The organism is Sphingomonas daechungensis, assembly GCF_039543105.1.
Lineage (GTDB): Bacteria > Pseudomonadota > Alphaproteobacteria > Sphingomonadales > Sphingomonadaceae > Sphingomicrobium > Sphingomicrobium daechungense.
This window is the reverse complement of the sequence record NZ_BAABJC010000001.1, coordinates 2,428,417-2,657,768: the sequence shown is the minus strand read 5'-3', so window position 1 is coordinate 2,657,768 and position 229,352 is coordinate 2,428,417. Positions and strand designations below refer to the sequence as shown.

Below are 229,352 nucleotides of genomic sequence, written 5' to 3'. Positions count from 1 at the left end.
TTCAATCAGACTCACGGCCTTCGCTACCGCCTCGCGGTCACGGCCGACCTCGTCCGGCTTACAACGAAGGCATGGACGGTATCCCGCCTCGAGTGCGTCGGCTCCAGTCGCGAAAAACTCGACGTTCTCGCGCTTCGGGCGCTTCGCCGGGCAGCTCGGCTTGCAGTAGATTCCGGTGGTCTTCACCGCACCGATCACCCGGCCGTCCCAGCCGCGGTCGCGGCGCATGAATGCGGCCCAGGCCGTATCGGCATCGAGGCGCGACACGTTCGTCACGGCTTCCCGTTTATGCTCGCTGGCTTTGCGTGCAAGCGCTTCCATCGTTCAGGCCCTTTCGATCTTGGCGGAGAAACATCCTCGCGTCGCATTATGAGCGTGGATGGTCCGAATCTCCGGGTTGGCGAACAGCTTGCGAATCCCGGCATCGGCTTCGCCAGGCTGGGTGAGCATCGCCTCGGCCATCATGCCTTCTGCGTCGAAGGCGCGAAGCGAGAGGACCCGTTTTTCGAACACCGGCGGGATCTCATCGACATATTCCGCCGCCCGCTGGTTCGTCTCGGTCACGAAGATCGCGTGGGCGGCGCGATAAGGATTTGCCACATCATGGCTGACGTGATTCAAAAGCAAGACCTTCTCCCCGACCGCACGGTCGGTCAGGCTGACGCGGCACGGAAAGGTCGGGCTGGACACGGTCATCCGAACGACGCCGCGACTTCTCAGTTCATCGTCGGAGAGTCCGAAGAGCGGCTTGTAGGGCTCGGGGTCCAGGCCCCTGACGCGGTAGGTCGGCATGAGAGGGTCTCCTTCGTCAGGATCCACCTACCGGGCGTCTGGCGGGAGCGCGTCCCGTACCTTGCGGTCAAACATTTCTCGCTCAAAAAGAGCGGATGAGTTCGGTTCGGCTCGATCGCCCGCAGGCACCGATTCCATCCGTCGCGAGTCTGCGGACGTGCGACCGTTGAATGGGTGGTCAATTCATTCGGGGGAGCTGGACCGAGAAGATGTCAGGTATCTCCTCGATTTTCATTTCGCCGAGATGAGGGGCAATTCTCCGCCCGAAGCCTGCCATGTCCTTCCGGGAGACGGCCTACGATCGAACGACATCAGCTTCTGGACCTTGCGCGAGGACGGTTACCTGCTCGGCTTTGGCGCGCTGAAGCGGCTCGAGCCGGGCCATGGCGAGATCAAGTCGATGCGAACCGCCCCGGATGCTTTAGGCCGAGGCGTCGGAAGGTTCCTGCTGCGACACGCGATCGCTGAAGCGAGGGGCCGCGGCTACGCGCGAGTGAGCCTCGAAACCGGCTCCACCGAACCCTTTGCCGCAGCACTTCGGCTCTACGAATCCGAGGGATTTCGGCCGTCCGACCCCTTCGCCGGATATCCGGATACGCCTTTCACGCGATTTCTCAGCCTAAAGCTGTAGCTTGGCCGTCCACCACCTTGCATCGCAAAACACCCTTTGCTAGTGGCGCGCCAACCCATGGGGGGCGCACGGTCTAACCGCCGGGAGCGCCCCGTTTTTCGCATGGGGGCAATTCCAGTTCTGGAGCTTAAAGCGCGGTGGAAACCTCCGGCGGCATTCAGGCTAGCTTAGCAGGGCGATATGCCTCGGCTTTGTTCGACCTGGCACGCGACGAACGGCAGATTGATGCGGTCAGCAACAGCCTTGGGCTGCTTGCGCAGGCGCTGGTGGATTCGCCCGATTTCGCGGAGCTCGTTTCAAGCCCGCTGATCGGTCGCGACGAAGCCGGCAAGGCCTTTGCGAGCGTTGCCAAGGAGCTGTCGATCGATTCGATCACCAGCAACTTCCTCGGCGTGCTCGCTCGCAACGGCCGGAAGGGCCAGCTTCAGGCCGTCATCCGCGCGTTCCGACGGCTCGCCGCAGAACATCGCGGCGAAACGACGGCCGAAATCGTGACTGCGCACGCGCTGAAGGACGACCAGCTTGCCGCGCTGAAGCAGCAGCTTCGCGCGCGCGCCGGCCGTGACGTCGCGATCGAAACGCGCATCGATCCTGAAATCCTGGGTGGGATCGTCGTCAAGCTGGGAAGCCAGATGATCGACGCATCCATCCGCACCAAACTCAACAGACTCGCCGAGGCGATGAAAGGCTGAATATGGACATCCGCGCCGCTGAAATTTCCCGCGTAATCCGCGACCAGATCGCGAATTTCGATGCCGAAGCGCAGGTCTCCGAAGTCGGCACCGTGCTGTCGGTCGGCGACGGCATCGCCCGCATCCACGGCCTCGACAACGTCCAGGCCGGCGAGATGGTCGAGTTCGACGGCGGCGTGAAGGGCATGGCCCTGAACCTCGAAGCCGATAACGTCGGCGTCGTCATCTTCGGCTCGGACGCGAACATCCGCGAAGGCTCGACCGCACGCCGCACCGGCACCATCGTCGACGTTCCGATCGGCAAGGGCCTGCTCGGCCGTGTCGTCGACGCTCTTGGTAACCCGATCGATGGCAAGGGCCCTCTCGAGGGTGTGGAACGCCGCCGCGTCGAAGTGAAGGCGCCGGGCATCATCCCGAGGAAGTCGGTGCACGAGCCGGTGCAGACTGGCCTCAAGGCGCTCGACGCTCTCGTCCCGATCGGCCGCGGCCAGCGTGAGCTGATCATCGGCGACCGCCAGACCGGCAAGACTGCCGTCGCTCTAGACACCTTCATCAACCAGAAGGACGCCAACAAGTCCGGCGACGAGAGCCAGAAGCTCTACTGCATCTACGTCGCTGTCGGGCAAAAGCGTTCGACCGTCGCACAGATCGTGCGCGCCCTCGAAGAGAATGGCGCGATGGAATATTCCATCGTCGTCGCCGCAACGGCTTCCGAGCCCGCTCCGCTGCAGTTCCTTGCGCCATACACGGGCGCCGCGATGGGCGAGTATTTCCGCGACAACGGAATGCACGCCGTCATTGTCTACGACGACCTTTCGAAGCAGGCCGTGGCCTACCGCCAGATGTCACTGCTGCTTCGCCGTCCGCCGGGCCGCGAAGCCTATCCGGGCGACGTTTTCTATCTTCACAGCCGCCTGCTCGAGCGCGCCGCGAAGTTGAACGACGCTAACGGCAATGGCTCGCTGACCGCGCTGCCCATCATTGAAACCCAGGCAGGCGACGTTTCGGCCTACATCCCGACCAACGTCATCTCCATCACCGATGGCCAGATCTTCCTCGAGACGGACCTGTTCTACCAGGGCATTCGTCCGGCGATTAACGTCGGTCTCTCGGTCAGCCGCGTCGGCTCTGCCGCGCAGACCAAGGCGATGAAGAAGGTCGCCGGCTCGATCAAGCTGGAGCTCGCGCAGTATCGCGAAATGGCTGCCTTCGCGCAGTTTGGCTCGGACCTCGACGCTGCAACCCAGCGCCTTCTGGCCCGCGGCGCGCGTTTGACGGAGCTGCTGAAGCAGCCGCAGTACAGCCCGATGCCGGTCGAAGAGCAGGTCGCGTCAATCTACGCCGGTACCCAGGGCTTCCTCGACAGCGTCGATGTGAAGGACGTTGTCCGCTACGAAGCCGCGATGCTCAGCTTCCTGCGCAGCGACAAGGCCGACGTGCTGAAGGCGATCCGCGACAGCAAGGCCCTCGACGACGACACGGCCGCGAAGCTCAAGGACGCGCTGACCGAGTTCGGGAAGACGTTCGCATAACATGGCGAGCCTGAAGGCCCTCAAGATCCGCATCGGCTCGGTGAAGTCGACGCAGAAGATCACCAAGGCGATGAAGATGGTCGCCGCGGCGAAGCTGCGCCGTGCCCAGCAGAACGCCGAGGCGGGCCGTCCTTACTCGAAGCGGCTGACGCAAGCCGTCGAGCGCCTCGTCAGCCGGATCACGATCAGCGACAACTCGCCGGTCCTGGTCCGCGGCACGGGCAAGGACCAGACGCACCTGATCGTCGTGGTCACCAGCGACCGCGGACTTGCCGGAGCGTTCAACACGAACATCCTGCGCGCTGTCCGTGCCAAGGCGACCGAGTTGACGGCCGAGGGCAAGACCGTCCTGTTCTACATCGTCGGCCGCAAGGGCCGTCCGGCCATCCAGCGGATCGCTCCGAAGGCGATCATCGGTCAGTACGACACCAGTCAGATGAAGTCGCCGGCTTATGCCGACGCGCAGGGCATCATCGACGATATCATCGGCCGCCTGCAGCAGGGCGAGTTCGACGTCGCGCACCTTGCGTACAGCGAGTTCAAGTCGGTCCTGGCGCAAGAACCCGTCGTCAAGCAGATCTTCCCCGTCCTGCCGTCGGGGACCGCCGAGCAGGGCAAGACCGCTGCGGCGCCTTCCGCTGTCGAGTATGAGCCCGATGAGGAAAGCATCCTCGCCGAGCTACTGCCACGGAACCTTTCGGTGCAGGTCTACACCGCACTGCTAGAGAACCAGGCTGGCTTCTACGGCTCGCAGATGACCGCCATGGACAATGCGACCCGCAACGCCGGCGACATGATCAACCGCTTGTCGATCCAGTATAATCGCCAGCGCCAGGCCGCGATCACGACCGAACTCGTTGAAATCATTTCCGGCGCCGAAGCGCTCTAACCCGATACGAAGCCAAGGAAGACAGACATGGCAACCGCCGCTCCAGAGACCAAGACCCGCAGCCGCGCCAAGAAGGGCGACGCCGGATCCGCCACGGGCGCCGGCGGAGCAGTCGAGCAGCAGACCGGCAACCTGACCGGCCGCGTCGCGCAGGTCATCGGCGCCGTCGTCGACATCGCGTTCGAAGGCGAACTTCCCCCGATCCTCGCGGCTCTCGAGACGGAGAACCAGGGCGGCCGGCTCGTCCTTGAGGTTGCCCAGCACCTTGGCGAGAACATCGTCCGCACCATCGCGATGGACTCGACCGACGGTCTCACCCGTGGCCAGATCGTCCGCGCAACGGGCTCGCAGATCCGCGTGCCGGTCGGACCGAAGACGCTCGGCCGCATCATGAACGTCATCGGCGAGCCGATCGACGAGCGCGGCCCGATCGGCAGCGACCTGTCCGCTCCGATCCACGCCGAGGCTCCGGCATTCGTCGACCAGTCGACCGAAGCCGCCATCCTCGTCACCGGCATCAAGGTCATCGACCTCCTCGCTCCGTACGCGAAGGGCGGCAAGATCGGCCTGTTCGGTGGCGCCGGCGTCGGCAAGACCGTGCTCATCCAGGAGCTGATCAACAACATCGCCAAGGGCCACGGCGGCGTGTCGGTGTTCGCCGGCGTCGGCGAGCGGACCCGTGAAGGCAACGACCTTTACCACGAGTTCCTCGAGGCGGGCGTCATCGCAAAGGATGCCGACGGCAACCCGACGCCGGAAGGCTCCAAGGTCGCCCTCGTGTTCGGCCAGATGAACGAGCCGCCGGGCGCCCGCGCCCGCGTCGCTCTCTCGGGCCTCACCCAGGCCGAATATTTCCGCGACCAGGAAGGGCAGGACGTTCTTTTCTTCGTCGACAACATCTTCCGCTTCACTCAGGCGGGTTCGGAAGTGTCGGCGCTCCTCGGCCGCATTCCTTCGGCCGTGGGCTACCAGCCGACCCTGGCGACCGACATGGGCACCCTTCAGGAGCGCATCACGTCGACCAACAAGGGCTCGATCACCTCGGTGCAGGCCATTTACGTGCCGGCGGACGACTTGACCGACCCGGCGCCGGCGACGTCGTTCGCCCACTTGGATGCAACCACCACGCTAAGCCGCGCGATTTCGGAGCTGGGCATCTACCCGGCCGTCGATCCGCTCGATTCCGTCAGCCGCGTTCTGACCCCGGCCGTCGTCGGCCAGGAGCACTATGAAGTGGCTCGTGCGGTTCAGGAGACGCTGCAGAAGTACAAGTCGCTGCAGGACATCATCGCGATCCTCGGCATGGACGAGCTTTCCGAAGAGGATAAGCTGGTCGTCAGCCGCGCCCGCAAGATCCAGCGCTTCCTGTCGCAGCCGTTCCACGTCGCAGAGGTGTTCACCAACATCCCGGGCAAGTTCGTGCAGGTCGAAGACACGGTGAAGTCGTTCAAGGCAGTCGTCGAAGGCGAATACGACCATCTTCCGGAAGCAGCGTTCTACATGGTCGGCGGCATCGATGAAGCGGTCGCCAAGGCCGAGAAGCTGGCTCAGGAAGCCTAAGCGAAAATGGCCGATCGGCTTGCCATCGAGGACTGCGTCAACGAGACGTGCCCTTGGTCGGGCGAGCCGGTCAGCGCCGACAGCCTGGCGCTCTACAAGGGCAAGGTCGTCGGCTTCTGTAACACCGGCTGCCGCGACAAGTTCGAAAAGGCAGCAAGCGCGTTCGACGCGGCGATTGAAGGTAAGGAATAATGGCCGATCTCAAGTTCGAGCTCGTGACGCCAGAGCGCTTGGTGATGTCGGACGACGTCTACATGGTCGTCGTTCCCGGCACCGAAGGCCAGTCGGGTATCCTCGCCGGCCACGCGCCTTACATGACGACGCTGCGGGACGGTGAACTCGCCGTCTACCGCACCGCCGGCAGCCAGCCGGAGCGCATCCCAGTCACGGGCGGCTTCGCCGAGGTCAGCGAAAATGGCCTGACCGTGCTCGCCGAGAGCGCGGGCACCTAATCCGTCTTCGGCTGGTAACGCCAGCGACGGGCCTTGCCGCCGTCGGCCAGTGACACTTCGGCGACAAGCTCCCTGCCCTCACGCCAGTAGCGAATCTTCTGCGGGTAATCGTGCTCGGAATTGACGAATGTCACTCCGGACTCTGAGCTCGGCGTCCACTCGAAGGCGGTTCGATTCTGGCCTTCGGGCGAGCCATAAAATGTCATTTTCGATGACGCTGGGTCGATTTGGATCTGCATGACTTCCCAGTCTGCGAGCGCGTCTGCGCGACCGCTACGACCGCTTCCCATCATGATTCCCGCCCGGGGATCGTTCCAGCACTCCTCGATCCACTTGCCGTGCGCCTCGCTTTCCCAGCACCCGGTAAGCCACACCGGCAAGACCGGACGCGGAGTAACCTCCGCCACGAACGCCGCAAGCATCAACAGCATGCCAAAACCCCTCCCTTCATCGCGGGCCAAACTAAAGTCGGTTAGCTTTTTCTAAAAGTTTGAGTCCTATTCACCATTCCTGATTTCGGCGGAACCGCAGGAAACGGGTTAAGAATGAACGCATTCGGCAAACGTGGCGGCTTGGGCGGCGGCAATGGTCGTCCTCAGTTCGGTGTCGCCAAACCGATGAAATCGTCGTCGGGTGGTGCTTCCTCGTCTGTGCCGGATGAGGCTGAGCAATTTCCGCCAGTCGACGACCTAACCGAGAGCTTCGACAGCGCTTCCGAGCCGACTCATGCCGGTACGGCGGCGATGGACAGGCTCAACAGCCGTCAGAACGCCAGCGGCGATGCTGCAAGCAGCAAGACCGAAGGATTCGAAGCAGCAGTTCACCGTATCAAGGAGCAGGTGCTCCCGCGCCTTCTGGAACGTGTCGACCCCGAAGCCGCTGCGACGCTGAGCAAGGATGAGCTGGCGGAGGAATTCCGTCCGATCATCGGCGAAGTCCTCGCCGAGCTGAAGATCACCCTGAACCGCCGCGAGCAGTTCGCCCTCGAGAAAGTGCTGGTTGACGAGCTTCTCGGCCTTGGGCCTCTCGAAGAGCTCCTCGCCGACCCGGCCGTCAGCGACATCATGGTCAACGGACCCGACCAGACGTTCGTCGAGCGCAAAGGCAAGCTTGAGCTGGCCCAGATCCAGTTCCGCGACGAGGAGCACCTGTTCCAGATCGCCCAGCGCATCGTGAACAAGGTCGGTCGCCGCGTCGACCAGACGACGCCGCTCGCCGACGCCCGCCTCCAGGACGGCAGCCGCGTCAACGTCATCATTCCGCCGCTGTCGCTCCGCGGTACGGCCATCTCCATTCGTAAGTTCTCCGAGAAGCCGATCACGCTCGACATGATGAAGGGCTTCGGCTCGATGTCGGAGAAGATGGCGACGGTGCTGAAGATCGCAGGCGCCAGCCGCATGAACGTGGTCATTTCCGGCGGTACCGGTTCCGGTAAGACGACCATGCTCAACGCTTTGTCGAAGATGATCGACCCGGGCGAGCGCGTGATCACGATCGAAGACGCGGCCGAGCTTCGTCTCCAGCAGCCCCACTGGCTTCCGCTGGAAACCCGTCCGGCCAACCTCGAGGGACAAGGTGCGATCACCATTCGCGACCTCGTCATCAACGCCCTGCGTATGCGTCCCGACCGCATTATCCTCGGCGAAATTCGTGGTCAGGAGTGTTTCGACCTTCTGGCCGCCATGAACACGGGCCACGACGGCTCGATGGCCACGCTCCACTCCAACAGCCCGCGCGAATGCCTGGCCCGTATGGAAAACATGGTCATGATGTCCGACATCAAGATTCCGAAGGAGGCGATCTCCCGCCAGATCGCCGACTCGGTCGACCTGATCGTCCAGGTGAAGCGCCTCCGCGACGGTTCGCGCCGCACGACCAACATCACCGAAGTGATCGGCATGGAAGGCGACGTCATCGTCACGCAGGAGCTGTTCAAGTTCGAGTATCTAGACGAGACAGCGGACGGAAAGATCGTCGGCGAATACCGCTCGATGGGCCTGCGCCCCTACACGCTCGACAAGGCCAAGCAGTACGGCTTCGATCAGCCGTATCTGGAGGCCTGCCTCTAAGGCATCGTTTTTCGCCGATTGCTGTGCAACGTTGCGGCGGTTCTGTTCAAGGAGCCGCCGTATGCGTTTGTCCATCGCCCTCGCCTGCCTTGTCCTAAGCCTGCCGACGCTGGCGGAAGCCAGGAAACCTGCCTCGCAACCGCCCGCCGTCGAGGGCCAGACCGCCCAGCCGCCTGTGGCGGATGACGGTTATCCCTATTTGCTGTTCGTTCCGAAGGGCTACAACGAGAGCGGTACTGATCGCTGGCCGCTGCTCATTTTCCTGCATGGGTCTGGCGAGCGCGGTACCGACATCAATGTCGTGAAGAAGCACGGGCCACCCATGCTGGTGGAAAAGGACCCCGCCTTTCCGTTCATTGTCATCTCGCCGCAGCTTCCGGAGCAATCGGCGACGGTCGGCCGCTATTGGCCGGTCGAGCCGCTGGAGGCGATCCTGACGCACGCCATGAAGACCCTCCGGGTCGATCCCTCGCGTGTCTACCTCACCGGTCTCAGTCTTGGTGGGATCGCCACTTGGGAATGGGGCACAACCCATCCGGAACATTTCGCTGCACTGGCGCCAGTCGCCGCGTTCGGGGATCCCAAGAATGCGTGCAATGCCAAGGACGTGCCCATTTGGGCGTTCCACGGGGACCATGACGACGCCGTCGACACGCGCGGCGACTTCGAGATGGTCGACGCGCTCAAGAAGTGCGGTTCAACCCCTGCCCCACGGCTGACGATCTATCCGAACACCGATCACTGGTCGTGGGTGCCTGCCTACAACGATCCTGCACTCTGGATGTGGCTGTTGGAACAGCGGAAACCGGTGCCGCCGAAGCCTTCGAGATAGGCCTGCGGACTACGGCTTCCGGGTTGGAACGCTGACGACGGTGAACTTTCCGAGCTGGCAATGCGGATAATTGCGAAGCCCGGTCGCCTGCACTTCCACCGGATCGAAGATCTTGACGCGATCTCCTTCGCAAATGTCGCCCGTTTCAGCCCCGGTCGTGATCGCGATTGCCGCGCTGGATCCCAGCCGTTCCACGCCGGCGCATGGTCTCGCCAGCTCGCTGCGATAGGTGACCCCGCCAACGACGTCGAACTCCATCGCATTGGGGCCAACAGTCCGCCGACCGACAATCTGATCCAGCGGAACGCACCTATTCGCTTTTGTCGTCGCGGAGGGTTCAGCGGTCGGATTAGCCGCCAACGCAGCTCCAGCCGCGGTCATGCCTACCAGCGCCAGTGAAATCGCTATCTTCATGGCTGTTCTCCCGAGAAGCGAGAATCATACTGCCGATGCATGAACCGGGGCTGAGGCGAACGCGTTTCCGATTGCATCGTACAGCGGCTTCGGGCGGAAGTTTGCATCGTATGGCGTCCCGCGCTTCATGGTCTTGTCCGCTCGCGGATCGAATCCATTCAGCCAGCTGTATCGGTCAACCATTCCCCAGGCGAGGATATCGCGAAGCTGCGAATAGCTCAGCATCAGGTCGAGGTACGCCTTGGCATAGTCTGCCACCATGCGATCGCGCTGGGTGATATCGGTAGGTGCCATGCGGTCGTTCACGTCGAATTCCGTGATGACCAGTTTGTAGCCCATGCCGACGACCTCATCCACGAAGCGGCGCCAAGGACCTTCAGACTCTTTCACGATGTCTGCGACTGGCCCCTGTTTCAGCAGACGGATGTGGGATTGGATGCCAAGCGCATCGACCGGTGTCCCGCGCTTTCGGAAACCCTCTAGCAGCTTAAGCACGCCGCGCATGTGGGTCTCGTCTTCGCTGTTGCGCTCCCAACTCATGTAATCGTTGTAGACCAGCTGGGCGTGAGGGGCTTCGGCACGCGCGGTGTGGAACATGAGGTCAAGGAAGGCTTCCCCACCAATCGCGCGCGTGACGTTGGTATCCCGGATTTCACCGGTTCCCGGTTCCACCGCTTCGTTCACGACATCGTAGGAGTAGATGCGCTTGCCGTAGCGACTGCAAACTGTGCGGACGTGGCTGACAAGGAGGGCTTCAGCGGCCGCCTTGGGCTGAGGGCCGAAGTCGAAAGTCTCAAGCCACTTCGGATACCATTTTGTAGGCGTCCAAAACAGCGTGTGGCCGCGCACAGCCATTCCTTGCTTCGTCGCATATTCTACGATTGCGTCGAATTGCTGGAAGTCGAAAGTCGTTGGGCCCGGCCGCGTCCACTGCCACTTCAGTTCATTCTCGGGGACCAGAAGCGAACAATCGCGTTCAAGGATTGTCGCGTAGGCCGGATTGGCAAAGCTGCCGCGATCGGCGCCGGGCTTGCTCCAAGACACGGCCGAACCAAAACGGCGGCCGCTCTTCTTCGCGAACGCGTCGAGGGACGCTGAAGACCCTGCGGCCACGGCCGAGTCGGTCGAAGCGATCAGCGCGGCCGAAAGTCCGGCGGCCAATGCTCCGCGCCTCGAAAATTGCGTTGGCTTGCTTGCAATGTCCATAACGCTGCATCCACACTTAATTTCCTGTGATAGCGCTAACACGCTGCAACAGGCCACTCAACGCGGATGTGAGATGATGGCCAGGTGGTTTCCGAATAGCGCAGTGACCTTGCTGGCTCTGAGCGTGTTGGTGGTGATTGCTACCCCCGCCCGCGCCGAAGATGGCTACGATCTCTGGCTCCGCTATCGGCCAATCGAGAACTCGCAGCGAGAAGCCTACGTTCGACAGGCGCAAAGCATCGTCGAGACGCGGAGCTCGCCGACATTGAATGCGGCAGTCGCAGAATTGCAGCGCGGCATCGGCGGTCTGCTCGGCGCAACGCCCCCTCTTCGACGCGACCTCTCGGACGGCGCGATCCTGATTGGCACGCCGGCGTCGTCGCGCGTAATCGCAGGAATTGGACTGAAACTGGACGGTTTGGGCAGCGATGGGTTCCTGATCCGCAGCGTCAATCTCTCGGGCAATCGCGTGACGGTGATTGCCGCAAATGACGAAGTTGGAGTCCTTTACGGCACTTTCGCCTTCTTGCGGCAATTGCAGACACATCGACTCGCTGAAACGCTGAACATCCGCGACGTGCCCGCGTCACGGCTGCGGATGCTTGACCATTGGGACAACCTGGATCGCACTGTCGAGCGCGGATATTCCGGCTTCTCACTGTGGGATTGGCAAAAGCTGCCTCGCTGGCGAGACCCGCGCTACACGGATTATGCGCGCGCCAATGCCTCGATCGGCATCAACGCCACGGTGCTGACCAACGTCAATGCTGACGCCCAGGTCCTGACGCCCCTCTACCTGGCCAAGGTCGCGGCCCTCGCGGATGTTTTCCGGCCATATGGAATCCGCGTGTTCCTGACGGCAAGATTCAGCGCGCCACTGGAGCTGGGCGGGCTGAAGACCGCGGATCCGGTCGATCCGAAGGTCCGTGCCTGGTGGCGTGCGAAGTCGGACGAGATCTACCGGATCATCCCGGATTTCGGTGGCTTTCTCGTCAAGGCGAACTCCGAAGGCCAGCCGGGACCGCAAGATTACGCCCGTACGCACGCTGACGGCGCCAACATGCTGGCCGAGGCCCTGCAGCCTCACGGTGGAACGGTAATCTGGCGCGCGTTCGTGTACGCTGCAAAGCCAGGAGAAGACCGCGCAAAGCAGGCCTTCGATGAGTTCCGGCCGCTCGACGGCAGCTTCCGTCCCAATGTCATGCTGCAGGTCAAGAACGGGCCGATCGATTTCCAGCCCCGCGAGCCGTTCCATCCGCTGTTCGGAGCCATGCCCAGGACGCCAGTGGTGCTCGAGGCGCAGATCACCAAGGAGTATCTGGGATTTGCGACCCACCTCGCCTTTCTCGGGACCATGTGGGAGGAGGTGCTGAAGGCCGACACCTGCCGTCCGAAATGCGGAACTCCCGTCGCCGACACGATCGCCGGCATGGCGGGTGTTTCGAATGTCGGCACGGATCGCAACTGGACCGGTTCACAATTCGACCAGGCCAATTGGTACGCGTTCGGTCGGCTAGCCTGGGATCACGGCTTGCCGGCACGTGAGGCAGCTGAGGAATGGGTTCGGATGACTTGGGGCAACGATCCCAAAGTGGTCGAACCAATCGTGGGCATGATGATGGGGTCGCGACAAGCAGTCGTGAACTACATGACGCCGCTCGGGCTTCATCACCTCATGGCGACGGGCCATCACTATGGGCCTGGCCCCTGGGTCAACAACCTCGAGCGTGCGGACTGGAACCCGACCTATTTCCACAAGGCCGCCAAAGACGGCATCGGCTTCGACCGGACAAAGTCCGGAAGCGATGCAGTTGCGCAATATTCACCCCGGGTCGCCGGCTGCTTCAGCAATCGCCGCTGCGTGCCGGACGATTACCTTCTCTGGTTCCATCATGTGGGTTGGGATGAGCGAATGCGAAGTGGGCGCTCGTTGTGGGGTGAGTTGGCCTTCCGGTATGATGATGGCGTCAGTCGGGTGCAGGAGATGCGCCGAACGTGGCGCGCTTTGCAAGGTGAGATCGATGCTGAGCGCTTCAACGAAGTCGACGCCTTCCTCGGGATTCAGGAAGCTGAGGCCCGGTGGTGGCGCGATGCTTCTCTAGCCTATTTCTCGAACGTGTCGGGGCGGCAACTCCCTGAGGGTGTGCAACCTCCTGCGCATAGCCTCGGCTATTACGAGGCGCTGACCTTCCCCAACGTCCCAGGGCACTGATCGGAAAAAAAAAGGGGCCCCTCCGTTTACGCGGAGGGGCCCCGGGAGAGGGCTTTCGCCCGTTCTGCTATCCGCGCTCTGGAGCCGGCGGCGGCGGCGGAGGCGGAGGCGGCGGAACCGGGCACGCATCCGTCGCCAGGATCACTGACCCGTCCGCGCACGTCTGGGTCGCCGGAGGCGGCGGCGGAGGTGGTGGCGGAGGCGGCGGAGCCGGTGGCGGCGGCGGCGCCGGCGTGAAGGTGCCGCGCAGGATGAACGAGAACCTGCGATCGTTCATGAAGTAGGACCGCGGACCCAGCAATCCGGTTGTCGTGAATTGCTGGAGGGTCTTGGTCACCTCGTTCGTCAGGTTCACCGCCTGGACACCGACCTTGATGTCCTTCGTGACCGAGAAGAACGCCGAAGCATCCAGCTGCCCGGTCTTGTCATTAAAGATCGGGTCGTACGGGAAGATCACGTCGGCTGCGGTCAGCAGGAATTTCGAACGCCAGTTGTAGGCGAGACGGAAGGATACCGGACCCTTCTCGTAGAAGCCTTCGATATTGACGTTGTGCTTCGACAATTGCTCAAGCGGCAAGTTGCCGGAAACGCCGCCCGGAGGCGTGTTCACCGGAGCACCGCCATTCAGCATCGAGTTCGGCAGGCCCTTGCTCTTGATGTGCGTGTAGTTGGCGTTGATGCCGAAGCCGCTGAGCAGGCCCGGAAGGAAATCGAAGGTTTGCTGGTAAGCAATCTCGAAACCCTTCACCTTGCCGTTACCGTCGTAGTTGGCTGGACCACGAACGATTACGGTCTGTGTGATGCCGTTGCTCGTGATGTCGCGGTTGGTGACGTCCTGGAAGAAGAAGTTGTGGATCGTCTTGTAGAATGCGTTGAACGTCAGCGATCCCACTCGAGCGAAATACCACTCCAGGCTCGCATCGAAATTCTTCGAGATTGCGGGCTTCAGGAACGGATTGCCCGCCGTCGCCGTCAACTGGAACCCAGCGCTCGTGTCCGAGCCAATCGTCAGGAAGTTCCGGATGTTCGCCATTTCTGGTCGAGCCAGATTCTTCGAGGCCGCGAAACGCAGGATGAGATCGTTGGTCAGGCCGAACTTCAGGTTCAGGCTTGGCAACCAATAATGATAGTCATTCTTGGCGAGGTCCTCGGTCGTCTGACCCGTCGCCCAGGTCTGCAGGTCGGCGTAGCCGGCCGGCCCGAGGAGGCAAACGCCGGTCGGCGGCACCTGCGGCGCAGGCGGCGGCGGAACGGCGCAGCGAATGGCAAAGGGATTCGTGATACCCAGCGCGGACTGCGAAGGAACGCCGATCGAACCCAGCGATGTGACTTTCGTAGTCACGTACCGGATGCCGATGTTGCCATCGAGCCGGACATTGCCAAAGATCGGTTCGTCGCTGCCGAAGTTCAGCATCGCGTACGCGGCCTTGTTCGTCTCGCTGACTTCCTGAATTTCGCTCGGCAGGAACAGCGTTCCAGGAACGACGCCTGGACGGTTGGCCAGCGAATTCCAACTGTTGGCGCTTCCGCCTCCAGCAACACCGGCTGCCTGCACGCTCTCGAAGAAGTCGATCGCGTTCTGATAACCATCGATCAGGTCACCGGCGTAATAGTTCGCCGTCGGTGGTCGCGTGGTGTCACCACGGAAGAAGTTGTTGAAGCTGTACTGTTCGACGTTAGCGCCGCCCACCTGGTCCATGAACACCGCAGTGCTCCAAACCTCAGACAGCGAACCCCAGTTGTATGTGGAGTATTTCACCGTCTGGTCGCGGTCGGCGTAACGAGCACCGAACTTCGCACGCCGCAAGAAGGGCACGTCATCCAGGAAGTTGTAGGTGATGTCGCCGCGGAACGACCACTGATCGCCGCGGCTCTTTTCCGCGTGATCCATCGCTGCACGCCAGAAGGTGTAGCGAGGATTGCTGAAGTATTCGTCGTCCGTCGCGCCCGACAATTCAGGCGAAGTCGGATTTCCGAGATTCAAGGGCTTGTGCAGGATGACGTCCGGACTGTTTCCAGTCAGGTCGACTTCCTGGTCGGCAAAGTTCGATCCGAAAACGCTGACGTCCAGATTGTCGTGCTTCGCCTTCACGCGCTGCGCGTCGACAGCGAATGACCAGTGATCGTCGACGTTGTATTTGAAATTGACGCCCATGTCGGTGACTTTGTTGTCGTCATCGACCTGACGACGAGCCAGCGAGTGCTGCATGCCCCCGACCGGCACGCGATCGCCAACGACTTGCGTGCCCCATCCGGCGCCATACGGGCTGCCACGCCAGCCGCCCGTCGGGACGGTGATGTAGCCGCTCTCGAAAATGCCGTCGTCGTCGTACTGATAATTCTGGAACCCACCGACCGGACATTCGGCGCGGGTGGTTCCGCCTGGCCCGTTGCCGTTCGGCTGGCAGCCCGCGGGATAGGTATTGTATTCGGACAAGTCAGGCGCGGCCTCAAACGTATGCTCGCCCCATTTCTGGGTCGCGTGCGAACGGAGGAACTGCGCTGTCAGGAGCGCACGCCGGTCGAGGCTTTCCCACTGGGCCGCTGCGGCAATGCCCCTGCGCTGGCGGTTGAAATCCTGCGTGCGGAATTGCCCACCGAGCGGCGCGTATGCGAGCGGCAGCTGATCTGCGAACCCATCCGCCCCCGGTGTTTCCGCAGTCCCGCACGGCGAGCCTGACGGAGGTAGAGTCGTGGTGTCGTTGTCGCTCGGAAGCGGGTTGCGGCAGATCAGCGGTCCGTTGTTCGCACCCGGAACCTGCGTGCCGTCGCGAGCCTGGAAGTTGGTGATCTGAACACCGTCCGCGCGGCTGAACACCTGCGAGTAGGAAACCGCGCCGAGCAAACCGATCCGGCCCATGCCGGTATCCCAGGTGTTGCTGACGAGGATCGAACCAACCGGCGACCACTTTTCCGCCAGGTCGCTGTAATTGGCCTCCAGGTCGAAGCCGATGCGAAGGCCCTTCTGGTCGAACGGCAAACGCAGGTTCATGTTGACGGCACCTGAAAGTCCGCCCTCGATCATTTCCGCAGTCGAGTTCTTGTACACCTCGACCGAACCGAGCAGTTCCGCCGGCACATCGGCGAAATTGATGGCCTGTCCGCCAACGCCCGTGGCGAAGGTATCGCGGCCGTTGAACTCCGACCGGACGAAGCTCAGGCCGCGAATCGCAACGGCTGAACCTTCGACCGAAAAGTGGTCGGGGTCGTTGCTGCCGGCGAAGCGGTTGATCGAAACGCCAGGAACGCGCTGGAGCGCCTCGGTGACCGACCGGTCCGGCAGAGCGCCAATGTCCTGCGCAGTGATTGCGTCCACAACCGTATCGGCGTTGCGCTTGATGTTCTGTGAGTTCGCAAGGCTCTGCCGGATGCCCGTGACGACGATGGCCTTGTCATCGGTGTTGTCGGTCGTTTCCGTGGAGCTGGAAGTCCCGGTATCTTGCGCAGCCGTCGCATCGACGGTCGCCTCAGACGGCGTTGTCTCTGTCGATTGAGCATAAGCCGGAGCGGTCCCAAGGACGCACATGGCCAAAGCCGACACTCCGCAGCGCAGAGATGCGTTCAGCCCAAACTGCAGCCTTTGGCCGCCGATAACCGGTGACGACATGAACTCTCCCCGTGTTAGCGCTAACAAGCCCCAGCGCTGTCTCTCTCTGCACGGACGATAATACGAGCGGCTTAACATGTGCAAGAGGGAGATTCGTTGATGGGCAAAGTGATGTATCAAAACTGCCACATGCGAGATAAGCGATTGAAGTCGCGATATTTTTGCAGGTTCTGCAACCGTTAAACAGCCATTTGACGTTGGCGAAAGCAGGCGCTTACAACATGGACTGGGGTGAGAAATGTTAGCGCAACCAAGCTTGGACGTCGTAATTGTCGGAGGCGGCACTGCCGGATGGATGACCGCGTCAGCGCTGACGAAGTTGCTGCCCGGTCGCTGTCATGTTCATCTCGTCGAATCGGAAGAGATCGGAATCGTCGGCGTCGGAGAAGCGACACTGCCGCACATTCGTGGCTTCAATGAGCGGCTCGGTATCGACGAGGCCGAGTTCATGGCCAGGACACGAGCCACCTTCAAGCTCGGGATCGAATTCGAGAACTGGGGCAAGATCGGGGACAGCTATATCCATCCGTTCGGCACATTCGGCCGCGCGCAGGGCGACATCGGCTTTCACCAATATTGGCTGCGAATGGTCCACGAGGGCCGGACGGTGGAAGATCTGGAGCAATATTCGCTCGGCTGCATGATCGCGCGGTTGGGCAAGTTCGATCTACCTTCTTCGGACCCCGCCCAGATCGCGTCCACGTTCAATTACGCCTACCAATTTGACGCGACTCTATTCGCGCCATTCCTTCGCCAGATCGCGGAAAGCCTCGGCGCACAGCGCACGGAGGGAAGGATCGTCGATGCCGAGATTGACGGAGAGACGGGCAACATCACGGCGATCCGCCTTGCGAACGGAGAACGCATCACCGGCGACCTATTCGTTGACTGCTCCGGATTTGCGTCGCTGCTGATCGGCAAGACGCTCAACGAACCTTTCCAGGATTGGTCGAAGTGGCTGCCGTGCGACCGGGCCGTCGCGATGCCCTGCAAGACGGAGACTGCGGTCACGCCTTATACGAGCGCCATTGCCATGGACGCGGGATGGCGCTGGCGGATCCCGCTCCAGCATCGCACTGGCAATGGCTATGTCCACGCGAGTGGCTTTACCGACGAGCAGACGGCGATTGACGCCCTCGTCGCTTCTGTTGAGGGGGAGCCGATCGCGGACCCTCGGGTGTTGCGCTTCCGTGCCGGCCGTCGCGAGCGGAGCTGGGTGGGCAATTGCGTTTCCGTCGGTCTGGCCAGCGGTTTCCTTGAGCCGTTGGAATCGACTAGCATCTATCTTATCCAGGCAGCGATCACCGCTTTGATCGAACTGTTCCCGGAAAAGCAGATCGCGCCCTCAGACCGGGACGAATTCAACCGGCTGATCGATCTGGAATATGACCGGATCCGGGATTTCCTGATCCTGCATTACCATGCGACTGAACGGTCGGACACGCCGTTCTGGGACTATGTCCGAACGATGCCGATTCCGGACTCGCTCGCCGAAAAGCTTGATCTGTTTCGCCGACGCGGCAGGGTCGTCAAATATCGCGAAGGCGTCTTCCTGGAGGCGAGCTGGATTGCCGTTTACCTCGGCCAGCGAGTCATTCCGCAGGGCCACGATATGCGGGTCAATGGTCCTGACCCCGAATCGCTTGCAGCCGGGATGGAGAAGCTCCGTGCCGAAGTTCTTCATGCCGCGCAGACCATGCCCAACCATATCGACATGATTGGGCGCTATTGCCCGATGGCCGCCTGAATGGGTCCACGATCGATCTCGACGATTGTTATTGTCGGCGGCGGCATCGTCGGTTGGTCGGCCGCCGCCGCGTTGAAGCGCCGCATCCCGACGCTTGACGTAACTGTCATTGCGACGGCCCCCTCGCCGGATGCACTGGCCGACCGTCTGCCCTGCACGCTTCCATCGATCGTCGATTTCCACGCCGACATCGGTCTTAACGACGTCGACACGATCCTAAACGCCAAGAGCGGCCTTCGCTTCGGCACTGAGTTCCGGGGATGGTCGGTCGAACATCCAAATTATGTGCATGCCTACGGCCCTTATGGCCGGCAATTGGGCGCCTCCCCTTTTTACCAGCATTGGCTCCGCGCGAGGGAGCTTGGGGATGTCGAATTGTTCGACGCTTTTTGCTGTGCTGCCGCACTCGGTGCCGAGGGGAAGTTCTCCGCGACGGACGGCCAAATGGATCTCGCCTACGGCCTGACGATCGACCCACCGGTCTACGGCCAGATGATGCGCGCCTACGCGACGCATCTCGGAGCCAAGGAGTTAGTGTCCGAAATCGGCGAGGTTCGCCTCCGGTCCGAAGACGGCTTCATCGACGCGCTGGCGTTAAGCGACGGAGCGGAAATAGCAGGCGACCTCTACATCGACGCTTCGGGACCTGATGCGACGATCCGAGGAAAGCTGGATCGAGTCATCGAGGAGTGGAGCAGCTACCTCCCCTGCGACCGCCTTTTGATCTCCGATCGACCCGCCGGAGCAGAGGCTTCGTCTTTAGACCAGGTGCGCACGTTCAATGCAGGCTGGCGATGGGAAGCCTCATCACCATCGCGCCGGACCGAGGGCGTGACCTACTCCTCCCGGCACCTCGCCGATGATGACGCGAATGCGATACTGGACGATGCGGAGCGGATTGAAATCCGGCCGGGACGATATTCAGAGCCATGGTTCCGTAACTGCGTGGCGATCGGGGACGCGGCGGTTTCAATCGAGCCCCTCGAATGGACCAACCTTCATCTGGCTCACAGCGCGATCGATCGTCTCGTCGCGATGATGCCGGACACGGATTGCTCCCCGGTGGAGCTGTGGGATTACAACCGGCAGACCAATGCAGAAGCGGACCGCGTTCGCGATTTCGTCATGCTCCATTACGTGGCCTCGCACCGCCCGGATGAGGCCTTCTGGACAGACGCCTCAACGCGGCCCCTGCCCGCTTCGCTAGAGCATACGTTGACCCAGTTTCGCGAACGCGGCCGGCTTCCGTTTTATGAGGAAGAGACCTTCGCTCGTGACAGCTGGGCGGCGGTCCTGATCGGCCAGGGCGTGTTTCCGCGCCGATCCGACCCGCTGCTCGACGAGATGACCACGAGTGAATCGGCGCGAGCCATGCAGCAAATGCGTGACGCCATCAGCGCGGTTGTCGCAAGGGCGCCATCGCACGCAAACTACCTCCGCAATCTCGCCAGGCAGGAGCCGCGATGAACGAGCATAGTATCCGCAATGTCGTTATCGTCGGCGGCGGCACTGCCGGCTGGATGGCGGCTGCGGCGCTCTCGCGTTATCTCGACAATGGATACACGCAGACAAGCCTGATCGAGTCCGAGGACATCGGCACCATTGGAGTGGGCGAAGCGACCATTCCGCCGCTGGTCAACTTCAACGCCATGCTCGGCATCGACGAAGACGAGTTCCTCGCGGCAACCAAGGGCACGTTCAAACTCGGGATCGAGTTCGTGAACTGGGGGCAGATCGGACATCGCTACTTCCACCCGTTCGGGAACTACGGGCACGACCTGCAGGGTGTTCATTTCCACCAACTCTACCTGCGCGAACGAAGCCAGCGAGTGATGCAGGATATCTCCGCCTGGTCGATTACCGCAGTGGCATCGTCGCTTGGCCGTTGCGCCAGACCTGGTCCCGAAACGCGTCCCCCGTTGTCGGGGATGACGCATGCCTTCCATTTCGACGCCAGCCTGTATGCCGCATACCTGCGCAGCTACGCCGAGCGCCTCGGTGTCCGCCGGATCGAGGGCAAAATTGTCGAGACGCGCCTGCGTGGCGAGGACGGGTTCGTCGAAGCCGTCACCCTCGACAATGGCCGGACCATCGAGGGCGATCTTTTCATCGACTGTTCCGGCTTTCGCGGACTCCTGATCGAACAGGATCTCGAGACCGGATACGAAGATTGGACCCACTGGCTGCCCTGTGATCGGGCGCTGGCAGTGCCGAGCACCTATGACGGACAGCCCGATCCGTTCACGCGATCCACCGCACACGGCAGCGGCTGGCAATGGCGCATCCCGCTGCAGCACCGGATGGGCAACGGCCTGGTCTATTCCAGCGCGCATATCTCCGATGACGATGCGGCCCAGCTCCTTCTCGACAACCTGGAAGGCGAACAACTAGCCGACCCGCGTGCACTTTCGTTCACCACCGGTCGGCGGCTTCTCGCGTGGAACAAGAACGTCGTGGCGCTGGGGCTGGCCAGCGGCTTCGTCGAGCCGCTTGAATCGACCAGCATCCACCTGATCCAGGCCGGGATCGCCCGGCTGCTCGCATTATTCCCGGACAAGCGCTTCAGCCCGATCGAGCGCGATGAATATAACCAGCAGATTCAAAACCTGTTCGAAGACGTCCGCGACTTCGTCATTCTCCATTACTGGGCGAACCGCCGCACGGACTCGGACTTCTGGAAATCGTGCGCAGCCATGGAATTGCCGGACAGCCTTCAGCGGAAGATCGATCTGTGGCGCTCCAAGGCCCGCATATTCCGGGAGAATGCAGAGTTGTTCGCACGCACGAGCTGGGTCGCGGTGATGTTGGGGCAAGGCATCCTGCCAGAGAGCTACGATCCGATCGCGGACGCGCTGGACGAGCAGAAGGTTGCGGCCGCGCTGGAGCAGATGCGGCTGGCCAATCTCCAGGCCGCCGAAAGGCTTCCGAGCCACGGCGAATTTCTCGCGGAAATCCTGGGCCATCGACGTCGCTCCGAACCCGAGCTCCCGGAGTTCATCTTTTGAGGCCCGACCGCATCCGCAAGGTGGTCGTCGTCGGCGGTGGCACAGCAGGCTGGATGTCCGCCGCGGCCCTGTCGAAGATCATGGGAGACATTCCCGACTTCAAAGTCGAGCTGGTGGAATCCGAGGAGATCGGAACCGTTGGCGTTGGCGAAGCAACGATCCCGCAAATTACGTTGTTCAACCAGCTACTGGAAATCGACGAAGGCGAATTCTGCCGCGAAACCAACGCGACGTACAAGCTCGGAATCGAATTCGTCGACTGGACTCATATCGGGCACCGCTACGTCCATCCGTTTGGCTATTACGGGCTCGACATGAAGGGGGTGGAATTCCACCATCACTGGCTCAAGGGCCGGATGCTGGGCGATGACACTCCGCTTGGCGATTACTCGCTCGGCGGCATTGCCGGAGTCATGGGGAAGTTCTCACATCCCCGTTCCGACCAGCCGAACTCCCCTCTGTCCAAGATTGCTTACGCCTTCCAGTTCGATGCGAGCCTCTATGCGCGGTACTTGCGCAAAATGGCGGAAGCGGCCGGTGTCACCCGTACCGAGGGGCGGATCGTCGAAGTCGTTCAAAACGCCGAGACTGGCTTCGTTGAAGCTGTCGTCCTTGAAAGCGGGAAGCGTGTCGAGGGCGAGCTTTTCATCGATTGTTCCGGCTTCCGCGGACTCCTGATCGAGCAGACCCTAAAGAGCGGCTTCGAGGATTGGTCGGCGTGGCTCCCCTGCGATCGCGCGCTTGCCGCGCCTTGCGAACTCGGAGGCGATCATCAGCCTTTGACGCGCTCGACCGCGCGGTCGGCGGGTTGGCAATGGCGGATCCCGCTCCAGCATCGCATCGGCAACGGTTACGTCTACTCGAGCGCGCATATTTCAGACGACGAAGCCGCCTCGGTCCTGCTCGCCAACCTCGACGGCGAGGCACTTGCCGACCCGCGCCCGCTCCGCTTCACGGCCGGACATCGCAGAAAGCCATGGGTTAAGAACGTCGTCGCGTTCGGCCTCGCCGGGGGATTCCTCGAACCACTAGAATCTACCAGCATCCACCTCGTCCAATCCGGCATTGCCCGGTTGATGTCGCTCTTCCCCTCGCGCGGATTCGATGAAGAGGAAATTGACCGCTTCAACGATCAGACGATCAAGGAATATATCGACATCCGCGACTTCCTCGTCCTGCATTACAAAGCAACGACGCGCGACGATTCAGACTTCTGGAATTACTGTCGCACGCTCGAGCCGCCGGAAGGCCTCGCGTACAAGCTGGACATGTTCCGGGCCAACGGACGGATCTACCGCGAGCACAACGAGTTGTTCACTGAGACCAGCTGGCTAGCCGTGATGGTCGGCCAGGGCATCGAAGCGGAAAGCTATCACCCGGCGGCCGATATCCTGCCGGATGACGAGACGCTGAAGCGCCTGGTCCATATCCGGGAAGTCATTGCCAACACGGCACGGATGATGCCCATGCAGGACGACTTCCTCAGGCAGATCGGCGGGCTCAGCAATGTGACCGCGCGGCGCGCCTCCTGATGGATGTCCCGGAACCGAAGCCAATCCGCGAATATGACGAGGTAGACGCCTCCGTGTTGGAGGGAGAAATCCGCCCATCGCGACAACCCGCGGTTCTACGCGGAATCGCCGCCGACTGGCCCGCGGTGGCTGCGGCGAAAAAGTCCGACGAATCTCTGGTCGATTACGTCAAGCGATTCTCATCCGAGGCGCGTGTCGCCGCAATTCGCGGGCCGTCCGAGATCGCAGGTCATTTCTTCTATACGGATGATCTCAAGGACCTGAATTTCCAGCGAGGGCAAACGGCGCTGGATCCGTTTCTCGATCGACTACTGCGCGACCGCCAGGCCGACGCGCCGATGGCCATGGCGGTCCAGTCCGAAATCATCCCGAAGGTCTTGCCCGGCTTCGCCGATGAGAACGGGACCGAATTGGTCAATTCGAGCGTCGCACCGCGAATGTGGATCGGAAATCGAATTCACGTCGCGCCGCACTACGACCTTTTCGAAAACTTGGGTGTGGTCGTCGCCGGACGACGCAAGTTCACACTCTTTCCGCCCGATCAGATCGCCAATTTGTACGCGGGACCTTTCGAGCTGACGCCGGCGGGCACTCCGATCAGCATCGTCAATCTGAATGAACCCGACTTCGAGCGGTTTCCGCGCTTCGCCGACGCGCTCTCCAGCGCTCAAACAGCTGAGCTGAGGCCGGGAGACGCCATCTACATTCCGTACCAATGGTGGCACGGCGTTGAATCGCTGGAGCCCTTCAATTTCTTCGTGAACTATTGGTGGAACGATACTCGACCCGGCCTAGGCCAGCCTTACGATGCACTGATGTATGCGTTCTTCGCCCTGAAACATCTGCCGCCTGATCAGCGCGATGTCTGGCGAACCCTGTTCGACCACTACGTGTTCGAAGCGAACGGCGACCCCGCCGAGCATCTGCCCGCCCATGCTCGCGGCGTGCTTGGCGATCTCACGCCGCAGCTTCTCGAGCGGATGCGAATGACCCTGAAACAGATTGCGGAAGGCCTCTGATGCTAACGAACCTGCTGCTTGCCGCAGCCTCGGTCGCATCGTTCAACTGGTTCGAATATCGCGGTGACGACAATCTGCCGAAGCCGACGCCGACGGAATATTCAAACCCGATCCTGCAAGGCTTCTATCCGGATCCGAGCATCACTCGTGTCGGCGACGACTATTATCTCGTCAACTCGACCTTCAGCTGGTTTCCCGGCATCCCTGTCTTCCACAGCCGCGACCTGGTGAACTGGACGCAGATCGGAAACGCAATCGATCGCCCGGAGCAGCTGGAATTCAAGACGCTCGGCCTTTCGCGCGGCGTATTCGCACCCGCCATTAGCTGGCACGACGGGATCTTCTACATCGTCAACACCTGCGTCGATTGCGGCGGCAATTTCGTCATCACGGCGAAGAACCCTGCGGGGCCATGGTCCCAGCCGACCTGGCTTCCGGAGATCGAAGGCGGGATCGATCCATCCCTCTTTTTCGATGAGGACGGCAGCGCCTGGCTGGTCAACAACCAGCCCCCACCCGGCAAGCCCCTGTACGATGGACATCGCGCCATCTGGGTTCAGCGGTTCGACACCAAGACACTGAAGCTCACGGGACCGCGGACCTTGCTCGTCAATGGCGGAGTGCGGCCCGAGGAAAAGCCGATCTGGATTGAAGGGCCACACATCTTCCGCAAGGACGGCTGGTACTATTTGATCGCAGCTGAAGGCGGAACCGCCGAAGGCCACTCGCAAGTCGTACTTCGCAGCCGGAGCGTTACGGGCCCGTACGAGCCGTTCCCCGGCAACCCGATCCTGACCCAGCGCGATCTGCCGCGCGATCGCCCGAACCCGATCACGTCCGCCGGCCACGCCGACTTCGTCCAGACCAGCCGCGGCGAATGGTGGGCGACCTTCCTCGCTACGCGCCCGTACGCCGGCGATTTCTACAACACTGGCCGCGAGACCTTCTTGATGCCTGTGCACTGGAAGGACGGCTGGCCCACAATCACAAAGCCAGGCGAGGCCATTCCCTGGGTGGCGGCACGGCCCAACCTGCCGGGCGGAGACAAGCCGCCAGTCCCATTGAACGGAGCGTTCGTCTTCCGCGAGGATTTCGCCGGAGAGGAGCTGCCGCTGCACTGGATGATGATGCGTAATCCGCGCGAGAATTGGTGGAAGATTGGACGCGGCGCCCTGGAGCTTCGCGCGCGCCCGGTCGCGCTTGGTGACAACGGCAACCCCTCATTCCTCGCCCGCCGGCAGCAGCACCTCAACGCCACCGCGACGACCGAAATCCGGTTCGATCCGTCGAAGGGCGTTGAAGCCGGGGTCGTCGCGCTTCAGAGCGATGATTTCTGGTACTTCCTCGCGGTGGGCGAGGATAAGGGACAGCCCGTTATCCGCCTGAAGCGCCGCGCTGGTTCGAGCGATCCTGCGACGGGTGCAATCATCCAACAGGCTGCACTGAGCAGAAAGGGCCGCGTACAACTGCGAATCGATGCGCACGGCGGCAAATATGACTTCAGCTGGAGCAACGACGGCAATCGCTGGAACCTGCTTGCGAAGGACGTCGACGGGACAGTCCTGAGCACGAAGCGCGCCGGCGGGTTCGTCGGCACCATGTTCGGCGTGCACGCATATCAATCACCGGATGTCAGCGGTTCAGAGAAAGGTCGATAGATGAGGCAGTGTACCGCGTTCGCAATCGCAGTTCTGATGTCGACCGGCTGCGCATCCGCCGCGGAACAACCACTGCAAATCGCCATCACTGTCGATGACCTGCCAGTCCACGGCCCGTTCCCGAAAACTGTCACGCCTGAGAATGTCGCTCACGAAGTCATCGCCGCGCTCAAGGCCGAGAAAGTCGAGGCCTACGGCTTCGTCAATGGATATTGGACCGCGCGTGATCCTTCGACCGCCAAGGTTCTCCAGGCTTGGAAGGATGCCGCGCTTCCCCTTGCCAATCATGGCTGGGCGCACCGACATCTCAGCGAGATCAGCGCCGCGGAATTCGAGCAGGAACTGCTGAAGAACGATCCCGTGCTGAAGCCGATTTCGACGGGCGATTGGCGGTGGTTTCGCTATCCGTACCTAGATGAAGGCGGGTCACCGGAAAAGCGCGCAGCGTCGCGGGAAGTGCTTGCTCGTCACGGGTACAAGATCGCCGCCGTCACCATGGACTTCAGCGATTGGGCGTGGACGGCGCCCTATGCGCGATGCATGGATTCCGGCAATGTCGCTGGCGTCGCCAAGCTGGAAGAAACGTTCCTGGAGTCAGCCCGGGAAAACATCGGCTATTTTCGCCAGCTCTCGAAGACCGTCTACGGGCGCGACATTCCATATGTCCTCCTGCTCCACACCAGCGCGTTCGAAGGCAAGATGCTGCCCCGACTGCTGAAGCTGTACCGGGATGAAGGGTTCACCTTCGTAAGCCTGGCACAGGCGGAAGCGGACCCGGCCTATGCGGACCAGACCAGTCCAGCTCTTCCGGCTGAACCTCAGGGACTGGAGAGAAAGGCTTCGGCGAAAGGGCCGCTGCCGTCGAGGACCGACTACCAGCCGATCCTCGAAAGCATGTGCAAGGCCTAGCGAGCAGCAACCGTCAGCGTTGCGGTCTTCAACTCGGCAGAGTTCGGGCCCGCCGAGATTGTGAACGTACCGGGTTCGACCACGCGCTTCATATCCATGTTCCAAAGCGCAAGGTCGTTCGGCTTCAGCTCGAAGGTAACGGACTGCTTTTCGCCCGGCTGCAGTGAAACGCGCTTGAACCGCTTGAGCTCAATCAGAGGTCGAGTGACCGTCGCCTGATCATCATGGATGTAAAGCTGCACGACCTCATCGCCCTGCCGGCTTCCAGTGTTCGTTACATCGACGCTGACCTGCGCTGTCTCCCCGTTGCGAATCGTCGGCCGGGCAATGCGCGGCGCGGAGATATCGAACGTCGTATAGCTGAGCCCGTATCCGAACGGATAAAGTGGCGACGTTGTATCGAACAGGTAGCCGCGGCGCGAAGACGGCTTGCGGTTGTAGTAAACCGGAAGCTGCCCGACCGAACGAGCGATCGTCACCGGGAGCTTGCCGCCCGGATTGACCTTGCCGAACACGACGTCCGCAACCGCATTCCCGGTCTCCTGTCCTAGGTACCAGCCCTCGATCAGCGCCGGCGCATTTGCGGCAAGATAGTTCACCGCCAACGGACGGCCGTTGAGAAGCAGGACGACAGTCGGCTTCTTGAGCGCCAACACTGCGCGAGCCAAGTCTTCCTGCTGCCCGACGAGGTCGAGGGATGAGCGGTCGCCAAGATGGTTGTCCGCCCAAGCTTCGCGGCTGAGCTGTTCGTTGTCACCGAGCACCATGACCACGACATCTGCCTTCCGCGCCGTCTCAACCGCCTCGGCAATCAGCTTCCGATTCACTTCGGGGTCGATGAGTTTGACCTCGTCGCAGGACCAGCAGCGGCTCTCCGTCAGCCGGACCCCTTCCGCATAGTCAACGGCGAACTTGCCCTGCCCTGCGGCTTGCATCCCTTCGAGCACGCTGACGACGTGGCGAGGCACATCGCTATACCCGCCGATCGGCGTATCGCGCGCATGAGTTCCAAGCACTGCCATCCTGCGAATCTTGGTTGGATCGAGGGGCAGCAAGTTGTTGGTGTTCTTCAGCAGGATCATCGACCGCTGGGCCGCTTCACGGGCCAGTGCAATCGCATCCGGCGACGCGGTCTTCGCATCGGCTGTCGCGGCATCGGCGTAGGGGTTTTCGAACAGGCCCATTTCGAACTTCATTCGAAGAACCCGGCGAACGGCGTCATCGACTCGCGCTTGCGATACACGGCCCTCGCGGACGAGTTCGGGAAGATACGTGAAGCCTTGCGGATCGGGTGTTTCCGAATCGACGCCCGCCTTGATTGCCCGCTCTGCGGCCTCCTTGACGTTTGCGAACATCCGGTGCCGGGTGACGAGTTCATTGATCGCGAAATAGTCGCTGACCACGGCTCCCTTGAACCCCCACTCGTTCTTGAGAACGCCAGTCAACAGCCAAGTGTTGGCGTGCGAGGGGACGCCGTCGATTTCGTTGTAGGACGGCATGACGGAGCGAACCGGCAGTTCTGTAACCGCGCGTTCGAATGGCGGAAAGAAGACTTCGCGAAGCTCGCGCTCACCCAGATGAGCCGGACCGATGTTCGTCCCGCTTTCCGGCTGACCGTGCCCTGTCATGTGCTTCAGCGTGACCATGATCTTGTCTGCAGGCAGCGGCAGCTTCGATCCCTGGAATCCACGGATGGCGGCCAGGCCCATCTCGCTGACGAGGTAAGGATCTTCGCCGTATGTTTCTTCGATTCGGCCCCAGCGCGGATCGCGAGCCACGTCAACAACCGGCGCCAGCGCAAGCGTCGCTCCGCGCGCGCGCATTTCACGCGCCGCAACCGAGAAAACCCGCTCTAGAAGTGCGGGATCCCAGGTGCTCGAAAGTGCGATTGCCTGCGGAAAGCTGGTCGCATCGCGTGCTACGTAACCGTGCAGAGCCTCCTCGTGCATCAGGATCGGAATGCCGAGGCGTGTGCGCTCGACGGCCCAATGCTGCGCAGCATTGATATAATCGGCGGTCTCGCGTGCATTCCGGTTCACCGATCCGGCCGATGCGCCCGCGGCACCCGCATTGGTTTGCGTCACTCCACGACGATCGGATGGGCGCGCAATCTGGCCGATCCCGTTGGGAAAGTTCTGCGACGCCTCTTCCGGGGAGAATGTGCCGTCGTCGGTCTGGATCTTGCCCTTTTGCTCCCAAAGGGTGACCAGCTGCGCAGTCTTCTCCTCGAGCGTCATTCGCTTGAGTAAATCTTCAACCCGAGCTTCGACAGGTTTCGACGCGTCCTTATAGATCGCAACCGAATTGCTGTTCTTGGAAACGGGCGTCTGTGCGATGCTCGAAGCACCCGTCAGGCCGATTAGCGCGGCACCAGCCACCACCGCGGAAATACGCAAAAGATTACTGCCGCGCCTGACCATCACTCTCTCCCCAGATGTCAGCCAAATATGATAGCGCTACCATACGGACGAGCGTCGCCGTTGCAATGGGGCGATTGCGCACCTAAGCCGTTTGCCAATGGCTTCTGTGAACAAGCCCAGCAGGCGAAGCCGGGGGACCGTCACGATCGAGGATGTTGCGCGGGCGGCCGGCGTCTCCGCGATGACGGTGTCACGCGTCATCAACAAGGAGAAGAACGTCCGCGACAAAACTCGCGCCCGCGTTCTGAAGGCCGTCAGCGAGCTCCGCTATTCGCCGAACATGGCCGCTCGGAGCCTCGCTGCTGGCGAGGCGACTCACGTCGGTCTGCTCTATTCAAACCCGAGCGCCGCGTATCTTAGCCAATTCCTTGTCGGCGCGCTCGACGAAGCGCGCAAGACCGGCACCCACCTGGTCATCGAAGCCTGCGAAGACGAGGACGAGTCAGCGCACACCCAGGCCGCAACACACATCGCAGCGGCTGACGTTGAAGGCGTCATCCTCCCGCCGCCGCTGTCGGAGTCCGTGCCCATTCTGACCGAGCTCGCGAAGTCGGAAACGCCGGTGGTCACTGTCGCAATGGGCAAGCTTTACGCCAACGCGCTTAACGTTCGCATCGACGACTTCGGCGCGGCTGCCGAGATCACGAATTACCTCATCAATCTCGGCCATCGCCGCATTGCCTTGATCAAGGGGCATCCCCAGCACATTGCCGGCACCGAGCGTGAGCGCGGCTTTCGCGCGGCTGTCCAGGCCGCGGGACTCGACCCCGCCGATGTGCAGGTCGAGCAGGGATATTTTACGTTCCGCTCCGGGTTGGAAGCGGCAGAGAAACTGCTCGACAGCCCCAATCGGCCCACCGCCATTTTCGCAAGCAACGATGACATGGCAGCGGCCGTTGTCAGCGTCGCTCACCGGCGCGGGCTCGACGTTCCCGGCGATCTCAGCGTGGTCGGATTTGACGACACTTCGCCCGCGACGACAGTCTGGCCCGAGCTGACCACCATCCGTCAGCCGGTTGCCGCAATGGCCGCCGCAGCGATGGATCTCTTGCTCGCGGATTTGCGGAGCCGGCGTCACGGCTTGCCGCCGGTTCCAGCTGAGCGCGTGCTCGAGCACGAACTGATTGTCCGCGAATCTTCCGGCCCGCCGCCTGAGCTTGGAGGTCGGGGAAACAGTTAGATGGTGCCCCTTGCAATTCGTCAGGGGCACGCGACAAGTTAGCGCTAACAATCAGTGGCGGGTCAACCGATTCGCGCCATGCGGGGAGAGAGTATGGTTGAGGCAAGTCCACAGCGTGCCAACATGGGGTACATTGGCGCAATCGTCGCGGTCGCGACGATTGGCGGTTTCCTGTTCGGATATGACAGCGGTGCCGTGAACGGTACCCAGCCCGGCCTGACCGCAGCATTCAACCTTGTTCCGGGCAGCTTCTCGCCCAGCAACGGGCTCGGCTTCACGGTGGCGTCGCTCCTTATCGGCTGCTTCATCGGCGCGTTTTTCGCCGGTCGGCTCGCTGACATCTTCGGTCGCCGCAACGTCATGCGCCTGACCGCCCTGCTCTTCCTGATCGGGGCCATTGTGCAGGGCCTCTCCCACGACCACCTGTTATTCGTGCTCGCGCGGATTCTGGGCGGCATGGCCGTGGGCGCCGCGAGCGTTCTTTCGCCCGCTTATATCTCGGAAGTCGCCCCTGCGAGCATTCGCGGGCGTATGACGACCGTCCAGCAAATCATGATCATCACCGGTCTGACGGCCGCGTTCCTGGTCAATTATTTCCTGGCCGCCACCGCCGGTGTTTCAACCGCCAGTTTCTGGTTGGGCCTGGAAGCGTGGCGCTGGATGTATCTGATGCAGGCCATTCCGGCCGCGATCTTCCTTGTCGCTTTGTACTTCATTCCGGAAAGTCCGCGCTATCTCGTCTCGAAGGGACGAGACGAAAGCGCAACGACAGTTCTCACCAAACTGTTCGGAAGCGATATCGCCAGTACCAAGCTGGAAGAAATCCGGGCGACCTTCAGCAGCGATCACCGTCCGCGGCTCAGCGACGTTCTTGCGCCCGAGGGCTCGCACGGATTCATGGGTGTTCGACCAATCGTCTGGGTCGGGATCATGCTCGCTGTGTTTCAGCAGCTCGTCGGCATCAACGTCATCTTTTATTACGGGGCGACGCTCTGGCAGCTCGCCGGCTTCACCGAGAATGATGCGCTTCTGATCAACATCGTCTCGGGCGCCGTTTCGATCGCCGCCTGCTTCATCACCATCGCGGTGATCGACAAGATCGGGCGCAAGCCGCTGCTGCTGATCGGCTCTGCCGGCATGGCCGTGACGCTGTTCGTCATGGTCTACGCCTTTAGTCACGGGTCGCTCGATCCCGAAGGCAATTTGGTGCTGTCGAAGGACCTCGGCATGATCGCAGTGGTCGCTGCGAACCTGTACGTGATCTTCTTCAACGTTTCCTGGGGCCCGGTGATGTGGGTCATGCTCGGGGAGATGTTCCCGAACCAGATTCGCGGGTCCGCCCTTGCGGTTGCGGGCTTTTGCCAATGGTTCGCGAACTTCCTCATCTCGTTCAGCTTCCCGGCCATGGCCGCCTGGAGCCTGACCGGCAGTTACGTTTTCTATGGCGTCTGCGCGGTCATCAGCTTCTTCCTCGTGCAAAAGTTCGTGCATGAGACGAAGGGCAAAGAGCTCGAGGAAATGCAGGGCTAACAGCGTCTCGGGCGCGGTTCTTCAGACCGCGCCCTGCGCTTCCGGAGTTTGGGATGACGCGAACGCCTGTCCGTCCGTTCCGATCGCGCGAGTGGTTCGACGCGCCGGGACGGAGCGACATGACTGCGCTCTATCTGGAGCGCTACATGAACTACGGCCTTACGCCGGACGAGCTCAGGAGCGGGAAGCCGGTCATCGGCATCTCGCAATCGGGGTCGGACCTGGTGCCATGCAACCGCATCCACCTGCAACTGGTGGAACGCGTGAAGGCCGGCATTCGCGATGCTGGCGGAATTCCAATGGAATTTCCCATGCACCCGATCTTCGAAAACTGCCGGCGGCCGACCGCCGCGCTGGACCGCAATCTCGCTTACCTCGGGCTTGTCGAGACGCTGAACGGCTACCCAATCGATGCCGTGGTGCTCACGACCGGATGCGACAAGACGACGCCGGCGAGCATCATGGCGGCCTGCACGGTCGACATTCCGGCAATCACCTTGTCCGGCGGCCCGATGCTCGATGGCTGGCATGAGGGCGAGCTGGTGGGATCCGGCACGGTTATCTGGCGCTCGCGGCGGTTGCTCGCCGCAGGCAAGATCGACGAGGCGGAGTTCCTTCGCCGCGCGGCCGACTCCGCGCCTTCGCCGGGGCATTGCAACACGATGGGCACGGCCTCGACGATGAATGCCGTGTCGGAAGCGCTGGGCCTGTCCCTCCCCGGCAATGCAGCGATCCCGGCGCCGTATCGGGAACGCGGCCAGATCGCCTACGAGACCGGCCGTCGCATCGTCGAAATGGCGTATGAGGATCTGCGCCCATCGAAGATTCTGACGCGGCAATCATTCCTCAATGCGATCCGGCTCGTCAGCGCGCTTGGCGGGTCAACGAACGCCCAGCCGCACATTGTCGCAATGGCGCGTCATGCGGGTGTGGAACTCTGGCCGACCGACTGGATGGAGTTCGGCTACGACATCCCCTTGCTCGCGAACGTGCAGCCTGCCGGTCAATACCTCAGCGAGCGTTTCCATCGCGCTGGCGGAGTTCCTGCGGTGATGTGGGAGCTGCTGCAGGCCGGCAAGCTCGATGCGGACGCCCTTACTGTTACCGGACGCTCGCAAGCCGACAACCTCAATGGTCGCGAGGCCACGGACCGCGACGTGATCCGTCCTTATGCCCAGCCCCTCAAGGAGCACGCCGGCTTCCTGGTGCTGCACGGGAACTTGTTCGACTTCGCGATCATGAAGACGAGCGTGATCTCGGAGGAATTCCGGAATCGATACCTCAGTCGCCCGGGACATGAGAACGTGTTCGAGGCGCGCGCAGTCGTCTTCGATGGCTCCGACGATTATCACCATCGGATCAACGATCCTTCGCTGGGCATCGACGAGAACTGTATCCTCGTCATTCGTGGCTCGGGCCCGATCGGCTGGCCGGGATCGGCCGAAGTCGTGAACATGCAGCCGCCTGATGCGCTGCTTCAGCGTGGTATCACCAGCCTGCCGACGCTGGGTGACGGGCGGCAGTCCGGCACGTCGGACAGTCCCTCGATCCTCAATGCCTCGCCCGAGAGCGCTGCAGGCGGCGGGCTGTCATGGCTGCGGACGGGCGACACGATCCGGATCGACCTCAAGAACGGGCGCTGCGACGCGCTCGTCGACGACGTCGAGATTGCGCGGCGCAAGACGGATTCGCCCCCGCCAATCCCGGAGAGCAATACGCCCTGGGAAGAGTTGTATCGCGAAAAGACCGGCCAGATGGGCGAAGGTGCGGTACTCGAGTTCGCGGTCAAGTACCGGGGCACATCGAACCGCACTCCGCGTCACAATCACTGAGGGGGAACAATGGCAACCGAAGCAGAGGCCGCCACCAATGACGATGCTTCGGTCACCAGCCAAAATTCGAAACTGGTCATTGCAGCCTCGTCGCTAGGCACGATCTTCGAGTGGTACGACTTCTACCTGTACGGCCTCCTTGCGACGATTCTCACCGCGCAATTCTTCTCCGGCGTCAACGAGACGACCGGCTTCATCCTCGCCCTCGCGGCATTCGCTGCCGGCTTCTTCGTAAGGCCGTTTGGAGCGCTCGTTTTCGGGCGGATCGGCGATCTCGTCGGGCGCAAGAACACGTTCCTCGTCACCATGGGGATCATGGGGTTCTCCACGTTCGCCGTCGGACTGCTGCCGAGCTATGCTACCGCGGGGATCCTGGCCCCCACCCTGCTCGTCCTGCTGCGCCTGCTCCAGGGACTTGCTCTCGGCGGACAATATGGCGGCGCGGCCATCTATGTCGCCGAGCATGCGCCGGAGGGGAAGCGCGGATTCTTCACGAGCTGGATCCAGACGACCGCTACGCTGGGACTCTTCGCGACGCTGCTGATCGTGATCGGCACGCGTTCGCTGATTGGTGAAGAGGCGTTCGCGTCGTGGGGATGGCGGATCCCATTCCTGCTTTCGATCCTGCTGCTTGGCGTATCGCTGTGGATCCGGCTGCAGCTCAACGAGAGTCCGGTCTACCAGCGCATGAAGGCTGAAGGCGCGACGTCGAAGGCGCCGCTGACCGAAGCCTTCGGGCGCTGGTCCAATCTCCGCCTGGTCTTGATCGCACTGTTCGGCGCCGTCGCCGGTCAGGCTGTGGTCTGGTACACCGGCCAGTTCTACGCGCTGTTCTTTCTGGAGAAGACGCTGAAGCTCGACGGCGCGAGCACCAACATCATGATCGCGGCTGCGCTTGCGCTCGGAACGCCGTTCTTCGTGTTCTTCGGCTGGCTGTCCGACCGCATCGGGCGCAAGCCGATCATCCTCACCGGCTGCCTGTTGGCGGCGCTGACCTATTTCCCGCTGTTCCATGCGCTGGCCGGCGCGGTAAATCCGGCGCTGGCGGCAGCGCAGTCCCGTTCGCCGGTCACCATCGTTGCCGATCCCGCGGATTGCTCGGTCCAGTTCGACCCGGTGGGCAAGAACAAGTTCGACCGGCGCTCGTGCGATATCGTGAAGGCCTTCGTGGCCAAGGCCGGGGTGAGCTACGAAAATCAATCCGCTTTGCCGGGGTCTCCAGCGCAGCTCGTAATCGGCGAAAAGATTCTGTTCGCGCCGGATGCGCCAACCTTGGGGGGCGACGATAAGGCAGGTGCAATCAAGGCATTTCAGGCCTCCGCAGGCGAGGCCCTGAAAGCGGCGGGCTACCCGAGCAAGGCCGACCCCGCGCAGGTGAACCACGGCCTTGCAATCCTGCTTCTGTTCGTCCTCGTGCTCTACGTCACGATGGTCTACGGACCCATTGCCGCGTTGCTGGTCGAGCTGTTCCCTGCGCGAATCCGCTACACATCGATGTCCCTGCCTTACCACATCGGCAACGGCTGGTTTGGAGGCTTCCTTCCGACCATTGCATTCGCGATCGTGGCCGCCGGCGGAAACATCTATTCAGGGCTGTGGTACCCGGTCGGGGTGGCGCTACTCACGGTGGTCGTCGGGCTGTTGCTTCTGCCCGAGACGCGGGGCCGCGCCGTTGCCGATTAGTTGACCGGAACCTCGAACGGTCCCGGCGGGAGCTGCGCCTCATCGTACAGATTGGTGACCGGCGTATCGGCCCACGCGTAGCGAACCCGCGTCACCGGCTTGCCATCATCGACAAGGCGTACATTGGCTCCTGAAGCAACTGCATCGGCATAACGACAACTCTTTTGGGTCGTCCCGCAGAGTTCAAACGCCAGTGCGCGCGTGCCACTCCACGTCTGCAACGCACCGGTGACACCCTTGAACTCGACCTCGATGCCATTGGCCGTTCGTCGCGCACCGACGACTTCGGGTCCGACCGGCGTCGATGATCCATAAGCGCGCGCTTCGGCCGCGCGAGCGAGCCTGCTACCGAGTTCGATCTTGTTCGCGGGGTGAATGTCGAGGCGCTCGCCGAGATCCATGGCGATGACAAGTGCCGCATTCGCATCGCGACCGACGCCTAGTCTTTGCTGGTCGCGCAGGTCCGCCCACCCACTGACAACCGGCTTCGACGCCGAGGGCCCGAAGTTGGCGAGGCTGACAATCAGGAACGGAAGCTCCGGCTGCCGGAATTGCGCGCGCCAACCTCGCATCATGGCTCCCAGTGGGTCGGCATAACTGCCCGGCCGGCCGACGTCCGCCTCGCCTTGATACCAGGCCACTCCGGTCAGGCCGTAATCGCGAAGAGGCGCGATCATGCCGTTGTAGATCGCCGTCAGTCCCTGGGCCGAATCCCAGGGCGCTTGAGGAGCGCCACTCGGGGCCTGAGCAACAACCGAGTATTGCCAGCCCTCGCCCAGCGGCTTGACCGTGCCGTCCGCTAGAGTGAGCTTCACCTGGTCGGCAGGCCCACTCAGGCCGCCCGCTCCAGAGCCATCGGAGACGTTGACGAGAACTTCGTTATTGCCAGCGCGAAGGACTCCGGCAGGGATCCGGTAGTTGCGCGGAGCCTCCCAGGTATAGCTGCCGCCGACAGCGACCCCGTTCACGAATGTCTCGTCGAGCTCATCAATCACGGACAAGGAAATCGTGGCTTCTTTCGCGGCCTCGGCGGGCGTGAGGGTGAAGCGCTTTCGCATCCACACCATGCCGTTGAAGTCGGCAAACTTTCGATCGCCCCACTGTTCCCAATACGTAATCCGCGGGACCGCCGCCCAGTTCAGTCTGTCGCTGGCATTCCACGGCTCCTGCCCCGGCTTGTTGCCGGTCTTGGTTCGCCACCACGCAGCCCAATTCTCTCCGAAAGCCTTGTTTGCGGCAGTCGGATCTCTGCGGAAGAGCTTCAGCTGGTCATAGTCATCACCCCCGGTCGCTGCAGCGCCGGTTTCATCCAGCCATGAACGGATCGGGGTTCCACCCCAACTCGCATTGATTGCGCCGATGGGCACCTTTTGCGACCGCCGGAGATCGCGAACCATGTAGTAACAGGCGGCGGAGAAATCGCCGACCGTTTGCGGTGTGATTGCTTGCCACTTGATCGGCGCCTCGATCGTCGCTTTCACCGCCGAACCGGAAACATGCGGGATGGTGACGACCCGCAGTTCGGGATCGTTCGCCGACTGAGTCTGGTTCCAGCTGTCGAGGCCACGGCTGACCGGCAGCTCCATGTTCGATTGACCGGAACAGAGCCAGACGTCACCGACAAGGATATCGCCTGCCGTCACACGCCCGGAAGCGCTCGAAGCGCTCAACTCAAAGGGACCGCCTGCCTTCATGGGCGGAAGTTCGACGCGCCAATTGCCCTTGGCATCGGCGGTTGCCGAACGAGCGACAGCGGCGATCGAAACACTGAGCCTTTCTCCGGGCGCCGCCATTCCCCAGACGGCGATCGGGCGGTTCCTTTGAAGCACGGCGTGGTCTGAGAAGAGGCTGTTGAATTGCGGCGCGGCGTTGGCAACCGAACAGGTGCTCGCCAGGAGCACGAACGCTAGTCGACGCATATTCCTCCCCTGACGCGGTCTCACCGCCAGCCGGCATCCACCCAATAATTATGACCAGTGGTGAACCTGGCATCGTCGGAAGCCAGGAACAGGACCATTGCCGCAATATCCTCCGGAACCATCCTGCCCTTCAGGCTCTGCGCGGCGACGATCTCCGCCTCACCTTCCGGCGTGTACCATTTGAGCTGACGCGGCGTCCGGACGTTTCCGGGAACAACACAATTGACGCGGATATTATGCGTGCCGAGGTCGCGGGCCAGCGCTCGGGTCAGACCTTCGATCGCGGCCTTGCATGTCTGGTACAAAACCAGGTCTGGAAGACCGAGGTGCCAACTGATCGAACCGAGGTTGACGATCACGCCACCGCCCTTGGCCCGCATGCCTGGAACCACGGCCTGCGAACAGAAGAACAAGTGCTTCAGGTTCACGTTGACTCGATTGTCCCAATATTCCTCGGTCACATCATCGATCGAATGCCGGTCGTCGTTCGCAGCATTGTTGACCAGGACGTCAAACGGGCCACCCTCCTTCTCGAGTCTCGCGATCGCCTGCTTCGTATCAGCGATATTTGTGAGGTCGTTGACGACGAACCTTGCGCCACATGCATCGGCAACGGCGCGCGACTCGCTCTCGCATACGTCGAAGAAGACAACGTCGGAGTCTTGCTTCGCAAAGCCCTCGACAATCGCCGCACCGATGCCCGAGCCCCCGCCCGTAACCAATACCCGCCTGCCGCGGAGGCTTGAGTATGCCGCGCGGCCCGTTTGTTGCTCAGCCAATGAATTCAGCCCCCCACGTATACGGTCTTAGTTTGCGTGTAGAATTCGACCGCGGCGAAGCCCTGCTCGCGGGCGCCGTAACTCGACTTGCGAGTACCCCCGAACGGAACGTGATAATCGACACCGGCCGTTGGCAAGTTGACCATCACCATTCCCGCTTTCACTTTCCAACGGAAATCGCGGGCATGCTTCAGCGAATTGGTGACGATGCCGGCTGAAAGCCCGAACTGGCCGCGATTGGCGATTTCCAGCGCCTCGTCGTAATCCTTGACCCGCACGGTGCTTGCGACCGGTCCGAAAACTTCTTCGCAATTGATCCGCTGATCGGGAGCCGTGTCGGAAATGACGGTCGGCGCCATGTAGTAACCCCGCTTGTCGAGCTTCAACGCCTCGCCGCCGGTCAGCACCTTGCCGCCTTCGCCCTTCGCGATCTCGACGTAGTTGAGGTTTTGTTCCAGCTGGCCTTGGCTGACCGCCGGCCCGATCTGTGAAGTCGGATCGAGCGCATCGCCGACCCTGAGAGAGCGAGCGCGTTCCGCAAGAGCCTCCACGAAACGATCGTGGATGCCCTCCGTGACAATGATGCGAGACGAAGCGGTGCAACGCTGCCCGGTGCCGAAGAAGGCGCCATCGATCGCACAGGTCACCGCCCGTTCGATGTCCGCGTCATCAAGAACGACGAGCGGGTTCTTGCCGCCCATTTCGAGCTGAACGCGCGCCTGCCGCTTGATGGCACCTTGTCCGACCAAGGCGCCAACGCCCTGCGAACCCGTGAAGGAAATGCCGTCGATCTCCGGATGGTCAACAATCGCGCTCCCGATCCCACCCTCGCCGATGACGAGGTTGAACACGCCCGGAGGCGCGCCAGCCTCGTGGATGATGGCTGCGAGCGCATGCGCAATCGCAGGCGTCGGAGTTGCGGGCTTCATCACGACCGTATTGCCGAACGCCAGTGCGGGCGCGGCCTTCCACGCTGGGATAGCGATTGGGAAATTCCACGGCGTGATCATGCCGAACACACCCACCGCTTCGCGATGAGTCGTGACATCGATGCCCGGGCGCGTCGACTCGAGCGCCTGGCCGTGACGCCGCAGGGCCTCGCCGGCGAAATACTTGAGGATGCGCGCGGCACGCATGACTTCCCCGGTGCCCTCGGGAAGCGTCTTGCCTTCTTCCCGCGACAGCAGTTCGCCGAGTTCCTTCGCGCGCTGCATCACGAGAGTGCCGGCGCGGTCGAGAACGTCCGAGCGGACTTCGGGCGAAGCTTCGGACCATGCCGGAAACGCCTCGCGAGCGGCCTTCGCGGCACGGTCGACATCGGCCGGCGTCGCCTTCGGATAGCGAGCGACGACATCATCGAGATTGGACGGGTTGATGCTCTCGCCGACGGCATCGCCGGCCTCGGCTTCGCCGCCGATGAAATGCGTCAGCGTGTCAGTCATTGAACTTCACTTTCCAGTAGCCCGCGCGAAGCGAGGTTTCGCATCAAGTCGCGCATTCCAAATTCCCAGGGTGGCGCGTCCTTCGAAGTCGTCACCCGATTGACCAGCGCGCCGATTGTCGGCGTCGAAATCCGGACGACATCGCCGATCTTGTGCGTGAATCCGCGGCCCGGTTCATCACGGTCGTCCGTGGGCGCAAACAATGTGCCCAGGAACAGGGCGAAGCCGTCGGGATAGTGGTGCTCGCTCATCGCCTGGCGAACCAATTCCTCCGGCGGCCTGCTGATCTCGCTCATCAGGCTACGCCCTTCGAGCGTGAAACCATCATCGCCTTCGATCGCCAGATCGATCACCGCAGTGCGGACATCCTCGATGGTGAAATGCTCGTCGAATAAGCGAATGAATGGTCCGATCGCGCAGGACGCATTGTTGTCCTTGGCTTTGCTGAGGAGCAACGCACTACGCCCCTCAAAGTCGCGCAGGTTGACGTCATTGCCCAAGGTCGCGCCGCGGATCTTTCCGTGACTGCTTACAGCGAGCACGACTTCCGGCTCGGGATTGTTCCAGCTCGAGTCCGATCGCACGCCAATCTCGGCGCCCCAACCTACGCTCGCGAGCGGAGCAGTCTTGGTGAAAATCTCCGCATCGGGACCGATTGCGACTTCGAGATACTGTGACCAGAGTCCGTTCTCGATCAATGTCGCTTTCAATCGGTCCGCGGCCTCGCTTCCCGGAACCAGCGAGCGAATTGCCCCGCCGATCGCCGCCTCGACTTTTTCCCGGATCGTCGCAGCTTCTCGATAATCGCCACGGGCGCGTTCCTCGATGACCCGCTCGATTGCGGAGATTGCGAACGTGACGCCCGCTGCCTTGATGACCTGCAAATCGAAAGGCGAAAGGAAGCGCTTCCATTCCAGCGAAAACAACGCGTCCAAATCGAACAGATGCTCGCCCTGGATCGACGCAATATCCCGCTCGAGAAGATCCGAAACTGTCGGCGCCTGGCGGGACACGTCCTCGACCCTGCCGTGTCGGATCAGAACCGGCGTCGGTCCCTCATCGAGCAGCAGCCGTCCCGCAAGAGTCGCGCGGGTGCAATCGCTTGGCAGCATCTCTGGCGAGAAGGCGGAAGTCACCTGAGATCGATCCCTGACACGGCGGCCCTGTTAGCGCTACCAATCATGCTCGCGCAAGGGCTTCTCCAAGTTGCCATCGTTCTAGAAGGCGCAGCGGTCTTGAGGAACGTTTGCGCTGGCGATGCGAACGTCCGACACGGCAATCGTCAGTTGTCCGGATGTGCTCATCACCAGAGGCGTGCTCACCTTCGCCATGTCCGCGCCCGCCTTGGCGAAGCAGCGAAGCGGAATGGTGAGCGTCTGCCACGAGTCTTTCGCAGAGGACCGCAGAGTATCGGTAACCGGCACGGAGACGCCCTCCATCCCGACCGTGACGACGGAGGATGGCGCCGAGCGCACGCTATACTCCACCTGCAGGCTGAGTTCTGCATTGGTCTCCCGCGCAATGTCCAGTGGCTGGTTCGTGGTCAGGCGCACCGACTGCATCGCTCCACCGTTGAAGGTGAACAGACGCGTATCCTCCTGACCGCGGCGATCGATCGCGCGAGCGTTCACGCCGGGCGACGTGGCGAACGACCAGCCGGTCGGCAATGCGCCTCGAGCGAAATAGACGCCGTCGGCGCCCGCAGCACCCGCAGCCGGCTTTTCCTCGGAAAGCTTGGGAACGCTGACCTTGTCAGCGAAGGTCAAACCATAGCCGAAGGCGAACAGAGGATCGTAGTTCGCGTCCCCACGGTTGAGCGGGGTCTGGTCTGCTCGCCGCGGCCAGCTGAAGGAAAGCTTGCCGCGGAAGTCGTACCGCACGTTTCCTGCGCTATCCCGGAACAGCACGTCGCTGATGCCGCCCCCTTCGCTCCCCGGCAGGAATGCCGCAACGAACGCGTCGGATGAATTGAGTTCCGGGTTCACCCACATCGGACGTCCCGAAAGGAAGACCGAAACCGTCGGAATACCGGCCGCCTTCAGCTTGCGGAGCGTTTCAAGAGCACTCTTGTCGCTTGGGCTGAATTCGAGCGAGGGGCGGTCGCCGACCATTTCGGCGTAGGGATTCTCGCCGAACACCACGATCGCCACATCGGGCTTGCGCGAATAGCTTCCGTCGGTGCTGAGAGTGGCCGTCCCGCCGGCGGCTTTCACGGCATCCTCGATCCCGCTGAAAATGGACTGAGCATGCGGGAAGTCGGCCTTGGTCAGGTCCGTTCCTTGCCACGTGATCGTCCATCCACCGGACTGCTTGCCGATGTTGTCCGCGCCGTCACCCGCAACCAGGACGTTGGTCTTTGGAGACAGCGGAAGGAGCTGGCCCTCGTTCTTGAGCAGGACCAGGGATTCGCGCACCGCCTGCCGCGCAACGGCGCGATGTTCGGCCGAGCCGAGCAGGTCGAACCGGCCTGCATACGGGCGGGTCGAGGGAGCGCCCTTGTCGAATAGATGGGCACGCAACTTCACGCGCAGGATTCGACGAACCGCGTCATCGAGCCGAGTCATGGGGATCTCGCCCGATTTCACCTGTGCGAGCGTGCTGTCGTAAAGACCCTTCCAGCTGTCGGGCGCCATGAACATGTCCAGGCCCGCATTGACCGCCGCCGGACAGCTCGTCGTCGTGCAGGTCGGAACCTGCCCATGACCGTTCCAGTCGCCGACGACGAAACCGTCGAAGTGCATGTCGCCCTTCAGCCTGTTCGTCAGGAGCTCACGATTGCCGTGCATCTTCTGTCCGCGCACACTCGAATATGACGCCATGACCGTCTGCACGCCGGCTTCGACTGCGGGTGGATATCCGGCGCCGTGAATGTCCCTGATCTGCTGATCGGTGGAAGGATTGTCCCCCTGGTCCTTGCCATTCGCCGTGCCGCCGTCGCCGACGAAATGCTTGGCCGTCGCAATGACCTTGCCGGGCCCAAGGAACTCCGGTGTTCCGGCGACCCCCTGAAGACCTTCCACCATTTTGCCTGCATAGGAGCGGACGATTTCGGGATCCTCCGAGAACCCTTCGTAGGTCCGCCCCCACCGGTCGTCGCGAACGACAGCGAGCGTCGGGGAGAAATCCCAATCGATGCCGGTGATTGCCATTTCCTTGGCGGTGACCTCACCGATCTTCTTGATCAGTTCCGGGTTGCGCATTGCACCCAGGCCGATGTTTTGCGGGAAAATCGTCGCGCCGACGATGTTGGCATGGCCGTGGACCGCGTCGACGCCCCACATCACCGGGATCTTTTCACCCGCCCACGCGGCGGAATTGCCTGCGTTCCAGAAGGAATCGGACAGTTTCAGCCACTCGGCGGCCGGCGCTTTCTCGTTCCCACCTGGCGCGCTGTTTCCGCCGGCGAGGATCGAGCCGAACTTGTACTTGCGCATGTCTGCCGGCGTCACGCTGGAGATGTCGGGCTGGACGATCTGCGCGACTTTCTCCTCGACCGTCATTTTTGCGAGAATCTTGTCGATTCGCGCTTCCTGCGCGGGATTGAGAGCCACGCGGCTATGGACGTTGGGCCAAGCGTTCGGATTTGCCGATGCGTTGGGCTGCGCCGCCCCCGCAGTACTCGCAAGAAGCCCGACAATCGCGAGCGCACGCCAGCCCGCTCCCACGCGCAAATACCCCATCAATGTCTCTCCCCGCTTGCCTTGGTCCGGATGCCGGTGCATCCCGTTCCACGGCAATGATAGCGCTATCATTAGCAACCGTTGTTGCGGTTCGAAAGCAATGATTGCGCGGGCGCGGGGGGCGGGACTTGAAGGCAATGCTGCGTCAGTTCGCTGTGATGCTATTGCTGTGCTTCAGCACGCCTTCGTTTGCAGGGTCGCCGCTTCCCAAGATCGAGACGAGGGACGGCCGGCACGCCTTGTTTGTGGACGGCGCGCCGTTTCTCATCCTCGGCGCGCAGGTGAACAATTCGAGCAACTACGTGGCGGCCCTCCCGCAAGTCTGGCCAACGGTCCGGACGCTTCGGGCGAATGCCGTGGAAATGCCGGTCGCGTGGGAACAGATCGAACCGCAGGAAGGCCGGTTCGACTTCACGTTCGTCGACGAACTTCTGAAGCAAGCACGCGACAATGACGTCCGGCTGGTGTTGCTCTGGTTCGGCACCTGGAAGAACACCAATCCGCAATACACGCCCGAATGGGTGAAGTCCGACACGCGGCGCTTCCCAAGGGAGATCGCGCCGAACGGAAAGAGCTACTTCGTCATGTCGGCGCACGGGCGCGCGACACTCGAGGCCGACAAGAAGGCATTCGCAGCCCTGATGTCACATCTGCGCGGGGCCGATCCGCAGCACACCGTCATCATGGTGCAGGTGCAGAACGAGACAGGCAGCTACGACATCCCGCGCGATTTCTCCCCGACCGCGCAGCGCCTGTTCGCGCAACCGATCCCGGCGGAGCTGGCCCGCATGCTGCGCAGGAGCGGCACCTGGTCACAAGCCTTTGGCGCCACAGCGGATCAGGCCTTCAACGCCTGGCATGTTGCGCGTTACGTCGATGAGGTCGCCGCCGCGGGCAAAGCAGAGCTGAACCTGCCGATGTATGCGAATGCGTCGCTGTCCGATCCGTTCACGCTCGAAGGCGTGCTTCGGACCGCGAGCGGCGGGCCGAACTGGAACGTCATCGACATCTGGAAAGTCGCGGCGCCGAACATCGATATCCTGGCACCCGACATCTACTCCTCCGACTACGCCAAATATGCCGGCTGGATCGGTCACTATCGGCGACCGGACAATCCGTTGTTCATTCCAGAAACAGGGAATGACGTGCCGTTTGCCCGCTTTTTCTGGCTCGCGCTCGGCAATGGGGCGATCGGCTGGTCCCCGTTCGGTATGGACACGACCGGCTATTCGAATTTTCCGCTTGGCGCGAAACAGCTCGACGCGGAGACGCTCGACGCCTTCGCTTCCAAGTTTGCCTTGCTCGCGCCGATCTCCCGCGATTGGGCCAAGCTGGCGTTCGCTCACCCGACGGCCGGATTCGCCAAGCCGCAGGACGCGTCGGATCAGACTGCGGTTCTCGGCAAATGGAAGATCACCGCAATGTACGGCCGTTGGCAATTCGGCCAGCCCGAATGGAACGGCATGACCATGTCGCCGAAAAAGGAACTGCCGGTCGGCGGCGCAGCGATCATTCAGCTGGGCGATGACGAATTCCTGATTGCTGGGACCGACCTCCGGCTTGGCTTCTCGCTCGACAAGCCAGGCGGTGACCAGTCACAGTTCCTGAGCGTCGAAGAAGGAACCTACGACAAGGGCCGTTGGGTCATGGCCCGGCGCTGGAACGGCGATCAGGTCGACTACGGACTGAATCTTGCGAAGCCGACACTGTTGAAGGTTCGGCTTGGAACCTATCGCTGAAGAGGATGCGAATGCGACGTTCTGTCACCCAAATCACTGCAGGCTTCCTCATCTGCAGCAGCACCGCCGCTTTGGCGCAGACCTGGAAGCAGACCGCTGACGGCGTGATCGTCTCGCCCGCGAACGGTTCGGAAAAGGTGGTTCGTCTGCAAGTTTACGGCGACGGGATCATCCGCGTCACTTCGGCACCGACGGCGAACATTCCCGCTGCGGGCAGCCTCATGGTTGTAGCGCGTCCGCTTTCGAACGGCTTCACCGTCTCGGACGCACAAGGCCATGTTACGCTGACAACGCCGAAGGCTTCAGCGGACGTCGACCTCGCCACCGGAAACGTAAGCTTCCGAGATGCTTCCGGAAAAGCCGTACTAGTCGAAAGCGGACCACCGGCATTTGCCGACACGTCCGCGGAGGGACAGCCCTTCCTGTCCGTGACGCAGCAGTTCAATCGCGGAACGGACGAGGGTTTCTACGGCCTCGGCCAGCATCAGAACCGCCAGATGAACTACAACGGCGAGGACGTTGAGCTCGCCCAGCACAACATGGACGTGGCGATCCCGTTCGTCGTCTCCACCCGAAACTACGGTCTCCTGTGGGACAACAATTCCATCACGCGGTTTGGCAATCCGAAGCCCTATGCCTTTGTCGGACAAGAACTGAAGGTCACCGGTGAGGGCGGCCAGCCGGGCTTCACCGCACATTATTTCCTCGGCGACCGCGAGGTCGTGACCCGGCAGGAACCGGCGATCGATTACCAGTACATCGAAGATCAGTCGAAGTGGCCAGCCGAAGCAAAAGCGCAGACCACGGCCGCGACGTCTGGGCAAAACACCGCGGGCAATGCCGTCGGCAAGCAGCGCGTCGTCTGGACGGGCACGATCCATCCGACTGCCTCAGGGACGCACAAGTTTCGCCTGTACTCGTCGAGCTACGTGAAAGTCTTCGTCGACGGGAAAGAAGTTCTGCAGCGCTGGCGACAGAACTGGAACCCCTGGTACCATAATTACGACCTGCCGCTTGTCGCGGACAAGCCGGCCGATGTCCGCGTCGAGTGGGAACCGAATGCAGGCTACATCGCGCTCCTTCACAGCGACCCGTTGCCGGATGCCGACCGCCATTCGCTGACGCTTTCGTCGGAAGTCGGAAAAGCGCTCGACTATTACTTCATTGCCGGCGACAGCATGGACGGCGTCATCTCCGGCTACCGGACGCTGACCGGCAAGGCCCCGATCCTACCCAAATGGGCGTACGGTTTCTGGCAGAGCCGCCAGCGTTACAATACGCAGGACGAACTGCTCGGTGTCGTCCGCGAGTATCGCAAGCGCGGCCTTCCGCTCGACAACATCGTCCAGGATTGGTTCTACTGGCCCGAGGACAGCTGGGGATGCCACTGCTTCGATCCGAAGCGCTTCCCGAACCCGCAAGCGATGGTCGACGACGTGCACCGCGCGAACGCGAACATCATGATTTCTGTGTGGGCCAAGTTCTATCCGACGACCGATCACTACAAGGAATTGGATGCGGTCGATGGCATCTACCGCCGGATGGTCACACCGCCGGCAGATGCAACCCCGGACTTCATCAAGGCCAATTTCCGCGACTGGGTCGGCCCGGGCTACGCGAGCGCCTTTTACGACCCCTATAATCGCAAGGCGAAAGACATCTATTCGCGGCAGATGATCGATAGCCTCGGCGTGAAGAACTTTGACGCCTGGTGGCTCGATTCGGACGAGCCCGATTTCCATTCGAACCTGTCGATCGAGGAACGACAGCGGCGGATGGGTCCTACGGCAGTCGGCCCGGGAGCCGCTTTCTTCAACTCCTTCCCTCGCGTTCACGTTGACGGCGTCTATTCGAACCTCGTTCGCTTCAAGCCTGACGTGAGGCCGTTCATCCTGACGCGCTCCGCCTTCGGAGGGATCCAGCGCGACAGCGCCGCAGTCTGGTCCGGCGACGTCGCCTCGCGGTGGGACGATTTACGTGACCAGGTCTCGGCGGGCGTAAACTTCTCCATGTCCGGCGTTCCGAACTGGACCCACGACATTGGCGGCTTCGCGAACGAAGAGCGCTACACCAAGCAGGACCCTGCCCATCTGGCCGAGTGGCTCGAGCTCAACACCCGCTGGTTCCAGTTCGGCGCCTTCTCGCCGCTCTTCCGCAGTCACGGGGAACCGCCGTTCCGCGAAATCTACGAGCTCGCGCCAACGGGCACCCCGACGTACCGGTCAATGGAATGGTACGACCGGCTCCGTTACCGGTTGATGCCGTACATCTACACGCTCGCCGCCGACACGCACTTCAATGACGGCTCGATCATGCGTGGGCTTGTGATGGACTTCGGCGATGACCGGAAAGCGTGGGACGTCGACGACGAATATCTCTTCGGTCCAGCCTTCCTCGTTGCGCCCGTCACCGAGTTCAAAGTCAGGGAGCGCAAGGTCTATCTTCCTGCGAATACGAAGTGGTTCGACCTTTACTCGGGCCGTAGTTTCGAGGGCGGCCAGTCGGTCACGGCGTCAGCACCCTACGAGCGGATGCCAATTTTTGTCCGCGCTGGGTCGATCGTCCCTGTCGGACCGGCCATTCAGCACACGAAGGAAGGCCAGAACGGCGCCATATCTTTGCAGATCTATGCGGGAGCCGACGGCAGTTTCTCTCTCTACGAGGACGATGGGGTCAGCCACCAGTATCTTAACGGCGCTTTTTCTCGGATTCCGATCCGCTACGACGACGCCAGTGGAACGCTGACGATCGGCACTCGCGAAGGCGGCTACCCGGGGATGAGTGCCAATCGGACGATCCGCGTTCGGTTGATACAACCGGGTCGCGCCCGCGCGCTCGATCTCGACCAGGCCGACAAGACAGTCGCTTACGACGGCAGCAGCAAGATCGTCCGCCTACGCGACTAACGCAGAGGCATGACTGCGGACGAGCGCCTGGGTCGAGGCATCGCTGTCGAAGACGCTGTACCAGCCCTGCGGCTCGTGCGGCGGATCGCCCAGATAGGCCGTGTCGCCGCGGACAAAGAGATGGTCGGCATGTTGCGCGCGCCCCTCCCCGCCCCACGCCCAGAAGTTTGATCCGGCGATCGGACCGCCCTTCTTCATGCTTTCCGCTACGGCGCCGTAGATCAGACCGTAGAACCGGTCCTTGAACGTCGTCGCGGCCGCGGGATCGAAGCTTCCGCCGTCGCGAGGAAAACCGAATTCCTCGATGATCAGCGGTTTGCCCAGCCGTTTGGCAATGGCTGTTTGCGCGGCGATATACTCCAGCGTTTTCGCCTCTACCGTCGGCCAGGTTCCCGCGAGATCCTTCGGATCCGCCCAGCTCCAATTCTGCGGCCAGATGTGAGCCGTCACATAGTCCACTTCTGGAAATTCATGCGCGTGAACCACGCAGTCGTCCCGGCCGATGCACCCCTGGGTGCCTTCGCTTCCTGTCGAGACAAGATGGTTCGGGTCGATCGACTTTATCAGGCGAGCGGTCGCGCCGATCCACGCCAGATAGGCCGACATTTGCTTGAGAGCGACTGCATCGCTTCCACCAGGCCGTGGCTCATTCGCGAGCTGCCAGCTCATAATCGCCGGATCCTTGGCATAAGCCTTGCCCGTCACCGTGTTTGTCCGGCCAACCACGGCACGGACGTAGTCGTGGTAGAGATTGACCGCCGGTACGCTGGAATAGAATTGCGAGACCATGTCCGGAAATTCCGGCCACGGATGCGCCGCATCGTTCATGTTGATGTAGCGCCCACCGTTCGTCCAATAGAGGTAGGTCATCATCCCGCCCGACCACTCCCAGAAGTTTGTCAGGTAGATGACGGCCCGCATCCCTCGGCGTCCCAATTCGGCGAGCGCGAAATCCAACCCGCCGAGAAGTGTTTCGTCGTAATGATTCGACTGCGTTCGGAACGCCGGTGTGATCGAATTCTTCAGCGGCGAAAGTTCCGACGAACCGAGAATTCGCACGTTGCTGATCCCTAGCGCCTTCAGGCGATCAAGCTCGCGCTTCAGCCGGGCTCGATCGCCGAATGGCGCATCCGCGCCGAGATAAGCGGCGTACCACATGTTCGTTCCGGCAAACCGGTACGCGTCCGGTCCCACCCGAAGAATGGTCCCTTCCCTTCGGACGAACGGCGGCGCCGCGCCAAGGCTACGAGGTGCCGCCGCGCCGATGAGGAGCGAAAGGCCGGTGCTGAGGACTTCACGACGTTCCAACATCCGCGCAGCCTACGATGGACGAGGCTGCGCACCAAGACGCTTGCTAAGGAAGCTTGAGCAGACGATCGAGCGACACCTTCCCGCCCCCGAGAGCGATCAGCGGAAGCAGCAGGCCGGCCCAGCTCAAATGCGTCGGCCACGCATCGGGATAGACGAAGATCTCGATGACCAAGGTCATGACAAGCAGCGCGGTGGCGCTGAAACGGGTGAACAAGCCAAGGGTCAGAAGAATCGGGAACAAATGCTCCGAATATGTTGCCGCATAAGCCGCGATCTCGGGCTTGATCAGTGGCAACGCATAGTCGGTGCGAAATAGTTCGAAAGCGGTGTCATTGACCGTCAGCAATCCGTCGACCTTGGTGCGTCCCGACATGAAAAAGACCGAAGCGATTCCGAGCCGCTGAACGAGCAGTAGCAACGACATCGGCAGCAACGTTTCGGCGGTGCCGGCAAAGAGATCGTAAGGCTTGCGCCACAACGGCGCGGCAGCTTGAGTGGCCATGTCAGTTCCTTTCGGATGGGGCGGCGAATGCGCCCAAGTTGAGGAGGGATGCGAAGACTGCCTCGGCGCTCTCGCCGGGATGGAGGCGTGTCGATGCCGCAAGGCTTTCGGCCACGCTCTCGCCAAGCCGAACTCCGGACAGGATGCGGTGAGCGGAAGCTCCAATGCGGGGGGTATGCATCAGGAACGCGGAGGGCCGCGCGAACAAGGCGCCTTCGGGCTTCCAGTCAGGCTCGATCACGGAAGGAACAGGCCGCTGGTGGGCCAGCCAGATGCTCATTGCCGGCGTTTGCAACCACCGGAATCGAACCGCTGGATGAAGCTTGACTCGAAGTGCGCCGGTATCGCCGCCCAGTTCGGTCAGCGCCTCCGCGTCGGCCGCCATCAGGCATTCGACGTGCAGTCGCTCAACACGAGCTACGTCAGGGAGGTACGGCAGGTCTCCGATCCATGGCTGCTGGCCAAGCCATTGTGCGAAGTCGGCCCCGTACAGCGCCAGAACGGGCGTCTGGGGCGGCTTGGCTTGCGAGAATTCGACAGCGATTCCTTCGAACATCTCCTCGCCAACGATTTGCTCGACGACGGGGAAATTCGACCGCAGGGCCTCGACCGCACCGTGGATGACGGTGTTGCGATAGACCGAGAGCGCTCCCGTCGCCGGATTGTCGATCGCGCCAACGAACTGGCGCTGGAAGCTGATGAGGTCAGGCAGCAAGGCGAAGCCCTCCGTCGAGAATGGCCTGCGCGCGGTCGCGCTCGTGGATGAGTTCGGCGAAAGCCGGGACATTGCCGTCGCGCTCGATTAGCGTCGGGCGCGGGCCGGTCCGGGCGATCAGTCCTTCGTAGAGCGCCCAGACGTCCTCGCTGATGGGCTGATCGTGGCTGTCGATCAGCAAAGCGCCTTCAGCGTCGAGGCTGTGGCCCGCGAGATGGATCTCTCCGATTAGCTTTGCCGGTATGTCGAGCAGCCAGGCGGCGGGGTCGAAGCCGATGTTATTTGCGCCGACCGCAACATTGTTGATGTCGACCAGAAGTTTGCAGCCGCTCCGGCGGGCGAGCTCGCGAAGGAAGCTGGTCTCGCTCCAGCGGTGCTGGTTGAGCGGCAAATAATGGGTCGGATTCTCGATCAGGATCTCGCGCCCGAGAGCATCCTGCACGCGGCCGATATTGGCGCTGAGGCAGGCGAGCGTCTCATTGGTCCTCGGCAGCGGCAGCAGGTCCGGGAAGCTGCGACCATCGAAGCGCGACCAGGCCAGATGCTCTGAGACCAATGCCGGCTCGAACCGATCCACGAGCGACTTGAGGGCATCGAGGTGATTGGGGTCGGGTGCCGACGGACTTCCGAGCGACATGCCGACTCCATGCAAGGAGATGCGGCGATCGCGTCGGAGCTGCTCCAGCATGGCCAGGCGGGGCCCGCCCTCGACCATGTAGTTTTCGGCATGGACTTCAAACCAAAGTCCCACCGCCGGCGAGGCCAGCGCTTCGCTGAAGTGCTGTGGCTTGAAGCCAAGGCCGGCGGTGGGAATCATGGCGTTACCGGGCGGTCGGGGTGAGTGAGCCGTTGCCCTTGGGCGTCTTGATCGACGCGCAAGTGCCCTTGGCGACATACTTCCAGGCGTTACCGGCATAGTTCTTCTTGGACGTTCCGGCGCAGCTCGTGCCCGCACCGGCGGCGCAGTCATTCTTGCCCGCGAGCGAAATGCCGTAGCACTTGTCCTTGGTCGGCTGCGGCTTCACCGGGCCGGCCGTCGACGCCGTCGCTGCGAACGCGCTGAGAGCCGTTGCGGTGACGATCGTTGCAAAGGTCTTCATGTCCTCTTCCTTTCAGTTCGGTTTCCCGGGCATCATGATCGCGTTCGAGACGCCGGAGATGAAATGCCACTTCGGCATGATCTCCATGCATTCAGCCCATGACAGCGCCCGCCGCCGTCATGCTTGCCCATCCGTTCGAGGCGACGAATGGGTTACGTCCCGAAACGAAAATCGCTTTCGCCCGTAAGCGGATGCTGCTGTAACCAGCGCAGCGGAGCGTCCGAATGAAGCAGCATGACAAGGCGGATCTGCTCGAAGCCAAGCTGCACGCGCTGATGGTTGCCGGCTTGAGCGGACATTCCAGCGCGTACCAAGCTTTGCTGACCCTGAGTGCGGAGCGGCTTCGCTCCTATTTCGGCCGTCGGCTCGCCGGGCGAGAATTTGATGTGGAGGACCTGGTGCAGGAAACGCTGATCGCGGTGCACCGAAAGCGCGCGACCTACGATCCGTCTTTGCCGTTCACGGCCTGGCTGCACGGAATCGCACGCTATCGCCTGATCGACTTCCTTCGGCGCGACAAGCGTGGCGTTGAGGTACCGGTGGAGGATGGTTTCGACACCGCCGACACCGACGCGTTCGAAGCCAGTCTCGCCCAGATCGACCTCGACGCCTTGTTGGCCGATCTCTCTCCGAACCAGGTTGCGGCGATCCGGCTAACGCGGATCGACGGCTATTCGGTTCGCGAAACTGCCGAGATGACCGGCCAGAGCGAGCCGGCCGTGAAGGTCAACGTCCATCGTGGGCTCGGCAAGCTTGCCGCCAGAATCAAGGGCACCGGCGATGCGAACTGAAGACCTCATTGCCGATCTGGCCGCCAGCCCCACTGCAACTGCGAGCCCGTCGCGTGGCTTCGCCGTGGCCTTGGCAGCGGGTTGGATTATTGCGCTGCTGGGCCTCGTACTATTCCTCGGGTCGCCCCTCTCCGCGGTTCCGAACACCGGAATGCTGCCTTTCGCGGTGAAGACCGGATTTGCCGTCGCTTTTACTGCCGCCGCAATCTCGGCTTCACTCGCTGCCGGCAGACCCGGGCAAAAGCTGGCGCTTAGAGCGACGCTCATTGCGATCCCGTTTGCTGTCTTGCTCGCACTGGCAATTCTTGAGCTGACGTCGACGGCCCGGTCCGATTGGCCTCAGCTATTTTTTCGGACGACCTATGCGACATGCATCACCGCGATTGCGCTGGCGAGCCTCCCTGTCCTTGCCGCCGCGCTCTGGGCCTATCGCGAGATGGCACCCACCCGCCCTGCACTTGCAGGCCTTTTGGTTGGTCTCAGCGCAGGCGCTGCCGCAGCCGTCGCTTACGCGCTGTACTGTCCGGAGACGACGGCCGCCTTCCTCCTGGCAGCGTATACTCCCGCTGCTCTTGTGCCGGCGCTTGCGGGCTGGCTTGTCGGACCGAAACTGCTGCGCTGGTAGTGCGGATGCATTGAGGTCATGCCGAACCGGTATGGCCGCTCTTGTTTCGGATGTGTAAGTAGTTCCAACCTCGATGGCGAGGGGACGCGCTCATGGAAATGCAGCAGGTTCGCTATTTCGTTGCCCTTGCCGGCACGCTGAACTTCACGCGTGCGGCCGAGCAGTGCAACGTCAGCCAACCCGCCCTGACCCGCGCGATCCAGCAGCTGGAGCATGAATTGGGCGGTCCGCTGTTCCATCGCGAACGCGGCAACACGCATCTGTCCGAGCTTGGCCGAATGATGCTCCCCTATCTGCAGACGGTCGAAGAAAGCTGCCGCGCCGCGCGCGACCAGGCCAAGGCGGTCAAGAAGCTTGAGCAGGCGACCCTGACGATCGGCACGATGTGCACAATCGGCCCGCAGCTCGTGTCCGACCTCCTCGTGCGCTTCCAGGCGCAGCATCCGGGTGTCGAGGTCCGGATCATCGATACCGGCGCTCCGCAAATGATCGAGCTTTTGGAAAAGGGCGATCTGGAAGTCGCGATCGTCGGTGTTCCGGGCGAATTGCCCGACACTCTTCACCAGCTGCCGATTTTCGAAGAACGGTTCGTCATCGTTCTGCCGCCCAATCACCGGCTGGTCGCTCATGATTTCATCCGGGCGGCCGAACTCGACAAGGAGCCCTACGTTAGCCGGACAAATTGCGAGGTGTTCGAACCCGTCCGCAAGGAGCTGTTTGCCCGCAACATCTACCTTCGACAGGTTTTCAGCTCGCCGCGGGATGACTGGGTCCAAGGCATGATCAAGGCCGGGCTTGGTCTCGGCTTTTTCCCGGAATTCAGCGTTACCGATCCCGATCTGGCCGTGCGGCCACTCGTGGAGCCGAGCTTCACCCGGACGATCTATCTCACGACCGTTCGCGGCCGGCCGCATTCGCCTTCTGTCGGTGCGTTTGTACAGGAAGCGCGTCGCTATCCCTGGCCCGCGTCACGAATGGCTGGTGCAGGCGACACAATCACCCTCCGCCAGCAGGTCATGACAGTCAGCTAGTGCGTTCAACGACGCTGGCAGACCGCTGTAGATCGCGATCTGCATCAGGATCTCGACGATTTCCGACTTGCTGAGACCGAGCTTCTGGGCAGCCTCCACGTGCGTGCGGAGTTGCGGACTGGCATGGCCGAGGCTCGCCAAGGAGGCGATCGCGACGATCTCTCGATCGCGATAGCTGAGCGCCTCGCGGGAGTAGAGATCACCAAACGCGAACTCGACCACCATTCTTGCAAAGTCGGGGGCGACCTCGGCGATGCGGCTTGTCTTGAGAAATCTCTCCAACGATCCGGACGACAGGTGCTGAACGACATCTACGCCACGACGATAGCGCTCACTCATCATGCAATCTCCGGTGGGGCGAGTTTGACTCCAAGCAGTGCGGCCAGGCCAAGTGCGGCGAAGACGCCGGCGACCGCCGCAAACCAGCCGATCCGATCGAACAGCTGGCCGACGACCGCCGCTCCGGCGAGGCCGCCGCAGTAATAGGATGACAGGTAAAGACCGCTCGCCGCAGCCTTGTCGCCGCGAGCGATCCGACCGACGTGCCCTGTTGCTACCGCTTGAGCGAAGAACGTCCCGACACCGACCAAGGTCAATCCCGCGACCACTGCGTAGAGATTGGGCAGGAGCAGAAATCCCAAACCGAACAGCGCCACAAGGAGGCTCCCGGCAGCAGCAGGCCCCGGACCCCGCTTGCGAACAAACGATCCCGCCATCGGCGTAGTTATCATCGAAGGGAGGAACACGAGAAAGACCAGTCCGAGCGCGGTCATCGACAGCGAAAGCGGCGGCTTCATCAGAACGAAGCCGACGTAGGTGAAGACGCCGATGAAGCCGAACAGGATCAGGAAGCCGATCGCGAACGTCCGCCGCAATGCCGGATCCGACAGATGCTCGAGCCAGGCATTCCAGAACCGGCCTTTGCGATCCATTGGCTCCGGCGTGTTGCGGTGAAGCGCGACGCTCACGAGTGCGGCGCCGGCGAGGTTCAGCAAGGCGAAGAACAGGAAGCTGTGCTCGGCGCCAACCAGGCTCGCGACGAAGGCGGCGGTCAGGCGGCCGATGAGATTGCTGGCGACGACGCCGGTTACATACGCGGCGAGTGCATGCGCGGTCCGAACTTCGCAGCGCTCCGCCAAGTGCGTGAGCGTCAGGGTGAAGGCCGCGGCCATGAAGAGGCCCTGCACTACGCGAAGGATTGCGAAAACGGTCAGGTTCGGCGCGAATGCCAGTGCCGCGGTCGGTACGGATAGAAAGAGCAGGCTCAGCGCGACCGCGCGCTTGCGCTCGATGTTCGCGCTGAAGACCCCAACGAGTAGCCCGGAGATCGCCATTCCCAGGGTACTGGCGTTAGCGGCCAGACCGATTTGCGCGGGCTTTACGCCATAGGAGGCAGCCAGGCTCGGCAGGATTGCCTGCGTGGCGAAGAGATCGACCAGAGTCAGAAAGCCGATCACTGCGATCAGCAGCGACCGATTAGCCGAAAGTCCTGGCATCGCTGGTGCCACCGCAGAGCGCGCGAGGTCTGTCATGATCAGATCCTGAAAGAAATGGCGTCCCGCCCGAGGGGCAAGGGCGGGACGCCTGTGGGCCGGCGGGGAGCTAGGGCCGGCGGGGGTTCGTTAGCCGTGGAACACGTCCGACGAGAGGAGAACCGCCGGCTCCTTGCCGTGGTTTTCCCAATAATGGCTGAGACCGTCGGCCTCGCGGCTGATCTCGCCGGCCTTGTGCTCGATCGGAGCGCCGCAAGCACTGCTGTGTTCGGTGATCGATCCGCTGACCACATAGATCAGTGCCGGGCGATCCTTGTGGCTGTGCAGCGGCACGATGCCGCCGGGCTGGACGACCAGCCGACGGGTGCGCAGCTGGCGGCCGTCCACGTTGATTTCCGGTCCAAGCTGAATGGCCGCGAGCACGTCGTCGGTGACGCCCTTCGGCATCCTCGGGGCGTTCGCGAGATCGCTGGTGCCGGGGGTCGTGCACTGGCCGGCGACTGCGGGGGTCGCGAAGCTGGCGGCGGCAACGGCAATGGTGGCCGTCGCGAGCATGGTCTTGAGATTGAACATTGCCGTCTCCTTGAATTCGATAATTTGTCTCATCGTGAAGGCCGGTCTGCAGGATGGGAGAGAGTGTCTTCGGTCCCGTGCGCCATCGGCTGAGTTGCCGGCCTTCACGACGCTTCATCAAATTACGGAGCCGGCCTCTTTCGCGGAAATCGCAATGCCGCATCGACTTCATGCACGAAGCGCATTTCCAACAATTGCGCGTGTAACCGATCCTAAGCGCTCAATGGATTGGAGTGCTTGGACATGGACATGCAGGTTCACGGTATGACGGAGGTCGAACGTCCGCTGGCCGGCAAGGTCGCCGTCGTCACCGGCTCGACCAGCGGCATTGGCCTCGGGATCGCGCGCGCTTTCGCGGAATCTGGCGCCAACGTCGTGATCAACGGCCTCGCAGAACAGCGCGAGATCGACTTCGTGTGCGAAGAGCTGGACGGCATTTGTCCGGCCAGCCGCATCGCATACAATGGCGCAAACCTGATGAAGGCCGACGAAGCGACCGGCCTCGTCGAGGAAACGATCGTAGAGTTCGGCGGCATCGACGTCCTGGTGAACAATGCCGGGATCCAGCACGTCAGCCCGATCGAAAGCTTTCCGGCCGAGAAGTACGAGGCGATCATCGCGCTTAATCTCTCGGCGAGCTGGTACACCTCGCGCGCCGCCTTCGCCGCGATGAAGGCGAAAGGCTACGGCCGCATCATCAACGTGGCGTCCGCCCACGGTCTGGTCGCTTCGCCGTTCAAGAGCGCCTACGTCGCCGCCAAACACGGTATCGTCGGCCTGACCAAGACGCTCGCGCTCGAGGGCGCGGAGCATGGCATTACCGTCAATGCGATTTGCCCGGGCTATGTCTGGACGCCGCTGGTCGAGAACCAGATCGACGACACCGCGATGGCTCGCGGCATTACTCGCGAGCAGGTGATCCGCGACGTCCTGTTGGCTGCCCAGCCGAACAAGCGCTTTGCGGATGTCGAGGAGCTTGGCGCATTGGCGGTGTTCCTGTGTGGGCCGGGTGGTCGTTCGATTACCGGGACTGCGCTCCCGGTCGACGGCGGCTGGACGGCGCACTGAGCCCATCATGAAGAAGGTTGCTCGCCCGCGGGTGGTGATTGTCGGCGCCGGCTTCGGCGGCCTTGCGGCTGCCAAGCGGCTGTCCGGCAAAGCCGTCGACGTTACGGTGGTCGACTGCCGGAACCATCACCTGTTCCAGCCCCTGCTTTATCAAGTGGCGACCGCCGCCTTGTCGCCCGCTGACATCGCCGCGCCGGTGCGCTCGATCCTCTCGAAGGCGCCGAACGTGCGTGTCGTTCTCGACGAGGCCATCGGCGTAGATCCGCTGCAACGGCTGATCGAGCTTGGGTCCGGAGCGAGCCTCGAATATGACTGGCTGATCCTGGCGACCGGAGCGCGTCACAGCTATTTCGGCCGCAACGACTGGGCTGCGAACGCGCCTGGCCTCAAGAGCATTGAGGACGCGACTGCGATCCGGCGCAAGATCCTGCTCGCCCTGGAGCGGGCGGAATCCGAGACCGATCCGGACAAACGCCGCGCCCTATTGACGTTCGTCGTCATTGGCGCCGGTCCGACGGGTGTCGAGATGGCGGGAGCGATCGCCGAGCTGGCCCGTCGCTCCGTGTCGAAGGACTTCCGGAGCATCACGCCGCACTGCTCGCGGGTGATCCTAATCGAAGCCGGCGAGCGCGTACTCCCAGCTTTCCCATCTTCCCTGTCGGACGCCGCCAGGCGGTCCCTGGAAGATCTCGGCGTCGAGGTTCGACTCCGTTCACCAGTTCTCGATGTCGGCTCCGGCTACGTCCAGCTTGGCAATGAACTCATCCTCGGCCGGACAATCGTCTGGGCCGCAGGCGTAGAGGCTTCACCGGCCGCCGAATGGCTCGATGCCGAGCATGACACCTCCGGTCGGGTGTTCGTCGAACCAGATCTCCGCGTGAGCGGCCAGGAGCGGATCTTCGCAATTGGGGACACCGCCAATGCTGCTGGGCAGGACCGCCGTGCGCTCCCGGCCATCGCTCCCGTCGCCAAGCAGCAGGGCCAGTATGTCGCCGACATCATCCTGGGGCACCCCGCCCTCGCCTTCAAATATCGAGACTTCGGAAACCTGGCCACGATCGGCCGAAGCAAAGCTGTGATCGACTGGGGCCAGGTACGGATGAGCGGCTTCATCGCGTGGCTCATCTGGTCGGTTGCGCACATCTGGTTCCTCGTCGGCTTCCGGAGCCGCATCGCCGTCGGGATCAGCTGGCTGTGGAGCTACGCAACCTATCAGCGGAGCGCCCGACTGATCACCGGAGATCATCCACTCCCTCCATCGCAACCCAGGTGCCCGCAGGCACTCGAAAGGAAATGCGCATGACTCTCGCAACTGAAGTGGCTGAACTCGGCCAGACCGTCCTCGTCCTGCAGGGCGGAGGGGCGCTCGGAGCCTATCAGGTCGGCGTCTACGAAGCGCTCGACGAGGCGGGCATCGCCCCACAGTGGGTGATCGGCACCTCGATTGGAGCGATCAACGCTTCCCTGATCGCCGGCAGCAAGCCCGGCGAACGCGTCGAGAAGCTCTGCGAATTCTGGTCGCGAGTTCAGAACGACCAGCTCATTCCGCAAGGGTTACCGAGCTGGATGGCAAGCGCCGCGCGCAACTTCCGCGCGATCAGCGCCGGCGTTCCGTCTTTCTTCAGCCCGAACCCGATGGCCTTCCTGAGCCCGCACAACCGGCTGGGCGCCGACAAGGCCGGCTATTACTCTGTCGATCCGCTCAGGAGGACGCTCGAGGAGCTGATCGACTTCGATCAGCTCAATAAGGGCGGGACCCGCATCACCGTCGGCGCGTCAAGCGTGAAGACCGCGGAGATGCGTTATTTCGACTCCCGCGACATGCCGCTGCAGGTTGAGCATGTGCTCGCTTCTGGCGCGTTGCCGCCAGGCTTCCCGCCGGTCCGGATCGACGGTGAGCTTTATTGGGATGGCGGCATCCTCTCGAACACACCGGTCGAGGTCGTGTTCGACGACAATCCGCGAAAGGATAGCCTGGTCTTCGCGGTGCATATCTGGAACCCGCATGGCCCCGAGCCGGAGACGATCTGGGAGGTGATGAACCGCCAGAAGGACGTCCAATATTCGTCTCGCGCCGCGGCGCACATCAAGCGCCAGCGGCAGCTGCACAAGATGCGGCACATCATTGCTGAGATGAGCAAGATGCTTCCTGAAGATAAGCGCCGCGACAACCGCGTTTCGGAGTTCGCATCCTACGGCTGCCTGACGCGCATGCATGTCGTTCGCCTTCTAGCGCCGGCGCTCGATTACGAGGACCACAGCAAGGATATCGACTTCAGCGCCAACGGCATCCGACAACGCCGGGAAGCGGGTTACCGGGACACGATGGAAACGCTCGGCAAGGCCCCGTGGCGCGAGCCGGTCGACGACATCGAGGGCTTCATCCTCCACGAGGCCAGCGGCGGGCGAATGATCCACACGGCTGCTGCCAGGTGATGCGCCCGGCGCATGCGTCGAGCGCATGGAAACAATGAGCAATCGCGATTTTTCTTGAGGGCTCCAAACCGCGAAAATCCGGAGCAGAGGCAAGGAGAGATCCAATGTTCAGAAGTTCGAAGCTCCACAAGAAATTCCTGGCGGTCCTGTTGCTCGCCGGTCCGGCAACCGTCGTGACACCGGTCATCGCCACGGTAGCGAAAGCTGCAACTCCGGTCGCCAGCGCTCACGCTGACGGTGTGATCAAGCAGAAGAGCGATTATGGGTTCGATGAGACGGTGACCCGCATCAGGGCGGACATCGCCAAGAAGGGTATCCGCTTTTTCGATGAGATCGACCACACCGCGCTCGGAGCGTCGGCCGACCTGCCGATCAACCGTTCAAAACTGCTGCTGTTCGGCAATCCGCCGCTCGGTGTGCAGTTCCTGCAGGCGAACCCGGTTGCCGGCCTCGATTGGCCCGTCCGAATGCTCGTAACGCAGGACGACGACGGGACGGTCTGGGTCAGCTGGAGCGACTTCAACTTCGTCGCCAATCGCTATCAGCTCGCCGACCGCGACAAGCAGATTGCCATGGCAGGCGAAGTCGCGGCCTCCATCGCTTCTTCGACGAGGAAGTGACCATGCAGCGCTTTACATCGCCGAACGAGCGGATTGTCGGTCCGCTTCCTCGCAAGGACATCCTCGCGGTTTGCTTCTTCCTCAATCGCCAGCCGCAGGCACGCCGCGCGGCGGAAGAGCCGGAAGCACACCTCGACCGCCTCGCTGCGGCCGCCCGGATGCAGTGAACCCACAAGCACATTTCAGCCTATTGAAAAGGGGCCTTCCCGCCTTGAGCGGGGGGCTCCTTTGGGCTTACCGGATCGCGTGGCTTATCCTCGCGGCCGCAACGGTCTTTGCATTGGCTACAACGCTGCCAGCAGGTTCAATGCAGCCGCTGGTGCTCGGCATCAGACTGGTAAAATCGGCAGTCCTGATCGCTGTCGCGATCGTCCTGATCTGGCGCCGTCAGCGCGATCCGGTCGCGGCCATCCTCGCACTCGCCCTCCTGTGCTGGACTATCACCAGCAGCATCGACTTCACGTCAGCTGAAGTCTGGCCGATGCTTCTCGAACGCCTGCGCTTCCTGCTGTTCGCTTGGGCACTTCTACTCTTCCCGTCCGGAAGATGGCGACCGCGCTGGACGCGGGCAGTCGCCGTGGCGAGCGCAAGCGTCTTCCTCATCGGAACCGCCGAAGTCCTGGGGCTGCTTGGAACATCAATCTTCCTGCCACTCGCAATCGGTTGCGTCCTCGGTGCGATCGCGTCTCTGATTCAAAGGTATCGGACCACCAGCAGCGATACCCTCCAATTACAGCTGAAGTGGGTCGCATTCGGCCTAGTGACCGGCATCGGCCTGATCCTAGGCGCCCGCGCTGGAGCCGCCCTTAATGGGCCGCGCCTTGCCTTCGAAGCCATGTTCCAGCTCGGGATCGTCTTCGTCGCGCTGGGATTCCTTGTCCCGCTCCTGCGTTACCGTCTCTACGACGCAGAGACGGTCATCAGCCGGTCGGCGGGCTACGCCGTTCTGACCGTTATGCTGGTTGCGGTCTTCGCCGGAAGCGAGTCACTGATCGAAAACCTCGGGCAGCAGTATCTCGGGTCCGGGATTGGCCAGGTTTCCGGCGCTATGGCGGCAGCGGTCGCTGCGGTCCTGCTGGCTCCGCTCAACGAACGCATCAGCAAGTGGGCCGAGCGGCGGTTTCAACGCGACCTTGTCGAGCTCAGAGAGCAATTGCCAGATCTGCTGGCCGAAGCACCCTTGTCATGGACGCCCCGTCAGGTTGGCGAGGCCGTCCTTCCCCGGGTCCGAAACGCGCTTCACGCGATGAGTGCGGCCCTGGTGCTTAGCGACCAGCCGATCGCCGGAGACGGCATAACGTTGAAGGAGGTCGCTGGCAGCGCCGCGGAATTCAGCCTCGATTTGCCGCTCCGCTGCCCGTTTGGAGGACGACAGGGCTCGTTGCTGATCGGACCTCGTCCGGATGGGACAGCTTACGGAAAGGACGACGTCGCTGCCCTCGAAGCCATAGCTCCGGCCCTACGCCACGCTCTCCTCGCTTCGAGGCAGCGAGAGAGAGACCGCCGCAACGAGACCGCGAGGAACCGCCGCCTGCGCGCCCGGCTCGCCAACTTCGCGCAACGACTGGAAAAACTTGAGGACTTGAGCCCGGAACGGGAACCTAGGCGAGCTGCACCTTCCGCTCGAGGAGTGCCAGAGCATCGCCAACCGTCACGCAGGCTTCGCTCTCATCGTCCTCGATAAGGATATTCAGCTCATTCTCGAACCGCATCGCGAGTTCAACCATGTCGAGGGAGTCCGCGCCGAGCGCCGAGAACGGCGCCTCGTTGCGGACCGACTTCAAGTCGATCGCGAGATGCTCGGCAATCAGTGCCTTCGCCACATCGGTCCGCATCTTGTCTCCAACGACTTAACGCTGCGCCGAGGATTGCCCGAACACACCCATGTTGCAACTGCGAACGACAATGGTGCGGCGCGAAATATTCACGGCGCCCGCGAACTTGTCACGAAAACATTTGCTGGTTGTTCAACGGGCTGGGCTCGCTAGGGGGGCGGCATGATACCAGCAGACCAATGTCGCACGATGGAAGACGTCCGGGCCAGCGTCGATGAGATCGACGAGCAAGTCGTAGGCCTCCTAGGCTCTCGTTTCCGCCTCATGGAAGCCGCCGCCCGGATCAAGCGCAACCGGGGGGACGTCCGCGATGAGGAACGCAAGGCGGCCGTCATCGCCCACGTCCGCCGACGCGCCGAGGAGGTCGGAGCGCCTCCCGAGCTCGTTGCGCAACTCTACGATCTCCTGATCGAAGGCTCGATCGCATACGAATTTGAAAAATTCGACGCTCGCTGAACTACTAAACGGGCGGGATCGTGCTTTCGGTGGTGAGAACGCCCGGAAGCTGCCGAACGTTCGCGAGCAGGTGCTGGAGGTCCGACTTCGAGCCGCCCCCAAGACTGAGGTAAACGGAAGCCAGCCTTGAACGCGCGCAGGGAACGACCCTGATTGAGCGCAGGTAGAAGCCGCTATCCTCGACCGCGCTCAGAACCGGCGCAACGGGGTGGATCGATTGATCGATCTCGACGGACATATGGCACATTGGCCTTTTCCTCCTTTGAATTGCAGACAATAAAAAACCCCGCTCCGGGTCCCGGAGCGGGGTCTTGGATCTCTTGATGTTGCTTCGTTCAGCTAGTCAGAGGTCACTCCCGCTCCGGAATGGAGACGTACGATTACGAGTGCCGCTGCTGCGAAGGACGCAGAGACGCGAGCTTTGTGGGTCAGCAATGTGCCAACAGTGATCACGCGAATCCTACTCCTTTGAGACGCAAGGTGTCGCCAATCAGGCCGCTTGTCGAGTGCGTGCTACGCAATCACGCCGCCGCATCGACCGCGATCTGCTCGAAAAGCCAATTGTGGAAGATCCGGATCGGCTTGCGATCAAGACCCTGGCGATTGCACGCAAACCAGTAGGCGTAGGGGCTGACGGCCGACCGTCCGAAGAATTGCACCAACCGGCTGTCGTTCGATGCCTTGAGATGGCTGTCGAGCATGAAAGCGATCCCCAAGCCGCCGGCAGCGGCGTCAAGGATCAGCTGACCGGCGTCGAAATAGCTGATTTCCGCCGGCTCCAGCTCAGGCATACCGATCGATGTTCGCCAGGCGTCAAATCCCTTGGGCAAGTCGCGGTGAAGCAGGATCTGAACGTTGCGGAGGTCGGCGGGCGTCCGCACGACGTCGAGCAGGTCGCGCGAGCCGATCGCCACGATGCTGCCGCGTTCAAGCATCCGCGAGTACAGCTTCTCGTCGACCTTGTCGGTGATCGCGATCGCGGCATCCAAACCTTCGCCCAGGCGAGCAATGCGATCGGCCCCCGTATCGACGTCGATTGACAGCTCGGGGTGACGGTGTCGCAACTCTGGCAAGAGCGGCATCAGCCGCTGCGAGGCGAAAAGCGAGGGAACCGCGATCCGAATCCGCATGCGCTCGGTCTCGCCTACCCTCGCAACGGCGGAAGACAGTGCTTCAATGTGCGGTTCGATGTCGGCCAGGAACGCCTTGCCACGCGCATTGAGGTGAACCGAGTTGCTCTGACGCTCGAACAGCGACGTGCCGATGAATTGTTCAAGCGACTGGATACGCCGGGTCAGCGCCGGGGACGAAAGTGCAAGCGAGTCCGCGGCCGCCTTGATCGAGCCCAACCGCGCCGCGTGGACGAAGGCCTGGATCGATCCCAACGGTGGAAGCCTTCGCAATGCGCCACTCCAGCCTTGTGCAGCGCAGCATTATGCTGCTTGTTCTGATCTGGGCAAGAAAAAAGGGGCCTTCCGGGGAGAGAGAGTGGAAGGCCCCTGGTAACGTAGGAGAGGACCGCGTTACCGGCCCGCTCTTTGTGGGTTAGGAAGACCATTGCTGCAATTGCGAAGAGTGCATTCGCATATGCACAATTCGCAACCGCGATCAGCCGGAGTTTCGTAGCGCGGTCGCGATGGCGTTGATGGTCAGGTGAATACCATCCTGAACCTTCTGGTCGGTCTCGCCCGACCGAAAGCGGCGCATGAGCTCGATCTGCAGATGGTTGAGCGGCTCGATATAGGGCAGACGCAATCGGATCGAGTTCCGGAGCTGCGGGCTTCGCTCAAGAAGGCTCGTTTCGCCAGTGATCTCAAGCAGCGCATCATGGGTACGATGCCACTCGTCGCGGATCCGGCCGAACAAATGTGCTCTTGCCTGTTCGTCCTCAACCAGCTCGGCGTAACGGGCACTGATTGCGATGTCGGACTTGGCCAGGACCATCGCGATATTGTCGAGCGAGGTCCGGAAGAACGGCCAGGCTGCGAACATTTCACGTAACGCACCCAGATCCTGCGCGGCTGACGCCGCCGAGCCGACGCCATACCATCCGGGCAGCATCACGCGGGCCTGGGCCCAGCTGAATACCCAGGGAATCGCCCGAAGGTCTTCGATCCGGTCGGACTTGGTGCGACTGGCGGGGCGCGATCCGATATTCAGCGTCGCGATCTCCGAAAGCGGAGTCATCTGTCGGAAGAACGTTGGAAAGCCGGGTTCGTCGTAGACTAGGCTCCGATATTCCGAGAACGAGACGGCGGAGAGACCATCCATCACTTGAGCGAAGCGGCGCCGATCTGCTTCGGAGAGCTGGTCCTGTTCCAGTGAGGCGAGTACGGTCGCCGCCGTCATCGCCTCGAGGTTTGCAGCGGCGATATCCGGCGTCGCATATTTTGCGGCGATGACTTCGCCCTGCTCGGTGATGCGAATGCGGCCCTGGACTGTGGCCTTCGACTGAGCGCGAATCGCTCCGAAGCTCGATCCGCCGCCTCGGCCGACTGCACCGCCGCGACCGTGGAAAAGCTGCATATGCACGCCCGCGTCCGCGAAAACCGCCGCAAGCGCCTCGCTTCCCTTGTAGAGGCTCCAGACCGATGTGAGATAACCGCCGTCCTTGTTGGAGTCCGAGTAGCCGATCATCACTTCGGCGTGCCCGCGCTCTGAGACCGCCGTCATGATTTCCGGCAACTCGAGCCACCTGCGGACGACTTCCGGAGCCCGTTCAAGGTCGGCGATCGTCTCAAACAGCGGAACCGCCAAGATGTCCGCGTGCGGAGCACTGCTCGCGCTCCACAGGCCCGCCTCCTTGAGCAGGACGTGAACCTCAAGCAGATCCGATAGCTGCTCCGTCTTGGAGATCACATGGTACTCGATGGCGGCCGGCCCAAACAGCGCATGTGCCTCGGCAGCGCCGCGCATGATCGCAAGTTCAGACTGCGTCTGGTCGGAATAGCTCAAAAACGGGCTCGACAGCAGGCGCTCCGATCCGAGTTCCTTGCGCAAGAGATCGACCCGCTCCTCTTCCGACAAGGCCAGGTAATCGGGCTCAACGCCCGCCGTGGCGAGCAGCTCGGCGACCACCTTTTCGTGGACGTTGGAATTCTGGCGAAGGTCCAGTGTCGCCAGGTGGAAGCCGAAAGTCTCAACCGTTCGAATGAGCCTTCGTAGCGGCGCATGAGCGGACAACAGTCCGTTGCCTTCGCTGGCAAGCGCATCGACGACGGCCTTCAGCTCGCCGGAGAACTCGGCCGGTGCTTCGTACGGCTCGGCTTCGAGCCGCGAAGGTCTCGGGGGGTCCTTGCCCCTGTTTGCATGATAGGTCGCAGCGAGCCGCGCGTAGATGCCGCTGATGGCTCTACGATAGGGCTCATCCGCTCGCGCGGGCGATGCGTCGTGAGAGCGATCGGCGAGCACTCGCAGCTCGGGAGTCACGTCCGCCAATTCCGCGGAAATCGACAGCTCCGCGCCGAGCGCGTGGACCTGATCGAGATAGTGAAGCAGGATTGTCTCGCACGAGCGGCCCAGCGCTAGGCGCAGAGTTTCGACGGTGACGTTGGGATTGCCGTCGCGATCGCCGCCAATCCAGGTGCCGAGCCGGAGGAAGCTCGGGGGCCTCTGACCAAGCACCCCCTCCCAGCGTCCGTACAGCCGCGGCAACACCGGCAGAAAGATGTCTCGCATGTAGGAGACCGCGGTCTCGACCTCGTCGGCGACGAACAGTCGCTCGCGCCGCAGCGGCCGGGTCAGCCAAAGGAAGGCGACCTGGCGGGCAAGTGCCTCTTCGACACGCTCTCCGTCGAGGGTCTCCGAACGCCCCTCGTCACGCAATCGCATGAGTTCGGCGATGCGATTCTTGTGGTCGATCATGCTCTTGCGACGCACTTCCGTGGGGTGCGCCGTCAGCACGGGCATGATCAGGCCGTTTGCGAGAAGTTCGGCGATCTGCTCCTGACCGGTGCCCTGCACCTTCAGGATCTCCAGAGCTTCCGCCAGCGTCGCATCCGGCTCGGCAGCTTCCGCCTGCCGGTCTTCGGCGAGGTTCGCGAGCATCGAAAAGAGCATGAAACCGCGGACGAAATCGAGCGCCTCATCCTGGCTGAGGGCCGCAAGGCCAGGGTCAACTGCGTCGTCGTCGGCGATAACTCCGCGATACCGGTCCACGGACGTTGAGCGGATATATTCAATCCGGCGGAATAAAGTGTCACCACCGAAGCGGCGAATGACGTCGCCGAGGATGCGGCCAAGAAAGCGGATGTCGGGATTCTGTTCGACCGACCGGGCGCCCTTCGCGACGGAAGCGACTTTCGAGTCCTGTTCAGCGACCGTTGTCATCGTCTGGCTCAGCTACGCCCTAATCTTCCCTGATGGCAACGAACGGGCCGGCACTTGCGTGCCGACCCGCCACAACTGCTGAGCACGCCTCGGATCAGTAATTGTACGCCCGTTCCCCATGCTCGTTGACGTCGAGGCCCTCACGCTCGGCGTCAGGTGCCACGCGCAATCCGGTCACAGCCTTGGCGACGTAGATTGCGATGGCCGTTCCGATTGCGGCCCAAGCGATGGTGGTCGCGACGGTCAGGAACTGGGTGACCATCTGTCCGCCAATCGCATAATCCGCGCCGCCCGGGCCTCCGAGCGCAGGCGAATAGACGATGCCGGTGCCGAGCGCTCCGATCATGCCGCCGATCCCATGGATACCGAAAGCATCCAGGGAGTCGTCGTAGCCGAGTTTCGGCTTCAACTTCGCGACGGCGAGGTAGCAGACGACTGATGCGACCGCGCCAAGCACGATGGCGCCGAACGGCCCGCTATTGCCCGCCGCCGGAGTGACGGCAACGAGCCCGGCGATAACGCCCGAGCAGAAGCCGAGCGCCGACGGACGGTGACCGGCAAGCCTCTCGACAAGCATCCACGCCAAAGCCGCCGAGGCGGTTGCAACGAACGTGTTGATCATCGCCAGCCCCGCCGATCCATTCGCTTCCAGCGCAGAGCCCGCGTTGAACCCGAACCAGCCAACCCACAGCAGGCCAGTGCCGACACTGGTGAGCGTCATCGAATGCGGGAGCATGGGCTCGTTCGGATAGCCGACTCGCTTGCCGAGGATCACCGCGGCAACGAGCGCGGAGACGCCCGCGTTAATGTGAACGACCGTGCCACCCGCGAAATCCAGCGCGCCCATCTCAAAGAACAAGCCGCCAGCCGCCCAGACCATATGCGCAATTGGGAAGTACACGATCGTCAGCCAGATCAGCGCAAAGACACAGGTGGCCGCGAACTTCATCCGTTCAACGACGCTGCCCAGGACCAGCGCGACGGTGATCGCCGCAAAGGTCATCTGGAAGCAGATGAAGACATATTCCGGAATGGCGACGCTGTCGGTGAAGGTCGCCGACGTGGACTCGCTCGTGACACTCGCCAGGAAGAGCTTTCCGAACCCGGAAATGAAGGCGTTGCCTCCGTCGCCGAATGCCATTGTGTAACCCCAGCACACCCAGACGAGGATCGCGATCGCCGCGACGGCACCAATCTGCGTCATCGTCGAAAGCATGTTCTTGGCGCGGGTCAGGCCGCCGTAGAACAATGCGAGACCCGGCAGGATCATCATCAGGACCAGCACCGTCGAAGTCATCATCCAGGCGGTATCGCCCTTGTCGACGGTCGGAGCCGCCGGAGCGGCGGCGGCAGCGGCGTCCTGCGCCCAGGCGGGCATGGCCGCGAGCATGCTTAGCGCCATCGCCGAGGCGGCGACGGCTGACTTTTGAACAAGCTTCATGGAATTCACCCCTCTCAAAGCGCGTCGGCGCCGACGTCGCCGGTGCGGATGCGGAGCGCCTGCTCCACGTCCAGGACGAAGATCTTGCCGTCGCCGATCGAGCCCGTGCGCGCGGCGCTGCTGATCGCTTCGACGACATGCTCGGCAAGCGAGTCCTCGACGACGATTTCGAGTTTGATCTTGGGCACGAAATCGATGACGTACTCGGCGCCACGATAAAGCTCGGTGTGGCCTTTCTGACGGCCGAAGCCCTTCACTTCCGTGACCGTGATCCCGGCGACGCCGACGTCTTGCAGCGACTCCTTCACCTCATCGAGCTTGTGCGGCTTGATGATCGCTAGAACCAGTTTCATTCAGCGCTCCCCCCTCAGAATGCCACGCCGAGAGTTGCCACCACGCCAGCCTTGCTGATGTTGCGGCCGCTCGGGCTGTACAGAGACTTGTTGGTGTCGACGTAGGAGATGCCCGCCGACAGGTTCTTGTGCGTTACGGTCGCCCCCAGGCTCCAGTCGGAATAGCCGTCGCCGATGGTCAGATAGCTCGGACCGAAGCTGTGACCGAAGTGCGCGGTCAGGCTGACCGGAGTCTTCGGAATGGCGTACCCCAGGTCGCCGGCGAGATAGAGGTTGTCTTCCTTGCCGTTACCGACGGTCAGTGCCTTCTGCTTCGGAGCATAGGCGATGGTGCCTGTAAGCGTCGCAGCGCCCATCGCCTGGCTGATCTTCAGGTAAGGCTCGGCGAAGTCGGTGTTGGCGCCGCCCGAACCTGGATAATAGTAATAAAGGAGACCGCCATCGATCGTGGTCGATCCGAACGTCTTCTTGTAGCCGAAGATCAGGTCGAGCTCTGCATCAGCGCCCGCCGCGACGTAATCGTCAATCGATGAGCCCCACACGGATCCGTAAACGCCGGAGCTGTGCCCGACCGTGAAAGTCCCCTGGATGGCGAACCTCTTGTCGGTCTGCGAAATGCCGCGAAAGCGGTAATCGGAAACGACGGTTGCGCCGCCGTTGACAGTGAATCCGCCGCCCAGGTCCTCAGCCGCCGCAGGGGCAGCCATGGAAATAGAGAGCAACGCAGCAACGTAACACGATACTCGAACGAAACCTGACATGAGGATCCTCCCCAGAAGTGGTGGCCTCTCTCCCCAGCTTCGGCAGCGTTTCCCCGCGCCGCGTCTGCTGCAACAAAATGGACACATTCTTGCTGCAGTGCACAACGCGAAATGTTAACGCTCACATAAGTGTGAGCACGCGCACAGATTCAGGCGTTCGGAATCTGAAAGAATTAGGATCCCAAACGGGTGAATCCGCGGTTCAAATCCGCGATCAGATCGTCTGGGTCTTCGAGACCTACGGACAGGCGCAATAGGTCGGCAGAGATGCCCGCTTTCTCCTGAGCCTCAACCGGCATCCCACGATGAGTCATGGTCGAAGGAGTACAGATCAAAGTCGAAAATCCGCCGAGCGAAGATGCAAGCGTGATCAAGTCGAGGGCGCCGACGAATCGGTCGGCAACCGGCTTACCTCCACGAAGTTCGAAGCTGAGCATGAATCCGGGCCCGAACTGTTGCGCTGCAACAAGCTCTGCGCCGTCCGATGAATCGAGCCCAGGATAGTACACCGCCTTCACCTCCGGTCGTTCAGCGAGCCATTCCGCGATTCGGGTCGCGGTCGCTTCCTGCCGATCGATTCGCAGCGGCAACGTCCGAAGCCCGCGCACGATCTGGGACGAGTCAAACGCGGAGCCGTTCAATCCCCCGGCGTTCGACCACCACTCCAGCTCTTCAACCATTGCCGGATCACTCGCGAGAAGTGCGCCGCCGAACAGGTCGGCATGACCATTAAGAACCTTGGTCGTCGAATGACAGACAAGGTCGCAGCCAAGATCGAGCGGCCGCTGGCGAAGTGGCGAAAGCAACGTGTTATCGGCAATCGTAAGCGCGCCGCGCGACCTCGCTGCTGCAGCCCGCCTTCGGATGTCGGTGATCCGCATTAGCGGATTGCTTGGCGTCTCGATCCACAGCAGCGCGAATTCATCCTCGATCGCTCTATCGAACGCCGCGTCGTTTGTTTGATCGACAAACGTGCACCGGATCTTGCACTGACGCTCCAAAGCTTCGAGCAGCCGATAGGTGCCGCCGTAGCAGTCGTGAGGCGCAATTACGCGGGCGCCAGCGGGTAAGCGCAGGAACGCGAGTAGTGCCGCCGCTTGCCCACTGTTCGTGACTACGCCACCCGCGGCGCCCTCGAGCTCGGACAAGGTTCGGATGAGCATCGCTCGGTTGGGATTGACCGTGCGCGAATAATCGAAGGCCGGCTTTTCGGCGGGGCTGGCCCATTCGAACGTGTCCGTTGGCCAGATCGCCGGTCCGACGCTGCGGTAGGCGGGGTCCAGATCCGGGTGCGCCGCCGCGACAATCGTGCACGGCTTCTTCGGCTTGCTCATTCCTCGCCGGCCACAAAAGGCGCGATCAGCGATCCGACGCGCTCTGCTTCCTTCAGGAACATGTCATGGCCGTACAGGGAGTCGAGCAAATGGAGCTGAGCGAGGTCACCGAGCCGCTCTGCCAGCGTCCGGAGCTGTTCGGCAAAGACAAGCTGATCGCTTTCTGCGCCGATGATCAGACACGGCACCTGGATCTTCGTCGGGTCGACATCGTGCCGGTCGATCGAGGCCGAAAGGCTCAGGAAGCGACCCGGGCACATAACTGAGCAGAAAGCCTGTCCCCGCGAGCGTAAATAGGCCCCCGGCTCAGATCCGGAGAGGACGCCGTCATCGGCGATTCCTCCCTCAAACCTTTCCTGGAATTCCGCCGGTGTGCGGTAGGTCAGCATCGCCAGTCCGCGCGCGATGGACAGTGCCTCTTCGCCGCAGCCAGCGGCTTGGCCCAGGGCAACGACTCTCCGCTGAAGTTCGCGTGCTGCGGTACTGGTGGGATGCGGCCTTTCCGCAGCAGACACGATTACCAGGCGCGAAACGCGGTCCGGCTCCGCCTCGGCCAAAGCCAGGCCAACCATCGCGCCATATGAGGCACCAAGTATTGCTGCTGGACGATCGATCCCGATCGAGTCCAGGGCCGCGGCGAGAACCCTCGCCTGCTCAGCCGTAGTCGGGGCGGACGTTCCGCTATCGTCGGCCGCGAAATCGACGCCGACGATGTAGAAGCCGCGAGGGTCAATCGATTGCCCCTGGCCGATAAGGTTCGACCACCAGCCTGCAGAACCCTCCGGCGTCAGCGAAGGAAAGCCGTTAGCCGAAATACCGCCGAGGACGACAATGGGGGGATTGGAGGGATTGCCGAGCGCCGAGGCGCGAACGGTGTCGCCAAACCGCCGGAGATCGGGCGGCACAGGAACATCGAACACCGTCAGAAGCGGGCGCGACGTCGATGGACCTCGGCCTTCAGAGGTCACCTCTTGCGCATTCGATGTGTCGAGACACGGCAGTACAGACAGCTCCATAACCCTTCCTTCGGGAGCCGGGTGACACTGCCTATTGAGCCCGCTTCGTTGCCCTTTCGGCCGCATCGCCCCGCTCGGGACTGCCACCTTGCCCGGGAGGGCAGGTTGGCGTGGGTCGTTGGCCTTTTGGCCGCCAGCCCACTCTTGATGCTTCCCGCGGCCCAGAAGAGCCACGTTGGATCCCAAACTATGCTGCAGCGCAGCTTAACGTCAAGTTATAAGTTGGCTTCGCCAGGCGTTCCGCCCTCGAGGCCGAGGCTCCGCCGGGCCGGACTTGAATGACCGCGCATGAGCGATTCGGCAACATCCGGCTGACCACCATCAATGGCGTCTACGATCGCGTGATGCTGGTAATGTCCTGAGAGAAGGATGGGATAAATCTCGTCTAGCGGAATGCGATTGAAGGCCACGACGTTGGGTGCGACGAACGGTATCGAATAGACCCGATGAATGAGGTCGCCGAGCAAAGGGTCCTGAGCGCCGCTGACAATCAAGTCGTGAAAGCGCATGTTCATGTCCGCGTAGGCATTCTCGTCATTCTTGACGACATGACCCTTGGCGAAAATCGCGTCGCCTTGCGCGAGCGTGTCCCGCAACTCCTCGACAATCGTCCCGCGATCTTCGCGAGAGGCTAGCTCGCGAGCGGCGTAGCCTTCCAGGACACAGCGGATTTCAGTAGCCCTGTAACTGTCCTCAACCGTGAAGTTCCGAACCGCATATCCCCGCTTTCCGGCAGGTTCGAGCAGTCCCTCGCTTGCAAGCGCCGGAAGCGCATTCCGAACCGGCGTTCTCGAAACACCGAGGCGCTCGGCAATCGCAGCCTCCGCTACGCGCTTGCCGGGCGGAAGGATTCCTTCGACAATCAATTCCCGAATTCGTTGGGCTACTCGACTGTCCACACGCCGCTCTTGATTGGATCCATGAGATAGCTCCCCTCTCTCGCCGTCACTCATAGCCGGAGGGGAGAAGTCCAGTCTATGGCCCGAAGCTCCAAGCTCACTGTTTCTGTCGCCCGAAATCGGGAGCTGCAACGTCCTGGCCTTCGTAGATGATTGCCCTGCGGATCGCGCCGGTTCGGCTGAACCAATCGAACAGCGCCGGGCCATCAGCTTCGCGAATGGCATTCTCGAGGCTGCCCAGATCGGCGAGAAACCGACCCAGAACGTCGAGAACGGCCTCTTGGTTAGCGAGGAACACATCGCGCCACATCACCGGATTGGATGCGGCGATCCGAGTGAAATCGCGGAACCCGCCGGCCGAATATTTGATGACTTCCCCTTCGGTCACGGCCTCCAGGTGCGACGCAGTCCCGACGATCGTGAAGGCAATGAGGTGCGGCAAATGGCTGGTAATCGCCAGGACCAGATCGTGACGCGCCGCGTCCATGATTTCGACGCGCGCGCCAAGCGCGTCCCAGAAGCTAACGAGCCTGGCAATGTCGGCTGGATCGGTGGAGTCCTCAGGAGTCAGAATACACCAGCGATTGCGGAAGAGGCCCGCAAAGCCCGCTTCCGGACCGCTGTTCTCGGTCCCTGCAATCGGATGAGCCGGGATGACGACAGCGTCAGGGAGAGCCGCCCGGATTTCCCTCGCGATCAACCCCTTTGCCGACCCGACATCGGTGACGATCGTGCCGGGACGGAGGTGGGGAGCGATGGAGATCGCCGCCTCGGCCATGGCTCCGACGGGAACGCAAAGAATTACGAGGTCCGCGCCGGAAACAGCCGCCTCAGAGCCTTCAGCAAGAAGGTCGACCAACTGCAATGAAGCGGCCCGGTCGCAAACGTCCGCGCTCACGTCGAACCCATTCAGTCTCACACCCGGCATCGCCTCGCGAACTGAACGCGCGATGGAGGACCCGATCAAGCCAAGGCCGATCACGGTAACACTCTGAAATGGCGGCGAAATGGAGGTCACGCCCCGAACACCTCGTCCGGTCTGGCGACCTTGGGATCGATATCCGACTGGCTCTCAAGTTCGGCGCAGACAGCCTCGAAATCATTCTCACGGACAATATCAAGGACATCTTCGAACCGGTCGATCACGAAATAGGTCTTCTGGAATTCGTCCGGGCGATACCGCGTCCGCAACACCCGCTTCAGGTCGAACTTGAGACGGTGAGGCCGCGGACTATCCAGGCTGTAGTGGGTTTCACCGAAGCTCGACACGATGCCCGCGCCGTAAATCTTCGTCCGTCCATCCTCGCGGGCCAGCCCGCATTCGATCGTGTACCAATAGAGACGCGCAACGCGCTCGATCTCGCCTAGCTCGACCGCCTTGAGTCCCAGCTTGCCGAGCTCGACCATGAAATCCGCGACAGCCGGCTGAGCCAGCAGCGGCACATGGCCGAACACATCGTGGAACACGTCCGGTTCGCCGAGATAATCCATCTGCTTGGCAGTTCGCATGAAGTTGCCGGCCGGAAAGCGGCGGCTGGCGAGATGCTCGAAGAAGACGTCGTCCGGAATCACGCTTGGGACCGCGACGATCGTCCACCCTGTCCGCGCACCCAGCTTCTCGTTCAGCTCTTCGAAGTTCGGAACACCCGGATGCGACAGGTTGAGGATGTCGAGGCCGTCTTCCAGCGCCCGGACCACCTTGTCGTGCAGCAAGGTCTTCTGGCGCGCAAAAAGGGTGTTCCAGACCCAGTGGTCCTCGTCCGTCAGCTCTTCCCAGTGCTGGGGCACGGTCCAGTCGCTGGCGGCACCTTCGGGCGGCTCGGCGCCCGCCGGAGCGCGGTGTTGATGCCGGCTCGGCTCCAGCAAGGTACGCGGATGGCTCATTGGTTTCCCTTGGGAATGAGAAGGTTGCGAAGCTCTTTGCCCGGTGCGGGCGGACGAGCTCCAAAGAACAGTTCGAATGCCCGGGCGGCCTGGCCTACGAGCATGGTCAGGCCATCCACTGGCAAGCCTCCGCCGGCGCGACCCGCTACAAGGAATGCGGTTTCGATCGGCGTGGTAACGAGATCGAATATCGTCGCCGCGGCGGCATGTCGCCCGACCGCGTCGACCAACATGTCCGGCATCGGTTCGGCGCCGACCATTCCGAGCGGGCTCGCATTGATAATCGCCGCCGCGCCTTCGAACGCCTGTTCGGCGTCCACGATCTGCACGAACTTCATGGTCGTTGAAGGAGCAAGGCTCCGCAGTGCTTCGGAACGCCCAGGATCGCGCGCAACCACTGAAATCCTTGCTGCGCCGCGGTCGGCGAGATAGGCGACAACGGCTCGCGCCCCTCCCCCCGCACCGATCAATGCGGCCGACTTTCCAGCGAGATCGAGAGTATCTAGCGCGGCCTCGATCCCGTCGAGATCCGTGTTGTGGCCGACAAGCTTCTCCAAGCCGCCCGCTCGCCTCCTTTCGATGCAGTTCACGGCGCCGACTTGGGCTGCCGAAGCTGAGATCTCATCGAGGGCAGGGATCACGTCGACCTTGTGCGGGATCGTCACGTTGCAGCCCAGCCAGTCGGGGTTGTTGCGACGGTCTGCGAGGAACGGCTCGAGCTCGGTCGGCTGGACCTGCGTTGCTCGATAATCCGCGTCGATCCCAAGTTGCTGAAGCCAGAACTTGTGAATGATCGGCGACTTCGATTGAGCGATCGGATCGCCGATGACTTCCGCAAAAGGGGCCCTCATGGCGCTTCGTCCAGGAAAGCGGCAACGTCCCCCATATCGACGGTCCCATCGACGAACGCCTTGCCGATACCGCGAGTCAGGATGAAGGTCGTTCGCCCAGCGGCATGCTTCTTGTCGCGCTCCATATTCGCGGCGAGTTCTTCTCCACGTCCCTGCATTTCGACCTCGGCCAGCGTCGTCGGCAGACCAGCGGATCGGAAATGCTCGCGAACTCTGCGTGCATCGTCCGGACCGCAGAGTCCGCGTTCGGCCGAGAATGCAAATGCCAGCACGCACCCGAGAGCCACCGCCTCGCCGTGAAGCAGCCGGTCCGAAAAGCCCGTAGCCGCCTCAAGCGCATGCCCGAAGGTGTGCCCGAGGTTCAGGAGCGCACGGCGCCCCTTCGTCTCGACCTCGTCTTCTTCAACGACCCGCGCCTTGCCAGCGATTGCCACCGCGATGGCATGGGTTCGCGCTTCCGCTTCGCCGTCGAGCACGGCCGGCCCATTTCTTTCGAGCCACTCGAAGAATTCGGGATCCTCGATCAGGGCATATTTGACGACCTCGGCGTAGCCGGCCCGCACCTGTCGCGGGTCAAGACTGTCGAGCAGCGACGGATCGACGATCACCAGCGCCGGTTGGTGGAAAGCCCCAACGAGGTTCTTGCCCGCCGGGACATTGATTGCGGTCTTTCCGCCCACGCTGCTGTCGACTTGCGCCAGCAATGTGGTCGGCACTTGAACGAAATTGCATCCGCGATTGACGATCGCAGCCGCGAAGCCAGCGAGGTCGCCGACCACTCCGCCGCCGAATGCGACTACATGATCGGTGCGCTCGACACCGTTCTCGATCAGCTGGTCGATTACGGAAGACAGCCCCGCCCAGCTCTTGCTCGCCTCGCCTGCCGGGATGACGATCGGAACGGCCCTGGTCGACCCGAGCCCCGCCTGGAACCGGTCACCCAGCAAGTCCCAGACAATTTCGTCACTAATCACGAGCAGGCGGCCGTCGCGAGCCATCGGCTCAAGATGCCCGGACAGGCGATCGACCAGGCCCCGTTCGATCAGGATTTCGTAGCTGCGGCCGCCCAGCGCGACCCGAATCGTCTTCATGAGGTCAACCGCACTGCGCCCGATGCAGCAGCATCTGGTCCGCAAGAACGAGCGCCATCATCGCTTCGACCACCTGAACTGCACGAATACCGACACAGGGGTCGTGGCGACCCTTGGTCACGATCTCCGTTTCCTGACCATCGCTGTCGATGGTTGGAACGGGCGTCAGAATCGACGACGTGGGCTTGAAAGCCACCCGAACGACAACGGGCTGCCCGCTAGAAATCCCACCAAGAATGCCGCCAGCGTGGTTCGAAAGGAAGGTCGGGCCCGCACGCATGGCATCGGCATTATCCTCACCGCGCAAGCGCGCCGCAGCGAATCCATCGCCGATCTCGACACCCTTGGCTGCATTGATCGACATCATCGCGGCCGCGAGCTCTGCGTCGAGCTTGCCGTAGATCGGCGCACCCCAGCCGGCAGGCACGCCGTCCGCTACGCATTCCACAATCGCACCGAGCGATGAGCCGGCCTTGCGAGCTTCATCGATCTTCCGCTCCCACCGCACGGCTGCGGCCGGATCAGGGCAATTCAACGGGTTCGAATCGATCGATTCGGCGTCGAACGCTTCCCGGTCGATCGCGTCCCCGCCAAGCTCGACAAGGTACCCGCGGATGCTCACGTCCGGTACGATCAGCCGCGCTACTGCGCCTGCCGCAACTCGCACAGCCGTCTCGCGAGCGGAACTTCGTCCCCCACCCCGCCAGTCCCGGAACCCGTACTTCGCATCATACGTGTAATCGGCGTGGCCGGGGCGATAGGCCTTCGACACATCCGAATAGTCCTTCGAACGCGGATCCTCATTCTCGATCAGCAGGCTGATCGGAGTGCCTGTCGTGCGTCCTTCGAACGTTCCGGACAGAATGCGGACCTGGTCGCTTTCACGGCGCTGGGTCGTGAAGCGGCTCGCACCCGGGCGCCTTTTGTCCAGCCACGGCTGGATGTCCGCTTCGGACACCTCGATCCCTGGAGGGCAGCCGTCGATGACCGCACCGATCGCCGGCCCGTGACTTTCGCCCCAGGTCGTCACGCGCAACACCCGCCCGAAGGTGTTGAGGCTCATCTCTCACCTCGCGCAACGATCGCAAACCGGGTCGCATTGTCGGGGCGATCGTGGACGTCCCGCCGTAGGATTGTGAGACCATAGAGGTCGGCAGCCGCCTTGGACGCAAGCACGCCGCGATCGGGGTTCGTCAGCATCTTCGCGGCGACGGCGGTGTTCGAAGTCTCTTCTGTCCTCACGCCCATTTCCGAAAGCGTTTGGGTGCATTGCAGGAGCGCAACCGGGTGGCTGACGACCGTGCGGATTTGCTCGAGCTTCGCGGAAGGCATCCCAAGCAGATGCATCCGCACGGGCAGGCTATGCTCTTCAACCGTGACCAGGCCAGCCTTTTCGACGAGTTCGCGGGCTCCTGTTTCACCGGCAGCATTGTTGGCGATCGGGAGCATTCCGAGGTCTACGCTGCCGCTCTCCACGGCGTCGACGACATCCGAAAAAGTGGGCAGCGCGATCGGCTCATGCTCGGGGACAAACCGCAAGCAAGCCTCGTGGGCAAACGCCCCTTCAGCTCCGGAATACGCGACCGTCACGAGATGCTCGCGCCGAGCGATTGCATGAGCGGAACGAAGTCGGGAAAACTGGTGGCGATCATGTCCGCGCTGTCCACCCCGATCGGCTGCTGCGCCGCAAGGCCCATCACCAAAAAGCTCATCGCGATGCGATGATCGTGATGAGCCTGTACGTTACCGCCGCCCCTCGGAGGCGCGCCGCGCCCTTCGACGATGAGGCTGTCGCCTTCTTCCCGCGCTTCCACACCGCATTCCAGCAGGCCGGCAACGATCGCCGCAAGCCGGTCACTCTCTTTGACCCTCAACTCGGCGAGCCCGTGCATCACAGTCCGACCTTCAGCGAAAGCGGCCGCGACTGCCAGAATTGGATATTCGTCGATCATCGACGGAGCTCGGTGCGCTGGGACTTCGACGCCGCTGAGCGACGACGTCGCCACGGCTAAATCCGCTACCGGCTCGCCACCCTCGATTCGTTCGTTCTTGACCTGAATTCCTGCACCCATCTCACGCAGCGTGATCAGCAGGCCGGCCCGGAGCGGGTTCAACATGACGTTGCGAACGGTCACCTGAGAACCTGGGACAATTAGCGCAGCGACAATCGGAAAGGCTGCCGACGACGGGTCTCCGGCTATCGTCACATCCGTTCCGATTAGTGAGCGGTGTTGCCCCAAAGCGATCCTGCTCCGCTCGGTCACCACCTCGCAGCCGAATTGGCGGAGCATGTTCTCGGTGTGGTCGCGGCTCGGAGCAGGCTCGATTACATCGACCTCGCCGTCGGCCCGCAGGCCGGCGAGCAGTATGGCGGATTTGACCTGGGCAGATGCCTTCTCGTTCATGAAGCGGATGCCCGTCAGGCCGCCGCCGTGGATGGTCAGAGGAAGCGTGCTTCCCTCCGTCCGCGCGCCCATGCTCCTGAGCGGCCCAAGGACTCGCTCCATCGGACGACTGCTCAGCGACGCGTCGCCCGTGAACGTTGCGCTTATTGGAAAGCCGGCCACAGCGCCCATCAACAGGCGTGCAGCCGTGCCGCTGTTACCGCAATCGATCGGAGCGGCCGGAGACTGCCATTTCGCCCCGCGCACGATCCATTCCCCGGGACCGACGCGCTCCGTTCCAGCGCCCAGCGCACCGACGGCGACTGCCGTCCGCAACACGTCGTCGCCTTCCAGCAAGCCGCGAATGCGCGTGACGCCATCGGCCATTCCGCCGAGGATCAATGCCCGGTGCGACATCGACTTGTCGCCAGGCATTTGAATTTCCCCCCGCAAGGGGCCGGAACGACTGGCAGTGAGACAGTCCCGCGCTTCGATTTCGGCCACCATGGTCATGCAGCGTTGGCGCGCTTAGCCTGATCCGCCACCATCGCTGCAACGGCGTGGGCGACGTCTAGCGCCTGGGCTTCGTTGAGGCGCGGATCGCAATGCGTGAGGTACCTGCGGCCTAGATCCTCGCGGGCTAGGTTGATGCTGCCGCCGAGGCACTCTGTCACGTCCGACCCCGTCATCTCCAGGTGGATGCCGCCTCCGTGGACGCCCTCGGCCTCGGCGATCTCGAAGAAAGTCCGGACTTCCTTCACGATATCGCCGACCATGCGGGTCTTGAGACCCTCCACGGTCCGCGTGTTGCCGTGCATCGGATCAATGCTCCAGATCACCTTACGGCCTTCGCGGCAAGTTATGCGCATCAGCTCCGGGAGGTGCTCCGCGACCTTGTCGGCACCGAAGCGGCCGATCAGGACGAGCTTCCCGGGCAGATTGTCGGGATCGATACGGTCCATCAGGCGGAGGAAATCGTCGGCGTTGATGCTTGGACCACACTTCAGTCCGACAGGATTGCCGACGCCGCGAGCGAACTCGACATGAGCGCCATCCAGTTGTCGGGTCCGGTCGCCGATCCACAACATGTGACCGGACGTCGCCCACCATTGCTCGCTCGCTTCGTCGAAACGGGTAAGCGCCTGTTCGTAGTTGAGAAGCAAGGCTTCATGGCTCGTGAACATCGAGATCGGACGCGGAGGCTCCTTCAATCCGACTTCGCGATGGACTCGCGGCAGGTCCGCGTAGGACGCGGATGCGTAGGCCTGCAGCAATTCGATGGTCACCTGCGCCTGACGATGAGCATCGAGGAGCCGCTTCGGATCGGGAACACGAGCCAGAGAAGTGAAAGCCGGGCCGTTTACGGCGTCGCCCCTGTAGCTCGGAAGCGTGACCTCGCCGATCGTCTCGACGGGTGACGAACGTGGCTTCGCAAATTGTCCGGCAATCCGTGCGAGGTGGACAACATCGCTCCCGGCTGCCCGGACGATCGCACCCATGCGCAACAGTAGGTTGTAGGTTACCCGGACTTTGTCGGCATCGAACTCCGCGAAGCTTTCCGCGCAGTCGCCGCCCTGCATGATGATCGCCTCACCATTCGCGACCCTTGCGAGCGCTGCCCGCAGGTGAATGATGTCCGCGACCTCGACGAGAGGTTCCGAACCGGCAAGCCGGCGCTCGACACGCGAAAGCGCCTCGGGATCGGGATAGTCAATCAGCTGCTCGGCCGGACGCGATCGCCAGGCCCCGGGCGTCCAATCGGATTTCGGTTGATGAGCTTTGGCCTCCGCCGGCGATTTTGCCTGAATCGCGACATTCTCGGCGGATACGCGACCCACCGCAAAAGCGACATTTCGGCCATCTTCCGACTGGAGTACGTCAAAGACCCTGAGCTCGCCCTCGGTCTCCGGGATGGATTCCGTGACGATGGCGATCGCTTCGCCTGCGAGCGCCGCACGAATGGCGTGTGCCTCGCTCGCCGCCCAGCGAACCGATGCCGCCGAGCCGAAATGGGCGCGAACGCGCGCCTCCAGCAGTTCCGGATTGTCGGACGGGGCCAGGACGAGGTCGGTCATGGCCTGCGCCTGAAGACTGTGGGCCATAATCTCGCGCCAGACCTGCTCGATCAGCATCGGCGCAGCGCGATCGGACCGATCCTTCAGCCGATCGAGGATCTGCACCTGACGCTTCGGCCGAATCTTCAGGTGGCGATCGCCTTCGGCATCCTTGCGCGCCGCAATATCGGCGGACGCCGCTAGCCGTTGCTCGATCAGGTCGAGGATCTGGTCGTCGATCCGGTCCAGATTTCCTCGCAGCGCAGCGAGGTCCTGCAGTTGTTCCTGGGTCACGTTGGTCTCGTTCTTGTGCCGCTTATCGGTGCGGCGGTTTACGGGTCAGTGCGTCTGCAAAATCTCCGGCCGCCCGTAGGCGTACCGGCCCGTAAACGAGACAAAAAAGCGCCAACCACGAAGCGACGTCGCGAAGTCCGAACCGTTGCTGTTCGCCGTGATGGTCATCCCCTTAAGGCTGGCGAAAGGCGACGGACATGTCAATATGGGATCCCTTTCAACGCATTGTCGAAGGTCCGGAACCTGATAAGAGCCGCCGCCATGCCCGAACTCGAAGAGGCTTTCGTGCGGCCCTCCGCACTGATCGAGGCCGCGCGCCGGATCACCGTCAAGGTGGGCTCGTCGCTGCTTGTGGAGCCCGGCGGCAATGGGATCCGGAGTGAATGGCTCTCGCGATTGGGGAGCGACGTCGCAAAATTGCGGAGCGCAGGCAAACAAGTCGCCCTGGTCTCCTCCGGGGCCGTAGCCCTTGGTCGGCAACACTTGTCTCTCAAGCGTTCGCCGAAGCTCGCCCTCAAGCAGGCAGCCGCAGCGGCAGGCCAGCCGCTGCTGATGCAGGCCTGGGACAAAGCACTCGCGCAATTTGGGATCCCGACGGCGCAGCTGTTGCTGACTCTCGATGACACGGAATCGCGCCGGCGTTGGCTCAATGCCAGGGCGACCATGGAAGTGCTGCTCGGGAACGGAGCCATTCCGGTCGTGAACGAGAACGACACTGTGGCGACCGAGGAACTTCGCTACGGCGACAACGACCGGCTGTCGGCAAGAGTCGCGCAGATGATCCAGGCGGACCTGCTCATCCTCCTCTCGGACGTCGATGGCGTCTACACCGGCGACCCGTCGCGAGACCCGTCGGCAGAACATATGCCACACATCTCCGTCATCACCGGCGAGGTCGAGGCCTGGGCGGGAGGGGCTTCCGGCGCCGGGCTAGGCTCGGGCGGCATGCGGACGAAGATCGCCGCAGCGCGGATCGCCCAGAGTTTCGGCTGCGCGACCGTCATCGCTTCGGGACGCGGAGGGCATCCGCTCCGCGCGCTTGGCGATGGCGGTCGCGCAACCGTCATCGATGCGAAAGGGTCGCCCGCGCGCGCCTACAAGCAATGGATCGCAGGCACTCTTGTCCCGGCAGGAAGTGTCAGCGTCGATGCGGGGGCAATGGCCGCGCTATCGGCCGGCAGAAGCCTTCTCCCGGCCGGGGTGAAGGCAGTCGAGGGCACGTTCGAACGCGGCGTTTGCCTGCGCGTCCTTGGATCGGAGGGCCAGGAAGTTGCCCGGGGCATCACCGCCTATACGTCGTCAGAAACTCAGGCGATCCTGGGTCGTCCGAGCAGCGAGTTCGAAGCTCATCTCGGCTACTCCGGTCCTGACGAGCTCATCCATCGCAATGACCTGGTGCTGATGTGAGCATCCATGAACAGATCGCAGCGATGGGTCGCAATGCCCGAGACGCCGCCGACGTCCTTCGCGGTGCGCCTGCCGAACAGCGCAGCGGGGCCATTCGCACAATCGCGGGACGCATTCGCGACCACTCCGAGAGCATCTTGGCGGCAAACGCGGCAGACGTCGCCGATGCCACGGCCCTCGTGGACAGGTTGCTGCTCACCCCCGAACGCGTCGAAGCGATGGCGCAAGCGGTCGAGGCCATCGCCCATCTGCCGGATCCGGTTGGCGCAGTCATCGAGCAATGGACGCGCCCCAACGGCTTGGAGATTTCGCGCATTCGCACGCCGATCGGGGTAATCGGCATGATCTACGAGAGCAGGCCAAACGTGACCGCCGATGCGGCAGCGATTTGTCTGCGGTCCGGGAATGCCGTCATCCTGCGGTCGGGATCGGAGGCCCTGCGAAGCTCGCTGGCGATCGGGGAAGCGATTGCCGAGGCTCTTTCCGAAGCTGGCTTGCCGACCGGATCCGTCCAGGTCGTACCGACCCCCGACCGTTCCGCCGTTGGGTTCATGCTCGAAGGGCTGAACGGTTCGATCGATCTCCTCATCCCTCGTGGCGGCAGGGCGCTTGTCGAGCGTGTACAGAACGAAGCTCGTGTGCCTGTGCTTGGGCACCTGGAAGGCGTTTGCCACACCTATGTTCACGTCTCGGCAGATCCGAAAATGGCCGCGGAAATCGTCCGCAACGCCAAGCTGCGGCGGGTCAGTGTTTGCGGCGCCACCGAGACCTTGCTGATCGACAGCGATGTCGCTCCCCGACTGCTTCCGAGCATCGCAGAGGCGCTGGGAGGGTGTGAGCTTCGCGGAGATGAAACCGCGCGAGCAATCGTGCCGATGGCCGCGGCCAGCGACGCGGACTGGCATGCCGAATATCTTGAACCCGTCCTCGCGGTGAAGACGGTTTCAGGTGTCGACGAAGCAGTCGATCACATCCGCCGCTACGGGACCGGTCATACCGAAGCGATCATCGCCGAGGATGCCGAGGCCGCCGAGCATTTCCTCGATCGCGTCGACAGCGCCATCGTCCTTTGGAACGCATCGACCCAGTTCGCTGACGGCGGTGAATTCGGGTTCGGTGCGGAAATCGGCATTGCGACGGGGAAGCTTCACGCTCGCGGTCCGGTCGGGCCCGAGCAGCTGACGACTTTCAAGTATCAGGTCCGCGGAACGGGCCAGATACGCCCCTGATCGGGATCCCGCCGCGGTGCCTTCTCTGGATCCACAGTTAGGAGTTAGGTCACAAATTGTATCCCATTTGTCACTGGACGTTGGAATTCCCCGCGATATCCTCCTTGCGGGTTGACGGCGGCGCATCATCCGTGCATTTTTGGGATCCAATGCAGAACAGCGTGACCTCAACTGCCGCACTTGCGCTCGACAGCGCAGCGGTTTTGCACGCCCAACGCACGATGATGATGATTACGACGATTATGACCACGCGCATGCGGGGCGTGACCGGCTGATAACCATCTAAACAAGGTTTCATCCGACCCGCTCCCCGAACCAGGCGAGCGGGTTTTTTTATGCCGAATTCTGACCGATCGAAAGCGAGCAAGAGATGTCCAGGCCAGACGATAAGCCGGAGGTGCAAGCGAAGCGCTTGTGCGTTCTGAAATTTGGAAGCTCTGTCCTCGAACGTGAGGAGGACTATCCGAAGGTCGTCGCCGAGATCTATCGCCACGTTCGTGACGGGGAAAAGGTCGTCGCGGTGGTGTCGGCCCTCGCCGGCGAAACGGATGCGCTCCTGGCCCAGGCGCACCGCGTCGGCGGAAATGCCGCTCCGGACGGGCTGGTTGCCCGGCTTGCGCGGGTCGGTGAACTTCAATCCGCGGCACTTCTGTCTCTAGCGCTCAGCAAGGCAGGACTGCGGGCCTGCACACTCGACCCGCACGAGATGGCGTTGGTTGCCGAGGGGTCCCCGCTCGACTCCAATCTCGCCGGCCTGGATTCGGAATCCGTTTGGGCCCGGATCAATGAAAATGACGCGGTCGTCGTCCCCGGTTTCATCGCCGATCACGCCGAGCATGGGGTCGTGACTTTGGGCCGGGGCGGAACCGATCTCAGTGCCGTCTTCTTCGCCGACCGTCTCAACGCCCACCGGGTCCGCCTGGTGAAGGACGTGGACGGCGTTTACGATCAAGACCCCGCCCGGAATGCGCGTGCGGAACGCTTCTCGCAAATGAGCTACGCGGAAGCGGAAGAAGCGAGCAGCGGCCTGATCCAGGTCAAGGCGATCCATGCCGCGGACGAGAAAGACGTCCTGATCGAAGTCGCGGCCTTGGGGTCACTCGAAGCGACCACGATTGCCCGCTTGCCGGCCGCGAAATCCTGCCCTCCCCGCTCGGAGCGGCTCAAGGTCGCATTGCTCGGCTGCGGGTCGGTTGGAGGCGGCGTGCTCCAGCTTCTGCTTGCGCAGCCGGAGCTGTTCCAGGTCGGCCCGGTGCTCGTTCGCACTCCCGTCCAGCACAACGAGAATGTCGTTTTCACTCAAAGCCTCGATGACGCGCTGGCGGACGATCCCGACGTTGTGATCGAGCTGGTCGGCGGTACCGAGCTGGCCGCCGACGCAATCCATTCCGCACTGGCGCGCGGAGCGCAGGTCGTAACCGCGAACAAGGCCGCTTTAGCTCGTCATTGGGACTCGCTTCATGCCTGTGCGGCGCGGCACGGTGGCGGTCTCCGCTTCTCGGCCGCGGTCGGTGGCGGTGCCCCGATCATCGAAACGCTACGGCGAATCACGGGTGGTGTCGTCTCCGTCGAGGGCGTGATGAACGGCACCTGCAACTATCTGCTCAGCCGCCTCGCCGAAGGTTGGACCTTCGAGGACGCGCTCAGGGCGGCGCAGAGGCTGGGCTTTGCCGAGGCGGATCCAACGGCAGACGTCGATGGTCACGATGCCGCCGACAAGCTCACCGTCCTCGCACGTGAAGCTTTCGGAATCGCACTTCAGCCCGCGCTGGTGCCCAAAGCGTCATTGAGTGACCTCCAACCTCGCGCAGCGCTGGAAGCCTTGGAACGCGGCGAAGTGCTCAAACAGGTCGGTCGCGTGCGGCTTTTGCCGGATGGCTCGGTCGAGGCGGAAGTTCAGCTTGCATCATTGCCGCTGGACCATCCGCTGGCAGCTGCGCGCGATGAAGAAAACCGCTTCCTTGTCACCGATTCCGCAGGCAACGTGCACGATGTCTTCGGCAAGGGTGCAGGTCGGTGGCCCACAGCGACAGCAGTATTCGCGGACGTGATGGACGCGCAGCGGGCGTTGCTCGGCCGTCGCCCCGTCGTGGGCGAAAAATCCGTGCGGCTAAGGGCATAGCGCAGATGATCCGCCAAGCCGCCAGCGCCAGCGCTCCGGCCAGCATCGGCAACGTTGGGGTTGGATTCGACATTCTCGGCCAAGCGTTCGAAGCAGCACATGACGTGGTCACTGCGGTTCGTGACGAACGGCCCGGAGTCCACCTCGTCGACGTCAGCGGCCTGGTCAGCTCACTTCCGGACGATACCGCGTCGAATACCGCCCTCGCCGCTGCAGACGCCGTGTTGAAGTCGGTCGGATCGCCGTGCGGGTTGCGGCTGTCGATCGTCAAGGGCGTGCCTCTTGCTGCTGGAATGGGCGGGTCTGCAGCGTCGGCCGTCGCCGGAGCAGCCGCTGCCAATGCCGTGCTTGGAGAGCCATACTCGCTCGGCGAACTCCTGCCCTTCGTCCTGGAGGGCGAACGGGTCGCATCGGACCCGCCTCATTGGGATAACGTCATGGCCAGTCTGCTCGGCGGCTTGGTGCTTGCCGCGCGGGAGGAGCCTGCCCTCATTCAACGGGTGCCAGTGCCCGACGGTGTGACATCGATCGTGCTTCACCCGGAGGTCAAGATCGAAACGCGCATGGCGCGATCCATCCTCGGATCTGAGGTACCTTTGAAGGTCGCAGTCGAACATGGTCGCCGGGTCGCATCGTTCATCCTGGGATGCTCGACCAATGATTTCGATTTGCTGCGCTCCGGTTTCGAGGATGTCCTTGTCGAGCCGCAGCGGCAGCACCTCTTGCCTTGCTTCAACCAGGTAAAGGCAGCCGCACTCGGTTCTGGAGCCTTGGGCTGCTCATTCTCTGGTTCGGGGCCGTCCGTGTTCGCCTGGGCCGTCGATGCAGACGCCGATGCGGTTGAGAATGCTTTGTCCATGGCCTTCGCGGATGCCGATGTCCCTGCGCGAGCGTATCGCGCACCCGTGTCTTCCGGCGGAGTGAAAGTCACTTTCAGTGACGAAGCGCTGGCAGCGGCATGAAGTTCGTCAGCACCCGAGGCCAGTCGCCTGCAGCAACGCTATCGGAAGCCCTTCTGAGCGGTGCCGCACCTGACGGCGGCCTTTACATGCCCGAGGTGCTTCCGAAAGCCGAACTGGACTTGCTTAATCCTGATGAGCCACTGGCAGAGTTCGCGGCGCGCCTCTTGCGACCTTTCTTTGCCGGCGACGAACTGGAGCCGCATCTCCGATCGATTTGCGAGCAATCCTTCGATTTCCCGATTAACCTCGTCGTCCCCAATCTGGCCAAACCGCAGTTCCACGCGCTGGAGCTGTTCAATGGACCGACCGGGGCGTTCAAGGATTTCGGCGCGCGATTCCTGATGAATTGCTTCGAGCGGCTTGCCGGGCGCGGACCCCTGACGGTTCTCGTCGCAACCTCTGGTGATACCGGCGGCGCAGTTGGGTGCGCTGCCGACGGACGCAAGTCGGTTCGCACTGTTATCCTGTTTCCGAAAGGGCGCGTCTCCGCTTTCCAGGAGCATCAGCTGACATGCTGGGGCGAAAACGTCACGGCGATCGAAATCGAGGGCGATTTCGACGATTGCCAACGGCTCGTGAAAGCCGCCTTCTGCAACCCGGCGCTGTGTGCCGAGCATCGATTGACATCCGCCAATTCGATCAATTTCGGAAGGCTGTTGCCCCAGCTTGCCTATGTCGCGCACGCGGCTTTGGCCAGGTTCAAGGCTACAGGCATGAAGCCCGGTTTCGTGGTTCCCAGCGGCAATCTCGGACACGGCTTCGCGGTACTCATGGCGAAGGCGATGGGCCTGCCGATCGGTCCGATCGTACTCGCCACCAATGCGAACAAAACGCTCAAGGACTGGCACGACAAGGGGCGCTACCAGCCTCGCGCCTCGGTCCAGACGCTGGCCAACGCCATGGACGTCGGCAATCCCAGCAACTTTGAGCGCCTGTCCGCGCTGGGTGTACAGCCGAGCGAACTCAGGGTGGAGCTGGTCACCGACGGTCAAATCCGGACACGGATCAAGGCTGTTTACGAAACGAGCGGTTACGTCGCATGCCCACATACGGCGACGACGTTCGAAGCCTGGTGGCGCTTGCCGAAAGACGAGCGCTCGGATCGCGACTGGATCGCCTTGGCGACGGCACATCCCTACAAGTTTGCGGACATGGTCGAGCCCCTGATCGGACGCGAAATCGAACCGACGGCGGCGCTTGCGAGCATTCTCAACCGGCGGACCTACAAGGTTCGAAGCGCGCCCGAGCTGGACGATCTTGCGCAGGTCCTCGAGGGGTCCGCCCTAATGGGGCAGCGTCACTGCGCCATGTGAAGCGGAGCCAACGAGCGCTGCATATTTGGCAAATGCCCCCGTCGATTCAGGCGATACGAGCCAATCGTTCGCGGCACGGGACGATAGGTCGGCAGTAGTTTCGACTACGCGCGAGTTCACGTCGATGACGATGCTGTCGCCGGTCTCGAGCAGTGCAATCGGACCTCCTCGCGCGGCTTCGGGCGAGATGTGGCCGACCATGAAACCGTAGGTTGCGCCGGAGAAGCGGCCATCGGTGATCAGCGCCACTGAGTCACCCAACCCTCGGCCCTGGATAGCGGCGGTAACGCCGAGCATCTCCCGCATGCCGGGGCCGCCGACAGGACCCTCACCGCGGATCACAACGACGTCGCCGGGCTCGATCAGTCCGTGCGTCACAGCGTCGAACGCAGCCTCTTCGCCGTCATAGACTTTTGCTGGTCCTTCGAACCGAAGCTTCCCGTGACCAGCGAGCTTCACGACGCAGCCCTCCGGCGCGATGTTGCCGTAGCAGATGCCGAACCCGCCTCGCTCCTTGATAGGCGCATCAGCGGTGACGATGACTTCCTGGCCTGGCGTCTCATCAGCATCGCGGAAATGATCGAATAGCGATTTGCCGGTAACCGTTGGAGCGTCGGAGATCAGTCCGGCTTCCATCAGTCGACGCCCCAGTAACGCCGTTCCACCCGCGGCGCTCATGTCGGGCGCCATGAAGCGTCCGCCCGGCTTCAAATCGGCGATGACGGGGGTGGAGCGGGAAACCTCATCGAAGATATCGATGTTGAACGCGCTCTCGGAAATGCCGGCCTCTCGGGCGATCGCCAGCAGGTGCAGGACAAGGTTGGTCGATCCCGCAGTTGCTGTTCCCGCAACCGCTGCGTTTCGCAGGCTCTCGGCCGTGATGAAGCTTCTCGCATTGCGCCCTGCGCGCAGTGCCTCGAGCGCCAACCTGCCCGCTTCGACGGCAGCCTCCCTCTTGTCGGGGTGAACGGCGGGAATATCGTTCAGACCCACCGGCGACAGGCCAAGGAAGCTCATTGCCAATGCCATCGTATTGGCCGTGAACTGACCTCCGCAAGCGCCGGCGCCCGGACAGGCCGCCTGCTCGACCGTCTGCAACTCCTGATCGCCGATCGCGCCCGCGCTGTGCGCCCCGACTGCTTCGAAAACGTCCTGGATGGTGATCGCCTTGGGCCCCAGGTGACCAGGCATGATCGAGCCGCCGTAAAGTACGACACTCGGCAAATCGAGGCGAGCCGCTGCCATAGCTGCAGCCGGAATGGTCTTGTCGCAGCCGACGATGAACACGACGCCGTCTAGCGAGTGGCCCCGAACGGCAAGTTCCGCGGAGTCCGCGATGACTTCGCGGCTCATCAGGGACGCACGCATGCCACGCGTTCCCATGGCAATACCGTCGGTTACGACGATCGTATTGAACTCGATCGGGGTCCCGCCCGCCTCTTCGATCCCGCGAGCGGCATGCTGGGCCAGATCGCGCAGGTGCATGTTGCACGGCGTTACGGTCGAAAAGCTGTGAACGATCGCGATCAGCGGCTTCGAAAGCGCTCTCGCATTGAAACCGGCAGCGTGAAGCATTGCTCTCGCCGGGGCACGCGACGGCCCTTCGACGACTTCGCGCGACGGCAAACCCTTGGAACTCATGGCTGAACCTGTAGCATTTTGGATACAATTGTCCCTCTCAAGCACGGTCCGGCGGACAAGAAAAGCAGCAATTCCGCCTCTAACAGGCCAATTTGCTCTTGCTAGCCGTGTCGCGATGCAGCATAACAATGATCAGATTGGATCCCAAAGTGGGGGTCCTGATTGGGGCGGTTCGATCGATGCTTCTGAATTCGAAGCTCATTGCGAACGACTTTACGGACACGTCGATCGACGTGCGCCTCAACGTGCTTACGATCGTACTTATTACCCTTGATAGGGGAGCGGGCTAGGGTTCCGAACGGTCCAATCGGATCAGGAACCAAGACCCCCGCTCCCCAACCCGGGAGCGGGGGTTTTCTTTTGCGGAAAGGAAATCTCGAGTGGAACGGGTCTACAGCAACGACGACGCCAGGCCGGAAGTCCTCAAGGGCTCAAGGATCGCGGTAATCGGCTATGGCAGCCAGGGCCGCGCGCATGCGCGCAACCTTCGCGACAGCGGTTTCGACGTCGTGGTCGGCGCCCGAGCGGGGGGCGGCGCATCACAACGTGCGACGGCAGATGGCTTTCGCGTAGTGTCTCCTTCCGATGCGGCACGTGAGGCGCAGCTCGTATGCCTGCTCACCCCAGACATGAGTCATCGCGAAGTCTACGCCCGCGATATCGAGCCGAACCTGTCGCCCGGAGATACCCTGCTGGTCGCTCACGGTTTTTCCGTGCTGTACGGCGAGGTCAAGCCGCGCGCCGATCTCGACGTGGTGCTGGTTGCGCCGAAAGGCCCCGGCGATCTCGTTCGTCGCGAATTCGAAATTGGGAGAGGCGTCCCGAGCCTGTTCGCCGTCTACCAGGACGCGACAGGCTCGGCGCGCGACAAGGCGCTGGCCTACACATGGGGTAATGGCGGCACGCGCGCCGGAGCCATCGAAACCACCTTCAAGGAAGAGACCGAGACCGACCTGTTCGGCGAGCAAGCCGTGCTGTGCGGCGGTGCGACCGAACTGGTGGCGTCAGGTTTCAAGACCCTCGTCGACGCCGGCTACAAGCCCGAAGTCGCCTATTTCGAATGCCTCCACGAGCTGAAGCTGATTGTGGACCTGATGTACGAGGGCGGTTTCCAGAAGATGCTGCACTTCGTGTCCGAGACAGCCAAGTACGGCGACTTCGTATCCGGCCCTCGTGTGATCAACGACGAGACCCGCGAGCGGATGAAGGAAGTCCTGTCCGACATTCAGGACGGAAGCTTCGCTCGCCAGTGGATCGCCGAGAACCAGGCCGGCAAGCCCGAATATCAGCGGATGTGGGACGAAGATCTCGCCCAGCCGATCGAGCAAGTCGGCGCCGAGCTGCGCAAGAAGATGGCGTGGCTTCGCGGCGAGAAGGAGGCCGATCCGCAGCCCGCTCCGCAAGCGCAACCGCAAGCGGCATAAGATGAGCAGCGCCGCCCAAGCCTCGCCATCGCCGCAGCCGCTGCCCGTTTCAGGGGCGCGGCTGGTCGTCGAGGCCCTCGAACGCGAAGGCGTCAAGCACGTCTTCGGTTACCCGGGCGGCGCCATTATGCCGGTGTACGACGCACTGACCGGTTCGTCCCTCCAGCACATCCTGGTCCGCCACGAGCAGGCCGCCGCTCTCGCCGCCGATGCCTATGGTCGCGTCACCGGCCGGCCCGGCGTCTGTCTTGCTACGTCCGGTCCGGGGGCGACCAATCTCGTCACCGGCATTGCCAACGCCTTCCTGGACAGCGTCCCTATGGTTGCGATCACCGGCCAGGTCGGCTCGCCGCTAATGGGCACCGACGCGTTCCAGGAAGTCGACATCTTCGGGATCACGCTGCCGATCGTGAAGCACAGCTTCATCATCCGGAACACTGCCGACATCCCGAGGATCTTTGCCGAGGCGTTCCGTATTGCGAGTTCCGGTCGGCCGGGGCCCGTTCTCATCGACCTTCCGAAAGACGTAGGCGTCCTGACGGCGAATCCGGAACCGTTCGAACTCCCCGACGAGCCTGCAGCTCCACTGGACGAAGCCTCGATTGCCCTCGCCAACGCGCTGATCGCTGAGGCGAAGGCACCCGTCATCTACTTCGGCGGGGGCGTCGCAATCGCCCGCGCCGAGCGCGCGCTCCGTGACCTTGCCCAGCGGATGGGAGTCCCCTCCGTCTCAACGCTGAAGGGCCTCGGCTGCATCCCCTCGGACGAGCCGAATTACCTGGGCATGCTTGGCATGCACGGGGCGCGCGCCGCTAATATTGCGATCGACAATTGCGATTTGCTGATCTGCGTCGGCGCCAGGTTTGATGACCGCGCGACAGGCAAGCTCGATAGCTTCGCCGCCCGCGCGAAAGTCATCCACATCGACGGCGACGCCGCTGAGATCGGCAAGCTGCGCGTTCCGGAGGTTGGGCTGGCCGGCGACGTTTCATCGATCCTTGGCCGCCTCACGGCTGTCCCCAAGATTGCGGATTGGGCCCAGCAATGCCGGGCTCAGAGGAAGATGTGGGCCCCGCGCTATGATGCTCCGGGCCAGGGCATCTACGCTCCTGCACTGCTGAAGGAGCTTTCCGAAGCGGCGGGCGACAAGGCGATCTTCACTTGCGACGTCGGCCAGCACCAAATGTGGGTTGCCCAGCACTGCCAATTCAGCCGCCCGCAAGCGCACCTGACCAGCGGCGGTCTCGGCACGATGGGCTACGGCGTTCCCGCCGGCATGGGCGCGGTGCTCGCCGAACCCGACGCGACCGTCATCACCGTGTCCGGCGACGGTTCGTTCATGATGAACGTTCAGGAGCTGGCGACGCTGCGCCGATATCGCCTGCCACTGAAGATCGTCCTGATCGACAATTCCCAGCTCGGCATGGTTCGCCAGTGGCAGGAGCTGTTCTTCGAAGAGAACTTCTCGGAGATCGACCTCAGCGACAATCCCGACTTCTCGGAAGTCGCGCATTCGTTCGGGATCGAGGCCTTCACGATCGATCATCGCTCGCAGGTCGGACCGGCGATCCAGCGCCTGCTTCGCACCAGCGGCCCGATCCTGTTGCACGTCCGGATCGACCCGCGCGAGAACGTCTGGCCCCTGGTCCCGCCCAACAGCTCCAACGTCCAGATGATGGAGAAGGGCTGGTGACCGAGCGCCTGACCGTCGAATTCACGCCGGCCGAGGGAGCCGTCATCCGCGTTCTCGGCGTGGTCGAGCGGCGCGGATACGTGCTGCGCGGGCTGTCCATGAAGGAGAAAGCCGACACGGCGTCACTCGTGATCGACGTCGAGCCCCGTGAGGCGAGCCGACGCGTGCCGGTCTTGGCTCAGCAGCTCGCGCGGCTGGTCGATGTTCGTTCCGTTTCCCTCGCAGCCCGCGACGCAGGATCGCTCGCATGACCCAGGTTCGCATCTTCGACACGACGCTTCGCGATGGCGAGCAGGCGCCTGGCTTCTCCATGACGCCCGAAGCCAAGCTGCGCATGGCCAAGGCCCTTGCCGCGCTCAAGGTCGATGTCATCGAGGCAGGCTTTGCGGCCGCATCCCCCGGCGATGCTCAATCGATCATGGAGATCGCTGGTACGATCGAGGGCCCAGTCATCTGCTCACTGGCCCGGGCCGTACGCGGTGACATTCTGGCGTCGGCCAGCGCCTTGGCACCTGCTCCACGCAAGCGCCTTCACCTATTCCTCGGCACCAGCCCGATTCACCGCGAAGCCAAGCTTCAGATGACGCGGGACCAGGTGCTCGAGGCGATCCGTACGTCGATCGCCTTTGGCCGGGACTATTTCGACGACATCGAATTCTCTGCGGAAGACGCAATCCGCACCGAGCGCGAGTTCCTGGCCGAGGCGCTATCGCTGGCGGCCGCGGAAGGCGCGACAACGCTGAACGTGCCCGATACCGTCGGCTACACGACGCCCGAAGAGACCTACGATCTTTTCCGCTTCCTCGACGGCGCCGTCGATCGCCCGAAAGGCATGATCTTCTCCACCCATTGCCACGACGACCTCGGGATGGCGGTCGCCAATTCGCTGGCTGCGGTCCGCGCAGGGGCGCAGCAGGTCGAATGCGCAGTGAACGGCATCGGCGAACGCGCGGGGAATTGCGCACTTGAAGACGTGGTGATGGCGCTGCGCACGCGCGGCAACCTCTACAACGCGACCACCAACGTCGACACGACCAAGATCATGGCGGCCAGCCGGACGCTCTCGCAGATCACCAACACGCCGCCGCCGCGCAACAAGTCCATCGTCGGCGCAAATGCCTTCGCTCATGAAAGCGGGATTCACCAGCACGGCGTGCTCCAGAACCGCGAGACGTACGAGATCATGAAGCCGGAGGACATCGGCCTCTCCACGGAAGGCATCGTGCTCGGCAAGCATAGCGGGCGCCACGCACTGGCAGCCCGTGCCAAGGCGCTCGGATACATGCTTGAAGGCGAACAGCTCGACGAGACTTTCGCCGCGTTCAAAATCGTTGCCGACGAGGTCGGGACCGTCGACACGGCACGCCTGGTCGCTCTGCTTTCCGAGGCGCAGACGCATCGGCCGCAGGACCTGTGGAAGCTGTCCAAGCTCGATATCCGGGCGCCTCTCTCCGTGAGCGCCTGGCCCGTGGTTCGCGTGGAGCTGGAGCATGGCGAACGGGGGCGCGTGACCGACATTGCCAGTGCTCCTGGAGCACTCGATGGAGCCTTTGCGGCGGTCAGCCAGATGATCGGCGTCCCCGCGCGCGTCGACAGCCTGGAGATGCAGTACATCGCGGCCGATCCCGATCAGGATGCGCCCGATGGACAGGGCGCCAGCGTGCTCGTCGAAATGACCATTGAAGTGGACGGAGAGATCTTCGCCGGTCGTGCTCGTTCTCGCGACATCCTGCCCTGCTGCGTCTCGGCCTACATCGACGCCGCCAGCAACGCGCAGGCGGTTCGCGACCTGCGGGAAATGAACGCCAGGAAGGATCAGGCCGCGTGATTAACATCGTTGTTTTGCCCGGCGACGGAATTGGCCCGGAAGTTACCGCCCAGGCGGTAGCCTGCCTGACCGAGCTCTCCGCCGAGCGCGACCTTGGCCTTCGCTTCTCCGAACACGATTTCGGCGGCGTGGCGATCGATCGCCATGGCCTGCCCCTCCCGGAGGCCACACTCGAGGCATGCCGCAACGCGGACGCGGTCATCCTTGGCGCGGTCGGCGGCGACAAATGGAACGACGCGGCCGAGCGCCCTGAGGCAGGGCTGCTGAAGCTCCGCGAAGAGCTGGGCCTGTTCGCCAACCTCCGTCCCGCTCGCGTGCTGGAAGCACTCCAGGACGTCTCGCCCCTGCGCCCGGACATTTCGAAGGGCGCGGACATCCTCATCGTCCGGGAGCTGACAAGCGGCATCTATTTCGGAGAGCGCAGCTCTGCCCATGACGCAGCGTCGGACGTCTGCTCCTACACTCGCGAAGAGATCGAGCGGATCGCGCATGTCGCGTTTCGTGCAGCCGAGCATCGGCGGCACAAGGTCACCTCGGTCGACAAAGCGAACGTCCTCGCCACCTCCAAGCTCTGGCGGGAGACGGTGACCGAAGTCGCCAAGTCCTATCCTGGCGTCGAGCTGGAGCACATGTACGTCGACGCCTGCGCGATGGTGCTGATCACCAATCCGCGCCGCTTCGACGTCATCCTCACCGAGAACATGTTCGGCGACATCCTTTCCGATGAGCTGTCGGTGATCGGCGGATCGATCGGACTGCTCGGATCGGCCAGCGTCGGCTCCGGCGGACCCGGGCTGTTCGAGCCAATCCATGGCTCTGCACCGCAGATTGCGGGCCTCAACGTCGCCAATCCCGCCGGAGCCATCGCCAGCGCCGTGATGATGCTCGAAGAACTCGGATTGGGCGACAGCGGACGACTGCTTGCCTCCGCGCTGGAGACCACATTGCTGGAAGGCTGCCGCACGAGTGACCTCGGCGGCGATGCCAGCTGTTCCGAGTTCGGTGAGCAGGTCCGCGAAAACCTGCGCGACTGCCTTTCCCGAAGTGGCGCCTATCGCGAGTTGTTCGCCATGAACCGAGGCCTGTGCGCGTGACCGATCGCCCGCGCACCCTCTACGAGAAAATCTGGGACGCGCATGTGATCGAGCGGCGCGAAGACGGCACGTGTCTGCTCTACATCGACCGGCACCTTGTCCACGAGGTCACCTCTCCTCAGGCGTTCGAGGGACTCAGGCTTGCTGACCGCAAGCTGCGCCGGCCGGACCTCACTTTGGCGGTGGCGGATCACAACCTGCCGACCACGCCGCGCGTGAAAGGCAATGGCGGACCCCTGCTGATCGAGGATCCGGCGAGTGCCGCCCAGCTTGCGGCACTCGAAGAGAATGTCGCGGAGTTCGACGTTCCATATATCGATGCCATCGCGGCCGAGCAGGGGATCGTGCACGTCGTTGGGCCCGAGCAAGGCTTCACCCTTCCGGGCACCACGATTGTCTGCGGCGACAGTCACACGGCTGCACACGGAGCGCTCGGCGCCCTCGCCTTCGGTATCGGCACCAGCGAGGTCGAGCACGTCCTCGCCACGCAGACCCTGCTAATGAAGCCGTCCAAGACGCTGGAAGTCCGGGTCGACGGTGAGCTTGGGTTTGCTGTCACACCCAAGGACCTGATCCTTGCCATCATCGCCCGGATCGGTGTCGCCGGTGGCGCAGGCCATGTGATCGAATATCGCGGCAGCACCTTTTCGGCGATGAGCGTCGAAGGCCGACTGACGGTCGCGAACATGTCGATCGAGGCTGGCGCGCGCTCCGGACTCTTCGCCCCGGACGAGAAAACATTCGCCTACTTGAAGGGCCGGCCCATGGCTCCGCGAGGCGAGGCATGGGACCGTGCAGTCGCGTGTTGGCAAGAGCTGAAGACCGACGAAGGAGCTAGCTTCGACCGTTCGGTCCAGATCGATGCCAGCCATGTCGCGCCGACCGTCACGTGGGGAACCACGCCCGAAGACGCACTGCCAATCACGGCCAGCGTTCCGTTTCCCGATGGATTTGCAGGAGCACAAAGGCGCGAGGCGGCGCGCAGGGCGCTCGATTATATGGGGCTCCATCCGGGCCAGCGGCTCCAGGACATCTCGATCGAGCACATCTTCATTGGCAGCTGCACCAACAGCCGCATCGAGGATCTTCGCGCGGCCGCGGCAGTGATCAGCGGACGCAAGGTTCACGACCGCATCAAGCAGGCGCTGATCGTGCCAGGCTCGGGTCTCGTGAAGAGACAGGCCGAGGCGGAAGGTCTTGACCAGATCTTCACCACGGCCGGCTTCGAGTGGCGCGAGCCCGGCTGCTCGATGTGCCTGGCAATGAATCCTGACAAGGTGCCATCGGGCGAGCGCTGCGCCTCGACATCCAACCGGAATTTTGTCGGCCGTCAGGGACCGGGAGCACGGACGCACCTCATGTCACCTGCGATGGCTGCTGCCGCCGCCGTGACCGGAAAGCTCACCGATGTCCGCGACCTCGTCGGCAATGTCGGGGAGCTGGCGGCATGATCCCGTTCACTCGCGTCGAGGGCCGCGCCTACGCCCTCCCGCTAAGCAACGTCGATACTGACCTCATCATTCCGGCCGAGCATTTGAAGACGATCCGCCGTTCCGGCCTTGGCGGTCACGCGTTCGAAGTTCTCCGCGCGACCTCTGGCAACGTCTTTGACGATCCCGCGAACGAACGCGCGCCCATCCTCATCGCGCTGGACAATTTCGGCTGCGGCTCGAGCCGCGAGCATGCCGCCTGGGCCCTCGCCGACCTGGGGGTTCGCGCCGTCATCGCGCCGAGCTTCTCGGATATCTTTGCCGGCAACGCCTTCAAGAACGGCATCGCTGCGGTGGAATTAGCGCATTCCGCCGTCGAAGCATTGCTTCGATCCGCCCCTCAGCACAGCATTTGCGTCGACTTGGACCGGCAGGAAGTGACTTCGTCGGCAGGCGATCATTTCACCTTTTCCATGGATCGATTTCGGCGTGAATGCCTGCTCGCCGGACTCGACGAAATTGCCCTGACGCTCACGCACGAGACGGCGATCCGGGCCTATGAGCAAAGAGTGGGAATCTGACGTGGTAAGAGCGCCAGAAAAGCAAGGCCTGTACGACCCATCCAACGAGCATGACTCGTGCGGCACCGGCTTCATCGCCAATATCAAGGGCGATAAGTCGAATGACATCGTCCGCGACGGCCTGCAGATCCTCGCCAACCTCGACCATCGTGGCGCCAAGGGTGCCGATCCGCTCGTCGGCGATGGCGCTGGCTGCCTGATCCAGATCCCCGATGAGCTCTTCCGCGACTGGGCAGGCGAACGCTCGGTCAACCTGCCTCCGCCCGGCGACTATGCGGTCGCCATGTGCTTCCTCCCGCAAGACGAGGAGGCACGCGATGTCGCCATTGCCCGTCTTGAGCGTTTCATCGAGATCGAAGGACAAATCCTTCTCGGCTGGCGCGAGGTGCCGACCGATACGGCCGGTCTCGGTCAGGCCGTGCTGGAGTCCATGCCGGTCATCCGCCAGGCCATCGTCGCACGCGGCCCCCGCGCCGCGGACCAGGACGCCTTCGAACGCAAGATCCTCACCATTCGCAAGCAGACTCAGAACCCGCTCCTGGAACTAGCCGAGAAGCGTGACCTGCCCGGCCTCGCCGATTTCTACATCCCAAGCTTCTCGACACGGACGATCGTCTACAAGGGGCTGCTGCTCGCGACCCAAGTCGGCACTTTCTATAAGGACCTCGTCGATCCGCGCTGCAAGTCGGCGCTGGCGCTGGTCCACCAGCGCTTCTCGACCAATACCTTCCCGAGCTGGAAGCTGGCGCACCCGTATCGGTTCATCGCCCACAACGGCGAGATCAACACGGTTCGCGGCAACGTGAACTGGATGAACGCCCGCCGCCGTACGCTGGAATCGCCACTGCTCGGCGCCGACCTCGACAAGATGTGGCCGCTGATCCCTCACGGACAGTCGGACACGGCCTGTCTCGACAATGCTCTCGAGCTGCTGATCGCCGGGGGATACTCGCTCTCCCACGCGATGATGATGCTCATTCCTGAGGCATGGGCGGGCAATGCGCTGATGGAATCGAAGCGGCGCGCCTTCTACGAATATTACGCCGCGCTGATGGAGCCGTGGGACGGTCCCGCGGCCATCGCCTTTACCGACGGACGGCAGATCGGCGCCACGCTCGACCGCAACGGCCTGAGGCCCGCGCGTTTCTGCGTTACCGACGACGACCGCGTGATCATGGCGTCGGAAAGCGGCGTGCTTCCGATCCCGGAGGTAAACATCGTTCGCAAGTGGCGGCTACAGCCGGGCCGCATGCTTCTGATCGACCTCGATGAAGGCCGCATCGTCGAGGACGAAGAGATCAAGTCCCGTCTTGCCGCCGAGGAACCCTACGGTGACTGGCTTCGCGAAACCCAGTTTAAGCTGGAAGACCTGCCCGCCAATTTCGAGTCCGCTCCCTCATCGAGGGAGGACATGGAAACTGCACGCAAGTCATTCGGCTACACCGAAGAAGACCTGAAGTTTTTCCTGGAGCCGATGGGCAAGGCCGGTGACGATCCGGTCGGATCGATGGGCACCGACACGCCGCTCGCCGCTTTGTCGGATCGCCCGAGGCTTGTGTACGACTATTTCAAGCAGAACTTCGCACAGGTCACGAACCCGCCGATCGATCCCATCCGCGAAGCGATGGTGATGAGCCTCGTATCGATGATCGGGCCGCGACCGAACCTGCTCGGACACCACGCTGGCACGCACAAGAGATTGGAGGTCACGCAGCCAATCCTGACCGACGAGGATCTGCACAAGATCCGCGGCATTCACGACGTACTGGATGGCGCTTTCCGTACGCAGACCCTCGACGCCACTTGGGCGGGCGGCACCGGCCAGGCGCTGGAGGCCGCGCTAAAGCGGCTGTGCTGGGAAGCGACAGAGGCCGTCCTCGCCGATATCAACGTGCTGGTCATTACAGACCGAACCGGCGGCAAGGACCGGGTGCCAATCCCGGCAGCGCTGGCGACGGCGGCGGTGCATCATCACCTGATCCGCCAGGGCCTGCGCATGCAGACCGGGCTAGTCGTCGAGACGGGTGAAGCCCGCGAAGTGCACCATTTTTGCGTGCTCGCCGGCTACGGCGCCGAAGCCATCAACCCTTACGTAGCCTTCGCGACGCTGGAGGAGCTGCGGCAGGAGCGCGAGCTCGAGCTTTCTGCCGAAAAGGTCCGTGCCAATTACATCAAGGCGATCGGCAAGGGCATGCTGAAGGTGATGTCCAAGATGGGCATCTCCACCTTCCAGTCTTACTGCGGAGCGCAGATCTTCGACGCCGTCGGACTGTCGAGCAAGGTCGTCGACCAATATTTCACCGGCACCGTAACGATGATCGAAGGCGTGGGCCTCGACGAGATCGCGGCGGAAACGACTGCTCGTCACCAGCGTGCGTTTGGCGACACGGATGCGATCGACGTCGGCGGAATCTACGCGTGGCGCGTCAACGGGGAGGCGCATGCCTGGAACCCTGAGACGGTCGCCAACCTGCAGCACGCGGTGCGCGGCAACCTGCCGGACAAGTACCGCGATTTTGCGGCGGGCGTGAACGACCAAAGCCGCCGGCTGCTGACGATCCGCGGCCTGCTCCAATTCAAGCCGGCCGGCCCAGCGGTGCCGCTGGAAGAAGTCGAAGCGGCGAGCGAAATCGTGAAGCGCTTCGCAACCGGCGCCATGAGCTTCGGCTCGATCAGCCGCGAGGCGCACACGACGCTGGCGATCGCCATGAACCGGATCGGCGGCAAGTCGAACACCGGTGAAGGCGGGGAGGAGCGCGACCGCTTCACGCCGCTTCCGAACGGCGATTCCATGCGGTCTGCGATCAAGCAGGTGGCCTCGGGCCGCTTCGGCGTGACGGCCGAGTATCTGGTCAATGCCGCCGAGCTGCAGATCAAGGTCGCGCAAGGCGCAAAGCCCGGCGAAGGCGGTCAGCTTCCTGGCCACAAGGTCGACCGGCACATCGCGGCGGTTCGTCACTCCACTCCAGGCGTCGGCCTCATTTCACCTCCGCCCCACCATGACATTTATTCGATCGAGGATCTCGCCCAGCTCATCTTCGACCTCAAGAACGTCAACGAGCGCGCTCGTGTATCGGTGAAGCTTGTTTCGGAAGTCGGCGTCGGCACCGTCGCGGCGGGTGTTGCCAAGTGCAAGGCGGATCACGTCACCATCTCCGGCTACGAAGGCGGAACTGGCGCATCGCCGCTGACCTCGCTGACGCATGCCGGCCTGCCGTGGGAGATCGGCCTTGCCGAGACCCAACAGACCCTGGTGCTCAACCGCCTGCGTGGACGGATTGCGGTTCAGGCCGACGGCGGCCTGCGCACCGGGCGCGATGTCGCCGTCGCGGCGTTGCTCGGGGCCGACGAGTTCGGCTTCGCGACGGCGCCGCTAATTGCGGCGGGCTGCATCATGATGCGCAAGTGCCATCTCAATACCTGCCCAGTCGGTGTGGCGACGCAGGACCCGGTGCTTCGCGCCCGGTTCACCGGCACGCCCGAGCATGTCATCAATTACTTCTTCTTCGTTGCGGAAGAGCTGCGCGAGATCATGGCTTCGCTTGGCATCCGCAGGCTGGAGAACATGATTGGCCGCACCGATTTGCTCGATCCGAAGCGGGCCGTCGATCACTGGAAAGCTCGTGGCATCGATCTGAGCAAATTGCTCTACGCTCCCAAGTCCCAGGGCACGGCAATCTGGAACTCGGAGCGCCAGAACCATAGCCTCGAGACCTCGTTCGATCGCGACCTGATCGCGGCGGCCAAGCCGGCGCTCGACAGCCGCAAGCCCGTGGTGATCGAGCGCGACGTCCGCAACGTGAACCGCAGCATAGGCACGATGTTGTCCGGTGAGGTCGCTCGGCGCTTCGGCCACGAAGGCCTGGCCCCCGACAGCATCGTCGCGCGCCTCAAGGGCACCGCCGGTCAGAGCTTCGGTGCCTTCGTCGCACATGGAGTGACGCTGGAGCTCACGGGCGACGGCAACGATTATGTGGGCAAAGGCCTGTCGGGCGGGACGCTGATCGTCCGCCAGCCCGAGCAGGTTGACCGCGATCCCGCGAACAACATCATCGTCGGCAACACCGTCCTCTACGGCGCCATTGCGGGGCAGGCTTTCTTCCAGGGGGTCGCGGGCGAGCGCTTCGCGGTTCGCAATTCGGGCGCCATCGCGGTTGTGGAGGGCGCCGGCGACCACTGCTGCGAGTACATGACCGGGGGCGTGGTTTGCGTGCTGGGGCCCGTCGGCCGCAACTTCGCGGCGGGGATGTCCGGGGGCATCGCCTACGTCTACGATCCCGATGGCCAGCTCAAGAATCAGTGCAACCTCGACAGCGTCGAGCTCGAGGGCATCGCCCCTGCAGGCACCTCATGGGGCGAAGGCGCTCCCTCGCCCGCGACAACAAGCGTCGGCGACAACGGCATGGGTCATCCGATGCGCTACGACGCGGAGCGCGTGCGCATCCTGCTCGAACGTCACCGGCAGGCGACCGGGAGTGCCAGGGCGGCCGAGCTGCTCGCGGACCTGCCGGACGCGCTGCTGCACTTCGTCAAAGTCGTTCCAACCGAATACCGGCGCGCGCTGGCGGACCTCGAGTCCGTCGCCGTCGCCGCGGAGTAGAGTCTGATGGGTAAGCCGACCGGATTCCTCGAAGTCGAACGCCAGGATCGCAAATATGCGCCAGTTGCCGAGCGCGTAACGAACTGGCGCGAGTTTACGCAGGAGCCGGGCGCGGAAGCCGTTTCCAAGCAGGCCTCTCGTTGCATGGATTGCGGCATCCCATTCTGCCACTCGGGCTGCCCGGTGAACAACCTGATCCCGGACTGGAACGACCTCGTCTACAAGGATGACTGGCAGGCGGCGATCGAACGGCTGCACCAGACAAACAACTTCCCGGAAGTCACCGGCCGCATTTGCCCCGCGCCATGTGAGGCAGCGTGCACGCTCAACATCGACGACGTACCGGTGACGATCAAATCGATCGAGGGCGAGATTGCCGACCGTGCCTTCCGAGAAGGCTGGATAAAGCCGCAATGCGCGCCTCGCGGAACCGGGAAGCGCATTGCCATCGTCGGCTCCGGCCCTGCGGGGTTAGCCTGCGCACAGCAGCTGGCGCGCATGGGCCATGCACCGACGGTGTTCGAGAAGTCGGACCGTATCGGCGGTCTGCTTCGCTACGGCATCCCGGATTTCAAGCTAGACAAGTCCGTCATCGACCGCCGCATGGAGCAGATGGAAGTCGAAGGCGTCATCTTCCGGACGAACATGGAAGTCGGCGTGACCGTGTCGGTCGAGCGGCTGCTGGACGATTATCACGTCCTCGTCCTCGCTGGCGGCGCCGAGCAGCCGCGCGACCTCCCAGTGCCGGGCCGCGAGCTCGACGGCGTCCATTTCGCGATGGATTTCCTCAGTCAGCAGAACAAGCGCAACGCCGGCGACGCGGAGGAAAAGGCCGCTGCCGGAGGCACGATCAGTGGGCACGGCAAGCATGTCGTCGTGATCGGCGGCGGCGATACCGGTTCCGATTGCATCGGTACCTCCTTCCGTCAGGGCGCGGCTTCGGTGACGCAGCTCGAGATCCTGCCCCAGCCCCCGCTCCACGAGAACAAGGCGCTGACCTGGCCCAATTGGCCAATGAAGCTGCGGACGTCTTCGTCGCAAGAAGAGGGCGCCGAGCGCGAGTTTTCCGTAGTGACCACCGCCTTCGTCGGTGAAAGCGGACAGGTTCAGGCTCTGCAGTGCGCTCGCACCGAAATGGTTTCAGGTCCGGACGGGCGGATGACGATCCAGCCGGTCGCCGGCACGGAGTTCGAGATCAAGGCGGACCTCGTCTTGCTGGCGATGGGTTTCTTGGGCCCGCGCAAGGCCGGCGCGGTCGACAGTTCGCAAGTCGAGCTCACGCCTCAGGGCAATGTGAAGGCGGCGATGACCGACTATCGAACCAGCGGTGATCGCATCTTCGCATGCGGTGACATGCGCCGCGGACAGTCGCTGGTTGTCTGGGCCATCCGCGAGGGCCGCGATTGCGCTGAAGCGGTCAATGCCTTCCTGACCGCGGAGCAGAAGGCCGAACCGGTACTGGTGCGCTCGGCCTAGACCTCCGTCACCGGATAGGCCGTCGTGTACTTCACGCGCTCCATGGCAAAGCGCGACGTCACGTTCTTCAGCGGGACCATCGCGATCAGGCGCTGATAGAAGGAATCGACCGCTGCCATGTTCGGCACGGTGATGCGCAGCATGTAGTCTACGTCCCCGGCCATGCGGTAGATTTCCATCACTTCCGGCATTTCCGTGACCGCCGAAGCGAAGCCGTCGAGCCAGTCCTTCGAATGGTCCCCCGTCTCGATCTCAACGAAGACCGTGAGGCCAAGGCCGAGGGCGTCCGGATCGACCAGCGCCACCCGCTTCGTAATCACGCCAGCGTCCTGCAGCTTTTGAATCCGCCGCCAGCACGGCGTTTGCGACAGGTTCACCTGCTTCGCGATGTCCGCCACCGACATGGACGCATCGTCCTGAAGGATGGCGAGGATCTTGCGGTCGGTCGAATCCATCTGATGCTTCAGCTAATTGTGGAAGATTATTCTACATTCTTCACGTTCCTGTGCAATCTCAGTTTTTTCTTCGTACCTTCCGTTGAAGCTTAAGACTCCCCTATGTATCTCGGCCTCCGATGCTGTCGGGGAGACATGTGCAAGCGCATGGTCAGCGTCGCCAGTGGAATATTTTTCTAAGGTGGCACAGTGGCCGACGCGGATTTCCCGAAGATCAGACCGGCTGTCCCGGTGTCTGCGGAGCTCAAGTCCGCCGCCGCAGCCGACGTGCCAGGACGCCTCCGTGCTGCCTCAGGCCTGATTTCCGGCCGCTTAGTCTTCACGACCAGCTTCGGCATCGAAGACCAGCTCATCGCGCATCATATCTTTACGCAGCGGTTGCCGATTGACGTCGTCACGCTCGATACGGGCAGGCTCTTCCCGTCGACCTATACGCTTTGGCAGGAGACCGAAGAACGGTACGGAGTCCGTATCCGCGCCTTCTACCCGGATGCTCAGGCGGTCGCGGGGATGGTCGCCGATCAGGGCATCAACGGCTTCTATTATTCGAAGGACGCCCGGCTTTCCTGCTGTGAGGTCCGGAAGGTTGAACCGCTGAAGCGCGCTCTCGCCGGAGCGGCAGGATGGATCACCGGGCTTCGCGCCGACCAGTCCGGAAACCGCTCCGCGGTGCGGTTTGCCGATTGGGATGCAGGGCGAGGCCTTCTGAAGGTCGCACCCTTGTTCGACCACCGCCGGGACGACGTCGCTTCGGAGTGCACGAAGCTAGATGTGCCGATCAATGCACTGCATGCGGAGGGATATCTCTCCATCGGGTGTGCGCCCTGCACTCGCGCACTTCAGCCCGGCGAACCCGAGCGGGCCGGCCGCTGGTGGTGGGAAACCGACGAAGCTCGCGAATGCGGACTTCATGTTCGGGCTGACGGCAAGCTCGTCCGGAATGTGGCGGCATGAGCGATATCTCGCGCATCGCCCCGCTGGCGAATCTGCCCCTCTTCCACAGGCTGCAAGGGCGGAAGGCCGTCGTCATCGGCTCGTCCGAAGGAGCGAAGTGGAAGGCGGAGCTGCTCAGCGCGGCAGGAGCAGATGTTCACATCAGCGATCATTGGGAAGCTCCGCAACTCGAAGGCGCGGCTATCGCCGTCGCAGATCTTGCCGATCACGATGAGGCGCTGCGCTTAATCGATGCCGCTCATGCTGCCGGCGCTGTCGTCAACATCATCGATCAGACCGATCTGTGCGACGTCACCTTCGGGACGATCGTCAACCGCTCGCCGATTGTAGTCGGGATCTCCACGGACGGCGCAGCCCCGGTTCTCGGCCAGTCCATCCGCTCCCGGATCGAAAGTGTTCTGCCTCTCGGTCTTTCCAGCTGGGCGAAGGCTGCAAAGGCGTGGCGTCCGCGCCTGAAGCAGCGTTTGAGCAACTTCTCAGACCGTCGGGCATTCTGGCAGCGCTTCGCCGTCAAGGCCTGGAGCGGACCGGATCTCGCGCCTCTGGACAGCGACTTCGACGCGCTGGTCGCGTCGGCTCCCGGCACGACCGGACGCGTGACTCTGGTGGGCGCTGGTCCGGGTGATCCCGAGTTGCTAACCCTTAAGGCCGTCCGGGCTCTGCAAACGGCAACGGTGATCCTCTACGATCATCTGGTCGGACCGGATGTGCTCGAACTGGCTCGTCGCGAGGCCCGGCGCGTTCCCGTCGGGAAGAGCGGCCACGGCCCTTCGTGCAAGCAGTCCGACATCAACGAAATTATGGTCGAGCTCGCGCGGGCCGGCGACACTGTCGTGCGCCTCAAGGGCGGCGACCCAATGATATTCGGTCGCGCCACGGAAGAGATCGACGCCTGCCGGGCGGCCGGCATTGAGATCTCCGCCATTCCCGGCATTTCAGCGGCGCAGGGCGTCAGCGCTTCTTTGCTGATGTCGCTGACAGAGCGCCGCCACGCCCGCCGCGTACAGTTCCTGACTGGGCATGGCGCCGACGGCAAACTGCCCTCCGACATCGACTGGATCAGCGTCGCCGATCGCAAGGTGACGACGGTGCTCTATATGCCGCGCAAGACGCTCGGACAGTTCGTGCGCGATGCGCTTCGCAAGGGCATCGATCCGGAAACACCAGCAATTGCAATCGCTTCCGCGACGCTTCCCGACGAAGTTCACGTCTCTGCAACAGTTGCCGAGATCGAAAATTTCGTTGCTGAACTGCCCATCGGAGCACCCGTCACGGTAGTCATCGGCTGGGTTGGCCGCCGTCACGTTGGCGCAACCTCGGCACCCCTGCCCTTTCCGAAAGCCCTCGCATCATGAACGCGCCAGTTGAGTTCACCACGCGCTCCCTCAATCACCTTGAGCAGCTTGAGGCGGAGAGCATCGAGATTTTCCGCGAGGTCGTTGCGGAGTCGGAGCGGCCGGTGCTGCTCTATTCGATCGGCAAGGACAGCGCGGTGATGCTGCATCTTGCCAAGAAGGCTTTCTTCCCCGGCCCCCTGCCCTTTCCGCTCCTTCACGTCGACACGACCTGGAAATTCCGGGACATGTATGGCCTGCGCGACAAAGTTGCTGCCGAGCCGGGGATCGAGCTCCTGGTTCACCGCAATCCCGAAGCCGAAAAGCTGGGCATCAACCCATTCGATCATGGCCCGCTCCACACAGACATGTGGAAGACAGAGGGGCTAAAGCAGGCGCTCGATCAATACGGCTTTGACGCGGCCTTCGGCGGCGCCCGCCGCGACGAGGAAAAGAGCCGCGCCAAGGAGCGCGTGTTCAGCTTCCGTGACAAGAACCATCGCTGGGATCCGAAGAACCAGCGGCCGGAACTGTGGTCGCTCTACAATGCGAAGAAGGGCGCAAAGGAATCGATCCGCGTCTTCCCGCTGTCCAATTGGACCGAGCTCGACATCTGGCAGTACATCTACGCCGAGGGGATCGAGATCGTCCCGCTCTATTTGTCCGCGCCTCGTCCAACGGTTGAGCGCGACGGCACGCTGCTCATGGTCGACGACGAGCGCTTTCCACTTCAGCCGGGCGAAACGCCGGTCGACCGTTCGGTAAGATTCCGCACGCTTGGTTGCTACCCGCTGACAGGTGCCGTCGAGAGCGAAGCGACCACGCTAGCTGAGGTCATCCAGGAAATGCTCGTCGCGACCACGTCGGAGCGGCAGGGCCGCGTCATCGACAAGGACGGCGGCGCCGCCAGCATGGAGAAGAAGAAGCAGGAGGGCTATTTCTGATGGCCACGCTGCTCAAGCCTTTGGATGCCGCCGAGACCGCGCGCGAGGAACTCGAACGCTGGATCGATGCGACGCAGAAGAAGTCGTTGCTGCGCTTCATTACCTGCGGATCGGTCGACGACGGCAAGTCCACTTTGATCGGTCGCCTCCTGTACGATTCCAAGATGCTCTTCGAAGACCAGCTTTCGACGCTGGCCAGCGACAGCAAGAAGCAGGGCACGCAGGGCGAAGCGCTAGATTTCGCGTTGCTGGTCGACGGCCTCGCCGCGGAACGCGAACAGGGCATCACGATCGACGTCGCCTACCGCTTCTTCGCGACTGAAAGGCGCAAGTTCATCGTCGCCGATACTCCGGGCCACGAGCAGTACACGCGCAACATGGTCACAGGTGCATCCACCGCCGACCTCGCTGTGATCCTGATCGACGCGCGCAAGGGCGTGCTGACGCAGACTAAGCGGCACAGCTTCCTCGTCCACCTGCTCGGCATCCGGAACGTGGTGCTGGCGGTGAACAAGATGGATCTCGTCGGTTACGACCAATCCGCTTTCGATCGGATCGTCGAAGATTATGCCGCCTTCGCAAAGACGGCTGGCATCGGAACCTTCACGGCCATTCCGGTCTCGGGTCTGAAGGGCGACAACATCACCAGCCGCTCGGCCGAAATCGACTGGTACGATAGCCCATTCTTGCTGGAGCATCTGGAGGCGGTGCCGGCGGCTGAACGCAAAGCGGGGGATGAACCTTTCCGCATGGCGGTGCAGTGGGTCAGCCGCCCGAGCCAGAACTTCCGCGGTTATACCGGGCGGATCGCCAGCGGCCAGGTCCGCGTGGGCGATCCGATCTCGGTGCTTCCGGCTGGGAGAAACACCTTCGTCGAGCGGATTGTCACATTTGACGGTGACCTCGATCAGGCGGTCGCTGGCCAATCCGTGACCCTGACTTTGACCGACGAAATCGACTGCTCACGCGGTGACATCCTGGTCGCGGCCGGCGAAAGATCGGACGCGGTCAGCCGCATCTCCGCAAGCCTCATCTGGATGTCCGACGAGAAGCTGGTTCCGCACCGATCCTATTGGCTGAAGGTCGGCACCCAGACGGTCTCCGCAAGCATCGACACCGTCCAGTCGATCACCGACGTGAACACGCTGGAGATTTCGGACGGCAACGCACTGGCGCTGAACGACATCGGCAAGGTCGTGATCGACCTCGATCGAGCGATTCCAGGTGTTCGTTATGTCGACAACCGTAAGCTCGGCGGCTTCATCCTGATCGACAAGATGACCCACGCCACGGTGGCGGCGGGCCTCGTCGACGACTTCCCCGCCAACGCGGTCAGGCGTGCCGCCGGTCCAACCAGCACGATCATCTGGGTCACTGGCCCCGACCGCGCGCTGTGGGCCGCGAGGACCGCGGCAGAGCTGAAGGCGCAGCGCCGGCAGGTTTCGATAATTGACGAGGAGGCCATTGCTGGCTTCCCGGCGGACGATCCCGTTCTCACCGCGCGGGAAGCTGCGAAGCTGCTCGCCGCCGCTGGCGTGCACGTCCTCGTCACTATCGAAGCGCGGCCCGGCGAGGCTCACCCAGGCCGCGTCGTCGAAGCATCGAACGAAGACAATGGAGGCGGGGAATGGGTGATCTGACCTCCTCACAGGCGACTGGAGCAAAGCCATGACCGTCCAGCTTCCCCTTCACGAGGGCGCGCTGAGCCTTGAGCAATGGCAGCTGGTCGAGAACCTTGCCCAGAGCCTGACGCCATCGCAGGCGCGGTGGATCAGCGGATATTTCGCGGGGCTTGATGCCGGGCTTCTCCGCTCCGGCGACGGCGAGATCGAGCCGCTCGTTGTTCCGCAAGGACGTACGCTGACGATCCTCTATGGAACCGAGACGGGAAATAGCCGCGACCTCGCCAAAGCACTGGCCGCGAGTGCGACCGAGCGCGGGCTGACGCCCAAGGTGTCCGATCTTTCCGACTACAAAGTCCGTCAGCTGAAGGATGAGCAGGACGTGCTCTTCATCGTCAGCACCTATGGCGAGGGCGATCCACCGCAGCCGTCGGTGGCCTTCTTCGAGTTCCTCGAAGGGCCTCGCGCTCCGAAGCTGGAAGGCGTCCGCTTCTCCGTGCTGGCGCTCGGGGATTCGACCTACGAGAAATATTGCGAGGCCGGAAAGCGCATCGACAGCCGCTTCGAAGAACTTGGCGCAAGCCGCCTGAGCCCGCGCGTCGATTGCGACATCGACTTTGACGAACCTGCCGCAGCGTGGAGCAGTTCGGTTGTCGAGCTTCTCGCTGCCGACCTCGCGGTTGCCGCCGCCCCGACGATCGGCGCCTCGCCCCGTATCTCGGACCCCGCGCCGGCCAAACACGACAAGCGCAATCCATTCAACGCGACCGTCCTCGAGAACATTCAGATCGTCGGCCGCCACTCGACCAAGGAGACGCGGCACGTCGAGCTGGACCTCGGCGGATCGGGACTGACTTACCAGCCCGGAGATTCACTCGGCTTCGCGGCGACGAACGACCCGCGCGTGGTGGAAGAATTGCTCGAGACGACAGGCCTTTCGCCAGGCACTTCGGTGACGGTGAAGAATGAGCCATTGCCGCTCGCCGATGCGCTCGCGGGGAAGTTCGAAATCACGATCGGCAGCCCCCGCTTCATCGAGCAGTGGGCAAACCTCACGGGCGCCAAGGAGCTCGAGGACCTCACCGGCCCGGAGGCCGCCGCAGCTCGCGTGAAGTTCCTGTACGAACATCACATCGTCGATATCATCCGCCGCTTTCCGGTCGCGGGTGTCGAGGCTGATAGCCTGCTCGCCGGCCTGCGCCCGCTGCAGCCGCGGCTTTACTCCCTTGCTTCGAGCCAGGCGCTCGTCGGCAACGAAGCCCACCTGACTGTCGCGCGGGTGCGCTACGAGTTGCACGGCACCGCTCGGGGCGGAGTCGCAACGACGCAGATCGCTGACCGGCTCGAAATGGGCTCGACCATTCCTGTCTACGTTCAGGAGAACCCGCACTTCCGACTGCCCGCCGACGATGTCCCGATCATCATGGTCGGTCCGGGTACGGGCGTCGCTCCGTTCCGCGCGTTCCTTCAAGAACGCGAGGCGCGAGCCGCCGCCGGCCGCTCCTGGCTTTTCTTCGGCGAGCGCAACTTCCGCAGCGACTTCCTCTACCAGGTCGAATGGCAGGAGTGGCTGGATGAAGGTGTGCTCAGCCGTCTCGACGTCGCCTTCTCTCGCGATGCCAGTTCCAAGACCTACGTCCAGCACCGCATGCGCGAGCAGTCGCGCAACCTGTTCGCGTGGCTTGAGGAAGGCGCTCATTTCTACGTCTGCGGCGATGGGAAGGCGATGGCGCGCGATGTGCACGAAGCCCTGATCGGCATCGTCGAGCATGAGGGTGGCCGTTCACGGGAAGCTGCCGAAGATTACATCCGCAACCTGGCCGCCGAGCATCGCTACCAGCGCGACGTCTACTGAGAGTTCAATGACTACCCGAACCATCGACAGAAGCACCGACCTCTCGCAGGCGCTCGACAAGCTCGGGCCCGATGAGACGCTGAAATACAATAGCGATTATCTGCGCGGCCATATTGCCAGCGACCTGCTCGACCGCATCACCGGCGGGGTGACCTTCGCGAGCAACAAGCTCATGAAGTTTCACGGCATTTACCAGCAGGACGACCGCGACATCCGCGACGAGCGTAGGCGTCAGAAACTGGAGCCCGCACTGACCTTCATGGTTCGCGTTCGCCTTCCCGGCGGTGTCTGCACGCCTGAGCAATGGCTGAAGATCGACGAGCTGGCTCAGACCCACGGCGGGAACACGATCCGGCTGACGACGCGTCAGACATTTCAATTCCACTGGATCGTCAAGGAAGACATCAAGCCGACGATCGAAGGCCTGCACGATGTGCTACTCGACACGATCGCGGCCTGCGGGGACGATTCACGCGGCGTGATGGCGACAGCCGATCCGGCGGACTCCGATATCCACGCTGAAGTCGCGGAGCTTTCCAAGCAGCTCAGCGACCACGTCATTCCGAAGACCCGCGCCTATCACGAGATCTGGTACGGCGAAGAGCGCGTTGCCACGAGCGAGAACGAGGAACCGTTCTACGGCAAGCAATACCTGCCGCGGAAGTTCAAGATCGGCTTCGTCGTCCCGCCCTCGAACGACATCGACGTCTATACGCAAGACCTCGGCTTCATTGCCGTCACGGGTCCGAACGGCATAGAAGGTTTCAATGTCACCATCGGTGGCGGCATGGGCCGTACCGATAATGAGCCGACGACCTATCCGCGCCTTGCCGATGTCGTCGGCTTCATTCCAAAGGATCGCCTGCTCGCTTGTGCCGACGCGGTCATGGGGGTTCAGCGCGACTACGGAAACCGCGTAGTCCGCGCCCGCGCTCGCTTCAAATACACCATCGACGACAAGGGTCTCGACTTCATCAAGTCAGAGATAGAGCAGCGCATGGGCGCCCCGTTCGAGTCCGCGCGGCCTTTCGATCTGACCACGAACGGCGACGGCTTCGGATGGCGTCAGACAGACCGAGGCACCTGGAACTACGGCCTGTTCATCGCCAACGGGCGCGTGTCAGACCTGCCCGGCCGCGACATCATGACCGGGCTCCGCGAGATCGCAAAAGTGCTCAGTGGCAATCTCCGCCTGACCCCGAACCAGAACCTTATCATTGCGGGCGTCACGCCGGAGGATAAGCCGCAGATCGAGGCGCTACTGGCCAAGCATGGCCTCGCCGAAAGCGACAAGACAAGCTCGCTGCGGCTGAACTCGATCGCCTGCGTCGCGCTGCCGACCTGCCCGCTCGCGATGGCGGAGGCGGAGCGTTATCTGCCCGACCTGATCACTAAGATCGAAGCGATCCTTGAGCAGAACGGCCTGGCGCAGGAGCCGATCACCATTCGCATGAGCGGATGTCCCAACGGATGCTCGCGCCCCTATGTCTCCGAGATTGCGCTGACCGGACGGGCGCCAGGCAAATACAATCTCTATCTGGGCGGCGGCTTCCACGGTGAGCGGCTGAACTCGCTCTACGCCGAGAACATTGGCGAGGAACGCATCCTCGAAATCCTGTCCGAGAAGCTCTCGACCTACGCAAACGAGCGAGCGCCCGGAGAACGCTTCGGCGATTTCGTCACACGCATGATTGACCGCGAGCGGGCCGCATAGCATGCTGCTCACGATGATTCAGGTTCGCACCGCAACGATTTGGTGGTGGCGCTGGTCCCCAGCCATCGATGCGGCGCGCCCAGTGAACGGATAGCCGGAAGACAGCCTCTTCCCGCCAGATGTCTCCAAGGACCCGCCGCAACCCGGCGGGTTTTTCTTTGCCCTCAACACAACGGAATTCGACAGATGATCATCGTTCTCAAGCGTGAAGCCACCGAGGAAATCGCCCAGGAAATCCTGGGGCGTATCGAGGAAAAGGGCCTCAAGCCGCTCTACATGCCCGGCAGCGAGCGCGTCGTTCTCGGGGCCCTTGGCGACGAGAGGGTTTTGTCGGAGTTGAACCTCGACGGCCACCCGATGGTGGAATCGCTGAAACCCATCCTCTCGCCCTACAAGCTGGTCAGCCGCGAGATGCACCCTCACGATACGGTCGTCCGGTTCGGCAACGCAAACATCGGCGGCGTCGGGTTCGCTGTGATCGGCGGTCCCTGCGCGGTGGAGACGGCGGAGCGCCTGCACGACAGTGCGAGTGCAGTCGCGTCGGCGGGCGCGATTGGCATCCGCGCAGGCGCTTACAAGCCGCGCAGCAGCCCGTATTCCTTTCAAGGACACGGCCCGGAAGGGCTGGCGACCTTACGCAAGGTCGGCGACGAGCTCGGCCTCCCGGTCGTCACCGAGGTCATGGACACGGCGGATGTGGATGCGGTCGCGGAGAGCGCGGACATGCTCCAGGTCGGCGCGCGCAACATGCAGAATTTCTCGCTGCTGAAAGCTCTCGGCAAGGTGCGCAAGCCGGTACTCCTGAAGCGCGGTCTTGCCGCAAAGGTTGAAGATCTGCTGCTCGCCGCCGAATATCTGCTCGCGGCCGGCAACGAACAGGTCATCCTTTGCGAGCGAGGCATTCGCACGTTCGAAACCGTGACGCGCAACACCCTCGACCTCAATGCGGTCGCTTACATGAAGCAGAAGACCCACCTGCCGGTCATGGTTGATCCCTCCCACGGCACGGGCGTTCGCGACCTCGTCATTCCGATGTCCTTGGCGGCCGCGGCCTGCGGTGCCGACGGTCTCCTCGTCGAAGTGCATCAAGACCCGGTCGACGCCTGGTCGGACGGAGCGCAGTCGCTGTATCCCCACCAGTTCGAGGCCCTGATGACCGGGCTTCGACCCGTGCTCGCGGCGATTGGCAGGGAGTTGGCGTGAACGCAGTGACCGATCTCGCCACCGGCACGGCGCGGGCGATTTCTCGTCGCCTGTCCACGCCGGTCGACCTGCTCGCACTCTATGCCCAGTTGAGTGATCACGGCCGACGCCCCGACACGCTGCTGATCGAAACCACTGCGGGAAAGAGTGTTATCCTCGACCAAGCCGCGGTGCGGATCGACTGCCGCGGCGGGGAGGTGACGCTCGATGCACTCTCGACAACGGGCCAGCCGGTCCTCGAACTCGTCGCGCGAAAGCTTGCGAAGAATCTGGCGTCTGAATCGGCGGATCGAGTCACTCTCCGGTATCAGCGCTCGGATGAAGTCGATGCGGAGCGCCGGCTGCTTGCGCCGTCACCGTTTGACGTCTTACGCGCAATCACGACCGAGATTGCGAACGAGACGCCCGAAGAGGCCATGGCGGTCTGCCTCGCCGGTGTGATCGCCTTCGATCACGTCGAGCTGTTCGAGGAGCTGCCGCCGTACGCCGAAGACCAGGCCGACTTCCCCGACTTCATCTTCTGGCTTGCGGAATCGGTGATCGTCAGTGAGCCGAAGCTCACTCCGCGCCTTGTCTGCACATCCTTTGCGACCGGGGATCCGGAACAGCGGAAACGCAGCCACAACAGCGCTATCGAGCGTCTCGGCGAATTGTCGTTTCGCGCGTCGGACGTCCACGGATTACATCCGAAGCCTGGCGCGCCGGGCGAGGTTGCCGTCGATCTCGACGACCGGACCTTCGCTTCTGCTGTTTCCCAACTCAAGGAGCACATCCTTGCCGGCGACGTGTACCAGATCGTCGCATCGCGCACGTTCAGCGCCGCCTGTCCCGATCCGCTCTCCGCATTCGCACGCGTCCGGTCCCTCGATCGCAGCCCCTACATGTTCTTCGTATCGGGCGGCGACTTCGCGCTGTTTGGGGCATCTCCCGAAACCTCGGTCCGGGTGACGCGCGAAAGCGGAAAGCCCCTCGTCGAAGTGAAGCCCATTGCCGGCACTCGACCGCGAGGGACCGACAGCGACCAGGATGATCGCATGGAGGCCGACCTGCGCCTCGATGAGAAGGAAGCGGCCGAGCACATGATGCTGGTCGATCTCGCCCGCAACGACGTCGCGCGTATCAGCGAGCCGGGCACCCGTCACGTGGCCCAACTGATGACGCTCGAGAAATATGCCCGGGTGATGCACCTCGTCAGCTCGGTGAAGGGCGTGCTGACCAAGGGTTACGATGCGATCCACGCGCTGCAGGCGTGCCTCAATCCCGGCACGCTTTCGGGAGCGCCGAAACTACGCGCGACGCAGTTGCTCCGCGAGTACGAGCGGACCCGACGCGGTCCTTATGGCGGGACGATCGGCTGGCTGAACGGTGAAGGGTCGATGGACACCGGCATCGTGATTCGGTCGGCGCTGGTGAAGGACGGGACTGCCTACGTTCGCGCAGGCGCCGGTGTCGTGCACGATTCAGATCCGATGGCGGAAGCGGAGGAAACAAGACGAAAGGCGTCGGCTGTCCTTTCTGCGATTGCCGGGGGGCAAATTCGATGAGCCGCAACGTCCTGATGGTGGACAACCACGACAGCTTCACCTTCAACATCGTGGAAGCGCTTGAGAGGCTGGGGGCGACCGTGAGAGCGGTGCGCAACGAAATTGCCGCGGCCGACGCGTTGGACCAGGCACGCGAGACGAGCGCCGTCATCCTGATTTCGCCCGGCCCGGGCCGACCGGAAGATGCGGGCTGCTGCATCGAATTGATCTCGCTGGCGAAGGGTGAGGTGCCGCTGTTCGGTGTCTGCCTGGGCCAGCAGGCGATCGTTCTGGAAGCAGGCGGTGAGGTCGTGCGAGCGCCGGACGCGATGCATGGCAAGGCTTCGGCGTTGAACCACGACGGTTCTGGCCCGTTCGAAGGGTTACCCGAAACCATCAAGATTGGGCGCTATCACTCGCTTTGCACGCCCAACCCGCCGTCCCGTTTCCGCGTCCATGCCTCGATCGATGGCATGGCGATGGCGATCAGCGACGTGCAGGCCAAGCAGGTCGGCGTTCAGTTCCACCCGGAGTCGGTGCTGACACCCGTCGGCCAGCGCATCTTCGCAAACGTGCTGAAGGGCTTCGACTAGGCCGAAACGGTCGAGCGAGTTGCCGCTTTCATGGTGGCGACGAACTCGCGGACGGCATCGGCACCCTGCTCGACGCCAAGCCGGACGATGGCCGAGCCGCTGATCACCCCGGCCGCGCCGCTCGCGATGGCCTGGCGCACGTGATCGGGTGTCGAAATCCCGAAGCCGAGCACAGCCGGCGGCGCGCCAACGCTTTGAAGGGTCGTGAAAAGCCGATCGTGTTCCAGCGCCAGCTCCTGCCGCTCGCCGGTCACACCGGCTCGCGCCACGCAATAGGTGTAGCCCGAACACAGACGGCCGATCCGGGTCAGTGTTTGACCGGGCGTGTTCGGCGCTGCGATCATGACGAGGCTGACACCGGCCGATCGCGCCTCATCTGCGTAGGGCTCGGCTTCTAGCGACGGCACGTCCGCGATGAGCAGGCTGTCCACCCCTGCGGCAGTAGCATCCGCGAAGAAGCGCTCTCGCCCGCGGGCCGCAACCAGATTGGCGTACGTCAGAATGCCGACCGGAATATTCGCATGGCGCGAGCGGAACTCGGTCAGCAGACGGAAGCAATCGTCGACTCGAGTACCTGCCTCCAGCGCCCGCACCGCCGCAGCCTGGATCACCGGCCCGTCTGCCACGGGGTCGGAGAACGGGATGCCGACCTCGATCATGTCGGCCCCGCCCTCGACGACGGCATCGAGAAGCCTCGCGCATGTTTCCAGATCGGGGTCGCCAAGCATCAGAAACCCGCCGAACGCGGCCTCGCCGTGCCCCCGGAGCCGATCGAACATCGCGTCGTAGCGGCTCATGCCATCGCTCCGAGCAGTGCCTGCGCCTGGGCCACGTCCTTGTCGCCGCGACCGGAGAGATTGACGACCAGCACCTCGGCCTCCCCCGCCTCCGCCATCTTCAAGGCCTGCGCGAGCGCGTGACAGGACTCGAACGCCCCAATGATCCCCTCGCTTCGCGCCAGCTTCACGAAAGCGTCGAGCGCCTCCTGGTCAGTGCTTCCGACATAATCGGCGCGGCCAATGTCGTTGAGGTGCGCGTGCTCCGGTCCGACCGCAGGGTAGTCGAGCCCGGCCGAAACGGACCAGGTATCGGTCACCTGTCCGTCCTCATTCTGGAGCACGAGGGTCTCCGCACCGTGCAGGATGCCATGCATGCCACGCTGGATCGTCGCGCCGTGCTCATGGCCGTGGAGGCCCTTCCCTGCCGCCTCGACGCCGATCAGACGGACCTCATGGTCGGGAATGAAGTCAGCGAACATGCCGATGGCATTCGACCCGCCGCCCACGCAGGCTAGCACGGCATCGGGCAGCCGCCCTTCCGCCTCCAGCACCTGCGCGCGCGCCTCCTTGCCGATCACACGCTGGAATTCGCGCACCATCGTCGGGAAGGGATGCGGGCCGGCTGCGGTCCCGAGAAGATAGTGCGTGTCATCGAAGCTCGCGCTCCAATCGCGGAGCGCCTCGTTGATGGCATCCTTGAGCGTCCGCCCGCCGCTTTCCACCGGCACGACTCTCGCGCCCATTAGCTCCATCCGAAAGACGTTGAGCTTTTGCCGCTCGACGTCTTCGGCGCCCATGTAGACCACGGTTTCGAAGCCGAAGAGCGCGCCGACAATCGCCGTGGCTACTCCGTGTTGGCCAGCGCCGGTTTCGGCGATCAGCCGGTGCTTGCCCATGCGCTTGGCGAGCAGGGCTTGCCCGAGCACCTGATTGGTCTTGTGCGCGCCGCCATGAAGCAGGTCCTCGCGCTTCAGGTAAATGCGCGCCTTGCCACCGAGGTTTCGGCACAGAGTGAGCGGGGTAGGCCGCCCGGCATAATTCGCCAGCAGCTCATTAAGCTCGGACCGAAACGCCGGGTCCTGCTCCGCGTCGAGGAACGCCCCTTCGAGCTGCTCGAGCGCGGGGACGAGGATCTCGGGGATGAAGCAGCCGCCGAAGCGGCCAAAGCGGCCATCCTGACGCATCAGGCGCGCCTCCGGCAGGCGGGTCGGACAGCTTCGAAAAGATGGGCGACCTTGTCCAGGTCCTTGCGGCCGGGAAAGGCTTCCACCCCCGAGCAGACATCGATCCCGTAGCTTCCGAGGGCCTGCGCATCGCGCGCATTTGACGGGCTGATTCCTCCAGCCACGAATGCATCAGCAAGTTCAGGACGATCGGCGAGCAGGCCCCAATCGAACACGTGCCCGGTGCCGCCCGTGCGCCCATTGACGCTGGTGTCATAGAGAATGCGGTCTGCGCCAGCCCGCTCGGGCGAAACCTCGTTGCGGACCGCGCTCACCGCCCAGATCTCGCAATCTTCGGGCAGCTTCGCGCGAAGCCGGTCCAGATCACCTTCTCCCCCGTGCAGCTGTACCGCGGCGAGCCCAAGCTCCTTCGCCGTTCGGCCGACGAATTCATGGCCTTGATCTTGGAAGACACCGACCGGCCTGGCACCGCGATCCCGAATCTCGTCGACGAGGGACGGAGCGCGGTCGGCGACGTTCCGGGGGCTGATGTCAGCGAAGATCAAGCCAGCGTGCGTGGCCTTTCGCGCGGACATCGCGGCATCATCCTCGTTCGTCAGACCGCAAATCTTGATGTGGCCGTGAACCAGCGCTCGGGCGGCTTCCGCAACATTCGCCGAAGCCATCAGCGCGGATCCGACTAAAAAGGCGTCCACGCTCGGGGCCAGGCGCTCGACGTCGCGGCGGTCGCGGACGCCGGACTCGCTGATGACCAGGGTGCCATCAGGCACGAGGTTCGCGAGCCTCTCCGTAACTGCAAGATCGGTCTTCAGCGTACGCAAGTCGCGGTTGTTGATGCCGACAACTTGCGCGCCGAGCGCCAGAGCGCGCCGAAGCTCCGTCTCGTCATGCACTTCGACGATCACATCCATGGCTAGTCGGCGCGCTTCCGCCATGACTGCAGCTGCCGCCGCATCGTCGAGCATGGCGAGGATCACGAGGGCCGCATCGGCGCCGCTAAGCCGTGCTTCTGCGACTTGGCGCGGATCGACGATGAAATCCTTGGCGAGGATCGGCCCCTCGAAGCGGCTGCGCACTGTCCGCAGATCCTCAAGCGAACCTTGGAAGAACGGCGTGTCGGTGAGAACGCTGATCGCATCGGCGACCGGCGTGTAGGCCGCGACCGCCTGTTCCACACTGACGTCGCTGCGATGACCAGAAGGCGACGCCTTCTTCACTTCCATGAGGAAGCGTGCTCCTGGCTGTGAAAGTGCAGCACGCAGGCTTCGGCGTGTCGGCGCAGGATCGAAGCTCACACCGGCGAGGCGATCCGTGACATCCCGACGCTTACGTTCGGCGATTTCGGCAAGGACGCCTTCAGCCATTGCTCGCCTCAACGTAGGCGTTCAGCACTTGCCCGGCCTTGCCGGATACCAGCGCCTCACGGGCCAGTTCGGCGCCGGCTCGAAGATCGGCGACCTTGCCTGCGGTGTGAAGAAGTGCGGCGGCGTTGAGGATGACCATGTCCTGCTCCGATCGGGCACCGCTACCGTCCATCAGGGCGCGGAAGCGGCTTGCATTTTCGGTGACGTCGCCACCGGTCACGGACTGCAACGGCGCGCGCTCCAGCCCCGCATCCTCCGGCGATATGACAATCTCCGTATGCTGATTGCCCGACAACCGCACCGCACGCGTCTCGCCATGGAGCGCGACCTCGTCCAGTCCCGACCCGTGAACCACGAGGGCCTCTTTCACACCCATGGCCTCGAGAGTCTGCGAGACGCGCCCGAGCATCCTCGGGTCCGCAACACCGAGCAACTGGACCGGCGGACGCGCGGGATTGATGCAGGGCCCGAGCAGATTCATCACGGTGCGGACTGAGAGCTGCCGGCGCACCAGGGCGGCATGCTTCATCCCCGGATGATAGGCAGGCGCAAAGAGAAAGCAGAAGCCGGTCCGGTCGAGAATCTCCCGCGCTCTCAGCGGTCCGACGTCGATTCGGGCGCCGAGCGCTCCCAGCACATCCGCCGAGCCGCAACGCGAACTGACGCTGCGGTTGCCATGCTTGGCGATCGGAAGTCCCGCAGCGGCCGCCACGAACGCAACGGCGGTCGAAACGTTGATCGATCCCGACGAGTCGCCACCCGTGCCACAGCAATCGGCGAAGAGGTAATCGGGTCGCTCGAATGATTGTGCAGCGGCGAACAGGCCCCGCGCGGCACCCATCATCTCGGCCGCCGTCTCACCCTTCATTCGAAGGGCAACGAGCATCCCGGCGATTTCGGCAGGCTCGAGCTTTCCCAGCACGAGGCGTTCGAACAAGTGCTCGCTATCCTCGAGCGCAAGGTCCTCGCCGTCGAGCAGTCGCGGCAGCGGATTGGGCACGGGGCCGGTGTCGACGACGGGGTGTCGAGCTGGCGCGATGTCGGTGGGTTGAAGCATTCTGATCCTCGCAAATGGCAATAAAAAACCCGCCGGTGGCGGGTCGATGGTCGGTTGGAAGTTGGTCGGTTTCCCGGAGTCAGCTCACCAGCCGCGCCATCGCGCCGCGAGAATCGTGTCGCACCACCAGGTCCAGGCCTGATGCTGGTTGTCAGTAAGGGCGCGAACGAAGATCACCGCCCATTCCTCGCGTTTGGGATCCCGGATGTCAAGCTGATCCACTGGCCGACTTGACCCGTTCTGTCGCCTTGCCCATCGCGCGTTCATGGACGTCACGCCCGACCTGATCGCCTTTGCCGAAGAGCTCGCGGCCGTAGCGCGCGTCGAGACGCTCGAGCGTTGGGCCTCATCGGTTGCCGCCGACGACAAGGGTAAGGGTCTCTACGACCCGGTGACCGACGCGGACCGCGAAGCGGAACGCGCCATGCGTGACCTCATTACGTCCCGGTATCCGGATCATGGCATCACTGGCGAAGAATGGCCGGATCAAGCGGCGAGCGGGCCCTACAGCTGGTCACTCGATCCTGTGGACGGAACGCGGTCCTTCATCTGCCAATTGCCAAACTGGGTGACGCTCGCCGGGCTGCTGCATAGTGAACAGGCTGTGCTCGGGCTGATCGACGCGCCGTGCCTGAATGAACTCTATATCGGGCACGGATCAGAGGCTTGGCTGATAACCGGACGCAGTCGGACTCGGGTCCGGACAAGCGATTGTACGGACATCGCCGATGCTCGCCTTTCGACCACCGATCCGTTTCTGTTCAACGATGGCTCGGAGGAAGCTTTCGAGGCACTCCGGCGATCGGTGCGAGTTACCCGCTATGGCCACGACGGCTACGCCTATGCGCGTCTTGCTGCAGGGTCGCTGGACCTTGTCATCGAGGCCGGCCTGAAGCCCCATGATTACAATGCCCTGATCCCGGTCATTCGCGGCGCGGGAGGAGTCATCGGCGATTGGGGCGGCGGAGAGGATTTCACCGGCGGGAAGATCATCGCGGCCGCCACGCGAGAGCTTTACGAAGAGGCGGTACGCGCGTTCGAAGCCTTTGCGTGACGATCCGCCAACCGGGCGATCACGTCGTCCCAGCGAAAGCCCCTCGCCTCCATCAAGACGCTGACGTGATAAATGAGGTCGGCTACCTCCTCGACGCAGCCCTCGACATCCCTACTGACCCCGGCAAGAGCGACCTCAACGCCTTCCTCGCCGATCTTCTTTCCGATCCGCTCCGGGCCGTCGTCGAGGAGCGTCCGAGTATAGCTTCCGGGGTCGTCTGAACTTGCGCGCTCCGCGATGATGGCGGAGAGTTCGGAAAGCCATCCGGAACTGCGAATGTCGGCCGCAAAGCAACTTTTCATGCCAAGGTGGCAGGTCGGCCCTTCCGGATCCGCGAGCACCAGCAAAGCGTCTTTGTCGCAGTCGGCAAACACAGCAGACACGCGCAGCCGGTTTCCGCTCGTCTCGCCCTTCTGCCACAGGCGCTGCTTCGACCGGCTGAAGAAAGTCGCGAACCCCGTTTGCAGAGTGCCAGCAAGCGCGGCCTCGTCCAGATACCCAAGCATCAGGACTTGGCCCGAACGCGGGTCCTGGACCAATGCGGGCAGCAACCCGCCCATCTTCTCCCAGTCCAGCGAACCGATATCGGCCTGACTCAGGGGCGTACTTCGATCCCGCATGTCGCGAGGAACTCCTTCAACTCGGGAATGGCGATGAGGCGATCGTGGAAGACGGTGGCGGCAAGCGCACCGCTCGCACCCGCCTCGAATGCGTCACGGAAGTGTTTGGGCGAACCCGCCCCGCCCGACGCGATCACCGGGACCGTCACCGCCTCGACGACGTCACGCGTGTGAGCGATGTCATATCCGGTCCGGACGCCGTCATTGCGCATGCAATTGAGCACGAGCTCGCCAGCGCCGCGTTGGGTCGCTTCCTGAAGCCATTGCAGCGTCCGCCGGCCAGTATCGCGAGTCCGATCCGGGCGGCCCGTATACTGCTGGACGAAATACTCGCCGTCTCGCGCATAGCTATCCACGCCAAGCACAACGCACTGACTGCCGAACGCATTCGCAAGCTCATCGATCAGTTCAGGGCGTTCGAGGGCCGGCGAGTTGATCGAGATTTTGTCTGCCCCTGCATCCAGGCAGGCAACTGCCTCATCGCGGCTGCGCAGGCCGCCCGCCACGGCAAAAGGAATATCGATTACTGCCGCGACACGCTTCACCCAATCGTGCGACAGCGAGCGGCCATCCGCGCTGGCGCTGATGTCGTAGAAGACGAGCTCATCCGCGCCCTCCTCGCGATAACGGAGCGCCTGCTCGAGGATGTCGCCGGCGTCGCGGTGGTCACGGAATTGCACGCCCTTCACGACGCGCCCGTCTTTCACGTCGAGGCAGGGGATGATCCTACGCGCGGGCAAGTCCGAGCGCCTCTTCGAGCGAAATCCGCTGCTCCCAGAGCGCCTTCCCGATGATCGCACCATCCGTTGGCAGCTGCTCAAGGTCATCGAGCGAGGTGATGCCCCCTGACGCCTGCACGGCAACGCCGGGAAGGCGGCGGGCGATCTCCTGGTACAGGGCGAAGTTGGGCCCTTGCAGCATTCCGTCACGGCCAATGTCGGTCACGAGCAGGTGTCGGGCGTTCGGAAATTGCGCCGCCACGTCCCAAAGGCTTCGACCGGTGTCCTCCGTCCAACCGGCGACCGCAACTCTCGGTGAGCCTTCGGTTAATCGGATATCCAGCGAGAGGGTGATGCGGTCGGGTCCGAATTCCTTGAGCCACGCGCCCACGGCGTCCGGTTCCCTGACGGCAAGACTGCCGATGACGACGCGCGAGACGCCGGCGTCGAACATTCGCACGAGCTGGCCGCGCTCGCGGTAGCCGCCGGCCACCTGCAGCTTGAGCGGCGTTTCGCGGGCGAGTTGCGCAACCAGTTCGCGCTGGACCGGGTTGCCGGTCTTCGCACCGTCGAGATCGACGACGTGCGCCCAGCTTGCGCCAGCGGCCGCAAAGCCGCGGAGCGCCTCGAACGGTTCGGTCGAATAGGCGGTAACGTCGTCGAAGCGCCCCTGCTTGAGGCGCACCGCACGACCTCCGATCAGATCCATCGCGGGGTAGATGATCATGCCAGGAACGCCTGAAGGAAGTTCGACCCCGCTGCGCCCGAGCGCTCGGGATGGAATTGCGCGCCAAGCCAATTGCCCTGGCGCACGACCGCCGGAATCGTACGGCCATATTCCGCTGTCGCGACGGTCGCCGGGCCCGTGTCACAGGCATAGCCGTGGGCGAAATAGACGTATTCGCCGGTACCGATCCCAATCTCGGCGTCGGCAACTGCAAGCCGGCTCCAGCCCATGTGCGGCACCGGCGTCCCTGGTGCGGGAGAGAGTGCCCGGACCTCACCCGGAATGATGCCAAGGCATTCCGAGTTTGCTTCGTCGCTTCGGTCGAACAGCAGCTGCATGCCGAGGCAGATGCCGAGAGCGGGCTGCTTCAGGGATCGCAGGCAGTCGCCCAGCCCGCGCGCCTCGATCCGGGCCATCGCGTGACCGGCCGCTCCAACTCCCGGAAGGACCACCCGATCAGCCCCAGAGATCTCCACGGAATCGGCAGTCACTACCGGAGTTACGCCGAGCCGCTCGAAGGCCAGCTTGATCGATCCGATATTCCCATAGGCAAGGTCGACGATGGCCAGCCTCACAGCACCCCCTTGGTGCTAGGCAGCGCGTCGCCTTCCCGGCGGATCGCGTCGCGCAAGGCCCGGCCGAACGCCTTGAAGCAAGCCTCCGTCTTATGGTGGTCGTTCTCGCCATCCACCTTCACGTGGATCGCCGCTCCCATGCTGTCCGCGAGCGAGCGGAAGACATGGCGGGTCATTTGCGTCGGATATTCACCGATGCTGGTCGCCGCAAACTCGCCTTCGAACCGGCAGTAGGGACGTCCGGAGAGATCGATGAGGACCTGCGCTTGCGCCTCGTCCATCGGCAAAGTGAACCCGAAGCGGCGGATGCCGCGCTTGTCGCCCAGCGCTTGCGAAAGCGCAGTGCCGAGCGCGAGAGCGCAATCTTCGATGCTGTGATGCCCGTCGATTTCGGTGTCGCCATCGCAATCGAGCACGATGCTGAATCCGCCATGCGCGGCCACCTGGTCGAGCATGTGGTCGTAGAACGGCACGCCCGTGTCGATCTTCCGGGGCGTGGGCCGGTCAAGGTCGACGGCAACGGCGATCTCCGTCTCCTTCGTGTCGCGAATGACTTCCGCGCGCCGCGGGCTCGATGGCTCGCAAGTAACACCGAAAGCATTCAGGAGGGCTTCGTTCTCGGCGTCAGTGCCGATCGTAACGCGCACCCCGCCGGGCGCGGCATTCGGTCGGAAGCGCACCCGAATCCCCATCGAGCGCATCCTGGCAGCCAGAGCCGGCGCGTCGTCGACCTCCAGGAAGAGGAAGTTCCCGCCACTTGGATAGACCCGACGGACGATCGGCGAGCCTTGGAGGCGTTCGGCCAGTCTGCCCCGATCGGTCTTGAGGCGCTCAACCCGTTCCTGATGAACTGCCCGTCGCGACGGCGACAACGCGAGGACAGCGGCGTCCACCGACAGGCTTGGCATTGGGTAAGGCGGCAAGGATCGCGCGGCGATTGCCATCAGGTCAGGCTCGCCGATTGCGCAACCCACTCGCGCGCCAGCGAGACCGTAAGCCTTGGACAAGGTCTTGAGAACGACGAGGTTCGGACACCGGGCGGCATCCCCCGCCAAGCTCGGAGTGGTTGAGAAGTCGAGATAGGCTTCATCCGCGACAACAATGGTGTTGGGCAGCGCGGCCGCCACTTTCAGAATCTGGTTGGGGTCCACCTCATTCCCGGTGGGATTGTTGGGCGTGCAGATAAAAGCGATCTTGAGGTTTCGCTCCCCCGAGACGGCTGCCAGAAACGGGTCCGCCGCGAAATCAAAGCCAGCCGTCAAAGGCGCCTCGATCAGGCGGGCGCCCTGAAGCCGAACGAAATGGGCGTAAGCGGAGAAACTTGGGGTGCAGATGGCGACTGCATCGGTCTGCGGGCGGCAAAAGGCGCGGACCATCATGTCGATGGCATCGTCCGCCCCGCGGGTGATGACGACGTTTCCTGGCTCCACACCGTAGAGCGCCGCCAGTGCCGCCTTGAGTCTGGTCGGCTGGGGCTCCGGGTATCGATTGACGTTGGTCGCCAACGCTCCGTCGACCAAAGGCGGGAACGGGTTCTCGTTGGCGTCGAGGCGGATCGCGTCGGGGATTGCCATCGCGTTGTTCGCGGCGATGTCGAATGGCTCCAGCGCAAGCACTTCCGGCCGTGCGAGGCGTTCCGCAAGGCTGCTCATGCCATCAGTTCCAGCCGGGCGTCCGCGGCGAGCGCATGCGCTTCGAGCGACTCCATGCGGGCAAGCAAAGCGGCACGTCGGGACAGGCTTTCGGCGCCTTCGCGTGTTACGGCTTGCACGCTCATCGCCTTGAGGAAAGTGTAAACGGAAATGCCGCTCCAGGCCCGAGCGGCTCCGTCCGTCGGCAGGACGTGGCTCGATCCGGCCAGATAATCGCCGAACGTCTCGGCCGCGTGCGGTCCGGCAAAGACGGCGCCCGCACTACGGATTTTCGCGACGAGTGCCTGCGCAGGCTCCACCGCAAGCGAAAGGTGCTCGGGAGCGTAGAGGTTTGCGACTTCGATGGCCTCGTGGAGATCGGCGACAAGGATGACGCGGCAGCTTCCAAGCGACGCCTCCACGATCTCACGGCGCGGAAGAGTACGGACGCGCTCGGAGATTTCGGCTTCAACGGCGGTCGCCACAGCGACCGATGGCGTCACTAGCAAGACCTGGGCGTCTGGATCGTGCTCCGCCTGGCTGAGGAGGTCGGCGGCAACCAGGCGAGGGTCGGAGCTTTCGTCGGCAATGACGAGCAGCTCACTCGGGCCAGCGGGCAGGTCGATTGCGGGACCGCCTGGCATGCTCATCACCAGACGCTTCGCCTCTGCGACCCACGCATTTCCCGGACCGCAGATCTTGTCGACGGCGGGAATTGCGCCAGCCCCGAAGGCCAGTGCCGCAATCGCCTGAGCACCGCCGACAGTCCACACCTCGTCGATGCCGGCCAGGTCGGCCGCAAGAGCGACCAGATCGTCGAGACCGCCCCCGGGGCGCGGTGGCGTAATAGTGACGATTTGGCGGACGCCAGCCGCACGCGCGGGGATCGCCAGCATGAGCAGGGATGAGAACAGCGGCGTCTTCCCGCCCGGCACGTACAGGCCAACGCGATCGATCGGCCGCCACGTCTTGGTCACCACCAGTCCCGGCGCGGTTTCCAGCGAGAAGTCCGAAGGCACGCTCGCCCTGTGGAACTTCCGGATTTGAGCAGCCGCGAACTCGACAGCCTCCACCTGTTGAGGATCCAGTCGGCGCCGAGCCGCGCTCGCCATCGTACGAACCTCGACACGCCGAGGTTCCTGTCCGTCGAGTTCGAGCGCGATCTCGGAGAGCGCCTGCCAGCCTCTCGCTCGAACATCATTGACGATATTGCGGACTCGCTCCCGAAGCTGCTCGTCGGCCCGCTTCTCGGGCCGAGCGAGCGCGCGGCAACGGTCGGCGTCGCCGAGCCCGTTCCAGTCGATCCGCTTCACAGCATCATCTTTTCGATGGGCACGACGAGGATGGCGGATGCGCCCGCCCCCTTCAGCTCCTGCAGGGTCTCCCAGAAGACGTTCTCCTGACAGACTGCATGCACCGCGAAATGGCCGGGGCGTCCATGCAGCGGCAGGACAGTCGGCGCTTCGGCTCCGGGCAACAGGGCAGTGATGCGACTGAGCGCCTCCTCCGAGGCGTTGAGCATGATGTACTTCGATTCCTTGGTCGCGAGTACACCATCGATGCGGCTGAGGAGCTGGTCGGCGATGGCTTTCCGCTCGTCGTCGAGCGGTTTGCGCGTCCGGATCAGGACGGCCTGGCTCTTGAGGACAGTATCGACCGGCCGAAGACCATTGGCCTCCAAAGTCGCGCCGGTCGAAACGAGGTCGCAAATGTAGGTGGCGATCTCGAGACGTGGCGCCAGCTCCACGGCGCCCTTCATCTGAACGACCTCGGCTTCGATCTTTCGATCGTCGAGGAAACGGCGGAGGAGACGCGGATAGGACGTCGCGATGCGTTGCCGGGCCAGAGACTCGGGGCCCGAGTAGTTCAGGCGCTCTGGCGCGGCGATGCGGAGGCTGCACTGACCGAAGCCAAGCTCCGCAAGGACATCGAACCCGCGCTCGTTCGAACCGAGCGCAAATTCTTCAAGGACGTTCTGGCCGACGATTCCCAGCTCGCAGGCGCCATCGCTGACGAACGTCGGAATGTCGTCGTCACGGACGAACATGAGGTCGGCGGGGAAATTGCCGGCGCGCGCGCTCAGGCTGTTCTTGCCCGCCTCAATGCGAAGACCGGACTCGCGAAGAAGATCCCGGCTCAGCTCAGAAAGACGTCCGGACCGCTGCAGCGCGATGTGGATCCGGCTCCGGTCAACCAGCATCGACACTCTCCAGCGCATCGATGGCAGACCGATACCCCTGGTGTGGCTCCTGCCGAAGGAATCTCCCGACACGCACGATCGTCGTCGTGCTGACGCCGGTGCCATCGTGGATTTCGCGGTAGGACAGCTCCGTTCCATCGAGCAGCCGAGCGACGTGCCAGCGCTCCGCCAGCGCCCGCAGCTCGGACGGGGTGCAGAGGTCGCGAAGGAGCCGCTGCATGTCTGCGCGGCTTCGCGGCGTCAGGAGCGCGTCGCAAAGCTGATCGGTGAGCGCATCAACGTCGCGGGTGGGACTAAGTGGCGGCATGGCTCGTCTTATCGTTACAACGTGTTAATACAGTAGAACGTGACTAGCAGCACTCGGCGTTGAGTCAAGCCGTCGATCCAACGCAACGCCAAATTATTGAAGTGCTTCGAGAACTCTCCTCAAGACCGCCTCGGGAGCAGGCATTCGACCGGTCTCAATTCGGATCTTGGCCAGCTCGTAAAAGGGCCGTCGTTGCTCCCAAAGCTCGCGGAGTTCATCGACCGTCTTGCCCGATGCAACGGGGCGCCCAGAGGATTTGGACAGCCGATCCATGACCGCTTCGAATGGAACGTCTAGCCAGATGGTCAGCGCCCTTTGGTCCAGGACTTGGCGGGTCTGGGCATCCATGCAGGCGCCTCCGCCGATCGCAACGACCTGGGGCTCGCGCCCGACAATCCGGGCGATCGTCTCCCGTTCGATCCGCCGGAACTCAGGCTCGCCGAAGTCTCGAAAAATGGTGGGAATGGCGCACCCCATTTCCTTCTCGATCTCTCGATCCGTATCGATGAAGGGAAGCTCAAGCTCCCGAGCGAGCAGGCGGCCGATCTTAGACTTTCCAGCCGCCATGAAGCCGACGAGGACGAGAGGCTTGCTAGGAAAGCGCGCCACCAGTGCCCAGGATGTAGCGCAGCGCCAGAAGGTAGCCTTCCGTGCCCAGCCCCGAGATCACCCCTTTTGCCGCCGCGGTGGTCTTGGTCTCGGCGCGCCAGCTCTCCTTGCGCGCGTGGACGTTGCTGATGTGGACCTCCACGACGGGTGCCGAGCAAGCCAGCAAGGCGTCCAGGACCGCGACGGAATAGGAGTAGCCGGCGGGGTTGATCACGATGCCGTTAGAGTGTCGGGCCGCCTGGATCTGATCGATCAGGCTCCCTTCGCTGTTGGTCTGGTGGAATTCCAGCGTCACGCCCGCGGACTTGCACAGGTCCAGGCACGCGCGCTCGACGTCCGCCAAGGTCGCGGTTCCGTAAACCTCGGGCTCCCGCTCTCCGAGGAGATTGAGGTTCGGCCCGTTCAAAACGTGGATTGTCGCCGGCTTGCGACTTTTGGATCCCGAACCAGGCTTCGCCAGGACGCCCTCCCTCTTCTTAAATGCCAGTGAATGTCGGGTATCCACCGGATTTTGGCAATGCAATCCAATTTGGGATCCCTTGCGCTCAGCGGGAAGCTGTGCGTTGGGGCGGCGATGGATCATTTCGAGATCAGGAACGGCGAGCTCTTCTGTGAGGAAGTCCCGCTGGCGGAAATCGCGGTAGCGGTCGGCACTCCCGCCTACGTCTATTCGACCGCCACGATGCTCCGTCATGCCGAGGTGTTGAAGTCTTCGCTTGGAGGCCTTGGCGATCCCCTCATTGCCTATGCGGTCAAGGCGAACCCGAATCCCGCAGTGCTGGCGACGCTCGCGCAGGCGGGCCTGGGAGCGGACGTCGTTTCGGGCGGCGAGATCCAGCGCGCACGGGCCGCCGGCATCCCCGCGGACAGGATCGTCTTCTCCGGTGTCGGCAAGACCGCGGAGGAGATGCGGCTCGCGCTTGCCGAAGGTGTCTACCAGTTCAACCTCGAATCTATGGCTGAAGCGGAGACCCTGTCGGCGATTGCAACGTCGCTGGGCGTCACCGCGCCGGTGGCGTTCAGGGTTAATCCGGACGTATCGGCCGGCACCCACGCGAAAATCACGACCGGCATTGCCGAGAGCAAGTTCGGCATCGCGATCGGCGAAGCGCCCGCAGCCTATGCGCATATCGCGAATCTGCCCGGACTCTCCGCGCAAGGCGTAGCCGTTCACATTGGCAGCCAGCTCACCGACCTTGCTCCGCTGGAGCGAGCATTCGTCAGGGTCGGCGACCTGCTCAGCGACCTGCGCTCGCAGGGACTTGAGCTTCGCGTCGCCGATCTCGGTGGAGGACTTGGCGTTCCGTACAACCCCGACCTGCCCGCACCCCCAGGCCCTCAGGAATATGGCGAGATGGTGCGGCGCGTCACGCGCGATTGGAAGGAGCGGCTGGTTTTCGAGCCAGGACGCCTGATCGTCGGAAACGCTGGTGTACTTCTGTCCGGGGTGGTCCGCATCAAGCCGGGCGCCGTCCACCCGTTCGTGATCGTCGATGCGGCGATGAACGATCTGATCCGGCCCGCGCTTTACGACGCGTGGCATCAGATCGACGGGGTCAGGCCCACCGGCGATCGCTGGATCGCCAACGTTGTCGGGCCTGTCTGCGAATCCGGCGACACCTTCGCGACCGCCCGAGTCATGGACCGGATGGTCGAAGGAGACCTGCTGGTTTTCAGGACTGCTGGAGCTTACGCGGCGGCGATGTCGAGCACTTACAACTCGCGCCCACTGACGCCGGAAGTTCTCGTGAACGGCGATCGTTGGTGCGTGGTCAGGCCCCGCGTCGATGTGATCGATATTTGTCCGGCCGACCAGCCCCCGTGGCTGAATGTTCCCTAGGACGGCTAAGCGGTATACCCGGAAGACCTGGCGATGGCGTCGAGCCAAGCCTCGAGCGAGCATCGGACGAGATCCACGCCCGAACTGCTCCCGGAGAAGGTCCTGCCTTTGTGATCGATTTCAACCTCGATCGTGATTGGCAAAGCACCCTCTTCCTCCGGCGGACCGGACCGCACGTTGTAACTGAGAAGGTGCGGGCTCACGCCCACGATGTGGCTCGCGGCCACGAATGCCGCATCGAACGCGCCGGGGGCGGTCCCGATATCGGTCACACGACCTCTTTCGGGATGCTCAAGCTCCACGCGCGCAACGGGCCATGCATCCTTCAACACCGGCGACCGAATATCAATTCGCCGCAGGCGCCACTGCCGGGCATCCAGATCCTGAACCGTCGCGGCCTCTTCAGTGATCGTCGTACTGTCCATAGTTCGCCCACCAGTCGCAGAGCGAAGCAAACGCATTAGTGGCGCTCGGCTCTCGCGTCGGGATACAATAATTAGCGGCCGAACGCCATTTCGGACGCTATCGGGCGACAGAAGAGATTTTGGGACCCCAAGGCTGCAGCATCGTTCGACGCCGATCGGGGAAAAATGGTGGGCGTGGCAAGGATTGAACTTGCGACCCCTGCGATGTCAACACGAGCCGCCTTAGCTAATCTGTTGATTTTTCATCGTTCTGCGCAGCAGCAAAAACTGATTTACCCAACCACGAGGGGTTTCAACAACGGTTCTGGTTCACATTGAACCAGCCGAACACTGCAGGTGCAACGCCCACCTAAGTCCCTGATCGTGCGTTCTTTTCATGAAGAACCGATTGATCTCCAAATAAGATGACTGGCCGAAACTGAAAAGAAGCATTGATGCGCTTGATGGACAATCATTAAGCGTTAGCCTGCACCGATAAGGAGGAGCGGCGGTTGGACCAGGCAAAAGCGCTGAGCCTAGAGGAACAGCTCCGCGGTCAGGAACTTGATGGATGGACCATCGAGCGGCTGGTCAATTACGGGAAATCGGCTGCGGTGTTCCTCGGCCGGAAGGCTGGCAACCTAGCGGCTGTAAAGGTCTTCGATACCGAACTAATCGAACGCTATGGCGATTCGACGCAAATGGAAAGGATCGAGCGGGAGCTCGAACTTCGCGGACAATCTCACGATCATCTCGTATCAATCTACGGTGGCGGGCACGACGAAACGAGGAACATCTACTTCGTCGTCATGGAATTCTTAGACGGCCCAAATTTGAAAGAGGCGCTAAGCACCGTCGAAACTGATCAGATCCCTGGGCTTATCTCGCAGCTCGCCTCCGCTGCCAGATTCCTTGAAGAGAAGGACCTGGTCCACAGAGACATAAAGCCCGAAAATATCGCCATTTTGGATGCCGGTCATCGACTAGTTTTAATGGACTTCGGCGTCATCCGCCCGATTAAGGGTTCCAACTTGACGGATCCCGAGGGCATTCAGGCATTCGTTGGCACTCTGCAATACTCCTCGCCCGAGTTCCTTTTGCGAGAAGAAACCCAAGACCTGGAGGGTTATAGAGCCCTTACGTTTTACCAGATTGGAGCCGTGCTTCACGACCTCATCACCAAAAAGCCGCTCTTTGAGCAATTCGCCAATCCCTACGCGAAGCTGGTCAACGCAGTGCAATTTGAACGTCCGAGCATTGTGAATCCGGCTGTGTCGCAGCGCCTGATCGACCTGGCGGAACGGTGCCTTTTGAAGAACCCAGTAACACGTTTGAAGGTGGTGCGCTGGGACGACTTTTTCGCGACCGAGCCGGCCGCTCGCGTATCGCCCCGAGAGCGCGTTGCTGAACGCATGGTGACTGTGCGCGCTCAGTCAGAGAGCGGGGGCCGAAAGCCGACTCGGCCAGCTCGTTTCGTGGACACAATGCGAAGGAACGTTCTCGGCCAGCTCAAACTGGCTGCGACCGCCGCCAAGACATCAATGCCTGGCCTTCCGAGAATGCGAAACTGTCGTTGTGAAGGAAACGAGGCCTGCGCTGAGTTCCACTTCGAACCAGACGGTGATGCGGGCTTCCAGCATGGCCTAGCGATACGCGCATGCGTTGATGTCATAGACCCTTCTGAGAACGTCGTTGCTTGCACCGGCAGTGCCTATCTGCCCAAGCGGCCTGGCGGCCCTCCACCGCCCGAAGAGGATAGGTTGTGGTTCCAAGGCGTGCTCGACAACGTATCCCTCCATGCCGCATTCCAAGACTTCTTCTTCGCCGCGGCGGAATGGGGATTGTCGGTCTCCCCAGGCGTGGAGGAAGGTTTTGCAGAGATATTTCGACCAGAGCTCGGTGGAGAGGAGTAAGGATGGACGAGACCTGGTGGCGAACCCCTGAACAGCTCGATCCCGATCAACAAGATATTGTGTCGCTACCTCTGGAAGGTAGTCATCTGGTGATTGGCCCGCCGGGCAGCGGCAAGACGAACCTGCTCCTGCTACGAGCGTCGTATCTGACGAGAGCCGGCCGACCCAACATAGCTGTCATCACGTTCGGACGTGTCCTTCGGGAGTTCCTGGCCACCGGCGCCGGTAATTATCCCTTCGAACCAAGGCGTCTACAAACATTTCGCACTTGGGCAGTTGATCTACTCAAAGCCAATGGCGACAATGTTGATACGACTGGCAAGTTTCCTGAAATAAGGAGACGAATTATGCTGTCTCTTACTGACCTTGCTGGAAGATCTGGTGCAGAATTGCGATTCGATTGCATTCTTGTTGATGAAGCTCAAGATTACACTATCGAAGAAATAAAGATAATTAGAAGCTTCTGTGACGAAATATTTGCAGTTGGTGACAACGATCAGAGAATATACGAATCAGACGGCGCTCTCGGATATTTAGGGTCGGTCTGTAATGTGGCTCCAGAACTAAAATATCATTACAGGAATGGCACGGCAATCTGCATTCTTGCTGATGGGATAATGAATAGAGTTGACGGAGGAATGCTAGAGACGTGCAATTATGACGAGAGCACCTATCCTTCGACTGTGCGCCGTTTGGGCGGGCTAGCTCTATCCGATCAGATTGCCGCCGCCGTGCCAGAGTTAGAGACACAGCTCGTCGCGTATCCCAATGAATGGATCGGTGTGCTTGCACCGTTGAAGGTGGATGTCGGTCGTGTGTTCGAAGCGTTGTCAGACACGGCCGTCGGCGACAAGGTTCAGCTCCAGCGCTATGAAGATGGCTACGACACGCTTGATCGTGAGAAGCCCATCATCGTAACCACAATGCACTCGGCAAAGGGGCTGGAGTTCAGGGCAGCGCATCTTTTCGCGCTCGACACCATAACCAAGCTCGATAACCACCAGCGCGTAGCCTACACTGCAGTCACTCGCGCTAAAACAAGTTTGGCGCTGTATCATGAAGGTTCTGTGCCAGGATATATTGAGCGCGGCTTAGTGGCTCTAGAAGGTGCGCCCTCTGAGGCGCCGAGCCTCGGTGAGCTGTTCGGAGGGGCCTCGAAATGAACCAGGCGGCACTCTCGCGACCCGACTTCCTCGACTGGCTGGGCAGCACGGCGCAAGGACGGGCGCTGCTCCCGCCGCCGCCCATGTCGCGATCAAACAAAGACGCGCAAATCCACCTCTACTGGTTCCGACCTGATGAAGAACCGTTGATCGCCGTGCCAGCAGCCGAGATGCGCGACTTCTTGGCTTTCACCTCCACATACGTGGGCACGCACACTCCTTTCAGCGCCTTCTTCCGAGTGGTTGCGAAGGAAGTCGCGGATCAACTCATGGCGCGAGATGAAGAGCAACGCGTTCCTGCCGAGGCCCTGATTGGTGCTCTTATAGCCGAAGCGTCACTCAACGGCGGTTCGAACGCTCAGCGATTGTCTGAGATAAGCATACAATTGTGCTTACGATGCTCCTCCGCATCGGTGATCGGTGCGGCGCTAACAGGATACAATCTGGAACTAGCACTCGCAGCACTAGACAGATGGCGTTCAGTCCGTGACACGCTAAGAGCCGCAACAGAACGCGTGCCAGCTCGTCTGATGAGGGACTTCTGGTCGAATGCTCTGGGCGCACTTTCTCACCCCGATGGCTTGCATTTTGCTGACGTTGACCCTCGCCTTCTCGAGCTGGTTTCAGCTGCACAGAGTGGCTCTGATAGCGACGCGGCCGGCATCAACTGGTTAAGCGGTTTGCTGCCGGGAGGGCAGCAGATTTGGCAGATGTTGCGGGCCAGCCGTGAAGACCGCGTTCGGGCTTTGGATCGACTTCGGACAGAACTTACGATGACCGGCGTGGATCAAGAGCGGCAAGACATGTTCGTAGGCTTTGCTGCTTCGATGGTTGCAGAAGGATCTTTTAATTACCTTCCACTCACGCTGAACCACGCCCAAAAGTCTCCGATGGCGGTCATTTGGTTTGGTTTCTTCGCTGGGCTCAATCCAAATAGCGACGTGATGACCACAGGCGACTGTCTTGGCCGGCGGCTCTTTCGATCACTTGCAAGCCCTCGCAATAGCCTTCGCCCCATCGAGGCAGACATTAACTATGAAGAGTTTCTTCTGCTGAATCAGGAAAATCGCATACCGAAGATCCGAACTGAAAGCCGCGGGGTTATAAACATAGAGCTTCTTCCGGGCGTGTCGGGGAGGTTTCCGATTGCCCGCGAAACGCAAATGACGGCGGAATCGACGAGCGACGTTCGTCAGCGCGCTGGCCAACTGGACATGGCAAGAAAGCTTTCTGCGCAGCTCCAGAGTGTTCTCCGGGATTTGGATACGCGATTAGGGTCAGATCAGCCGCTTTTTGAAGGCGATCATGTTCGATCGAGCACTTCACGATCGACAGCTAAGCGAAGACCGCGCTGAGCACTGGACCGTAATGTGGATGGCAGAAACGCTGAACTGCCGCCTGATAGGCGGCATCCGGCTAGAGCCGCAGTGCAAGCTTTTAGGACATCGAAATACCTTGCACGCTCTTGGTATTCCAATTTCGGTCAGCTCATTCAGAACAATGCCTTAGCGAGAGGTCATTCCGCCACTTGCAGCTCGACCGCTACGCTGCGGGACTTGTCCAGCGCGAGCTCCGGGCCATTGCAAGGTCTCGCTTGGTGCTCGCGTAACCCCTCCCCTCACCTTTGCAGAGCGAGATATTGACAACTTCGCTCTGCAGATTTATCTGTGCAGACAAATCTCGTCTGGAGATTCCCGGATGTCATTACTCATCACCGCTACGAATGTGACAGAGTTGGGCAATGGCATGTGGCTATTCGATATGCCTCCACATCAAGTGAGGCACTTCGGCAGACCCAGCAGCGCAACCGGGCCGCGCAGCGTTCTACTTTTGAACGATTGCGAGTTCGATCCAGAGCAGCAGCACCTTCGGTTTAAGATTGACGAAGTTACTGCTCTTAACGTTGGGACGACATCACAAGCGGTCGGCATCGACGCGCAGTTGCAAGATGAGGCCTTTCTCCCCTCGAAACCAGCCACACACGCAGTTTCTGCGGGCCCCGGAGATCGCAATTTCCTGCAGCTCGTTCGTTCAGAATTATCTGCGGACCTCGCCAGGGCTGCTGAGGAGTTGCTCGCCGGTGTGCGCGTGAAATCACCGGGAGACCTGAAGCGAGGACAATCTCGAAACTTCAGCGAGACGCCAGACAACTTCTGGTATGTCATCGTTCAGCCACGCATCAACGAGCTCTCAATCACGGTCCGCGGACCTGTTGATCACTTCAAGCCGATGAGTGAACTGGTGATCAAGGACGATCGGGGGAATACACGGTTCAAGGTGCGCAGCGAAGCTGACGTTCCGGCTGCGTTGAAGCTGATATTCCACGCCATACGGAAATGCTAACCAAGCACGAACGGCCCTCCGCCCAACTCCCGCTCGATTGCGGGCTTCAGGTGAACCAGGTCAGAAGGTCCAGGCTCTCTTCTCCCGTAAAGCTCTTATCGTCTGGCGCACTGTCGGCAGGAGGTTCTCGGCGAAGGCAACGAGTTTAGAGCGATTTATTTCAAGCACGCGACGCGTAACGTTGCGCCCCAGCAAGATCCCCTTCTCCTGATCCAACATCTGACGCCGAGCATCGATGTCGAGCTCGATCGATCTGAGCCCCCTCCATAACGCGATGTCGGTGACTTTCGTTTGTTCTCGCGCGAATGCAAGAACCGCGCGGGCGTCTTCGAGGCGCTCAAGTGAGTGAATGACTGGCTGCTTCTGATCAGCGACCCGTCGATCGGCATCGAATGGCACGTCTAGACTCGACAAGCTCTGTTCCAACTCGACTAGGGCGTCCTCGATAAGCTTGAGGTCAGCTTGAAGCTCTGTCGACTTCTTCCAGCGCTCGACGAATATTGCGCCACCCACCGCCAGGACGACACCGAGCAATGCTCCCGCAAAAGCGAGCCAATCCCCAGCGTCTATTGCGCCTGTGACGGATCTGGCGGCAGTCAGGCTGTAAGCCACGACGGCGCCCAGCACAGCAGCAAGGAGGTAAGAAGCAAACCGCCGCATCGCTACTGCCAGGTTCGGGTCCCGAAATGCTCACGTCGATGGCAATTTGGACAAATCGCTATGGCATTTTCGACGGTGTCCTCACCTCCCTCAGAGAGATGCATCTTGTGATGCACCTCTAAATACGGCGACCCGTCTGATTTTCGATCGAACGGCGCGTTCATGCCGCACCCTTCGCACACCCCCTGGCTTCGGTATAGAACCTCCGCAACGACGTCCGGGTTGCGGAGGTAGGCTATAGCAGTGGTAGCCACAGTCGGCGGTCGTTTCGGAGCGCTCTTCAACCGATTCAAACGCGCTTCTCTCGATGTTTGCACAGCGTTTGCGACCTTCTGAGCGAAGGTGCGTCGCAGCTCGCCCTCATCCACTCGATTCGTCGGCGAGATGACGGAAGACTGGACGAGATCGAACCACTTCGATCCATCAGCTTCACTCACAACCCGCTCGGCCCTGAACTGCCCAGCGAACGTGAACGGTTGTCTTTCTTCCAACCGGTGAAACACGAAAACTGGAAGATCAGGATTTTTGATTATCGCCGCGTTCTCGATGTAGGTCTCACTGAAAACCGCATTGCGAGATTTGAGATAATATTTGAGGCGATCGGGTTCTGAGATCCATTTGTTTGGATACTTACCGCCGCTGAACGTTGCCTTCACGAAGACCGCCTGGGGCTTCGGTGGGTTGCCTATCAGGAGGATCCCTCCACTCCTGTTGTCGTAGAGCTCGGCGAAGATCACGAGTTGGCTGCTAGTGTAACGCTGACCAACAACGAAGTCGTCGAGCCGTGTTCGCTCCGATGCAAACTTGCCAAACTTAGCCATGAATTCGTCATGTATGTCTTCGAACGTTTTGAGTCCTACCGACTTCAAACCTTTGTAGACCTCGGTGTCCGCGGTGCCTTGAAACCGATCCATGTAAGCAACAAGGTCACCGATTCGATCGAACCGCGGCAGCCATGAGCGCGTGTTTTGGATGGTTGCCCTGACTTTACCAGCCACGGCAGCGTTGTTTAGTGCCGGCGTCAGCACATTGACCTCAACAAAAGCACGAGCATCTTCAACGCGCACTACTAACGCCCCCCATCTGATCCACGAGCGGTCGAGTCATCTCGGTTCGCAACAATGAGCGGGCGGGGACGACAGGGAGGAGGCTCCGATCACACTCAATGGACTGAGCGAGCTTCATCTTCCGCGCCGAGAAGCGCGAAGATGGGTTGGAACTCACCCATAGCCCTCAAACACATAGAAGCGGCGAAAGGGAAGATCCTTCCAAAGATCACCCAACCCATCTGGCTCGATGGGCTTGTGTCGAACACAACATTCCCGCCTCGTTCAACGAGCAAGATCAAGTTGCTCCCTTTGTTGGGATGAACGAGATCGCACAGGTAGTCGTAGATGAACTCAACTGCCGGCTCCTCTTCTGCCCACTTTTCAAAACACGTTCCCACGCGCAGAGAGTTCGTCTCGAACTTACGTCGCTCTTCTTTCGTCGTTTTGGCGCGCTTCCTATCGAGCACCGCCTTCGCTCCCTCTTCGAAGTAGAGCGGCCAATTGAACCGCCCACCGTGGAGAAGAGTGTTTAGCTTGGACGATAAGGTTCTGGCGTTCTCCACCGAGATTGATCCCGTCTCAGCGGCATCTTGAATGAGGGGCATCATCTCCTTTGCGGTGAACCTCACCGTTGCGACGAGTTCTGCATACGCTCGCAAGGATTGGAATGCCGCTAGGAGATTGCCGGCGTTAACCTGATCGATGATTGCCCGCGAGAACAGGACCGCCTTGGTCCAGCTGAGCGTGAAGATGAGACGGCTGTTCTCGCGAATGGCGATCATCTCGTCAGGATGGGAGCTTTTGAACTGGGCCTGTGTCGTTGCGTGGTATTCGCGCAATAACCCCTCAGCCTGGACGAGCGCCTGCGCAAACGCTTCCATGCTCTTGCGCGCTTCGCCAGTGACAGCATTCAACGCCGCATCACTGAAACTTCTCGTTGTCATACCCACCTCCGGACTACGCTTGTTATCAACATGCCGCGGTGGATGGCAGATCGATACGGACCTCGGCTGATAGGCAGCACTAGGGTCAAGCATCGCGAATAATCCTAGGACTTCTCCTTGACGCAAGCGCTAAGCGATGCGGAGCGGGATCGCTTGGATTAGCTCGATTCCCGTCCTTGGCGCCCCTGCTAAGGTTGTTACATTCGTGCACGAGGTGATGCTCGCCTCAGACGTGGCTCAACCGTCGCCAAAACCAAAATGTCGGCGGTGCCATGAAAGCTGCTCTTTATGCTTCGGCGTTACCAGACGCAGTCTGGCTGTCTCTGGCTGCAGCAGCTCAAGCACTGTTGAATGAAGGTTGGGCTTGTAAATCGCGCGCCCTTCATTGGTGAAGCTCACCAAACCCTTGTCGAAAGCTGCGTCCCAATGTGCAGCGAGCAGCAAGCCATTCTCGGCATCAAGTCGTTCGGCATCATGGCGGCATAGTGCCCAAGGCACGATATGGCTCGCGCGCAGCAGTTCTAGCTGGGCGATACCGGTGACCGCACACTGGGCATCCCAATAAAGCAGCAGCGCACGGCGGAAGATGTCTTGACCCTTGCGCTGTTTGACCAACCGCTCGGCCTCGGTGTCGCCGAGCCCGCGCACTTCCACTTCGTATTCCGCAAGCGGCAGGGTGGGCAGGCTTGAAGCCAGCTGCCAAGCGCGAGAAAGCGCGCGGCGCATCTCAATCTGATCGACGAATCCGAAGGCCCCGCGGAACCGCCCCGGTGGCGGCGCGGCTGAAGCGGCATCCAATCGCTCGGCCACACCAGGATGCTCGACAGCAAGGAACCAGGCAGAGCCGTCGGCACTCACCGCCAATGCAATTTCACCCGGCACGTTCTCCTCGCTGGCGAAGAACAGCCAGCCGTTTGCGAGCCCCTTTTGACGGCGATAGCCGTGATTCGCGGCCGCTTCGATAAGTTCCGAACGCAGAGCAAATGGTGGGTCTTGGGCGCGGAGGTTGGTTTCCATGACGACGTCGAGGTCGCCGCTCACTCGGCCGCTTCGAGCTGCTCGTCGACGCCGATCGCTCCCCCGCTCGCACTCAAGATTTCGCGACGCACATAGTCCTTGAAAGTCTCGACGGACACGAAGCAGCGGTAGTTTGCAGCGTTCGCCAGGGCGAGCAGTTCGGCACTCTCATCCAGCAGGAGCGCAACTCGCTCGGTCAGCTCCGCCTGGACCCCATCGGGCCACGCTAGATCAAGCAAAGCGAGCTGCTCGCCGGTGTCGGGATCGACGAGCTCGAACGACACCTGACCGCGCGACAGTCCCTGTCCCTCCAGCCAATCATTCAGCTCAATCAGTGCTTCTTCTTCCTCGACGCTCGAAACGCCGCCGAGCACGTTCCCGGCCGCTGAAGCGGGCACACTCGCCAACGCGGGGTCCATCGCCGCCAACCAGCGCTCGTCACCATTCAGCAACTCTTTGAAAACTCGGTTTGCCTCGTCAGCGAGCAAGTTCCGGCGCGCGTCGAGGAACCGATCGAAGTTCTCGATCCGCCACAGCTCGGGATCCATCGGCACCCATTGCGAGGCTAACGCACCCGGATGACGCTTCTCGATCTCCGGGAAATAGACCTCCGGACGGGTGTCCGAGATCTTCAAGTTCGTGCCCTTGGTTAGGAAGCAGAAATTGGCGAGGGCGTTGACCTTCGCGCGCCCCACGTTCGCCTTGTAGAGTTGCGCCTTTGGGAAGATGTGATGCACCTCCAGGCCGCTCAATTTGCCGAGAAGCTCCGCCTTGAGCTCAAGTCCGGATCCCCAATCGCGCGCGCCACGCACCCGTGTCAGCATATAGAGGATGGGATAGAAGCGCGCGCCCACGCTCCAAGAGTCGAAATGCGACGGCTCCACGCGAAGGCCGCCGCGCCACAGCCGCAGCACCTCGATCAACTTGTCGAGCCCGCCTTCCGGTCCTTCCAGCGCCTCGAGGTCCACGTCGATGAAGCTTTCGACCGACCCCGAGAACCGGCCCCACATCGCGGCCTGGGTATACCAGAACAGCAGTTTGTCGCGCTCCACCGCGTCGAGCTGGCCGCCCCGGATGTCGAGGTAGCGGCTCATCACGGAGATCGCTCCGCGGCCGAACAGGACCCGGTCATGGTCTAGCCCCAGCCGCCCAGCGATGTAGTTGAGGCTGGTATCAATGTGCTTGCCCGCGCGCTTCAGCGCATCGCTAACCTCGGCTGCCGGCTTGTCATGCAGATAGAGGAACTTCGCCTCGCCCGTGAGGACGGTGTTCACCGAGCGCAGCAGCCAGTCGAGCGAAAAGTCGTAGCGATGGGCCTTCCAGCCGTCGAGCAGCAGTTTCATCCGAGCGCGAGCATCGGGCCAGCTTGCGCAGATCTTGGCGAGCGCGAGGTCGCCCTTGGACAGCTTGGTCCCGCCGCTATTCACCTTGTTGAAGATGTCCACCACGACGTCGAGCGTCATGTCAGGGCCGGTGATCTCCTCGATATGCAACCCGATGTCGCGGATGCCGAGCAGGCGGTTAAGCCGGCCGGCATACTCGCCTACCAACGCGGCGTGCTCCGGCCGCGTAGCGATTTCCGCGACTAGTTTGCCGAGCCCCTCGTTCCCGTGCGCGAAAAGCTGGCTAACATCGATCCAGAGTGGATCGTCGCGCATCGCGATCGGCTGGTAGAACTGGAACTCCTCGTTGGCGATGTGGAAATGCAAGCCTGTGAACGCCTGCTCGTTGCCGTCGAAGAATTTCGGCGCAGCGCCCCGGATGACGCCATACAGCGATGTCATGCGCTGCTGCCCGTCGAGCAACAGCTTTACGACGCCGGGCGCGAGCTCCTGGTCGCCACGGTGGATCGCCTCCTCGGATTGAGTGGCCCAAACCAGGAGCCCGCCGACCGGGTGCCTGCGGTAGAGCGACCCGAACAGTCCGCGCACCTGGTCGCGGCCCCAGACGTAGCCGCGCTGGAACTCGGGCAATGCCATGTGGCCATTGTCGATGTAATCGAGAATTGTGCTGATCTGCACGTTGCCTCCCTGTCTTGTCCCTCAGTGCCCATTCGCGCTTGATGATGTCACCGCCGCTTAACGATACCCATCCGTCCGTGGGCGCATGCCCTCGGCAATCAGGTTGTCGTAGGCGGCAAGCACCAGCCGGCGCGTGCGGTATTCGCCGAACTGGCGCTTTTCATTGTTCTGGAGGACGCGGAAAGTTTCGCTGGGGTAGTCGGCGCCCATTACGTCCTTCGGATCGAGCACGTAGCGCAGCTCTTCGCGGGTGAGGCCGTAGGCGAGGCCATACCAGGCGTCGAGCTCGGCGCGAAGCTGCGCGCGGCGTGGTTCATCCCAGGAGAACGGCGGGCCCTCACGGCCGAGGTCGCGGGCGAAGGGGGCCATGCTGTGGCTGGTGTAGGTCAGTTCCAGCACGCGGGTGACGATAAAGGCGAGGTCGGATTCGCTGTAGGCGGACGGCGGAAGAATGGGAAATTGGTTCAAATAGCCGTAGGTGAGGTGGTTACCCCCAACCTTCTGCCGAGCCACGAAATCGAGGGGCATTGAGGACAGATTGGCTTGAAGCGCCGCACATTGGCTCGGCTCAACATCAAAAAGGAATAACGGCATCGTGTGCCCCACGCCCGCCCTCGGTAACGCGGCGGCAATTGTTGTTCGCAACACGTGAGCGCTCGTGACATCACGCCAGCCTAGAAGCCAATCACGCTTCCAACCCTTCGATTGCAGTCGATCGTCAACCTCTCTTTTGGGCACCCAATAACGAGGGCTTGGGTCAAACTCATCGTCTTCCTTCTCGGCCTGCGTAACGTCCCTGCTCTCGGAGCCTTCGAAGGTCGCCCAGCGATGATCGAACTGGTGGATCATCTTTGCTTCGTAGAGCGGAACGTAACGCTCGCGCTCGTCCTCATCGGAGGTATCCATCTCCACAGTTAGCGGGGCGCGTGGATCGGCGTGATTGATCTTGATCCAGTCGGTGCCATCGCGAATCCAATTGTCATGTTCCAATTGCTCGGCGGTTCGGAACAGGCCGCTGTCGCTGGTCATGTTGAAGAGTCCTTGACGGAACTCCACGCCCCACGGGTTGGCTTCCGGCCCTGTGCCCTCATGGATCAGCACCGGCACACGGTTGTAGATGCGCGCAGTCAGCTCAGCGTCGTTCCGAGCGCGGAAAACCGGAGCGGTCCTGGTATTTGGATTGATCGCGGCAATCTCGCTGGGGGCGAGCAGGAAACGGCGGCGAGCGTCCTCCAGTCCCTCAACCTGCCGAAGAAAGAAAGCAAATTCTGCGCCTTCAGTATTGGACCCCAGCGTGAGCAACGCAAACCGAGTAGAATGATGGACACTCGGGAAAATAAACTCCTCGTTCTCAAAAGAATGAAGAGAAACAAGACGCTGACAGTCTACCAAATGGCCGAAGAATGGAGCTGTGGTGGCGTCGGTGGCGATGCCGGTGGGCACGATCAAGCCCGCTCGTCCGCCTTCGCGGGTCAGATTGAGGAAGTGTTCGGCGAACAATCCGTAAGTGTTCACCTTGCCGCGCGCGGTCAGGTCGAAACGACCACTAGCACGCGCGAACTCATTCATCGCATCGAACGTGCGCTTGTCGCGGGCAAACTCATCGAAAATCTCCGGGTGCTCGGTTTCGAGCGCGGCAATCGCCGCCTTCCGCGCCGCGCCCTTCATCTCCGCGATCTCGGGCACGCGGCTTTCGAAATATTCCTGCTCGCCTAGCTGGACGACTTCCCACGGCGGATTACCGAGCACGAGATCGAACCCGCCGCGCTCGATCACGATGTCAGGGAATGCCAACGGCCAATGCAGCGGCCGAGCAGCTTCGGCGGCATCGATCGCGGCGGCTTCCATCGGCCCATAATTGGTCCCACCGGCCAGCTTGCGACGCACGTCCGCCGTAGTCGGCACCATATCACGCCCGCGCACATCGGGCACCTCGGTCTTGGGTAGCAGGAACGCAGCGATGTAGAGATCGCAGGCAACCTTGGTGGCGTAGCGCGCCGGATCGTGCCGCCACGCCTCGAATCGGCGCTTTTTCTCCTCGACTTGCCCGACGGTGTCCTCGGGCATGCGCTTGATGATGGCAAGGTTAGCCGCCAGTTTCTTGGGTGGCATGGCTCCGCCGCCGCTGTGAAAATCGAAGGCGCCCTGGCCCTTCTTCGCGTCCTTATTGAGCTTGCCATAATATTTGGCCGCTTCCTTGCTGTCTCCGCTGAGCGGCTTGTAGGCTTCGTCTGGGATGCCTTCTTCAAGCGCGCCGAGATCGAACACCCCCAGCAGCGCGTCGCCACAGCGGATGTTGGCGTCGAGAAAGCCGAGCGGCTGGCCGGGGCTGACGCTCTCGATCCACAGCGCGACCTTCGCCAGCTCGACCGCCATCGGATTACGGTCGGTGCCGTGGATGCAACGGCTGACCACATCGCGCAGCGCGGCCTGCTTCTCCTCCTTGCCGGCATCGGGATTGCGCCACAGCGCCACCCGGTCCGCCATCCGACGCGCGGCACCGAGTAGAAAGTGGCCGGAGCCGCAAGCCGGGTCGATCACACGCAGGTCGAGGACGGCGGCGGCTCTGTCCTGGCTCGTCTCGGCGTTCGCCTCGGCCTTCTCCAGCACCGGATCGAGCGCTGAACCGAGCAGTGTCTCCACGAGGCTATCGGGTGTGTAGTAGCTGCCGCTGATCTTGCGCGCGTTGCCCTTGCCGGTGCCGAGCACGAACTCGCCGTTTGGAGCGAGGCTGGGCCGAATCTCGAGCAGGCTTTCGTAAACGCTACCCAGCTCCTCTGTCTTCATGTCGCGCCAGTTGATGCGATGCAGGCCGCCGTCAACACGGATGAAGCCGAGGTTGAACAGCGCCTCGAGGAAATGGCGATTGGAGATGCGCGCCTCGTTCAGAGTCGGCGTAGCGCCACGCGCGAACAGCCCACCGAGTGCGGGGAGGCCGAGCGCCGCCTCCCCGTGCTCCAAGGCGGCGAGCGCAATTTTCATGCCTTCCCAAGCGTCGTGGTGATGATCGCGCGCGACCCGGCGGCGCGATCGCTCACGCCAGAAGGTGAACGAGTAGTTCCCCGCATAGAGCGCGCGCACTCGTTGCGACACGTTACGTGGATGCAGCAGGTCCCGATCCTCAGCCACCGCCAAGAAGATCAGCCGATACACGGTGCGCAGCAACTCCTCGAACAGAGCCGTCAGCGAGAGCTCGTTCTCGACAATGCGTCGGCGAATGTCAGGATTGGCTTCGACCAAACCTTGGCCAAGTTGGCGAAGGGCTTCCTCGACTCCCTCCCGCAGGCGTTCGCGAGCGGCGGTGCCCTGTTTCAGCCCTTCCTCGCGCCACTGTTCGAGCGCGCAGTCTGAGGCCGCAGCGCCCTCGGCTCCGAACCGCGTGGCGTGCGTAAGCAACCACCAAGTAGTGAAGTCCGCAAACATCTCGTCTCGGAACATTGCTGCGAGATCCGCCTCGATCCATGCGGGCCGGGTGAGGCTTGCGTTGTCGCGCATCAGCCGCACGCGATCGCCGGCGAAAACGAGACCCCAGTAGAATTCCGGCTTGGCGTTCAGCCAGTCTTGGAGGAGCACGGTGGGGCTGCGGCGAGCGCGTCCGCCTTCACCGTCTCCAAACTCGGGCTGCGATTTAGCGAAAGCGTCTGCGCCGGGAACAGGAGCCGCGACCACGACTGGCACGCGCCCACCCTTCGCTTCCCATGCAATGCGAAACCGCCGGCTTCCCTCGTGGTGTTCGTGCGGGCCCGTCAGATCTGTGAACCCGAAGCATTGGATCAGAAGGTCGCGGGCAAACGCGGCGGTTTGAGTTACTGTGGGGCTTTCGATCCGGTCGAATTCGGACCAGAGCGCATGGCCGATGCTGTAATAGCGCGCGATCTCGTCGCGCAGCGTAGTGCCCTTGGGACAGGCGTAATCTGCAGCTCCTTTCGGGCCCATCTCAGCGGCAGCAATTTTGACGATCTGCTCAGGAGCAATCAGGCCGCCTTCTACTACGACGGCTTCAAGCGCTAGGGCGCCCGTGCGCGAACCGATGCGGACCATCAGTTCGCCTCTGGAACGAGCACGTAGAGGCCAATGACATCGGCCGGCAGGACTGGCGCGACCTCCGTCGTCGCACCCTCGCCGCGGGTAGCAGACTTCACCCTATCATGGTCCTCGCCGAGTTTCGCGGCGCGTTCATGCGCGTAGGAGGAGATCGCATCTTGGCATCCCGGTAAACGGTTGAGTGCTTCATTGACCTGCCTGGCGATAACCGGCGTAGCGACGTCGCCCGCGGCAGCCTGTTCGATCAAAGCCAGTGCCTCGGGACCAGTAGCAAGTGGGATGGTCTCTCCGCGCTCGAAGGCGACGGCGCTCGCTTCCTCCGCCAGCAGTGTCTTTCGCCCACTTGTCGTGAGAGTAAATCGCAGCCGCAGCAGAAGCACCGTGGTCAGCTTGTTGACTGCTGTGGAGCGCCACGCACCAGCTCGCCCCATAGGCTTGGCGCCGGTCACCCCGTCAGGATCGAGCGCACCCTCGCTAACGCTTTCGGCCAGCATCGACACAAGCGGATGCGTGCGGCCAACGTGGGTCGTGTCCGGCAAGGGGTCATCGTGAAATGATACCAGCCGCGTGCCGGTCAGACCGCGCGCCGCGAGCCGTTCCTGCAATTGCTGGGGCAGCTGGTCATAATGCACACGCCATGCGCTGCCTGCCTTACCCTCAACGTCGCCCATCGGCACGTCGATGCGGGCCAGAGCTCGACGGGTGAAGCGCTCCACTTGCTCCGGGCCACCGAGGAGGTCGCGCATCTTGTGCCATTCCGGCAGGACTTCTTGCGGCTGCAGCGCGGTCTGCGCGTAGCGCGTGCGGCTCTTCTTGGCGTTTGCCTCCGCATCGCGCCATTCGGCATCGAGCTGCGCCTCCGCATTGCCGAAGTCGAATGTGCCTTGCGCGCGGGGGGCGCTAGAGCGGAGCAGCATCGCTTGCATCAACGCGTTCGTAACGCTGGCGGAATCCTCGGGGATCGGCACGGTGACGCCCGTCTCCCTCGCAATTCGCTCGGCTTTCTTGGTGATAACGTCGAGCACGGCACCGTCGATCATCGAGTTCTCGCCGAACATCATTACCGACCAGACCTCGCGCTCAGGCTGGCCGAAGCGGTCGACGCGCCCTTCTCGCTGCTGGTGACGGGTGGGATTCCAGTTAAGGTCGTAGTGGACCACGGCGTTGAACAGCGCCTGCAGGTTGATGCCTTCCGAAAGACAATCGGTGGCAACGAGGATACGGTGCGGATAGTCGGCCAGAGCTTCTACCCGCACGCGGCGTTCGTCGGGCGTTAGTCGGCCGGTGACGATCTCTATTGTATGCTTCTTGAATTGCTGTCGAAGTGCTTCGCCTACGGCCTCCGCGGTCGAGATAAAGCGACAGAAAACCACCGGCCTGGCGCCCTTAGCATCGAGGTCCTTGAGGTGCTGCACGAGCTTGCGCAGTTTGGGATCATCCAGGGGGCGCGCGGCCAGCGCTTCGGCCTGATCGATCAGCCTTTGCAGCGCCGCGGTTTCCTCTGCTTTCGGTGCCGTCGCCGGCTCGACATCGCTTTCGATGAGCTGACCGTCGTCCTCGTCTAGGATGGCCGTTTCGAGCGCGGCCTCGTCCGCCATGCCAACAAGCCTATTTCTGAGCGCGCTGATCGCCGCCGCAGGCGAGGAGCCGACGCAGCGCATCAGTGCCAGCGTGCCCCAGAACGCGAGCCGCCTCGCACGTTCCCCGTCCGAGCGGGTGGCAACGCCGACGCAGTAATCGAGCACGTCTTCTTGGAACGTTTGAGACTCGCCGGAGAGAACGTAGGAAGCTGCTGAGGCCGGGAGCTTCATCGGCTTGGCGAAAGCACGCTCGGCGCCCCAGTTGTCCATGATGTCGGGCCGGCGGCGCTGGACGAAGTGCTGAGCAAGGCGGCGGCGATAGCGCTCCAGAGCGTTCGCATCCGGCGTATCGGGTTCGCTCGTCAGGTCTACGTGCAGCAGGCTCAGCAGGCGCGCGTAGGCGTCCTGGTTCCCACTGTGGGGTGTTGCGGTCAGCAGCAGCATGTGCCGGCTCTCGTCGTCAGCGAGCCGCTGCAGCAGCGCGAACCGTTGTTGTGTTCCGCACTCGTTTCCGCCCACGCAGGTGTGCGCCTCGTCGACGATGACCATGCCGGGACAGACGTCAGCGAAGCTGTCGCGGCGGGTGTCGGCCTTTATGTAGTCCAGGCTGACGACCGTATAGGGGTAGGCGGAAAATATGCTCTCTGAGAGGGCAAGGCCGCGCTCCAGCCCACGGGCGCGCGAGGACGTGACCGCGACGGCATCGATGTCGAACTTTTCCGCCAGCTCCCTGACCCACTGGTCAACCAAGTGCGGGGGGCACAGCACGGTGAAGCGATCGACCTCGCCGCGGTCTATCATCTCCCGCACGATCATGCCGGCCTCGATCGTCTTGCCGATGCCGACATCGTCCGCGATCAGCAGCCGCTTCGTATCGAGGCGCAAAGCCATGAGCAGCGGCACGAGCTGATAGGCACGCGGCTCCACGCCCAAGTGCGCGGCGGAGCGGAATGGCCCCGCGCCGCGCCGGAGCGAGAGGCGCAACGCATCAGCGAGCAGGCGGGCAGCCTCCTGCGTGTCGAGGCTCTCCGCCGTTGGCGGAGCGAATGCCGTGCTGACGATCGGCTGGCGCTCGAGCAAGGGCGCGATGGTGATGGCGTCCTCTTCCGACCCTGAGAGCGGCCGCACCCGCAACAGCCCGTCGCGCTCCTGCTTGTCGAGCACGATCCAGTCCCGGCCGCGCGCTTTGACGAGATCGCCGCTCTGCAATTGCGCGAGGATCATGCATTCACTCCAAGCGCCAGTGCGAGTTCGGCAGGAATCGATTCTCCCGGCCTTTCGGGCAATTGAACGAGAACCCGCCCCATGTCCTCGCACCTCTGCGCTAAGCCGACTGGCGCTGACCCGACTGTCGCCATGACCATCAGATCCGGCCAGCACAGTGGATAGGTGCACCCTGCGATGGATTCAGTGGTGGGAGCCGGAGCGCCCCACTTCTCCAGCGCCTCCACCCAGCCCTCGCCACCCCGCGGTTGCGCTTCGCCGCGCATCACCTCGCACCGCGTCAGACGATCTAGAAGCGATTGAACCTGGCCGTCGCTCCGCTCAATCAGCTCATGGTCGGGCTGGTTGTAGTAGGACAGTAGGCAGCGGTAGCAACCTTCCACGCAGGCATTGTCGCTGTCGTGCAGTGCGCCATCATCGTCGCGTTCGAGGTGAAGGAGATCAAGCGCCGTCGACGCCAACGTGCGCCAGCTGTCCGAGCCCGTCATCAGCCGCTTGAGCACGCCCGCGCCGCCCTCCGATGCCTCGTAAAGCAGGATCGCCTTGCGATTGTCCCGAGTAGGCAACGGCTCGCCAAGCAGTTCCCCGGTTTCCAGCACATGGACCGTCTCAATGGCGCGAACGAAGGCGTGCTGCAGGGTCGCCATCTGCACAGGACCGAAGCCAAGAGAGGGGCTGAACTGCACCAATAGTGCGTTCTTGGTATCCTCGACCATCGGCACGATGGACTGGCGGCGGGCGCTTTTCGGATCGGCGCCTTCCTCCTCGCCTGCCGCCTCGTTCTTCAGCCAGCGGCCGGTCAGGGTATCGATGTCAAAGCCGGTAATCTCTTGCGCCTTTCGACGCCGCAGCCCGAGATTAGCGCGGGCCAGCACAGTCTGCGGCCCATAGCGGAGCGTAACGATGGCGCCTTCGCCATCCCCCAGAACTAGCTCCTTCTGTCCGCCATCGGGCCAAGTGAAGATGGTGCGCACATCGAAACCGCGCCGTTGCCGATCCTCGTCATTCGCAGTGATCCGTGCGCCGGGAACGGCCTCGACGTTCTCGATGCGGTAAAGCTTCGAGAGGCGCCCCTCGCTCGTCAGCGGCGAAGCGCACACGGCGCAGCGTTCCTGCGTCTCGCCATCGTGGCCCGCGCCGCATTCGGTGCAGCACGTCAACGTCCGGGTAGCGAGATTCCCTTCCTGGTCGCGCGTGCCGGCGGGGAGTTTGGCACGGTTGCAGCGGTAGGCCTTCCCCTCGTGATAAACGAGGCTGTTCGGTCCGAACTCCGCGATCGCGAGGAAGCGCGGCCGTTGTAGGACAGTCGAGCCTTTTTCGGCATCTACGAACGCATAGAGCGGCAATCGTGGGAAGTTGTAGCCGGGCAGGAATCCCTCCGTGGCCAGGTAGCGGTATGAGTAAAAATCGGACCCGCTGCTGGCGCGACCGCTGTCTAGCAGTTCCAGCTGCTTGTTCGCCCGATGCTGGCGCGCTCCTGCCTCAGCCCGCTGCTCTTGGGAGAGACCCATCCGTCGGACAATCTCCTGAGCCGCCTCGAGCTCTTCCTGGGTCGATTCGCGAAGCTTCCTCCACCTGTCGAACGCTTCGTTGAATGCGCCTGCAGCTTCGAGCCAGAGGCGTTCCACGAACATCTCGACCGTGCCGAGACCTTCTGCAGCCAGAGCAAGGTCATCGACTGCTGCTCGAACCACCGCAATCGCACGCCTGCACGCAGTCTCGTCGGCACTCGCCTCAGAAGCCGCGGCGGCAAGTTCGGGCGACAAGGGTAACCCTTCGATCAGTTCAAGATTGGCGGGAATGGCGGCTTCGAGCGGCTTGACGCACGCAGCCAGCCATTCTGCCTGAACGTGCGCCGTGAGAAGGTCTGGGTTGGCCAAGTCGATCGCCGGCGGACGAACGACACCGGCAACTAGGTCACTGCGACGTTCGAAGTAGTATTGGTCGTGGGGGCTCTGAGCGGCGCAATAGGTCACCACGAGGGCTGCCTGGCCGCTGCGCCCCGCACGACCGGCCCGCTGGACGTAGTTCGCCGGCGTAGGTGGAGCATTGCGCAAGTAGACGAAGTTCAATTGCGAGATGTCGACACCGAGTTCCATTGTAGGGGAGCAGAAAAGCACTGGCAGGAAGTCCTGCGGTTCCCCCTCGTTGCGCATTTCGCCAACCTCCTTGGCGATCTGCGCGACGTCGGTGGGGCCGTAACGGAAGCGATTCTCGCGCCATTCCCGGACCTCGCTTTTGACCTGCGCTGTGTGCTCGCGCGCCTCAAAGCCGAACGGCAGCGCACCAGGATCGGCAAGCCGCATCGCGACATCCGAATAAAGCTGGGAGAAGAAGGCGTTCTCCTGTCCCCGTTTCGTATCACCCGTTCCCTTGTGAAGCCTCACAGCATCCGGTGCGAGGCGCCATCCGGTAAGATCCCGCGTCGAAAATTTACGAGCGATGTAGTGGCTCTCTGCCGCGAGCAGCATCGCCGCTATCAACGCCTCGCGGTCTGTGACCGATAGGCTGCCCGCCAGCTTGCCGATGTCGCGACCCAGCACACTCCGGCCGGTCGCCCGGATAACGTCTCGTTCCCCCTTCTGGCGCGCGCTTCCTATGACTAGGGTGCCTGCTCGCGAGAGGCTCTCTCGCTCTTCCTTGCCGATAGCCCAAGGATCTTTGAGTAAGTGCCGCGAGCGTTCGGCGACTTGGTCGAGATCCGTGGCGTCCAGGGCGTCGACGGCAACAGCAAGTCCCTGTCGCATCGCGTCAAACAGGCGCGTGAATACCTTTTTCCTAACGTCGATCGTCAATTCGGAAAGTAAGGCGAAGCCCCTGCGCTCTGTATCGCTAAGATCACCCTGTAACCCCGCTCCAGCGCAAGCATCCTCGTCAGCCGCAAGTGATGCGGTCGCAGGATAAGCGACACAGATGAGCCCAAGTTGGTCGAGGTTGGGATTGGTGTAACGCCACCCGCGTCGCAGGTCGGTCCATAGCCGATGCGCCAATACCCGGTTCAACGTGCGTTTGGCGTCATCGAGTGCCGCAAAATCGCGTCGGCCGGTATCCTGCATCCACTCGGCCCGGCGCCGTTCGTTCTCCGGTTCGAAGCCAAGAGCCTTACGCAGGGCGTTACCGAACTCTTCGTGACTGAGCCCGTCCACGCCGGCTTCTTCCACCGCGCGCAGCATTGCGCCCCGTAGGAGTGTGACGAAAATGAAGTCGTTGAAGTGCCCAGCCTGGAGGGCCGCATCCTGCCGATTATCAGTGAACCCCAGCAGTTTTCGACGGTGTTCGTCCTCAGGCGCGCGGGCACGATCCATCCAGTCGAGCGCCGCGGTCGTAATCATCGTCGTGGCAGAGCTTCGGCCCTCGGACGAAAGCCCCGCGAGCTTGTTGATGTCTCGGGCCTGGGGGGCTGGTTCGTAGCGACACTGCGGGCAGAAACGGAACTTGCCAGGGAAGAACCATGAGCGGAGCCCGATGCCCTCGCCCTTTTCGCGACCGTCCCGTGCGAGATGCATCAGGCGGCCCTCGTGCTTTCCACGATGGCTATTCCTCAGACGAGGACCTGAACTACCCTCTTCAAGCCAAGCATCGGGATAGTCCTCGACGTTGCCGGCGAAGGCGAGATCGCCTGCTGCGTCCGGCACGAGGAAGCCCGTCCAATTGCCGTCCAGGTCAGGTTCGTCTCGCGGAGTTGCGTCGATTGAGCGAGGAAGAACCTGCCCCTCGCTGTCAATCGACACACTGTGCACCTCCTGACCGCACTCGCGGCAGAAGAAAACAGGATAGAGTCGTGCATCCGGTGTATCACGATCAAACTTCTCGCCGGCAAGCGAGACAGTCCGCTTATCAACTGCCTCGAGTGTAGAGTGTGCATGGCCGGCGCCCGCAATGAAGCGGTGCAGCTTGAACGCCATGAACGCGGGATCCGGCGCGTTCCTGTTGTCACTCATGATCACGAGTTGCCGCATGAGCGCTTCGCGGCATGTCTTCTCGTCCAGGCCGGAATGTGCCCCCAGGTCTCGCGCGGCCTGGGTCAAGGTCATTGGTGGCCTACGCCTAACTGTTTCGCCCAGATGGAGTCCTACCTGCTCCTCAACCCAAATCGCCAACGGATCGGTTTCAAAGTCGGCGGGGCCCGTATTTTGAGATGGCTCCACTATGGCCCGGCGCAGCGCGTGAAGGTATTCTGCTTCATTCGTTGGCTTGATGGTGCGACGCTGGAGCGTCTCGGTAATGACATCGTCGGGTAGGACTGCGCTCCCGAACAAGCGGGTGCCTACTTCCGCGACCGCAAGGCGTCCGGCATCCTCGTCGCCGGACGCCATCGTCGCCGACGTGCCGACACACAGCATCTCAGGCGATCCCACGCGCTCGCGAACTCGCCGAACGAGCATCGCTACGTCAGCGCCTTGCCGGCCGCGGTAGGTATGCAGCTCGTCGAGCACGAGAAACTCTAGGCCACGCATGTTCTCGATGACGGCGCGGTCGAGATGGTCCTGCCGCGTCATCAGCAGTTCAAGCATCATAAAATTTGTGAGGATAATGTCTGGCTTTTCGGCCGCCGCTGCCCGGCGCTCGCTGTCCTGTTCCTGCCCGGTGTAACGTCGGAATGTAGGCCGCAACTCGTCGGGCAAACCGCACCCGCCGATGAACTTTTCTAGTTCTTCTCGCTGGGAGTTCGCCAGCGCGTTCATGGGATAAATAATGACAGCACGTGTGCGTTGAGGCTCACCTGCCCGCCGTGCTTTTAGGATGCGGTCGATGATGGGCACGAAAAAGCACAGCGACTTACCCGATCCAGTGCCCGTCGTGACGATGTAGTTCTTACCTTGCTGCGCCTTCGAGAGCGCCTGCTCCTGGTGCCGGTGCAAACGAATGGGCTTGCGAGGCTGGCCCGCGGCAAAAACCTGCGGCAGACCGGCATCAATGAAACCGTTGGCGGCGAGCGCTTCCAGCGTCTCTTGGGCCGGTCGAAAATTCGGATTCAAGCCGATCAAGGGCTCAGGCCAGAAGGCGTTGCTCGCGTAGATCCGGTCGATCTTGGCCTTCAGATCCTGTGCTCGGATCGATGTGAATGAGCGCGTGAAGTCTTGATAGCGCGCGACCAGCTTCTCATCGAGATCGAAGACATTCACGGCAGCTTTCCCACCAGCTCGAGTGCAGCCGAGAAGGAACGGCCCTCAAATTTGACCCGATTCTCAAGTGGCCGATTAGGCAGATGCTCAGCCGCGCGCACACCCTCGCCGCGCGGCATCAAGTCCAATGTGGGCAACCCTGCTCCCCCGCTACGCTTCAACCCGAGCAAAGCGACAGTAGCCGGAGAACACCTGGTATCGCTAGCGGGAAGAAACACCGCTACCGAAGCCCGAACTCAAGTTCCTGACTGATCCTTTGAATGTCGGGGCATTCGCCGAGTGACCGTCCCGCGTTGCGGGCCGCGTCCATCGCCTCGAAGATTTGGTCGACGAACCGTGAGATCACTTCCCTCTGTCTTGCCGCAGCCTCAGCTTTAGCTCGTTCCCGCTGGATAGCCTCGGCATCGAGCCGCGTCTCAATCGCGCCAATTGTCTCGGCGATCCTGGATGCCTTCACACATCCGCGCCTGGCAAACTCTCGCGAAACGGTAGGTGGCGAAACCCCGAGATCTCGCGCGATCTGCACGGCGTGGCGTTCACCTAATTCATAGGAGGCGGCGGCGGTATCCCACTGCTCTTTACTAATCCGATTCGGTCGTTGTAGCGGCATGCGTCAGTATAGCATGGCCGAAGGCCAAATGCATGAAAGTAATGTTTCCCGTCAGGTGCCAGCGTCGGTGAATTTCATCAGAAATGGCACAAAACCGCCAGGACTCTGTAGGGCACAAACTACTCTTGATGCTTTCTTGATTGGATGGTGGACTATGCACTGCCAAACATTCACAAGCGCTCGAGCAGTTCCGTAAGAACCAGCCGCTAATTTGGCGCGAGGCCAAAGCTATCCAGAGGGGCCCTCAGCCGAAACAAAGCCCCACTCTCCGTCAGGGTCGCGTAGGACCAATCCTTCGCACCCGAACTCAAGAGCTTCATAGACGGCGTCGTTGGCAGGCTCGTTGAGCTGCTGAAGTTCCAATTCGCGTAACATGATGGTGTCTGGGTCGCCCCCAACCACCCAGAGATAATGCTCAAAGATCTCCGAGGCTCGATCGACATCAGCCGCCAGGACGAACGCCTCGACTGTTCCGAGGTCCCGCATCTCGGATATGCGGATCATGACACATCTCCGGGATGCTTAAGAGTGGACAGCCGATCGAACTCGGCTTGCACCCGCGAGATTCGCCAGCCTTCACCGTGTTGATACGTTCCGAAGCCTTGCTGTTCCCAAGACAGGGCTTCGCGAAGGTGTTCCTGGCAAGGACGGGCGACAGTATTGGGGGTCAGCTCCAGAACCCAGACCTTTGAGGGCCTGACGCTCTCAAGGACGATACAGACTGAATAGAGCTCTAGGGCCTCGTCCGAGTCCTCGGCAAATAGATAGCGGCAGCACCCCGCATCCGTAGAACAGTAGAAGAGCCTCACTTCGATAACCTCATGACGTTGTTGACGATGAGGTCAGAGTTACCGTTACGCTCTCATGGAAGCGGGTGGCTTCGTATTGGCTTACGTCGCTGCTGGTAGCGCCCTGCGGCCGCTACCAGGCGTCGCCTACGCTGCGCTCCGGCTTGCCTGTTATTCTTGAGTGGTCCCTATGAGCTTCTGAAAGCCATACCTCTGGATCACCACGGCGCTGAGCGCGTAGCGTCCGACCTGCCGATCGGGAGCTCGTCGCGAGCATCTTGTGATGACAAGATCCACTCGTGCCTAGGCTCCGCGTCCGCGCGACGATCAGGGACGCCTCGATGCCGATTGGCTATTGGTGCGTCCGACACCTTCGGACGGCAGCTCTCCGTTGATGGCGAGGTGCGCATCGGCGTTCCTTGAGCTTGTCATCTCGATGGAAGTCCCACGAGTGCAGATAATCGTGGTCGTGGCGCAGCGCCTCCTTCGTGCGATAGACTGCAGCGCCCCGATCGAAGTCGGCCGTAATGTGGATTGTGCCAGACCCCTCGGTTACCTCTTGCCAGATCTGTTCCAGCTTCCATTCCCATGGCAGCTGTCTGAGCTGGTCACCCCATTGAGCCTCGGAAAGGTCGGCGAAGCAGTGGAGGTGAGGATTGGTCGAAAGCTTCTCCGGCAACGCAATGACTTTGAGTCGATCATGTGAATTGCGCAGGTGCACATGCCTGCATCCGAGCATGTAGCTATCCCAGCGGAAGGTGGTGCGACGGAACATCTCGGTAAGCGCTCGGTCATTGATGTCGTCATGCCGATTGGGTGCGAGATCAATCGCGTGCGTCGCCGTCGTCATGATCCACTCGACGAGTCCTAGGCGCCGGGAGGTTCGAGACATTGGGGATGATGATGTTGCGATCATATGAGGCTACATCATAGCCTACGTGTGCGTGTTGTTCAACACGCATTATGCCGATCGTAACGCTGTAGCGAACCTTTCCATGAGCCGGCGCGGCATCCCGTCGGAGCGGGCATATGGGACTGCTGCACGAATCAGCTCCATGACGGGCACCTCCGCAAGTGAGAGCCAGCGCCGCTCCGGCCTACTCTCGGCGACAATCTCTCTCATCACCTGGCGGTGCTCGGCAGGGAGCGTCGACAAAGGCCGGCCGGCGATCGCCTCGAGCTCGTCCACGAACTCGTCAGATGATGACGTAATCAGACTCCAATCGACTTCGTCATGACGTTGGTGAAGCACAGCGAGGAGGAACTCTCTCTCTGGTAAACCTACAGCCCGAGCAATGTCGGTTGCGCGATCAACAGGGATCGGAACCCGGCCGTTGGCCATGTGACTGAGGACAACGGCCTGCTTGTAGCCCAGCTCCTTGCCTATCGCGCGCACACTCATGCGCTCCGTATCCGCCTTCCGCCGCAGCGCGCTCGCAAGTAGCTGCGCCGCACGGGTGTTCGCGTAGGGATGCTCATCGACCATGCAACGATCCTATCAATAATCTATTTACAAGAACACATGCGTGTCATATAGCACGCATATGACAACGATAACCAAAGCGCCGGCGGTTGAGCTGGCACAAAAACTACGATGCGCTGCTAGCCGGCGTTCGATGCTCCGTTTGACGCCCGAGCACGTCGCGATCCTCATGCAGCCGCAAATATACGGTCGAATAAGCGACCTCGAAGCAACGGAATTGAGGGCAGCATGTCTCTGACCAGCAGGATAAGCCTCGCGGAAGCCAGCGATGAGAGCGGCTGCCACGCAGTCCAATCAGTCAGAGCCACACGGCCCTACACGCCTGAGACCCTCTCGGAGCGGTGGAGCTGCAGCGCCGAGAAAGTGCGCCAAATGATCCACCGTGGCGAGCTTGCTGCCTTTCCGCTTGGCAAGCTCTTCCGCATCCCCGCCCTAGAAGTTGAGAGATACGAATGCGCCCACTTGCGTCCAGTGAAGAATATGAACTCGTTCCACACCGAGGCAAGCTCGCCGTTGCTATCGGAACGGGAAAGGCTCGCCGTCGGATCTCGACTGGCACGTCTGACCCTGGTCTCGCCCGAGTAGTCGCACGGCAGATCTGGGAGAAGCTTCACGCTCCAGCTTCCGAGCGTCTCGACGACCTTTGGAAGCACTATCTTGCCGACCGCCGCAAGGATCGGAAGGATGTGACCCGGCAGGAGAACGCTTGGAAGCACCTTCAGCCAGTATTTGGTCACTTCCTTGGCACCGACATCAGCAAGGACGATTGCCGCGCCTATGCAAAGTTGCGGCGGCGTTTTGGTGCAGCACCAGGAACCGTGAGAACGGAACTCGAATATTTGCGGGCTTGTCTAAACCTTCGCTACGGTCGGGGTCACAATCGAGTATGGCTTCCGACTGGGAGCCCTCCTCGCGATCGATACCTGACGCGAGAAGAGTTCGATATGCTGCTGAGCAACGTCCAAACCGCGCATGTGCGACTGTTCATCATCCTAGCGATGACGACCGGCGCCCGCATGAGCGCAATTCTGGAGCTCCGGTGGGATCAGGTGGACTTCAAACACCGGACTGTAAACTTCAATTCCCCGGAGCATGAGCAAACTAACAAAAGACGTCCGGTGGTGCCTCTCAACCAACGGGCCCTTGCTGCTCTTGAGGACGCTGCACGCGGTGCTTTGACTGCTTTTGTGATCGAGTGGAGCGGGGAGCGCGTAAAGAGCATCAAGAAGGCCGTCAGAATGGCGGCGAAGCGTTCGGGCATTCCTTGCTCACCTCATGTCTTCCGCCACACCGCCGGTGTTTGGATGGCTCAGGCCGACGTGCCCATGCAGAAAATCTCACAGTTCTTGGGACACACCTCGACGCGTGTCACGGAGCGAACCTATGCGCGCTACTCGCCTTCATTCATGAAGGATGCCGCGGCAGCGCTGGAGTTTTGACGCCGCCGCACTTCACTCAGCTTTGAAGCAATACGTCTTCGGGCAATTGTTCGTCCTCGTCCTCGCCTTCCCACTTCGATCGGCGGAATGCCGCCGAAACATACTCGAGCGGGACGGTGCACAGCGCGATGTGCGAGTTTAGTATCAACACCTCCTCGCCGTCTGCATCGACAAAGGATACCTGACTTAGGAAGGAATCATCGTCCGCGCCGTCATACATCTCGAGATAGTGGAATATGTCTGAGAGATTATCCGCCTCGCCCGCTTGATCATCGTCTTCGTCATCCACCTGATCCGGCTCGACGTCGAAAGTTAGCGGTTCGGTCGAGTCCGTGAGCCACACCTTCAACGGCTCTTCATCTTCCGCGCTCTCAACCCCTTCACTCACAGGGGCGCCGACATCGTATAAGAACTGGCAAAAAGACATTTCTCTGAGATTGAGGGCCACCCTCTCAGTGGGCGTGTCAAAGACCACGAAATAGTAATCCAATCGGTTTTTAAGCACGGATTGGAGTCGCGCCCGATCCTTTAGGCTGATGTTGAAGTCGCGTGCGAAGCCGCCGCGCATTCTGACATCCAGCCGGTAGTGACGAGGATCTATGTCGATACCCGCTTTGGCCAACGCGATGGCTCTTTTATCGAGCGGTGCGACTTCCTCAGGCACCTGGACCGTCTGCGAAGCCGGGAACAACTCGCGTATCGGAGCTTGGAGCGCGTGCGCGAGCTTGCGAGCAAGGTCGACCTTGGCTGCTTGGAACCCAGACTCAATCCGCTGGATCTGTTGCTGGCTTGTGCCTGCAAGCTCCGCCAATTGGCGCTGGGTCATACCCCTCTTCAAGCGCAGTGCTCGGATATTGTTTTGAATCATCGACTAGCTCCCTGAACCGTTCAGAGAACATAGTTTGACACGTTATAGTGTCAAGATACACGTTTGTGTGTTATGGTATGTATGCATGTGTCTACGGCGAAACATCGGCGACCGCTAAGTCGAAGAACTCGCTAGGACGTCCCAAGGCGTAATCATCCGCTGCAGCGCTTCGGTGCTCTTTCCAGACGCAGTGACGAAAATGGCCCCCACGCGGGTCGTTGGGGTCTCCAAAGCAACGAACATGTCCGTGAGGTCGTCTAGCAGAGTTGTCGGCCTTACGAACCTAAATGCCTCGGTGTGACCTGCGTCGAGCCGGCAATGCCGCAAAATCTCGCTGACCGTCATGTCACGAGCGATGATTGTCTCCGTATCTGCCCACAAATGGTCGAAGACCGCTGACTCGTTGAACACTCCAACCACCGCATCGCGCTCATCGAGTATGGGTAAGTGGCTAAACCCGCCCTGCCTCATCGCCTCTGCTAGATCACCGAGCTTATCGGTCAGCTTGGCGACGACAATCTCATTTCGCGAGACGCCTACTCGGCTCGCCACGGGGGGATTCTGCAGGTGACGGAGTAACGCCTGCACTTCAGCGAGGAACGACTCTGTCACTTGAACAGCGCCCCCCTCCGACCTGTGTTGGGGGTGCTGGAGAGCGTTCCGAACATCTTTCACGTAGAAAAGGAGAGTGCGGTTCCTCCGCACTAAGCCGTCATGGCTCGCGGCTCTGTCGATCTTAAATTCGACTGACGCCGCATCACCTGCGCGGCGATTGACCTCCGCCTTGACCCTCTCGAAGGTGCGAATGAACTCTTCCGTTATGCGATCCAAATCCACATCTCCGCCCGACCCCGCACTCCAATGGCCGGCATCCTCATCTTTGGTGCAACTGCACCAGCCGAACCCTGCAGGCAGAGTTAGCGCTTTTGACTAAGCACCTGAGATCACGAGAGAAAAATGGTGGGCGTGGCAAGGATTGAACTTGCGACCCCTGCGATGTCAACACAGTGCTCTACCACTGAGCTACACGCCCACTCGGGAGGCGCATGTAGAGAGCGGCGGCGGGTGGCGCAACCCTTTGTGGCGGCTCTTCGGCGGTTGCGTGCCAAGGGCGGAGATGGGACACTCTACCGATGTCCACACTCCGCATCGAACGACGGTTTCGCGGGCCGCCAGAGTCCGGCAATGGTGGCTATGCGGCCGGCCTGGTCGCCGCTGCCCTCGGGGGCTCGAACTGCACCGTCACCTTGAAGTCACCGCCCCCGATCGGGCGCAACCTCACCCTCTCGACCGATGCCGACGGCGCGACATTGTTCGACGACGGGACCATCGTCGTCACCGCTTCACGAGATCCTGTTGAGGTGGAGGTCCCGCCTCCACCCACACTCGCGGAAGCGCAGGACGCCGAACCTCGCTTCACCGGACATGTGCACCACATCTTTCCAGGCTGCTTCGTCTGCGGGCCAGAACGGGAACGTGGCGACGGGATGCGGATCTTTCCGGGTTCATTGCATGACGGAGCCGATCGCGTCGCTGCGACATGGACGCCTGATGCGAGCGTCGGCGACGCGGACGGTTTCGTCCTGCCCGAGTTCCTGTGGGCCGCTTTGGACTGCCCGGGATACTTTGCCGTCGAAAGCACCGCCGGCCTTGCCTTGCTCGGACGCATGTCGGCGACCATTCACCGGCAGGCACAAATCGGCGAGCCACTGATCGTCACTGGGTGGCCCATCTCCGCCGAAGGTCGCAAGCATCGCGTCGGAAGCGCCCTGCACGATGCGAATGGCGATTTGATCGCGGCTGCGACCGCGACCTGGATCACGCTGAATGAGGCGAAAGCCGCCTAGAGGCGGCCGTGTTGATCTTCGGTCTGGAAGATTCGGTCTACTTCAGCGACCAGATCCTTCAGGTGAAACGGCTTCGACAGGAGTTTCGCTCCCGGAGTCGTCCGGCCGCCCTGAAGCGCCACCGCGGCAAAACCGGTGATGAACATCACGCGGATCTCGGGATCGATTGAAGAAGCCTTCTGGGCGAGCTCGATCCCGTCCATCTCAGGCATGACGATGTCGGTCAGAAGCAGGTCGAAACGGTCGGTTTCCAGAAGAGGCATGGCCTCCGTTCCGCACCCAACCGCAGAGACTTCATAGCCGACACGCTGCAAAGCGCGCTGCAGATACTCGCGCATGGAGCTGTCGTCTTCGGCCAGAAGAATTTTCGCCATATGTGCCCTTATGCTCGGAACGCTTAATTTTTTCCAGCGTCATAGGTTGCAATTGCCCCGAAACGCGACACTCATGGGGTGATGGCCATGAACAGGACCACCTGCCCCTAATGTCTCTTGCCCCTCCGGCCATTTTTCCATCCACCGCCGAATTCCCGGTGCTGCTGTCCGTTCCGCACGCCGGCCGGGACTACCCCGAGTGGCTGATCGCCCTATGCAAGGGCGGAGCATCGGCGCTGTACGCGCTCGAAGACCCGTTGGTCGACGACCTCGTCGAAACCACTGTCGACAAGGGCTTCGGCGCCGTAATCGCGCGCGCGCCGCGAGCGGCCGTGGATTGCAATCGGGCCGAAGACGAGATCGACCCGACCGTTATTCGCTCGGGGCCGATCGCTTCGCTGAGCCCGCGGGCGCGCGGCGGGCTGGGTATCGTCCCCGGCCGCACAGCATCGCATGGCCCGCTTTGGCGACAGGCCATCCCGCGTCACGAGCTTGAGGAGCGCCTGGCCCAGGCGCACCGCCCCTATCACAAGGCGATCGAGGACGCTTTGAGGCGCCTGCTGGATACGTTCGGCTGCGCGCTGTTGCTCGATTGTCATTCCATGCCGCCGCCCGAAGAGGGGCCGGCCATCGTGATCGGCGACCGCTACGGGCAAAGCGCGGCGCCATGGGTGACGACGGAGGCGGTGAAGATCGTCACCTCGCTCGGATTTCGGGCAGGCGTGAACCAGCCCTTCGCAGGCGGGCACATCGTCCAGCGCCACGGTGCACCGGCACGCGGGATTCACGCGATCCAGATCGAGATCGACCGCCGTTGCTACATGCGGCCGAACCTCGTCGGACGCGGACCCGGGTTTGGAAAAGTGTCCCGCCTGTTCGAGCAACTCGCCCTTCGACTTGGCCAGCATTTGCTCGACCGACGCTTCTCGGAAGCCGCCGAATAGCCAAAGAAAAAGGGCCGTCCCGAAGTTGCGGAACGGCCCAGTTCAGGGAGGAACGCACTCAAGGTGCGTCGCTCACGCCGCCTAAGGGGGGAGCTGGCGGCAGCGAGCAAGAGTTAGATGGTTACGCGGCGGCCGTTTTCAATTCCCCCCACCGCGCGATCCTCACGCGTCGGCTGTCGCCGGCTGAGGAATTGCGATCGGCCCCTTCCCCTGCTGGACCTGAAGCGAGAACACTTCACGGATCTGCGACAGTGAGAAGAGGTGCGCGTAGATGAGGGCAAGCATGCCGCTCTGGTTCATCTTGCGGAGCTCGTCGCCGCGCAAGTTCCGGAGCTTCTCCTCGTCCACCATGCGGAAGCCACGGTAAACGAACGGCTGCGTCGCGCCTTCCGGCTGGATCGCGACTTCACCGTCCATCAGCAGATCGCTGGTCTTCAGTTCCTGGATGAATGCGGCGGTGCGCTGACCCGCAGTCTCGAACTGTTCGCAGAACTGAAGGACAGCCTTGGTCGCTTCCGAAGGCTGGTCGCCGTCGAACAGTGGCTCGCCTTCGGCGAATTCGCCGACCGCGCCCGACGTCGGGTCGAAGCACAGCGACAGCTCGTCGCTCTCCGGCGCGAGGCGGGCGAGAAGGAACGGATACCGGCGCATGTAGGCCGGGATGTAAATCGCCGGATCGTGCGGAATACCGCTAGCATCCAGGAAGACATTCGAGCCTTCGTTAAGCCCCATCAGGGCCAACGGGACGGGATCGCCGCCGACCGAGAAAACAATCGGATAATGGCGCTGAAGCAAGGCGAACTCATCGACCGTGACCGGCACGGCGTGGGTCTCGCCCATCTGCGGTGCGCTCTCGATGCGGCGAATACGCATATTGCCGTGTTGAGGTCCGTTGAGAGCTTCCAGCTTGTTATAGAAAAGCGGTAGTTCCTGAGTGGGCGCAGCAGTCGCCATATTCCGAGTTTCTCCTGGGCGTCGTTTCGGGGGCACTCGCGCGCGTTCCACCGGGCCGACTGGAAATTGTGCGCAGCGCTGTAGGCATGGGCCTCAACTAAGGCAAGTGCCGCGGCTAGCCCCTATGCCGGGCGTATCAATTCATTGATTGTTCAACGGGGTGGCCGCAAAGCAAGGAGAACCGGGGACGACTGCCTGAATGCCGATAACGCTTTTCCTTTCGCTGCTTCAGGCGATGTTGGGGCTCGCCGCAGCCGAGCAGCCCGACCAGGTGCGCACACTCGTCGTCCAGGAAGAAGTGATCATGCGCATTCCGGTCCGGCCGCGCCCGATGCAGCCGGATGCGTGGGAGGTGCAGAAGGGCCCGAAATGCATCGATGCGTCGACGATACGCGGAGCGGCCCTTTCCGGCAGGGAGTCGGTCGACTTGATGTTGTACGATCGCAGTCGGGTCCGCGCGGAGCTTTCGGAAGATTGTCCGGCGCTCGACTTCTACAACGGATTTTACGTGACTCCCGAAAACGGAAAGCTCTGCGCGAAGCGGGACGACATCCACTCCCGCATCGGACGGAGCTGCCGCATCGAGCGATTTCGGCGGCTGGTCCCGAGGGTCCTCTCGCGCTGATTCCTTGACAATTTTGAAAAGCGCGCCTTAGCCACCACCTTACGAGAAAGCCGCGTCCCGAACGCGACTGCATCGTCTTTCATCCGGATTCACCATGACTTTTGCCGATCTCGGCCTTTCAGACCAATTGCTCCGTGCCGTGGAGGAAAGCGGCTATACCGAGCCGACCCCGATCCAGCGGGGCGCGATTCCATCCGTGCTGATGGGCCGCGACCTCATCGGCATCGCCCAGACCGGAACGGGCAAGACGGCCAGCTTCGTGCTGCCGATGATCGACATCCTCGCCCACGGCCGCAGCCGCGCGCTGATGCCGCGCTCGCTGATCCTGGAACCGACGCGCGAACTCGCTGCCCAGGTTTCCGAGAACTTCGAGAAGTACGGCAAGTACAACAAGCTCTCCATGGCGCTGCTGATCGGGGGCGTGCAGATGGGCGACCAGGTCAAGGCACTGGAAAAGGGCGTCGACGTTCTGATCGCCACCCCCGGACGGTTGATGGACCTGTTCCAGCGCGGCAAGATCCTGCTCAACGGTTGCGAACTGCTCGTCATCGACGAAGCCGACCGCATGCTCGACATGGGCTTCATCCCGGACATCGAGGAAATCTGCTCGAAGCTGCCAAAGAACCGGCAGACCCTGCTCTTCTCGGCGACCATGCCGCCGCCGATCCAGAAGCTGGCGGCGAAGTTCCTCAATGAGCCGAAGCGGATCGAGGTCGCTCGTCCCGCCACCGCCAACGTCAACATCGAACAGAAGCTGGTCCAGGTCTCGCCCGACAAGAAGCGCGACACGCTGCGCAATCTGCTGCGGAGCGATGACGTCAAGAACGCCATCATCTTCTGCAATCGCAAGACGACCGTGCGGGAGCTGGCGACGAGCCTGAAGCGCTCGGGCTTTGCGGTTGGACAAATCCACGGCGACATGGACCAATCGGACCGCATCGCCGAGTTCGAGCGGTTCAAGCGCGACGAGATCAACATCCTCGTCGCGTCCGACGTTGCCGCCCGCGGTCTCGACGTGAAGGGTGTCAGCCACGTCTTCAATTTCGACGTTCCCTGGCAGCCGGACGATTATGTGCACCGCATCGGTCGGACCGGCCGCGCCGGAGCGACTGGCACCGCGATTACGCTTGCGACGCGGGAAGATCGCGAGGCGATTGCCGCGATCGAGAAGCTGACCGGCGGTCCTATCGCCAGAGCTGACGAGCCCGCCAAGGTTGAGACTGCGGCCGAACGGCCAGGTCGTGCCGAAAAGCCTGCCCGCACGGAAAAGCCTCCGCGAGCTGAGAAGCCGAAGCGTGAACCTCGCCGTCCCAGGGAGCAGCGTGACGAGCACGAGGAGACCCACGAGCGCTCGCTCGTCGTCGAGGACATCCAACCGGAGTGGAACGGGCCCCTCCCCTCGTTCCTCTCGGTCGGCGCTGCCTAAGGCACATTCGTGTTTCTAGAAGGCGCCTTTTCGCCTTCCTAGCTGTTGTCCCTAACCGAAAAGGGACTTCAGCGATGACCGAGTACGTTCCCCCGAAAGTGTGGACATGGGAGCAGCCCAGCGGCGGCCAGTTCGCCAGCATCAACCGGCCGGTCGCCGGACCGACGCACGACAGGGTATTGCCGGTCGGGAAGCATCCCTTTCAGCTCTATTCGCTTGGAACTCCAAACGGACAGAAGGTGACCATCATGTTCGAGGAACTGCTCGAACTCGGTCATAAAGATGCCGATTATGACGCCTGGCTGATCAACATTGGCCAAGGCGACCAATTCGGAAGCGGCTTCGTCGAGGTGAACCCGAATTCCAAGATCCCCGCTCTGGTCGACCGCAGCGGTCCCGAACCAGTCCGTATCTTCGAGTCCGGAGCAATTCTCGTGCACCTCGCGGAGAAATTCGGCGAGCTTCTTCCGAAGTCCGGACCGGAACGCGCCGAAGCGCTTTCGTGGCTCTTCTGGCAGATGGGCAGCGCGCCCTTCCTGGGCGGCGGGTTTGGACACTTCTTCGCTTATGCGCCTGCGAAGCAGGAATATCCGATCAATCGCTATGCGATGGAAACCAAGCGCCAGTTGGACGTGCTCGACCGCCAGCTTGCGGACCATGAGTTCATTGCAGGCAGCGATTACACGATCGCCGATATCGCGATTTGGCCCTGGTACGGGCAGCTCGCCCTCGATCGCAGCTACAAGGGCGCAGGCGAATTCCTATCGGTCGGCCACTACTCCAACCTTCAGCGGTGGGCGCGCCAAATCGATGCCCGGCCTGGCGTGAAGCGCGGGAGGATCGTGAACAAGACGAACGGCGATCCGGGCGAGCAGCTCCGCGAACGTCACGACGCGAGCGATTTCGAGTTTCGGACCCAAGACAAGCTGGAGGCAGCCTGACCGACAGCAGCGGCGCTTCGACGCCGCCGCGTCCCTGTGTTACTGCTGTTTCCCAGAGTAAGCGTACATCGTCCATTGCTCTGGGGAACGCCCATGATGGCAGTGATTTTCGCGACGCTTTCGGCAGCGCTTGTTACTGCCTGGCTAGGACGCCGGCTGGTTGCGATCATCCTGATCGCGGTCACCCTAGTCCTGTCGGTTCACCTGTTCCTCTGGGAAGTTCACGATCCCGTTTACGGATACAGCCTTCCGTGGATCCAGACATGACTGCTTCTGAGGAGCGCCGCCAAGGCACGTTGCGCTATATCCTGAACGAGTTGTTCGGTGTGGCGATGATGGCCGTGATCGCAGCGGTGCTGACCGCCGCCTTGTATATGCAATACGGCCGGGGCGAGATCCCATGCCCATTATGCCTGCTGCAGCGCGTGGCGATGCTCGGCGTCTGCTTTGGGCTGATGCTGAACTTCCGCAACGGCTTTTCCGATCGAAACACCGGCTATGGCCTTCTCTTTTCGGTGTTCCTGCTGATTGTCGCGGTTCGCCAGACGCTGCTGGATATCTACCCTCGGCCCGGTCACGAATATGTCGGCAGCGCGGTGCTTGGTCTGCACATGCCGGTCTGGTCCGTGATCATCGCGGTCGCGCTGATTACCGGCTTCGCACTGAAACTGTGCATCATCGGCACCGAGGACGGGGCGCGGCCGCCAAACTCAAGTTCCCTGGTGGGACGGTTCGCCGCGATAGTGGGTCTATACGTCATCGCGTTGGCGGTGGTGAACTTCGCATCCGTGGTCGTTCAGTGTGGCCTCGGCCAATGCCACACCACCGGATACGCCCTGCTGAAATGATCAGACGACCTTGGGTCGCCGGCGCATGATGAAATGCGGGATCAAATGCTCGGTGCGAGCATCGGGATCGATGGCGAAGTCGTGCTTCTCGTAGAAGCGGATCGCGCGCCGGTTGTGCTGCAGGACGTTGAGCCACATCGGGCGATCGCGGCCCAGCCAGTCGACACCGGCGCTCATCAGGGCGTCGGCGACACCGTTCCCGTGAAATGCCGGATCGACCATCAGCCAGTCGAGCTCGCGACTGTCCGGAGCGTGAACCGTGGAGATGACGTAGCCTGCGAATGCCCCATCGACGAAGGCCGCGGCGAAGAACTGATGTGAGTTGCGCATTGCCCCGAGCGCAGTCTCCGCACTAATCCTCACCACTCGCCGGTTCGCATCGATTTCATCGGGGCGCAGGTCATCGCGATAGAAGGTCGCGTTCGTCGCCCGCTCGGTCAGCGCGGTGATGTCATCGCCACCGATACGCTGCAACGCCTCGGCATCCTGAAGGAGCTCGATCAGCTCTGCCTCCGATACCGCGCGAGGACGTTTGCGGCATGCTGCGAGAACCGGCCATCGGCGATCGCATCGCGAAGTCCCTGCATCAGGCGCTGGTAGAACCACAGATTATGCTCGGTCATGAGCATTGCGCCGAGAATTTCCCCCGACCGCACGAGATGATGAACGTAGGCGCGCTTGAACGTCGTGCAGGTTGGGCACGGACAGCCGGGCTCAATCGGCTCGCGGTCCTCGCCGAACTTCGCGTTGCGAATGTTGAGCGGCCCGTCGGCGGTGAAGGCCTGACCAGTTCGACCTGACCGGGTCGGCAGCACGCAGTCGAACATGTCGATCCCGCGCCGGACCGCCTCGACGATATCATCCGGCTTGCCAACGCCCATCAGGTAGCGCGGCTTGTCCTCGGGAAGCTGCCCCGGCGCATAGTCCAGGCACGCGCACATCGCCTCATGCCCCTCCCCCACAGCCAGTCCGCCAACCGCATAGCCGTCGAACCCGACTTCGATCAGCGCGTCGGCCGAGGCCTTGCGCAGCTGCTCATCGAGACCGCCCTGTTGGATTCCGAACAGGGCCGCGCTGGCCGCGTGCTCGCCGCCACGGTCGAATTCGTCGCGAGAGCGCTTCGCCCACCGCATCGAGCGCTCCATCGCCGCCGCGGCCTCGTCTCGCGTCGCCGTTGCCGGAACGAGCTGGTCGAAGGCCATGACGATGTCCGAGCCCAGCAATCGCTGGATGTCGATCGACCGTTCAGGCGACAGCATGTGGCGAGTACCGTCGAGATGGCTCGCGAACGAGACTCCCTCTTCGCTCACCTTTGTCAGCTCGCTGAGGCTCATCACCTGGTAGCCGCCGCTGTCAGTCAGGATCGGCCGCCCCCACCCCATGAAGCGATGCAGACCTCCCAGCCGCGCGACGCGTTCCGCGCCGGGCCGCAGCATCAAGTGATAGGTATTGCCGAGAATGATATCCGCGCCGGACGAGCGCACGTCCTGCGGCTTCATCGCCTTCACCGTCGCGGCGGTCCCGACCGGCATGAAGGCCGGCGTCCGGATCTCGCCCCGCTTCATGGCGATCGTGCCGGTCCGGGCCTTGCCGTCAGTCCTGGCGATGGTGAACGAGAAGCGGGTCACGAAGCGCGCTTAGCGGAGGCCTCGCCGGGTGCAAACAAGAGCAGCGCTACGGGCTAAGCCGATCTTACCGTCGCGCTTTCTTTGCCTTGGGCCCCTTGTTCGGCATTGGACGCTGATGGGGTCTTGCGGGCCGCGCTTGCGTCGGAGGCACGGCGCGAGGCGGGGCTTGCTCGATCACGAGTCCCTCATCCTCCGGCGCAATGGTTGCCCGCCGCAGCGCCTTGATGAACCCCGGCGTCGCGCGCTGTGTAACTTCGAAATAGCTCTCGTTCGCCGCCACCCTGATCGCACCGATATCGTTGCGGCCTATGTGACCGTAGCGGCAGATGACCGGCAGCAGCCAGCGCGGGTCGGCATTGTGGCGGCGGCCGGCGTTGATCGTGAACCACGTCGATCCCTCGAACCCTGGCCGCGGCCCCGGCTCGCGCTCGTCACGCCCTCCCGACGCGAGAATGTCCTCGGGAGCCGGCAGGTCGGTCCGTAGAGCCCGGACGAGCGCGCCAGCGATCATGTCCGGGGCCAGGCGTTCCATGATCTGCGCCGCGAGTTGCTGATCCTCCTCATCGAGCTCGACGGGCGCGGACAGCGTTTCGAGCAAGCGGGCGCGATCCTTCGCGCGGATTTCGTCGGCCGTGGGGGGTTCGATCCATTCGGCGTCAATGCGCGCCCGCTTCAGCATTGCGTCTACCGCGCGGCGGCGGCGGAAAGGGACCATCAGCACGGCAATGCCTTTGCGCCCGGCTCGGCCGGTTCGGCCCGACCGGTGCTGAAGCGCCTCGGCGTCGCGGGGAAGCTCGACGTGAATCACCAGCGAAACCGATGGCAAATCGATGCCGCGAGCGGCGACGTCAGTCGCGACGCAGACTCGCGCCTTCCTGTCGCGGAGGCTCTGGAGCGCATTGTTACGCTCGTTCTGGCTATGCTCGCCGGACAAGGCGACGGCGTGAAAGCCGCGCTCGGTCAGGCTCGCATGAAGTCGGCGGACGGCTTCGCGGGTGGCGCAGAACAGAATCGCCGTTTCGGCCTCGTGCAGTCGAAGCAGGTTGACGACTGCGTGCTCGATGTCGGTAGGGGAAACGGCGACGGCCTGATAGGCGATATCGGCATGAGCCTCACTCTCGCCGATGGTCTCGATCCGCAGTGCGTCCTTCTGATACCGGCGGGCCATCGCGACGATCGGGCGCGGCATGGTGGCTGAGAACAGCAAGGTCCGGCGTTCGACCGGCGTGGCGTCGAGAATTTCCTCCAGCTCCTCGCGGAATCCCATGTCGAGCATCTCGTCCGCTTCGTCGAGAACGACGGCCCGCAAGGCGGACAAGTCGAGCGCGCCTCGCTCGAGGTGGTCGCGGAGGCGTCCGGGCGTCCCTACGACAATATGCGCGCCGCCCTGCAGCGCCCGGCGCTCCTTCATTGGGTCCATCCCCCCAACGCAGGTGACGACACGGGCACCCGCCGGAGCGTAGAGCCACTGCAGTTCCTTGCTGACCTGGATCGCGAGCTCGCGGGTCGGCGCGATGACCAGACCGAGAGGTTCGCGGCTCCACGGCGCCTTGTCGCCTTCCAGCAACTGGTCCGCGATTGCGAGGCCGAACGCCACGGTCTTGCCGGAACCGGTCTTGGCGGAAACGATCAGGTCGCGCCCGTGCGCCCCTTCCTCGATGACCGCGGCCTGGACGGAGGTCAGTGTGTCATAGCCGCGCGCAGCCAATGCCTCCGCAAGCGCGGAGTGGATTCTCGAATGTTGCATGATGCAGCGCCTACGCCGAATTGCGTGGGAACGGTAGTGGACTAGTGGGCCGTCCTCGACATGTGCCCTTGAAGCGTTAATCTAGGCTGACAATTGCAACGCAGGAGCCATTTCGGTTCTTGCTAGCGTTCTCTTCTCGAGCTTACGATTCAGTGCCTTCAGCACCGGTCGCTCGATGAGTTTCCAGCTAACCCAACCGCAACACAGGGCGATGGTGACGGTGATCAGCACATGCACCGCGATCGGCAACCCAGGCACGTATCGAGTCAGCAATTGTGCGACCGGCCAGGCGTAGAGATAGACGCCGTAGGAGACATCGGTTCCGGTATTGAGCTTACCGATCCTGCGTGTTGATGCCCAGGATGCCGCCGCGAAAATGAGATAAGCACCAAAGACGGCTATGGCCGGTTCGGCCAGCTTTGCAGAAAACAAGCAACCAACGAGCAGCAATCCTGCGAGCACCACCGCGCGAGGCGAGAACCTGATGCGCTCTCGCTCGACATAGAAGACGATGCCCATGACGAAAATCGCAGTGAAACGGAGCGCTTCCTGGGACAGCCCAAACCAGAAAATCGAAAGCGGGACTTGCCGGTCTAAGGTCTCGAAGAAGGCGGTCGGCAGGATTCCCAGTGCCAGGAAACACACGCCGGCAAGCACTACCAAGATCCTGGGATGACGCAGAAGTCCCAAAAGGCCGAGACCCAGCAACAAGAGGTAGCACCGAAACTCATACGCAATCGTCCACATTGGAGCGTTCGTGTAGGGGAGCGGTTGATCGGAAAAGGCGTTTGGAATGTCCGGTGGCTGGAGCAGCCCGATCCTGAGGCTTTCGTACTCAAAATGACGGGCGATCCAGTCGATACCCACGCCGGCTAGCGGCGCGACGACAAGAAGTGTCACGAGACTGGCAACAATGAATGCGGGATAGATCCGGGCAACGCGCTTACGCAGATATACCAAGGCATTGGGCGACTGGAGATAGCTTCCCGCAATCAAATAGCCGCTGATTATGAAGAAGGCGTCCACCGATAGCTCGCCCAGCGAAACCGTTCCGAATATCTGGGTGAGAGGCTCGCGGGTTCGATCGCCATCGAGAATCTCTGGGGCATGAGAGACGATAACCAGCGCCGCAAATAGCAGCCGGAGGAAGCCAAACGCGCTTCGGCGTTGATCCGAACTTTCAAGACTTGTCTCGGAAGCCAACTCGTCCCCCAGCGAATGGCTCCGGTGACTATCCCTAGAATATTAACCTTAAACTAAGTACGCCCGATGGCACCCATAGCTCGGAGGCTGGAAAGGCGGCACCAGCTGAACTAGCCAAGCGAAGTGCCGTCCAGCGAGCCTTCGGCAGGCGCCATCTTCGCCCGCTTCCTGCGGTTCGGCCTGCTCGCCTGGGGTGGGCCGGTCGCGCAGATCGCGATGATCAAGCGCGAGCTGGTCGAAGAGGAGCGTTGGGTGGAGCCCTCGCGCTTCAATCGGCTGCTCGCAATCTATCAGGTCCTTCCTGGTCCTGAGGCGCACGAGCTTTGCGTTCATTTCGGGATGATGAAGGGCAAGAGGCTGGGCGGGTTGCTTGCCGGGCTGGGCTTCATGCTGCCCGGACTTCTTCTCGTTCTGGCGATGGTCTGGTTGTACCAGCGGCTCGACCTCAAGCAGCCCGAAATTGCCGCTCTGTTTGTCGGCGTCCAGATCGGCGTAATCGCATTGATCGTTCGCGCCGTTCACAGGATCGCCGACCACACTCTTGGCAGTCCGTGGTTGTGGGCAATCGCGGCCGTCGCGGCGATCGGCGCAGCATTCGATGTGACGTTCTGGATTACACTTTCAGCGGCTGGCCTGGCCTACGCTGCGTTGGCTGGGAAGCATTATGGTCGGGCTGCGCTGATCCTCGCGATTGCCGTCGCTCTAGCGATATGGCTAGGCGGTCAGTCGGAGGGCGTCCTTGGCAGCTCGAAGATCATACCGCACGCGGCATCCGGCAGCGTTGGTCCTGCGGTCCTGTTCCTCTCAGGGCTGAAAGCCGGGCTCCTCACTTTCGGCGGCGCCTACACTGCCATTCCGTTCGTGCGCGACGATGCGGTCGGACGCGGCTGGATGAGCGAGGGCCAATTCCTCGACAGCCTGGCGCTGTCCGGGATCATTCCCGCGCCTCTGATCATCTTCGCGACCTTCGTCGGATACATCGCCGGCGGCCTTGCCGGCGCGCTCGCAATGACGGCAGGGATCTTCCTGCCCGCGTTCGCTTTTGCGATGCTCTTCTTCGACCAGCTCGAGCGCGTGATCGAGGACGAGCGGCTGCACAGATTCCTGGAAGGCGTTGCGGCTGCCGTTGTTGGCCTGATTGCGGTGACGGCTGTCCAGCTCGCGTGGCACGTGAGCCAATCGACACCATCGACCGTCTGGGGCTTCTCGATCTACGCGGCGGGCCTCGCGGCACTTTACCTGTGGCGCTCGAAACTCAACGTCCCTGCGGTCGTGCTTGGGTCCGCGCTCGCCGGAGGCATTCTCTTTGCGTGAGCGATCAGGCGAAGAGCTGCTGCGGGGGAAACAGCAGCTGGTAGCCCGTCACCAGCGTGGCGAAGGTCAGCACGGTCGTGACCGCCATGATCCCGTAGAGCTTGGCAGGGATCTTTTCCGGCTCGGATGGAGCCGGCATTTGGACCGCCTCTCGCCGCATCGCGATCAGGCTCTGCAGATGCGCGGATAGATCCGCACTCTCGGTGTCACGCATTGGCTGCAACGTGGGTCGGAGCGCTTGAAGCCTGTGCTGGCCCAACGGCCGCGCCGACCGCCACGGTGCTCATGGCGATTGCAGCGGAAATGGCGACGAGGCTGCGCTTCAGGTTCGAGTGATTGAACATTTGCTTTCTCCCTTTTTTGCAGCTCGATTGTTTCGTGCCGCTTGGTCGAAAGTAAGTATTCAAAGACCGTGCCATCCGCGGAAAAGCACCATTCCTTCCTCCCGAGCGGCGGCTATTCGCCGTGAAAGCACCAACCATGGGTGAATTGCACCATCTCGAGGCGAGCAGACTTCAGCGGGATGGCAGCAGCAGGCTCGCATCGCCGTAGGAGTAGAAGCGGTAGTTCTGCGAGATCGCGTGGCCGTAGGCGGACTTCATGACGTCCAGTCCCATCAGCGCGCTGACAAGCATGAAGAGTGTCGATTTCGGCAAGTGAAAGTTGGTGACGAGCCCGTCGATCACCTTGAATCGATAGCCAGGCGTAATGAAGATCGCGGTGTCACCTGCGAATGGGTGAATGATGCCGTCGTCGTCGGCCGCGCTTTCGAGCAGGCGGAGGGACGTGGTTCCGACGGCAATGAGCCGACCGCCCGAAGATCGGACCTCGTTGAGCCTCTTTGCGGTTTCCGCGTCGATCCGGCCCCATTCGGCGTGCATCTTGTGCCCGCTGGTGTCCTCCGCCTTCACTGGCAGAAAAGTGCCTGCGCCCACGTGTAGCGTCAGCGTCTCGCGGGCGATGCCGGCCTCGCCCAACTCCTCGATCAGGCGCGGCGTAAAGTGCAGGGCGGCGGTCGGAGCTGCAACGGCGCCATCCTCGCGGGCAAACATTGTCTGGTAGTCGCTGCGATCGGAGTCATCTGCCGGCCGCTTCGACGCGATGTAGGGCGGCAACGGCATCCGGCCGGCACGTTCGAGGAGGATCTCGACCGGCTCATCTCCCTCGAAGTGCAGCAGGATCGCCCCGTCATCGCCGCGATCGACAACAGCGGCCGTAACCCCTCCGCCGAACTCAACGGTGTCGTCTGTCCGCAGGCGCTTGGCATTGCGGACGAAGGCCCACCAGTCGCGCGGTCCTTCACGCTTGTGGAGCGTCGCTCCAATCTTCGCGTCCCCGCGGCGGCCTTCCAGCTGAGCCGGGATCACGCGCGTATCGTTGAAGACGAGCGTGTCGCCGGGCCGGAGGAGGTTCGGCAGGTCGAGCACCGTCCTGTCCGAAATCTCCGTGCCCTCGACCAGCAGCAGTCGCGCCGAATCCCGCGGCTTGGCGGGTCTCAGCGCGATCAGCTCTGCCGGAAGGTCGAAATCGAAGAGGTCGACGCGCATTCGCGCCTGTTAGCCGCCCAGGCTCATGTGCACGATCTTGGTCGGGCTCTCAGGCGGTTCGCCCGGAGCGATACGGTCCACGGCGTCCATCCCGGAGATGACGCGGCCGTACACGGTGTACTTGTCATTGAGCGTCGCATTGGGCGCGAGCATGATGAAGAACTGGCTGTTCGCGCTGTCCACATTTTCGGACCGGGCTGCGCCAAGCATGCCCCGCATGAACGGCAACGTGTTGAACTCGGCCTTGAGGTCGGGAAGTGGAGAGCCGCCCTCGCCCGTCCCCTTGGGATCGCCGCCTTGCGCCATGAAGCCCGGCACGACGCGGTGGAACGCAAGCCCGTCGTAAAATCCCTGGCGGACCAGGGTCTTCATTCGCTCGACATGGGCCGGAGCGGCATCAGGACGGAGCTGGATGACCACGCGGCCGCCATTGCTGAGCTCGATGGTCAGGCGGTTGGTGGGATCGTTGGCGACCTCGGCCGGGGCGATGATCGTGAGCATGGGCCGCGCCGGCGCTTCGACCGCCGCAGGCTTGGCGGCAACCAACGCAAGTGCCGACAACGAAAACAATACCCTCCCAATCATGCGCCCGCTTCTCCTTCGAGGTGCCTTTTGACGTCCGCGGCGACCGCCGGCGTGACGAACTTGTCGATGGACCCGCCATAGCGGGCAATTTCCTTAACCAGACGTGAGGCGATCGGCTGCAGCGACACGTCGGCCATCAGGAAGACGGTCTCGATGTCGTCATTCAGCTGCTGGTTCATGCCCGCCATCTGGAATTCATATTCGAAGTCGGCGACGGCCCTGAGACCGCGGATGATCATCGACGCGTTCTGCGATTCCGCGAAGTCCATCAAGAGCGAGTTGAACTCCACAACCTGGATCTTGCCGTTCGCCAGTCCCGCAATCTCGCGCTTCACCATGGCCAGGCGCTCGGAAAGCGAGAACATCGGCTCCTTTGACGGATTGGTCGTGACGCCGATGACCAGTTGGTCGACCAGGTGAACGCCTCGCCGGATGATGTCGATATGGCCGAGCGTGATCGGATCGAACGTGCCCGGATAGACGCCAATGCGTTCCCCCATGCTGCCCCCTTAGTGCTTTCGCTCGATCGAAAAGCGCGCGAGCGTTCGGAGAAGGTCGGCCTCGGCGCCGTGCGCGTCGAGGTGCTCGATGGCCTGGCTGACGAGGAGCCTTGCCTGCTGCTCCGCCCGCTCCGGCCCAAGGACCGAGACGAACGTCGCCTTCCCCGCCTCCGCGTCCTTGCCCGTTCGCTTGCCGGCCGCACCCTCGTCGCCCCCGTGATCGATCAAATCGTCGGCGATCTGGAAGGCTAGGCCAATGTTACGCGCATAACCGCGATAAGGCGTCCGCGCATCCGCAGGCAGGCGCGCCATGATGCAGGGCGCTTCGACCGAATATTCGATCAGGGCACCCGTTTTCAGCTGCTGGAGGCGCGTGATTGCCGGCAGGTCGAGCGTCTGCCCTTCCGCCGCCAGGTCCATCATCTGGCCGCCCGCCATCCCCCACGGGCCGGCCGCCTTGGCCAGCTCCAGGATCAGGTCCGCCCGCACGAAGGGGTCCTCGTGGGTGTCGGGCTCGGCAAGGATTTCGAACGCCAAAGCGTGAAGACTGTCTCCCGCAAGGACTGCGGCTGCTTCGCCGAATGCCTTGTGCACCGTCGGCTTGCCTCGGCGCAGGTCGTCATCGTCCATGCACGGAAGGTCGTCGTGAATCAGCGAATAGACGTGGATCGCCTCGATAGCGGCTCCGGCTCTCAGGGCCCGCTCGCGATCGATCCCGAACAGCTTTGCCGTCGCGACCGTCAGAAGAGGGCGAAGCCGCTTGCCGCCACCGATCGCTGCATGCCGCATCGCTTCGAAGAGAACGTCCCGTCCATCACCGCGGGAAACCAGAAGTCGAGCGAACAGGTCGTCGATCTCGCCGCGGACCCGATCGGCTTCGGCGTCTAGCTCCAGCCGCGACCGATCGACGGTCTCAACCGGCATCGAACGGCGTGACTCCGGACGGACGGCCGTCAACCCCGAACGCGATCTGCTCGATCCGCTCCTGCGCAGCCTTCAGGCGAGCCTCGCAATGGCGGCGGAGACGATCCCCTTCCTGGTAGAGCTCGATGGACTGGTCGAGCGGCGCCTCACCGCGCTCCAGCAGGCGCACGATTTCCTCGAGCCGTGCAAGCGCTGCCTCGAAGCTCAATTCGTTCTGCGGTTCCGGTGCGTCCATCACAGAGGAATGACCCTCCTAGAGTGCCGAATCAACCGTCTGAGCGCTTGAACGGATCGCGGATGCCCGGGACGATCTCGTCCGACGGCGCTTCGTCCCCTGCCTCGGCAGCCGCGAGAGCAGCCTCGGCTTCGCGGGCGTGCAGTTCGCGCTCGTGGCGCAGTTGCTCGATCAGGGCGTCGCGGTCGCTCTCAAAGCGCTCGTCGGTCGGAGCGGCGGCACCGGCGGCCTTCTGAGCCTTGGCGATCGAGGCATCGAGCTCACGCTGGCTGGTCAGTCCAAGCGTGACGGGGTCCTTCGGAGTGATGTTCGCCATGTTCCAATGCGAGCGCTCGCGGATGGCCGCGATGGTCGTGCGCGTTGTGCCGATCAGCTTGCTGATCTGGCCGTCGCTGACCTCCGGATGGTTCTTGATGATCCAGGCGATCCCATCAGGCTTGTCCTGGCGCTTCGACACCGGAGTGTAGCGCGGGCCCTTGGTTCGGCGGACGGGGTCCGGGGCCTTGTGCATCTGCAGCACGTAGTTCGGGTCCTCCTGGCCCTTCTCGATCTCCTCGTGGGTCAGCTCGCCGGCGCGGATCGGGTCGCGGCCGGTCAGCTTGGTCGCGGCCGTGTCATCGGCGATGGCCTGCACTTCGAGGATATGCAGCCCGCAGAATTCGGCGATCTGCTCGAAGGTGAGCGACGTATTTTCAACCAGCCAGGAGGCGGTCGCATGGGGCATCAGGGGCTGGGCCAACGGTTCTCTCCGGTCGTCCAAAAATGAATAGGGCCGCCCCTTGCGGAGCGGCCAGCGTTGGCGGCGATGTACGCTTGCCACGGCGTTGGGGCAAGGTCTCAGTCGCTCATCGCAATATGCTTCGGAAGCACCATGATCCGCTCCATCCAGGCGATCACATTCGGGTAGAGCTCAAGGTCGAAATCGGCCTCGTCGGCGACATGCGTGTAGGCAAACAGGCAGATATCCGCGAGGCTTAGCGCATCGCCGACCAGCCACTCCCGGCCGGCAAGGTGGTCGTCCAGTAGCTTCAAGGCTTCGTTACCCGCCTTGCGCTTCACTCCAATCTGGTCGCGCTGAAGTCCCGACAGGGCATCGAGGCCGACATAGCGAAGCCAGAAGCGGAGCGTCGCGATATTCGGCTCGTGATTGTACTGCTCCCAGAACATCCACCTCAGCATGTCGGCCCGGTCGAACCGGTCCGCCGGGATCAAGGCGCTTCCGTCGGCGAGGTAGAAGCAGGCGGCATTGCTCTCGGGAATGAACCGGTCGCCGTCCTGGAGCACAGGGATCCGGCCGTTGGCATTTACGTTTGCCAGAAATTCAGGCGTTCGCGTCTCGCCTCTCATGATGTCATAGTCGCGCCGCTCCAGCGGGATTCCAAGATGAGCGGCAGTCAGCCGGACTTTGTAGCAATTTCCCGACGGCGCGTATTCGTGCAGGATCGTCTGCCCCATGTTCATCGCTCCGTTCAGCCTGCCTTACATCCGGTAGAAGCCTGCTAGCCAGCCGCTCTCGCAATAGCGAGGTTGGGTCGAGTGTGCTGGGTCTGGGCCCGGCGGCAGGCATTCCTGCGCCTCGTCCGAAAGGTCTGCAACCCAAGGTCTCGGCCACACGGCCAGCGGGTGGTTGTGATCCGCGCGCCAGGCGCGCACCTCGTCCGGCCAGGATGGGCCATGGGCAAAATCCTCTAGCGGGAGCTGGTAGTGATAGGCGCCGGTGATCAGCATGAGAAGGCAGAGTGCAGCGAAGATCGATCGGCGGAACTCCGTCCGCATAGCCAGCACCAGCAGCGCGAGGCCGACAAGCACAAGGGGCAGGAAATTGTAACGCTCTCCTCCCTGGATGTTGAATGCGCTGAGTGGGTTCAGAGTGGCCATTCCGACCCCGAAGGTGACTGCCGAGATGGAGAGTCCAGACAGGACCAGCCAGACTGCCGCGTCACGCCGCTGCGCGGCTTTCCAGACCAACGCCGCGAAGAGAGCGACCGTAGCCGCAGATGCCAGCCACACGAGGACACCACCTTCAAGCAGTGAATCGACGATGGTCATCGCGACACGATTGCCAAGCTGGATGCCAACGGCGGGCAAGGCGATCATGCGGACGAGCATGACCGCCGGAATCAAGGCCGGATTGAGCGGATGCCCGCGAACCGGGCTCGGCCCGTAGAAGATCAGCAGTTGGAGCGCGGCGCCAACGGCCAATACCCCGAATTGCCAGGCTCGCCCGGTGTCACGATCCAGGAACGCCCGCAATGCGAAGAAGGGCAACAGCACGATGGCGCCCGGCCCGCAAAGCGGCGCCAGAAACAGAAGCAGTTGATAACTCGCTCTCGCCAGCCGGCTGTCGGGAACGTCCAGCGCGAGGATGATCCCCGTGCAGAGCGCCAGGTGGAACTGAATGTGAAGGACGTTGAAGGACACCTCCGACGTCGCCGGCATGATCGCGATCATCAGCAGTGCGACGACGACCGCCAGCCGATTGGCCAGCCACTGTGCCTTTCCGGTGAGGATCAGGACGCCGGGCAAGACCTGGAACGCCAGCCCGATCGTCATGGTGATGTACGGGGCGCGCTCGAGCGAAACCACTCCGCCCTTCACCAATTCGGCGACCAGCACGGTCGACGCATTGGCGCCAAGGTTCCAGTAGCCGGCAAAGGGCCGAAATAGCGCGTCGAGCCACGGATGATGCCACGCATAAGCGAGGAAGACCGTCGCCTCCTCGTCCTGAAAGCGGCCATGCGTCCAAGCATCCGGCAGGCGGAGAGCTACGAGCAACGTAAAGGCGGCGAAAAGTGCCCAGCGCTGGCCGACGGTAAATACCGATCGGGCACCCAAGGGCGAATCCGGCACGGCGGCGGCTGGTCGCGGCGGTGCGCGCAGGCGGTTCAGCATCAAATGAGGATACAAATCGGCGCAGGCATCGATCGAATGTTGTGCGGCTTTCTAGCGAACGGTCAACACGATCTTGCCGACATGCTCGCCTGCTTCCATCCGGGCGTGTGCCTCGGCCGCGCGGTCGAGGGGGACGCTGCTGTCGATGACGGGCTTCAACCGGCCGCCCTCCACGTAAGGCCAGACGGTTCGCGCAATCTCGTCGGCCACCATCGTCTTGAATTCGACCGAGCGCGGCCGAAGCGTCGAGCCGGTCAAGGTCAAGCGCCGTCGCATGATCTCCGGGATTAGCACTTCGGATTTCGCACCCTGCTGGAAGGCGATCGAAACGTGGCGGCCATCGTCCGACAGGCTCGCAAGGTTGCGGGGAACGTAGTCTCCGCCGACCATGTCGAGGACGACCGACACGCCTTCACCGTCCGTAACCCTCTTCACTTCGGCTACGAAATCCTGAGTCCGGTAATTGACCGCGGCTGCCGCTCCGAGCTCTAGCGCCCGCGCGCATTTCTCATCGGTGCCGCAGGTCACGATGACCTTGAGGTTGAACAGCTTGCCGAGAGCGATTGCCATCGTGCCGATGCCGCTGGTTCCGCCATGCACCAGAACCGCGTCTCCTTCCGCAGCATAGCCGCGTTCGAACAGGTTTACCCAGACGGTGAAGAGCGTCTCAGGCATGGCCGCAGCCTCGGCCAGCGTCAAGACTTCCGGCACGACGAAACAGGTACCTGCAGGGGCGACGCAATATTCGGCATACCCGCCGCCCGCGACCAAGGCACAGACCTTCTTGCCGAGGAGCTCGCCGGCGCCCTCCCCGGCCTCGACCACTGTTCCCGCAACTTCCAATCCGAGGATGTCGGGCGCGCCCGGAGGCGGCGGATAGAGCCCGCGGCGTTGCAGGATATCGGGACGATTGACCCCGGCCGCGGCGACCTGAATGAGGACTTCGCCGGGTCCGACCCTGGGGACGGGTCGCTCGACAACGGTGAGCTCTTCGGCTCCGTCGGGCTGGGGCGCGACAATCGCCTTCATTGTGGCTGGAACTGGGCTGGTCACTGGCTCGCGCTTATTGACAGGGCGGCCGCAAGGGTCAACGATTCCCGGCATGGATCTTGACGATCTTTTCCCGAGCAAGCCGGGCGATCCCTTGGTCGAGCTTGCCAAGCAGGACCTCGACCCCATTTCGATCGAGGAGCTGCTGGCGCGGATCGAAGCCTTGAAGACCGAAATCGCCCGGGTCGAAGCACACATGAACCGTGCCCAGGCGCACCGTTCGGCCGCCGAGGAACTGTTCAAAAAGTAGGTTCCGAGCTGCCGCATTCAGGCTCAACCAAGCTTTCTGAGCGATATTCTGGGGATAAGCGGCTCATCGCCCCTTGATTGAGCGCCAAGCGCGTATGACATTTGGTAAGTGAGCCCGGGCCAATTTCCGGGGACCCGGGCAGGAGTAACACCTAAATGCCCAGTTTCGCTCGCGAACTCGAACAAACCCTGCATAACGCGCTCGCCGAGGCCAGCCGCCGCCGGCACGAGTACGCGACCTTAGAACATCTGCTCATCGCCCTGATCGACGATGAGCATGCCTCGAAGGTGATGACCGCCTGCGGCGTCAGCCGGGACGAGCTTCGCGCTTCGGTGAAGCATTACCTCGACAACGAGCTTGGGGCCCTAGTCGCCGACACCGGCACCGACCCGACGCCGACGAGCGGGTTCCAGCGCGTGGTCCAACGTGCGATCCTTCACGTCCAGTCCTCGGGCCGTGATGAAGTCACGGGCGCGAACGTGCTCGTGGCATTGTTCTCCGAGCGCGAGAGCTATGCGGTCTATTTCCTCCAGCAGCAGGACATGAGCCGCCTGGATGCCGTGACTTACATCAGCCACGGTGTTGGCAAGGGCGATACGCCCCAGGAGGTTCGTGAGACCAGCGCCACAGAGGAAAAGAGCACCGAGAAGGAAGGCAAAAAGGAGTCGGCCCTTAAGCAGTTTACCGTCGACCTCAACGAGAAGGCTCGCGCCGGCAAGGTCGATCCCCTTATCGGCCGCAGTGCCGAGGTGGATCGCACCGTGCAGATCCTCTGCCGCCGGTCGAAGAACAACCCCCTTTACGTCGGCGATCCGGGCGTTGGTAAGACCGCCATCGCCGAGGGCCTTGCGCGCAAGATCATCGAGGGCGACGTTCCCGAGGTCCTGAAGCCCGCGACCATCTACGCGCTCGACATGGGTGCGCTGCTGGCGGGCACCCGGTATCGCGGTGACTTCGAAGAGCGGCTGAAGTCGGTGGTCTCGGAGCTGGAGAAGCTCCCTGACGCGATCCTGTTCATCGACGAAATCCACACCGTCATCGGTGCGGGCGCGACCTCAGGCGGCGCGATGGACGCGTCGAACCTGCTGAAGCCGGCACTTTCGTCGGGAGCGATCCGTTGCATCGGATCGACGACCTACAAGGAGTTTCGCAACCACTTCGAGAAGGACCGGGCCCTGCTCCGGCGCTTCCAGAAGATCGACGTAAACGAGCCGACGGTCGAGGACACGATCAAGATCATCGCCGGCCTGCGCTCTTCGTTCGAGGGACACCACCACGTCCGGTACACTCCGGATGCGATCAAGTCGGCGGTTGAGCTGTCGGCGCGGTACATCCACGACCGCAAGCTTCCGGACAAGGCAATCGACGTGATCGACGAAGTCGGCGCGATGCAGATGCTGGTACCGCCGAGCCGCCGCAAGAAAGTCATCACGCCGAAAGAGATCGAGGCCGTGGTCGCGACCATGGCGCGCATTCCTCCGAAATCGGTTTCGACCGACGACAAGCGCGTGCTCGAGAACCTCGAGGCCGACCTGAAGCGCGTCGTCTTCGGTCAGGATATGGCGATCGAGAAGCTTGCGTCGGCGATCAAGCTGTCGCGCGCCGGTCTTCGCGAGCCGGACAAGCCGATCGGCAACTATCTGTTCTCGGGCCCGACCGGTGTGGGCAAGACCGAGGTTGCGCGCCAGCTGGCGTCGATCATGGGCATCCCGCTCCAGCGCTTCGACATGTCGGAATATATGGAGCGGCACTCGGTCAGCCGCCTGATCGGTGCGCCTCCGGGTTACGTCGGTTACGATCAGGGCGGTCTTCTGACCGACGCTGTCGACCAGCATCCGCACAGCGTGCTTCTGCTCGACGAAATCGAGAAGGCGCACCCGGACCTGTTCAACATCCTATTGCAGGTGATGGATAACGGGAAGCTGACCGACCACCACGGCAAGACGGTCGATTTCAGGAACGTCATCCTGACCATGACCACCAATGCCGGCGCGGCGGACATGGCCCGCGAGAGCATCGGCTTCGGCGCTGCCACCCGCGAGGATGCGCAGGAGGACGCGGTCAAGAAGATGTTCACGCCGGAATTCCGCAACCGCCTGGATGCGATCGTTCCGTTCGCCTACTTGCCGCCGGCCGTCGTCAGCCGGGTCGTCGACAAGTTCATCCTGCAGCTGGAGCTTCAGCTCGCCGACCGCGGCGTCCACATCGAGCTGGACGACGAGGCACGCGAATGGCTCACCAGTCGCGGCTACGACAAGCTTTACGGCGCTCGTCCGATGGCTCGCCTGGTGCAGGAAAAGATCAAGCAGCCGCTCGCCGAAGAGCTACTGTTCGGCAAGTTGGTCAACGGCGGCGAGGTCAAGGTCCGCATCAAGGAGAATGCGCCCTCGTTCGAAATCGTCCCGGCACCGCCGAAGGCCGCAAAGCCGAAGCCTGCGAAGGGCAAGAAGGCGGCTGCCAAGCCAAACGCCGACGACGAAGCGCCGGCGGCCGAGTAAGCTCGCAAACACCTACGAGGGCCGGGATGATCTCCCGGCCTTTTTTTTGCGCGCGCTTCATTTGTAGGACAATTGATTGTCGGCTAAGCCCCGCGTGAGGCGCGTTAGGGGAGGTCGAGTGCGTATGAACATATTGGCGAGGCTGAACGGTCTGACGCGGTCGACTGCGTTCGGAATGATGGTCGGACTGGCATGCTCCATCGCTACGCCCGCCCATGCGCAGAACGACAAGATGGTCCCGGTCGCGGTTCCGGATCAGCCGAATGCAATCGTGCTTGGAACCGGAAATTTGCCCGATAACGCCGCGCCGGAGAGCTGGCACCGCCAGTATGAGAAGCTGTTCGCTCGCAACGTCACCGTAGCCACGCTGACACCGTTTCTGCCTGATCCGGCAAAGGCGAACGGGACTGCGGTTGTAGTTGCGCCAGGCGGCGGTTTCCGGACGCTTTCGATGGAAAATGAAGGCTGGGACGTGGCCCGCGCACTCGCGGATCGGGGCGTTGCGGCATTCGTGCTGAAGTATCGCCTCGTTCCGACGCCGGAGGGCATGCCGGCATTTGAGAAATCCATGGCCGACATGTTCGCGGGCGTCGCCTCGGCCCCTCGCCCGCCGATGACGATGGAAAGCGCAGTCCCGCAACTCGCGCCGCAAATCGCCGATTCCCGGGCCGCGTTCGCGCTCATCCGCAAAAGGGCGGGCGAATGGCACGTCAATCCTGATCGCATCGGAATGGTCGGCTTTTCCGCAGGCGCCATGCTGACGTTGGTGACAGCCCTTGCCGGCGAGGATGCCAAACCGGCCTTCATCGGGACGATTTACGGTCCGCTGGCGGCAGTGAAGGTTCCTGCTGACGCGCCACCCATTTTCGTTGCCCTCGCGGCGGACGATCCGCTGTTTGCCGGCAAGGGCATGGGTCTGATCGAAAGCTGGACGGCGGCCAAGCGGCCCGCGGAGTTCCACCTCTACGAACAGGGCGGCCACGGCTTTGGCATGTATCCCAAGGAGACGACGAGCACCGGCTGGTTCGACGCTTTCGTCAAATGGATGGGCATGCACGGCATGCTGAAACCCGCGCAGTAGGCCGGCCGATGACCAAGGGCCGGACGTTCGTCCACCTCGCTCGCCTGTGCCTGTTAGCAGGCACTCTCCTCCCTTCGGCTTTGCAGGCTCAGGCCGCGGTCCAAAGCACTCCGGATGCGCGCGAACGCGCTAACGCGCTAGCCTCCGATCTCGTCGGCAAGATGACGCTGGAGGAGAAGCTAGGGCAGATGGTCAATGTCGCTCCGGCGATCCCCCGGCTCAAAGTCCCTGCCTACAACTGGTGGACCGAATCTCTGCACGGCGCGATCGGAAGCGTTCCGACCACCAACTACCCCGAGCCGATCGGTCTCGCCGCTAGCTTCAACGCGCCGCTGGTGAAGGAGGTCGCCGGAGCGATCGGCACCGAGGTCCGCGCGCTTCACACGCTCGGACGCCAGACCGGCGAGCTCGGCAGGATTGGGACCGGCCTCGATACGTGGTCGCCCAACATCAACATCTTCCGCGATCCGCGCTGGGGCCGCGGACAGGAAACCTATGGCGAAGACCCGTTCCTGACCGCGCGTATCGGGGTTGCGTTCGTGGAGGGGATGCAGGGACCGAATCCCGATCTTCCCAATGTGATCGCGACGCCAAAGCATTTCGCCGTCCACAGCGGCCCTGAAACTACGCGGCACAAGGCGAACGTCTTCGTGTCGCAGCACGATCTTGAGGACACCTATCTTCCGGCGTTCCGGGCGGCTCTGGTGGAAGCCCGAGCCCAGTCGGTGATGTGCGCCTACAACCGCGTGGACGGACAGCCGGCCTGCGCAAGCGACGAATTGCTCAAGGATCATCTGCGGGGCGCCTGGAAGTTCGACGGCTACGTCGTGTCCGACTGCGATGCCGTCCAGGATATCAGCGACAATCATCGTTACGCGCCGGATATCGCTGCAGGTGTCGCGGCGGCGGTCCGCGCCGGCGTCGACAATGAATGCCACACGGCAACGCTGGGCCCAACGCCGCCGCCGCTGTGGCAGCGCTATCGCGAGGCGCTCGATCGGCATCTCATCACCGAAGCTGACATAGACCGTGCGCTGATCCGGCTGTTTGCGGCTAGGTATCGCACCGGCGATCTTGCGGGTGTTCGCCAAGATGGGCCCGTCCCCGCCTCCGCGATCGGGACGGCCGAGCACCAGGCCCTCGCGCTCAAGGCAGCCGAAGAGAGCCTGGTGCTGCTGAAGAATGACGGCATCCTTCCTCTGAAGCCGGGTGCCCGCATTGCGGTGATCGGACCGCTCGGCGACGCCACGCGTGTGCTGCGCGGAAATTATTCGTCTCCGGCATCGGCGCCCCCGATCTCTGTCCTCGACGGCCTGCGCCGGGCATTGCCCCACACGCAGGTCGTCTACGCCCCGGCGGGAGAGTCGATGACCGACGGCGATCCTGTACCCGCGTCGGTTCTGGAGACGCCCGAGGGTAAGCGCGGATTGCTCGCCCGCTTCTACAATGCTCTCCCAGGCGCGCTCGGGAGAGACGGAAAGCCGATGGCAGTTTCCGCAAAGCCCGCCGCCACGGCAATCGTGTCCGGACTGAACAACGGCGACGCGGATATGGCAGCCGTCGATGACGACTACCGCGTGGTGTGGACCGGATTCTTCGTGCCGCCGGAGTCCGGCTCATATCGGCTCGGCCTGTCCGGCTGGCGGAACGGCAGGTTCACGTTCGACGGCCAGCCGCTCGTCGAGTTCGTCGATGCGCCCTGGGGCAGCCTTCCGAAGCTGAAGACCGTTCGCGTCGAGAAAGGTCGTCGCTATCCGATCCAAATCGTGGCGGATGCTCACGGTGAGACCGGCGTGGGTCTGACATGGAAATATGTTTCGGAGCAGCCGGAAGCCGACCTCAGGGCGGCAGCGGCAAACGCCGACGTCATCATTGCAATCGTCGGGCTGACATCGGACCTTGAGGGCGAGGAATCCTCCGTAGAGCGGCCCGGCTTCAAGGGTGGCGACAAGACGACGCTCGACCTGCCCACGGACCAGCGCAAGCTGCTCGAACAGGCCAAGGCAACAGGAAAACCTCTGGTCGTCGTCGCGATGAACGGGAGCCCGATCAACCTCGATTGGGAAAAGCAGAACGCCAACGCGATCCTCGAAGCCTGGTACCCGGGCCAATCGGGAGGCCTTGCAGTCGCGAACGTCCTTTCGGGCCGCGTCGATGCAGGCGGGCGACTTCCGTTGACGTTCTACAAGAATGTGAACGACCTTCCGCCCTTCGACGATTACGCGATGGCAGGAAGGACCTACCGCTACTTCGCCGGGACGCCGGTTTATCCGTTCGGATATGGCTTGAGCTTCACCAGCTTCGCTTACTCGTCTCCAGCGGTAGTGAGGACCACCGACGGAGGTGCTCGCGTATCAGTGGAGGTTCGCAACACCGGCCCTCGGGAGGGCAACGAGGTCGCTCAGCTTTACCTCGATTTTCCCGATGCGCCCGGCACTCCGAGGCTCGCATTGCGCGGGTTTCAGCGACTGTCGCTCAAGCCGGGCGAGGTGCGAGCCCTGACCTTTAATCTCTCCACGCGCGATCTCAGCAGCGTGACGCCGGAAGGTCGGCACGTCGTCCTCGCCGGGAACTACACGGTCAGCGTCGGATCCGGACAACCGGGAACCGGCGTGCCATCGCAAAGCGCGTCTCTCAGGATCGAGAAAGCGATCGCCCTACCCAAGTAGCTTAGTGGTTGTGCCTCGGCACGCCGAAGATCTGAGCGATCCTCTGGTACTTCACAGCAGGCTCGAGCACCGCACCGTCCGACAATTGGCCGACGGTCGCGCGTTGCATCTCCTGCCAGGGCGTCTGGCTCCGCGGATAAGGGTAGCCGCCTTGGGCCTCCAACTCCCGGCGCCGTCCCTCGAGCTCAGCCTCGTCGATGAGGATGTTCGCTTCGCCACGGTTGAGGTCGATCCGAACGCGGTCTCCACTCCGAAGAAGCGCGAGGCCGCCGCCGACCGCTGCTTCCGGTGACGCGTTGAGGATCGATGGCGACCCAGACGTTCCCGACTGACGGCCGTCACCCATGCACGGAAGCGCGTGAACCCCCGCTTTGATGAGCTCCGCAGGCGGGCGCATGTTCACCACTTCGGCCGCGCCGGGATAGCCGATCGGCCCCGCTCCGCGCATGATGAGGATCGTGCTGTCGTCGATGCCGTTCGCGGGGTCGTCGATCCGACTGTGATAGTCTTCGGGGCCATCGAAGACGACGACGGGGCCTTCGAATGCATTCGGGTCGTCCGGATTGCTGAGATAGCGCTCGCGAAACTCGTCAGAGATGACGCTGAGCTTCATCACCGCGCTCTCGAACAAGTTACCTCGGAGCACGGAGAAACCCGCCGCGGCCTTGATCGGCCGGTCGAACGGACGGATGACGCGCTCATCCTCGATCTCCGCGCCCCGGCAATTGTCGCCGATGGTCCGGCCGTTCACGGTCAGGGCATTTTCCTGGATAAGGCCGTGGGTCATCAGCTGGGACACGATCGCTGGCACCCCGCCTGCCCGATAATAGTCTTCTCCGAGATACTCGCCGGCGGGCTGCAGGTTCACGAGCAGGGGAATGTCACGGCCGAACTCCTGCCAGTCGTCGATTGATAGTTCGACGCCGACGTGACGAGCGAGACCGATGAGATGGATCGGCGCATTGGTTGAGCCGCCGATGGCGGAATTGACCCGGATGGCGTTCAGAAACGCATCGCGCGTAAGGATATCCGACGGTTTGCGGTCTGCCTCTACCATTTCCACGATTTGGAGGCCGGTTCGGTAGGCCGACTCCTGGCGATCGCGATAAGGCGCCGGAATGGCTGCCGACCCCGGGAGCGACATTCCCAGTGCTTCGGCAAGCGAGTTCATCGTCGTCGCGGTTCCCATCGTATTGCAGAACCCTGTCGATGGCGCCGAGGACGCGACAAGCTTGATGAAGCCCTGGTAATCGATCTCACCGGCCGCGAGCAGCTCTCGGGCTTTCCACACGATCGTCCCTGAACCGGTGCGCTCGCCCTTGTGCCAGCCGTTCAACATCGGGCCGACTGACAGTGAAATCGCGGGGATGTTCACGGTTGCTGCAGCCATGAGGCAGGCGGGCGTCGTCTTGTCACAGCCGGTGGTGAGCACAACTCCGTCGAGCGGATAGCCGAAAAGCACCTCGACTAAGCCGATGTACGCGAGGTTGCGGTCGAGCCCCGCGGTCGGCCGCTTGCCGGTTTCTTGAATGGGATGGACGGGAAACTCGAACGGTATGCCGCCAGCTTCGATGATCCCGGCTCGGATTCTCTCGGCAAGCACCAGATGGTGTCGATTGCAGGGGCTGAGGTCGCTTCCCGTCTGGGCAATGCCGATGATCGGCTTGCCCGATTGAAGCTCATCCAGAGCGAGGCCGAAGTTCATGTACCGCTCAAGGTAGAGCGCCGTCATGTCGGCATTCGCCGGATCGTCGAACCAGGCGCGCGAGCGAAGATGCCGGCCAGGCGAGGAAGTGTCATGAGTCATTGAGATTGTTCCGATGAAAGTGTCAGGCCACGCTTTGACGCAACGTTTCGGCGCGCAAATTGGCCAGGCGCGAAAGACACATGGGAAAAGAACTTCTGGGCTGCGATGAAAAACAGAAGCAGCGCTCCGGTGGCGATCTTCGCGACCCAGCTGGAAAGCGTGCCCTGCAGCGTGATGTAGAGCTGGATCAGCCCCAGGATCAGAACGCCGAGCGCGGTTCCCCAGACGCTGCCGTAACCGCCAGCCAGCAATGTGCCGCCGATGATCGTCGCGGCGATCGCGTCGAGCTCGAGCCCGACGCCGGCGAGCGGATATCCCGACTGCGTATAAAGCGAATAGAGGATGCCACCCGCGGCCGCCATGAACCCCGAATAAGCGTAAATGCTCGCCGTGGTTGATCCCGCCGGAACGCCCATCAACTCCGCCGCCCGGCGGTCTCCGCCAAGCGCATAGACGTTCGCTCCGAACCGCGTGCGGCGCAGGAGCACCGCGGTAAACAGCACTGCAGCCAGCAGGATGATGGCACTGAACGAGAGACGCGCACCTCCGCCTAGTGGCAGGCCGACGTCGGTCAGTCTTTGATAGGTCGGCGAGCTGATCGGTATCGAATCCTCCGTCAGCAGGAAGCAGGCGCCGCGTGCCAGGAACATGCCCGCTAGAGTCACGATGAAGGCCGGAGCGCGCAGCACGTGCACCGCCACACCCTGCAGTGCGCCGAACGCCGTTCCGGCACCAAGAACGATGACGAATGCGAGGGCCGGATCCACGCCCCCTTTCGTGATCAGTACGCTGAGCAGCACGGCGCTGAATGCCAGCACCGAACCGACCGAAAGGTCGATCCCCCCAGAGATGATGACCACCGTCATTCCGATGGCCAGCATCCCGAGGAAGGCGTTGTCGGTGAGCAGGTTGCCGATCACCCGCGTCGACAGGATGAACGGGAATTGAAAGGCGCTGAAGGCGAACAAGGCCACCAGGACGGCCAGGGTCACCATGATCGTGCGGTTCTGGCCGGTCATGACGCGGCCCTCCGCAGCGCTCGATGCTGCAGCCATTGCTGAAGCGCGGGAGCCTGAACGACTAGCAGGATCGAGACCATGACCGCCATCAGGATCAGGCCCATCTGCGGCGGGAAGCCGGCAAGCAGGATACCGGTCTTGATCGCCTGCAGGGTAATCGCGCCGACGATGGTGAGACCGTAGGATAAACGCCCGCCGAGGAGGGATCCTCCGCCGAGCACGACCACGAGAATCGCATCCGGCTCCAGCCAGAGCCCGGCGTTGTTGGCATCGGCGCCTTTAATATCGGCGGTCGCGATGATGCCTGCGAGGGCCGCCGTGACTCCGGACAGCGCATAGACGGCGACGACGATCGAGCGCGTGTTGATGCCGACCAGTTCGGCCGCGCGCGGGTTCACGCCGATCGCTTCCACCATGAGCCCGAGCGCCGTGGAGCGAACCAGCAACGTCAGCAGAACGGCAATTGTCGCGACAATCAAGATCGGCGCCGGGATCGTGAGGAGCGTACCTCCAGCCAATGCCGCAAACGGCGCGTCGTCGAAGGTCGTGATCTGTCCGCCGGTGATGAGCTGGGCAATGCCGCGACCCGCGACCATGAGCACCAACGTCGCAACGATCGGCTGCAGCTTCAGGAAGCCGACGAGCATGCCATTCCACAGACCGCACGCGAGCCCGGCTGCGAGCGCATAGACGATGGCGCTAGTCCAGGACGCGCCTCCGGCCAGGGCATTGGCAGCCACCGCGCCGGCGATCGCCATGACTGCGCCGACCGACAGGTCGATCCCGCGCGTCGCAATCACGCCTGCCATGCCGAGCGCCAGCAACGCGACCGGCGCTCCGCGGATCAGTACGTCCACCAGGCTTCCGGTGAGGCGCCCGTCGACAAGCCGAAGTTGGAAAAAGGAGGGAAAGAGGACGGTGTTGATGAGCAACACGACGAGCATTGCAGCAACGGGCGGCGCCCAGCCCGGCAGGGAGCGCGCCTTGATCATCGATCACCGGACGAAGCAGCAATCGCAGCGACGATCCGGTCGACGGAAAGCTCGTCGCGCTCGAGCAGGGCAACCTGGCGGCGGTCGCGCATCACGCTGACCCGCTCGCTGTACGCGACCAGTTCCTCGAGCTCGGAGGAGATCACGTAAAGCGCGAGGCCGGAGTCCCGCAGCTCTTCGATGGCCTTCACGATATCGGCGTGCGCCCCGACGTCGATCCCGCGGGTCGGTTCATCGAGGATCAGGACCTTCGGGTCGGAGGCAAGCCAGCGCGCCAGCAAGGCCTTCTGCTGGTTGCCGCCCGACAATTGCCCGATCGGCTTGTCCGCATCGGGCGTCTTGACGTTTAGCCGCGCGATATATTCGTCGGCCAGGCGCTGCTGCTTGCGGCGGGACAATTTGCGCGCCCAGCCGCGCTTCGACTGAAGGACGATCGCGATATTGTCGCGGATCGACAGGTCGCCGAAAATCCCGTCGGCCTTCCGGTCCTCAGGGCTAAAGGCCAACCCCGCGCGGATCGCATCGCGGGGCGAGCGCAACCGACGCGGCTTGCCATCGATCTCCACGGAACCCGTGTCCGCCCGCTCAGCTCCGAACATCAGCATGGCGGTTTCGGTGCGGCCCGAACCGAGGAGACCGGCAGCGCCAACCGCCTCGCCCGCATGGAGAGTAATGTCGAAGGGCTCGACCAAGCCGGTCTTACCGAGCCCGACGAAGCTCGCAGCCACGTTCCCCTTTTTGGCATTGGCAGGCCGCTCCCTCTCGATCGCCTGCTCAAGTCCCTTCCCGATCATCATGTGGATCAGGTCGACTTGCGGGAGCTCTTGCGTCCTCGAACTGCCCACAGCCTTTCCGTTGCGAAGGACGGTGATGCGATCGCTGAGCGCGTAAACCTGGTCGAGGAAATGGGTAATGAAGACGATGCCGGTCCCGCGCGAGGCGAGTGCGCGCACCACGTCGAAGAGTCTCTCGACCTCGGGCGCATCGAGACTGGCGGTGGGCTCGTCGAGCACCAGCACCCGCGCATTCGCCCGGACCGCACGGGCAATCGCCACGAGTTGGCGAATGGCCACCGGAAACGAACCGAGCTCGCGGTCCATGTCGAGCGAAAGGCCAAGTTCCGCCAGCGCCTGGTTCGCCAGCCTGCGAGTTTTGCGCCGGTCCACGAGGCCGAACCGCCGCGGCTGGCAGCCGAGCATCACATTTTCGGCGACGCTCAGGTTCGGAAGAACCATCACCTCCTGGTGAACCGCCCAGATCCCGGCCTGCTGCGCGCGCGGCGTGGAGTCCGGCTCGGCAGGCCGGCCGTCGATCAGGATCGCGCCGAAATCCCGTCGCACGGCCCCCGTCAGGATCTTGATCAGCGTCGACTTGCCCGCGCCGTTTTCGCCCATCAGGGCGTGGATCTCGCCGGCGCGAACGGCGAAGTTCACGTCGTCGAGAGCCACGGTCCCCGGATAGGCTTTCGTGATGCCTCTCGCTTCGAGCAAGGGCGGGGCGTCGGACATTCCTGCTTGGCTCAGTACAGGGTCTTGCGGCGCTCGTACTCGGCCGCCGCAGTATCCGGCAGGAACAGCTTCGTCGGAGTCTGATGCCATTTCGGCGCCGCCTTGCCGTCCTTCTTGTAGGCGATCAGCATGTCCAGCGCCGGTCCGGCCATTTCCGGCGTGAGCTCGACGGTCGCGTTCGCCTCACCGTCGGCCATCGCCTTGAAGATGTCAGGCACTGCGTCGATCGAGACGGTCAGCACGTCCTTGCCCGGACGCAGCCCGGCCTCCTTCATCGCCTGGATCGCGCCGATCATCATGTCGTCGTTGTGCGCATAGACGGCGCAGATCTTGGCGTTGCCGAGCGACTTGATCGCGCTTTCCATGACCTCCTTGGCCTTGGCGCGCGTAAAGTCACCGGACTGGCTCACGACCGTCTTGATGTTCGGCGCCTTGCCGATGGCTTCGTCGAAACCCTTCTTTCGGGCAATTGCCGGGCTCGAACCCACTGTTCCCTGAAGCTCCACGACCGAGCAATCCTTGCCGCCGACGGTCTTCACCAGCCATTCCCCAGCCGTTCGGCCCTCGAGAACCTGGTCGGACGTCACCGCAGACAAATACAGGTTGGGGTCGGACGTCTCGATCTGGCGGTCGACCAGGATGACCGGAATGTTCGCGGCCTTTGCCTCGCGCAGGACCTGGTCCCAGCCCGTCGCGACGACTGGCGCGACCAGGATGCCGTCCACGCCTTGCGCAATGAACGCGCGAATTGCCTTGATCTGGTTCTCCTGGCGCTGCTGCGCGTCCGAAATCCGGAGATCGACCTTGCGCTGATCCGCGGCGGCCCGGGCCGCGTTGGTCTCAGCGGTCCGCCAGCCGGATTCCGATCCGATCTGCGAGAAGCCGACGACGAGCTCCTTACCGTCGGCCTTGCCTGCGCTTCCCCCCTGCCCGCAGCCGGTGAGGGCCACGGCCGCGGCCGCAATCGTCAGAGCGACATACTTCATCACTTCATTCCCTCTTTCTTCCACGCGGCCATCATTGAACCTGGACGACCGCGATCGATTTGGCCGGAAGTTCGAACCGAAGCTGCCCGCCGGATGCTCGCCCGGAAAACGGCCGCGGCACGACGCTGTTCGGATTTTCGAAGCTGTTATGCGCGTCGGCGGCTGTGGCCGTCAGGATGCGGCCGGAGGCGCCACGCGCATTCACGCCGTCAAAAGCCACATCGAACCGCGCCGGCTTGTTTGCATCCACATTGACCAGCGCCAGCCAAAGCTTGCCCGACGTGTCGCGCGCGGCCACTGCATCGACGCGCGGCACGGTCACGCCACCGTGGGTGTAGCTGCCCGCGTCAAAGGTTACCGGCACCGCCTTCGCGTCATGAAACGGCACGTACATGTGATAGACATGGTACGTCGGCGTCAGCAGCATCTTCGGCCCGTCGGTCAGGATCATCGCCTGCAGGACGTTGACCATCTGCGCGATGTTCGTGCCCCGGATGCGGTCGGCGTTGCGCATAAACAGGTTGAGGTTCAGCGCGGCAATGACAGCATCGCGCATCGTGTTCTGCTGCTGCAGGAAGCCGGGATTGCTGCCCGGGTTGGGGTCGACCCAGATGCCCCATTCATCGACGTAAAGGCCCAGCTTCTTGTCGGGATCGTATCGATCCATGATCGCGGTCTGCTTGGCGATCCAGTCCTTCATCTTGAGCGTTGCCTTGATGCCCTTGGCATATTCGTCTTCGCCAAAGCCGACGCTGGGCCCCTTCTTCTCCCAGGTGTTCGGGATGGTGTAGCCGTGGAGCGAAATGCCTTCGATGTCCCAGCTCCAGACCTTGTTCTTCCAGGCCTTCATGACGTCTTCGGTGTAGTCGCTGTCGCCGCTGTCCCAGCCGACCGCGACACGCTTCATTGCATTCTCGCCGGTCTGCGAAGGATTCAGGTTGCGCGAATAATGCGCGAAGCTCTTCATCTCCTCGACGTAGTGGGTGTTCGACATTGCGCCGCCGCAGCCCCAGTTTTCGTTGCCGAGGCCAAGATACTTGATCTTGTAGGGGGCGGGATGGCCATTGGCGGCACGCTCCTGCTGGAGCGTCGTCGGCTTGTCGGCGGTCAGATACTCCATCCAGTCGGCGGCCTCCTGGACGGTACCCGACCCGACGTTCACGGACAGGAAGACCTCGGCGCCAAGCTGGTCGACGAAGTCCATGAATTCGTGCGTGCCGAAAGAGTTCGGCTCGATGACACTGCCCCAGCTGGCGTTAAGGCGCGCAGGCCTCTTCGCGGCCGGTCCGATGCCTTCGCGCCAGTGATATTCGTCGGCAAAGCACCCGCCAGGCCAGCGCACGTTGGGCACCTTGATCTCGCGTAGCGCCTCGACGACGTCGGTCCGAATTCCGCGGACGTTGGGAATGGTCGAGTCCGGTCCGACCCAGACGCCGCCGTAGATACCCGTGCCGAGATGCTCCGCGAACTGTCCGAAGATGTCCCGGTCGATCTTCGGTCCGGGAGCGTTGGCCTGAACCCGCACTTGCACCGGAGCGGAAGCGGACTGCGCGAACGCAGGCAGCGCCTGGCTTGCCAGAAGCGCGGCCATGCAGGCGCCCTTGATCAATCTGCCCGCGGAACTCGATCGCATTGTCTCTCCCCCAAGTTTCGATGCCAAAATATCTAGAGTGGCGTCACCTGAACCTCGCTCGGCTCCGCGATCGTCAGGCGATTGCGGAGCTTCAGTGCGAAGGGCTCGGCTTCAATTTCGAAGATGTCGCCGGGCTCGGCCGTGATCGATTGCGCGAACGACAGCGTGGCCGTCCCGAAAAAATGGACGTGGACGTCGCCCGGCCTGCGGAACAGGCCATATTTGAAATGATGGTGCTCGAGGTTGGCGATCGAATGCGACATGTTCGCCTCGCCTGACAGGAACGGCGCTTCCCACAGAACCTCGCCATTCCGCCGGATTCGGCTGGTCCCTCGCACGTCGGCCGGCAGCTCGCCGGTCAGGATCTCCGCGCCGAGCGCCGCCGGGCGAAGCTTGGAATGGGCAAGCCAGAGATAATTGTGCCGCTCGGTGATGTGATCGGAGAATTCGTTGGCCAGCGCGAAGCCAAGGCGGCGTGGCCTGCCTTCCGCATCGATGACGTAGATTCCCGCGATTTCCGGCTCTTCTCCGCCGTCCAGGGCGAACTCGGGCGAGCGAAGGTTTTCGCCAGGACCGACGAGCGAGGTCCCGTCCCCCTTGAAGAACCATTCCGGCTGGGAGCCCGGACCTTGCTCCGGCTTGCCGCCCTCGATGCCCATCAGGAACATGCGCATGGAGTCGGTCGTCGCGCCGGCGGCCGCCTGCTTGTGCATCTTGTCCCGGCCTTCGGCGGACCCGAGGTGGGTGAGACCAGTGCCAGTCAGGTGAAACCGGGCTGGATCGGGATGGTCGATGGCGGGAAGCAGCCGCCCTTCCTTCTCCGCTGCCGCCAGATCAACCTGGTCGTCCGTCCGCAGCTCGGTGACCAGTTCGGAAAGCGAGACGTCTCGTTCGATCGCCAGCGCCGCCAATTCGAAAACGGTTGCGATCTTGCCCAGCCGCCAGGCAACATCGTCCAGGAAGGCCGCAACAATCCGCTCGCCGCGATGGTCCTTGAGCTGGATGAGGTGCAAGCCCACGTGCGCTGGTTCAGGCAGCTTTGGAGCGCTTGGAACGCCGTCCGGAGGGTGCTTGCGGGGCAGTCCTGGTATCGAACAGCGCCAATTCCACCAGCTTCCTCATCGCGCGTCTTGCGGCGTCCGGATCGCGCGACGCGATGGCTTCCAGCACTTCGGCGTGGTCCGGCACCGGGTCTCGGACCAGCGGGCGGACACGCTGCTTTAGAGCGGTCGTCCACGACACTGCCGTCGAGATGCTGCTGGTGAGGGTCCGAAGGAACGGATTGGCCGATGCAAGCAGAAGCGTGGTGTGAAACCGCTGATCCGCCGCGCGACCTTCCGCCGTGCCAAGCGTATGCTCAGTCATGTCGCGCAAGGCCTCGCGCATGATGGCGACTTGATCGCTGGTTCGCCGCTCCGCCGCCAGGGCCGCGGCCTCCGGCTCCACCACCATGCGCAATTCGAACAGAGCCTCGAGCACTTGGTCTTCAGGATCGGACTGGAAAATCCAGGCGAGGACGTCCGGATCAAGGAGATGCCATTGCTCCCGAGGAGTGACTCGCGTTCCGACCTTTGGCCGGGAAACCACCAATCCCTTTGCGGCAAGGATACGTACCGCTTCACGGTAGGCTGCGCGAGAGACCTGGTGACGCTCGCTCGCCGCCAGCTCCGTCTCCAAGAGCTCACCGGGGCGGATGACCCCGGATACGATCTGCACACCGAGGTCGCGAGCAAGCTTCCCGTGAATGCGAAGGCACTCAGAACTTGAGGACGCAGGTCTTGCCACTTCCACTCCCGGGCCAATGCCACCGATGCCGTACCCGGCAACCGGACTTCTTCACTGCTTTAGTCTGACAATTGAAACGGGCAATAGCGTATCGGCTGTGCGTCTAAGCCCGTCGATGCGGGGTGGCCTTATCGGGCATGCTCGGCAATAGCCTGAGCGATGCAATCGACCAGCCGCAACGCCAACCTTGCGCTCCCATTCATTGGATGGCTCGTGCTGTTCGCCGCCTGGGCAGGGCTAAGTTGGCCGCTGGTCACCGGCCTGACCTTGATCGGCGTCGTCATCGCTGCGGTTCATCACGCCGAGACGGTCGCTCATCGGGTTGGCGAACCGTTCGGAACGCTGATCTTGGCAGTGGCGGTTACGATCATCGAAGTGGGGCTGATCGTGTCCCTGATGCTGGCCAATCGAGAGGCAGCTCTGACCCTGACCCGCGACACCGTGTTTGCGGCAGGCATGATCATCCTCAACCTGCTGCTCGGCCTTTGCCTGATTGCAGCAGCCAAGCATCAGCGAGAAGCGCGGTTCACGCGCACCGGCGCGACCGCGGCGCTCAGCACCCTCGCGACGCTGATGATCCTCACACTCGTCCTGCCGAATTTCACGACGACCGTGATGGGTCCCGTCTACAGCAGGCCGCAACTTGCCTTCGTCGCTGCTTTCTCGCTCCTGCTCTACCTGACGTTCGTGTTCGTGCAGACGGTTGGCAATCGCGACTATTTTCTCCCCAAGGGCGGCCTGCAGGCGGAGCCGGAAGCCCACGCCGCTCCCCCGAGTCCGGCGCAAACCTGGCTTTCGCTTGGCGCGCTTCTGGTCAGTCTCGGCGCGGTGGTCCTGATGGCCAAGACATTATCGCCGACACTGGAGGCCGCCGTTACCCAGGCGGACCTTCCGCGGGCCGTCGTCGGGGTCGCAATCGCTGCGATCGTCCTCCTTCCGGAAGGTGTGGCGGCCGTGCGCGCGGCGCTTTCCAACCGCCTCCAGACGAGCCTGAACCTCGCCCTCGGATCGGCGCTGGCGACCATTGGGCTGACCATCCCGGCGGTGACGATCACGTCGTTCTTCCTTGGACTGCCACTGGCTCTGGGCCTGGATCCGAAGGGCATTGTCCTGCTCGCGCTGACGTTGTTCGTGAGCGCGCTCTCGCTGGCCCGCGGCCGGACGACTGTCCTCCACGGAGCAGTGCATGTGGTGATCTTCGGGGCCTACCTGCTCACGACGATCGTGCCTTAGGCTCCGCCTGGCAACGGCTGACACTCAGCCGGCCGCTGCTGAGCACCAAAGAGCCGTCGATCGCGCGGATCGCCCGGCTGTCCGGCCAGTCGCCGCTCCCGGTGCTGAAAATCGCCCTGCCCGGTATGATTTCCACCGTCCCGGCACGGCGAAGGTGGAAGGTGATGACGTCCAGGTCGGCATGATCGATCTGTGGCCAGAACGTCCGCCGGCGCTCCCCATAACGGTAGTTCCGCTCCCACGAATCGAGCGAGCCCACGCAGGGGTGATCCGCGAGCCTGGCTTCCACCCGATCAATCTCCGCTTCGGAGGGCTTTGGATATTCGCCCTCGGCCGCGCAGCCGAGAAGAAAGGCGCAAAGAACTGCGGCACAAGGCCTTTTCATGCCCGAAGTATGACAGGCAAAGCGGACGCGCGTCCAGTTGCAGCGACAATGCTTGTCGGAGGGCACAGAAAGTTGAATCGTGCACGGCTTCAATCAGGGGAGCTTTCCGAAAATGCGTCGTCTTGCCCACTCGCTTGCGCCATGGGCGCTGCTGCTTTCCGCGACCGCGTTTGCAGCGCCGGCGCTTGCCGCCCCCGCCGAGGGTCCAAACCCAATCTTCACCGGTGGCGACCTTTTCAACCTAAGCGCGGCAACGGATGCTCAGATCAGCCCCGACGGACGGACGATCGCCTACGTCCGCAAGACGGCAGATATCATGACCGACAAGGCCCGCTCGTCGATCTGGGTCATCAACGTCGCGACCGGCGAGCAGCGTCCTTTGGTCACGGGCACGGGCGACCACTTCAGCCCGCGCTGGTCCCCGGACGGCCGGCGGCTCGCCTACGCCTCGACCGGCGAAGGCGGCGCTCCGCAGCTGTTCGTGCGCTGGATGGATACCGGTCAGTCGGTCCGCGTCACCGGCCTTCCGGACAGTCCGCAGGGCATTGCCTGGTCGCCCGACGGGACACGCATCGCCTATCTGATGACGGTGCCCGACGACGGACCGAGGCTCGGCTCCGCCCCCGAAAAGCCCGAGGGTGCGCAGTGGGCGAAGCCGCTCGAGATCATCGACAAGGTGACATACCGCACCGACGACGGCGGCTACGTCAAGGCCGGGTTCGACCACATCTTCATGGTCGACGCCAACGGCGGCGCGCCGCGGCAGCTCACCTTCGGCGCCTTTCATGACGGCGCTCCGGAATGGACGCCCGACGGGCGCGCGATCCTGTTCAGCGCGGTTCGCAAGCCCGACTGGGAGATGACCGTCGTCGATAGCGAGGTTTATCGCCTCGACATCGACAGCGGAACGGTAACCGCGCTGACCAGCCGCAACGGGCCCGACGCCTCCCCCGTGGCATCGCCCGACGGACGAAGCATCGCCTACCTGGGCTTCGACGATCACAAGAAGGGCTACGAGCAAGCTGACCTCTATGTGATGAGCACCAATGGCGGCGGATCGCGTTTGGTTGCGCCGGGCCTGGACCGCGGGATCAACCAGATCCGCTGGTCGGCGGATGGGCGCGCGATCTACGCAGCCTATGAAGAAAGCGGCTCGGTCACCGTCTCGCGCATCGGGCTCGACGGGAGTGTGAGGCCAATCACGCGCGATGTCGCGGATGCGGGCTACGACCGGCCATACGCAGGCGGCGGCTTCAGCGTTGCGCGCAACGGAACGGTCGCATTCACCACCAACTCCTATGACCGGCCGACCGACGTCGCGGTTTCGAGCGGCGGAGCCATGCGCAAGCTGACCCGGCTCAACGACCTTAGCCTGGGATCGAAGAATCTCGGCACGCTGCGGACCCTGGATGTGGCCGCTCCAGACGGGGGCCGGGTGCCGTCGTGGCTCCTGCTGCCGCCGACGTACCAGGAGGGACAGCGCGTCCCGATGATCCTGGAAATCCATGGCGGCCCCTACGCCGCCTACGGCCCGCACTTCTCGACCGACTACCAGCTGTATTCCGCAGCCGGTTACGCCGTGCTCTATACCAACCCGCGCGGCTCAACCGGCTATGGCCAGGCGTTCGCGGATGGGATCGAGAAGACCTATCCGGACAGCGACTACGCCGACCTGATGGCGGCCGTCGACGCGGCGATTGCGAGCGGCGCGGTCGATCCGAACAACCTGTTCGTCACCGGCGGATCGGGCGGCGGCATCCTGACTGCGTGGATCGTCGGCAAGACCAACCGCTTCAAGGCGGCGGCCGCCCAGAAGCCGGTCACCAATTGGACCAGCATGGCGCTGACATCCGATGGCACGCCCTTCTTCGGACCCTATTGGATGGGCGCCCAGCCATGGGAGAATTACCAGTCGTACTGGGCGCGGTCGCCGCTGAGCTTGATGGCCAATGTGAAGACCCCGACGCTAGTGGTCGTTGGAGCCTCGGACTATCGCACGCCTGTCAGCGAAGCCGAGCAGCTTTATTCGGCGCTGAAGCTTCAGCGGGTTCCAACGGCTTTGGTCAAGGTGCCCGACGCCAGCCACGGTGGGATCGCCGCACGGCCGAGCCAGTCAGCCGCCAAGGCGAGCGCTATCATCGCCTGGTTCGACCGCTATCGGCAGAAGCCAGGCACGGCGGCCAATTCGACGAACGGCTCTTCCCCGCCCGCAGGGCAGTAAGTATCGCCCTTGCAACCTTTTCGGCGGCTGGTCGTCATTCGGCCAGCCGCCGCAGCTTGTGACTCTGGGGAGAGTAAAGTGAAGACCGTATCCTTGTTCGCCGCGACCGCCCTCGCGATCGTGGCCGTTCCCGTTTCCGCCGCCGACACGGGCAGTTTCAGCCCGCAACGCTTGTCGCAGCACGTGCAGACGCTTGGCTCGGACGCCTTCCAGGGCCGCGCTCCGGCGACCGAGGGCGAGACCCTGACCGTCGATTATCTCAGCAAGCAATTCGCAGGGGCCGGCCTGCAGCCCGGCGGCGACCTGACCAATGGCAAAAGGGCATGGACTCAAGCTGTTCCGTTGCTGAAGTCGGAGTTTGCGTCGGCGCCGCACGTCAGTCTCAACCTCGCCGGTACCGCGACAGCGCTCACCCAAGGCGAACAGATCGCGGTCCGCGCACCCACCAACGGCGACAAGGCGCTCGCGATCAACGGCGCTCCCTTGGTCTTCGTCGGCTATGGAGTGAAAGCGCCGGAGCGGAATTGGGACGATTTCAAGGGCCTGGACGCCCGGGGCAAGATCCTCGTCATGCTCGTCAACGATCCCGATTTCGAAGGGGGCGAAGGCGACTTCGGCGGCAAGGCGATGACCTATTACGGCCGCTGGACCTACAAGTATGAGGAGGGCGCTCGGCAAGGCGCCCTGGGCGTGCTGGTTATCCACGAGACCGCGCCCGCGAGCTATGGCTGGGCGACGGTCAAGAACTCGAACACGAACGCGATGTTCGACATCGTCCGCAAGAACCCGCGCGGCGAGCATCCGCCGCTGGAAGGCTGGATCCAGCGCGACCTGGCGGCGCAGTTGTTCACGGCGTCCGGCACCAGTTTCGAAGCGATGAAGGAGGCGGCCAAGCGGAAGGACTTCAAACCCGTTCCGCTGAAGGCCGCCCTGGACGTCCACGGCAGCGCCAAGACGGAAGTCATCACCTCCCACAACGTGGTCGGAATCCTGCCCGGAGCCGCGCGTCCGAACGAGACCGTCATCTACACCGCGCACTGGGACCATCTCGGCATTGGCCTGCCGGACGCCAGTGGCGACCGCATCTACAACGGTGCCATCGACAATGGCACGGGCCTGGCGCAGCTGATCGAGCAGGCGCGCGCATTCGCGACAGGCCCTCGCCCGCAGCGTTCGGTGGTCTTCATGGCCGTGACCGCGGAGGAGAAAGGCCTCCTCGGGAGCGAATATTACGCGGCCAATCCGCTCTATCCGGCGGCCCTGACTGCGGGGGTGATCAATACCGACGTTCTCGGCGTGCTCGGCCCGGCGAAGGACTTCACCATTCGCGGCAACCAGAAATTCGGGCTGCTCGACATCCTGGTCGAGGAAGGCGCCAAGCGCGGCCGCCGCTACACACCCGACCCACGCCCCGAGACCGGCGGCTTCTTCCGCTCGGACCACTTCACCCTGGCCAAGGTTGGCATACCGGCTATGAGCTTTGGCCCCGGGCAAGACCTGGTGAACGGCGGCGTCGCTCGGGCAAAGGCCTGGTCGGAAAACTACACTGCGAAGATGTATCATCAGCCCGCCGACGAATATTCGCCGGACTGGGATTTCACAGGCATGGCCGAGGATGCCGAGCTGCTCCACGCCGTCGGGTTGAGGCTGGCGAACGGCAGCGACTGGCCCAACTGGAGCGCGGACAGCGAATTCCGTGCTGCGCGCGACCGGTCGGCTTCCGAACGCTCGTCGGTGCCGGCCGCATCTGAGAAGAAGCCCGGGGAACGCGGTTGAGCGAAACGCTCGAGCCTGCCCTCCCGGACGACCTGGACGAGCAGGCCGAGCGCCTGATGCGGCGGCTATGTGAAAAGGATCTGAAGGTCGCCACGGCGGAAAGTTGCACTGGCGGAATGCTGGCAGCGCTGCTGACCGACATCGAAGGTGCCGGCCACGGCTTTGAACGCGGCTTCGTCACCTACACGAAGGAAGCGAAGTCGGAGCTCCTCGGTACCCCCGATGATTTGCTTGACCGCAACAATGCGGTTTCCGCAATCGTTGCCAAGGCGATGGCAGCCGGAGCCCTGGAGCGATCGAGTGCGGACATTGCCATCAGCGTCACGGGCTTCGCCGGGCCTGGCGCCGAAGGAGACGAAGAAGGCCTGGTGCACATGGCCCTTGCCCGACATGGTTGTGACATCCGGCACCGCGAGGAGCATTTCGGCGCCGTCGGGCGCGGCGTCATCAGGGTGAAATCCCTGCAAGCCATGCTGGAGATGCTTGAGCAATCGCTCGAGGCGGAGTAGTTCCTGCTTTGTTCTAATCAGGGAGAGCGAAAATGGCGGACCTCATTTTCTACACCAACCCGCAATCGCGTGGGCAGACAGTACGGTGGATGCTGGAGGAGATCGGCGCTCCCTACGACACGGAAATCCTCGATTACGCCACGACCATGAAGACCGAGCCGTACCTGTCGGTCAATCCGATGGGGAAAGTCCCGGCAATCAAGCACAAAGGCAAGGTCGTGACCGAAGTAGCGGCAATCTGCTGCTACCTGGCCGATGCGTTTCCCGAGGCGAACCTCGCACCGCCGACCGACGACAGGGCGGACTATTATCGCTGGATCTTCTTTGCATCCGGACCGATCGAAGCCGCGTTCAGCAATCGCGCCGCAGGTTGGGAGCCGACGCCAGAGCGCCAACGCATGATCGGTTACGGCAATTTCGATCTAGCGATCGGCACGCTGGAAAAAGCCCTGACCGGGCGAAACTACATTGCCGCAGATCATTTCACTGCGGCCGACCTGTTCGTCGGCTCGATGGTCAACTTCATGCTCGCCTTCAACCTGCTCGATCCGAATCCAGTGTTCGTCGATTATGCTCGGCGGATGACTGACCGCGACCCCTACCGCCGGGCGCAGGAGATCGACTCCAGGCTCGTCGCCGAGGCCCAGGCTCAACAGCCGCAGCCGGCCTGACGATGGACACCCAGCTCAGGAAGCAGGCGATCGCGCTTTACGATCGCTTCACGCACGAGGGCCTAGACCGGCGCGTTTTCATGGCCCGTATGGTGGCCCTCGCCGGTAGCGTTGCGGCAGCGGAGGCCATGATCGGCGCGATTGCCGCTACCCCAGCCGCTGCGGCGATCGTCCCGGCCGACGACAAGCGGCTCGTCGCGCGGACGCAGGACCTGGTCGGCGGATACAAGGCCTATGTCGCAGAGCCGCGATCGCGATCGCTGAAGCCAACGGTCCTAGTCATTCACGAAAACCGGGGGCTTAACGACCATATTCGCGATATCGCCCGGCGCCTCGCAGTGGCGGGCTTCCGTGCAGTCGCCCCGGATTTCCTTTCGCTGTCAGGCGGGACACCCGCCAACGAAGACGCGGCTAGAGAGGCGATCGGCAAGCTCGATCTCGCCAAATCGGTCAACGACGCCGTTGCGATGCTGGACGAGCTCGCCAGGTCGAGCCGCGGAGGGAAGGTCGGATCCGTCGGCTTCTGCTGGGGCGGCGGCTTCGTCAATCGGCTGGCGGTTGCCGCGGGCGACAAGCTGGCCGCCGGCGTATCCTTCTACGGCTCCGCGCCGGACGCGTCGGAGGCATCAAAGGTGCAAGCCCCGCTGCTGATCCATGACGCCGGCCTCGACGACCGGGTCAACCGCACCTCATTTCCGTGGGTCGACGCGCTTCGCGCGGTCGGCAAGCCGGTGAAGTTCTACCTCTACGAAGGCGTCAACCACGCCTTCAACAACGACACGTCGGCAGAGCGCTACGACAAGGCGGCTGCGGATTTGGCATGGAAGCGTACGATCGCCTTTTTCAAGCAGCATCTCGGCTGACTTGGTAAGCGGGGCTCATGGAGTTCCGCACCAAACGACTGACACTCAGGCCGGCGCGCGAAAGCGACCTCGTGGCCATGCACGGGATTCTCAGCGACCCCCGCGCAATGACCTATTGGTCGTCGCTCCCGCACGATCGTATTGAGCAGACGTGGGATTGGCTTGCTTCGATGCTCGCCATCCCGCCTTCCGAGGGCGAAGATTTCGTCGTCGAACTCGGCGGCAAGCTGATCGGCAAGGCCGGGCTGTGGCGCTTCCCGGAGATCGGCTTCATTTTCCATCCGGATTATTGGGGACGCGGTTATGCGCGGGAGGCGCTCGAGTTCGTCCTCGATCGCGCCTTTGGAGTACACCAGCTTCCAGCGGTCACCGCGGACGTCGACCCCCGTAACGAGGGCTCGATCAGGCTATTGGCGGGGCTCGGCTTCCAGGAGACCGGACGGGAGGAGCGAACCTTCCAGATCGGCGATCAATGGTGCGACAGCGTCTATTTCGAACTCGATGCGGAGAACTGGGCAAAGCGCAAATAGAAAGGGCCGACGGTTTCCCGCCGGCCCTCCCATTTCGCTCCGGGCGACGCCTTAGCGGCGGTTGCCCATGAACTGCAGCAGGAACATGAACATGTTCACGAAGTCGAGGTAGAGGTTCAGCGCCCCCATGATCACGACCTTGCCCATCATGTCGGTGCCAGCGACGTAGGCATACATGCTCTTGATCTTCTGCGTGTCGTAAGCGGTCAGGGCCGCAAACAGCAGGACGCCGATTGCGCTGATCGCCATCTGCATCGCAGGCGACTGCAGCCAAAGGTTCAGCAACATCGCGACCAGCAGGCCGACGACGCCCATGATCAGGAACGTTCCTAGCCCACTGAGGTCGCGCTTGGTCGTGTAGCCGTAGAGGCTAAGGCCAAGGAACGCCGCAGCAACCGCGAAGAACGTCTGAGCGATCGAGGTGCCGGTGTACGTGATGAAGATCGTCGACATCGACAGGCCCATCACCGTCGCAAATGCCCAGAACAGCATCTGCAACGCCCCGGTCGAGAGACGGTTGAGGCCGAAGCTCATGACCATGACGAAACCGAGCGGCGCCAGAGTCACGATCCAGCCGAGGCCGCTGAGGCCGCGTCCGCTCGCACTGATCAGTGCGTCTTGAGCATAGGGTGCAAACAGCAGGGCGACGATGCCGGTCAGCAGCACGCCCGATGCCATGTAATTGTAAACAGACAGCATGTAGGACCGGAGGCCCGCATCGCGGGCGGCGCGCGGAACACCAACCGTTGCGGTGGTATTCACGCCGGTCGTCGTGCGCGGGTCAAACTGGTTCTGCATTCTTTCTCCTATCGGATGGGCTAAGGGCCCATGCTCCCGAAGCGCAATATCGGTAATTGCCGAGAGTGATTCAAGCGAAACCGGACGAGGTGAAATCTCGTTCATTCGTGCGAAAGGAGAGCGATGCACCGGTTGTTCGTCGCCATCCGCCCGCCGGAGGGTGTTCGCGACCTGCTGATAGACGCCATGGACGACAGTCCTGCGCTGCGCTGGGTCGGCGATGAGCAGCTCCACTTGACGCTACGGTTTGTTGGAGAAGTCGAGCGTCCGGTCGCCTCGGACATCGCTTCTGCGCTGGGCCAGATCCATTCGGCGGTGTTCGAGTTGCGAGTGGCCGGCGTTGGGAAGTTCGAACGCCGCAGCGGCGGTGCCTTGTGGGCGGGCGTCGAACCGAAAGCTCCGGTCGCTGCGCTTGCGGCCAAGGTCGAACGCGCCATCCAGCAGGCGGGACTCGAGCCCGAGCATCGCGCTTTTTCGCCTCATATCACGCTCGCCCGCTGGAATCGGCGGGGCTCCGGGGCGATCGAGGCGTTCATGCGGCGCAACTCGGAGTTAAGGTCCGAGACCTTCTGGGTTAACCGCTTCATCCTGTTCGAAAGCAAGCTGTCACGCCACGGGCCGCACTATGAAGAGGTCGCGACCTTCGATCTTCGCTGAACGAACGCCGCGATCCCGATCGTCACGAGCGAAGGCAGAATCCAGTCGAGCCAGGGATAGACCTTGTTCCACACCCGCGGATCGAAGCGCCCCCACCATGGCATGTTCGCGCGGAGGCCGGACCCGAAATACTCGATCCAGCGATATTCCGCCTGGGCAATCTCCCGGGAGATGAACCATGCGCAAGCGGCTGCCGCACCCGCCCACCAACTCCCGGAAATAAATCTAACCAATAGCTGAATGAGAATTGCTAGAAGGATATGCTCAGCCATGATCAAGTACTCGAGTTAATAGAGATGCGTATCTGCTCCGGGTCTGGCGCGCGGCCGAAGATTACAAGGCAAGGACGCGATTCTTCGCATGCCGCCTAAACAAACGATTCTGAAGTCCTGGTGGCGCGCGCCGTTCTGGCTGGCCGCTCTGCTGACCGGCGCGAAGAGCTTCGTCGATAACCCGATCCTCGGTTCCAGGCGGCTGAACGCAGCAGGCCTTCATGTTTGGCGCCTCAAAGGTGCACATGCCTTGGCGCGTTCGAGGCGAAGTCGGCTTGCTGGTGACATCCCGCTCGAGCTTCGTGAACAGTTCGACCGCGACGGCTATGTGCTAATTCACGACTTCTTGCCCCAGGATCTCTTCCAGTCCTTCCAGCGCGAACTTCTCGATCCGGCCCTGGAGTGCCGAAGCCAGCAACAGGGCGACACCCTAACGCATCGAATTCCCATCGGCCCCGGCTTCCGCCGCCGTCTACCGGAGCTCGCCAAGCTGCTGGACAGCCGCCGGTGGAAGGGCCTGCTGGCCTATGTCGCGAGTACGCGAAGCGCGCCGCTGTACTACGTCCAGGCCATTGCCGGAGGGGTTGCCGAGGGCCCGCCCGATCCGCAGCTCGAGCTTCACGCCGACACGTTCCAGCCTTCGATGAAGGCCTGGCTCTTCCTGTCCGACGTCCCAGACGATGGCCGGCCGCTGACCTACGTCGCGGGATCGCATCGCCTGTCGGACGCCCGGATCGCGTGGGAGAAACGCAAGAGCGTCGACGTGCTGGAAACCGGTGACCGGCTGTCACAGCGCGGCTCATTTCGCATTGCGTTAGAAGAGCTGGCGGAGCTCGGCCTTCCGCAACCGACACACTTCAGCGTTCCAGCGAACACCCTGGTAGTGGTCGACACCTGCGGTTTCCATGCACGCGCCCAATCGACGCGGCCGACCATGCGTGTGGAGCTCTGGGCATTTTCGCGCCGCTCACCGTTCATGCCTTGGACCGGGTTCGATCCTCTGTCCTGGCACCCGATCGCAATCCGCCGCGGCGAATGGCTGCAATCCATTGTCGACTGGCTCGACCATCGAGGATTGAAAAAGCAGCACTGGCGCCCTGCCGGACGCTGGCCAAGCAACGTCTTCACACTGCCTGGCCGTAAATCGGCAGAGGCCGAAACTCCCGCCGAGGATTTCCCGCGCAAAGAAATGCGCGGCTGACGATGCCCAGCCGCGCACTCCCCTCAGCAGTCGAGGAACGACTTGCCGATTACCAGATCCGGACGCGCTGCTCCGGCGGGATGTAGAACTTCGAGCCCGGCTTGATATCGAACGCGGCGTACCAGGCGTCGAGATTCCGAAGCGGACCGATGATCCGGTAACGGCGCGGACTATGCGGGTCGGACGCGACCTGCGTCTTGATCGCATCGTCCCGTTGCTCACCGCGCCACGCCTGGGCGAAGGACAGGAAGAAGCGCTGGTCCGCGGTCAAACCATCGATCACAGGGGCGGGCTTGCCGTTCAGCGACATTTTGTATGCCGAATAGGCGACCTCCAGCCCCGACATGTCACCGATGTTTTCGCCCATCGTCAGGTTGCCGTTGATGAATACGCCCGGCGCGGCTTCATAGGACGCGTACTGCTTGCCGAGCGCGTCGGTTAGCGACTTGAACCGCGTTGCATCCGCCTTTGTCCACCAGTCCCGGATCGCGCCATTCTCGTCGATCTTGCGGCCCTGGTCGTCGAAGCCGTGCATGATTTCATGGCCGATGATCGCGCCGATCGCACCGTAATTGACGGCGTCGTCCGCGCTCAGGTCGAAGAAGGGCGGCTGCAGGATGCCGGCCGGGAAGACGATCTTGTTCTCGAGACCGCCGTTGTAGGCGTTCACGGTCGCCGGGCTCATCGCCCACTTCTTGCGGTCGACAGGCTTACCAAGATCGCTCAGCGCATAATCCCATTCGAAGGCCGCGCTGCGCTTCACGTTGCCGTACAGATCGTCCGGCTTCATCTCCAGCTTCGAGAAGTCGCGGAATTTCTCGGGATAGCCGACCATGACGTCCATCCGGCCGAGCTTGGTCAGGGCCGCCTTCTTGGTCGCCGGCTCCATCCAGCTGTTTTCCTGGATCCGGACCGCCGCCGCCTTTTTAAGGTTGGCGACCAGCTCTTCCATCGCGGCCTTGGATTGCGGGCTGAAGTATTTGTCGACGTAAGTTTGACCAAGCAATTCGCCGAGCCGGCCGTCGACTTCGCCGATGCCGCGACGCCAGCGAGGGCGAAGCTCCTTCGCTCCGCTCAGCGTCTTGGTGAAGGCGAACTTGCTATCGACGAAGCGCTTGGAAAGATAGTTGCCGGCCTGGTCGGTGACCTTGAACCGCTGCCAGGTCTTCAGCGTTTCCAGCGGCGTCGTCTCGTAAAGCGCCGCTACCGCCTTCACCGCCGTATTGTCCCCGACGATATACTTCGGAGCGACGACGCCCGTTTCGGAAAGATAGCGGTTCCAATCCAGTCCGGGCGCGTAAGCGGAGAGCTGCGCGGCGGTCATGGGATTGTTGAGCTTGTCGAGGTCGCGCAGGTCGGCTTGCGGCCAGGATACCTTGGCGATCTCCGTTTCGAACGCGAGCACCTCGTCCGCCGCTGCCGATGCATTCGGCGTGTTGGTCAGCTCCAACGTACGCTGGATGTAAGCGCGGTAAGCGTCTCGCTGCGGCTTGTACTTGTCGAGCAAGTAATAGTCGCGGTCGGGCAAGCCCATCCCGCCCGAGCCGACGAACGCGATGTTGATGGTTGGATTGGCGGGATCGGGAAGGACTCCGACACCGAACAGAGTCGACCCGAAGTCGGCGAAGCTGTCGGCCATGCTCTTGGCGAACTCGTCCTTGGTCTTGATCGCCGCGATGCGGTCGAGGTCAGCCTTCAGCGGCGCAGCGTCGAGCTGCTCCAGCCGCGCCTCGTCCATGTAGCTGGCGTAGAATGCGCCGATCTGGCTGTTCGCCGGAGAGCTTGCGACGATCGCACGCAACTGCTCCTGGTTACGGTCGGCGAGTTCGGATCCGACGCCGTTCTGCGATTTGTCGGCCGGGATCTCGTTCTCGTCCATCCACTTGCCGGCGGCGTAGCGCTGGAAGTCGTCGCCGGGATTCACCGACAGGTCGCGGGTCGACAGGTCGACACCCCATTTGCCGAAGTGGACGGTTGTCGGCGATTCCTGCGCCGAAGCGGGAATGGCGACGAGTGCGCTGCACGCGAGAAGCATTGCGCCAAACCGCGATGCACGGCGCCGGTAAGAGAGAATCATCATTTGCCCCCAAATGTTTGATTTGACGGCGCGACTTCGGCCGTCACTGCACCTGCAGATACCCGGCATCGACAAACGCGCCAATGCTATCGATGAGTTGCAGAATCCGCCGCGCGAACCCACATGGACTTAAGCCGCGTTGACCATCAGCGGTGGCTCGTTTAACCAGAACATAAACGGAACGAAAACCGGCTGATGCTGACTCATATTTCCGTCCGCGGGGCGCGCGAACATAATCTGAAGGCGGTCGACGTGGACATCCCGCGCGAGAGCCTGACGGTCATCACCGGCCTCTCCGGCTCGGGCAAATCCTCGCTCGCGTTCGACACCATCTACGCCGAGGGGCAGCGCCGCTACGTCGAGAGCCTCTCGGCTTACGCGCGTCAGTTTCTGGAGATGATGCAAAAGCCGGACGTCGAGCATATCGACGGCCTGTCGCCCGCCATCTCGATCGAGCAGAAGACTACCTCGCGAAACCCGCGCTCGACGGTCGCGACGGTCACAGAGATCTACGACTACATGCGCCTGCTCTGGGCGCGCGTCGGCATTCCCTACTCGCCCGCGACCGGCCTCCCGATCGAGGCGCAGCAGGTCAGCCAGATGGTCGACCGCGTGATGGGCCTGCCCGACGGCAGCCGCCATTATCTGCTCGCGCCCGTCGTGCGCGGCCGCAAGGGCGAGTATCGCAAGGAGCTCGCGGAATGGCAGAAGGCCGGCTTCACCCGCGTCCGCATCGACGGCGAGTTCCACGACATCGAGGACGCGCCGGCGCTCGACAAGAAGTACAAGCACGACATCGAGATCGTGGTCGACCGCATCGTTGTCCGCGAAGGCATCGAGCCGCGCCTCGCCGACAGCTTCGAGACTGCGCTGAAGCTCGCCGAGGGCCTCGCCTATCTCGACCCCGCCGACCCGCAACCAGACGCCGAAGACGCGCCGACCGCGAAGGGGATGAAGCTCGACTACTCCCCGCCCGGCCGCATCCTCTTCTCGGAGAAGTTCGCCTGCCCGGTCAGCGGCTTCACCATCGCCGAGATCGAGCCGCGCCTGTTCAGCTTCAACGCGCCGCAGGGCGCCTGCCCCGCCTGCGACGGCCTCGGCGAGAAGCTGGTGTTCGACGAGGACCTCGTCGTCCCCAACCACGCGCTGTCGATCAAGAAGGGCGCCGTCGTCCCCTGGGCCAAGTCCAACCCGCCCTCGCCCTATTACATGCAGGTGCTGAGCTCGCTCGCCCGCGCCTACGATTTCGACCTCGAAACGCCATGGGCCGACCTGCCGGAGGAGGCGCGGGACGTCATCCTGTTCGGCACCAAGGGCCGCGCCGTCACCCTCCGCTTCGTCGACGGCCGCAAGTCCTACGAGGTGAAGAAGCCGTTCGAAGGCGTGATCGGCAACCTCAACCGCCGCATGCTGCAGACCGAGTCCGCCTGGATGCGAGAGGAGCTCAGCCGCTACCAGGCCAGCCGCCCGTGCGAAGTCTGCCACGGCGCCCGCCTCAAGCCCGAAGCGCTCAGCGTGAAGATCGCCGGCGAGGATATCTCCCTCTCCACACGCCGATCGGTCGCGGACGCCTACGCCTGGTTCGGTAGTCTCGAAGACAAGCTCAACCCGGTTCAACGGGAAATCGCGCACGTCATTCTCAAGGAAATCAACGAGCGCCTCGGCTTCCTCCACAACGTCGGCCTCGACTATCTCCACCTCGACCGCACGTCGGGCACGCTAAGCGGCGGCGAGAGCCAGCGCATCCGCCTCGCCTCGCAGATCGGCTCCGGCCTCTCCGGCGTCCTCTACGTCCTCGACGAACCGTCGATCGGCCTCCACCAGAAGGACAACGACCGCCTCCTCGAAACGCTGAAGCGCCTGAAGTCGCTCGGCAACACCGTGCTCGTCGTCGAGCATGACGAGGATGCGATCCGCACCGCCGACCATGTGATCGACATGGGCCCCGGCGCCGGCGTTCACGGCGGCGAGGTCGTCTGCCAGGGCACGCTCGACGAGTTGCTCGCGTGCGAAACCAGCGTCACCGCCGACTATCTCACCGGCCGCCGCGAAATCCCGCTGCCGAAAAGGCGCCTGAAGGGCAGCGGCAAGTTCGTCACCGTGAAGTGCGCCAAGGCCAATAATCTCCAGAACGTGACCGCGAAGTTCCCGCTCGGCACCTTCACCTGCGTCACCGGAGTCAGCGGCTCGGGCAAATCCTCGCTGACCATCGATACGCTCTACGCCGGCGCCGCCCGAGCGCTGAACGGCGCCCGCATCGTCTGCGGCCCGTGCGACGGCATCGACGGCCTCGCCAACCTCGACAAGGTCATCGATATCGACCAGTCGCCGATCGGCCGCACTCCGCGGTCTAACCCGGCGACCTACACCGGCGCCTTCACCCAGATCCGCGACTGGTTCGCCGGCCTGCCGGAGGCGCAAGCGCGCGGCTACAAGCCCGGCCGCTTCAGCTTCAACGTGAAGGGCGGCCGCTGCGAGAAATGCACCGGCGACGGCCTGTTGAAGATCGAGATGCACTTCCTGCCCGACGTCTACGTCACCTGCGACGTCTGCCACGGCGCGCGCTACAACCGCGAGACGCTGGAGGTGAAGTTCAAGGGCAAGTCGATCGCCGACGTGCTCGACATGACGGTCGAGGACGCGGCCGAGTTCTTCAAGGCCGTCCCCGGCATCCGCGACAAGATGCGCATGCTGCAGGAGGTCGGCCTCGGCTACATCAAGGTCGGGCAGCAGGCGACGACCCTGTCGGGCGGCGAGGCACAGCGCGTGAAGCTGTCGAAGGAGCTGTCGCGGCGGGCCACCGGCAAGACGCTCTACATCCTCGACGAGCCCACCACCGGCCTCCATTTCGAGGACGTGCGCAAGCTGATGGAGGTGCTCCACCGCCTGGTTGAGACCGGCAACACTGTCGTCGTGATCGAACACAACCTGGACGTCATCAAGACCGCCGACCACGTCATCGACCTCGGCCCCGGTGGAGGCGTCAACGGCGGCCGCATCGTGGTCACCGGCACCCCGGAAGACATCGCCGCCTGCCGGGAAAGCTTTACGGGGCAGTATCTGAAGCCGCTTTTGGAGCGCGCTAGTGTGAAACCCGAAGTGGTGGATAGCGCGCCGAATAATGCGAAGCGAAAGACGGCGAAGGCTTCATCGGATGGAAATCAGTCGGATTTAATAGCCATTAATTGAAGTCTTCTGAGCCGCTGTTGTATCCGACTTCCAGCCGCTTTAGATTCCCTGTCCAATCTCGAAGGCTTGAAACAGAGCATAGTCGACGTTGCTGACAAGGTCGTCGCGAAAGCGGATCAAAAGATAACTGCCGCAGCACAAGCCGACCTCAACAGGCAGACTATCTCCGAGAAATTGCCACCCTTAAACAGACCGCTTCGCGCGCGAAAAAGACCGTTGACGACCTTGCTCACAAGAAGAACGAACTCATCACCGAGAACGGTGAGGCAACGAGGGCGTTGGACGAAGGCAACGCAAGGTTTCGTGACCTTCAGCAACGGACTGATCTGCTCGAAAAACGATCAGCCGAATTAGCAACCGAGGTGCAAAACAGCGAGGCCACACTGAAATCGTTGCGCAACAATATCAATCTTTTTCCAACCGAGATTGTTGAATTTGTTAACCACGGTAGCAAGAACATCAAACAATATTTTTGGTTAGCTGCCGCTCCGATTATGATAATTGGTGTGATGTTTGTTATGCTCGTGAAAGGTGCAGCAGATCTTTCCACTGTTATTACTCATGACCCAAATGTAAATATTCAGGCTCTAATCTCCGCCAAATAGCCGGCGCTCGCCGTAAGCAGCATGTCGGCGCCGCGAAAGCTCGGCACGCCGGACGGCTCATCGTCCTGCGGCAGGAACGTCACCGCTCTCTCCCAATCGGCCGGCAGCACTGCCCACGCCGCCCGCGCGTCGGGATCGCCGCTGAGTTCGGCAAGCAGCAGCCGGCGCGCGATTACCAACTTGTTGAGCAATGCTCCGGATCGCGTCCTAAAATTCTTGCTCGCAAATCCCGGGATCGCTTCCGCCGAAATCGCGCGAGGCCGACCGGCGCTCGTTCATAGGCGGGTCGACGATCAGCAGTAGGAACGGCGTCTCCGCCCCGCATGTTGTTTGCATCGAAAGGAAATTCTCGATGGCTGACGAAAATCGGAAGGAAACGGGCGGGGTCACGACCAAGCGGATCGCGCTCGGGCTCGGCTATTTCAGCATTGCGCTTGGACTGCTGGAGGTTGCCGCGCCTGGGCGGCTGGCGCGCTGGCTCGGGCTGGAGGGCAGCCGTGCCGCGCGCAACACCCTCTTCGCCTTCGGCCTGCGCGAGCTCGCCGCCGGCGGAATGCTCCTGCGCGGCCCTGCCGTGTCGACCAACATGTGGAACCGCGTGATCGGCGACGCGATGGATGCCGGAGCGCTCGGCCTCGCGCTGCGTGGCTCGAACCGCAAGGGCGCCATCGCCGGAGCCCTCGCCTTCGTCGGCGGAGCCATGGCCGCCGACCTCCTCACCGCCCGCGCGCTCGACAGGCGCACCGCTCGCACCTGGCCGATCGGCGCTGACCGCTAGTCGGCGTTATCGAGAAACCGGACTTCCAGTGCGTTGCCGTCGAACAGGACGCGCCCGTCGCGCAGCTCGAACCCGTCGAGCAGCCGCGCGTTGACGCCGACCTTGCCGTAGCTTCCGCCCGTGCTGCGCCAATCGGTGTAGCATCCGCAGGCCGGGCAATGGTGCTGGGAAATCATCCGGTCGCCCCAAATGTAGGCCACCGTCTCGCCGGTGATCCTGACCCTTCCGTCATCCGGATAATACGCCATCAGCGACCCGATCTTGCGGCAAAAGCTGCAATTGCAGCTGCCGACCCATTCGGGTGCCTCCGGAACTTCGATCCGCACCGCCCCGCAATGGCAGGAACCCTGTATCGCCATGCCCGCATCCTGCGCGAAAACGCCTCGTTCGGGCAAGCCGCCCGAACCTCTTGCCGCGCATCAGGACTCCATGGCAAATGGCCGCGACTTTCGCGGATAGGAAAAGAGGCGTCAGGTGGAGTGTCCGGAATGTGCTGCCGACGTTCACGTCCTGCGCGAATTCTGCCCGCAGTGCGGATCGCCGATGGATCCTGGCCTCGCCGCCCACAAGCGCGGCGCGCGCGGCCAGCGCACGGTTGAAGAGCTCCGGTCCAATCGCAAGACGATCCTGATCGGCGGCGCCGCGATCGTCCTCGCCTTCGCCGCGGTCGGCCGGTTCGGCCTGTCCGGCCCGTCGATACACATCGACACCGACGCTCCGCGCAAGGCTCCGGCCGTGGTGGAGGCGCAGCAGGTCTACGACGCCTTCCACGAGGACCCCGCCGCCGCCGCGAAACGGTTCGACGGGCGGGAGATGGTGGTCAGCGGCGAATTCCTGCGCATCGTGCCGGACGGTTACAACAGCCTCGACATGCGCCTGAAGACGTCCAACCCGGACGTGCCCGTGGGCGTGGACCTCGCCGGTCTAGCCGTCGAGGACGCCAAGAAGCTGCAGCCCGGCCAGCGCGTAACCGTCAGCTGCCAGGGGATGGGCGGCGGCGGCAGCGATCCGTGGCTACGCGACTGCGCGATCCAATCCCAGGCCAATCTGCCCGGCGGCCCCGCAGGCCCGCCAGAACCGCCCGCTCCCCCTCCGCCGGAACCGCCGAAACTGCCTTAGGACGTTTGGGCGAAGGCCGATAAGCAGGCGCGCGGCCTCAGTAGTCCGTCTGCTCCTTGACCATGGCGGTCACGATCTGCCCGGGCATCATCACGGCGGATCGGCCGCTGATCAGGATCGATCCAAGCAAGGCGCCGACCGTGTTTCCCTTACCCTCCTGGCGGTGAGTGCCCATCAACGGAAAGACCCTGCCGTTCGCCTCCACCTTTTCGAAGGTAACGTCGAATTTGCCCGACTTGCCGCCGATCGCGCGGCCGGTCTGCATGCTGATCACACCGGTCGCCATCGATCCGCGCGGGATGACGACGACGCCATTTTCGACGACATCATTGACGACGCGAAACTGAAAGCGCTCGCCTTCCTTGACGTGCTTGCTGCTGATTTCCTGGAGCGGCGTCACGCTGACCTGTGTTCCGGCGGGAAGCGACCGGCGAACGGCCGGGGTGACTTGAGCGGCCGGCGCAGCGGCTGGCTGGTTGGGCGTAAGCGGCGCCCACTGTACGCCGTTGGAAGCTGGCGCGGCTGCCTGCGCGGCAGCGAACACGACAAGCGCGATACACGAATGCAACATTGAACAATCCCCCTGATGCGGACCCTTCAAGCAGGCCGCCGGGCAGCACACTGTCGGAACTTGTTCGATTTGCAAAGCACGTTTGGCGGCAGCCGGTTAGGCCAGCCGATGCGGCGTCGGATCTCCACGTTCCCTGATCAACTGCGCCCGGGCCTCCGCGACGCAACGGCCATATGCGGCTTCGATCCGATCGGCCTGCGCCAGAAAGCGAATCCGCAGCTCTTGGAGGATGGCCTCATCGTCCATCTGCGCAACCATCGCGACCAGGTCGGCGGGCTCGGCGCCAAGCTCTCCCGCCATCATTCGGAACGTTCGCGCCCTCTGCCGGAACCCGAATTCTGCCAGGCGGGCGCTTTCGAACTCGCCCTTCTTCGCCATTGCCTTGCCGAGGTCGAAGGTCATGACCGCAAGGTAAAGATGACTTGGAAAAAATCCAGCAAATCCGCCAATCGTCGACCCGCAACCACAACTCGTCGCAAGTGATCGAACCGGAACCGTAACGGCTCGTCTATCCCTCAAATTGTCGCTTCGGCGGCAGCACGAACAAGGGTTGCGAACAGTGGGAAATTACCGGCTTTACTGCCTCGACGGGGTGGGAAAGGTCATGTCCGCCGAGTGGATCGAAGCGGAAGATGACGAAGCGGCGATCGCCGCCGCGCGAGAGAAAATCGACGGCCACAGGTATGAGCTGTGGTCGAACTCTCGCCTCGTGATGCGCCTCGACGATCAGCACTGAGGTCAGCGGACGCTCGCCGTTGTTGTTTTATGTTCATGCATCAATCGCGCCGTGCGGGCGTTTTTGATCCGAACTCCCCGGGCGTTTCTCCGGTCGAGATGAGGGAAATTCGCATGACGATGTGCAAGAGCATTCTGGCCGCAGCCGCGGTGATCGGCCTCGCGGCCCCCGCCGCCGCGCAATATCCGTACCAGCCGCAGGTGCCGCAACCGGCGCCGGGCCAGCCGGGCTACGGCTATTATCCGCCGCAGCAGGGCTACCAGCAGGGTTACGGATACAATTCTCAGGACAGCCTCGGCGCGATCATCGGCCAGCTGCTTGGCAACCGCTACAATGTCAGCGACCGCACGGCGATCCAGCAATGCGCCAGCGCGGCGATGACCCAGGCGTCCGCCCAGTACCGGCCTCCCTATGGCAACGCCTACGGTTACAACAACAATCGCGGGTACAGACAGGGTTACAATCCGACGCTGCGGGTGACTGCGATCACGGATGTGCAACGCCAGCGCAACGGCTTGCGCGTCTCGGGCCTGCTCGACAGCCGCAACGGCTACCCGCCCAACGGCCGAGCCTACGGCTACCAGAATCAGGGCTATGCGGCGACCGGCGACCTCAGCTTCCGCTGCAACGTCGACTATCGCGGGACGGTCACCAACGTCCGCATCCGCCCCGCCGGAAACTATCGCGGCTAAATGAAAAAGCCCGGCGGGATCGTCTCCCGCCGGGCATCTTTCGTCACCGATCCGGACTTATTGTTGCGGCGGGAACTTCGCGATGATCTCGTCGATGGCGCGATCGATCGCTGCCTGATCCGGCAGGTTGCGCGGATTGATCTGCTGCGTGGCGGTTCCATGCCAGATCGGGTGCTTCGTCCCGGTGTCGAACATGTCGATGGCCAGCGTCCCGTCGGTCACGGTCCTGGCATCAACACGGCTGTAAACCGGCGCCCAGCCCCAGCTGTGACGTCCCCAGCCCCAGCCGCCGTAGAAACCGCCGTAGCCTCCCCAATTGGTCACCTCGACCCGGTCGCGCCGGCCGAGCGTGAACGCCACGGCGAAGTCACCCGGTTCGGCCTTGGTGAAGCCTCGCGCCGCCAGCGAACGGTCGATCGAAGCCTGTACGCGCTCGAACAGCAACGGGTTCATTCCAGCCGGCGGCGTCGTGAAGACCCAGGTGTAGGTGTGCAGCTTGGTGAAGTTCACCGAGGGGTCGAAGTCGCTTCGAATGGTCGGGCCAGTCGCGCACGAAGTCAGTGCGAGTGCGGCGGCGAGAACGGCGAGCTTGCGCATCAGGGGGTCTCCTTCTGCCCCCTCGCCTACACCAGCCTTGGCGGCTGCTGGCATCGGGACTTTCCCTGAGATTTCAGCCTTGGAACCGCCGGCGTCTCCCGTCCGAAGCAAGGCTCCGCTCATCGTAAAGCTACAGACGACGGAGATTTGCCCGTTACGGGCGCGGCTGAGGCAAGCGTCGTCCTGCGCGGCGTTTGCTTGGCCCGGTCGGCACGCCCCCTCCCGGCCGGGCCAAAACTCTCAGCGGTTTTTGATCGCCCTGGCGCCTTCGCGTGCGGCAAACGCGAGGATGGTGGCGAAGTCGACGACGTTGCTTTGTGCGGCCTCGGCCGTGTCGGCAGCCGCCTGCTTCGCCTTCTTCACCTTCGGCTTTTTGCTAAGACTGTCCGCCGCCGCCAGCAGCGCCGCTGCGACGATGCTCGACACCAGCGGGTTTTCCAGGAAGGCGTAAACCTGCCCACCGCGCTTGCGCAGCTTCTTGGGGATCTTCACCCCGCCGATCCGCTTCGGCAACTTCCGTGTCTTGGCCATTATGCCCGATGATATCACAAAATCGCACAAGCAATGCGATCCCCGCTGTTGCCGCTCGGATCGGTCTTCTCGTCATCAGGCCTGGCGTGAATGACCAGCGCGGCGCCATCGGCGTCGTGGAGCACCGGCCCGTCGCCGTCGCTTCCATCAGCAACACGTGCACCGGGCACCAAAAGCCCCACGACCAACCGTCCTTCAGGGCCGACACCCAGATTGCCGAGATCGCCCGAGTGGAAGCCAGCGGGGTTCTGGTGCCCATGTTGGCGGGTGGTCGGATTCCAATGCGAACCCGCACTCTTGAAATCCGGCGCATCGCAGCGCCCGACGGAATGCACGTGCACGCCGTGCATCCCTGGCGGCAGGCCACGAGCATCGATCCGGATCGTCAGGCCCGTCGGCTCGCTGAACAAGCGCACGGTACCCAACACCGCTCCACTGCTCGAAACGAGGTTCGACGTCACGACTGGAACATCGGGCGCCGCCATGGGCACGCAGCCTGCCGTCGAGATTGCAATCGCCAGGATACTCTTGCGCAACATTACCGTCTCCCCTCGACACTAAGCCCAATTTGCGTTTCTGTTCCGCAGCGGCAAGCTTGTCGAGATTGAAGGAGAGGCGAGCGATGACCGATGAGCCAACCGCCGCCGACCGCCCGCGCGTTTCCGGCTACGCCTGGTACGCGCTGATCCTCTTCGTCATCGTTTACATCTTCAACTTCATCGACCGGCAGATTCTTTCCATCCTTGCGGAGAGCATCAAGGCGGACCTCAAGCTCGACGACGCGCAAATCGGCTTTCTCTACGGTACCGCCTTCGCCGTCTTCTATGCGCTCTTCGGAATCCCGCTCGGACGCCTGGCAGACAGCTGGTATCGCGGGCGGCTGATGGCCATCGGCCTCGCATTGTGGTCGTCGATGACTGCTCTCTCAGGCTTCGCCCAGAACTTCGGCACGCTTGCCGTCGCGCGCGTCGGCGTGGGCATTGGTGAGGCCAGCGCATCCCCGGCCGCCTTCTCGATGATCGCGGACTATTTCCCGAAGGAACGCCGCGCGACGGCGCTCTCGATTTATTCCAGCGGTTTGTACATCGGCGGCGGTCTCGCCTTGCCCCTCGGCGGCTTCGTTCTGGCGTCTTGGGGCCGGGCCTACCCGAATGCCGCGGCGGCGCCGCTGGGTCTCGAGCCCTGGCAGGCGGCATTTGTCGCAGTCGGCCTTCCCGGCATTCTCCTCGCGGCGTGGATCTGGAGCCTCAAGGAACCGCTTCGCGGCGCCATCGACGGCCATCCGAGCGAGATCGTCCGCCCAAATGCTTGGCGAGAGTTCGGGCGCGAACTCGCCGCGATCATCCCGCCTCTGACACTGCTCAGCGTGGCCCGGATTCCCGGTGCGATTGTCCCCAACCTTTTCATCCTTGCCGGCTGCATCGCGGGAGCATTCCTGCTCGGAAGCGTCACCGGCGATTGGCCGCAATGGTTTGCCTGGTGGACTGGAATATACGCAGTCTCCAGCTGGACCCAGTCGCTCAAGCATCGCGATCCCGGAACCCACCGTCTCATCTGGGGCACTCCCCAGTTCGTGACGCTGGCAATCGGCTTCGGAAGCATCAGCTTCATGACCTATGCCGTAGCCTTCTGGATTCCGCCCTACGTGCTGCGAACCTTCTACACCGGCCCAACAGACGCGGCGCTGCTGCTCCAGGGACGAACCGCCGCGGAAGAAGTCTCGACCCTGTTCGGCTGGAGCGCCGCTTTCGCGTCGGCCACCGGTGTCATCCTTGGGGGCATCGTCAGCGACAAATTGCGGCGTCGCCACCCCGCCGGTCGCGTCTACGTTGCGATGGCGTCTGTCGTCCTTCCCGCTCCGGCGGTCTATTTCCTCTTCACGACCGACAACCTCACCAACTTCTACCTGGTCGCGCCTTACGTCGGGCTATGCAGCGCGCTGTGGGTTGGCGCCGCCGTCGCCACGCTTCAGGACCTCGTATTGCCGCGCATGCGCGGCACCGCCGGCGCAACTTACGTTCTCGGAACCTCGCTCGTCGGACTGGCACTCGGCCCCTATTTTTCCGGGAAAGTTGCCGCGCTGACCGGAAGCCTAGCGACGGGAATCTTCGCACTGTACATCGTCCCGCCTTTCACGCTCATGGCCTTGTGGCTGGCATCGAGGAAGCTCGCGGAACTCGAAGCCACACGCGAGGAACGCGCGACCAGCGCCTAGATCGAGGTCGTCACTGTCACCGGCCGCGATTCCGCATAATCGCCCAATTGCACGACGGAGACAGTCACCGCCCCACTCATGCCTGCAAGCACCGAACCGGGTATCGAATAGTTCGGCGCATCCGTTGCGAACGTCAGGGTTCCGGCAGCCCCTTGCAACGTAACCCGATATCGTTCCGAGCTCTCGCCAAGCGGCACCTTCGACCCGGCAGGCCAGGACCAGCTCAGTCTGCTGCGCCGCACCCACGATAGGACTATGGTGCCATCGCTCGATGCCGCCGCCTGCAGATCGATCGGCGGGGGCGGCCGCATCGCTTTGCCGGTCACCGCCTGCTGAATCGCAACGGCGTTGCCGTCGGCCACTCCCATTGGCCTGACCGATGCCACCGAACCGATTGCTGATGGCGGCAATGCAACTTGCTGCAGGGTACCGGCCTTGATCATTACCAACTTCTCGCCGGCAGCATGAGACGCTGTTGCCCACTCGCTTCCGCAACGTCCGCGCAATAGCCGCTCGAGCCTGAAACGGCGCAACCCGACAGGCACGGCCCGTCCAAATTGAATCAGTTCGCTGCCAAGCGCCGCCAGATTTGCACCATTCGCGAGTGCGCTGTCATCTCGGTTCTCTAGCCACTGGTCGTCGCCCGACAGCTCGATCTCAACCGTGCCCAGGTCATCGAAGCCATCAGTCGGACCGTCGGGAAGCGCGCTCAGCGCAGTTCCAATAATTGCTTCCGCCGACGCAGAAACAACTGTCAGCAACTCGCCACCGACCGTGACTTCCAGCGGCACCTGCCGCCATTGCGCAACCGGCTGGCAAGCGGCGACGAAAAGCGCCGGCGCGTCATGACGTCCGATCCCCAGATCGGGCAGATCGAGTACCGCGACCACCGTCGGCGCGGCAACCAAGTCAAGGGACGGCAGATGCGTCCCCGAGTCCGCGACCACCGCGGCCGTCCTGTCGACGGTCCGGCGCAGATCGACGCGCACGGCCATCTGCTCGATCACAGCCATTTCCACGCGCCAGACCACGCCATCGGCGGTCGCGACTTCCGACCCCGGCTCGATTGCCATCTCGTCCGGCGGCAAGCGGAGAACCAAGCGCTCGCGCTCCGCCCATTTTCGCGCGAGACTGTTCTCCGCAATTGCCTTGGCCTGATCCGCCGGCATGACGACCGGCAGCTCAACAAGCTCTTCGACACCGGCAACAGCGTCGGCGTTCGCCTGCATCAGAGCAGCCAGATAATCGCGCGACGGATCGTAGAACGTCAGCGACAGGCGCTTGGGCAGGGAACCGGCAGCAGCCTGCGATCGCTCGCTTCGTAAATGGTCGTCTTCCACACCACAACCCAGCTCATCTACGCCGGGCACGTAGGTCGTCACGAACGGATCTCGCAGCAGCGTCCCGTCATCAAAGAGCGGAACCGCAAATTGCTCGACCAACGGCATCACCGCGACCCGCCGGTTGGACCCATATGCAGCATAGCCGGCAATTGTCTCGGATGCGCTTGAGGCGATGCATCCCTCACCGACCTCGTTAAGGATTTCGCCGAGCGTCGGATCGACGGCATCGCCAAGCAGCTCAAAGGTCAGGAGTCGCGTAGAAGTGGACGTACGGCTTGTTCGTGAACGGATCGCGCAGGATCTGCGTCGCATTCCGCTCGGCGATCACATAGCCCGCCTTGAAGTTGCCGAACGCGATCGACAGCGATCCCGCGGCAATGTCCGGCATGTCCTCGGCCTCCACCACCGAATAGCCGAGCAACGTCGCCGGCTGTCCCGCGGCCAGGCTCGGTTGGAAGAGGAACGCGCCGTCCGCCGTCTTGAACTTGCGGATCGCCGCAAGTGTCGAGCTGTTCATCACGAACACGGCCCCCTGCCGGTACGGAGCGCGCAGCGCCTGCACCAGGTCGACGAGCTTGTCCGCCGGATTGGTCGCTGCGAACGCACCCGCAGCGCCCGTCCCGATCGTCTGCAGCGTACCTATCGGACGAACGCCGTCGGCAGTCGTCGCATTCGGCGAGCTCAGGAAGCCGAGCGGCTGGTTCGTGCCGTTGCCCTTCACGAATGCCATGCCCTCGGCGCGAGCGAACTCGGTCGCGATCTCGTTCGCCAGCCAGCTTTCGACATCGAAAGCCGCATCGTCGAGCATCTGCTGCGACGCCGCCGGATTGGCATAAAGCTCACCCGACGGAGGCACGACTTCCGTAAACGTCGGCGTGCCCGTCATTGGTCGAGCCGCCTCGAACCCGACCCAGCCCGACGGCGTCCCGCCCGTGGTCACCAGCTTGCGATAGCCGGCGCTTCCGACCTTCACGACATTGGCAATCGCGCGGATCGGCGAGATCGCCGTCAGCGTGCGATCGATCACCGCGTCAATCTCTTCCGGAACCGCATACCCACCGATCGCGTCCGAGCTCGACCCAAGCGCCTTCATCTCCAGGCCGCTCTCGTTGCCCTTGCGCAAATAGCCGTCGACGAAGCTCGCCGAGGCCACCGACTTCACGCCATCGAGCGCCGGCCGCTGAGCCGCAATCACGCCCGCAGCAATCTTCGACTTGAGCTGTTCCAGCTCGTCCTTCAGCGCCGCCACGCCATAATCCTCAAACGCCTCGAACGACTGCTCGAGCGCATCCGCCTTCACTTCCAGCATTCACTTCTTCTCCCGTGCAAAACCCAAACAAAAAGGGCCGCGGAAACCGCGACCCTCGTCACTTTCTCAATCGTCATTCCCGCGAAAGCGGGAACCCATTTATTCTTCCGCTTCAGCCAGTCGAACTTGCTCGTCCCAGCGATCTCCAAACAGACCGTGACAATCCTCGAAGAATGCCATCATCTGGAGGGCGTCCTCCTTTGTCTTGGCCTTCAGGTCATCCAACATCACGGTGGCGCCGGTGTGAATTATGCGATCGGTCACCTTGATGGGGCCCATCGCGAACGCAGCTTTATGGCGAACAAGGTCCGCGCCTTGCAGATCGAATGCTATGACATCCCCAATGGCCGGCGCGGCAGGCATTTGGATCTCGCCCGATACCATCCCCACGGCCTCATGCTCCGTGAAGAGAGAAATATCGATATGAACACTCGTTGGCATGCGGCGCACCTAGCGTTTTACTCTTAACGAGTCTCTTCAACTGCATGTACCCGCGCCAGCCTCTGCATGGGTTTCGCGACCAAACTCACCTCAACCAGGTCCAGTTCAACCAACTCCCGACACGGCCCCGACCGCGCCTCCCGCACGCGATACCCAAAGCTCAACCCATCCAGCTTCCCGCCCTGCAGCAGCGCGCCAACCCGCCGTCCCTCCGCGCCGCCGTCCAGCCGCGCGATCACGCGCAGCCCGCGCTTGTCCTCGGACAGATGCTCGATCCGCCCGAGCACCCGCCCCGCCTTGTGCTGCCACAACAAAGGCACCTCACCCGCGCGTCTCAAACTGTCGAGGAATTCGCCTTTGCGGATGATGTCGCCCCCACCGTCCGGCCGGTCGAACACCGCCGCATAGCCCGCGAACCGAACGCTCATCCGGTCACCAGTTCGGTCAGCCGAAGCCGCACCGCGATCCCAATCAGCAGCAGCGCGAGCACCACGCTCGTAATCCACGTCACGACCGCCCGCGCAGCACTCCGCCTCGCGTCGCGCCAGGCCGACAGCAGCTCGCGCAGTTCATCCATGTCCCGCCGCGCCCGCTCGTCATCCAGCCCGAGTTGAGCCAGCGCCCGCCGAGCCCCCGCCTGGCTCGACTCCTCCACTAAAGCCCGCAGCGTAATCATGTCCACGCCGCGCGCCTCGCTCTGTGCCATCAGGCTCGCCAGCAACGCATCCGCCGTCATGCGTCACCTCGCGGCGCAAACCCCAGCATCTCGCGCTTCTCGTCGTCACTGAGGAACGCCGCCGCCCCAACCTGCTCCCACAACCGCGACCGGTCCTCGGCGAGCTCGCTCAACTGGTCGGTGTCCACCGCCAGCTTCACCGGCCCAACCCAATCACTCAGCATCTCGCCCAGCCCATTCAAGATCCGCGTCGCCATCGGCAAAATCGTCTGCCGGTACAGCGCCCGCCCCGCCTCCCGCGCATTCGCGTAAGTCGCATCGCCCGGAAGCCCGACCAGCACCGGCGGCACGCCGAACGCCAGCGCGATGTCCCGCGCGGCGCCCTCCTTCAGCGCAACGAAGTCCATGTCCGCCGGAGTCAGGCTTAAGGCCTACCACTTGAGCCCGCCCTCGAGCAGCAACGGCCGCCCCGCATTCCCGCTCCCGGAAAACTCCGCGGCAAGCTCGTCCTTCAACCGCGTGAACTGGTCGGTCGACAGCGTCGAACCATCCGCCGGATCGTAAACCAAAGCCCCGCTCGGCCGCGCCGCATTGTCGAGCAGCGCCTTGTTCCAGCGGCTCGCGTCATTGTGCACCGTCGCCGCGGCGCAAGCCGCCTCCAAACATCCCATGCCATAATGATCGTCGCGCGGATGGAGGCTCCGAAGATGCGCCACCTGCCGCCGCCCAAGCGCATCCTCCCGCTCGACCCGCGTCACCCGCCCGCCAACGCGATAGAGATAGGCCGTCGGCCACCCACGATCGTCCGCAACCACGCTCACCCGCTCCGGCCGCAGCGTGCAGATTTCCGCAGGCGCCCCGTCATCGCCGCTAATCAGCTGGGCATAGGAATTGCCGTGCAGAAGCAGCTGCGCCGCAATGCCCTCCAGAACGCCATCCGCGCCGACGATCTTCGCGGCGTGACTATCGCCCTCCGCCGCATAGACCGGCAACGCGCCGAGCATCCCAGCCACCAAGCGAACTGCTCGCTGCCCGACCGGATTGCGCCGGAAGACTTCGTCGATTTGCGTCTCGTAGCTCCGCGCAAACCCCGCCTGTCGTTCGGCACTCAGCCATGCCGGCGCGCAGGCCCGCACGTCCGGAGCCGCGGCCTTTCGGCCGAACCACCACGAACCCATTGTTTCTCCTGTAATTTGATGCCGTCGAGCCGCCGGTTCGGCGGCTTTCATGGGCCTCGCCCGAACCCGCGATCGTCTCGCCCTGGCCGATTGCAAAACAGCACTAGGAACATCGCCTCATTTGGCGGGTTCAGCGCCTCGCGTCTGTGTCGAACATTCGTTCGCCCCGGGTGGACGCAAGGCAACAAGCTCCCCATGTTTCGTTGCCCCTGGTAGAGGCGGTCCGCGTCCATTCGTGTCGCGGGCCGCCTTTTCAGCTCAAAACTTAATCTTCAGCTTGATCATCGCCCGGTTTGACGGAAACCCGCCGACATCGGCCTGCTCCGTCTCGCCCGCGATGGCCAGGCCGTTGGCAACCTGCACCTCGGCCTTGGGCAAATCCGTTTCCGCCACCCTCCCGCGCGGCTGCCGCAGCCGGTAGGGGCTTTCGCCGTTGCGGTTGGCACAGACGACCACCTCGCCATCGGCGGGAGCTGCGACGCACGGTTGCGGGATCGTCAGATCGATCACCTCACGCGGAGCCGCGCTTGCGACCTGGGTCAGCAGGATGGACAGCAACAGCATTCGACTCTCCCACCGCAGGCAGCGTCTTGCCCTGTACTACAGTCTCCTCACCCGCGGTATTCCGCTCCTGGTCGGGCTCAACTCCGTCATCGCCCACACCATTGCGTCGGCGCGATCCGGGGAGCGGCCTGGGGGATATTGTCCGCCGGCGACCATCCCCGACATTTCATCCTCGAGTTGCGGGAAACGTCCGGTCAGGAACGCTCGCCCGCTTTCAAATCGAAGCGCGATGGGCTCCGCCCGTGCCACCTTGCCGAGCGACGCGTGAACCAGCCTCACCCGCACGCCGACATTGGCGGCGTCCAGCACGCTCTTGACCATCGCTCCCCCATTGTTGGCCTCCGCGACGACCATGTCCGCGTCCCAGCGTTCGACGGCTGCAGCGACGCGCCGCGCCCATCCTTCCGGGCTCAGGCCCTGGCATGTCTCGTCCGACAGCACGTACAACCGCTCGTCGAGGCGCCCGGCAACGACGATCCCGCACGCATCGCATCCCTCGCCGACCCCGGCCGGAGGATCGACCCCGACCACGATCCGGTCGAACCGTTCCGGCCTCACCAGCCGGCATCGCTCGATCAGTTCCCGCGGCCACAGCGATCCCTCGACATCGGTGATCAGCTCGCCTTCCAGTTCCTGCCGCCCCAGCCGGGTCCCGCCATAGGTCGCCGTCATCACGTCCAGGTACCGCTCGTCCAGGTTGATGTTCTCATCGGTCCGGCCGTTCGTCGCCACCGTCCAGCGGTCGTCCCGGATCGTCTCCAGCAACCGCATCGACCGCGGCGTCGTGGTGATCAGCGCACGGGGCCGCGTTCCACGCCGCAGCCCCATCTGCAGATTGTCCCACGCCGCTTCGGGCTGGGCCCACTTCGCCAGCTCGTCGGCCCAGGCGAAATCATGCTCGGGCCCCCGCAAACCATCCGGATTCTCGCCGGAGAAAATCTGCGCCTCGCTCCCGTTCCGCCACCGCAGACGCCCCAGGCTTGGCTCCCAGCTCAGCGTCTCGCCCCGCAACTTCGCCACGCGCAACAATCCGCTGACGCCTTCGACCATGATCGCTCGTGCTTCGTGAAGCGTCGCTCCGACCAATGCGATGCGCACCCCGCGCCGCGAATTCGCCAGCGAATGAATCCATTCCGCACCCGCCCGCGTCTTCCCGAACCCGCGGCCCGCCATCATCAGCCACGTCCGCCACCCGTCACCACTGGGCGGAAACTGGTTCCTGTGCGCCCAATTTTCGAACTTGGCGTCGAAGCGAAGCACGTCGATCGGGGACATCCCCCAGATCAGCCGCCGCTGCTCTTCCTCCGAGGCATTGGCGATCAGCTCCATCTGCCAATCGATGGCATCCGCATTCATTCGCAGCCCGCTTCGCATCCGCCGCGCTTGCGCAGCCGCTGCAGCTTCTGGACCAGGCGCTCGCGGATCTCGTCGACGTCGCCGGGATCGAACTCGGTCACCGCCTCCACCGCCGTGTCGCGATGCATCTTCAGCAGGGTCAGCGCCAGCTGGGTCGGATATTCGATCATCCGCTCCTCGCTGCCGTCCTTTCGCCGGACGGTCTTCTCCGTCCCGACGAACGCCCGTTCCAGCAGCACGAGTTCCAGCCGCTGGTAGGCGACCCCGATCGCCTCCATCCAGGCGCCGCGGAACGCCGCATCCAGCTTGCGGCGCCGATAAACGGCGCTGACCGACACACCCGCCTCACCCGCCGCCAGCGTGACATTGCAGGTCTCGGCCAGGACCGACAGGAATGCCGCCTCCTTGGCCTTCGTCCAATCCCGTGTCGACGCCTTGCGGACTTGCCCGCCGGCAAGCACACGCTCGGCAGACTTCGTCCTGCGCGCCATCCTGATCCTCCCCGCAACGGGGAGGGGGACCATGCAGCAAGACTGCATGGTCGAGGGGTATCTCCCTCGCCTCGACCCGTGATGTCCAAAACGCCTCGGGCCGGTCACTCCCGAAGGAGCCCGGCCCGATACCCAATTCTTCACTGTGCCTACCGTGTACCCAAACAGCGTCACGATGTCAACGATTATTTTGCCTATTTGGTTTGTTTGGACGTGTTCTCCGCAGGAAGTAGCTGCCTGGACTTGCCGAAAAACAATAAATGACATATTGTTTATCGATAACGAATCGGAGACTTGCCGTGCGACACTCTACCGCTTTGCCCGCAGCCTGGATTTTCTTGCGCATCCTGATCGTGTTGAACTGGATCGGCGGCGCGCTGGTGCTCGGCCTGCTCGCCTATACCTTCGTCAACGAGGCCTGGACGATGAAGGCTCTGGAGGTCACGGCCGATGCCGATGGCCACGCATTCATGAACGGCATGCGCACTATCGCGGCGTTCGG

209 protein-coding genes, 1 tRNA gene, 2 pseudogenes and 1 riboswitch (2 of these 213 only partly in view) are annotated in these 229,352 nt (G+C 62.7%); of the genes and pseudogenes, 94 read left to right on the top strand and 118 right to left on the bottom strand.

The features are described from left to right. Both ABD928_RS13720 and ABD928_RS13715 read right to left on the bottom strand, forming a co-directional pair. Nucleotides 1-276: the 5' portion of a bifunctional transcriptional activator/DNA repair enzyme AdaA gene (locus tag ABD928_RS13720; protein ID WP_345169711.1), read on the bottom strand. The gene continues 774 nt to the left of window position 1, outside the view; 276 of the gene's 1,050 nt are visible here — the first part of the coding sequence; the start codon lies at nt 274-276; the stop codon falls past the left edge of the window. A 48-nt stretch (nt 277-324) separates the two neighbouring features. Beyond that, the gene (locus ABD928_RS13715; protein ID WP_187714827.1) at nt 325-792 is read right to left on the bottom strand and encodes a DUF1203 domain-containing protein; all 468 of its coding nucleotides are present in this window, start codon (nt 790-792) and stop codon (nt 325-327) included. Between the two features lie 244 nt (nt 793-1,036). On the opposite strand from ABD928_RS13715, the gene ABD928_RS13710 reads away from it, so the two are divergent. The 7 genes from ABD928_RS13710 to ABD928_RS13680 all read left to right on the top strand — a co-directional run bounded on the left by ABD928_RS13710 (nt 1,037) and on the right by ABD928_RS13680 (nt 6,548). After that, nucleotides 1,037-1,423 (top strand): GNAT family N-acetyltransferase, encoded by a 387-nt coding sequence (locus tag ABD928_RS13710; RefSeq protein WP_345169708.1) that lies wholly within the window; start codon nt 1,037-1,039, stop codon nt 1,421-1,423. 137 nt (nt 1,424-1,560) lie between these two features. Next, nucleotides 1,561-2,115 carry a F0F1 ATP synthase subunit delta gene (locus ABD928_RS13705; RefSeq protein WP_345169705.1) on the top strand — a complete coding sequence of 185 codons (555 nt, stop codon included), beginning with the start codon at nt 1,561-1,563 and terminating at the stop codon, nt 2,113-2,115. A 2-nt stretch (nt 2,116-2,117) separates the two neighbouring features. Then, complete coding sequence (atpA, locus tag ABD928_RS13700) at nt 2,118-3,647, top strand: F0F1 ATP synthase subunit alpha (protein WP_187714828.1); 1,530 nt, start codon at nt 2,118-2,120, stop codon at nt 3,645-3,647. Between the two features lies 1 nt (nt 3,648). Beyond that, on the top strand, nt 3,649-4,536 hold the full coding sequence (locus ABD928_RS13695; protein WP_187714829.1) for a F0F1 ATP synthase subunit gamma: 888 nt from the start codon (nt 3,649-3,651) through the stop codon (nt 4,534-4,536). A gap of 27 nt (nt 4,537-4,563) precedes the next feature. Next, nucleotides 4,564-6,096 (top strand): F0F1 ATP synthase subunit beta, encoded by a 1,533-nt coding sequence (atpD, locus tag ABD928_RS13690; protein ID WP_345169702.1) that lies wholly within the window; start codon nt 4,564-4,566, stop codon nt 6,094-6,096. 6 nt (nt 6,097-6,102) lie between these two features. Then, nucleotides 6,103-6,288 (top strand): glutathione S-transferase, encoded by a 186-nt coding sequence (locus ABD928_RS13685; protein WP_187714830.1) that lies wholly within the window; start codon nt 6,103-6,105, stop codon nt 6,286-6,288. Further along, nucleotides 6,288-6,548: an ATP synthase F1 subunit epsilon gene (locus ABD928_RS13680; protein ID WP_187714831.1), complete on the top strand. Its 261-nt coding sequence runs from the start codon at nt 6,288-6,290 to the stop codon at nt 6,546-6,548. Before ABD928_RS13685 ends, ABD928_RS13680 begins: the two co-directional genes overlap by 1 nt. Here the strand turns inward: ABD928_RS13680 and ABD928_RS13675 are convergent. After that, on the bottom strand, nt 6,545-6,979 hold the full coding sequence (locus tag ABD928_RS13675; protein ID WP_187714832.1) for a DUF6265 family protein: 435 nt from the start codon (nt 6,977-6,979) through the stop codon (nt 6,545-6,547). The two genes, ABD928_RS13680 and ABD928_RS13675, sit on opposite strands and share 4 nt — an antisense overlap. A 114-nt stretch (nt 6,980-7,093) precedes the next feature. Here ABD928_RS13675 and ABD928_RS13670 point away from each other — a divergent pair, with 114 nt between their 5' ends. Together ABD928_RS13670 and ABD928_RS13665 are read left to right on the top strand one after the other, a co-directional pair. Further along, entirely contained in the window at nt 7,094-8,617 is a 1,524-nt protein-coding gene (locus ABD928_RS13670; RefSeq protein ID WP_187714833.1) for a TadA family conjugal transfer-associated ATPase, read from the top strand. Nucleotides 8,618-8,678: 61 nt separating this feature from the next. Further along, nucleotides 8,679-9,449 carry a carboxylesterase family protein gene (locus tag ABD928_RS13665; protein ID WP_345169698.1) on the top strand — a complete coding sequence of 257 codons (771 nt, stop codon included), beginning with the start codon at nt 8,679-8,681 and terminating at the stop codon, nt 9,447-9,449. Between the two features lie 9 nt (nt 9,450-9,458). On the opposite strand, the gene ABD928_RS13660 is transcribed toward ABD928_RS13665, so the two are convergent. Then, nucleotides 9,459-9,863, bottom strand: coding sequence for a hypothetical protein (locus ABD928_RS13660; protein WP_187714835.1), 405 nt, complete (start codon nt 9,861-9,863; stop codon nt 9,459-9,461). Between the two features lie 24 nt (nt 9,864-9,887). After that, nucleotides 9,888-11,024, bottom strand: coding sequence for an endo-1,4-beta-xylanase (locus ABD928_RS13655; RefSeq protein ID WP_223276363.1), 1,137 nt, complete (start codon nt 11,022-11,024; stop codon nt 9,888-9,890). A 121-nt stretch (nt 11,025-11,145) separates the two neighbouring features. On the opposite strand from ABD928_RS13655, the gene ABD928_RS13650 reads away from it, so the two are divergent. Beyond that, complete coding sequence (locus tag ABD928_RS13650) at nt 11,146-13,281, top strand: alpha-glucuronidase family glycosyl hydrolase (protein WP_345169692.1); 2,136 nt, start codon at nt 11,146-11,148, stop codon at nt 13,279-13,281. Nucleotides 13,282-13,348: 67 nt separating this feature from the next. On the opposite strand, the gene ABD928_RS13645 is transcribed toward ABD928_RS13650, so the two are convergent. Beyond that, the gene (locus ABD928_RS13645) at nt 13,349-16,888 is read right to left on the bottom strand and encodes a TonB-dependent receptor (protein WP_345169689.1); all 3,540 of its coding nucleotides are present in this window, start codon (nt 16,886-16,888) and stop codon (nt 13,349-13,351) included. A gap of 238 nt (nt 16,889-17,126) precedes the next feature. Here ABD928_RS13645 and ABD928_RS13640 point away from each other — a divergent pair, with 238 nt between their 5' ends. From ABD928_RS13640 to ABD928_RS13610, 7 genes are read left to right on the top strand one after another with little or no spacing between them, the layout of a single operon-like run. Further along, nucleotides 17,127-18,635 (top strand): tryptophan halogenase family protein, encoded by a 1,509-nt coding sequence (locus ABD928_RS13640; RefSeq protein ID WP_425569728.1) that lies wholly within the window; start codon nt 17,127-17,129, stop codon nt 18,633-18,635. Then, nucleotides 18,636-20,102: a tryptophan halogenase family protein gene (locus tag ABD928_RS13635; RefSeq protein ID WP_345169683.1), complete on the top strand. Its 1,467-nt coding sequence runs from the start codon at nt 18,636-18,638 to the stop codon at nt 20,100-20,102. Further along, nucleotides 20,099-21,640 carry a tryptophan halogenase family protein gene (locus ABD928_RS13630; protein ID WP_345169680.1) on the top strand — a complete coding sequence of 514 codons (1,542 nt, stop codon included), beginning with the start codon at nt 20,099-20,101 and terminating at the stop codon, nt 21,638-21,640. The genes ABD928_RS13635 and ABD928_RS13630 overlap by 4 nt, the downstream gene beginning before the upstream one ends. Then, nucleotides 21,637-23,172 (top strand): tryptophan halogenase family protein, encoded by a 1,536-nt coding sequence (locus ABD928_RS13625; protein WP_345169677.1) that lies wholly within the window; start codon nt 21,637-21,639, stop codon nt 23,170-23,172. Before ABD928_RS13630 ends, ABD928_RS13625 begins: the two co-directional genes overlap by 4 nt. Then, entirely contained in the window at nt 23,172-24,191 is a 1,020-nt protein-coding gene (locus tag ABD928_RS13620) for a cupin-like domain-containing protein (RefSeq protein WP_187714837.1), read from the top strand. Before ABD928_RS13625 ends, ABD928_RS13620 begins: the two co-directional genes overlap by 1 nt. Beyond that, entirely contained in the window at nt 24,191-25,849 is a 1,659-nt protein-coding gene (locus tag ABD928_RS13615) for a glycoside hydrolase family 43 protein (RefSeq protein WP_345169673.1), read from the top strand. The genes ABD928_RS13620 and ABD928_RS13615 overlap by 1 nt, the downstream gene beginning before the upstream one ends. Continuing rightward, entirely contained in the window at nt 25,850-26,758 is a 909-nt protein-coding gene (locus ABD928_RS13610; protein ID WP_345169671.1) for a polysaccharide deacetylase family protein, read from the top strand. Here ABD928_RS13610 and ABD928_RS13605 read toward each other — a convergent pair. Further along, the gene (locus ABD928_RS13605) at nt 26,755-29,178 is read right to left on the bottom strand and encodes a glycoside hydrolase family 3 N-terminal domain-containing protein (protein WP_345169668.1); all 2,424 of its coding nucleotides are present in this window, start codon (nt 29,176-29,178) and stop codon (nt 26,755-26,757) included. The two genes, ABD928_RS13610 and ABD928_RS13605, sit on opposite strands and share 4 nt — an antisense overlap. A 97-nt stretch (nt 29,179-29,275) precedes the next feature. Between ABD928_RS13605 and ABD928_RS13600 the strand changes: the two genes are divergently transcribed. From ABD928_RS13600 to ABD928_RS13585, 4 genes are all read left to right on the top strand, one after another. Beyond that, on the top strand, nt 29,276-30,358 hold the full coding sequence (locus tag ABD928_RS13600) for a LacI family DNA-binding transcriptional regulator (protein WP_345169665.1): 1,083 nt from the start codon (nt 29,276-29,278) through the stop codon (nt 30,356-30,358). 93 nt (nt 30,359-30,451) lie between these two features. Continuing rightward, nucleotides 30,452-31,888 carry a sugar porter family MFS transporter gene (locus tag ABD928_RS13595; protein WP_187714839.1) on the top strand — a complete coding sequence of 479 codons (1,437 nt, stop codon included), beginning with the start codon at nt 30,452-30,454 and terminating at the stop codon, nt 31,886-31,888. A 53-nt stretch (nt 31,889-31,941) separates the two neighbouring features. Continuing rightward, nucleotides 31,942-33,720, top strand: a complete 1,779-nt coding sequence (locus ABD928_RS13590) for an IlvD/Edd family dehydratase (RefSeq protein ID WP_345169662.1) — start codon at nt 31,942-31,944, stop codon at nt 33,718-33,720. Nucleotides 33,721-33,729: 9 nt separating this feature from the next. Next, the gene (locus ABD928_RS13585) at nt 33,730-35,403 is read left to right on the top strand and encodes an MFS transporter (RefSeq protein WP_345169660.1); all 1,674 of its coding nucleotides are present in this window, start codon (nt 33,730-33,732) and stop codon (nt 35,401-35,403) included. Here ABD928_RS13585 and ABD928_RS13580 read toward each other — a convergent pair. The 5 genes from ABD928_RS13580 to ABD928_RS13560 all read right to left on the bottom strand — a co-directional run bounded on the left by ABD928_RS13580 (nt 35,400) and on the right by ABD928_RS13560 (nt 43,223). Continuing rightward, nucleotides 35,400-37,322, bottom strand: coding sequence for a sialate O-acetylesterase (locus tag ABD928_RS13580; RefSeq protein ID WP_345169657.1), 1,923 nt, complete (start codon nt 37,320-37,322; stop codon nt 35,400-35,402). The two genes, ABD928_RS13585 and ABD928_RS13580, sit on opposite strands and share 4 nt — an antisense overlap. 20 nt (nt 37,323-37,342) lie before the next feature. Further along, on the bottom strand, nt 37,343-38,044 hold the full coding sequence (locus tag ABD928_RS13575; protein WP_345169653.1) for an SDR family NAD(P)-dependent oxidoreductase: 702 nt from the start codon (nt 38,042-38,044) through the stop codon (nt 37,343-37,345). Nucleotides 38,045-38,106: 62 nt separating this feature from the next. Beyond that, nucleotides 38,107-39,543, bottom strand: coding sequence for an aldehyde dehydrogenase family protein (locus ABD928_RS13570; protein ID WP_345169651.1), 1,437 nt, complete (start codon nt 39,541-39,543; stop codon nt 38,107-38,109). Then, on the bottom strand, nt 39,540-40,655 hold the full coding sequence (locus tag ABD928_RS13565) for a fumarylacetoacetate hydrolase family protein (protein WP_187714842.1): 1,116 nt from the start codon (nt 40,653-40,655) through the stop codon (nt 39,540-39,542). The genes ABD928_RS13570 and ABD928_RS13565 overlap by 4 nt, the downstream gene beginning before the upstream one ends. Before the next feature lie 105 nt (nt 40,656-40,760). After that, nucleotides 40,761-43,223 carry a glycoside hydrolase family 3 protein gene (locus ABD928_RS13560; protein ID WP_345169648.1) on the bottom strand — a complete coding sequence of 821 codons (2,463 nt, stop codon included), beginning with the start codon at nt 43,221-43,223 and terminating at the stop codon, nt 40,761-40,763. Between the two features lie 137 nt (nt 43,224-43,360). Between ABD928_RS13560 and ABD928_RS13555 the strand changes: the two genes are divergently transcribed. Next, nucleotides 43,361-44,962: a DUF5597 domain-containing protein gene (locus ABD928_RS13555; RefSeq protein ID WP_187714843.1), complete on the top strand. Its 1,602-nt coding sequence runs from the start codon at nt 43,361-43,363 to the stop codon at nt 44,960-44,962. Nucleotides 44,963-44,973: 11 nt separating this feature from the next. Further along, nucleotides 44,974-47,868: a glycoside hydrolase family 31 protein gene (locus ABD928_RS13550; RefSeq protein WP_345169645.1), complete on the top strand. Its 2,895-nt coding sequence runs from the start codon at nt 44,974-44,976 to the stop codon at nt 47,866-47,868. Here the strand turns inward: ABD928_RS13550 and ABD928_RS13545 are convergent. From ABD928_RS13545 to ABD928_RS13525, 5 genes are all read right to left on the bottom strand, one after another. After that, a complete protein-coding gene (locus ABD928_RS13545; protein WP_187714844.1) occupies nt 47,857-49,179 on the bottom strand; it encodes a glycoside hydrolase 5 family protein in 1,323 nt (440 codons plus the stop codon). The genes ABD928_RS13550 and ABD928_RS13545 overlap by 12 nt on opposite strands. Before the next feature lie 43 nt (nt 49,180-49,222). Continuing rightward, nucleotides 49,223-49,603 (bottom strand): DoxX family protein, encoded by a 381-nt coding sequence (locus ABD928_RS13540; protein ID WP_345170212.1) that lies wholly within the window; start codon nt 49,601-49,603, stop codon nt 49,223-49,225. A gap of 79 nt (nt 49,604-49,682) precedes the next feature. Then, nucleotides 49,683-50,396, bottom strand: coding sequence for an HvfC/BufC family peptide modification chaperone (locus ABD928_RS13535; protein WP_345169642.1), 714 nt, complete (start codon nt 50,394-50,396; stop codon nt 49,683-49,685). Then, nucleotides 50,386-51,213: an MNIO family bufferin maturase gene (gene bufB, locus ABD928_RS13530; RefSeq protein ID WP_187714846.1), complete on the bottom strand. Its 828-nt coding sequence runs from the start codon at nt 51,211-51,213 to the stop codon at nt 50,386-50,388. The genes ABD928_RS13535 and bufB overlap by 11 nt, the downstream gene beginning before the upstream one ends. A gap of 4 nt (nt 51,214-51,217) precedes the next feature. Next, nucleotides 51,218-51,496 (bottom strand): BufA1 family periplasmic bufferin-type metallophore, encoded by a 279-nt coding sequence (locus tag ABD928_RS13525; protein WP_187714847.1) that lies wholly within the window; start codon nt 51,494-51,496, stop codon nt 51,218-51,220. A 224-nt stretch (nt 51,497-51,720) separates the two neighbouring features. On the opposite strand from ABD928_RS13525, the gene ABD928_RS13520 reads away from it, so the two are divergent. The 3 genes from ABD928_RS13520 to ABD928_RS13510 all read left to right on the top strand — a co-directional run bounded on the left by ABD928_RS13520 (nt 51,721) and on the right by ABD928_RS13510 (nt 53,943). Further along, a complete protein-coding gene (locus tag ABD928_RS13520) occupies nt 51,721-52,287 on the top strand; it encodes a sigma-70 family RNA polymerase sigma factor (RefSeq protein WP_223276370.1) in 567 nt (188 codons plus the stop codon). Further along, nucleotides 52,277-52,912, top strand: a complete 636-nt coding sequence (locus tag ABD928_RS13515) for an NrsF family protein (RefSeq protein WP_187714848.1) — start codon at nt 52,277-52,279, stop codon at nt 52,910-52,912. The genes ABD928_RS13520 and ABD928_RS13515 overlap by 11 nt, the downstream gene beginning before the upstream one ends. A gap of 92 nt (nt 52,913-53,004) precedes the next feature. Next, the gene (locus ABD928_RS13510; RefSeq protein ID WP_187714849.1) at nt 53,005-53,943 is read left to right on the top strand and encodes a LysR family transcriptional regulator; all 939 of its coding nucleotides are present in this window, start codon (nt 53,005-53,007) and stop codon (nt 53,941-53,943) included. On the opposite strand, the gene ABD928_RS13505 is transcribed toward ABD928_RS13510, so the two are convergent. The 3 genes from ABD928_RS13505 to ABD928_RS13495 form a co-directional block, all read right to left on the bottom strand. Next, nucleotides 53,881-54,282 (bottom strand): carboxymuconolactone decarboxylase family protein, encoded by a 402-nt coding sequence (locus ABD928_RS13505; RefSeq protein ID WP_223276371.1) that lies wholly within the window; start codon nt 54,280-54,282, stop codon nt 53,881-53,883. The genes ABD928_RS13510 and ABD928_RS13505 overlap by 63 nt on opposite strands. Further along, nucleotides 54,282-55,475: an MFS transporter gene (locus ABD928_RS13500; RefSeq protein WP_187714851.1), complete on the bottom strand. Its 1,194-nt coding sequence runs from the start codon at nt 55,473-55,475 to the stop codon at nt 54,282-54,284. Before ABD928_RS13500 ends, ABD928_RS13505 begins: the two co-directional genes overlap by 1 nt. A 90-nt stretch (nt 55,476-55,565) precedes the next feature. Beyond that, nucleotides 55,566-56,009, bottom strand: a complete 444-nt coding sequence (locus tag ABD928_RS13495; protein ID WP_345169636.1) for a cupin domain-containing protein — start codon at nt 56,007-56,009, stop codon at nt 55,566-55,568. Nucleotides 56,010-56,273: 264 nt separating this feature from the next. Between ABD928_RS13495 and ABD928_RS13490 the strand changes: the two genes are divergently transcribed. The 6 genes from ABD928_RS13490 to ABD928_RS13465 all read left to right on the top strand — a co-directional run bounded on the left by ABD928_RS13490 (nt 56,274) and on the right by ABD928_RS13465 (nt 61,817). Next, nucleotides 56,274-57,077: a 3-hydroxybutyrate dehydrogenase gene (locus ABD928_RS13490; protein WP_345169635.1), complete on the top strand. Its 804-nt coding sequence runs from the start codon at nt 56,274-56,276 to the stop codon at nt 57,075-57,077. 7 nt (nt 57,078-57,084) lie between these two features. Further along, nucleotides 57,085-58,380, top strand: a complete 1,296-nt coding sequence (locus ABD928_RS13485; RefSeq protein WP_345169633.1) for an NAD(P)/FAD-dependent oxidoreductase — start codon at nt 57,085-57,087, stop codon at nt 58,378-58,380. Beyond that, nucleotides 58,377-59,513 (top strand): patatin-like phospholipase family protein, encoded by a 1,137-nt coding sequence (locus ABD928_RS13480; RefSeq protein WP_187714853.1) that lies wholly within the window; start codon nt 58,377-58,379, stop codon nt 59,511-59,513. Before ABD928_RS13485 ends, ABD928_RS13480 begins: the two co-directional genes overlap by 4 nt. A gap of 104 nt (nt 59,514-59,617) precedes the next feature. Further along, nucleotides 59,618-60,133 carry a DUF302 domain-containing protein gene (locus ABD928_RS13475; protein WP_187714854.1) on the top strand — a complete coding sequence of 172 codons (516 nt, stop codon included), beginning with the start codon at nt 59,618-59,620 and terminating at the stop codon, nt 60,131-60,133. 2 nt (nt 60,134-60,135) lie between these two features. Beyond that, complete coding sequence (locus tag ABD928_RS13470) at nt 60,136-60,300, top strand: hypothetical protein (protein WP_187714855.1); 165 nt, start codon at nt 60,136-60,138, stop codon at nt 60,298-60,300. Between the two features lie 44 nt (nt 60,301-60,344). After that, nucleotides 60,345-61,817: a hypothetical protein gene (locus ABD928_RS13465; protein ID WP_345169629.1), complete on the top strand. Its 1,473-nt coding sequence runs from the start codon at nt 60,345-60,347 to the stop codon at nt 61,815-61,817. Here the strand turns inward: ABD928_RS13465 and ABD928_RS13460 are convergent. After that, on the bottom strand, nt 61,735-61,968 hold the full coding sequence (locus ABD928_RS13460) for an acyl carrier protein (RefSeq protein ID WP_187714857.1): 234 nt from the start codon (nt 61,966-61,968) through the stop codon (nt 61,735-61,737). The two genes, ABD928_RS13465 and ABD928_RS13460, sit on opposite strands and share 83 nt — an antisense overlap. Before the next feature lie 189 nt (nt 61,969-62,157). Here ABD928_RS13460 and ABD928_RS13455 point away from each other — a divergent pair, with 189 nt between their 5' ends. Continuing rightward, complete coding sequence (locus ABD928_RS13455; RefSeq protein ID WP_345169626.1) at nt 62,158-62,424, top strand: chorismate mutase; 267 nt, start codon at nt 62,158-62,160, stop codon at nt 62,422-62,424. Between the two features lie 4 nt (nt 62,425-62,428). Here ABD928_RS13455 and ABD928_RS13450 read toward each other — a convergent pair whose 3' ends face one another. The 18 genes from ABD928_RS13450 to ABD928_RS13360 form a co-directional block, all read right to left on the bottom strand. Beyond that, a complete protein-coding gene (locus ABD928_RS13450) occupies nt 62,429-62,671 on the bottom strand; it encodes an ACT domain-containing protein (RefSeq protein ID WP_187714858.1) in 243 nt (80 codons plus the stop codon). A 274-nt stretch (nt 62,672-62,945) separates the two neighbouring features. Next, nucleotides 62,946-63,827: a LysR substrate-binding domain-containing protein gene (locus ABD928_RS13445; RefSeq protein ID WP_187714859.1), complete on the bottom strand. Its 882-nt coding sequence runs from the start codon at nt 63,825-63,827 to the stop codon at nt 62,946-62,948. 205 nt (nt 63,828-64,032) lie between these two features. Then, nucleotides 64,033-66,753: a phosphoenolpyruvate carboxylase gene (gene ppc / locus ABD928_RS13440; protein ID WP_345169621.1), complete on the bottom strand. Its 2,721-nt coding sequence runs from the start codon at nt 66,751-66,753 to the stop codon at nt 64,033-64,035. 94 nt (nt 66,754-66,847) lie between these two features. Further along, nucleotides 66,848-68,194, bottom strand: a complete 1,347-nt coding sequence (locus ABD928_RS13435; protein WP_187714860.1) for an ammonium transporter — start codon at nt 68,192-68,194, stop codon at nt 66,848-66,850. Between the two features lie 14 nt (nt 68,195-68,208). Next, on the bottom strand, nt 68,209-68,547 hold the full coding sequence (locus ABD928_RS13430) for a P-II family nitrogen regulator (protein ID WP_187714861.1): 339 nt from the start codon (nt 68,545-68,547) through the stop codon (nt 68,209-68,211). A gap of 14 nt (nt 68,548-68,561) precedes the next feature. Next, nucleotides 68,562-69,308 carry a TorF family putative porin gene (locus ABD928_RS13425; RefSeq protein WP_345169617.1) on the bottom strand — a complete coding sequence of 249 codons (747 nt, stop codon included), beginning with the start codon at nt 69,306-69,308 and terminating at the stop codon, nt 68,562-68,564. Nucleotides 69,309-69,481: 173 nt separating this feature from the next. Next, nucleotides 69,482-70,642 (bottom strand): trans-sulfuration enzyme family protein, encoded by a 1,161-nt coding sequence (locus ABD928_RS13420; protein WP_187714862.1) that lies wholly within the window; start codon nt 70,640-70,642, stop codon nt 69,482-69,484. Then, entirely contained in the window at nt 70,639-71,658 is a 1,020-nt protein-coding gene (locus ABD928_RS13415; RefSeq protein ID WP_345169613.1) for an alpha/beta fold hydrolase, read from the bottom strand. Before ABD928_RS13415 ends, ABD928_RS13420 begins: the two co-directional genes overlap by 4 nt. A 34-nt stretch (nt 71,659-71,692) precedes the next feature. Further along, nucleotides 71,693-71,814, bottom strand: a riboswitch (SAM-I-IV-variant riboswitch). Between the two features lie 59 nt (nt 71,815-71,873). Continuing rightward, entirely contained in the window at nt 71,874-72,611 is a 738-nt protein-coding gene (locus ABD928_RS13410; RefSeq protein WP_187714864.1) for a GntR family transcriptional regulator, read from the bottom strand. A 43-nt stretch (nt 72,612-72,654) separates the two neighbouring features. After that, nucleotides 72,655-73,575, bottom strand: a complete 921-nt coding sequence (locus ABD928_RS13405) for a prephenate/arogenate dehydrogenase family protein (protein ID WP_345169609.1) — start codon at nt 73,573-73,575, stop codon at nt 72,655-72,657. Continuing rightward, nucleotides 73,572-74,441, bottom strand: coding sequence for a phenylalanine 4-monooxygenase (phhA, locus tag ABD928_RS13400; RefSeq protein WP_345169606.1), 870 nt, complete (start codon nt 74,439-74,441; stop codon nt 73,572-73,574). The genes ABD928_RS13405 and phhA overlap by 4 nt, the downstream gene beginning before the upstream one ends. Then, nucleotides 74,438-75,292: a shikimate dehydrogenase family protein gene (locus ABD928_RS13395; RefSeq protein ID WP_345169603.1), complete on the bottom strand. Its 855-nt coding sequence runs from the start codon at nt 75,290-75,292 to the stop codon at nt 74,438-74,440. The genes phhA and ABD928_RS13395 overlap by 4 nt, the downstream gene beginning before the upstream one ends. Continuing rightward, entirely contained in the window at nt 75,289-76,383 is a 1,095-nt protein-coding gene (gene aroB / locus ABD928_RS13390) for a 3-dehydroquinate synthase (protein WP_345169600.1), read from the bottom strand. Before aroB ends, ABD928_RS13395 begins: the two co-directional genes overlap by 4 nt. A 4-nt stretch (nt 76,384-76,387) precedes the next feature. After that, nucleotides 76,388-77,446, bottom strand: coding sequence for a chorismate synthase (gene aroC / locus ABD928_RS13385; protein WP_187714865.1), 1,059 nt, complete (start codon nt 77,444-77,446; stop codon nt 76,388-76,390). Then, the gene (locus tag ABD928_RS13380; protein ID WP_345169596.1) at nt 77,443-77,973 is read right to left on the bottom strand and encodes a prephenate dehydratase domain-containing protein; all 531 of its coding nucleotides are present in this window, start codon (nt 77,971-77,973) and stop codon (nt 77,443-77,445) included. Before ABD928_RS13380 ends, aroC begins: the two co-directional genes overlap by 4 nt. Further along, the gene (gene aroA / locus ABD928_RS13375) at nt 77,970-79,274 is read right to left on the bottom strand and encodes a 3-phosphoshikimate 1-carboxyvinyltransferase (protein WP_345169593.1); all 1,305 of its coding nucleotides are present in this window, start codon (nt 79,272-79,274) and stop codon (nt 77,970-77,972) included. The genes ABD928_RS13380 and aroA overlap by 4 nt, the downstream gene beginning before the upstream one ends. Before the next feature lie 2 nt (nt 79,275-79,276). Then, nucleotides 79,277-81,115 (bottom strand): 3-deoxy-7-phosphoheptulonate synthase, encoded by a 1,839-nt coding sequence (locus ABD928_RS13370; RefSeq protein ID WP_425569727.1) that lies wholly within the window; start codon nt 81,113-81,115, stop codon nt 79,277-79,279. A gap of 45 nt (nt 81,116-81,160) precedes the next feature. Beyond that, a complete protein-coding gene (locus ABD928_RS13360) occupies nt 81,161-81,283 on the bottom strand; it encodes a hypothetical protein (protein WP_345169590.1) in 123 nt (40 codons plus the stop codon). Between the two features lie 93 nt (nt 81,284-81,376). Here ABD928_RS13360 and proB point away from each other — a divergent pair, with 93 nt between their 5' ends. Continuing rightward, on the top strand, nt 81,377-82,522 hold the full coding sequence (proB, locus tag ABD928_RS13355; RefSeq protein WP_345169587.1) for a glutamate 5-kinase: 1,146 nt from the start codon (nt 81,377-81,379) through the stop codon (nt 82,520-82,522). Beyond that, nucleotides 82,519-83,751: a glutamate-5-semialdehyde dehydrogenase gene (locus ABD928_RS13350; protein ID WP_345169584.1), complete on the top strand. Its 1,233-nt coding sequence runs from the start codon at nt 82,519-82,521 to the stop codon at nt 83,749-83,751. The genes proB and ABD928_RS13350 overlap by 4 nt, the downstream gene beginning before the upstream one ends. A gap of 70 nt (nt 83,752-83,821) precedes the next feature. Here the strand turns inward: ABD928_RS13350 and ABD928_RS13345 are convergent, their stop codons facing one another. Continuing rightward, a complete protein-coding gene (locus tag ABD928_RS13345) occupies nt 83,822-84,118 on the bottom strand; it encodes a hypothetical protein (RefSeq protein WP_187714868.1) in 297 nt (98 codons plus the stop codon). Nucleotides 84,119-84,121: 3 nt separating this feature from the next. Here ABD928_RS13345 and ABD928_RS13340 point away from each other — a divergent pair, with 3 nt between their 5' ends. The 3 genes from ABD928_RS13340 to thrC are packed head-to-tail and all read left to right on the top strand — an operon-like array spanning nt 84,122 to nt 88,148. Beyond that, complete coding sequence (locus ABD928_RS13340; RefSeq protein WP_345169580.1) at nt 84,122-85,873, top strand: homoserine dehydrogenase; 1,752 nt, start codon at nt 84,122-84,124, stop codon at nt 85,871-85,873. Nucleotides 85,874-85,878: 5 nt separating this feature from the next. Then, a complete protein-coding gene (locus ABD928_RS13335) occupies nt 85,879-86,835 on the top strand; it encodes a homoserine kinase (protein WP_223276378.1) in 957 nt (318 codons plus the stop codon). After that, the gene (thrC, locus tag ABD928_RS13330) at nt 86,832-88,148 is read left to right on the top strand and encodes a threonine synthase (RefSeq protein WP_187714871.1); all 1,317 of its coding nucleotides are present in this window, start codon (nt 86,832-86,834) and stop codon (nt 88,146-88,148) included. Before ABD928_RS13335 ends, thrC begins: the two co-directional genes overlap by 4 nt. On the opposite strand, the gene ilvD is transcribed toward thrC, so the two are convergent. After that, nucleotides 88,119-89,789, bottom strand: a complete 1,671-nt coding sequence (gene ilvD / locus ABD928_RS13325; RefSeq protein WP_345169575.1) for a dihydroxy-acid dehydratase — start codon at nt 89,787-89,789, stop codon at nt 88,119-88,121. The two genes, thrC and ilvD, sit on opposite strands and share 30 nt — an antisense overlap. A 128-nt stretch (nt 89,790-89,917) precedes the next feature. Here ilvD and ABD928_RS13320 point away from each other — a divergent pair, with 128 nt between their 5' ends. Genes ABD928_RS13320 through ABD928_RS13275 form a run of 10 tightly spaced genes read left to right on the top strand, consistent with a single transcriptional unit; the run spans nt 89,918 to nt 103,915 of the window. Continuing rightward, complete coding sequence (locus ABD928_RS13320; protein WP_345169573.1) at nt 89,918-90,079, top strand: hypothetical protein; 162 nt, start codon at nt 89,918-89,920, stop codon at nt 90,077-90,079. Nucleotides 90,080-90,100: 21 nt separating this feature from the next. Then, nucleotides 90,101-91,213, top strand: coding sequence for a ketol-acid reductoisomerase (gene ilvC, locus ABD928_RS13315; protein WP_345170210.1), 1,113 nt, complete (start codon nt 90,101-90,103; stop codon nt 91,211-91,213). A gap of 1 nt (nt 91,214) precedes the next feature. Continuing rightward, the gene (gene ilvG / locus ABD928_RS13310; RefSeq protein ID WP_187714873.1) at nt 91,215-92,906 is read left to right on the top strand and encodes an acetolactate synthase 2 catalytic subunit; all 1,692 of its coding nucleotides are present in this window, start codon (nt 91,215-91,217) and stop codon (nt 92,904-92,906) included. Then, the gene (locus tag ABD928_RS13305) at nt 92,903-93,157 is read left to right on the top strand and encodes an ACT domain-containing protein (protein ID WP_187714874.1); all 255 of its coding nucleotides are present in this window, start codon (nt 92,903-92,905) and stop codon (nt 93,155-93,157) included. The genes ilvG and ABD928_RS13305 overlap by 4 nt, the downstream gene beginning before the upstream one ends. After that, nucleotides 93,154-94,734, top strand: a complete 1,581-nt coding sequence (locus ABD928_RS13300) for a 2-isopropylmalate synthase (RefSeq protein ID WP_187714875.1) — start codon at nt 93,154-93,156, stop codon at nt 94,732-94,734. Before ABD928_RS13305 ends, ABD928_RS13300 begins: the two co-directional genes overlap by 4 nt. Continuing rightward, on the top strand, nt 94,731-95,828 hold the full coding sequence (gene leuB / locus ABD928_RS13295) for a 3-isopropylmalate dehydrogenase (RefSeq protein ID WP_187714876.1): 1,098 nt from the start codon (nt 94,731-94,733) through the stop codon (nt 95,826-95,828). The genes ABD928_RS13300 and leuB overlap by 4 nt, the downstream gene beginning before the upstream one ends. Then, the gene (gene leuC, locus ABD928_RS13290; RefSeq protein WP_187714877.1) at nt 95,825-97,279 is read left to right on the top strand and encodes a 3-isopropylmalate dehydratase large subunit; all 1,455 of its coding nucleotides are present in this window, start codon (nt 95,825-95,827) and stop codon (nt 97,277-97,279) included. Before leuB ends, leuC begins: the two co-directional genes overlap by 4 nt. Next, nucleotides 97,276-97,839: a 3-isopropylmalate dehydratase small subunit gene (leuD, locus tag ABD928_RS13285; RefSeq protein ID WP_345169565.1), complete on the top strand. Its 564-nt coding sequence runs from the start codon at nt 97,276-97,278 to the stop codon at nt 97,837-97,839. Before leuC ends, leuD begins: the two co-directional genes overlap by 4 nt. Nucleotide 97,840: 1 nt before the next feature. After that, nucleotides 97,841-102,439, top strand: coding sequence for a glutamate synthase large subunit (gene gltB, locus ABD928_RS13280; protein ID WP_345169563.1), 4,599 nt, complete (start codon nt 97,841-97,843; stop codon nt 102,437-102,439). A 6-nt stretch (nt 102,440-102,445) separates the two neighbouring features. Further along, complete coding sequence (locus ABD928_RS13275) at nt 102,446-103,915, top strand: glutamate synthase subunit beta (RefSeq protein ID WP_345169560.1); 1,470 nt, start codon at nt 102,446-102,448, stop codon at nt 103,913-103,915. Here the strand turns inward: ABD928_RS13275 and ABD928_RS13270 are convergent. After that, entirely contained in the window at nt 103,912-104,370 is a 459-nt protein-coding gene (locus ABD928_RS13270; protein WP_187714878.1) for an Lrp/AsnC family transcriptional regulator, read from the bottom strand. The genes ABD928_RS13275 and ABD928_RS13270 overlap by 4 nt on opposite strands. 189 nt (nt 104,371-104,559) lie before the next feature. Between ABD928_RS13270 and ABD928_RS13265 the strand changes: the two genes are divergently transcribed. The 9 genes from ABD928_RS13265 (at nt 104,560) to ABD928_RS13225 (ending at nt 116,112) form a co-directional block, all read left to right on the top strand. Continuing rightward, a complete protein-coding gene (locus ABD928_RS13265) occupies nt 104,560-105,324 on the top strand; it encodes a phosphoadenylyl-sulfate reductase (RefSeq protein ID WP_223276379.1) in 765 nt (254 codons plus the stop codon). Further along, complete coding sequence (gene cysG / locus ABD928_RS13260; protein WP_345169555.1) at nt 105,321-106,679, top strand: siroheme synthase CysG; 1,359 nt, start codon at nt 105,321-105,323, stop codon at nt 106,677-106,679. Before ABD928_RS13265 ends, cysG begins: the two co-directional genes overlap by 4 nt. Next, nucleotides 106,676-107,602 carry a sulfate adenylyltransferase subunit CysD gene (cysD, locus tag ABD928_RS13255; RefSeq protein ID WP_345169552.1) on the top strand — a complete coding sequence of 309 codons (927 nt, stop codon included), beginning with the start codon at nt 106,676-106,678 and terminating at the stop codon, nt 107,600-107,602. Before cysG ends, cysD begins: the two co-directional genes overlap by 4 nt. Then, nucleotides 107,602-109,242 (top strand): sulfate adenylyltransferase subunit CysN, encoded by a 1,641-nt coding sequence (gene cysN, locus ABD928_RS13250; protein WP_187714879.1) that lies wholly within the window; start codon nt 107,602-107,604, stop codon nt 109,240-109,242. The genes cysD and cysN overlap by 1 nt, the downstream gene beginning before the upstream one ends. Before the next feature lie 28 nt (nt 109,243-109,270). Continuing rightward, a complete protein-coding gene (locus tag ABD928_RS13245) occupies nt 109,271-111,079 on the top strand; it encodes an assimilatory sulfite reductase (NADPH) flavoprotein subunit (RefSeq protein WP_345169548.1) in 1,809 nt (602 codons plus the stop codon). Nucleotides 111,080-111,086: 7 nt separating this feature from the next. Further along, the gene (gene cysI / locus ABD928_RS13240; protein WP_187714880.1) at nt 111,087-112,793 is read left to right on the top strand and encodes an assimilatory sulfite reductase (NADPH) hemoprotein subunit; all 1,707 of its coding nucleotides are present in this window, start codon (nt 111,087-111,089) and stop codon (nt 112,791-112,793) included. A gap of 186 nt (nt 112,794-112,979) precedes the next feature. Beyond that, a complete protein-coding gene (aroF, locus tag ABD928_RS13235) occupies nt 112,980-113,996 on the top strand; it encodes a 3-deoxy-7-phosphoheptulonate synthase (RefSeq protein ID WP_345169545.1) in 1,017 nt (338 codons plus the stop codon). Next, entirely contained in the window at nt 113,993-115,540 is a 1,548-nt protein-coding gene (locus ABD928_RS13230; RefSeq protein WP_187714881.1) for an anthranilate synthase component 1, read from the top strand. Before aroF ends, ABD928_RS13230 begins: the two co-directional genes overlap by 4 nt. Next, entirely contained in the window at nt 115,537-116,112 is a 576-nt protein-coding gene (locus ABD928_RS13225) for an anthranilate synthase component II (RefSeq protein WP_187714882.1), read from the top strand. The genes ABD928_RS13230 and ABD928_RS13225 overlap by 4 nt, the downstream gene beginning before the upstream one ends. On the opposite strand, the gene trpA is transcribed toward ABD928_RS13225, so the two are convergent. From trpA to ABD928_RS13200, 5 genes are all read right to left on the bottom strand, one after another. Further along, nucleotides 116,109-116,909, bottom strand: a complete 801-nt coding sequence (trpA, locus tag ABD928_RS13220) for a tryptophan synthase subunit alpha (RefSeq protein ID WP_187714883.1) — start codon at nt 116,907-116,909, stop codon at nt 116,109-116,111. The two genes, ABD928_RS13225 and trpA, sit on opposite strands and share 4 nt — an antisense overlap. Then, nucleotides 116,906-118,075 (bottom strand): tryptophan synthase subunit beta, encoded by a 1,170-nt coding sequence (trpB, locus tag ABD928_RS13215; protein WP_345169540.1) that lies wholly within the window; start codon nt 118,073-118,075, stop codon nt 116,906-116,908. The genes trpA and trpB overlap by 4 nt, the downstream gene beginning before the upstream one ends. Beyond that, nucleotides 118,075-119,439, bottom strand: a complete 1,365-nt coding sequence (gene trpCF, locus ABD928_RS13210) for a bifunctional indole-3-glycerol-phosphate synthase TrpC/phosphoribosylanthranilate isomerase TrpF (protein ID WP_345169537.1) — start codon at nt 119,437-119,439, stop codon at nt 118,075-118,077. Before trpCF ends, trpB begins: the two co-directional genes overlap by 1 nt. Beyond that, the gene (gene trpD, locus ABD928_RS13205) at nt 119,432-120,496 is read right to left on the bottom strand and encodes an anthranilate phosphoribosyltransferase (protein WP_345169534.1); all 1,065 of its coding nucleotides are present in this window, start codon (nt 120,494-120,496) and stop codon (nt 119,432-119,434) included. Before trpD ends, trpCF begins: the two co-directional genes overlap by 8 nt. An 84-nt stretch (nt 120,497-120,580) precedes the next feature. Further along, nucleotides 120,581-120,718, bottom strand: coding sequence for a hypothetical protein (locus ABD928_RS13200; RefSeq protein ID WP_187714886.1), 138 nt, complete (start codon nt 120,716-120,718; stop codon nt 120,581-120,583). Between the two features lie 43 nt (nt 120,719-120,761). Here ABD928_RS13200 and ABD928_RS13195 point away from each other — a divergent pair, with 43 nt between their 5' ends. After that, a complete protein-coding gene (locus tag ABD928_RS13195) occupies nt 120,762-121,550 on the top strand; it encodes an inositol monophosphatase family protein (protein ID WP_187714887.1) in 789 nt (262 codons plus the stop codon). Here ABD928_RS13195 and hisIE read toward each other — a convergent pair. The 10 genes from hisIE to ABD928_RS13145 all read right to left on the bottom strand — a co-directional run bounded on the left by hisIE (nt 121,511) and on the right by ABD928_RS13145 (nt 129,521). After that, nucleotides 121,511-122,170: a bifunctional phosphoribosyl-AMP cyclohydrolase/phosphoribosyl-ATP diphosphatase HisIE gene (hisIE, locus tag ABD928_RS13190; RefSeq protein ID WP_345169528.1), complete on the bottom strand. Its 660-nt coding sequence runs from the start codon at nt 122,168-122,170 to the stop codon at nt 121,511-121,513. The two genes, ABD928_RS13195 and hisIE, sit on opposite strands and share 40 nt — an antisense overlap. Beyond that, a complete protein-coding gene (gene hisF, locus ABD928_RS13185) occupies nt 122,146-122,910 on the bottom strand; it encodes an imidazole glycerol phosphate synthase subunit HisF (protein ID WP_345169525.1) in 765 nt (254 codons plus the stop codon). Before hisF ends, hisIE begins: the two co-directional genes overlap by 25 nt. Next, entirely contained in the window at nt 122,897-123,616 is a 720-nt protein-coding gene (locus tag ABD928_RS13180) for a 1-(5-phosphoribosyl)-5-[(5-phosphoribosylamino)methylideneamino]imidazole-4-carboxamide isomerase (RefSeq protein WP_187714889.1), read from the bottom strand. Before ABD928_RS13180 ends, hisF begins: the two co-directional genes overlap by 14 nt. Continuing rightward, nucleotides 123,613-124,191 carry an imidazole glycerol phosphate synthase subunit HisH gene (hisH, locus tag ABD928_RS13175; RefSeq protein ID WP_223276384.1) on the bottom strand — a complete coding sequence of 193 codons (579 nt, stop codon included), beginning with the start codon at nt 124,189-124,191 and terminating at the stop codon, nt 123,613-123,615. The genes ABD928_RS13180 and hisH overlap by 4 nt, the downstream gene beginning before the upstream one ends. Continuing rightward, on the bottom strand, nt 124,188-125,843 hold the full coding sequence (gene hisC / locus ABD928_RS13170; protein WP_345169520.1) for a histidinol-phosphate transaminase: 1,656 nt from the start codon (nt 125,841-125,843) through the stop codon (nt 124,188-124,190). Before hisC ends, hisH begins: the two co-directional genes overlap by 4 nt. Beyond that, nucleotides 125,840-127,135, bottom strand: a complete 1,296-nt coding sequence (gene hisD, locus ABD928_RS13165; protein ID WP_345169517.1) for a histidinol dehydrogenase — start codon at nt 127,133-127,135, stop codon at nt 125,840-125,842. The genes hisC and hisD overlap by 4 nt, the downstream gene beginning before the upstream one ends. Further along, complete coding sequence (gene hisG / locus ABD928_RS13160) at nt 127,132-128,022, bottom strand: ATP phosphoribosyltransferase (RefSeq protein ID WP_345169514.1); 891 nt, start codon at nt 128,020-128,022, stop codon at nt 127,132-127,134. Before hisG ends, hisD begins: the two co-directional genes overlap by 4 nt. Continuing rightward, nucleotides 128,012-128,329 carry a YerC/YecD family TrpR-related protein gene (locus tag ABD928_RS13155; protein ID WP_187714892.1) on the bottom strand — a complete coding sequence of 106 codons (318 nt, stop codon included), beginning with the start codon at nt 128,327-128,329 and terminating at the stop codon, nt 128,012-128,014. Before ABD928_RS13155 ends, hisG begins: the two co-directional genes overlap by 11 nt. 93 nt (nt 128,330-128,422) lie before the next feature. Beyond that, complete coding sequence (locus ABD928_RS13150; protein WP_187714893.1) at nt 128,423-128,938, bottom strand: shikimate kinase; 516 nt, start codon at nt 128,936-128,938, stop codon at nt 128,423-128,425. After that, nucleotides 128,922-129,521, bottom strand: a complete 600-nt coding sequence (locus ABD928_RS13145) for a type II 3-dehydroquinate dehydratase (RefSeq protein ID WP_345169508.1) — start codon at nt 129,519-129,521, stop codon at nt 128,922-128,924. Before ABD928_RS13145 ends, ABD928_RS13150 begins: the two co-directional genes overlap by 17 nt. On the opposite strand from ABD928_RS13145, the gene lysA reads away from it, so the two are divergent. After that, nucleotides 129,513-130,778, top strand: a complete 1,266-nt coding sequence (lysA, locus tag ABD928_RS13140; protein WP_345169505.1) for a diaminopimelate decarboxylase — start codon at nt 129,513-129,515, stop codon at nt 130,776-130,778. The two genes, ABD928_RS13145 and lysA, sit on opposite strands and share 9 nt — an antisense overlap. Before the next feature lie 5 nt (nt 130,779-130,783). On the opposite strand, the gene ABD928_RS13135 is transcribed toward lysA, so the two are convergent. Next, nucleotides 130,784-131,203 (bottom strand): alpha-isopropylmalate synthase regulatory domain-containing protein, encoded by a 420-nt coding sequence (locus ABD928_RS13135; RefSeq protein WP_187714894.1) that lies wholly within the window; start codon nt 131,201-131,203, stop codon nt 130,784-130,786. Nucleotides 131,204-131,694: 491 nt separating this feature from the next. Here ABD928_RS13135 and ABD928_RS13130 point away from each other — a divergent pair, with 491 nt between their 5' ends. From ABD928_RS13130 to ABD928_RS13115, 4 genes are all read left to right on the top strand, one after another. Further along, nucleotides 131,695-133,095 (top strand): protein kinase domain-containing protein, encoded by a 1,401-nt coding sequence (locus tag ABD928_RS13130; RefSeq protein WP_345169502.1) that lies wholly within the window; start codon nt 131,695-131,697, stop codon nt 133,093-133,095. A gap of 2 nt (nt 133,096-133,097) precedes the next feature. Beyond that, nucleotides 133,098-134,258 (top strand): UvrD-helicase domain-containing protein, encoded by a 1,161-nt coding sequence (locus tag ABD928_RS13125; RefSeq protein ID WP_345169498.1) that lies wholly within the window; start codon nt 133,098-133,100, stop codon nt 134,256-134,258. Beyond that, nucleotides 134,255-135,613 (top strand): hypothetical protein, encoded by a 1,359-nt coding sequence (locus ABD928_RS13120; protein WP_345169495.1) that lies wholly within the window; start codon nt 134,255-134,257, stop codon nt 135,611-135,613. Before ABD928_RS13125 ends, ABD928_RS13120 begins: the two co-directional genes overlap by 4 nt. A 343-nt stretch (nt 135,614-135,956) precedes the next feature. Beyond that, on the top strand, nt 135,957-136,601 hold the full coding sequence (locus tag ABD928_RS13115) for a hypothetical protein (RefSeq protein WP_345169492.1): 645 nt from the start codon (nt 135,957-135,959) through the stop codon (nt 136,599-136,601). A 60-nt stretch (nt 136,602-136,661) separates the two neighbouring features. Here ABD928_RS13115 and ABD928_RS13110 read toward each other — a convergent pair whose 3' ends face one another. The 12 genes from ABD928_RS13110 to ABD928_RS13055 all read right to left on the bottom strand — a co-directional run bounded on the left by ABD928_RS13110 (nt 136,662) and on the right by ABD928_RS13055 (nt 157,150). Further along, nucleotides 136,662-137,213, bottom strand: coding sequence for a hypothetical protein (locus ABD928_RS13110; protein ID WP_345169489.1), 552 nt, complete (start codon nt 137,211-137,213; stop codon nt 136,662-136,664). A 50-nt stretch (nt 137,214-137,263) separates the two neighbouring features. Further along, nucleotides 137,264-138,328, bottom strand: a complete 1,065-nt coding sequence (locus ABD928_RS13105) for an HNH endonuclease (protein ID WP_223276389.1) — start codon at nt 138,326-138,328, stop codon at nt 137,264-137,266. A 95-nt stretch (nt 138,329-138,423) separates the two neighbouring features. Beyond that, on the bottom strand, nt 138,424-139,254 hold the full coding sequence (locus tag ABD928_RS13100; protein WP_223276390.1) for a hypothetical protein: 831 nt from the start codon (nt 139,252-139,254) through the stop codon (nt 138,424-138,426). Nucleotides 139,255-139,491: 237 nt separating this feature from the next. Beyond that, nucleotides 139,492-140,295 carry an HNH endonuclease gene (locus ABD928_RS13095; RefSeq protein WP_345169483.1) on the bottom strand — a complete coding sequence of 268 codons (804 nt, stop codon included), beginning with the start codon at nt 140,293-140,295 and terminating at the stop codon, nt 139,492-139,494. Beyond that, nucleotides 140,292-142,292, bottom strand: a complete 2,001-nt coding sequence (locus tag ABD928_RS13090; RefSeq protein WP_345169480.1) for a GmrSD restriction endonuclease domain-containing protein — start codon at nt 142,290-142,292, stop codon at nt 140,292-140,294. Before ABD928_RS13090 ends, ABD928_RS13095 begins: the two co-directional genes overlap by 4 nt. Nucleotides 142,293-142,349: 57 nt before the next feature. Beyond that, complete coding sequence (locus tag ABD928_RS13085; RefSeq protein WP_345169477.1) at nt 142,350-146,333, bottom strand: Eco57I restriction-modification methylase domain-containing protein; 3,984 nt, start codon at nt 146,331-146,333, stop codon at nt 142,350-142,352. Beyond that, nucleotides 146,333-149,140, bottom strand: a complete 2,808-nt coding sequence (locus tag ABD928_RS13080; RefSeq protein WP_345169473.1) for a DEAD/DEAH box helicase — start codon at nt 149,138-149,140, stop codon at nt 146,333-146,335. Before ABD928_RS13080 ends, ABD928_RS13085 begins: the two co-directional genes overlap by 1 nt. Beyond that, nucleotides 149,137-154,266 carry a DEAD/DEAH box helicase gene (locus ABD928_RS13075; protein WP_345169470.1) on the bottom strand — a complete coding sequence of 1,710 codons (5,130 nt, stop codon included), beginning with the start codon at nt 154,264-154,266 and terminating at the stop codon, nt 149,137-149,139. Before ABD928_RS13075 ends, ABD928_RS13080 begins: the two co-directional genes overlap by 4 nt. Nucleotides 154,267-154,486: 220 nt before the next feature. Continuing rightward, entirely contained in the window at nt 154,487-154,876 is a 390-nt protein-coding gene (locus ABD928_RS13070) for a hypothetical protein (protein WP_345169467.1), read from the bottom strand. Between the two features lie 228 nt (nt 154,877-155,104). Beyond that, entirely contained in the window at nt 155,105-155,380 is a 276-nt protein-coding gene (locus ABD928_RS13065) for a DNA ligase-like domain-containing protein (protein WP_187714902.1), read from the bottom strand. Between the two features lie 636 nt (nt 155,381-156,016). Continuing rightward, entirely contained in the window at nt 156,017-156,556 is a 540-nt protein-coding gene (locus ABD928_RS13060) for a hypothetical protein (RefSeq protein WP_345169464.1), read from the bottom strand. A gap of 69 nt (nt 156,557-156,625) precedes the next feature. Further along, complete coding sequence (locus tag ABD928_RS13055; protein WP_187714904.1) at nt 156,626-157,150, bottom strand: hypothetical protein; 525 nt, start codon at nt 157,148-157,150, stop codon at nt 156,626-156,628. 225 nt (nt 157,151-157,375) lie between these two features. On the opposite strand from ABD928_RS13055, the pseudogene ABD928_RS15440 reads away from it, so the two are divergent. Beyond that, a pseudogene (locus ABD928_RS15440) lies at nt 157,376-157,585 on the top strand (excisionase family DNA-binding protein); the annotation flags it as partial. 14 nt (nt 157,586-157,599) lie between these two features. Next, a complete protein-coding gene (locus ABD928_RS13050) occupies nt 157,600-158,586 on the top strand; it encodes a tyrosine-type recombinase/integrase (protein WP_345169461.1) in 987 nt (328 codons plus the stop codon). A 16-nt stretch (nt 158,587-158,602) separates the two neighbouring features. Here ABD928_RS13050 and ABD928_RS13045 read toward each other — a convergent pair whose 3' ends face one another. The 3 genes from ABD928_RS13045 to ABD928_RS13035 all read right to left on the bottom strand — a co-directional run bounded on the left by ABD928_RS13045 (nt 158,603) and on the right by ABD928_RS13035 (nt 160,487). Then, nucleotides 158,603-159,454: a helix-turn-helix transcriptional regulator gene (locus tag ABD928_RS13045; protein WP_345169457.1), complete on the bottom strand. Its 852-nt coding sequence runs from the start codon at nt 159,452-159,454 to the stop codon at nt 158,603-158,605. 114 nt (nt 159,455-159,568) lie between these two features. After that, nucleotides 159,569-160,066: a CBS domain-containing protein gene (locus ABD928_RS13040; protein WP_345169454.1), complete on the bottom strand. Its 498-nt coding sequence runs from the start codon at nt 160,064-160,066 to the stop codon at nt 159,569-159,571. 346 nt (nt 160,067-160,412) lie between these two features. After that, nucleotides 160,413-160,487, bottom strand: a tRNA-Val gene (locus tag ABD928_RS13035). 100 nt (nt 160,488-160,587) lie between these two features. On the opposite strand from ABD928_RS13035, the gene ABD928_RS13030 reads away from it, so the two are divergent. Next, entirely contained in the window at nt 160,588-161,301 is a 714-nt protein-coding gene (locus ABD928_RS13030; protein WP_345169451.1) for a PaaI family thioesterase, read from the top strand. Here the strand turns inward: ABD928_RS13030 and cpdR are convergent. After that, entirely contained in the window at nt 161,298-161,675 is a 378-nt protein-coding gene (cpdR, locus tag ABD928_RS13025; RefSeq protein ID WP_187714909.1) for a cell cycle two-component system response regulator CpdR, read from the bottom strand. The genes ABD928_RS13030 and cpdR overlap by 4 nt on opposite strands. A gap of 110 nt (nt 161,676-161,785) precedes the next feature. Between cpdR and ABD928_RS13020 the strand changes: the two genes are divergently transcribed. Further along, nucleotides 161,786-162,619: an N-formylglutamate amidohydrolase gene (locus ABD928_RS13020; RefSeq protein ID WP_187714910.1), complete on the top strand. Its 834-nt coding sequence runs from the start codon at nt 161,786-161,788 to the stop codon at nt 162,617-162,619. Between the two features lie 162 nt (nt 162,620-162,781). Here ABD928_RS13020 and ABD928_RS13015 read toward each other — a convergent pair whose 3' ends face one another. Next, nucleotides 162,782-163,573, bottom strand: a complete 792-nt coding sequence (locus tag ABD928_RS13015) for a SapC family protein (RefSeq protein WP_187714911.1) — start codon at nt 163,571-163,573, stop codon at nt 162,782-162,784. A 199-nt stretch (nt 163,574-163,772) separates the two neighbouring features. Here ABD928_RS13015 and ABD928_RS13010 point away from each other — a divergent pair, with 199 nt between their 5' ends. From ABD928_RS13010 to ABD928_RS12990, 5 genes are all read left to right on the top strand, one after another. After that, nucleotides 163,773-164,198 (top strand): hypothetical protein, encoded by a 426-nt coding sequence (locus ABD928_RS13010; RefSeq protein ID WP_187714912.1) that lies wholly within the window; start codon nt 163,773-163,775, stop codon nt 164,196-164,198. 94 nt (nt 164,199-164,292) lie between these two features. Next, nucleotides 164,293-165,624, top strand: a complete 1,332-nt coding sequence (locus ABD928_RS13005; RefSeq protein ID WP_187714913.1) for a DEAD/DEAH box helicase — start codon at nt 164,293-164,295, stop codon at nt 165,622-165,624. Nucleotides 165,625-165,698: 74 nt separating this feature from the next. Then, a complete protein-coding gene (yghU, locus tag ABD928_RS13000) occupies nt 165,699-166,565 on the top strand; it encodes a glutathione-dependent disulfide-bond oxidoreductase (RefSeq protein ID WP_345169444.1) in 867 nt (288 codons plus the stop codon). Between the two features lie 93 nt (nt 166,566-166,658). Beyond that, nucleotides 166,659-166,832: a DUF5993 family protein gene (locus tag ABD928_RS12995; protein WP_187714915.1), complete on the top strand. Its 174-nt coding sequence runs from the start codon at nt 166,659-166,661 to the stop codon at nt 166,830-166,832. Further along, on the top strand, nt 166,829-167,413 hold the full coding sequence (locus ABD928_RS12990) for a disulfide bond formation protein B (protein WP_345169440.1): 585 nt from the start codon (nt 166,829-166,831) through the stop codon (nt 167,411-167,413). The genes ABD928_RS12995 and ABD928_RS12990 overlap by 4 nt, the downstream gene beginning before the upstream one ends. On the opposite strand, the gene ABD928_RS12985 is transcribed toward ABD928_RS12990, so the two are convergent. The 4 genes from ABD928_RS12985 to ABD928_RS12970 form a co-directional block, all read right to left on the bottom strand. Beyond that, a complete protein-coding gene (locus ABD928_RS12985; RefSeq protein WP_223276406.1) occupies nt 167,414-167,887 on the bottom strand; it encodes a GNAT family N-acetyltransferase in 474 nt (157 codons plus the stop codon). It lies immediately after the preceding gene. A gap of 26 nt (nt 167,888-167,913) precedes the next feature. Then, a complete protein-coding gene (tgt, locus tag ABD928_RS12980) occupies nt 167,914-169,041 on the bottom strand; it encodes a tRNA guanosine(34) transglycosylase Tgt (protein ID WP_187714916.1) in 1,128 nt (375 codons plus the stop codon). Between the two features lie 64 nt (nt 169,042-169,105). Beyond that, nucleotides 169,106-170,788, bottom strand: coding sequence for a DEAD/DEAH box helicase (locus ABD928_RS12975; RefSeq protein ID WP_345169435.1), 1,683 nt, complete (start codon nt 170,786-170,788; stop codon nt 169,106-169,108). A gap of 81 nt (nt 170,789-170,869) precedes the next feature. Beyond that, a complete protein-coding gene (locus ABD928_RS12970) occupies nt 170,870-171,991 on the bottom strand; it encodes an acyltransferase family protein (protein WP_187714917.1) in 1,122 nt (373 codons plus the stop codon). 123 nt (nt 171,992-172,114) lie between these two features. Here ABD928_RS12970 and chrA point away from each other — a divergent pair, with 123 nt between their 5' ends. Beyond that, nucleotides 172,115-173,305: a chromate efflux transporter gene (gene chrA, locus ABD928_RS12965; protein WP_187714918.1), complete on the top strand. Its 1,191-nt coding sequence runs from the start codon at nt 172,115-172,117 to the stop codon at nt 173,303-173,305. 4 nt (nt 173,306-173,309) lie between these two features. Here chrA and ABD928_RS12960 read toward each other — a convergent pair whose 3' ends face one another. The 11 genes from ABD928_RS12960 to ABD928_RS12910 form a co-directional block, all read right to left on the bottom strand. Beyond that, nucleotides 173,310-173,519 (bottom strand): hypothetical protein, encoded by a 210-nt coding sequence (locus ABD928_RS12960; RefSeq protein WP_187714919.1) that lies wholly within the window; start codon nt 173,517-173,519, stop codon nt 173,310-173,312. Beyond that, nucleotides 173,512-173,649, bottom strand: coding sequence for a hypothetical protein (locus tag ABD928_RS12955; protein WP_187714920.1), 138 nt, complete (start codon nt 173,647-173,649; stop codon nt 173,512-173,514). Before ABD928_RS12955 ends, ABD928_RS12960 begins: the two co-directional genes overlap by 8 nt. 171 nt (nt 173,650-173,820) lie before the next feature. Next, nucleotides 173,821-174,852 (bottom strand): tRNA preQ1(34) S-adenosylmethionine ribosyltransferase-isomerase QueA, encoded by a 1,032-nt coding sequence (queA, locus tag ABD928_RS12950; protein WP_345169429.1) that lies wholly within the window; start codon nt 174,850-174,852, stop codon nt 173,821-173,823. Nucleotides 174,853-174,861: 9 nt separating this feature from the next. Further along, entirely contained in the window at nt 174,862-175,437 is a 576-nt protein-coding gene (locus ABD928_RS12945; RefSeq protein WP_345169426.1) for a peptidylprolyl isomerase, read from the bottom strand. After that, nucleotides 175,434-175,937, bottom strand: a complete 504-nt coding sequence (coaD, locus tag ABD928_RS12940) for a pantetheine-phosphate adenylyltransferase (RefSeq protein ID WP_345169423.1) — start codon at nt 175,935-175,937, stop codon at nt 175,434-175,436. Before coaD ends, ABD928_RS12945 begins: the two co-directional genes overlap by 4 nt. Before the next feature lie 9 nt (nt 175,938-175,946). After that, nucleotides 175,947-176,861, bottom strand: coding sequence for a polyprenyl synthetase family protein (locus tag ABD928_RS12935; RefSeq protein WP_345169420.1), 915 nt, complete (start codon nt 176,859-176,861; stop codon nt 175,947-175,949). Next, complete coding sequence (locus ABD928_RS12930; RefSeq protein ID WP_187714921.1) at nt 176,851-177,096, bottom strand: exodeoxyribonuclease VII small subunit; 246 nt, start codon at nt 177,094-177,096, stop codon at nt 176,851-176,853. Before ABD928_RS12930 ends, ABD928_RS12935 begins: the two co-directional genes overlap by 11 nt. A 31-nt stretch (nt 177,097-177,127) precedes the next feature. After that, nucleotides 177,128-177,820, bottom strand: coding sequence for a DUF1013 domain-containing protein (locus tag ABD928_RS12925; protein ID WP_187715743.1), 693 nt, complete (start codon nt 177,818-177,820; stop codon nt 177,128-177,130). Nucleotides 177,821-177,933: 113 nt separating this feature from the next. Further along, complete coding sequence (locus ABD928_RS12920; RefSeq protein ID WP_345169415.1) at nt 177,934-178,551, bottom strand: glutathione S-transferase family protein; 618 nt, start codon at nt 178,549-178,551, stop codon at nt 177,934-177,936. A gap of 24 nt (nt 178,552-178,575) precedes the next feature. Beyond that, nucleotides 178,576-179,988, bottom strand: a complete 1,413-nt coding sequence (locus ABD928_RS12915; protein WP_345169412.1) for a hypothetical protein — start codon at nt 179,986-179,988, stop codon at nt 178,576-178,578. 51 nt (nt 179,989-180,039) lie between these two features. Then, nucleotides 180,040-181,017 (bottom strand): NAD(P)H-quinone oxidoreductase, encoded by a 978-nt coding sequence (locus ABD928_RS12910; RefSeq protein WP_345169409.1) that lies wholly within the window; start codon nt 181,015-181,017, stop codon nt 180,040-180,042. A 73-nt stretch (nt 181,018-181,090) separates the two neighbouring features. Here ABD928_RS12910 and ABD928_RS12905 point away from each other — a divergent pair, with 73 nt between their 5' ends. The 4 genes from ABD928_RS12905 (at nt 181,091) to ABD928_RS12890 (ending at nt 187,536) form a co-directional block, all read left to right on the top strand. After that, nucleotides 181,091-181,288, top strand: coding sequence for a DUF1192 domain-containing protein (locus ABD928_RS12905; protein WP_187714924.1), 198 nt, complete (start codon nt 181,091-181,093; stop codon nt 181,286-181,288). A 155-nt stretch (nt 181,289-181,443) separates the two neighbouring features. Continuing rightward, nucleotides 181,444-183,786 (top strand): ATP-dependent Clp protease ATP-binding subunit ClpA, encoded by a 2,343-nt coding sequence (gene clpA, locus ABD928_RS12900; RefSeq protein ID WP_187714925.1) that lies wholly within the window; start codon nt 181,444-181,446, stop codon nt 183,784-183,786. A 175-nt stretch (nt 183,787-183,961) separates the two neighbouring features. Then, complete coding sequence (locus tag ABD928_RS12895) at nt 183,962-184,867, top strand: alpha/beta hydrolase (RefSeq protein ID WP_398286871.1); 906 nt, start codon at nt 183,962-183,964, stop codon at nt 184,865-184,867. Nucleotides 184,868-184,875: 8 nt separating this feature from the next. Then, nucleotides 184,876-187,536 carry a glycoside hydrolase family 3 C-terminal domain-containing protein gene (locus ABD928_RS12890; protein ID WP_345169404.1) on the top strand — a complete coding sequence of 887 codons (2,661 nt, stop codon included), beginning with the start codon at nt 184,876-184,878 and terminating at the stop codon, nt 187,534-187,536. 1 nt (nt 187,537) lies between these two features. Here the strand turns inward: ABD928_RS12890 and ABD928_RS12885 are convergent, their stop codons facing one another. The 8 genes from ABD928_RS12885 to ABD928_RS12850 are packed head-to-tail and all read right to left on the bottom strand — an operon-like array spanning nt 187,538 to nt 197,266. Beyond that, complete coding sequence (locus ABD928_RS12885) at nt 187,538-189,343, bottom strand: IlvD/Edd family dehydratase (protein WP_187714926.1); 1,806 nt, start codon at nt 189,341-189,343, stop codon at nt 187,538-187,540. Next, nucleotides 189,340-190,398: a galactofuranose ABC transporter, permease protein YjfF gene (gene yjfF, locus ABD928_RS12880; RefSeq protein WP_345169400.1), complete on the bottom strand. Its 1,059-nt coding sequence runs from the start codon at nt 190,396-190,398 to the stop codon at nt 189,340-189,342. The genes ABD928_RS12885 and yjfF overlap by 4 nt, the downstream gene beginning before the upstream one ends. Then, on the bottom strand, nt 190,359-191,354 hold the full coding sequence (locus tag ABD928_RS12875; RefSeq protein ID WP_187714927.1) for an ABC transporter permease: 996 nt from the start codon (nt 191,352-191,354) through the stop codon (nt 190,359-190,361). The genes yjfF and ABD928_RS12875 overlap by 40 nt, the downstream gene beginning before the upstream one ends. Then, on the bottom strand, nt 191,351-192,862 hold the full coding sequence (locus ABD928_RS12870; protein ID WP_187714928.1) for a sugar ABC transporter ATP-binding protein: 1,512 nt from the start codon (nt 192,860-192,862) through the stop codon (nt 191,351-191,353). The genes ABD928_RS12875 and ABD928_RS12870 overlap by 4 nt, the downstream gene beginning before the upstream one ends. A gap of 11 nt (nt 192,863-192,873) precedes the next feature. Beyond that, on the bottom strand, nt 192,874-193,848 hold the full coding sequence (gene ytfQ, locus ABD928_RS12865) for a galactofuranose ABC transporter, galactofuranose-binding protein YtfQ (RefSeq protein ID WP_345169396.1): 975 nt from the start codon (nt 193,846-193,848) through the stop codon (nt 192,874-192,876). 31 nt (nt 193,849-193,879) lie between these two features. Beyond that, nucleotides 193,880-195,481 (bottom strand): alpha-N-arabinofuranosidase, encoded by a 1,602-nt coding sequence (locus ABD928_RS12860; protein WP_223276409.1) that lies wholly within the window; start codon nt 195,479-195,481, stop codon nt 193,880-193,882. Between the two features lie 32 nt (nt 195,482-195,513). Continuing rightward, complete coding sequence (gene araD1 / locus ABD928_RS12855; RefSeq protein ID WP_187714929.1) at nt 195,514-196,500, bottom strand: AraD1 family protein; 987 nt, start codon at nt 196,498-196,500, stop codon at nt 195,514-195,516. A gap of 10 nt (nt 196,501-196,510) precedes the next feature. After that, entirely contained in the window at nt 196,511-197,266 is a 756-nt protein-coding gene (locus tag ABD928_RS12850; protein ID WP_223276410.1) for a FadR/GntR family transcriptional regulator, read from the bottom strand. Nucleotides 197,267-197,425: 159 nt separating this feature from the next. On the opposite strand from ABD928_RS12850, the gene ABD928_RS12845 reads away from it, so the two are divergent. Next, the gene (locus ABD928_RS12845) at nt 197,426-198,499 is read left to right on the top strand and encodes a calcium:cation antiporter (RefSeq protein ID WP_345169388.1); all 1,074 of its coding nucleotides are present in this window, start codon (nt 197,426-197,428) and stop codon (nt 198,497-198,499) included. On the opposite strand, the gene ABD928_RS12840 is transcribed toward ABD928_RS12845, so the two are convergent. Beyond that, nucleotides 198,480-198,884, bottom strand: coding sequence for a hypothetical protein (locus ABD928_RS12840; protein WP_345169385.1), 405 nt, complete (start codon nt 198,882-198,884; stop codon nt 198,480-198,482). The two genes, ABD928_RS12845 and ABD928_RS12840, sit on opposite strands and share 20 nt — an antisense overlap. A gap of 112 nt (nt 198,885-198,996) precedes the next feature. On the opposite strand from ABD928_RS12840, the gene ABD928_RS12835 reads away from it, so the two are divergent. The 6 genes from ABD928_RS12835 (at nt 198,997) to ABD928_RS12810 (ending at nt 205,454) form a co-directional block, all read left to right on the top strand. Then, the gene (locus ABD928_RS12835; RefSeq protein WP_345169382.1) at nt 198,997-201,105 is read left to right on the top strand and encodes a prolyl oligopeptidase family serine peptidase; all 2,109 of its coding nucleotides are present in this window, start codon (nt 198,997-198,999) and stop codon (nt 201,103-201,105) included. 78 nt (nt 201,106-201,183) lie between these two features. Continuing rightward, entirely contained in the window at nt 201,184-202,881 is a 1,698-nt protein-coding gene (locus tag ABD928_RS12830) for a M28 family metallopeptidase (RefSeq protein WP_345169379.1), read from the top strand. After that, a complete protein-coding gene (locus ABD928_RS12825; protein ID WP_345169376.1) occupies nt 202,878-203,390 on the top strand; it encodes a CinA family protein in 513 nt (170 codons plus the stop codon). Before ABD928_RS12830 ends, ABD928_RS12825 begins: the two co-directional genes overlap by 4 nt. Before the next feature lie 32 nt (nt 203,391-203,422). Next, nucleotides 203,423-204,061 (top strand): glutathione S-transferase family protein, encoded by a 639-nt coding sequence (locus tag ABD928_RS12820; protein WP_187714931.1) that lies wholly within the window; start codon nt 203,423-203,425, stop codon nt 204,059-204,061. Between the two features lie 2 nt (nt 204,062-204,063). Continuing rightward, nucleotides 204,064-204,924 carry a dienelactone hydrolase family protein gene (locus tag ABD928_RS12815; RefSeq protein ID WP_187714932.1) on the top strand — a complete coding sequence of 287 codons (861 nt, stop codon included), beginning with the start codon at nt 204,064-204,066 and terminating at the stop codon, nt 204,922-204,924. 17 nt (nt 204,925-204,941) lie between these two features. Further along, nucleotides 204,942-205,454, top strand: a complete 513-nt coding sequence (locus ABD928_RS12810; RefSeq protein WP_345169373.1) for a GNAT family N-acetyltransferase — start codon at nt 204,942-204,944, stop codon at nt 205,452-205,454. 51 nt (nt 205,455-205,505) lie between these two features. On the opposite strand, the gene ABD928_RS12805 is transcribed toward ABD928_RS12810, so the two are convergent. Then, nucleotides 205,506-206,252 (bottom strand): Bax inhibitor-1/YccA family protein, encoded by a 747-nt coding sequence (locus tag ABD928_RS12805; protein ID WP_345169370.1) that lies wholly within the window; start codon nt 206,250-206,252, stop codon nt 205,506-205,508. Between the two features lie 123 nt (nt 206,253-206,375). On the opposite strand from ABD928_RS12805, the gene thpR reads away from it, so the two are divergent. Continuing rightward, nucleotides 206,376-206,909: an RNA 2',3'-cyclic phosphodiesterase gene (gene thpR, locus ABD928_RS12800; RefSeq protein WP_187714933.1), complete on the top strand. Its 534-nt coding sequence runs from the start codon at nt 206,376-206,378 to the stop codon at nt 206,907-206,909. On the opposite strand, the gene ABD928_RS12795 is transcribed toward thpR, so the two are convergent. Beyond that, nucleotides 206,876-207,142: a hypothetical protein gene (locus tag ABD928_RS12795; protein ID WP_345169366.1), complete on the bottom strand. Its 267-nt coding sequence runs from the start codon at nt 207,140-207,142 to the stop codon at nt 206,876-206,878. The two genes, thpR and ABD928_RS12795, sit on opposite strands and share 34 nt — an antisense overlap. 127 nt (nt 207,143-207,269) lie before the next feature. Here ABD928_RS12795 and ABD928_RS12790 point away from each other — a divergent pair, with 127 nt between their 5' ends. Beyond that, nucleotides 207,270-208,382 carry a phytanoyl-CoA dioxygenase family protein gene (locus ABD928_RS12790; protein ID WP_187714934.1) on the top strand — a complete coding sequence of 371 codons (1,113 nt, stop codon included), beginning with the start codon at nt 207,270-207,272 and terminating at the stop codon, nt 208,380-208,382. Nucleotides 208,383-208,431: 49 nt separating this feature from the next. On the opposite strand, the gene ABD928_RS12785 is transcribed toward ABD928_RS12790, so the two are convergent. After that, the gene (locus ABD928_RS12785) at nt 208,432-210,417 is read right to left on the bottom strand and encodes a M13 family metallopeptidase (RefSeq protein WP_345169362.1); all 1,986 of its coding nucleotides are present in this window, start codon (nt 210,415-210,417) and stop codon (nt 208,432-208,434) included. Nucleotides 210,418-210,654: 237 nt separating this feature from the next. Between ABD928_RS12785 and uvrA the strand changes: the two genes are divergently transcribed. Further along, nucleotides 210,655-213,648, top strand: a complete 2,994-nt coding sequence (gene uvrA, locus ABD928_RS12780; RefSeq protein WP_345169359.1) for an excinuclease ABC subunit UvrA — start codon at nt 210,655-210,657, stop codon at nt 213,646-213,648. 278 nt (nt 213,649-213,926) lie between these two features. Beyond that, nucleotides 213,927-214,253 (top strand): hypothetical protein, encoded by a 327-nt coding sequence (locus ABD928_RS12775; RefSeq protein ID WP_187714935.1) that lies wholly within the window; start codon nt 213,927-213,929, stop codon nt 214,251-214,253. Here the strand turns inward: ABD928_RS12775 and ABD928_RS12770 are convergent. After that, nucleotides 214,229-214,444, bottom strand: a complete 216-nt coding sequence (locus ABD928_RS12770) for a hypothetical protein (RefSeq protein WP_187714936.1) — start codon at nt 214,442-214,444, stop codon at nt 214,229-214,231. The two genes, ABD928_RS12775 and ABD928_RS12770, sit on opposite strands and share 25 nt — an antisense overlap. Nucleotides 214,445-214,605: 161 nt before the next feature. Between ABD928_RS12770 and ABD928_RS12765 the strand changes: the two genes are divergently transcribed. After that, nucleotides 214,606-215,031, top strand: coding sequence for a hypothetical protein (locus tag ABD928_RS12765; protein WP_187714937.1), 426 nt, complete (start codon nt 214,606-214,608; stop codon nt 215,029-215,031). On the opposite strand, the gene ABD928_RS12760 is transcribed toward ABD928_RS12765, so the two are convergent. Further along, complete coding sequence (locus ABD928_RS12760; RefSeq protein ID WP_345169353.1) at nt 215,028-215,390, bottom strand: GFA family protein; 363 nt, start codon at nt 215,388-215,390, stop codon at nt 215,028-215,030. The genes ABD928_RS12765 and ABD928_RS12760 overlap by 4 nt on opposite strands. A gap of 115 nt (nt 215,391-215,505) precedes the next feature. Here ABD928_RS12760 and ABD928_RS12755 point away from each other — a divergent pair, with 115 nt between their 5' ends. Further along, entirely contained in the window at nt 215,506-216,150 is a 645-nt protein-coding gene (locus ABD928_RS12755; RefSeq protein ID WP_345169350.1) for a hypothetical protein, read from the top strand. 37 nt (nt 216,151-216,187) lie between these two features. Here ABD928_RS12755 and ABD928_RS12750 read toward each other — a convergent pair whose 3' ends face one another. Together ABD928_RS12750 and ABD928_RS12745 are read right to left on the bottom strand one after the other, a co-directional pair. After that, on the bottom strand, nt 216,188-216,721 hold the full coding sequence (locus ABD928_RS12750; RefSeq protein WP_345169347.1) for a hypothetical protein: 534 nt from the start codon (nt 216,719-216,721) through the stop codon (nt 216,188-216,190). 96 nt (nt 216,722-216,817) lie between these two features. Continuing rightward, nucleotides 216,818-217,123 carry a hypothetical protein gene (locus tag ABD928_RS12745; protein ID WP_187714939.1) on the bottom strand — a complete coding sequence of 102 codons (306 nt, stop codon included), beginning with the start codon at nt 217,121-217,123 and terminating at the stop codon, nt 216,818-216,820. 157 nt (nt 217,124-217,280) lie between these two features. On the opposite strand from ABD928_RS12745, the gene ABD928_RS12740 reads away from it, so the two are divergent. Together ABD928_RS12740 and ABD928_RS12735 are read left to right on the top strand one after the other, a co-directional pair. Continuing rightward, nucleotides 217,281-217,457 (top strand): hypothetical protein, encoded by a 177-nt coding sequence (locus ABD928_RS12740; protein WP_345169343.1) that lies wholly within the window; start codon nt 217,281-217,283, stop codon nt 217,455-217,457. Between the two features lie 98 nt (nt 217,458-217,555). Then, complete coding sequence (locus ABD928_RS12735; protein WP_345169340.1) at nt 217,556-218,149, top strand: hypothetical protein; 594 nt, start codon at nt 217,556-217,558, stop codon at nt 218,147-218,149. 57 nt (nt 218,150-218,206) lie between these two features. Here the strand turns inward: ABD928_RS12735 and ABD928_RS12730 are convergent, their stop codons facing one another. From ABD928_RS12730 to ABD928_RS12720, 3 genes are all read right to left on the bottom strand, one after another. Next, nucleotides 218,207-218,746 (bottom strand): DUF4136 domain-containing protein, encoded by a 540-nt coding sequence (locus tag ABD928_RS12730; protein ID WP_223276418.1) that lies wholly within the window; start codon nt 218,744-218,746, stop codon nt 218,207-218,209. Nucleotides 218,747-218,986: 240 nt separating this feature from the next. Further along, nucleotides 218,987-219,277 carry a hypothetical protein gene (locus tag ABD928_RS12725; RefSeq protein WP_187714941.1) on the bottom strand — a complete coding sequence of 97 codons (291 nt, stop codon included), beginning with the start codon at nt 219,275-219,277 and terminating at the stop codon, nt 218,987-218,989. A gap of 14 nt (nt 219,278-219,291) precedes the next feature. Next, nucleotides 219,292-219,816, bottom strand: a complete 525-nt coding sequence (locus tag ABD928_RS12720) for a superoxide dismutase family protein (protein WP_187714942.1) — start codon at nt 219,814-219,816, stop codon at nt 219,292-219,294. Between the two features lie 83 nt (nt 219,817-219,899). Between ABD928_RS12720 and ABD928_RS12715 the strand changes: the two genes are divergently transcribed. Then, nucleotides 219,900-221,492 carry a spinster family MFS transporter gene (locus ABD928_RS12715; protein WP_345169333.1) on the top strand — a complete coding sequence of 531 codons (1,593 nt, stop codon included), beginning with the start codon at nt 219,900-219,902 and terminating at the stop codon, nt 221,490-221,492. On the opposite strand, the gene ABD928_RS12710 is transcribed toward ABD928_RS12715, so the two are convergent. The 9 genes and pseudogenes from ABD928_RS12710 to ABD928_RS12670 all read right to left on the bottom strand — a co-directional run bounded on the left by ABD928_RS12710 (nt 221,489) and on the right by ABD928_RS12670 (nt 228,850). Continuing rightward, nucleotides 221,489-223,147: a phage tail protein gene (locus tag ABD928_RS12710; RefSeq protein ID WP_187714943.1), complete on the bottom strand. Its 1,659-nt coding sequence runs from the start codon at nt 223,145-223,147 to the stop codon at nt 221,489-221,491. The two genes, ABD928_RS12715 and ABD928_RS12710, sit on opposite strands and share 4 nt — an antisense overlap. Beyond that, nucleotides 223,074-224,144, bottom strand: a complete 1,071-nt coding sequence (locus ABD928_RS12705; protein WP_345169330.1) for a phage major capsid protein — start codon at nt 224,142-224,144, stop codon at nt 223,074-223,076. The genes ABD928_RS12710 and ABD928_RS12705 overlap by 74 nt, the downstream gene beginning before the upstream one ends. A gap of 99 nt (nt 224,145-224,243) precedes the next feature. After that, complete coding sequence (locus ABD928_RS12700) at nt 224,244-224,585, bottom strand: hypothetical protein (protein WP_187714944.1); 342 nt, start codon at nt 224,583-224,585, stop codon at nt 224,244-224,246. 23 nt (nt 224,586-224,608) lie between these two features. Continuing rightward, nucleotides 224,609-225,013 carry an HK97 family phage prohead protease gene (locus ABD928_RS12695; RefSeq protein WP_187714945.1) on the bottom strand — a complete coding sequence of 135 codons (405 nt, stop codon included), beginning with the start codon at nt 225,011-225,013 and terminating at the stop codon, nt 224,609-224,611. Further along, on the bottom strand, nt 225,010-225,321 hold the full coding sequence (locus tag ABD928_RS12690) for a DUF6127 family protein (protein ID WP_187714946.1): 312 nt from the start codon (nt 225,319-225,321) through the stop codon (nt 225,010-225,012). Before ABD928_RS12690 ends, ABD928_RS12695 begins: the two co-directional genes overlap by 4 nt. Then, nucleotides 225,318-226,265, bottom strand: a pseudogene (locus tag ABD928_RS12685) (phage portal protein). The gene ABD928_RS12690 and the pseudogene ABD928_RS12685 overlap by 4 nt, the downstream one beginning before the upstream one ends. A gap of 432 nt (nt 226,266-226,697) precedes the next feature. Next, a complete protein-coding gene (locus tag ABD928_RS12680; protein ID WP_187714947.1) occupies nt 226,698-227,003 on the bottom strand; it encodes a hypothetical protein in 306 nt (101 codons plus the stop codon). A gap of 36 nt (nt 227,004-227,039) precedes the next feature. After that, nucleotides 227,040-228,359 (bottom strand): DNA-packaging protein, encoded by a 1,320-nt coding sequence (locus ABD928_RS12675; protein WP_345169323.1) that lies wholly within the window; start codon nt 228,357-228,359, stop codon nt 227,040-227,042. Next, the gene (locus ABD928_RS12670) at nt 228,356-228,850 is read right to left on the bottom strand and encodes a hypothetical protein (RefSeq protein ID WP_187714948.1); all 495 of its coding nucleotides are present in this window, start codon (nt 228,848-228,850) and stop codon (nt 228,356-228,358) included. The genes ABD928_RS12675 and ABD928_RS12670 overlap by 4 nt, the downstream gene beginning before the upstream one ends. Before the next feature lie 338 nt (nt 228,851-229,188). Between ABD928_RS12670 and ABD928_RS12665 the strand changes: the two genes are divergently transcribed. Then, a protein-coding gene (locus tag ABD928_RS12665; RefSeq protein WP_187714949.1) for a DUF2975 domain-containing protein crosses the window boundary here: on the top strand, nt 229,189-229,352 show its 5' end (the start). 316 nt of this gene lie beyond the right edge of the window; the window shows 164 of its 480 coding nt (coding positions 1-164); its start codon is at nt 229,189-229,191; its stop codon lies beyond the right edge, outside the window.

What these genes read in the sequence shown, in the direction of transcription:
- ABD928_RS13715 (WP_187714827.1), bottom strand. Translation starts at nt 792, where the DNA reads ATGCCGACCTACCGCGTCAGGGGCCTGGACCCCGAGCCCTACAAGCCG.
- ABD928_RS13710 (WP_345169708.1), top strand. Translation starts at nt 1,037, where the DNA reads ATGAGGGGCAATTCTCCGCCCGAAGCCTGCCATGTCCTTCCGGGAGAC.
- atpA (WP_187714828.1), top strand. Translation starts at nt 2,118, where the DNA reads ATGGACATCCGCGCCGCTGAAATTTCCCGCGTAATCCGCGACCAGATC.
- ABD928_RS13695 (WP_187714829.1), top strand. Translation starts at nt 3,649, where the DNA reads ATGGCGAGCCTGAAGGCCCTCAAGATCCGCATCGGCTCGGTGAAGTCG.
- atpD (WP_345169702.1), top strand. Translation starts at nt 4,564, where the DNA reads ATGGCAACCGCCGCTCCAGAGACCAAGACCCGCAGCCGCGCCAAGAAG.
- ABD928_RS13685 (WP_187714830.1), top strand. Translation starts at nt 6,103, where the DNA reads ATGGCCGATCGGCTTGCCATCGAGGACTGCGTCAACGAGACGTGCCCT.
- ABD928_RS13680 (WP_187714831.1), top strand. Translation starts at nt 6,288, where the DNA reads ATGGCCGATCTCAAGTTCGAGCTCGTGACGCCAGAGCGCTTGGTGATG.
- ABD928_RS13675 (WP_187714832.1), bottom strand. Translation starts at nt 6,979, where the DNA reads ATGCTGTTGATGCTTGCGGCGTTCGTGGCGGAGGTTACTCCGCGTCCG.
- ABD928_RS13670 (WP_187714833.1), top strand. Translation starts at nt 7,094, where the DNA reads ATGAACGCATTCGGCAAACGTGGCGGCTTGGGCGGCGGCAATGGTCGT.
- ABD928_RS13665 (WP_345169698.1), top strand. Translation starts at nt 8,679, where the DNA reads ATGCGTTTGTCCATCGCCCTCGCCTGCCTTGTCCTAAGCCTGCCGACG.
- ABD928_RS13660 (WP_187714835.1), bottom strand. Translation starts at nt 9,863, where the DNA reads ATGAAGATAGCGATTTCACTGGCGCTGGTAGGCATGACCGCGGCTGGA.
- ABD928_RS13650 (WP_345169692.1), top strand. Translation starts at nt 11,146, where the DNA reads ATGGCCAGGTGGTTTCCGAATAGCGCAGTGACCTTGCTGGCTCTGAGC.
- ABD928_RS13645 (WP_345169689.1), bottom strand. Translation starts at nt 16,888, where the DNA reads ATGTCGTCACCGGTTATCGGCGGCCAAAGGCTGCAGTTTGGGCTGAAC.
- ABD928_RS13640 (WP_425569728.1), top strand. Translation starts at nt 17,127, where the DNA reads ATGTTAGCGCAACCAAGCTTGGACGTCGTAATTGTCGGAGGCGGCACT.
- ABD928_RS13635 (WP_345169683.1), top strand. Translation starts at nt 18,636, where the DNA reads ATGGGTCCACGATCGATCTCGACGATTGTTATTGTCGGCGGCGGCATC.
- ABD928_RS13630 (WP_345169680.1), top strand. Translation starts at nt 20,099, where the DNA reads ATGAACGAGCATAGTATCCGCAATGTCGTTATCGTCGGCGGCGGCACT.
- ABD928_RS13620 (WP_187714837.1), top strand. Translation starts at nt 23,172, where the DNA reads ATGGATGTCCCGGAACCGAAGCCAATCCGCGAATATGACGAGGTAGAC.
- ABD928_RS13615 (WP_345169673.1), top strand. Translation starts at nt 24,191, where the DNA reads ATGCTAACGAACCTGCTGCTTGCCGCAGCCTCGGTCGCATCGTTCAAC.
- ABD928_RS13610 (WP_345169671.1), top strand. Translation starts at nt 25,850, where the DNA reads ATGAGGCAGTGTACCGCGTTCGCAATCGCAGTTCTGATGTCGACCGGC.
- ABD928_RS13605 (WP_345169668.1), bottom strand. Translation starts at nt 29,178, where the DNA reads ATGGTCAGGCGCGGCAGTAATCTTTTGCGTATTTCCGCGGTGGTGGCT.
- ABD928_RS13600 (WP_345169665.1), top strand. Translation starts at nt 29,276, where the DNA reads ATGGCTTCTGTGAACAAGCCCAGCAGGCGAAGCCGGGGGACCGTCACG.
- ABD928_RS13595 (WP_187714839.1), top strand. Translation starts at nt 30,452, where the DNA reads ATGGTTGAGGCAAGTCCACAGCGTGCCAACATGGGGTACATTGGCGCA.
- ABD928_RS13590 (WP_345169662.1), top strand. Translation starts at nt 31,942, where the DNA reads ATGACGCGAACGCCTGTCCGTCCGTTCCGATCGCGCGAGTGGTTCGAC.
- ABD928_RS13585 (WP_345169660.1), top strand. Translation starts at nt 33,730, where the DNA reads ATGGCAACCGAAGCAGAGGCCGCCACCAATGACGATGCTTCGGTCACC.
- ABD928_RS13580 (WP_345169657.1), bottom strand. Translation starts at nt 37,322, where the DNA reads ATGCGTCGACTAGCGTTCGTGCTCCTGGCGAGCACCTGTTCGGTTGCC.
- ABD928_RS13570 (WP_345169651.1), bottom strand. Translation starts at nt 39,543, where the DNA reads ATGACTGACACGCTGACGCATTTCATCGGCGGCGAAGCCGAGGCCGGC.
- ABD928_RS13565 (WP_187714842.1), bottom strand. Translation starts at nt 40,655, where the DNA reads ATGCTGCCAAGCGATTGCACCCGCGCGACTCTTGCGGGACGGCTGCTG.
- ABD928_RS13560 (WP_345169648.1), bottom strand. Translation starts at nt 43,223, where the DNA reads ATGGGGTATTTGCGCGTGGGAGCGGGCTGGCGTGCGCTCGCGATTGTC.
- ABD928_RS13555 (WP_187714843.1), top strand. Translation starts at nt 43,361, where the DNA reads ATGCTGCGTCAGTTCGCTGTGATGCTATTGCTGTGCTTCAGCACGCCT.
- ABD928_RS13550 (WP_345169645.1), top strand. Translation starts at nt 44,974, where the DNA reads ATGCGACGTTCTGTCACCCAAATCACTGCAGGCTTCCTCATCTGCAGC.
- ABD928_RS13545 (WP_187714844.1), bottom strand. Translation starts at nt 49,179, where the DNA reads ATGTTGGAACGTCGTGAAGTCCTCAGCACCGGCCTTTCGCTCCTCATC.
- ABD928_RS13540 (WP_345170212.1), bottom strand. Translation starts at nt 49,603, where the DNA reads ATGTCGTTGCTACTGCTCGTTCAGCGGCTCGGAATCGCTTCGGTCTTT.
- bufB (WP_187714846.1), bottom strand. Translation starts at nt 51,213, where the DNA reads ATGATTCCCACCGCCGGCCTTGGCTTCAAGCCACAGCACTTCAGCGAA.
- ABD928_RS13525 (WP_187714847.1), bottom strand. Translation starts at nt 51,496, where the DNA reads ATGAAGACCTTTGCAACGATCGTCACCGCAACGGCTCTCAGCGCGTTC.
- ABD928_RS13520 (WP_223276370.1), top strand. Translation starts at nt 51,721, where the DNA reads ATGAAGCAGCATGACAAGGCGGATCTGCTCGAAGCCAAGCTGCACGCG.
- ABD928_RS13515 (WP_187714848.1), top strand. Translation starts at nt 52,277, where the DNA reads ATGCGAACTGAAGACCTCATTGCCGATCTGGCCGCCAGCCCCACTGCA.
- ABD928_RS13510 (WP_187714849.1), top strand. Translation starts at nt 53,005, where the DNA reads ATGGAAATGCAGCAGGTTCGCTATTTCGTTGCCCTTGCCGGCACGCTG.
- ABD928_RS13505 (WP_223276371.1), bottom strand. Translation starts at nt 54,282, where the DNA reads ATGAGTGAGCGCTATCGTCGTGGCGTAGATGTCGTTCAGCACCTGTCG.
- ABD928_RS13500 (WP_187714851.1), bottom strand. Translation starts at nt 55,475, where the DNA reads ATGACAGACCTCGCGCGCTCTGCGGTGGCACCAGCGATGCCAGGACTT.
- ABD928_RS13495 (WP_345169636.1), bottom strand. Translation starts at nt 56,009, where the DNA reads ATGTTCAATCTCAAGACCATGCTCGCGACGGCCACCATTGCCGTTGCC.
- ABD928_RS13490 (WP_345169635.1), top strand. Translation starts at nt 56,274, where the DNA reads ATGACGGAGGTCGAACGTCCGCTGGCCGGCAAGGTCGCCGTCGTCACC.
- ABD928_RS13485 (WP_345169633.1), top strand. Translation starts at nt 57,085, where the DNA reads ATGAAGAAGGTTGCTCGCCCGCGGGTGGTGATTGTCGGCGCCGGCTTC.
- ABD928_RS13480 (WP_187714853.1), top strand. Translation starts at nt 58,377, where the DNA reads ATGACTCTCGCAACTGAAGTGGCTGAACTCGGCCAGACCGTCCTCGTC.
- ABD928_RS13475 (WP_187714854.1), top strand. Translation starts at nt 59,618, where the DNA reads ATGTTCAGAAGTTCGAAGCTCCACAAGAAATTCCTGGCGGTCCTGTTG.
- ABD928_RS13470 (WP_187714855.1), top strand. Translation starts at nt 60,136, where the DNA reads ATGCAGCGCTTTACATCGCCGAACGAGCGGATTGTCGGTCCGCTTCCT.
- ABD928_RS13460 (WP_187714857.1), bottom strand. Translation starts at nt 61,968, where the DNA reads ATGCGGACCGATGTGGCGAAGGCACTGATTGCCGAGCATCTCGCGATC.
- ABD928_RS13455 (WP_345169626.1), top strand. Translation starts at nt 62,158, where the DNA reads ATGGAAGACGTCCGGGCCAGCGTCGATGAGATCGACGAGCAAGTCGTA.
- ABD928_RS13450 (WP_187714858.1), bottom strand. Translation starts at nt 62,671, where the DNA reads ATGTGCCATATGTCCGTCGAGATCGATCAATCGATCCACCCCGTTGCG.
- ppc (WP_345169621.1), bottom strand. Translation starts at nt 66,753, where the DNA reads ATGACAACGGTCGCTGAACAGGACTCGAAAGTCGCTTCCGTCGCGAAG.
- ABD928_RS13435 (WP_187714860.1), bottom strand. Translation starts at nt 68,194, where the DNA reads ATGAAGCTTGTTCAAAAGTCAGCCGTCGCCGCCTCGGCGATGGCGCTA.
- ABD928_RS13430 (WP_187714861.1), bottom strand. Translation starts at nt 68,547, where the DNA reads ATGAAACTGGTTCTAGCGATCATCAAGCCGCACAAGCTCGATGAGGTG.
- ABD928_RS13425 (WP_345169617.1), bottom strand. Translation starts at nt 69,308, where the DNA reads ATGTCAGGTTTCGTTCGAGTATCGTGTTACGTTGCTGCGTTGCTCTCT.
- ABD928_RS13420 (WP_187714862.1), bottom strand. Translation starts at nt 70,642, where the DNA reads ATGAGCAAGCCGAAGAAGCCGTGCACGATTGTCGCGGCGGCGCACCCG.
- ABD928_RS13415 (WP_345169613.1), bottom strand. Translation starts at nt 71,658, where the DNA reads ATGGAGCTGTCTGTACTGCCGTGTCTCGACACATCGAATGCGCAAGAG.
- ABD928_RS13410 (WP_187714864.1), bottom strand. Translation starts at nt 72,611, where the DNA reads ATGAGTGACGGCGAGAGAGGGGAGCTATCTCATGGATCCAATCAAGAG.
- phhA (WP_345169606.1), bottom strand. Translation starts at nt 74,441, where the DNA reads ATGAGCCATCCGCGTACCTTGCTGGAGCCGAGCCGGCATCAACACCGC.
- ABD928_RS13395 (WP_345169603.1), bottom strand. Translation starts at nt 75,292, where the DNA reads ATGAGGGCCCCTTTTGCGGAAGTCATCGGCGATCCGATCGCTCAATCG.
- aroB (WP_345169600.1), bottom strand. Translation starts at nt 76,383, where the DNA reads ATGAAGACGATTCGGGTCGCGCTGGGCGGCCGCAGCTACGAAATCCTG.
- aroC (WP_187714865.1), bottom strand. Translation starts at nt 77,446, where the DNA reads ATGAGCCTCAACACCTTCGGGCGGGTGTTGCGCGTGACGACCTGGGGC.
- aroA (WP_345169593.1), bottom strand. Translation starts at nt 79,274, where the DNA reads ATGGTGGCCGAAATCGAAGCGCGGGACTGTCTCACTGCCAGTCGTTCC.
- ABD928_RS13360 (WP_345169590.1), bottom strand. Translation starts at nt 81,283, where the DNA reads ATGACCATCACGGCGAACAGCAACGGTTCGGACTTCGCGACGTCGCTT.
- proB (WP_345169587.1), top strand. Translation starts at nt 81,377, where the DNA reads ATGCCCGAACTCGAAGAGGCTTTCGTGCGGCCCTCCGCACTGATCGAG.
- ABD928_RS13340 (WP_345169580.1), top strand. Translation starts at nt 84,122, where the DNA reads ATGTCCAGGCCAGACGATAAGCCGGAGGTGCAAGCGAAGCGCTTGTGC.
- ABD928_RS13335 (WP_223276378.1), top strand. Translation starts at nt 85,879, where the DNA reads ATGATCCGCCAAGCCGCCAGCGCCAGCGCTCCGGCCAGCATCGGCAAC.
- thrC (WP_187714871.1), top strand. Translation starts at nt 86,832, where the DNA reads ATGAAGTTCGTCAGCACCCGAGGCCAGTCGCCTGCAGCAACGCTATCG.
- ilvD (WP_345169575.1), bottom strand. Translation starts at nt 89,789, where the DNA reads ATGAGTTCCAAGGGTTTGCCGTCGCGCGAAGTCGTCGAAGGGCCGTCG.
- ABD928_RS13320 (WP_345169573.1), top strand. Translation starts at nt 89,918, where the DNA reads ATGATCAGATTGGATCCCAAAGTGGGGGTCCTGATTGGGGCGGTTCGA.
- ilvG (WP_187714873.1), top strand. Translation starts at nt 91,215, where the DNA reads ATGAGCAGCGCCGCCCAAGCCTCGCCATCGCCGCAGCCGCTGCCCGTT.
- ABD928_RS13300 (WP_187714875.1), top strand. Translation starts at nt 93,154, where the DNA reads ATGACCCAGGTTCGCATCTTCGACACGACGCTTCGCGATGGCGAGCAG.
- leuD (WP_345169565.1), top strand. Translation starts at nt 97,276, where the DNA reads ATGATCCCGTTCACTCGCGTCGAGGGCCGCGCCTACGCCCTCCCGCTA.
- ABD928_RS13275 (WP_345169560.1), top strand. Translation starts at nt 102,446, where the DNA reads ATGGGTAAGCCGACCGGATTCCTCGAAGTCGAACGCCAGGATCGCAAA.
- ABD928_RS13270 (WP_187714878.1), bottom strand. Translation starts at nt 104,370, where the DNA reads ATGGATTCGACCGACCGCAAGATCCTCGCCATCCTTCAGGACGATGCG.
- cysG (WP_345169555.1), top strand. Translation starts at nt 105,321, where the DNA reads ATGAGCGATATCTCGCGCATCGCCCCGCTGGCGAATCTGCCCCTCTTC.
- cysD (WP_345169552.1), top strand. Translation starts at nt 106,676, where the DNA reads ATGAACGCGCCAGTTGAGTTCACCACGCGCTCCCTCAATCACCTTGAG.
- cysN (WP_187714879.1), top strand. Translation starts at nt 107,602, where the DNA reads ATGGCCACGCTGCTCAAGCCTTTGGATGCCGCCGAGACCGCGCGCGAG.
- ABD928_RS13245 (WP_345169548.1), top strand. Translation starts at nt 109,271, where the DNA reads ATGACCGTCCAGCTTCCCCTTCACGAGGGCGCGCTGAGCCTTGAGCAA.
- cysI (WP_187714880.1), top strand. Translation starts at nt 111,087, where the DNA reads ATGACTACCCGAACCATCGACAGAAGCACCGACCTCTCGCAGGCGCTC.
- aroF (WP_345169545.1), top strand. Translation starts at nt 112,980, where the DNA reads ATGATCATCGTTCTCAAGCGTGAAGCCACCGAGGAAATCGCCCAGGAA.
- ABD928_RS13225 (WP_187714882.1), top strand. Translation starts at nt 115,537, where the DNA reads ATGAGCCGCAACGTCCTGATGGTGGACAACCACGACAGCTTCACCTTC.
- trpA (WP_187714883.1), bottom strand. Translation starts at nt 116,909, where the DNA reads ATGAGCCGCTACGACGCGATGTTCGATCGGCTCCGGGGGCACGGCGAG.
- trpB (WP_345169540.1), bottom strand. Translation starts at nt 118,075, where the DNA reads ATGCGTCAGGATGGCCGCTTTGGCCGCTTCGGCGGCTGCTTCATCCCC.
- trpCF (WP_345169537.1), bottom strand. Translation starts at nt 119,439, where the DNA reads ATGGCTGAAGGCGTCCTTGCCGAAATCGCCGAACGTAAGCGTCGGGAT.
- trpD (WP_345169534.1), bottom strand. Translation starts at nt 120,496, where the DNA reads ATGCTTCAACCCACCGACATCGCGCCAGCTCGACACCCCGTCGTCGAC.
- ABD928_RS13195 (WP_187714887.1), top strand. Translation starts at nt 120,762, where the DNA reads ATGGACGTCACGCCCGACCTGATCGCCTTTGCCGAAGAGCTCGCGGCC.
- hisIE (WP_345169528.1), bottom strand. Translation starts at nt 122,170, where the DNA reads ATGCGGGATCGAAGTACGCCCCTGAGTCAGGCCGATATCGGTTCGCTG.
- ABD928_RS13180 (WP_187714889.1), bottom strand. Translation starts at nt 123,616, where the DNA reads ATGATCATCTACCCCGCGATGGATCTGATCGGAGGTCGTGCGGTGCGC.
- hisC (WP_345169520.1), bottom strand. Translation starts at nt 125,843, where the DNA reads ATGAGCAGCCTTGCGGAACGCCTCGCACGGCCGGAAGTGCTTGCGCTG.
- hisG (WP_345169514.1), bottom strand. Translation starts at nt 128,022, where the DNA reads ATGCTGGTTGACCGGAGCCGGATCCACATCGCGCTGCAGCGGTCCGGA.
- ABD928_RS13155 (WP_187714892.1), bottom strand. Translation starts at nt 128,329, where the DNA reads ATGCCGCCACTTAGTCCCACCCGCGACGTTGATGCGCTCACCGATCAG.
- lysA (WP_345169505.1), top strand. Translation starts at nt 129,513, where the DNA reads ATGGATCATTTCGAGATCAGGAACGGCGAGCTCTTCTGTGAGGAAGTC.
- ABD928_RS13145 (WP_345169508.1), bottom strand. Translation starts at nt 129,521, where the DNA reads ATGATCCATCGCCGCCCCAACGCACAGCTTCCCGCTGAGCGCAAGGGA.
- ABD928_RS13135 (WP_187714894.1), bottom strand. Translation starts at nt 131,203, where the DNA reads ATGGACAGTACGACGATCACTGAAGAGGCCGCGACGGTTCAGGATCTG.
- ABD928_RS13125 (WP_345169498.1), top strand. Translation starts at nt 133,098, where the DNA reads ATGGACGAGACCTGGTGGCGAACCCCTGAACAGCTCGATCCCGATCAA.
- ABD928_RS13120 (WP_345169495.1), top strand. Translation starts at nt 134,255, where the DNA reads ATGAACCAGGCGGCACTCTCGCGACCCGACTTCCTCGACTGGCTGGGC.
- ABD928_RS13115 (WP_345169492.1), top strand. Translation starts at nt 135,957, where the DNA reads ATGTCATTACTCATCACCGCTACGAATGTGACAGAGTTGGGCAATGGC.
- ABD928_RS13100 (WP_223276390.1), bottom strand. Translation starts at nt 139,254, where the DNA reads ATGACAACGAGAAGTTTCAGTGATGCGGCGTTGAATGCTGTCACTGGC.
- ABD928_RS13085 (WP_345169477.1), bottom strand. Translation starts at nt 146,333, where the DNA reads ATGGTCCGCATCGGTTCGCGCACGGGCGCCCTAGCGCTTGAAGCCGTC.
- ABD928_RS13080 (WP_345169473.1), bottom strand. Translation starts at nt 149,140, where the DNA reads ATGATCCTCGCGCAATTGCAGAGCGGCGATCTCGTCAAAGCGCGCGGC.
- ABD928_RS13070 (WP_345169467.1), bottom strand. Translation starts at nt 154,876, where the DNA reads ATGCCGCTACAACGACCGAATCGGATTAGTAAAGAGCAGTGGGATACC.
- ABD928_RS13065 (WP_187714902.1), bottom strand. Translation starts at nt 155,380, where the DNA reads ATGATCCGCATATCCGAGATGCGGGACCTCGGAACAGTCGAGGCGTTC.
- ABD928_RS13060 (WP_345169464.1), bottom strand. Translation starts at nt 156,556, where the DNA reads ATGTCTCGAACCTCCCGGCGCCTAGGACTCGTCGAGTGGATCATGACG.
- ABD928_RS13055 (WP_187714904.1), bottom strand. Translation starts at nt 157,150, where the DNA reads ATGGTCGATGAGCATCCCTACGCGAACACCCGTGCGGCGCAGCTACTT.
- ABD928_RS13050 (WP_345169461.1), top strand. Translation starts at nt 157,600, where the DNA reads ATGCGCCCACTTGCGTCCAGTGAAGAATATGAACTCGTTCCACACCGA.
- ABD928_RS13045 (WP_345169457.1), bottom strand. Translation starts at nt 159,454, where the DNA reads ATGATTCAAAACAATATCCGAGCACTGCGCTTGAAGAGGGGTATGACC.
- ABD928_RS13030 (WP_345169451.1), top strand. Translation starts at nt 160,588, where the DNA reads ATGTCCACACTCCGCATCGAACGACGGTTTCGCGGGCCGCCAGAGTCC.
- cpdR (WP_187714909.1), bottom strand. Translation starts at nt 161,675, where the DNA reads ATGGCGAAAATTCTTCTGGCCGAAGACGACAGCTCCATGCGCGAGTAT.
- ABD928_RS13020 (WP_187714910.1), top strand. Translation starts at nt 161,786, where the DNA reads ATGTCTCTTGCCCCTCCGGCCATTTTTCCATCCACCGCCGAATTCCCG.
- ABD928_RS13015 (WP_187714911.1), bottom strand. Translation starts at nt 163,573, where the DNA reads ATGGCGACTGCTGCGCCCACTCAGGAACTACCGCTTTTCTATAACAAG.
- ABD928_RS13010 (WP_187714912.1), top strand. Translation starts at nt 163,773, where the DNA reads ATGCCGATAACGCTTTTCCTTTCGCTGCTTCAGGCGATGTTGGGGCTC.
- ABD928_RS13005 (WP_187714913.1), top strand. Translation starts at nt 164,293, where the DNA reads ATGACTTTTGCCGATCTCGGCCTTTCAGACCAATTGCTCCGTGCCGTG.
- yghU (WP_345169444.1), top strand. Translation starts at nt 165,699, where the DNA reads ATGACCGAGTACGTTCCCCCGAAAGTGTGGACATGGGAGCAGCCCAGC.
- ABD928_RS12995 (WP_187714915.1), top strand. Translation starts at nt 166,659, where the DNA reads ATGATGGCAGTGATTTTCGCGACGCTTTCGGCAGCGCTTGTTACTGCC.
- ABD928_RS12990 (WP_345169440.1), top strand. Translation starts at nt 166,829, where the DNA reads ATGACTGCTTCTGAGGAGCGCCGCCAAGGCACGTTGCGCTATATCCTG.
- ABD928_RS12975 (WP_345169435.1), bottom strand. Translation starts at nt 170,788, where the DNA reads ATGCAACATTCGAGAATCCACTCCGCGCTTGCGGAGGCATTGGCTGCG.
- ABD928_RS12960 (WP_187714919.1), bottom strand. Translation starts at nt 173,519, where the DNA reads ATGCGTGACACCGAGAGTGCGGATCTATCCGCGCATCTGCAGAGCCTG.
- ABD928_RS12955 (WP_187714920.1), bottom strand. Translation starts at nt 173,649, where the DNA reads ATGTTCAATCACTCGAACCTGAAGCGCAGCCTCGTCGCCATTTCCGCT.
- queA (WP_345169429.1), bottom strand. Translation starts at nt 174,852, where the DNA reads ATGCGCGTCGACCTCTTCGATTTCGACCTTCCGGCAGAGCTGATCGCG.
- ABD928_RS12945 (WP_345169426.1), bottom strand. Translation starts at nt 175,437, where the DNA reads ATGATTGGGAGGGTATTGTTTTCGTTGTCGGCACTTGCGTTGGTTGCC.
- coaD (WP_345169423.1), bottom strand. Translation starts at nt 175,937, where the DNA reads ATGGGGGAACGCATTGGCGTCTATCCGGGCACGTTCGATCCGATCACG.
- ABD928_RS12935 (WP_345169420.1), bottom strand. Translation starts at nt 176,861, where the DNA reads ATGCCGGTTGAGACCGTCGATCGGTCGCGGCTGGAGCTAGACGCCGAA.
- ABD928_RS12930 (WP_187714921.1), bottom strand. Translation starts at nt 177,096, where the DNA reads ATGGACGCACCGGAACCGCAGAACGAATTGAGCTTCGAGGCAGCGCTT.
- ABD928_RS12925 (WP_187715743.1), bottom strand. Translation starts at nt 177,820, where the DNA reads ATGCCCCATGCGACCGCCTCCTGGCTGGTTGAAAATACGTCGCTCACC.
- ABD928_RS12920 (WP_345169415.1), bottom strand. Translation starts at nt 178,551, where the DNA reads ATGGGGCAGACGATCCTGCACGAATACGCGCCGTCGGGAAATTGCTAC.
- ABD928_RS12915 (WP_345169412.1), bottom strand. Translation starts at nt 179,988, where the DNA reads ATGCTGAACCGCCTGCGCGCACCGCCGCGACCAGCCGCCGCCGTGCCG.
- ABD928_RS12910 (WP_345169409.1), bottom strand. Translation starts at nt 181,017, where the DNA reads ATGAAGGCGATTGTCGCGCCCCAGCCCGACGGAGCCGAAGAGCTCACC.
- ABD928_RS12905 (WP_187714924.1), top strand. Translation starts at nt 181,091, where the DNA reads ATGGATCTTGACGATCTTTTCCCGAGCAAGCCGGGCGATCCCTTGGTC.
- clpA (WP_187714925.1), top strand. Translation starts at nt 181,444, where the DNA reads ATGCCCAGTTTCGCTCGCGAACTCGAACAAACCCTGCATAACGCGCTC.
- ABD928_RS12895 (WP_398286871.1), top strand. Translation starts at nt 183,962, where the DNA reads ATGATGGTCGGACTGGCATGCTCCATCGCTACGCCCGCCCATGCGCAG.
- ABD928_RS12890 (WP_345169404.1), top strand. Translation starts at nt 184,876, where the DNA reads ATGACCAAGGGCCGGACGTTCGTCCACCTCGCTCGCCTGTGCCTGTTA.
- ABD928_RS12885 (WP_187714926.1), bottom strand. Translation starts at nt 189,343, where the DNA reads ATGACTCATGACACTTCCTCGCCTGGCCGGCATCTTCGCTCGCGCGCC.
- yjfF (WP_345169400.1), bottom strand. Translation starts at nt 190,398, where the DNA reads ATGGCTGCAGCATCGAGCGCTGCGGAGGGCCGCGTCATGACCGGCCAG.
- ABD928_RS12875 (WP_187714927.1), bottom strand. Translation starts at nt 191,354, where the DNA reads ATGATCAAGGCGCGCTCCCTGCCGGGCTGGGCGCCGCCCGTTGCTGCA.
- ABD928_RS12870 (WP_187714928.1), bottom strand. Translation starts at nt 192,862, where the DNA reads ATGTCCGACGCCCCGCCCTTGCTCGAAGCGAGAGGCATCACGAAAGCC.
- ytfQ (WP_345169396.1), bottom strand. Translation starts at nt 193,848, where the DNA reads ATGAAGTATGTCGCTCTGACGATTGCGGCCGCGGCCGTGGCCCTCACC.
- ABD928_RS12860 (WP_223276409.1), bottom strand. Translation starts at nt 195,481, where the DNA reads ATGCGATCGAGTTCCGCGGGCAGATTGATCAAGGGCGCCTGCATGGCC.
- ABD928_RS12845 (WP_345169388.1), top strand. Translation starts at nt 197,426, where the DNA reads ATGCAATCGACCAGCCGCAACGCCAACCTTGCGCTCCCATTCATTGGA.
- ABD928_RS12840 (WP_345169385.1), bottom strand. Translation starts at nt 198,884, where the DNA reads ATGAAAAGGCCTTGTGCCGCAGTTCTTTGCGCCTTTCTTCTCGGCTGC.
- ABD928_RS12835 (WP_345169382.1), top strand. Translation starts at nt 198,997, where the DNA reads ATGCGTCGTCTTGCCCACTCGCTTGCGCCATGGGCGCTGCTGCTTTCC.
- ABD928_RS12820 (WP_187714931.1), top strand. Translation starts at nt 203,423, where the DNA reads ATGGCGGACCTCATTTTCTACACCAACCCGCAATCGCGTGGGCAGACA.
- ABD928_RS12815 (WP_187714932.1), top strand. Translation starts at nt 204,064, where the DNA reads ATGGACACCCAGCTCAGGAAGCAGGCGATCGCGCTTTACGATCGCTTC.
- ABD928_RS12810 (WP_345169373.1), top strand. Translation starts at nt 204,942, where the DNA reads ATGGAGTTCCGCACCAAACGACTGACACTCAGGCCGGCGCGCGAAAGC.
- ABD928_RS12805 (WP_345169370.1), bottom strand. Translation starts at nt 206,252, where the DNA reads ATGCAGAACCAGTTTGACCCGCGCACGACGACCGGCGTGAATACCACC.
- thpR (WP_187714933.1), top strand. Translation starts at nt 206,376, where the DNA reads ATGCACCGGTTGTTCGTCGCCATCCGCCCGCCGGAGGGTGTTCGCGAC.
- ABD928_RS12790 (WP_187714934.1), top strand. Translation starts at nt 207,270, where the DNA reads ATGCCGCCTAAACAAACGATTCTGAAGTCCTGGTGGCGCGCGCCGTTC.
- ABD928_RS12785 (WP_345169362.1), bottom strand. Translation starts at nt 210,417, where the DNA reads ATGCTTCTCGCGTGCAGCGCACTCGTCGCCATTCCCGCTTCGGCGCAG.
- uvrA (WP_345169359.1), top strand. Translation starts at nt 210,655, where the DNA reads ATGCTGACTCATATTTCCGTCCGCGGGGCGCGCGAACATAATCTGAAG.
- ABD928_RS12765 (WP_187714937.1), top strand. Translation starts at nt 214,606, where the DNA reads ATGGCTGACGAAAATCGGAAGGAAACGGGCGGGGTCACGACCAAGCGG.
- ABD928_RS12760 (WP_345169353.1), bottom strand. Translation starts at nt 215,390, where the DNA reads ATGGCGATACAGGGTTCCTGCCATTGCGGGGCGGTGCGGATCGAAGTT.
- ABD928_RS12750 (WP_345169347.1), bottom strand. Translation starts at nt 216,721, where the DNA reads ATGTTGCATTCGTGTATCGCGCTTGTCGTGTTCGCTGCCGCGCAGGCA.
- ABD928_RS12745 (WP_187714939.1), bottom strand. Translation starts at nt 217,123, where the DNA reads ATGACCTTCGACCTCGGCAAGGCAATGGCGAAGAAGGGCGAGTTCGAA.
- ABD928_RS12735 (WP_345169340.1), top strand. Translation starts at nt 217,556, where the DNA reads ATGAGGGAAATTCGCATGACGATGTGCAAGAGCATTCTGGCCGCAGCC.
- ABD928_RS12730 (WP_223276418.1), bottom strand. Translation starts at nt 218,746, where the DNA reads ATGCGCAAGCTCGCCGTTCTCGCCGCCGCACTCGCACTGACTTCGTGC.
- ABD928_RS12725 (WP_187714941.1), bottom strand. Translation starts at nt 219,277, where the DNA reads ATGGCCAAGACACGGAAGTTGCCGAAGCGGATCGGCGGGGTGAAGATC.
- ABD928_RS12720 (WP_187714942.1), bottom strand. Translation starts at nt 219,816, where the DNA reads ATGTTGCGCAAGAGTATCCTGGCGATTGCAATCTCGACGGCAGGCTGC.
- ABD928_RS12715 (WP_345169333.1), top strand. Translation starts at nt 219,900, where the DNA reads ATGACCGATGAGCCAACCGCCGCCGACCGCCCGCGCGTTTCCGGCTAC.
- ABD928_RS12710 (WP_187714943.1), bottom strand. Translation starts at nt 223,147, where the DNA reads ATGCGACGCAGATCCTGCGCGATCCGTTCACGAACAAGCCGTACGTCC.
- ABD928_RS12705 (WP_345169330.1), bottom strand. Translation starts at nt 224,144, where the DNA reads ATGCTGGAAGTGAAGGCGGATGCGCTCGAGCAGTCGTTCGAGGCGTTT.
- ABD928_RS12700 (WP_187714944.1), bottom strand. Translation starts at nt 224,585, where the DNA reads ATGCCAACGAGTGTTCATATCGATATTTCTCTCTTCACGGAGCATGAG.
- ABD928_RS12695 (WP_187714945.1), bottom strand. Translation starts at nt 225,013, where the DNA reads ATGAGCGTTCGGTTCGCGGGCTATGCGGCGGTGTTCGACCGGCCGGAC.
- ABD928_RS12690 (WP_187714946.1), bottom strand. Translation starts at nt 225,321, where the DNA reads ATGACGGCGGATGCGTTGCTGGCGAGCCTGATGGCACAGAGCGAGGCG.
- ABD928_RS12680 (WP_187714947.1), bottom strand. Translation starts at nt 227,003, where the DNA reads ATGCTGTTGCTGTCCATCCTGCTGACCCAGGTCGCAAGCGCGGCTCCG.
- ABD928_RS12675 (WP_345169323.1), bottom strand. Translation starts at nt 228,359, where the DNA reads ATGAATGCGGATGCCATCGATTGGCAGATGGAGCTGATCGCCAATGCC.
- ABD928_RS12670 (WP_187714948.1), bottom strand. Translation starts at nt 228,850, where the DNA reads ATGGCGCGCAGGACGAAGTCTGCCGAGCGTGTGCTTGCCGGCGGGCAA.